Origin of the sequence: Gemmatimonas aurantiaca T-27 (assembly GCF_000010305.1) — a bacterium.
GTDB lineage: Bacteria > Gemmatimonadota > Gemmatimonadetes > Gemmatimonadales > Gemmatimonadaceae > Gemmatimonas > Gemmatimonas aurantiaca.
The window spans coordinates 3,458,642-3,689,327 of the sequence record NC_012489.1; the positions used below are offsets into that span (position 1 = coordinate 3,458,642).

186 protein-coding genes and 1 pseudogene (2 of these 187 cut by a window edge) are annotated in these 230,686 nt (G+C 64.6%); 88 read left to right on the forward strand and 99 right to left on the reverse strand.

From position 1 onward, the window contains the following. Positions 1 to 768, forward strand: partial view of a heavy metal-binding domain-containing protein gene (locus GAU_RS15055; RefSeq protein ID WP_015894754.1) — the 3' portion only. It extends 348 nt beyond the left edge of the window; 768 of the gene's 1,116 nt are visible here — the last part of the coding sequence; its start codon lies beyond the left edge, outside the window; the stop codon is at positions 766 to 768. A gap of 50 nt (positions 769 to 818) precedes the next feature. Here the strand turns inward: GAU_RS15055 and GAU_RS15060 are convergent, their stop codons facing one another. The 6 genes from GAU_RS15060 to GAU_RS15085 form a co-directional block, all read right to left on the reverse strand. After that, a complete protein-coding gene (locus GAU_RS15060; protein WP_015894755.1) occupies positions 819 to 1,040 on the reverse strand; it encodes a hypothetical protein in 222 nt (73 codons plus the stop codon). Positions 1,041 to 1,043: 3 nt separating this feature from the next. Then, positions 1,044 to 1,895: a DUF4249 domain-containing protein gene (locus tag GAU_RS15065; protein WP_015894756.1), complete on the reverse strand. Its 852-nt coding sequence runs from the start codon at positions 1,893 to 1,895 to the stop codon at positions 1,044 to 1,046. Between the two features lie 35 nt (positions 1,896 to 1,930). Beyond that, on the reverse strand, positions 1,931 to 4,681 hold the full coding sequence (locus tag GAU_RS15070; RefSeq protein ID WP_015894757.1) for a TonB-dependent receptor: 2,751 nt from the start codon (positions 4,679 to 4,681) through the stop codon (positions 1,931 to 1,933). Between the two features lie 3 nt (positions 4,682 to 4,684). Continuing rightward, positions 4,685 to 5,692 (reverse strand): FecR domain-containing protein, encoded by a 1,008-nt coding sequence (locus GAU_RS15075; RefSeq protein WP_015894758.1) that lies wholly within the window; start codon positions 5,690 to 5,692, stop codon positions 4,685 to 4,687. A 74-nt stretch (positions 5,693 to 5,766) separates the two neighbouring features. Continuing rightward, entirely contained in the window at positions 5,767 to 6,360 is a 594-nt protein-coding gene (locus GAU_RS15080) for an RNA polymerase sigma factor (RefSeq protein ID WP_015894759.1), read from the reverse strand. Between the two features lie 51 nt (positions 6,361 to 6,411). Next, the gene (locus tag GAU_RS15085) at positions 6,412 to 7,449 is read right to left on the reverse strand and encodes a hypothetical protein (RefSeq protein ID WP_015894760.1); all 1,038 of its coding nucleotides are present in this window, start codon (positions 7,447 to 7,449) and stop codon (positions 6,412 to 6,414) included. A gap of 172 nt (positions 7,450 to 7,621) precedes the next feature. Between GAU_RS15085 and GAU_RS15090 the strand changes: the two genes are divergently transcribed. The 3 genes from GAU_RS15090 (at position 7,622) to GAU_RS15100 (ending at position 14,629) form a co-directional block, all read left to right on the forward strand. Then, positions 7,622 to 9,934 (forward strand): tetratricopeptide repeat protein, encoded by a 2,313-nt coding sequence (locus tag GAU_RS15090; RefSeq protein ID WP_015894761.1) that lies wholly within the window; start codon positions 7,622 to 7,624, stop codon positions 9,932 to 9,934. 259 nt (positions 9,935 to 10,193) lie between these two features. Further along, a complete protein-coding gene (locus GAU_RS15095; RefSeq protein ID WP_169307702.1) occupies positions 10,194 to 13,250 on the forward strand; it encodes a SusC/RagA family TonB-linked outer membrane protein in 3,057 nt (1,018 codons plus the stop codon). Between the two features lie 5 nt (positions 13,251 to 13,255). After that, on the forward strand, positions 13,256 to 14,629 hold the full coding sequence (locus tag GAU_RS15100; protein ID WP_156799068.1) for a RagB/SusD family nutrient uptake outer membrane protein: 1,374 nt from the start codon (positions 13,256 to 13,258) through the stop codon (positions 14,627 to 14,629). Positions 14,630 to 14,720: 91 nt separating this feature from the next. On the opposite strand, the gene GAU_RS21165 is transcribed toward GAU_RS15100, so the two are convergent. The 6 genes from GAU_RS21165 to GAU_RS15135 form a co-directional block, all read right to left on the reverse strand. Further along, on the reverse strand, positions 14,721 to 16,625 hold the full coding sequence (locus GAU_RS21165) for a serine hydrolase (RefSeq protein ID WP_015894764.1): 1,905 nt from the start codon (positions 16,623 to 16,625) through the stop codon (positions 14,721 to 14,723). 124 nt (positions 16,626 to 16,749) lie between these two features. Further along, positions 16,750 to 17,580 carry a LytR/AlgR family response regulator transcription factor gene (locus GAU_RS15115; protein ID WP_015894765.1) on the reverse strand — a complete coding sequence of 277 codons (831 nt, stop codon included), beginning with the start codon at positions 17,578 to 17,580 and terminating at the stop codon, positions 16,750 to 16,752. Further along, positions 17,577 to 18,659, reverse strand: coding sequence for a sensor histidine kinase (locus GAU_RS21170; protein WP_015894766.1), 1,083 nt, complete (start codon positions 18,657 to 18,659; stop codon positions 17,577 to 17,579). Before GAU_RS21170 ends, GAU_RS15115 begins: the two co-directional genes overlap by 4 nt. 93 nt (positions 18,660 to 18,752) lie before the next feature. Continuing rightward, entirely contained in the window at positions 18,753 to 19,175 is a 423-nt protein-coding gene (locus tag GAU_RS15125) for a cupin domain-containing protein (protein ID WP_015894767.1), read from the reverse strand. A gap of 6 nt (positions 19,176 to 19,181) precedes the next feature. Then, on the reverse strand, positions 19,182 to 19,772 hold the full coding sequence (locus GAU_RS15130) for a mechanosensitive ion channel family protein (RefSeq protein ID WP_015894768.1): 591 nt from the start codon (positions 19,770 to 19,772) through the stop codon (positions 19,182 to 19,184). A gap of 103 nt (positions 19,773 to 19,875) precedes the next feature. Beyond that, entirely contained in the window at positions 19,876 to 20,790 is a 915-nt protein-coding gene (locus GAU_RS15135) for a DMT family transporter (RefSeq protein ID WP_015894769.1), read from the reverse strand. Between the two features lie 72 nt (positions 20,791 to 20,862). Here GAU_RS15135 and GAU_RS15140 point away from each other — a divergent pair, with 72 nt between their 5' ends. Together GAU_RS15140 and GAU_RS15145 are read left to right on the forward strand one after the other, a co-directional pair. After that, on the forward strand, positions 20,863 to 21,759 hold the full coding sequence (locus GAU_RS15140; RefSeq protein WP_015894770.1) for a LysR family transcriptional regulator: 897 nt from the start codon (positions 20,863 to 20,865) through the stop codon (positions 21,757 to 21,759). Positions 21,760 to 21,784: 25 nt separating this feature from the next. Continuing rightward, positions 21,785 to 22,360 (forward strand): GrpB family protein, encoded by a 576-nt coding sequence (locus tag GAU_RS15145; RefSeq protein ID WP_015894771.1) that lies wholly within the window; start codon positions 21,785 to 21,787, stop codon positions 22,358 to 22,360. A gap of 9 nt (positions 22,361 to 22,369) precedes the next feature. Here GAU_RS15145 and GAU_RS15150 read toward each other — a convergent pair whose 3' ends face one another. Further along, a complete protein-coding gene (locus GAU_RS15150) occupies positions 22,370 to 23,053 on the reverse strand; it encodes a hypothetical protein (protein ID WP_015894772.1) in 684 nt (227 codons plus the stop codon). A 156-nt stretch (positions 23,054 to 23,209) separates the two neighbouring features. Between GAU_RS15150 and GAU_RS15155 the strand changes: the two genes are divergently transcribed. The 3 genes from GAU_RS15155 to trpS all read left to right on the forward strand — a co-directional run bounded on the left by GAU_RS15155 (position 23,210) and on the right by trpS (position 26,143). Continuing rightward, a complete protein-coding gene (locus tag GAU_RS15155; protein ID WP_015894773.1) occupies positions 23,210 to 23,734 on the forward strand; it encodes a hypothetical protein in 525 nt (174 codons plus the stop codon). Between the two features lie 53 nt (positions 23,735 to 23,787). Further along, complete coding sequence (locus GAU_RS15160; protein WP_052574483.1) at positions 23,788 to 24,831, forward strand: proline iminopeptidase-family hydrolase; 1,044 nt, start codon at positions 23,788 to 23,790, stop codon at positions 24,829 to 24,831. Between the two features lie 226 nt (positions 24,832 to 25,057). Beyond that, complete coding sequence (gene trpS / locus GAU_RS15165; RefSeq protein WP_015894775.1) at positions 25,058 to 26,143, forward strand: tryptophan--tRNA ligase; 1,086 nt, start codon at positions 25,058 to 25,060, stop codon at positions 26,141 to 26,143. 39 nt (positions 26,144 to 26,182) lie between these two features. On the opposite strand, the gene GAU_RS15170 is transcribed toward trpS, so the two are convergent. The 3 genes from GAU_RS15170 to GAU_RS15180 form a co-directional block, all read right to left on the reverse strand. Further along, positions 26,183 to 27,652: a hypothetical protein gene (locus tag GAU_RS15170; RefSeq protein ID WP_156799069.1), complete on the reverse strand. Its 1,470-nt coding sequence runs from the start codon at positions 27,650 to 27,652 to the stop codon at positions 26,183 to 26,185. A gap of 68 nt (positions 27,653 to 27,720) precedes the next feature. Further along, positions 27,721 to 32,052, reverse strand: coding sequence for a hypothetical protein (locus tag GAU_RS15175; RefSeq protein WP_015894777.1), 4,332 nt, complete (start codon positions 32,050 to 32,052; stop codon positions 27,721 to 27,723). A gap of 6 nt (positions 32,053 to 32,058) precedes the next feature. Next, positions 32,059 to 35,694 carry a hypothetical protein gene (locus tag GAU_RS15180; protein ID WP_015894778.1) on the reverse strand — a complete coding sequence of 1,212 codons (3,636 nt, stop codon included), beginning with the start codon at positions 35,692 to 35,694 and terminating at the stop codon, positions 32,059 to 32,061. Positions 35,695 to 35,836: 142 nt separating this feature from the next. Between GAU_RS15180 and GAU_RS15185 the strand changes: the two genes are divergently transcribed. The 5 genes from GAU_RS15185 (at position 35,837) to GAU_RS15205 (ending at position 42,641) form a co-directional block, all read left to right on the forward strand. After that, complete coding sequence (locus GAU_RS15185) at positions 35,837 to 36,484, forward strand: ECF-type sigma factor (protein ID WP_052574484.1); 648 nt, start codon at positions 35,837 to 35,839, stop codon at positions 36,482 to 36,484. 45 nt (positions 36,485 to 36,529) lie between these two features. Then, positions 36,530 to 38,863 carry a serine/threonine-protein kinase gene (locus GAU_RS15190; protein ID WP_041265584.1) on the forward strand — a complete coding sequence of 778 codons (2,334 nt, stop codon included), beginning with the start codon at positions 36,530 to 36,532 and terminating at the stop codon, positions 38,861 to 38,863. A gap of 13 nt (positions 38,864 to 38,876) precedes the next feature. After that, a complete protein-coding gene (locus GAU_RS15195; protein ID WP_015894781.1) occupies positions 38,877 to 39,536 on the forward strand; it encodes a DNA-3-methyladenine glycosylase family protein in 660 nt (219 codons plus the stop codon). A 79-nt stretch (positions 39,537 to 39,615) separates the two neighbouring features. Further along, positions 39,616 to 39,948 (forward strand): PadR family transcriptional regulator, encoded by a 333-nt coding sequence (locus tag GAU_RS15200; protein ID WP_015894782.1) that lies wholly within the window; start codon positions 39,616 to 39,618, stop codon positions 39,946 to 39,948. Between the two features lie 2 nt (positions 39,949 to 39,950). Further along, the gene (locus GAU_RS15205) at positions 39,951 to 42,641 is read left to right on the forward strand and encodes an ADOP family duplicated permease (RefSeq protein ID WP_041265585.1); all 2,691 of its coding nucleotides are present in this window, start codon (positions 39,951 to 39,953) and stop codon (positions 42,639 to 42,641) included. 12 nt (positions 42,642 to 42,653) lie between these two features. On the opposite strand, the gene GAU_RS15210 is transcribed toward GAU_RS15205, so the two are convergent. The 4 genes from GAU_RS15210 to GAU_RS15225 form a co-directional block, all read right to left on the reverse strand. Beyond that, complete coding sequence (locus tag GAU_RS15210) at positions 42,654 to 43,529, reverse strand: sigma-70 family RNA polymerase sigma factor (protein WP_015894784.1); 876 nt, start codon at positions 43,527 to 43,529, stop codon at positions 42,654 to 42,656. Continuing rightward, a complete protein-coding gene (locus tag GAU_RS15215) occupies positions 43,519 to 43,983 on the reverse strand; it encodes a carboxymuconolactone decarboxylase family protein (RefSeq protein ID WP_015894785.1) in 465 nt (154 codons plus the stop codon). The genes GAU_RS15210 and GAU_RS15215 overlap by 11 nt, the downstream gene beginning before the upstream one ends. A 127-nt stretch (positions 43,984 to 44,110) precedes the next feature. Continuing rightward, complete coding sequence (locus tag GAU_RS15220) at positions 44,111 to 44,899, reverse strand: FRG domain-containing protein (RefSeq protein ID WP_015894786.1); 789 nt, start codon at positions 44,897 to 44,899, stop codon at positions 44,111 to 44,113. Between the two features lie 91 nt (positions 44,900 to 44,990). Then, entirely contained in the window at positions 44,991 to 45,989 is a 999-nt protein-coding gene (locus tag GAU_RS15225) for an SDR family NAD(P)-dependent oxidoreductase (RefSeq protein ID WP_015894787.1), read from the reverse strand. Between the two features lie 187 nt (positions 45,990 to 46,176). On the opposite strand from GAU_RS15225, the gene GAU_RS15230 reads away from it, so the two are divergent. The 6 genes from GAU_RS15230 (at position 46,177) to GAU_RS15255 (ending at position 52,286) form a co-directional block, all read left to right on the forward strand. After that, positions 46,177 to 46,839 carry a TetR/AcrR family transcriptional regulator gene (locus GAU_RS15230; protein ID WP_083765685.1) on the forward strand — a complete coding sequence of 221 codons (663 nt, stop codon included), beginning with the start codon at positions 46,177 to 46,179 and terminating at the stop codon, positions 46,837 to 46,839. Positions 46,840 to 46,944: 105 nt separating this feature from the next. Then, complete coding sequence (locus GAU_RS15235) at positions 46,945 to 48,705, forward strand: serine hydrolase domain-containing protein (RefSeq protein WP_156799070.1); 1,761 nt, start codon at positions 46,945 to 46,947, stop codon at positions 48,703 to 48,705. Between the two features lie 54 nt (positions 48,706 to 48,759). After that, positions 48,760 to 49,449 carry a DUF2306 domain-containing protein gene (locus GAU_RS15240; protein ID WP_015894790.1) on the forward strand — a complete coding sequence of 230 codons (690 nt, stop codon included), beginning with the start codon at positions 48,760 to 48,762 and terminating at the stop codon, positions 49,447 to 49,449. Positions 49,450 to 49,485: 36 nt separating this feature from the next. Then, positions 49,486 to 49,935 (forward strand): hypothetical protein, encoded by a 450-nt coding sequence (locus tag GAU_RS15245; RefSeq protein ID WP_015894791.1) that lies wholly within the window; start codon positions 49,486 to 49,488, stop codon positions 49,933 to 49,935. After that, the gene (locus GAU_RS15250) at positions 49,935 to 50,423 is read left to right on the forward strand and encodes a hypothetical protein (protein WP_015894792.1); all 489 of its coding nucleotides are present in this window, start codon (positions 49,935 to 49,937) and stop codon (positions 50,421 to 50,423) included. The genes GAU_RS15245 and GAU_RS15250 overlap by 1 nt, the downstream gene beginning before the upstream one ends. After that, positions 50,424 to 52,286: a M14 family metallopeptidase gene (locus GAU_RS15255; RefSeq protein ID WP_015894793.1), complete on the forward strand. Its 1,863-nt coding sequence runs from the start codon at positions 50,424 to 50,426 to the stop codon at positions 52,284 to 52,286. It abuts the gene before it with no gap. A 123-nt stretch (positions 52,287 to 52,409) separates the two neighbouring features. On the opposite strand, the gene GAU_RS15260 is transcribed toward GAU_RS15255, so the two are convergent. Together GAU_RS15260 and GAU_RS23010 are read right to left on the reverse strand one after the other, a co-directional pair. Beyond that, on the reverse strand, positions 52,410 to 53,093 hold the full coding sequence (locus GAU_RS15260) for a PEP-CTERM sorting domain-containing protein (RefSeq protein ID WP_041265586.1): 684 nt from the start codon (positions 53,091 to 53,093) through the stop codon (positions 52,410 to 52,412). A gap of 180 nt (positions 53,094 to 53,273) precedes the next feature. Then, positions 53,274 to 54,062, reverse strand: coding sequence for a helix-turn-helix domain-containing protein (locus GAU_RS23010; RefSeq protein ID WP_083765686.1), 789 nt, complete (start codon positions 54,060 to 54,062; stop codon positions 53,274 to 53,276). On the opposite strand from GAU_RS23010, the gene GAU_RS21975 reads away from it, so the two are divergent. Continuing rightward, entirely contained in the window at positions 54,017 to 56,635 is a 2,619-nt protein-coding gene (locus tag GAU_RS21975; protein ID WP_169307705.1) for a BTAD domain-containing putative transcriptional regulator, read from the forward strand. The genes GAU_RS23010 and GAU_RS21975 overlap by 46 nt on opposite strands. On the opposite strand, the gene GAU_RS15270 is transcribed toward GAU_RS21975, so the two are convergent. Both GAU_RS15270 and GAU_RS21980 read right to left on the reverse strand, forming a co-directional pair. Beyond that, positions 56,610 to 57,173 (reverse strand): hypothetical protein, encoded by a 564-nt coding sequence (locus GAU_RS15270; protein WP_041265588.1) that lies wholly within the window; start codon positions 57,171 to 57,173, stop codon positions 56,610 to 56,612. The two genes, GAU_RS21975 and GAU_RS15270, sit on opposite strands and share 26 nt — an antisense overlap. Before the next feature lie 117 nt (positions 57,174 to 57,290). After that, complete coding sequence (locus tag GAU_RS21980) at positions 57,291 to 57,974, reverse strand: ester cyclase (protein WP_015894798.1); 684 nt, start codon at positions 57,972 to 57,974, stop codon at positions 57,291 to 57,293. 475 nt (positions 57,975 to 58,449) lie between these two features. On the opposite strand from GAU_RS21980, the gene GAU_RS15280 reads away from it, so the two are divergent. Beyond that, a complete protein-coding gene (locus GAU_RS15280) occupies positions 58,450 to 59,880 on the forward strand; it encodes a hypothetical protein (RefSeq protein WP_156799071.1) in 1,431 nt (476 codons plus the stop codon). 67 nt (positions 59,881 to 59,947) lie between these two features. Here the strand turns inward: GAU_RS15280 and GAU_RS15285 are convergent, their stop codons facing one another. From GAU_RS15285 to GAU_RS15295, 3 genes are read right to left on the reverse strand one after another with little or no spacing between them, the layout of a single operon-like run. Further along, complete coding sequence (locus GAU_RS15285) at positions 59,948 to 61,456, reverse strand: efflux transporter outer membrane subunit (RefSeq protein ID WP_015894800.1); 1,509 nt, start codon at positions 61,454 to 61,456, stop codon at positions 59,948 to 59,950. Beyond that, positions 61,453 to 64,704, reverse strand: coding sequence for an efflux RND transporter permease subunit (locus GAU_RS15290; RefSeq protein ID WP_156799072.1), 3,252 nt, complete (start codon positions 64,702 to 64,704; stop codon positions 61,453 to 61,455). Before GAU_RS15290 ends, GAU_RS15285 begins: the two co-directional genes overlap by 4 nt. Next, the gene (locus GAU_RS15295; protein WP_015894802.1) at positions 64,701 to 65,843 is read right to left on the reverse strand and encodes an efflux RND transporter periplasmic adaptor subunit; all 1,143 of its coding nucleotides are present in this window, start codon (positions 65,841 to 65,843) and stop codon (positions 64,701 to 64,703) included. Before GAU_RS15295 ends, GAU_RS15290 begins: the two co-directional genes overlap by 4 nt. Before the next feature lie 135 nt (positions 65,844 to 65,978). On the opposite strand from GAU_RS15295, the gene GAU_RS15300 reads away from it, so the two are divergent. Together GAU_RS15300 and GAU_RS15305 are read left to right on the forward strand one after the other, a co-directional pair. Then, the gene (locus tag GAU_RS15300) at positions 65,979 to 66,584 is read left to right on the forward strand and encodes a TetR/AcrR family transcriptional regulator (RefSeq protein ID WP_015894803.1); all 606 of its coding nucleotides are present in this window, start codon (positions 65,979 to 65,981) and stop codon (positions 66,582 to 66,584) included. Positions 66,585 to 66,693: 109 nt separating this feature from the next. Further along, entirely contained in the window at positions 66,694 to 67,755 is a 1,062-nt protein-coding gene (locus GAU_RS15305) for a metallophosphoesterase (RefSeq protein WP_156799073.1), read from the forward strand. A 14-nt stretch (positions 67,756 to 67,769) separates the two neighbouring features. Here GAU_RS15305 and GAU_RS15310 read toward each other — a convergent pair whose 3' ends face one another. The 3 genes from GAU_RS15310 to GAU_RS15320 all read right to left on the reverse strand — a co-directional run bounded on the left by GAU_RS15310 (position 67,770) and on the right by GAU_RS15320 (position 70,996). Then, positions 67,770 to 68,438: a hypothetical protein gene (locus GAU_RS15310; protein ID WP_015894805.1), complete on the reverse strand. Its 669-nt coding sequence runs from the start codon at positions 68,436 to 68,438 to the stop codon at positions 67,770 to 67,772. A 230-nt stretch (positions 68,439 to 68,668) separates the two neighbouring features. Beyond that, positions 68,669 to 70,006 (reverse strand): NTP/NDP exchange transporter, encoded by a 1,338-nt coding sequence (locus tag GAU_RS15315; protein ID WP_015894806.1) that lies wholly within the window; start codon positions 70,004 to 70,006, stop codon positions 68,669 to 68,671. A gap of 30 nt (positions 70,007 to 70,036) precedes the next feature. Continuing rightward, the gene (locus tag GAU_RS15320) at positions 70,037 to 70,996 is read right to left on the reverse strand and encodes an aldo/keto reductase (protein ID WP_015894807.1); all 960 of its coding nucleotides are present in this window, start codon (positions 70,994 to 70,996) and stop codon (positions 70,037 to 70,039) included. Between the two features lie 504 nt (positions 70,997 to 71,500). On the opposite strand from GAU_RS15320, the gene GAU_RS15325 reads away from it, so the two are divergent. The 6 genes from GAU_RS15325 (at position 71,501) to GAU_RS15350 (ending at position 83,080) form a co-directional block, all read left to right on the forward strand. Beyond that, the gene (locus tag GAU_RS15325) at positions 71,501 to 74,620 is read left to right on the forward strand and encodes a SusC/RagA family TonB-linked outer membrane protein (protein WP_156799076.1); all 3,120 of its coding nucleotides are present in this window, start codon (positions 71,501 to 71,503) and stop codon (positions 74,618 to 74,620) included. A gap of 12 nt (positions 74,621 to 74,632) precedes the next feature. Continuing rightward, positions 74,633 to 76,429, forward strand: coding sequence for a RagB/SusD family nutrient uptake outer membrane protein (locus tag GAU_RS15330; RefSeq protein WP_015894809.1), 1,797 nt, complete (start codon positions 74,633 to 74,635; stop codon positions 76,427 to 76,429). 30 nt (positions 76,430 to 76,459) lie between these two features. After that, positions 76,460 to 78,037: an alkaline phosphatase D family protein gene (locus GAU_RS15335; protein WP_015894810.1), complete on the forward strand. Its 1,578-nt coding sequence runs from the start codon at positions 76,460 to 76,462 to the stop codon at positions 78,035 to 78,037. Between the two features lie 185 nt (positions 78,038 to 78,222). Beyond that, positions 78,223 to 78,795 (forward strand): ECF-type sigma factor, encoded by a 573-nt coding sequence (locus GAU_RS15340; protein WP_015894811.1) that lies wholly within the window; start codon positions 78,223 to 78,225, stop codon positions 78,793 to 78,795. Beyond that, entirely contained in the window at positions 78,792 to 82,358 is a 3,567-nt protein-coding gene (locus GAU_RS21175) for a serine/threonine-protein kinase (RefSeq protein ID WP_015894812.1), read from the forward strand. The genes GAU_RS15340 and GAU_RS21175 overlap by 4 nt, the downstream gene beginning before the upstream one ends. Before the next feature lie 32 nt (positions 82,359 to 82,390). Next, positions 82,391 to 83,080 (forward strand): hypothetical protein, encoded by a 690-nt coding sequence (locus tag GAU_RS15350; protein WP_015894813.1) that lies wholly within the window; start codon positions 82,391 to 82,393, stop codon positions 83,078 to 83,080. A gap of 45 nt (positions 83,081 to 83,125) precedes the next feature. Here GAU_RS15350 and GAU_RS15355 read toward each other — a convergent pair whose 3' ends face one another. Continuing rightward, the gene (locus tag GAU_RS15355; RefSeq protein WP_015894814.1) at positions 83,126 to 84,214 is read right to left on the reverse strand and encodes a hypothetical protein; all 1,089 of its coding nucleotides are present in this window, start codon (positions 84,212 to 84,214) and stop codon (positions 83,126 to 83,128) included. A 110-nt stretch (positions 84,215 to 84,324) separates the two neighbouring features. Between GAU_RS15355 and GAU_RS15360 the strand changes: the two genes are divergently transcribed. Then, positions 84,325 to 84,855 carry a class I SAM-dependent methyltransferase gene (locus GAU_RS15360; RefSeq protein WP_015894815.1) on the forward strand — a complete coding sequence of 177 codons (531 nt, stop codon included), beginning with the start codon at positions 84,325 to 84,327 and terminating at the stop codon, positions 84,853 to 84,855. A gap of 2 nt (positions 84,856 to 84,857) precedes the next feature. Here the strand turns inward: GAU_RS15360 and GAU_RS15365 are convergent, their stop codons facing one another. The 3 genes from GAU_RS15365 to adh form a co-directional block, all read right to left on the reverse strand. After that, positions 84,858 to 85,730, reverse strand: a complete 873-nt coding sequence (locus tag GAU_RS15365) for a PP2C family protein-serine/threonine phosphatase (RefSeq protein ID WP_015894816.1) — start codon at positions 85,728 to 85,730, stop codon at positions 84,858 to 84,860. Between the two features lie 132 nt (positions 85,731 to 85,862). Then, positions 85,863 to 86,270 carry a DUF779 domain-containing protein gene (locus tag GAU_RS15370; protein ID WP_197525992.1) on the reverse strand — a complete coding sequence of 136 codons (408 nt, stop codon included), beginning with the start codon at positions 86,268 to 86,270 and terminating at the stop codon, positions 85,863 to 85,865. A gap of 2 nt (positions 86,271 to 86,272) precedes the next feature. Beyond that, positions 86,273 to 87,826 carry an aldehyde dehydrogenase gene (gene adh / locus GAU_RS15375; RefSeq protein WP_015894818.1) on the reverse strand — a complete coding sequence of 518 codons (1,554 nt, stop codon included), beginning with the start codon at positions 87,824 to 87,826 and terminating at the stop codon, positions 86,273 to 86,275. Between the two features lie 565 nt (positions 87,827 to 88,391). On the opposite strand from adh, the gene GAU_RS15380 reads away from it, so the two are divergent. Then, positions 88,392 to 89,459 (forward strand): alpha/beta hydrolase, encoded by a 1,068-nt coding sequence (locus tag GAU_RS15380; RefSeq protein ID WP_041266737.1) that lies wholly within the window; start codon positions 88,392 to 88,394, stop codon positions 89,457 to 89,459. Between the two features lie 42 nt (positions 89,460 to 89,501). Here GAU_RS15380 and GAU_RS15385 read toward each other — a convergent pair whose 3' ends face one another. Next, positions 89,502 to 90,473: a hypothetical protein gene (locus GAU_RS15385; protein WP_015894820.1), complete on the reverse strand. Its 972-nt coding sequence runs from the start codon at positions 90,471 to 90,473 to the stop codon at positions 89,502 to 89,504. 123 nt (positions 90,474 to 90,596) lie between these two features. On the opposite strand from GAU_RS15385, the gene GAU_RS15390 reads away from it, so the two are divergent. Together GAU_RS15390 and GAU_RS15395 are read left to right on the forward strand one after the other, a co-directional pair. Then, complete coding sequence (locus tag GAU_RS15390; RefSeq protein ID WP_015894821.1) at positions 90,597 to 91,559, forward strand: alpha/beta fold hydrolase; 963 nt, start codon at positions 90,597 to 90,599, stop codon at positions 91,557 to 91,559. A gap of 9 nt (positions 91,560 to 91,568) precedes the next feature. Then, complete coding sequence (locus tag GAU_RS15395; RefSeq protein ID WP_015894822.1) at positions 91,569 to 92,372, forward strand: matrixin family metalloprotease; 804 nt, start codon at positions 91,569 to 91,571, stop codon at positions 92,370 to 92,372. Between the two features lie 21 nt (positions 92,373 to 92,393). Here the strand turns inward: GAU_RS15395 and GAU_RS15400 are convergent, their stop codons facing one another. The 3 genes from GAU_RS15400 to GAU_RS15410 are packed head-to-tail and all read right to left on the reverse strand — an operon-like array spanning position 92,394 to position 95,180. Further along, complete coding sequence (locus tag GAU_RS15400) at positions 92,394 to 93,797, reverse strand: PDZ domain-containing protein (RefSeq protein WP_015894823.1); 1,404 nt, start codon at positions 93,795 to 93,797, stop codon at positions 92,394 to 92,396. Positions 93,798 to 93,802: 5 nt separating this feature from the next. Further along, complete coding sequence (locus GAU_RS15405; protein WP_015894824.1) at positions 93,803 to 94,579, reverse strand: hypothetical protein; 777 nt, start codon at positions 94,577 to 94,579, stop codon at positions 93,803 to 93,805. Between the two features lie 10 nt (positions 94,580 to 94,589). Then, the gene (locus GAU_RS15410) at positions 94,590 to 95,180 is read right to left on the reverse strand and encodes an RNA polymerase sigma factor (protein WP_231847932.1); all 591 of its coding nucleotides are present in this window, start codon (positions 95,178 to 95,180) and stop codon (positions 94,590 to 94,592) included. Between the two features lie 153 nt (positions 95,181 to 95,333). On the opposite strand from GAU_RS15410, the gene GAU_RS21180 reads away from it, so the two are divergent. Both GAU_RS21180 and GAU_RS15420 read left to right on the forward strand, forming a co-directional pair. Next, positions 95,334 to 96,845 carry a serine hydrolase domain-containing protein gene (locus GAU_RS21180; protein WP_169307706.1) on the forward strand — a complete coding sequence of 504 codons (1,512 nt, stop codon included), beginning with the start codon at positions 95,334 to 95,336 and terminating at the stop codon, positions 96,843 to 96,845. A gap of 22 nt (positions 96,846 to 96,867) precedes the next feature. Next, positions 96,868 to 97,260: a metal-sulfur cluster assembly factor gene (locus GAU_RS15420; protein ID WP_156799079.1), complete on the forward strand. Its 393-nt coding sequence runs from the start codon at positions 96,868 to 96,870 to the stop codon at positions 97,258 to 97,260. A gap of 55 nt (positions 97,261 to 97,315) precedes the next feature. Here the strand turns inward: GAU_RS15420 and GAU_RS15425 are convergent, their stop codons facing one another. Together GAU_RS15425 and GAU_RS15430 are read right to left on the reverse strand one after the other, a co-directional pair. After that, positions 97,316 to 97,864, reverse strand: coding sequence for a signal peptidase II (locus tag GAU_RS15425; protein ID WP_015894828.1), 549 nt, complete (start codon positions 97,862 to 97,864; stop codon positions 97,316 to 97,318). 289 nt (positions 97,865 to 98,153) lie between these two features. Further along, a complete protein-coding gene (locus GAU_RS15430; protein ID WP_015894829.1) occupies positions 98,154 to 99,320 on the reverse strand; it encodes a ribonuclease D in 1,167 nt (388 codons plus the stop codon). 63 nt (positions 99,321 to 99,383) lie between these two features. Between GAU_RS15430 and GAU_RS21185 the strand changes: the two genes are divergently transcribed. The 3 genes from GAU_RS21185 to GAU_RS15445 are packed head-to-tail and all read left to right on the forward strand — an operon-like array spanning position 99,384 to position 102,181. After that, positions 99,384 to 100,712 carry an AI-2E family transporter gene (locus GAU_RS21185; RefSeq protein ID WP_015894830.1) on the forward strand — a complete coding sequence of 443 codons (1,329 nt, stop codon included), beginning with the start codon at positions 99,384 to 99,386 and terminating at the stop codon, positions 100,710 to 100,712. Next, a complete protein-coding gene (locus GAU_RS15440; RefSeq protein WP_015894831.1) occupies positions 100,709 to 101,509 on the forward strand; it encodes an alpha/beta fold hydrolase in 801 nt (266 codons plus the stop codon). Before GAU_RS21185 ends, GAU_RS15440 begins: the two co-directional genes overlap by 4 nt. Before the next feature lie 54 nt (positions 101,510 to 101,563). Next, positions 101,564 to 102,181, forward strand: a complete 618-nt coding sequence (locus tag GAU_RS15445) for a methyltransferase family protein (protein ID WP_015894832.1) — start codon at positions 101,564 to 101,566, stop codon at positions 102,179 to 102,181. Positions 102,182 to 102,286: 105 nt separating this feature from the next. Here GAU_RS15445 and GAU_RS15450 read toward each other — a convergent pair whose 3' ends face one another. The 4 genes from GAU_RS15450 to GAU_RS15465 are packed head-to-tail and all read right to left on the reverse strand — an operon-like array spanning position 102,287 to position 104,011. After that, on the reverse strand, positions 102,287 to 102,550 hold the full coding sequence (locus GAU_RS15450; protein ID WP_015894833.1) for an indolepyruvate ferredoxin oxidoreductase subunit alpha: 264 nt from the start codon (positions 102,548 to 102,550) through the stop codon (positions 102,287 to 102,289). A 60-nt stretch (positions 102,551 to 102,610) separates the two neighbouring features. Next, the gene (locus GAU_RS15455) at positions 102,611 to 102,916 is read right to left on the reverse strand and encodes a YhbY family RNA-binding protein (protein WP_041265593.1); all 306 of its coding nucleotides are present in this window, start codon (positions 102,914 to 102,916) and stop codon (positions 102,611 to 102,613) included. After that, positions 102,913 to 103,557, reverse strand: a complete 645-nt coding sequence (locus GAU_RS15460) for a M23 family metallopeptidase (protein WP_169307707.1) — start codon at positions 103,555 to 103,557, stop codon at positions 102,913 to 102,915. The genes GAU_RS15455 and GAU_RS15460 overlap by 4 nt, the downstream gene beginning before the upstream one ends. Positions 103,558 to 103,597: 40 nt before the next feature. Beyond that, positions 103,598 to 104,011, reverse strand: a complete 414-nt coding sequence (locus tag GAU_RS15465; protein ID WP_015894836.1) for a hypothetical protein — start codon at positions 104,009 to 104,011, stop codon at positions 103,598 to 103,600. Positions 104,012 to 104,196: 185 nt separating this feature from the next. Between GAU_RS15465 and GAU_RS15470 the strand changes: the two genes are divergently transcribed. From GAU_RS15470 to GAU_RS15525, 12 genes are all read left to right on the forward strand, one after another. Then, complete coding sequence (locus GAU_RS15470; protein WP_015894837.1) at positions 104,197 to 104,862, forward strand: helix-turn-helix transcriptional regulator; 666 nt, start codon at positions 104,197 to 104,199, stop codon at positions 104,860 to 104,862. Continuing rightward, positions 104,859 to 106,292 carry a Fe-S cluster assembly protein SufB gene (gene sufB / locus GAU_RS15475; protein ID WP_015894838.1) on the forward strand — a complete coding sequence of 478 codons (1,434 nt, stop codon included), beginning with the start codon at positions 104,859 to 104,861 and terminating at the stop codon, positions 106,290 to 106,292. The genes GAU_RS15470 and sufB overlap by 4 nt, the downstream gene beginning before the upstream one ends. 57 nt (positions 106,293 to 106,349) lie before the next feature. After that, positions 106,350 to 107,099, forward strand: a complete 750-nt coding sequence (gene sufC, locus GAU_RS15480; RefSeq protein WP_015894839.1) for a Fe-S cluster assembly ATPase SufC — start codon at positions 106,350 to 106,352, stop codon at positions 107,097 to 107,099. Next, positions 107,096 to 108,412 carry a Fe-S cluster assembly protein SufD gene (gene sufD / locus GAU_RS15485; RefSeq protein WP_015894840.1) on the forward strand — a complete coding sequence of 439 codons (1,317 nt, stop codon included), beginning with the start codon at positions 107,096 to 107,098 and terminating at the stop codon, positions 108,410 to 108,412. The genes sufC and sufD overlap by 4 nt, the downstream gene beginning before the upstream one ends. A gap of 7 nt (positions 108,413 to 108,419) precedes the next feature. Further along, positions 108,420 to 108,902, forward strand: a complete 483-nt coding sequence (sufU, locus tag GAU_RS15490) for a Fe-S cluster assembly sulfur transfer protein SufU (RefSeq protein WP_015894841.1) — start codon at positions 108,420 to 108,422, stop codon at positions 108,900 to 108,902. After that, on the forward strand, positions 108,899 to 109,240 hold the full coding sequence (locus GAU_RS15495; RefSeq protein WP_197525993.1) for a Rieske (2Fe-2S) protein: 342 nt from the start codon (positions 108,899 to 108,901) through the stop codon (positions 109,238 to 109,240). The genes sufU (GAU_RS15490) and GAU_RS15495 overlap by 4 nt, the downstream gene beginning before the upstream one ends. Positions 109,241 to 109,265: 25 nt before the next feature. Then, positions 109,266 to 110,513, forward strand: a complete 1,248-nt coding sequence (locus tag GAU_RS15500; RefSeq protein WP_197525994.1) for an aminotransferase class V-fold PLP-dependent enzyme — start codon at positions 109,266 to 109,268, stop codon at positions 110,511 to 110,513. A gap of 19 nt (positions 110,514 to 110,532) precedes the next feature. Further along, positions 110,533 to 110,979: a Fe-S cluster assembly sulfur transfer protein SufU gene (sufU, locus tag GAU_RS15505; RefSeq protein WP_015894844.1), complete on the forward strand. Its 447-nt coding sequence runs from the start codon at positions 110,533 to 110,535 to the stop codon at positions 110,977 to 110,979. 86 nt (positions 110,980 to 111,065) lie between these two features. Next, positions 111,066 to 111,887 (forward strand): carboxypeptidase regulatory-like domain-containing protein, encoded by an 822-nt coding sequence (locus tag GAU_RS15510; protein WP_015894845.1) that lies wholly within the window; start codon positions 111,066 to 111,068, stop codon positions 111,885 to 111,887. Further along, the gene (locus GAU_RS15515) at positions 111,872 to 112,708 is read left to right on the forward strand and encodes a carboxypeptidase-like regulatory domain-containing protein (RefSeq protein ID WP_015894846.1); all 837 of its coding nucleotides are present in this window, start codon (positions 111,872 to 111,874) and stop codon (positions 112,706 to 112,708) included. Before GAU_RS15510 ends, GAU_RS15515 begins: the two co-directional genes overlap by 16 nt. Before the next feature lie 205 nt (positions 112,709 to 112,913). After that, a complete protein-coding gene (locus GAU_RS15520) occupies positions 112,914 to 113,732 on the forward strand; it encodes a carboxypeptidase regulatory-like domain-containing protein (protein ID WP_015894847.1) in 819 nt (272 codons plus the stop codon). 63 nt (positions 113,733 to 113,795) lie between these two features. Next, on the forward strand, positions 113,796 to 114,089 hold the full coding sequence (locus GAU_RS15525) for a YciI family protein (RefSeq protein WP_015894848.1): 294 nt from the start codon (positions 113,796 to 113,798) through the stop codon (positions 114,087 to 114,089). A 73-nt stretch (positions 114,090 to 114,162) separates the two neighbouring features. On the opposite strand, the gene GAU_RS15530 is transcribed toward GAU_RS15525, so the two are convergent. From GAU_RS15530 to GAU_RS15540, 3 genes are all read right to left on the reverse strand, one after another. After that, positions 114,163 to 116,271 (reverse strand): M28 family peptidase, encoded by a 2,109-nt coding sequence (locus GAU_RS15530; protein ID WP_156799080.1) that lies wholly within the window; start codon positions 116,269 to 116,271, stop codon positions 114,163 to 114,165. A gap of 150 nt (positions 116,272 to 116,421) precedes the next feature. Then, positions 116,422 to 117,234, reverse strand: coding sequence for an ABC transporter permease (locus GAU_RS15535; protein WP_015894850.1), 813 nt, complete (start codon positions 117,232 to 117,234; stop codon positions 116,422 to 116,424). Further along, positions 117,234 to 118,145, reverse strand: a complete 912-nt coding sequence (locus GAU_RS15540; protein WP_015894851.1) for an ABC transporter ATP-binding protein — start codon at positions 118,143 to 118,145, stop codon at positions 117,234 to 117,236. Before GAU_RS15540 ends, GAU_RS15535 begins: the two co-directional genes overlap by 1 nt. A gap of 75 nt (positions 118,146 to 118,220) precedes the next feature. On the opposite strand from GAU_RS15540, the gene GAU_RS15545 reads away from it, so the two are divergent. The 3 genes from GAU_RS15545 to GAU_RS15555 are packed head-to-tail and all read left to right on the forward strand — an operon-like array spanning position 118,221 to position 120,660. Then, on the forward strand, positions 118,221 to 118,793 hold the full coding sequence (locus tag GAU_RS15545; RefSeq protein ID WP_015894852.1) for a YqaA family protein: 573 nt from the start codon (positions 118,221 to 118,223) through the stop codon (positions 118,791 to 118,793). Positions 118,794 to 118,837: 44 nt separating this feature from the next. Next, on the forward strand, positions 118,838 to 119,446 hold the full coding sequence (locus GAU_RS15550; RefSeq protein ID WP_015894853.1) for an HD domain-containing protein: 609 nt from the start codon (positions 118,838 to 118,840) through the stop codon (positions 119,444 to 119,446). Next, positions 119,443 to 120,660, forward strand: coding sequence for a tRNA guanosine(34) transglycosylase Tgt (locus GAU_RS15555; protein ID WP_015894854.1), 1,218 nt, complete (start codon positions 119,443 to 119,445; stop codon positions 120,658 to 120,660). Before GAU_RS15550 ends, GAU_RS15555 begins: the two co-directional genes overlap by 4 nt. A 201-nt stretch (positions 120,661 to 120,861) precedes the next feature. Here GAU_RS15555 and GAU_RS15560 read toward each other — a convergent pair whose 3' ends face one another. Next, entirely contained in the window at positions 120,862 to 121,599 is a 738-nt protein-coding gene (locus tag GAU_RS15560) for an MIP/aquaporin family protein (RefSeq protein ID WP_015894855.1), read from the reverse strand. Positions 121,600 to 121,667: 68 nt separating this feature from the next. On the opposite strand from GAU_RS15560, the gene GAU_RS15565 reads away from it, so the two are divergent. Further along, positions 121,668 to 122,663: a hypothetical protein gene (locus GAU_RS15565; protein ID WP_156799082.1), complete on the forward strand. Its 996-nt coding sequence runs from the start codon at positions 121,668 to 121,670 to the stop codon at positions 122,661 to 122,663. A gap of 220 nt (positions 122,664 to 122,883) precedes the next feature. Continuing rightward, positions 122,884 to 123,699 (forward strand): PEP-CTERM sorting domain-containing protein, encoded by an 816-nt coding sequence (locus GAU_RS15570; protein ID WP_015894857.1) that lies wholly within the window; start codon positions 122,884 to 122,886, stop codon positions 123,697 to 123,699. 90 nt (positions 123,700 to 123,789) lie between these two features. Here GAU_RS15570 and GAU_RS15575 read toward each other — a convergent pair whose 3' ends face one another. Both GAU_RS15575 and GAU_RS15580 read right to left on the reverse strand, forming a co-directional pair. Then, a complete protein-coding gene (locus tag GAU_RS15575; protein ID WP_015894858.1) occupies positions 123,790 to 124,140 on the reverse strand; it encodes a hypothetical protein in 351 nt (116 codons plus the stop codon). 9 nt (positions 124,141 to 124,149) lie between these two features. After that, entirely contained in the window at positions 124,150 to 126,678 is a 2,529-nt protein-coding gene (locus GAU_RS15580) for a penicillin acylase family protein (RefSeq protein ID WP_015894859.1), read from the reverse strand. Positions 126,679 to 126,886: 208 nt separating this feature from the next. Between GAU_RS15580 and GAU_RS15585 the strand changes: the two genes are divergently transcribed. Both GAU_RS15585 and GAU_RS22640 read left to right on the forward strand, forming a co-directional pair. After that, positions 126,887 to 127,432 (forward strand): sigma-70 family RNA polymerase sigma factor, encoded by a 546-nt coding sequence (locus GAU_RS15585; protein ID WP_052574487.1) that lies wholly within the window; start codon positions 126,887 to 126,889, stop codon positions 127,430 to 127,432. Beyond that, positions 127,422 to 130,232: a YfbK domain-containing protein gene (locus GAU_RS22640; RefSeq protein WP_197525995.1), complete on the forward strand. Its 2,811-nt coding sequence runs from the start codon at positions 127,422 to 127,424 to the stop codon at positions 130,230 to 130,232. Before GAU_RS15585 ends, GAU_RS22640 begins: the two co-directional genes overlap by 11 nt. On the opposite strand, the gene GAU_RS15600 is transcribed toward GAU_RS22640, so the two are convergent. Next, positions 130,210 to 130,605, reverse strand: a complete 396-nt coding sequence (locus tag GAU_RS15600; RefSeq protein WP_015894862.1) for a hypothetical protein — start codon at positions 130,603 to 130,605, stop codon at positions 130,210 to 130,212. The two genes, GAU_RS22640 and GAU_RS15600, sit on opposite strands and share 23 nt — an antisense overlap. Positions 130,606 to 130,747: 142 nt before the next feature. Continuing rightward, positions 130,748 to 132,862, reverse strand: a complete 2,115-nt coding sequence (locus GAU_RS21190) for a hybrid sensor histidine kinase/response regulator (protein WP_052574488.1) — start codon at positions 132,860 to 132,862, stop codon at positions 130,748 to 130,750. A 224-nt stretch (positions 132,863 to 133,086) separates the two neighbouring features. Between GAU_RS21190 and GAU_RS15610 the strand changes: the two genes are divergently transcribed. Both GAU_RS15610 and GAU_RS15615 read left to right on the forward strand, forming a co-directional pair. Then, on the forward strand, positions 133,087 to 134,052 hold the full coding sequence (locus tag GAU_RS15610) for an ABC transporter ATP-binding protein (protein ID WP_015894864.1): 966 nt from the start codon (positions 133,087 to 133,089) through the stop codon (positions 134,050 to 134,052). After that, positions 134,045 to 135,334, forward strand: a complete 1,290-nt coding sequence (locus GAU_RS15615; protein ID WP_015894865.1) for an ABC transporter permease — start codon at positions 134,045 to 134,047, stop codon at positions 135,332 to 135,334. The genes GAU_RS15610 and GAU_RS15615 overlap by 8 nt, the downstream gene beginning before the upstream one ends. A gap of 48 nt (positions 135,335 to 135,382) precedes the next feature. On the opposite strand, the gene GAU_RS21195 is transcribed toward GAU_RS15615, so the two are convergent. The 18 genes from GAU_RS21195 to GAU_RS15705 form a co-directional block, all read right to left on the reverse strand. Beyond that, a complete protein-coding gene (locus GAU_RS21195; protein WP_015894866.1) occupies positions 135,383 to 137,203 on the reverse strand; it encodes a serine/threonine-protein kinase in 1,821 nt (606 codons plus the stop codon). Beyond that, the gene (locus tag GAU_RS15625; RefSeq protein ID WP_015894867.1) at positions 137,200 to 138,897 is read right to left on the reverse strand and encodes an NAD(P)/FAD-dependent oxidoreductase; all 1,698 of its coding nucleotides are present in this window, start codon (positions 138,895 to 138,897) and stop codon (positions 137,200 to 137,202) included. The genes GAU_RS21195 and GAU_RS15625 overlap by 4 nt, the downstream gene beginning before the upstream one ends. Positions 138,898 to 138,901: 4 nt before the next feature. Then, positions 138,902 to 140,398, reverse strand: coding sequence for a polyamine aminopropyltransferase (locus GAU_RS15630; RefSeq protein WP_015894868.1), 1,497 nt, complete (start codon positions 140,396 to 140,398; stop codon positions 138,902 to 138,904). Positions 140,399 to 140,442: 44 nt separating this feature from the next. Next, a complete protein-coding gene (locus GAU_RS15635) occupies positions 140,443 to 140,652 on the reverse strand; it encodes a DUF350 domain-containing protein (RefSeq protein WP_015894869.1) in 210 nt (69 codons plus the stop codon). Between the two features lie 12 nt (positions 140,653 to 140,664). After that, complete coding sequence (locus GAU_RS15640) at positions 140,665 to 140,850, reverse strand: hypothetical protein (RefSeq protein ID WP_015894870.1); 186 nt, start codon at positions 140,848 to 140,850, stop codon at positions 140,665 to 140,667. Positions 140,851 to 140,871: 21 nt separating this feature from the next. After that, positions 140,872 to 142,200, reverse strand: coding sequence for a DUF4178 domain-containing protein (locus GAU_RS15645; protein WP_015894871.1), 1,329 nt, complete (start codon positions 142,198 to 142,200; stop codon positions 140,872 to 140,874). Continuing rightward, positions 142,194 to 142,838 carry a DUF4178 domain-containing protein gene (locus GAU_RS15650; protein ID WP_156799083.1) on the reverse strand — a complete coding sequence of 215 codons (645 nt, stop codon included), beginning with the start codon at positions 142,836 to 142,838 and terminating at the stop codon, positions 142,194 to 142,196. Before GAU_RS15650 ends, GAU_RS15645 begins: the two co-directional genes overlap by 7 nt. Then, positions 142,835 to 143,230, reverse strand: a complete 396-nt coding sequence (locus tag GAU_RS15655) for an S-adenosylmethionine decarboxylase family protein (protein WP_015894873.1) — start codon at positions 143,228 to 143,230, stop codon at positions 142,835 to 142,837. The genes GAU_RS15650 and GAU_RS15655 overlap by 4 nt, the downstream gene beginning before the upstream one ends. Positions 143,231 to 143,261: 31 nt before the next feature. After that, complete coding sequence (locus GAU_RS15660) at positions 143,262 to 144,275, reverse strand: SPFH domain-containing protein (RefSeq protein WP_015894874.1); 1,014 nt, start codon at positions 144,273 to 144,275, stop codon at positions 143,262 to 143,264. A 187-nt stretch (positions 144,276 to 144,462) separates the two neighbouring features. After that, positions 144,463 to 144,888, reverse strand: a complete 426-nt coding sequence (locus GAU_RS15665) for a BrxA/BrxB family bacilliredoxin (RefSeq protein ID WP_015894875.1) — start codon at positions 144,886 to 144,888, stop codon at positions 144,463 to 144,465. Beyond that, positions 144,888 to 145,274 carry a co-chaperone GroES gene (locus GAU_RS15670; protein WP_015894876.1) on the reverse strand — a complete coding sequence of 129 codons (387 nt, stop codon included), beginning with the start codon at positions 145,272 to 145,274 and terminating at the stop codon, positions 144,888 to 144,890. The genes GAU_RS15665 and GAU_RS15670 overlap by 1 nt, the downstream gene beginning before the upstream one ends. A gap of 12 nt (positions 145,275 to 145,286) precedes the next feature. Continuing rightward, a complete protein-coding gene (locus GAU_RS15675) occupies positions 145,287 to 146,774 on the reverse strand; it encodes a M24 family metallopeptidase (protein ID WP_083765698.1) in 1,488 nt (495 codons plus the stop codon). A gap of 26 nt (positions 146,775 to 146,800) precedes the next feature. Then, complete coding sequence (locus tag GAU_RS15680; RefSeq protein ID WP_015894878.1) at positions 146,801 to 147,295, reverse strand: hypothetical protein; 495 nt, start codon at positions 147,293 to 147,295, stop codon at positions 146,801 to 146,803. 69 nt (positions 147,296 to 147,364) lie between these two features. Next, the gene (locus GAU_RS15685) at positions 147,365 to 148,366 is read right to left on the reverse strand and encodes an alpha/beta hydrolase (RefSeq protein WP_015894879.1); all 1,002 of its coding nucleotides are present in this window, start codon (positions 148,364 to 148,366) and stop codon (positions 147,365 to 147,367) included. 5 nt (positions 148,367 to 148,371) lie between these two features. After that, entirely contained in the window at positions 148,372 to 149,172 is an 801-nt protein-coding gene (gene lepB / locus GAU_RS15690) for a signal peptidase I (protein ID WP_015894880.1), read from the reverse strand. A gap of 114 nt (positions 149,173 to 149,286) precedes the next feature. Beyond that, positions 149,287 to 149,709: an SWIB/MDM2 domain-containing protein gene (locus tag GAU_RS22765; RefSeq protein ID WP_015894881.1), complete on the reverse strand. Its 423-nt coding sequence runs from the start codon at positions 149,707 to 149,709 to the stop codon at positions 149,287 to 149,289. Between the two features lie 286 nt (positions 149,710 to 149,995). Continuing rightward, positions 149,996 to 150,895 (reverse strand): deoxyribonuclease IV, encoded by a 900-nt coding sequence (locus tag GAU_RS15700; RefSeq protein WP_015894882.1) that lies wholly within the window; start codon positions 150,893 to 150,895, stop codon positions 149,996 to 149,998. A gap of 69 nt (positions 150,896 to 150,964) precedes the next feature. Beyond that, positions 150,965 to 151,990 carry a hypothetical protein gene (locus GAU_RS15705; protein WP_015894883.1) on the reverse strand — a complete coding sequence of 342 codons (1,026 nt, stop codon included), beginning with the start codon at positions 151,988 to 151,990 and terminating at the stop codon, positions 150,965 to 150,967. Between the two features lie 86 nt (positions 151,991 to 152,076). On the opposite strand from GAU_RS15705, the gene pruA reads away from it, so the two are divergent. Further along, positions 152,077 to 153,711, forward strand: a complete 1,635-nt coding sequence (gene pruA, locus GAU_RS15710; protein WP_015894884.1) for an L-glutamate gamma-semialdehyde dehydrogenase — start codon at positions 152,077 to 152,079, stop codon at positions 153,709 to 153,711. 13 nt (positions 153,712 to 153,724) lie between these two features. Then, positions 153,725 to 154,672, forward strand: coding sequence for a PhzF family phenazine biosynthesis protein (locus tag GAU_RS15715; protein ID WP_041265599.1), 948 nt, complete (start codon positions 153,725 to 153,727; stop codon positions 154,670 to 154,672). A gap of 52 nt (positions 154,673 to 154,724) precedes the next feature. Here GAU_RS15715 and GAU_RS21205 read toward each other — a convergent pair whose 3' ends face one another. Continuing rightward, entirely contained in the window at positions 154,725 to 155,993 is a 1,269-nt protein-coding gene (locus GAU_RS21205; RefSeq protein ID WP_015894886.1) for a GGDEF domain-containing protein, read from the reverse strand. Positions 155,994 to 156,162: 169 nt separating this feature from the next. Here GAU_RS21205 and GAU_RS15725 point away from each other — a divergent pair, with 169 nt between their 5' ends. The 3 genes and pseudogenes from GAU_RS15725 (at position 156,163) to GAU_RS22925 (ending at position 158,172) form a co-directional block, all read left to right on the forward strand. Then, entirely contained in the window at positions 156,163 to 156,486 is a 324-nt protein-coding gene (locus tag GAU_RS15725; RefSeq protein WP_015894887.1) for a hypothetical protein, read from the forward strand. 12 nt (positions 156,487 to 156,498) lie between these two features. Then, positions 156,499 to 156,816 (forward strand): annotated as a pseudogene (locus GAU_RS22920) (PAS domain S-box protein); the annotation flags it as partial. Further along, positions 156,796 to 158,172, forward strand: coding sequence for a putative bifunctional diguanylate cyclase/phosphodiesterase (locus GAU_RS22925; RefSeq protein ID WP_343123139.1), 1,377 nt, complete (start codon positions 156,796 to 156,798; stop codon positions 158,170 to 158,172). The pseudogene GAU_RS22920 and the gene GAU_RS22925, both read left to right, overlap by 21 nt. A 36-nt stretch (positions 158,173 to 158,208) precedes the next feature. Here the strand turns inward: GAU_RS22925 and GAU_RS15735 are convergent, their stop codons facing one another. From GAU_RS15735 to GAU_RS15745, 3 genes are read right to left on the reverse strand one after another with little or no spacing between them, the layout of a single operon-like run. Further along, the gene (locus tag GAU_RS15735; RefSeq protein ID WP_015894889.1) at positions 158,209 to 158,931 is read right to left on the reverse strand and encodes an ABC transporter ATP-binding protein; all 723 of its coding nucleotides are present in this window, start codon (positions 158,929 to 158,931) and stop codon (positions 158,209 to 158,211) included. Between the two features lie 14 nt (positions 158,932 to 158,945). After that, complete coding sequence (locus tag GAU_RS15740; protein WP_015894890.1) at positions 158,946 to 160,190, reverse strand: efflux RND transporter periplasmic adaptor subunit; 1,245 nt, start codon at positions 160,188 to 160,190, stop codon at positions 158,946 to 158,948. A 21-nt stretch (positions 160,191 to 160,211) separates the two neighbouring features. Continuing rightward, entirely contained in the window at positions 160,212 to 162,710 is a 2,499-nt protein-coding gene (locus GAU_RS15745; protein ID WP_041265600.1) for an ABC transporter permease, read from the reverse strand. Between the two features lie 194 nt (positions 162,711 to 162,904). Between GAU_RS15745 and gltB the strand changes: the two genes are divergently transcribed. Beyond that, positions 162,905 to 167,518, forward strand: coding sequence for a glutamate synthase large subunit (gene gltB, locus GAU_RS15750; protein ID WP_083765702.1), 4,614 nt, complete (start codon positions 162,905 to 162,907; stop codon positions 167,516 to 167,518). On the opposite strand, the gene GAU_RS15755 is transcribed toward gltB, so the two are convergent. Together GAU_RS15755 and GAU_RS15760 are read right to left on the reverse strand one after the other, a co-directional pair. Further along, the gene (locus GAU_RS15755) at positions 167,453 to 168,772 is read right to left on the reverse strand and encodes a HEAT repeat domain-containing protein (RefSeq protein ID WP_041265601.1); all 1,320 of its coding nucleotides are present in this window, start codon (positions 168,770 to 168,772) and stop codon (positions 167,453 to 167,455) included. The genes gltB and GAU_RS15755 overlap by 66 nt on opposite strands. A 130-nt stretch (positions 168,773 to 168,902) precedes the next feature. Beyond that, a complete protein-coding gene (locus GAU_RS15760) occupies positions 168,903 to 171,506 on the reverse strand; it encodes a hypothetical protein (RefSeq protein WP_015894894.1) in 2,604 nt (867 codons plus the stop codon). Positions 171,507 to 171,625: 119 nt separating this feature from the next. Here GAU_RS15760 and GAU_RS15765 point away from each other — a divergent pair, with 119 nt between their 5' ends. Together GAU_RS15765 and GAU_RS15770 are read left to right on the forward strand one after the other, a co-directional pair. Then, entirely contained in the window at positions 171,626 to 173,386 is a 1,761-nt protein-coding gene (locus GAU_RS15765) for an amidohydrolase (RefSeq protein WP_015894895.1), read from the forward strand. 7 nt (positions 173,387 to 173,393) lie between these two features. Next, on the forward strand, positions 173,394 to 174,734 hold the full coding sequence (locus GAU_RS15770) for an amidohydrolase (protein ID WP_015894896.1): 1,341 nt from the start codon (positions 173,394 to 173,396) through the stop codon (positions 174,732 to 174,734). Between the two features lie 230 nt (positions 174,735 to 174,964). Here GAU_RS15770 and GAU_RS15775 read toward each other — a convergent pair whose 3' ends face one another. After that, entirely contained in the window at positions 174,965 to 176,290 is a 1,326-nt protein-coding gene (locus GAU_RS15775) for an aminotransferase class V-fold PLP-dependent enzyme (protein ID WP_015894897.1), read from the reverse strand. A 124-nt stretch (positions 176,291 to 176,414) separates the two neighbouring features. Between GAU_RS15775 and GAU_RS15780 the strand changes: the two genes are divergently transcribed. Continuing rightward, positions 176,415 to 177,899 carry a pyridoxal phosphate-dependent decarboxylase family protein gene (locus GAU_RS15780; protein WP_015894898.1) on the forward strand — a complete coding sequence of 495 codons (1,485 nt, stop codon included), beginning with the start codon at positions 176,415 to 176,417 and terminating at the stop codon, positions 177,897 to 177,899. A gap of 12 nt (positions 177,900 to 177,911) precedes the next feature. Here the strand turns inward: GAU_RS15780 and GAU_RS21210 are convergent, their stop codons facing one another. The 6 genes from GAU_RS21210 to GAU_RS21215 form a co-directional block, all read right to left on the reverse strand. Further along, a complete protein-coding gene (locus GAU_RS21210; protein ID WP_015894899.1) occupies positions 177,912 to 179,996 on the reverse strand; it encodes a hybrid sensor histidine kinase/response regulator in 2,085 nt (694 codons plus the stop codon). After that, entirely contained in the window at positions 179,965 to 180,660 is a 696-nt protein-coding gene (locus tag GAU_RS15790) for a DedA family protein (protein WP_015894900.1), read from the reverse strand. The genes GAU_RS21210 and GAU_RS15790 overlap by 32 nt, the downstream gene beginning before the upstream one ends. A 151-nt stretch (positions 180,661 to 180,811) precedes the next feature. Continuing rightward, positions 180,812 to 183,976, reverse strand: coding sequence for an efflux RND transporter permease subunit (locus GAU_RS15795; protein ID WP_015894901.1), 3,165 nt, complete (start codon positions 183,974 to 183,976; stop codon positions 180,812 to 180,814). A gap of 7 nt (positions 183,977 to 183,983) precedes the next feature. Further along, a complete protein-coding gene (locus tag GAU_RS15800; protein WP_083765704.1) occupies positions 183,984 to 185,156 on the reverse strand; it encodes an efflux RND transporter periplasmic adaptor subunit in 1,173 nt (390 codons plus the stop codon). After that, positions 185,153 to 186,694, reverse strand: coding sequence for a TolC family protein (locus GAU_RS15805; RefSeq protein WP_169307708.1), 1,542 nt, complete (start codon positions 186,692 to 186,694; stop codon positions 185,153 to 185,155). Before GAU_RS15805 ends, GAU_RS15800 begins: the two co-directional genes overlap by 4 nt. Positions 186,695 to 186,717: 23 nt before the next feature. Next, the gene (locus GAU_RS21215) at positions 186,718 to 187,374 is read right to left on the reverse strand and encodes a TetR/AcrR family transcriptional regulator (RefSeq protein ID WP_015894904.1); all 657 of its coding nucleotides are present in this window, start codon (positions 187,372 to 187,374) and stop codon (positions 186,718 to 186,720) included. A 172-nt stretch (positions 187,375 to 187,546) separates the two neighbouring features. Between GAU_RS21215 and GAU_RS21220 the strand changes: the two genes are divergently transcribed. Together GAU_RS21220 and GAU_RS15820 are read left to right on the forward strand one after the other, a co-directional pair. Next, the gene (locus GAU_RS21220) at positions 187,547 to 188,761 is read left to right on the forward strand and encodes an XdhC family protein (RefSeq protein ID WP_015894905.1); all 1,215 of its coding nucleotides are present in this window, start codon (positions 187,547 to 187,549) and stop codon (positions 188,759 to 188,761) included. Further along, entirely contained in the window at positions 188,758 to 189,516 is a 759-nt protein-coding gene (locus GAU_RS15820) for a nucleotidyltransferase family protein (RefSeq protein WP_052574492.1), read from the forward strand. The genes GAU_RS21220 and GAU_RS15820 overlap by 4 nt, the downstream gene beginning before the upstream one ends. 13 nt (positions 189,517 to 189,529) lie before the next feature. Here GAU_RS15820 and GAU_RS15825 read toward each other — a convergent pair whose 3' ends face one another. Next, on the reverse strand, positions 189,530 to 190,369 hold the full coding sequence (locus tag GAU_RS15825) for a Spy/CpxP family protein refolding chaperone (protein ID WP_156799085.1): 840 nt from the start codon (positions 190,367 to 190,369) through the stop codon (positions 189,530 to 189,532). 305 nt (positions 190,370 to 190,674) lie between these two features. Here GAU_RS15825 and GAU_RS15830 point away from each other — a divergent pair, with 305 nt between their 5' ends. Genes GAU_RS15830 through GAU_RS22650 form a run of 8 tightly spaced genes read left to right on the forward strand, consistent with a single transcriptional unit; the run spans position 190,675 to position 205,016 of the window. Continuing rightward, positions 190,675 to 193,005, forward strand: coding sequence for a glutamine amidotransferase (locus tag GAU_RS15830; RefSeq protein ID WP_015894908.1), 2,331 nt, complete (start codon positions 190,675 to 190,677; stop codon positions 193,003 to 193,005). Next, entirely contained in the window at positions 193,005 to 193,949 is a 945-nt protein-coding gene (locus GAU_RS15835; RefSeq protein ID WP_015894909.1) for a hypothetical protein, read from the forward strand. Before GAU_RS15830 ends, GAU_RS15835 begins: the two co-directional genes overlap by 1 nt. An 11-nt stretch (positions 193,950 to 193,960) precedes the next feature. Then, positions 193,961 to 196,291: a tetratricopeptide repeat protein gene (locus GAU_RS15840; RefSeq protein ID WP_041265604.1), complete on the forward strand. Its 2,331-nt coding sequence runs from the start codon at positions 193,961 to 193,963 to the stop codon at positions 196,289 to 196,291. Further along, positions 196,288 to 197,085 (forward strand): DUF4159 domain-containing protein, encoded by a 798-nt coding sequence (locus GAU_RS15845; RefSeq protein ID WP_041265605.1) that lies wholly within the window; start codon positions 196,288 to 196,290, stop codon positions 197,083 to 197,085. Before GAU_RS15840 ends, GAU_RS15845 begins: the two co-directional genes overlap by 4 nt. 28 nt (positions 197,086 to 197,113) lie before the next feature. Beyond that, positions 197,114 to 198,166, forward strand: coding sequence for an AAA family ATPase (locus GAU_RS15850; protein ID WP_015894912.1), 1,053 nt, complete (start codon positions 197,114 to 197,116; stop codon positions 198,164 to 198,166). Positions 198,167 to 198,176: 10 nt separating this feature from the next. After that, a complete protein-coding gene (locus GAU_RS15855) occupies positions 198,177 to 199,076 on the forward strand; it encodes a DUF58 domain-containing protein (RefSeq protein WP_015894913.1) in 900 nt (299 codons plus the stop codon). 14 nt (positions 199,077 to 199,090) lie between these two features. Continuing rightward, entirely contained in the window at positions 199,091 to 201,190 is a 2,100-nt protein-coding gene (locus GAU_RS15860; RefSeq protein ID WP_015894914.1) for a BatA domain-containing protein, read from the forward strand. A gap of 34 nt (positions 201,191 to 201,224) precedes the next feature. Beyond that, positions 201,225 to 205,016 carry a DUF4175 family protein gene (locus GAU_RS22650; protein ID WP_015894915.1) on the forward strand — a complete coding sequence of 1,264 codons (3,792 nt, stop codon included), beginning with the start codon at positions 201,225 to 201,227 and terminating at the stop codon, positions 205,014 to 205,016. 59 nt (positions 205,017 to 205,075) lie between these two features. Here GAU_RS22650 and GAU_RS21230 read toward each other — a convergent pair whose 3' ends face one another. Next, positions 205,076 to 205,450 (reverse strand): four helix bundle protein, encoded by a 375-nt coding sequence (locus GAU_RS21230; RefSeq protein WP_015894916.1) that lies wholly within the window; start codon positions 205,448 to 205,450, stop codon positions 205,076 to 205,078. Between the two features lie 142 nt (positions 205,451 to 205,592). On the opposite strand from GAU_RS21230, the gene GAU_RS21235 reads away from it, so the two are divergent. Continuing rightward, positions 205,593 to 206,240, forward strand: coding sequence for a PAS domain-containing protein (locus GAU_RS21235; RefSeq protein WP_156799086.1), 648 nt, complete (start codon positions 205,593 to 205,595; stop codon positions 206,238 to 206,240). Between the two features lie 221 nt (positions 206,241 to 206,461). Continuing rightward, positions 206,462 to 208,006: an alkaline phosphatase D family protein gene (locus GAU_RS15880; protein ID WP_015894918.1), complete on the forward strand. Its 1,545-nt coding sequence runs from the start codon at positions 206,462 to 206,464 to the stop codon at positions 208,004 to 208,006. A gap of 36 nt (positions 208,007 to 208,042) precedes the next feature. On the opposite strand, the gene GAU_RS15885 is transcribed toward GAU_RS15880, so the two are convergent. Genes GAU_RS15885 through GAU_RS15905 form a run of 5 tightly spaced genes read right to left on the reverse strand, consistent with a single transcriptional unit; the run spans position 208,043 to position 213,530 of the window. Next, positions 208,043 to 209,878 (reverse strand): cation:proton antiporter, encoded by a 1,836-nt coding sequence (locus tag GAU_RS15885; RefSeq protein WP_015894919.1) that lies wholly within the window; start codon positions 209,876 to 209,878, stop codon positions 208,043 to 208,045. A 53-nt stretch (positions 209,879 to 209,931) separates the two neighbouring features. Then, on the reverse strand, positions 209,932 to 211,023 hold the full coding sequence (locus GAU_RS15890) for a DUF2891 domain-containing protein (RefSeq protein WP_015894920.1): 1,092 nt from the start codon (positions 211,021 to 211,023) through the stop codon (positions 209,932 to 209,934). Positions 211,024 to 211,052: 29 nt separating this feature from the next. Further along, the gene (locus tag GAU_RS15895; RefSeq protein WP_015894921.1) at positions 211,053 to 212,006 is read right to left on the reverse strand and encodes a DUF979 domain-containing protein; all 954 of its coding nucleotides are present in this window, start codon (positions 212,004 to 212,006) and stop codon (positions 211,053 to 211,055) included. After that, complete coding sequence (locus GAU_RS15900) at positions 212,003 to 212,719, reverse strand: DUF969 domain-containing protein (protein ID WP_015894922.1); 717 nt, start codon at positions 212,717 to 212,719, stop codon at positions 212,003 to 212,005. The genes GAU_RS15895 and GAU_RS15900 overlap by 4 nt, the downstream gene beginning before the upstream one ends. 55 nt (positions 212,720 to 212,774) lie before the next feature. Then, the gene (locus GAU_RS15905; protein ID WP_015894923.1) at positions 212,775 to 213,530 is read right to left on the reverse strand and encodes a MerR family transcriptional regulator; all 756 of its coding nucleotides are present in this window, start codon (positions 213,528 to 213,530) and stop codon (positions 212,775 to 212,777) included. A gap of 219 nt (positions 213,531 to 213,749) precedes the next feature. Here GAU_RS15905 and GAU_RS15910 point away from each other — a divergent pair, with 219 nt between their 5' ends. Both GAU_RS15910 and GAU_RS15915 read left to right on the forward strand, forming a co-directional pair. Continuing rightward, a complete protein-coding gene (locus GAU_RS15910) occupies positions 213,750 to 215,045 on the forward strand; it encodes an amidohydrolase (RefSeq protein WP_015894924.1) in 1,296 nt (431 codons plus the stop codon). Continuing rightward, on the forward strand, positions 215,042 to 215,998 hold the full coding sequence (locus GAU_RS15915; RefSeq protein ID WP_052574495.1) for a ChaN family lipoprotein: 957 nt from the start codon (positions 215,042 to 215,044) through the stop codon (positions 215,996 to 215,998). The genes GAU_RS15910 and GAU_RS15915 overlap by 4 nt, the downstream gene beginning before the upstream one ends. 24 nt (positions 215,999 to 216,022) lie before the next feature. Here the strand turns inward: GAU_RS15915 and GAU_RS15920 are convergent, their stop codons facing one another. From GAU_RS15920 to GAU_RS21240, 3 genes are all read right to left on the reverse strand, one after another. Further along, complete coding sequence (locus tag GAU_RS15920) at positions 216,023 to 216,484, reverse strand: hypothetical protein (protein ID WP_015894926.1); 462 nt, start codon at positions 216,482 to 216,484, stop codon at positions 216,023 to 216,025. A gap of 156 nt (positions 216,485 to 216,640) precedes the next feature. Further along, positions 216,641 to 217,210, reverse strand: coding sequence for a hypothetical protein (locus GAU_RS15925; protein WP_015894927.1), 570 nt, complete (start codon positions 217,208 to 217,210; stop codon positions 216,641 to 216,643). A 217-nt stretch (positions 217,211 to 217,427) separates the two neighbouring features. Then, on the reverse strand, positions 217,428 to 220,685 hold the full coding sequence (locus tag GAU_RS21240) for a WD40/YVTN/BNR-like repeat-containing protein (RefSeq protein WP_169307709.1): 3,258 nt from the start codon (positions 220,683 to 220,685) through the stop codon (positions 217,428 to 217,430). A gap of 70 nt (positions 220,686 to 220,755) precedes the next feature. Between GAU_RS21240 and GAU_RS15935 the strand changes: the two genes are divergently transcribed. Further along, positions 220,756 to 221,817, forward strand: coding sequence for an NAD(P)-dependent alcohol dehydrogenase (locus GAU_RS15935; protein ID WP_015894929.1), 1,062 nt, complete (start codon positions 220,756 to 220,758; stop codon positions 221,815 to 221,817). A 28-nt stretch (positions 221,818 to 221,845) separates the two neighbouring features. On the opposite strand, the gene GAU_RS15940 is transcribed toward GAU_RS15935, so the two are convergent. Genes GAU_RS15940 through GAU_RS15950 form a run of 3 tightly spaced genes read right to left on the reverse strand, consistent with a single transcriptional unit; the run spans position 221,846 to position 224,150 of the window. Next, on the reverse strand, positions 221,846 to 222,523 hold the full coding sequence (locus GAU_RS15940; protein ID WP_169307710.1) for a class I SAM-dependent methyltransferase: 678 nt from the start codon (positions 222,521 to 222,523) through the stop codon (positions 221,846 to 221,848). Positions 222,524 to 222,568: 45 nt separating this feature from the next. Beyond that, the gene (locus GAU_RS21245) at positions 222,569 to 223,288 is read right to left on the reverse strand and encodes a polysaccharide deacetylase family protein (protein ID WP_015894931.1); all 720 of its coding nucleotides are present in this window, start codon (positions 223,286 to 223,288) and stop codon (positions 222,569 to 222,571) included. A gap of 7 nt (positions 223,289 to 223,295) precedes the next feature. After that, the gene (locus GAU_RS15950; RefSeq protein WP_015894932.1) at positions 223,296 to 224,150 is read right to left on the reverse strand and encodes a glycosyltransferase family 2 protein; all 855 of its coding nucleotides are present in this window, start codon (positions 224,148 to 224,150) and stop codon (positions 223,296 to 223,298) included. Between the two features lie 120 nt (positions 224,151 to 224,270). Here GAU_RS15950 and GAU_RS15955 point away from each other — a divergent pair, with 120 nt between their 5' ends. Further along, positions 224,271 to 224,993: a response regulator transcription factor gene (locus GAU_RS15955; protein ID WP_015894933.1), complete on the forward strand. Its 723-nt coding sequence runs from the start codon at positions 224,271 to 224,273 to the stop codon at positions 224,991 to 224,993. Beyond that, the gene (locus GAU_RS15960) at positions 224,990 to 226,141 is read left to right on the forward strand and encodes a sensor histidine kinase (RefSeq protein ID WP_041265608.1); all 1,152 of its coding nucleotides are present in this window, start codon (positions 224,990 to 224,992) and stop codon (positions 226,139 to 226,141) included. The genes GAU_RS15955 and GAU_RS15960 overlap by 4 nt, the downstream gene beginning before the upstream one ends. Here GAU_RS15960 and GAU_RS15965 read toward each other — a convergent pair. Continuing rightward, a complete protein-coding gene (locus tag GAU_RS15965) occupies positions 226,125 to 226,484 on the reverse strand; it encodes a YciI family protein (protein ID WP_169307711.1) in 360 nt (119 codons plus the stop codon). The genes GAU_RS15960 and GAU_RS15965 overlap by 17 nt on opposite strands. 12 nt (positions 226,485 to 226,496) lie before the next feature. On the opposite strand from GAU_RS15965, the gene GAU_RS15970 reads away from it, so the two are divergent. Then, positions 226,497 to 227,867 carry an RNA polymerase sigma factor gene (locus GAU_RS15970; RefSeq protein ID WP_083765712.1) on the forward strand — a complete coding sequence of 457 codons (1,371 nt, stop codon included), beginning with the start codon at positions 226,497 to 226,499 and terminating at the stop codon, positions 227,865 to 227,867. Positions 227,868 to 227,903: 36 nt separating this feature from the next. Here GAU_RS15970 and GAU_RS15975 read toward each other — a convergent pair whose 3' ends face one another. Beyond that, complete coding sequence (locus GAU_RS15975) at positions 227,904 to 229,073, reverse strand: pyridoxal phosphate-dependent aminotransferase (protein WP_015894937.1); 1,170 nt, start codon at positions 229,071 to 229,073, stop codon at positions 227,904 to 227,906. Positions 229,074 to 229,129: 56 nt separating this feature from the next. Continuing rightward, a complete protein-coding gene (locus GAU_RS15980) occupies positions 229,130 to 229,933 on the reverse strand; it encodes a DUF4184 family protein (RefSeq protein ID WP_015894938.1) in 804 nt (267 codons plus the stop codon). 286 nt (positions 229,934 to 230,219) lie between these two features. Between GAU_RS15980 and GAU_RS15985 the strand changes: the two genes are divergently transcribed. Then, on the forward strand, positions 230,220 to 230,686 hold the start of the coding sequence (locus GAU_RS15985) for a type IV pilus twitching motility protein PilT (protein ID WP_197525997.1). 1,030 nt of this gene lie beyond the right edge of the window; the window shows 467 of its 1,497 coding nt (coding positions 1-467); it begins with the start codon at positions 230,220 to 230,222; its stop codon lies beyond the right edge, outside the window.

Genomic DNA, 230,686 nt, shown 5'->3' on the forward strand with positions numbered 1-230,686 from the left:
CTGCCCGGATCTGCCCGCGATGCGGCCGACTATCGTGAGCCGTGGATCGCGCGCGCGGAGTCGGCCAATGTGTTGGTGGCCGCGCTGGGATACCCCGAAGCCAGCTATGATTTTTCGGCGTACCAGATGGGAGGGGTGATCGGCAATCTGATCATGCGTAACATGCCGCCGTCGGTGAATGGCGAATCGCCCACCGTGATCAACCTGCGCGACGAGGACATTTCATTCACTGTAAACCCGCACCGGGAGTCGTGGCTCTTCCCCGACTTCGACCGGATTTTCGGTTTGCTGGTGAAGGTCACCGGTTCCGCGGCCACACAGTACGACATGTTCGGGCATTCGGCTGGTGCACAAATCCTGCACCGATTGGCACTGTTTCACGCAACTTCCAAAGCCCGGCGCCTCCTCGCCGCCAATGCCGGGCTGTACACGCTTCCGTCACTCGACGAACCGCAGCTATCCGGCCTCGCCGGCACCGGCATCACCAGCCGTGAACTCACCACGGCGTTGAGCGCACAGCTACACGTGCTGCTCGGAGAACTCGACAACGACGGCGAGCGTGGCGGCATTCATCTGCACACGCCCAAACTCGACCAGCACGGCATCAGTCGTCTGGAACGTGGACGCCATTTTTTCGCCGCAGGCCAACAGCAGGCCCGCAGGCTGAACGTGCCACTCCACTGGCATCTCCACGAAATCCCCGGCGTCGGCCACGATCATGAACGCATGGGCGCCGCCGCCGCCCAAATCCTCTACGGCATGCCGTGACGGCACGACGTACGCCGACTCACCTGACTATCCTGCCCCTATCCGGCCGTTCATCCTGCAGGTATCGCGCCCCATAGGGGCGCCCCCATCACATCCGGCGTCAGAGGAGCCGGCGCCAGAGGAGCCGGTCCCCACACAAACGCCACGATGCGGGGCGCCGCCGGCTCCGCATCACCGCTGGATATCACGATACCAAGCGCTTCACGCGCCTCGAGTGTCACACGCCGCGCCGACTTCCGCGCGACACGTGACTGGCCAACGGTGATCGGCATGGTTCAGGGCACCCGCATCGAACGTTCTGACACGTGCGTGGCGATGAAGTAGCCCAGCGCTCGCGCATCGGGTCGTGTCTTGTTCGCCACATTGCCGCGCACGGGATTGGGTGGCATCGAAAACGGCGATCCGTCTCCGTCGAGCTGGTCGTTCAGGTTGCGAAAGTAGCGATACGACTGGGCCGTCAGTGATTGCTGACGCACACGCACCATCTGCCCTGAACTCAACGCCACGTTCGGGTGGGACTGAAAGGCCAGGAGCGGCAATCCATCGTAGAGCTGGTCGCTGTCGATGGGCCGCGCCCATTCAGCCGAGTCGACCTCCACGATACGCTTGCCGTCGACATACATGTCCCACAGGTAGTAGTTCGGCACTCCGGCCTGGTCCCGCGTGTCGATCGTAGCCCGCGGACCTGGCTTGCCCGATCCGGATCCCGGGTCGAATCCCGTGTTCTTGCGTGGCGCGAAGTACATCGAGTCGATGGGTGGTACGGCCAGCAGGGTGTCCACCGCTTCGTAGTCGTCACCCTGCCAGTGAATGCGAAGCGTATATGCGCTCCCCACGACGCCCACGAGATCATCAGTGCGGTAGAGCCCCGGCTGGGTGGTGGATTCCTGCAGCACCACGTTTCGGCCAGTACCATCGGCAATCATCACCCGCGCACCTCGGGCCGGTGGAGCCGCCTGATTGCTGAAGTACGGCGCGGAGGCGCTGAGCAGCACTTCCTGATGCCCACTGACGCTGCCATGGACGGCCTCCACACGACCCTCTACGACCAATTGCACCGGCCCATCGGGAAGCGTGATATCCACCACACGATCGCATCCTGCCACCATCACGGCCATGGCGATCATGGTTGTCACTCGTACACGTGCCTGCATATGAGCGCTCAAAACCGGAAGATGTAGTTGATGCTCGGCACCAGGCCGAAAATCGAAGACTGAACTGCTTCGGACTCCAGGGGATTCGTTGCGCGCTGCCGTACCCGAAGCGCTTGCGCATTGAACCGGTTGTAGGCGTTGAGCACGCCGAACTGCAACTCACCACGACCGAAGGTTCTGGTCGCGCTCAGGTCGAGACGATGGTACAGGGGCAACCGTGATCCGTTGCGCGCGCTGTATTCCGGTACGAGAATCCCGTCCACGAAGTAGCGCGACGACGGCAGCGTCACTGGGAGTCCACTGGCCAGTGAGAACGTCGACCCGATGGTCCAATTGGGCTTCCACTGCCATACGCCCACAAGCGTGAAGTTGTGCGTCTTGTCGAACGGCGTGGGATACCATTGTCCCCGGTTGATGCCACCGTTCTGTGTGCCCGCTGCGCGGAACCGCTGCTCGGCGCGCCCCAGAGTGTAACTGCCCCAGCCTGTCAGGCGACCCGTGCTGCGCCGCGCGAACAATTCCAGGCCGTAGGCGCGACCAAGGCCCTGCACAAGAATCGTCTCGAGGCGTGGATTCAGAATGACGTCGGCGCCGTCCACAAAATCGACGACATTTTCCGCGGTCTTGTAGTACGTCTCAGCCGACAGCTCGTACCCATTCCAGTTGCGTGCCCAACCCAACGCGTACTGGTCGGCCACCTGTGGCTTCACGAACGGCCCCGCCGGCTCCCACACATCCAGCGGGGTCACCGAATTGCGATTGGAGATGAGCTGCAGGAACTGCTGCGTGCGCGCGTAGCTGAGCTTGAGGCTCTGATTGTCGGTCAGTGAGAAGCGCATCGATGCCCGGGGTTCGACGCCACTATAGCTCGTCATCGCGGCCCCCTTCTTCACCGTGCTGCTGTCGACGAGCGTCCCGGGTTCGTATCGGCCAAGGCCAGGGTTGTAGACCACCGGCAATCCGTTCCGGTAGCTGTACCGGGTGGCCTGCCCCACACGTGCGAAGTCGGCGAATCGCAGTCCGTACTGGATGCCGATACGACTGCCGAGTTCCAGTTCATGGGCGATGTAGGCGGCGCGCGTGATGCTGTAGCGTGGTTCCACCTCCGTGGAGCGCGCGTTCAGCGCGTCGCCGTAGGTCTGCACCTTGCCGGGCTTGAAGATGTTGCGCGTCCATTCACCGCCAAATTCGATCTTCTGCGAGGCGGTGAGCTGAAAGGTCTCGTCCACCTTGATATCGGAGCTCTGGATGCCGGCCACCCAGCGGACCGAATCATGGGGATCCATCCGGAATCCCACTTTGTAGTCGTAGTCGCTCCAGGCACCCGTCACCTTCGAATACAGACGCCCGCCGATGGCCTGGTTCCAGCGCAGCGTGGTCGCACGATTGCCCCAGCCCACACCGAAGCCTTCTCTCCGCTGCGCGAGTTCGTCGCGTCCCATATAACCCGACGCGATCACGGTGCCGTTCCGGCCAAGCGCGAAGTTCGCTTTGGCGTTGAGGTCGTAGAAATAGGCGGTGGTGCTCTTCAGCGAAGAATCCGACGACAGACCGAGGAAGGCGTCGGCATACGAGCGGCGCGCCGCCACCATCCACGATCCGCGCAGCAGCGGCAGCGGCCCCTCGAGCAGCGCGCGGCTGGCCAGCAAACCGATGGACGCACTGCCGGTGAACTTCTCGCGATTGCCGTCGCGCTGACGGATATCCACGACCGACGACAGTCGTCCGCCGAATCGCGACGGGATCGCGCCCTTGTACAACATCACATCGTCGATCGCATCGGCGTTGAACGTGGAGAGAAATCCCAGGATGTGCGACGGATTGTAGATCGTCGATTCATCCAGCAGGATCAGATTCTGATCGGCGCCGCCGCCACGCACGGAAAACGCGGTCGATGCGTCGCTGGTGGTGGAGACACCGGGCAGCAGCGTGAGCGTACGAACGGGATCCACCTCGCCAAGCATCGGCGGTACTGAACGCGCGGTCTTCATGTCGATCTTGAGCACGCTCATTTGCGGCGACTGCGGATCGAGATCGGTTCGGTCCTCCCGTGAGGCTTGCACCTGCACGGTGGACAGCACGGCTTCCTGCGTACGCAGAGCGAAGTCCAACTGCAGACGCGACGTGATCTGGATGGTGGTATCGAGCGGCGCATAACCGAGCGCGCGTATCCGCAGGCGGTGCGCACCGGCCGACAGGACGAGCGCATAGAAGCCCTCTTCGTTGGTCTGTCGGATCTGCGCATCATCGTCCACACGAATCGTGGCACGACGCAGGACTTCACCTGAAGCCTGGCTGCGCACAAAACCCGAGAGGCGCTCGTTACGGTCCGATGCGGGCGCAGCTTCCTCGAGAGGGGCGCCGGGTGTCGCCGCGCGCGCCACCACCAGTTGACCACTCGGACTCACCATCACCCGCAGCGATGTTCCGGCAAACAGACGCAACACCGCGGTACGGGCCGGGACTCGTGACACCGTGAGCGTGACCGACGCGGCCATGCCAGGCAGCGCCCGATCGGCGACGTATGACAGATTGGCCTGCCGAGCGATCTCGGCGAGAATGGCAACCCGTGGCTGGTTTTTCATGTCCACGGTGACGTTGGTGGCCAACGCCCCCTGCGGAGACGTGACACTCTCCAGCGTGACAAATCCTGCTGGTGGTTGCACCTGAGACAGCGACTGCGGTGACGATTGTGATTCCTGGGCACGGCCCGGCCTCCCCGGCGCCAACAGCGCCAGGGCAAGCAGCAAGTGTCTCATGGATCAGTGTGGAGTAAGAGTGATGATCGAGCCGGCGCGCGTGACGCGAGCGTCGAGCGCAAAGGCCAGAGACTCGATCAGTGGATCGAGTTGCAGCAGGTTGAACCGACCGGTGACCCGACGGTCCTGCATGGTCTGCGGCGCAGACAGCGTGACACCGTACCAACGACCCAGCGCCGGTAGCGCTTCGGCCAGTGTGGTACTGTCGAAGACGAAGTCGCCGTGTGCCCAGGCCGCGCGCGCGGCACCATCATGGGTCACATGGACTCGTCCATCAGGCGCCGCGCGTCCACGGTCGCCAGCGGTGAGCAGCGTGGGAGCTGTGCGTTCACGCCCCAGTGCCACCGCACCTTCTTCCACCGCCACTTCCACGCCGCCGATTTCCGGCCAGGCGCGCACGACAAACTTCGTGCCCACGTCCTCGGCCACATCGTCGCCGACCTGAACGCGGAAGGGCTGTGTGGTATCGTGCACCACATCGAAGTACGCCTCACCTTCGAGTCGCACATCGCGCACACCGGACCCGAAGCGGCGGGGCCAGCGGGCGCGACTGCCGGCAGCCAACGTCATGCGACTGCCATCGGGCAAGGTGGTGCTCACGCGTTCACCGATAGGCGCGGAGAGCACCACATCGGCCGTACGCGCACGCCACACCGTGGCGCCGGTCACCGCCACCGCGAGCACGGCGGCCATCTGCAGCCACTGCGCCACCCGCGGACGACGGGTGGTGCGGCGAATCGATGGAGCGTCGCTGATCGGACGCACCGTCGTGCGCTCGATACGTGCCTGCAACGCCTGCCACGCCGCGTCGGTACGCTGCACCGACTGCGGATCGTTGGCATGGTGTTGCGCGTGGGCCTCCTGCAACGCGTTCACCAACGCCGCATGACGGGGGTCGGCTGCCATCCACCGCGATACCTGCGCCTGTTCCTCCGGCGTCGCAACGCCCGTGAGCAGGCGTTCCAGGATCTGATCCAGCCGTTGTGGGTCCAGCTCGTGCGGTGATGACATGGGTCGATGAGGAGGTTACATCGACGACACACGGGATTCGAAAAACCCCACAAACCGCCTCACACTAGCCGGAATCAGCCGCCCAGCAGCCTTGTACGCACGGCTTTGAGCCCACGGGCCAATTGATTCTCCACGCCTTTCACGCCGATCCCCATGGTTTCGGCGATCTCCGCGTAACTCAATCCTTCGCGCCAACGCAGGTGCATCACCAGTCGGCATCGCTCGGGCAGCGCATCGAGGGCCGCATGCGCGCGGGCCAACAGATCGGCACGGTCCTGCTCGGCATCAGAAACGCCGGCGGCCACCGATCCCATCAGGATCCCCTCGGCACCTTCGTGCTCGGTGTCGGTGACCCAGTCCTGCTCCAGAGCATCCCGACGCCGCAGGTTGAGCGCCCGATTGCGCACCGCACCATAGAAGTACGCGCGCACCGAACCATTGGGCGACCATTCGGTGCGATTCTGCCAGATGGCAAAGAAGACATCCTGCACCAGCTCTTCCGCGCGGGCCGTGTCACCCGTGTAGCGTGTGGCAAAGGTTACCAGTGACACATGCAGTGCGCGAAACAACTGCTCGTATGCCGTCGCGTCTCCCGCACGCACACGCGGCACGTACGCTTCGAGCGACGTGAGCTCGGTGTGGTCATCGGTGAAATCGGGGGACGGCACGGCCCCAATATATCCGGCCGCCGCCCGAAAGATCCGACCGGCTGTCCCAGCTTACTTTCCGCCTCCCTTCGCCATCTCGGCCTTCACGGCCTGCTCGACCGCCATGTTCACACTCACCGCCCCGCGCAGCAGCGCCGCGGTGTATTTGGCCGGATCGATCTTCATGCCCCACATCCCCGACTTGGTTTGCAGATCGGCGCCCAGCGGTGACAGCGCCGCGAGCCCGGCCGCGATGGCATTGGCGGCACGCGGTGAATCGTCGGTGGCATCACCGATCTGTCCCACGTCCTCCGCCGACACATCGTCGATCGCGCCCTTCGTCATGAACGATCCCCATTTCCCCTTGGCCGTGAAGAAAGGCACCGTCGCGTTGAGGGTCATGTCGGCGGCGATACTCACGCTGGCTCCACGCGATGCGACACCGTGGCGCTTGCTGCCACCAAGCAGGGGCGCATCTACGCGATACTCGGGCACCATCACGATCACATCGAGATCCTTGGCGACCTTCCGGAAGCCCCAGCCGTAGCCCTGAAACGGCGGATCGATGGCCTGCGCATCACTCGGGAACGCCACCAGGTAGGTATTGCTCAATCCGCGCGGTGAATCGGTGGGCATGCCATATCCTTCCTCCGGCTTGAAGCGCCCCATCTTCACGACCTCGGGGTGGTCCTTCACATCGTCGTACGTGAGCACCGTATGACCAGCACTCCGCAGACGCGCCACCAGGTCGTCCTGTAGCTGCTGCGCGAGTCCCTGGGCATAGGCCTTGTCGAGCCCGGCCACCATGTACTTCCCCTTGGCCTTGACCGTCTTGCCGTCGGTCTGATAGAAGCGTCCGCTGTTCACGACCGTCAGCGAGCCCTTGAGGGCGTACCGAACCACCACGGTGGGAATCAGGATCTTCTTCGGTCCGCGCAGCTCGTCTTCTCCCCGGATATCCAGCTTGCCCGCAAGGTTGATCGGATCGGGAATCGTGATCGGGGCCGTCTGCGCCGCGAGCGGGGCCGCGTGCGCCGTACCAACGGTCAGTGCCAACAGCGCCGCAAGGCGTCGCGCCGCAGATGTGGGAGTGAACAGAAGCGGGAACATGGGAGCCTCGACGGATAGGTGAACCGCGCCCGTGCGCCCGAGGGCGCGGGAATCGGGGCTCAAACTAGGCCCGCACTTCGCCACCATCTCAACATGTCAACACGCTGCACCACAACACGTTAGACGCGCACACGAACACCCCGGACCGGCTCGCCTTTCTCCCGTGACCTCGGTGGCGTACTCTACCGGTATGTCCCCCGCCCGCCGCCATCGCCTCATCACCCTCGGTCGACTGACCCTGCTCGATCCGTCGGGTGACGAGGACCGCGAGCTGGCCACACGGAAGCGGAAGCTGGCACTGCTCACCGTACTGGCGACCTCTCGTCGACCGTGGACCCGCGATTCCCTGGTCGATCTGTTCTGGGGTGAGCAGAACGAGGCACGCGCCCGCCACTCGCTGAGTGACACCCTCTCGCATCTGCGACGGGTGCTGGGGCCGGATGCGATCAGTCAGCGACGTACCGAAGTCGCATTGGCCGACGACATTGCCCTCGACGTGGATGTGCTCGACCTGCAGGAGGCGGTCCGCGCGCAGCAGCCGGCCCAGGTCGTCACGCTCTATGGCGGGCCGTTTCTCGATGGGTTGCATGTGGGTGGCTCGCCGCGGCTCGAGCAGTGGATCGACAGTGAACGACGGCGGATAGACGGTCTCTTTGCGGCCGCGGCCCGGACCGAGTGCGAGTCGCTGCTGCGCACGGCACGGCCGGTGGACTGTGCTGCGCTGGCCGCACGATGGCTTGCAGTGGCCCCCACATCACCACACGCGGCGCTGTTTCGTCTGCGTGCGCTCGCGGCCGACGAAACACCGGAAGCGGACCAACGAGCCCTCGACGAATACGCGGCGATCACCCGACAACTGGAGCGCGAATACGGCGCGCATCCGGATCGTCTGGTGGTCACGGTGGCCGAGGAACTCAGGATGCGTGTGAAGGACCGGCAGGCCGCAGGGCCACGCCAGGTGCCAGCGTCGCTCCCTCCAGTACATCCGGCAGCCCCGGTGCGCGACGATTCGGCGTCGCCGTCGAGCACCGTTCATGTTTTTGCGATGGCGTCGGCTGCACCCGTGACCGCGTCGTCCCGTCGCACCTGGCCCTGGCTCTTCGCGATCACCGCGGCGGCCGTCACGACGGTGGCGGTGCTCGCGCTCGTGCTGAGGCAACAGCCGGCCAACCGCTTGGCGACCAAGCCATCGCCGGTCGCCACATCGATAGCGATCACAGACTCACCCGCCGCGCGGGCGCTCTATGATCGTGCGGTGTTGGCCTATGATCGCGATGGCAACCGGGAAGACGCCGTACAATTGCTCGACAGCGCGATCGCCATCGACAGTACGTTTGCCATGGCCTATCGGCGTCTCGGGCAGATCTACGACAATGGTGTGGACGGGCGGAGTCGTTCGATCCAGATGCTCACGCTGGCCGCGCGGCACGCGACCCGCCTGCCCGAGTCGGAGCGTCTCATCACACTGGGGTCGTACCATCGCACGGTGACCGGCAACTTCGCCCGTGCTGCGTCGGCCTATCGCGCGCTACTCGATCTCGATCCCAACGACGCACGCGCCTGGGCCAATCTGGGCACGGTGTACGATCACCTCGGCGATCGGCAACGCGCCGTGGAAGCGTATGAGCGCAGCATCGCCATCGACCCCAAGCGCGCGCTCACGTGGATGAATCTGTCCGACGGACGTTACGCGCTCGGTGATGCAGCCGGTGCCTGGCGCACGCTCGATTCGATGTCACTCGCCTTTCCCGGCTATCCGGGGCTCTTCATGCGCAGCGCCGCGCTGGCCCATGCCGAAGGAAAGCGTGAGCTCACGGAGACCCAATTGCGCGCGCTCATCGCATCGGCCAATGACAATGTCTATCTGCGCGCGGCCGGTGAGATGTTGCTGGCCAAGGCCTACTGGAGCTGGGGGCGGCTCGATGAAGGTGACGCTGCCCGCGAACGGGCCGTGCAACTGGATCGCCAGCGCGGCGCCCGTGATGCCGCACTGGCGGGAGAATTCGACCTCGCCATGGCCGCCGTGTGGTTGCGCGCCGATACGGCAGCGGCGCGCACACGTATCGCCACGGCATTGCGCACCACACCGATGACTTCATTGTCGATCGAAGATCGTCCGTATCTCGATGCCAGCATCGCGCTCGCCTCCGCCGGGCAGTCTGCGGCGGCGGCCGCGATGTTCGCCGAGTACGTGCAGTTGGCCGATTCGCTCACGCGACGCCGTGATGCATCACGTGAACATCATGCCCGTGGGATGATGGCGATGGCGCTGCGGCAGTGGCCCGAGGCCATTGCCCAGTTCCGTCAGGTGCCCGATGCCCTGTGCAGCATTTGTGGCCTGCCCGAACTGGCAAAGGCATACATGAGCGCGGGGCATCGCGACTCTGCCACCGCGATCGTGCAGCGATACCGCGCCACCCCAAGCCAGCGTCGGCTCGATATGACCGACGCCTTCCATGGGGAGTGGCTGCGGATCTACCGCTGACGGCCGGGTACGTCACTGGCCGCACGTCAGACGGACAAACCCCTCGGGCGCGGGACAAGGGGCAGGGCGGACGTCGAGGCGAAGAATGGGTACTGTGGTCAGTGGCATTCGACCCGATTTCTTAACTCAACAGACCGCTATTGCACCCTTGACGCCGAGAATCCGGGGCGGGATCATCGCGATCAGATCCCTCTCCCGCGATCCCGTGTGCGACAGACGCCACGCGATCGCACTCCCCCGCAGTTTTCGGAGCGTGTTGATGAGTGCCCGCATTCCCCCTCGATGGCATGGCTTGGTCCTTGCCATCGCCGTCGCTGTCCTGGCGGTGGTGATACGCCCGCAGCCCCTCCACGCCCAGGCCCCAGGCACCATTCGAGGTGTGGTCACCGATTCGTCCACTGGCCGTCCCGTCGCCAGTGTGCAGGTGTCCATTCCCGGCAGCACGCGCGGAACGGTGACCAACGAAGCCGGTGTGTATTCCCTCGCCGGTGTGCCGTCCGGTTCGGTCACGCTGCGTCTGCAGCGCATCGGCTATACGGCGATCAGCCGCTCGGTCACGCTGTCCGCGGGTGGCACCGCTACGCTGGACGTGGTCCTGTCGCCCGCCGCCACCGTACTCACCACGGTCGTGGCCACCGGCTATGGCAGCAGCCAGCGCGCCACCGTGAGCGCGGCCATCGCCTCGGTCGACTCCACCACCTTTGCACGCCTGCCGGTCACCAGCATCGACAATGCCCTGCAGGGACGCATCGCCGGTGTGCAGGTCATGCAGAACAGTGGTGAGCCGGGCACCGGTGTGTCGGTGCGCGTGCGTGGGCCGGCCTCACTCAATGCCGGCAATCAGCCGCTGTACGTGGTCGACGGTGTACCGATGTTGCAGGGCACGTTCGAGCAGATCACCAGCACGAGCGGCCAGCGCATGACGCCCATCTCGGCGCTCAACCCCGATGACATCGCGTCGATCGACGTGCTGAAGGATGCCGCCGCCGCGGCTATCTACGGCTCACGCGGCTCGAACGGTGTCGTGCTCATCACCACCAAGCGTGGTGCCGGTGGCAACCGGTTCCGCTTCAACATCAGCAGCTCGGTGGGTTCGCAGAGCGTGGAGAAGAAGCTCGACCTGCTCAACGCCACCCAGTATGTCACGCTGATGAACGAAGGTCGTGCCAATCAGGCACAGACGCCACTCTTTGCCGCCGGCACCGACAGCATCAACACCGACTGGCAGGACGCGGTATTCCAGAGCGCGCCGATGTCGGATGTGCAGCTCAGCGTGAGTGGTGGCACCGACCGCCTCCGCATGTTCCTCTCCGGCGCGAACGTCTCGCAGAAGGGCGTGGTGATCGGGTCGCAGTATCAGCGCCAGACCATGCGTCTCAACGTGGATGCCCAGGCCGCACCCAAGCTCTCGCTCATCGGCTCGGTGGGTCTCACGCGTGAGTCGAACGACCGCGTGCCGGGTGACCTCAACGTCGACGGCATCATCACGAATGCCATCTCGCTGCAGCCGTTCTCACCCATCCGCGGCACCTCGTTCGGGTACGGCGGCATCTCGCAGAACCTGCTGTACTCCAACCCGGTGGCCTACGCCGCGTACAGTTCGCTCAATTCGCGCACGCTGCGGGCACTGGGCAATCTCGAGGCGCGCATCACCGCCACCGATCGTTTCACGATCACGGGACGTGCCGGCGCCGACGTCTACGCCGTGGACGAATTGCGCTGGCGCTCCCCCAAGGTCGATCGCGCCGCCAGCAGCAGCGTGGGTGGTGAAGGTGTCAGTGGCCGCACCAATGCCACGCGCTATGTGACCGAAGCCTTCGGCAACTACGATCTGATCCGCACCGATGCGCAGCAGTTGCAGCTCACGGCCGGCGGCAGCATGGAGCTCAACAACTCCGACTTCAACTACGTGTCGGGCACGGGCTTCCCCACCGGCTTCGAGCGCTATGTGCGCAACGCCGCGGCCGTGTCGTCATTCGACGGCGGCGCCACCGAGAACACACTGGTATCGTACTTCGCCCGTGCCAACTGGTCGGCGCGTGATCGATACCTGCTGTCGGCCAGCTTCCGCACCGACGGCTCGTCGCGTTTCGGCAGCGCCAATCGTTATGGTCAGTTCATGGCCGCATCGGGCGCCTGGACGATCTCCGACGAAGCCTTCATGTCCGGGCTCGCCCGCCACGCCAGCCTCAAGCTGCGCGCCAGCTACGGTACAACAGGCAATCAGGGCATCAGCGACTTTGCCAGTCGCACCCTGGCCACGGCGCAGTCGTATACCGGTGTCACGGGTCTCGCGAACTCCACGCTGGGCAATCCCAACCTCAAGTGGGAGCTCACCAAAGAAACCGACATCGGTGCCGACATCGGCCTGCTTGGCGGCCGCGTGAACCTGAACGTCGACTGGTATGACCGCGCCACCAGCAACCTGCTCGTGCAGCGCCCGGTGCCGGCCACCAGTGGTTACACCAGTGTGTGGGACAACGTCGGCGCCATCAAGAACAGCGGCTTCGACCTCGCCCTGCAGACGCAGAACGTCCGCTCCGGCAAGCCGGGTGGTTTCGAGTGGACCACCGATCTCAACGTGACGTTCAACAAGAACGAAGTCACCGAGCTGTACGACGGCCTGCCGATCACGGCCACGGTATCGGGTCGCGTGACCTCGGTGGCCGCTGTGGGCCAGCCGTTGGGCACGTTCTTCCTGTATCAGTTCCTGCGTGTCGACCCGGCCACGGGCAATGCGTTGTACCGCAAGGCGGATGGCACCGAAACCCTCGCCCCCGTGGCGGCGGACCTCACGTACGGCGGCAATCCGCAGCCCAAGTACTTCGGCGGTCTCACGAACACCTTCACGTGGCGTAACCTCGACCTGAAGGGCTTCCTGCAGTTCAGCCAGGGCGGCAAGGTGCTCAATCTCGCCCGCATCTTCATGGACGACGGCGGCAACTCCCGCGACAACAAGTACGCCTCGGTGCTCAAGCGCTGGCAGAAGGCCGGTGACATCACCGACCAACCCCGCATGGGCTCCACGGGCGGCGCGCGGTTCCTTTCCACGCGCTTCGTGGAAGACGGCTCGTTTGCCCGCTTGCAGGAAGTCACCGTGGGCTACCGCCTGCCCGCCGCACTCGCGCGCTCCATGCGTGCCGACAATGCGCGCCTCTACTTCTCCGGCCGCAACCTGATCACGTGGAGTGACTACATGGGATTCAATCCCGACGTGAACAGCAACGGCGCCAACGCCAATACCGTCATGGGTGTCGACTACTACGCCTACCCGCTCGCCCGCACGTTCACCTTCGGCATCACGGCGGGCTGGTGATCAACATGAACCGATTCCCTACCCTGCGCCGCATGGCGCTCGTCGGCGCCGCGATGTCCGTGGCAGCCTGCGGTGATGTGCTGAACGTCGAACCGGTCACGTCGCTGCCGCAGGACCAGCTCATCACCGACAACGCCACCGCCACTGCGGCACTCAACGGTGCGTATGACGGCCTGCAGTCGGGCAGCTACTACGGACTCTCCGCGCTGCTCGTGGGCGATCTCGCCTCCGACAACACCGTCTGGACGGGCACCTTTCAGTACCTCGGCGAAATGGCTACCAACCGCATGCAGGCCGACAATGCGGAAGTGACCTCGATGTGGACGGCGATCTATCAGCAGATCGATCGCGACAATGTCCTCATCAACAAGGTCCCGCAGGTGACCCTGGTGACCGACCCGGTGCGCAGCGATGTGATGGGCCAGGCGTACTTCATGCGCGCACTGGGCTTTCACAATCTCGTGAAGTTCTGGGGCGGTGTACCGATTCCCACCAAGCCCATCGCGGCACCGTCCGAAGCGCAGGCGTACACACGTGCCACGGTCACCGAGGTGTACACGCAGATCCTCAAGGATCTCGACAGCGCCCAGGTGCTCATCCGGAACACCACCAACACCCGCTATGCCACACCGATGGCCGCGCGCGCACTGCGGGCGCGGGTGCTGTTTTATCGTGCCGGGCTGACCGGCAATGCCGGCTCGGCGGCCGACTATCAGGGTGCGCTGGATGCGGCCAACCTGGTGCTGGCCGGCCGTGACACGCTCACCGTGCCATACGCGGACCTGTTCGGCGCGGCGGGCAGTAACACCACGGAAGACATCTTCCGTGTGTCGTTCAACGCCACCGAAACCAACGGCATTTCGAACTACTACCTGCAGGTGGGTCGCGCCGAGGTGGCGCCCAGCCCCAACATCGACGCGGCATATCCCGCTGGTGATGCCCGCAAGGCATGGTCGATCCGGCCCAGTGGCAACGCCGGCCGTCCGCTGAACGGCAACAAGTACGCGGCGCGTCCGGGCACCGAGCATGTACATGTCATCCGCCTCGCCGAAGTCATTCTGATCAAGGCCGAAGCGCTGGCGCGTCTGAACCGGTTGCCGGAAGCCGTGGCAGCCTACAACAAGGTGCGTGTGCGGGCTGGTATTCCCGTGCACACGCTCGGCAATCAGGTGACCACGCAGACCGATGTCATCAACGCCATCGAACTGGAGCGTCGTCTGGAGCTCGCGTTCGAAGGAGACCGGTGGCCCGACCTCAACCGCCTGGGCAAAGCGATCGCCGTGAAGGGCATCGCCGACCGGCCGGGACAGGCCCTGTTCCCCATCCCATTGCGGGACACACGCACCTCGCCGGGGCTGGTGCAGAACGCGGGATACTGATGGGGTATTGATTCTGCGGATGCACGATTGAGCGCAGCGCACACGAAGGGCGATCGGCGGGATGCCGGTCGCCCTTTGTATTACCGTTGTCCTATCGTTGTGGTTGCTGAATGTGCAGGTACTCGAAGGCGGCCAGTACGTCCGGTGCGCCGGTCAACGCGGTGGTATTGAAACGCTTCGGGTCGTTCTGTAGAGCGCCCGTGCTTTCCCAGTCGGTGTAGGCATTCACACCGAGCTGAATGGTGGCCGGCAGATCGGGGCGATCGAAGGTGGCCAGTGTGCGAAACTCACCGCCCTGACTGTAGGCCAGCTCGAACTTCGCGCCACGTCGGGTGAGCAGCAGCTCCACCGGCCCAGGGGCAATGTCATGCAGGCGCAGTGTGGACTGGCTGTTCACGGTGGTCTTGGTCTCGATCACCGGCTGCCCCGCACGCGCGGCAATGCCCGTGGTGATGAAGAGCCAGTTCTCGGTGTTTGGTGTCCAGGCCTTCATGCCCCCGACACGCGGCGCGCGTACCATCAGGCCAGCCAGTGACCACAGCGCCTGCGGAATCTCATGCCCGATGCCCGTCACACGCACCCGCGTGTGGGCCGTGAAGTCGCCCGTGACGTCCTTGAACAGAAATGGCGCCTGAAAGTCGGCATACCATCCACTCGTGGCTGGCTCCAGCAGCAGGAAACCATCTCGGATTTCGACGCGCTTCGTCTTTGTCGGCCAGCCTTCCACCACATCGAACCGCTGCCAGTTGGCCAGCGTGGCGGGATTGTCGAATTCGTCCGACAGTGCGGGTGCCTTAGGAGCAGACGGTGCAACCGGCGCATTCGCCGCGACCACCGGCGCGCGCGTGAAAGCCCGCGCCCGCGCCATCACACGAAAGAGTGCCGGGACATCCTGATTGGTCAGTGCCGCAATGATGGTGCCATTGCGGGGATCGATGACCAACTCCGAACCGCCACCGGGGGTGCCGCCATTGTGCCCCACATCGATCACGCGTCCGGCTGAATCCACCGTCATGCTGAATCCGAGACCATATCGGATGGACGCCGGCGCCCGCGGATCCTTGCTGCGAGGGGTCCACAGTGAGTCCCGCCACGCGCGACTCACGAGCCGGTCGTTGAGCAATGCCTCACCAAACTTCACGAGGTCCTGCGCCGTGGAATAACCACCACCTGCGGGACCACCACGTCCAGGCAGCGTAACCGTGTTGGGCAGCGACGCCGGTGCGGATTGGGTGAAGTCCGGCGCGCGCGGCGGTCCAGACACCCCGGACGTGTATCCCACTGCGACATCGCCACCCACTTCATCGATCGCCGGGAACGAGGTGTTGGTCATACCCGCCCGGTCGAGAATGTGGCGCTGCACATACGCATAGTACGACGTTCCCGAGACGGCCTCGATGATCGCGCCCAGCACAATGAAGCCGCTGTTGCTGTACTCGAAGCGTGTGCCCGGGGATGACAGCAGCGGTTCGCTGGCCAACACGGCGGCGTAGTCGTTCACGCTGCGAATACGTTCTCGCGCCGCGTTCCATCCCGCTGAGGACCAGTACTGACCCATGCCCGCCGTGTGCGTGAGCAACTGCCGGATGGTCACGCTATCGCGTACCGTGGCATTGGCCCAGCGGGGCAGGAATCGTCCCACCCGATCATCCAGCGAGAGTTTCCCCTGCTCCGCCAACTGGGCAATGGCCACGGCGGTGAATGTCTTGTTGAGCGATGCGAGATTGAACCGGGTATCGTCACGGACCGGCGTTCCGCTGCCACGATCCGCAAGGCCCTCGGTACGCGAGTACAGCGTGGCACGGGCGCGCGTGATCAATAGCTGGCCGCTGAACCATCCCTTTGCCGCCAGCGAGTCGATGCTGGCATCGAGCCGGCGTTCCCCTTCCTGCGCCTGTGTGAATGCGGGGATCAGTGCACTGGCCACACTGACGACGCTGCACACGAGCCATGCGCCGCGAAACGCGCCACGCATACGGTCAAACGAACTGTCCATCCGGATGTCTCCATTGAGATGCCGACGCGCGACGTGCGCGCCGTCGGGGGAGGAGACACCACAACTCCCGGCGGGGGATGCCCTCGAGGGGCCAATGTACCGCCTCTGGGGATGACTGCGCAGTTCAGCGCATCAGGCGATCGAGTCCGGCTCCGTGCGACTTGCTGGTCCGCAAGCGCGTACCGTCGCGCAGGGTCACGATCTGCTCTCCATGCAGATGGGGCTCCACACGCTGGATGAAGTCGATATTGACGATGACCGAACGATGAATGCGCACGAAGCGTGTGGCAGACAATTTCTGCTGAAACGCCTTCATCGTATCCCGCACGAGATGCTGCTGCCCTTTGGCGTGCAGTCGGACATAGTTGCTCTGCGCGTCCACCCAATCGATGTCGGCAGATTTCACCCAATACGTGCCTCCCTTCGCATCACGCACCGCAAACCGCTGAGGCAACGCCCGCTCGATCCGCAGCTCTTCGAGCACGGTGAGCAATGCCGGATCCAGACGGGCAGCGGTCGATGTAGAAGCAGACGTACCGTCAGACGTACCGTCAGACGTGCCGGTCGACCGCTGGGCGACAATCCGCGCGAACACCCGGGCCAGCGCACGATCGAGATGTTCCGCATCGATCGGCTTGAGCAGATAGTCCACCGCATGCAGATCGAACGCGCGTACGGCGTATTCATCGAATGCGGTCACGAACACAATGGCCGGTGGTTCGTCGAGATTGGCCAGCACCGATGCCGCCACTTCGATACCATCGCGCTCGGGCATGCGGATATCGAGAATCACGACGTCCGGTTTGCACGATTCGATCAACGCCTGGGCCTCGACCCCCTGCTCGGCTTCGCCCACCACGTCCACATCGGCTCGCGCGGCGAGCAGTCGACGGAGCGATGCCCGTGGGAGCGGCTCGTCTTCGGCGATCACAACACGCAAAGGCGTGGCACTCATCGGGCCTTCTCTCTGGTGGTACGGGGAATGGTGATGCGCACGGTCGTGCCCTCACCGGGCAGTGATTCAAAACGCAGGGTGTGCGCCTCGCCGTACAGCGCGTCGAGACGACGGCGGGTATTGGTGAGCCCGACGCCATCGCCCTCGACGGCATCACCTTCGATGGCATCCCCAGGGCCATCATCACGGACCAGCAGTTCGACCTGCGCCCCAACGGACTGCACCGATATCCGCACCCATCCCCGGCCTGCCCGACGGGAGACGCCATGTTCCAGGGCATTTTCCACCAGCGGCTGCAACAACATGGCGGGAACCAGGACATCGCCCAGTCCATCAGCCACGTCCGCCGTGACTTCCAGTCGTGGCCCGTGCCGCACGCGCATGATGCCGAGATACTCCTCCAGCAATGCCATTTCTTCGCGCAACGGGATCTGGTTCGATGCTTCGGCACGCAACGAAGCACGCAACAGCCCGGACAGCCGCGTCAACATGGTGCCGGCCGCCTGACTGTCCACATGCACCAACTCGGCGATCGCGGCCAGCGTATTGAACAGAAAGTGCGGTTGCAACTGAGCCTGAAGCGCCTGCAAACGGGCGCTGGTGAGGCTGGCTTCCAACTGCAGCGCCTGCCGCTCACGTGCTCGAAGCGTGGCCAGCATCTCACCGAGCGTTGCCACCGCGAAGGCCAATGCGAGTGCAAGTCCCGCCGCGATCTGCTTGCCGAGCCAACTGCCCCGCAGGATGAGTTGTGGTGTGCCGGGCAATGTCATGATGGCCGGCATCAACCAGGTGCTGAGGAGAATCGCCAGCACGATCACGCCGGCCGCGAGTGCGGAGAAACACCAGCCACCGACATGCTCCAGGGGAGCGCGACGGGAGATCAGCCGGAGAAAGGGAAGCGCTGGCGCAAAAGCGACCATATCGATCACGCCACCCATCACAATCGGCCCCGCGCTCACCGTCGCACCAAGACTGATCATCGACAGGATCACCTGCAGACCATGCACCGCAACCAGCAGCAACCAGGCGCTGGCAAAGACCATCCACCAGGTCCGGGGCGTCCATGTGTCGGTGCGCATGGCGGAATGTCACCACGGAGAAGGCCCGCCGCCAACTCACGAGGGACGAATGTGCCGTCTGCCGGGACTGTTGAGCCCTGAATCCGATCCGCGTTATGGACTGTTGGCGGGGTCAGACACAAACACCGTCTCCGCGCCCAGCTCCTCGAAACACAGATTCACCGTGCGACCGATCGCCCGCGTGCGGTGCACGGTACCTGCGGGAATCGTGACAGACTGCCACGGTCCGAGTTGGAACTGTGTGCCGTCCGCGATATCGACGACCAGCAGGCCGTCGACCACGAGAAACAGCTCGTCGGAAGTCGGGTGATGATGCCAGGCGTACGCTTCCTCGAACACCGCCATGCGCAGACAACTGTCGTTGACCTGACTGATCACCTGATTGCGATAGCGCTCCGTGACCGCCGCGGCTTCGGTACGCAGGTCGACCTGATGCAGCGGCGGAAAGCGTACCGGTTCGTTGGTGTAGGCCGCCGCCGAAGGAATCGGCAGCGGCGCCGCGTGATCATCAGGCATCGCACATCATTTGGGCGTTCCGGTGCGCCAGAGTGGTGGTGTTTCGGTGCCACGCCAGCGACGTACCGCGCGCTGGAAGAACATGTTGTTGGGGATCTGCAGGACCGTCGCCGTGGCCGTACTGTCCGCGGTGAGTTCTTCGAGGGTGGTGTAGATCAGATTGATATCGATCACACGCCCCTTGAAGCCGGGCTTCTCCCCGTTTTCCAGCACTTCGATGTGATCGTTGATCCGAAACTGGTTCGTGGAGAAAATCAGCATCGTGCAGAAGATGTTCGACAGCACGCTCCACGCGGCAAAAAACGCCACCGCACCAACCGCGGCGAATCCGCTGAATGCCGTCCAGAGCACTGTGCCCGATACACCGAGCCGCTCGAGAATGAGCAGCAGTGCCGCCCCGTTGATGAGGATACCGGCGACACGCCGTGCACCAGGCAACGCATGCGGCGGCAGGTCATACGCTTCATTGACACGACGAATCAGGCGCTGCACCGCGCGCCGCAACAGCCATGCGATGAAGACGATCAGCAGCACCTGACCGAACGTCACCATCACTCCCATCCAGTTCTGCAACACCACAGGCAGTTGTTCTCTCATCGATCGGTTCACGGAGGAGCGGATGTCTGACCCACTCGGTCCCGATACTACACGGTGTGAGAGGAGAAGCTCCAGCGGACGTCGCAATATCGCCTGATATCGATCAGCGTGCTGCGTCGGGGCGACGGATGATCATGGCACCCACGATGCAGGTGATCGCGCCCACGATCGACAGTGGGGCCACCTGTTCATGCAACACGACCACACCAAGCAGCAGGGCGACCGGTGCCGTGATGAAGATGGACGCCGAGGCGCGTGCAGCACCCAGTCGACCGGCGGCCACGGTGCCGATGACGTACGCGATCCCCGTTCCGAACACACCGAGTGTGAGCAGCGACAGGAGTGGTGTCAGTGTCCAATGGCCGTCGATCACTTCAGGAATGCCCAGCGGCGCCGTCAGCACGGTCGCGAGCCCCAGTGCGCGGGCCAACACCGGCAACGCACCGTACTGCATCTGCAACGGACGGGCGATGTTGATGGAAATGCCATACAGCGTGATGGCGGCCAGTACGAGCAGCACACCCTCCATGCTGGCACCGCCACTCTGCAGGTTGGGCAGCGCCACCAGCACCACCCCCGTCATGCCTACGGCCAGTCCCGTGAGGATGGTCCGGGATGGCATGCGCCGGGCAATGACGGCCGCCACCAGCGTCGCAAACAGGGGCACCGCGCCATTGAGCATGCCGGCCATCGCCGACGAGATCCGCTGCTCGGCGTAGGGAAACAAGGTGAGCGGAATGGCCATCCACATCACCCCCAGCAGCGCGATGCGCGGCCAGGCCTCGCGGGCGATGGTCACCCGGGCAGCCGGGAAAGCCAGCAGTGTCAGGAATCCCGCCAGAATGCGGAAAAAGGCCACACCATGTGGCCCGGTGGCGTGCAGCCCTTCCGCAATGAACAGGAATGACGCACCCCAGATCGCACCGGGTACAACAATGAGGCCGAAGTCACCGCCGGCAGCCGCCCGCCAGTTGGCGAGCGGTGTTGAGGCTTCGAGTGACGAAGATGCATGAGTCATGGCGTAAATCTCTCCGCTCTATGACTTAAGCACAAATGAAATGACCTTGACACTGCTGTTAAGTATCACTGCATGATCAGCCTGGAAAGATTGCGCAGTCTGCATGCGGTGGAGGCCTATGGCTCTCTGCACGCCGCCGCCGATGCCCTGAACGTGACGGCGTCCGCGATTTCGCAGCAGATCGCGAAGCTGGAGCGAGAGGTCGGCGAACCCCTGCTGGAGCGCCGGGGCCGTGGCGTGGCACTGACCGACGCGGGGCAGCTCCTGACAGGGCACGCCGAGCGGGCGTTTTCAGTGCTGCGGCAGGCCGAGGCCGCGTTGGATGCCCGTCGGGCGGTGGTGGCCGGAGAGGTACGGATTGGCGCCTTTGCCACGGTGATGCGGGGGCTTGCTCCCCAGGCGTTGCGGTCACTGGCGTCGGATCACCCGCAACTGCAGGTGCGGCTGCAGGAGATGGAGCCACTGGAAGCCATCGAGTTGCTGGAGCGTGGTGACATCGACCTCGCGCTCGCGCAGGATTGGGCCAATCGTCCGCTCCGTGTGCCGGAAGGGTTGGAGCGGGCACCGGTATACGATGATATCGCCGATATCGCGCTCCCCAGCGATCATCCGTTGGCGCACCACGACACCGTGGCGCTGAGCGATCTGGCCGGTGACACCTGGATCTCGTGGCGCGAGGGGTCGATCTGCCACGACTGGCTGATGCTGACGCTGCGGGCGCAGGGCCGAGAGCCACGCGTGCAGCATTTCGCGCTGGAGTATGCCACGCAGTTGTCGCTGGTCGGTGCAGGGCTTGGTGCGGCCGTGTTGCCGCGGCTCGGCCGTGGAGCCGTACCGGACAACGTGTGTGTCATGCCAGTGACCCCATCGCTCACCCGGCATGTGTATGCCCTGTGGCGATCCGATGCCGCGCGGCGCACGGCGATTCTGGCTGCGGTGGCCGCGTTCAAGAACGCCGGCGCGCTGTGACGCGGAGCGCCATACCGTGACCACTATGGGCAAGACAGTGCGCGTGGTCGCGTACGATGCTTCCTGGCCCGACGTCTTCGAGCAGTTGCGTGCGATGCTGTGGCCCGCGGTGCACCATGTCGCACGACGCATCGAGCACGTAGGCAGCACATCGGTGCCTGGGCTCGCGGCCAAACCCGTCATCGATATCGATATCGTGGTGGCCGATGATCTACCGATGCGCACCGTGATCGAACCACTGGCCGCGATCGGGTACGTGCACCGCGGCAATCTCGGTATCGTGGGGCGCGAAGCGTTTCGGTCGCCGGTCGGCTTACCGGCGCATCATCTGTATGTCTGCGCTGAAGGAAGTATGGCGCTCGCCAACCACCTGGCCGTGCGTGAACATCTGCGTGCACACGCCGACACCGCCGCTCGATACGGTGCGCTCAAACAACAGTTGGCGCGGGAGTTTCCGCACGACATCGACCGATACGTCGCGGGCAAGACCGATTTGCTGCTCGAGGTCTTGCGACTCGCGGGTTTTCCGAAAGACCAGCTCGAGGCGATCGAACGAGCCAATCGTGGCCACGGAGCAGTCAACGTCGCGACCCGCGACTGACCGCTGCGCCTATCGCCGTCCCGGCATCTCGATGGGCGCCAACCGCTCCACCACCTGCTCTTTGCGCCATGAGAAGTAGTGCGGATCGAATCCCTTCGGTCGAAAGAACCAGCTCATCAGCTTCCGGTTCCAGTAGATACGCCACTGGTGCGCGCGCATGAAAAACAACTGCCAGAACACCAGCCACAGCGCGATGGCCAACCATTGCGGTGGCCAGTGGAACATGGCCTGCAAGGGCGGTAATGACGGCTGATTGTTGGCCGTGATCATCGCGTTGGTGGCGGCGCCATTGATCACGAGTGCGAGGATGAGCATGCGCACCACATGGCGGATCAGGTAGTAGCTGCGACGGAGTCCCCACTGCTGCTCGAGACGCACCACCATCCAACACACAATGACGGTGGGAATGAGCATGATGATCCAACGCAGCCCCCCGGCGCCCAAGCCCATCACATTGGCCAGCGCCTCGGCCGCGAACGCTGTGGCGATGGTCGCGGCACCACCCACCGGATAGAAGATCAGCACAAATGGCCACAGCACGAATGGCGCGATGAGCCACTCCGCGCTGCCGGAGCTCTTGTTGTTGCGCGCCTGGTTGCCCGCCATCCATCCGGCGGTTCCTTCAACAGTAGCCGGTCCAAAGATGCTGCCGCGTGCTCCGGCGTCGTACCCGGAATCGTAGTCGCTGCTCATGAGGTGGGGTGGGCGAAGGTCGGGCAAACTTCGCACCGCCTGGCCATCGCCGCCAGCAGTGCGACCGATCGGTGCACTCCCGCAGAGGAACCTTTCTCTCTTGGCGATATTACACGGGATAGATGGATCTTTCCGTACACCCGTTCCAGAAAGGTCATGATTCCCAACTCGCTACGGCAGCGCGGCAGGATTCTGCTCCTCGCAGTGTTGTGCCTGGGCCCATGGAATTCGGCACAGGCGCAGGAGCCCGCGTCGCCTCCCTGGCTGGTTGGTGTGTCGCTGGGCATACCGCGCGCCTATGGCCAGTCCGTATCCGCAGCGGCGCTGGCGAGCATGCACTGGACGCACTATCGCCCCAACCGACTGACGTTCGATGGTTCGTTGGGCATCATGCCGCGCCATCTGGGCGAGGGCGGACTGGCGCTGGCGGTCCGTCCCGCGCTCGCCATTCCGATCAAATTCACCAACGACTTGCTCCTCATGCCCGTCCTGGGCGGGACGCTCGGGTCTTTGTCCTGGCCACGCTCGACAGGAAGCACCGTTGGCTACCACACCGGACTGGCCGTCATGCTGTTCGAACCCGAACGTTTCGGACTGCGGCTTGGGGTCACGCGCCACGAGTTCCGGAAGAACAGAGAACCCGTCTGGCTGTTCGAAGTGGGCTTAACGAGGCGTCCCTGAGCCAGTAGCATTGCCAAAGCGCTGCCATAGCCTTCCCTCACGCCTCCTCCAGCATGCGACTCACCACTCAACGACCGGGCTTCGGTCTTCTGCGTGCCTCTGCCCTGCTCGCCGTGTTGACGGCGTGCACCCCAGCAGACAAGCCGGCCAGCCAGGCCACTTTTGCCGACGCGGCCATGGAAGAGCTGCGTCTCGACAGCGTACGTGTCGGCGACGTGATGGTGCCCACGCGCGAAGGATTGGTGAAGGTGCCCGGTGGCCGAGTCTTTGTGCGACAGATCGGCAATGGCCGCGGGATTCCATTGCTTGCGCTGCACGGTGGCCCGGGCGGCACGTCGTGCCGCTTCGAGACGCTGGCCTCACTCGCATCAGACCGTCCGGTGATCTTCTACGATCAACTCGGTTCAGGACGTTCTGATCATCCGTCCGACACGTCGCTCTGGCGCGTGCCGCGGTTTGTGGAGGAAGTGACGGCGGTCCGTCAGGCGCTGGCACTCGACTCACTCCACCTGCTGGGACATTCGTGGGGTGGTGCGCTGGCTGCAGAGTACATGGCCGCAGCCAAGCCCACCGGTGTCAAGTCGGTGTTGTTCAGCAGCCCGCTCATCGACACCCCACGCTGGATCGCCGATGCCAATTTGCTGCGCACACAGCTCCCCGACTCCATCCGTCGTGTGCTCGATGAAAACGAAGCACGGGGGACGCTCGATGCGCCGGCCTACAAGGTGGCAACGGACACGTTCTACGGACGGCATGTGCGCCGTCTGCCGGTTGGCAGTGAGCCGCGCTGTGAAGGCGTCGCAGGCAACGACACCATCTATCGGCAGATGTGGGGACCCACCGAGTTTCTGAGCAACGGTTCGCTGCGTACGTGGACTCGCGCCGCGGATCTGCCGGCCATCACCGCGCCGACCCTGTTCATCGCGGGTGAGTTCGACGAAGCACGCCCGGAAACACTCGAACAGTTCCGGGCCAGCATGCCCGACGCACGACTGGTGTCCATTCCTGGCGCCGCTCATGCCGCCATGCGTGAGAAGCCTGCGGAGTATCTGGACGCCCTGCGCGCCTTCCTGCGCGAGGTGGAGTCGCGGAAGTAGGATCGTTTCACTAGGTTTCTGATATGTCTCTTGCCCGCCTCACGTCAGGTTTCACGTCATGCGCATGGTGGCGGCCGCTTTCCCAAGCGGTCCCGTTGCGCGTGCGTGCCAGATAGGTCGGCACACCAACCCCCGGGCCGCTCGATGTGAGCGGCCCGTTGCATTTGCAGGCAGGGCCCTGCCACGAGGGCACACATCGAGCGATCCGACACACGGAGTCTCTCGCATGTCTTCGCCCTCCACTGCGTCTGTCGATTCTCTCTCTGCCGTTGCACCGGCGGCCCCGGTTCTCGCGGCCCCTGTCGGCTCGGCCGTCACGGCGGCGGACATTGTACTCACCGGCGATCGACCCACCGGCCGGCTGCACCTGGGTCACTATGCAGGCTCGTTGCAGTCCCGCCTCGCACTGCAAGGTCGCTGTGCACAAACCATTGTTGTCGCCGACCTGCAGGCGCTGACCGACAACGCCGGCCGACCCGCACACGTCGCCGCGCATGTGCGGGAGGTGGTGAGTGACTATCTCGCGGTTGGACTCGATCCGGCCCAAACGACCATCGCGCTGCAATCGCGGCTGCCAGCACTCGCCGAACTCACGATGTTGTACCTGAATCTCGTCACGGTCGCCCGACTGGAACGCAATCCCACCGTGCGCGCAGAAATCGAGATGCGCGGATTCGCGCGGGATATTCCGGCGGGCTTTTTGTGTTACCCGGTATCGCAGGCGGCCGACATCACCGCCTTTCGCGCGACCGTGGTGCCGGTGGGCGAGGATCAGTTGCCGATGATCGAATTGTCCAACGAGATCGTGCGTCGGGTGAATCGCACGACAGGCACCGAGGTGCTGCCAGAATGCCGCGCCATGTTGTCGGACACACCACGCCTGCCCGGCATCGATGGGCGCAAGGCCAGCAAGTCGCTGGGCAATGCGATTTCACTGAGTGCCACCACGGCGGAAGTGCGCGAGCTGGTGATGGCGATGTACACCGACCCCGCACACGCGCGGGTGTCCGATCCCGGTCAGGTGGAGGGCAATGTGGTGTTTGCCTATCTCGACGCGTTCGATCCGGCCACCGAAGAAGTTGCGGACCTCAAGCAGCACTACGCACGTGGTGGCCTGGGTGACGTGACCCTCAAGCGTCGCCTCATCGAGGTGTTGCACAACATGCTCGAACCCATCCGCGAGCGGCGCCTGATGTTGACCGCGCAATCGGATCTTGTGGACGATGTGCTCGCGGACGGTACACGGACAGCACGCCTTCGCACGGAGGCGGTACTGCACGATGTGCGTCAGGCGTTTTCGCTCACATCATGATCGGCGGCGAAACCGGACGCACGGAGTGAACCTGCACACTCAACCTGCAGGTTCACTCGCTGGCGTTGGTGGCTTGGCACTGGCGCCGGTTTGTTTGCCGTCCACCCACACACCAAACGCCGCGCCGATAAAGGCAAAGGCAAACACGCCCAACGTGGACAGCAGCGCATTGCCGATGGGCACCTGCGTGAGATTCACTCCCAGTGAGACCCACGCGGTCACGGACAACACGGCGCCAAGTACGGCATAGAGGTACTTGCGCGCCTGCCCCGTGCGACGACGTTTGCCGCGCAGGTCCACGAAGAGCGCACCGGCCAGTCCGCCGAGCAAGATCGAAAGCACGAATCGGATAGGCCAGACGGAATTCAGGACCACCGACGTACCGATCACGCCGTTGCCGGCCGCACTGAGGCGAAACGTGCCGATGTCCTCTGCCGTCACTTTCACTCGCACAGAACCACCGGGTTCGATGGTCGCGGTATCGGGCTCCACACGCGCTGACCCACCACTGATGCGCACCCGCACCGGGCGACCCAGCGAGGCCCCATAGGTACCGATGGTCACCCATCGGGGCTCTGCACCAAAGGCCTGGAATTGTGGTGGTGGATTTTCAAAGCGCAGTACCGTGGGCAAGGCCAGACTGATCCGCACTTGTTCGCCGGCATCCAGTCCATTGGCGTGCAGATGCAGTGCCACCGAGTCCGCCGCATTGATGGTGGTCACCGCCACTCGGGCTGCGTCCACGCTGCCAGCGGGGAACGTGATCTGATCGGGACTCACCGTCGCTTCGGTCACCAGACTGATGCCCACCGGACCGGAGAGCGGCGCCACACTGCCATCACCATTGGCCGAACGCAGACCAACGAGGACCTGCCCGGTGAATCGGTCGCGTTCACTGTCGTACCCCAGCCGCGACGGATGAATCACGTACGGCCGCCACGCACGCACGGCGCCAGACGTGCCCTGCGGCCCCACAATATCGATGGGCACATCGATCACCACGACGTCTGCATCCGCTACCGCACTCGGCGGACGGACCGCCTCGACGGCCGGTTCCACACTCGGTTGCGCACCCGAGCCACTTCCCGATCCTGGACGAGGTCTGGTTCCGCTGCCCGCGCCGCTACTTCCACTGCTTCCAGCGGATGGCTCGAGCTGGATCCCATTCATGCGTGCCCGATCGAGTACCGCTTTCTGTATCGTCGCCGACGCCGGTCGCGCCACCGAATCACTGCGCGCCAACACCACAGCACCAACCGGTACCTGCACGGAGTTCGCTTCGACCGGACTGCGCACCTCCTGCACGGCACCGGACGGCATGGTGACCTTCATCTGTCCCTGCTCCAGCTTCTTCTGCACCGCCACCGGCAAACGGCTCTTCTGAATCGACGCCTTGGCCTGCGCGCCAATGGTGGCGGGCGACCATACCGCAAATATCACGGCGCTCAACAGCAGCGTGGCGTGCCGGCGGATGCGCACGCCTTTCCGGCGATGACGGCGAACACACATCGACAACTCCGATGTCGGAGTGACACTGGTCGTTCGCGTGAGCCACGCCGCAGAGGTGCGCCATGCCCTCACGTGAGTTCGGTGTGCTCAACATACACCATACGGCGTCCCTTGCTGGTGAGTCTGCTGTCGTACGGCTGAGCGTCGTCGGACAGGTACTCCTCGAATTCGGCTACCACCAGCCGGAAGCGCTTGAGCGCCGACGGTGCCTCGGGCAACGTGACACTCCCGTCCCACATGACCGGCCACACCATCGTGGCGTTCACCAGATCCTCCGCCACGATGGCTTCGTATTCGAGTCGCGTCATCAACTCCCTCGCACGAGTCGCGCCGGCCGCATTGTGCACCATCGGCGGGGTGACGTCCGCGTTGCGTGGCGTCACACCCGCGCGAACGACCGGCGTACGTGTCGCGGGCCGGTAGGTGGGTGGTGGCGTGATCACGCCGTCGGCCACACGCGACCAACCAAAGTCTTCGCCGCGTGCCGCATCGAGCTGCTCCACCCACACTTCCACGACGTTGGTTTTCGAGATATCTCCGGGCACGAACTGCAGGATCTGGCCATTGGGTCCGGGCTGTTCCAAACGCTGCCGCCACGCCTCGGCAAACCCCGACGACTCTTCTGGACGATGGCCATGCACCGTGACCGCACGCTTGGTGGCCGTGGTGCGCTTCACGGACAGCCAACGGTCGGGTGCCAATGCGGAGAATTCACACATCACCACCGTGGAGAGCCAGGCCCCGTCCACCGACGTGGGCTGGTAGCGTGCCAGCGCCAGACGCACAAAGGGGAAGTACGCCTCACCATGACGAATTTCGATATCACAGTACCAGAGCTTGCGATCGGGGTCCCACATCACGTCGTGCGGCGCCACATCGACCAGGTTGATTCCCCAGCCCACCGGCAACCCCGCATGCGGGATGCTGTTGATACGGAACGGATGTGGTGGCTGATCCGCTTCCACCGTCGGCGTGCCCGGTGGCAGCCATGCCCCGGTGGTATCGGCTCCCGTACGCGCACGCGGGAAGCGGGCGAGTGTCGGCGCCACCCCTTCGACGAAGGGCGACTTCCACACCGGATCGTTGCCCCACTGCGTGACGACATCCTTGTAGGGACCACCATTGGGTTCGATCGGCTGACCGGCAGGTGGCAATACCACCGCCAGCATCTCGCCATAACCCGTGGCATTCCACGGGCGATCCAACCACACGCGCAGACCGCTGCCTCGACGCCAGCTCGTCTGATCTCCGTCGTTGCGCTTGCTGCGTGACCATCCGAAGGTGGGCATCACATACAACACTTCCGGCGCTGGTGGCGGTGCGGAGCTGGGTGCCCAGATACGCTCCATGTTGCTTGTCACCGTCAGACGCGAGGCATCCCGCGCATCGTCCCGTTCGGTGGGCAATTGCCGAGGCGAATTGGGCGTGACCGGTGCGGGCACATATTCACGGAACCGCGTGGTGCCCACCAACTGATACTCTACGCGACGATAGCGCGTGTCGCCGAAGTCATGCACCTGCGGACGAGCCTCACGATCGGATCCGACCACGCCGCCCATGGCCGGGCCGAACTCGATGCGGTCGGGCTCTTCCGGATCGGGCACCACGTGCTGAACGATGCCGGCATATCCCTGTGGATCGGTGATCTTCACCGAGAATGCCAGATCGGTCTTGTTGCGATTGGAGGGATTGCCCAACAGCCCACCTTCCACCGGCTCGTTCCACGTGGCCATGAGGTCGATGCGATCGGTGGTCATGCGGTGCACGCGGGCCTTCACGCTGGGTTGCACCCAGGTGGCTCCGCGAGGACGCACGATGGCGTACTCATAGATCTTTGGCGCGCGGAGTGGACGCTGTACTGCGTGCACGATGTCCATCTCCCGCCACGGCGTGAGTGGCCAGAGTGTGCCCGCACGCGCGCGACGCGCGAGAGCCGGCGTACGCAGCCCCTCTGGCACCCAATTCCACACGCCCATCAGGGCGAGTTGTTCGTCGGTGAGCTTGACGGACAGGCGCAGCGTGGCCCGCAGTCCCTTCGGTGCCGGCACAAGCAACGTGCGCGTCGCTTCGTCGAATCGCGGTCGTTCGCGTTCCCCTTCATACACGCGCAACATGATCGGCGAGATATCGGGCCAGCTCGCGCCCTGCGCGTACAGTGGGATGGTGATCACGTCCGGCGGACCTTCCCACGGATAGTTGATCAGCCGCGCCGACAGATGGGTGGCCAGAGGATCGGGCAGATACGGCAACGTGATCGCATCGGCGGGCAAGGCCGTATAAGTCACCGTGTCCCCACCGCGCGTATCCAGGTCCACCGTGGACGGTTCATCGTCCCGCTCGGCCAGCAGGGCATACTGCGCCGCGCTGCCCCAGTTGGGACCGTCGCACACACCATGCAATTCCGCCTCACGCTGCGACACCCGCGGCGACATCGCCCAGCGACGCGCCGTTTCAGTGGACGGTGTGCGATCGTCGAACTTGTCGTTGAAGGTACGAATGGCCATGTGCGCCATGGACTCACCCGGTCCCGGCGGCACGACCGTGCGCTTGTCGCCGACCAACGCAAACAGCGGCGGCGCCACGGGTTCATAGCGCCAGTAGGGTGTGGCCGCATCTCGCGACTCCTGATCACCGGCATAGTTGCCCGTGGTGGGCGGCAGCGAGTTGCCGGCGAGGTCCACCATGCGGGCCCGCACACCGTACACCCGTCCATAGCGCAGACGCGGCAACGAACCCGGTGCGGCGGCAAAGGCGGTGCGCAGCGGGATACCGTCGGGCACCACCGGCGAAGGATCAGCGACTTCATCGTTGATGCCAACCGACAGACCGGGTGATGGCGCCACCAGACTCCACCCACGCCACACGGTCATGATTTCATGCAACGACACCATGTCGGGATAGCTGCCATCTGCGGCACTGGTGGTGACCAATCGGATGGTGCCTTCTTCGCGCACGGCCTGCACAGCCAGTGTGCTATCGGAGAAGCCATAGTTGCTCAGACGTTCGCATAGGGAACGCCACTGCGTGGTGGTGCCATCCCAGATGTCAACGCGCCAACCGCGCAGCAGGTCTTCGGCATGCAAGTCCACGTGCAGCCCCAACCCAGGCACGGGGCCGGTGCCCCCTCGCCGATTGAAGAGCTGCTCCATGCGGCGGTTCAGCGTGTCATTGCGGTCGAAGGTCTTGGTCAAGCTGTCGCCTCTGCCGCGGTGCACCAGCATCAACCCACCATTGCGAACGGCAGGCGCTCCGGCCCGTCGGGGCAGTTTGGTCACCGGATCCACGTGCCGAGCTTCCCGTTCGTGTGCGGCCAAGGAACGGGCAAAGTTCATCAACTTGAGGCCGGCACCATCCACATCGGCCTGCAGCAGCGCCACCCGGTTCGGATCCATGCGCAGCAGCCCATCGCGCACCTGCAGGTCTTTCCCATCCGCGGGCGGCCGCGGCACAGGCGCGAAGCTCTTGCTGGCGAACTTCGTACGGGTGCGCGGCGATGCGTCCCGTCGAACCACCACCGGCTCGCCGGCTCTGGCGCGAGGCAGCTCCACGGCAAAGGACACGGGTATGTCATCTCCCGCGCGCAGGCGCCCAACGGGCACAGTGAAGTCGACTACCAACCCCAGTCGCCGCAGCAACAACGGATACTGGTTCATCGCCGACACGATGCGATGAAAGTCGAGCGAACTCACAAAGTCGTCGGCCTTGATCGTGGCGCGTTCGTGGGTCCGCCAGGTCACCTTGTTGCGTTCGTCCTCCGGCGTATACGACTCGCTGCGTTGTTTGGCCAGCGGTGTATGAAAGAGCTGAAAGGTGCTCAGCATGGTGCCCGCACCGGCGAGACCCTTGAATCCGGTGCGCTGCCACTCGTCCACCTCACCCTCGATGTCCCGTGTGGGCTCCTTCTTGTTGTCACGCAGCCCGTCCACGGCCTGCACGCCTTCGATCAATGACTTGAAGGCATTGCTCGCGCGCAGCTCACCAATGGAAGGCAAATCTTCGCCGGCGGTGACGGTGAGCGACCCATACACCTTCCGAATGGCGTCGTGCAGGGCCACCGCATCGAACGACAGGACCCGCGTGTCGGTGTGGTCGGTCATCTTGTACGACTGCACACGTGTGGTGGTTGGCAACAGCGCGCGCCACACCGCACTGTCGGCCACGCCGATGCTGGCATCCACATGGTCGGCGGTGAGGGCGATTGCGGTGTCACCGATGGTCACCGTGATCTGCGAACGCCGCAGCGTATCCGGCCAATCCTCGAAGTCGGCAAACGAGGACAGGGAAGGTGGTGCCGACTCGGGCTCGAGACGCGGTGAGAGCAGCAGAGAAATGCGGAGGGCACGACCGTCGGCGGAGACGCCATTCGGCAGCGCGGTCCAGATGAGAGATTGCACGGGCATCGTCGCCTACTCCGCAGCAAAGGCCAGACAATACGATTCCCACGTGGGCAGCCCAGTGATGAGCTGCGCGAAGGTGGGATCCGCTTCAGGACTCGTGAATTCGCGGCGGCACCGCACCGTCACTTCGCCGCTGAATACCAGCACCTCGATCTCCACCGTCACGGAGGCCTCGCCGAACACCACGAGATCATCGCCTCTCTTGGTGATGCCGAGTTGCAGATTGAACGTGATCGACATCGACACGATGGCCATGACGCTGAACTCCCCGTGCAGACGCACGTATCCGGAGAGTTCAACCGCTCCCTCGCCACTGGCAGCCGTCAACCAGTGGAAGTAGATGCCCAGGCTGATTTCCACTGAACCGGACGCCACACCCAGGTCGATGCTGAGTCGGGCCTGCGCTTCGAGCGCCGCTTCGATTTCACGCACCCCATCGGTCCCGATGCCGATGACCAGGAAGCCGCCGCCACCAAGCAGCGACACGGTGAGCGAAAACGGATCTTCTCGGCGACCGAAACTGAAGGCCGCCGACATCGGTTCGTTGTCGAATGGCAACTGGAACTCTGCCCCGATGCTGAGCCCGGACAGCGCAAACGCCCCCACCTCCACGTGCGGCACGGTCAGCGCGTAGCCGGCCGAAATGCCACTGGGTGTAACCGTGATGGCAGACGGATCGGAGAACCCATCGGAGGGGAGAAGCTCGCGCAGCTTGTTCACGAAGTTCAGCGGACCACCAAACATCACCGCTTTGGAGGGGTGCATCGCGACGGTGATGTCGGGCTTGCGACCATCGGTGGTGGAATAGCGCAGGCTATCGAACCGCAGGATCACGAAGCCGAACATGTTCACCGAAAAGTTCGTCATCGTGGCATCGATCACCGACGAAGCTTTGCCGGGCTGCCCCACAAAGGCGGTCGTGACGGCGCTCATGATGAACTGCGATGGCGATCCATCGGCGCGTGGCATCAGAATGCCGAGTGCGTCCGATTTGCCCATGACCGTCTTCCAGTCGTAGCGCGCCTCGGTGCGAGCGGGCGTGCCGCCTGATGCCGGCAGATCGCGGGCGGTGAACTTGGGCGCATTCTGCCCGGTCACGCCGTCGGGCGGCTCGGTGATGATGTCCGCCAGCAGAATGCCACCGAGAATGCGCGCATCATTGAAGAAGCTGGCCGGCCGGAAGGTGTTGTTCTGTACCGATGCAAGATCGGAAGCGAGCCCGATCCGCCGCGACAGGCCGGTGATTTTCATGGACGGCGACGCGACGGCGCCCACCGCATCAGTGCGTGACGCCGAAGCCGACGGGCCGAAACTCACATTCCATGATGGGTTCTGGCTGGTCAGCACCAGGAACACTTCGCCCTTGTTGTTCGGACCAAAACCTTCCGTGGTGTAGATCGGATCGTACGCCACATGCACCTTGGCATCGTCACGACCAAGGATGCGTTGCACCGGTCGCAGGGCCACGTAGGCGTTCTTCACCTCCGGATACACGTTGAGCTGTGTACTGGAGTGCGGAGTCACCTCACCCGCGGCAAACCGCAGGGTGTCCGTGGGCAACCGGGGGTCACCCGCCATGTTCTCACCCGGTGGCGCAAAACAGATGCTCTCACCGCCGATATCGGCCTGCCGCCGCAGGTCCCCTTCGGCGTTGTATCCGGCGCGAATGGTATCAATGCACTTCGCGGTCTGTGATCCCTTCTTCGCCGTCATCGTGTTGGCGCGACCGGCCACGAACATCAACGGCAGTGCAAACGTGGTGCGATGCCCATCCCGATCGGTGGCGGCAATATTGAACTTGAAATTCTGTCCGCCCTGCCCGGACATGGGCCAGAACGCCTCACGATAGGCCAACCCTTCCGTGACCGCACCGATCTGATAGAGAAAACTGCCGGCCTCGTTCACCCGACATGACACATCATCCGGCGCCAACAATGTCGGCGTGACTTTGGTGAGCAGCTCGATGGACGTGAAAGGGAAGGCGTGTCCATGATTGACATGCCGTGCCCCATTGAAAGTCTTCACGGGCTCGCGCACCACGATGAAAAAACGCTGCCGGAGACGCGCGACACGCTGCTGCAATGGCGTGCTGCTGTTGGCCGGCTCGAACTTGCGCTCGGTGACCTTGATGAGCGACGCCGCGTGCCCAAAGGGCATCAGATATCCGGCATACACCACCCGTACATAGTGATCGCGTCCCAGAGACATGCGATGCTGCCACTGCTGCAGATCGATGTCTGCGGGGCGCAGCGCCCAGTTGCCCGCCGCGTCCAGCAAACCACCGAGCGACGAAAGAATCAGACGCCGCGAAACCACCGGTAACGGCGTGTAGGCTGCACCTCCGTCCCGTTCCTCCTGATATCCCGCCGTGAGGCGCACCAGCAGGTCGCGATCGAGTGGATCGAGCGACATGCGAAACGGATGCAGTGTATTGGCGAGTTCCGCGAGATCGGGCCGACCATAGTCTTCGGACCAGATCGCGCGCACATCGGTCTTGCCGTCGGCACCGCCCAGCGTGTTCGCACTATCGAGACGGGTGTGCCACAGCTCGTGGCGTCCTTCACGCGCCACAGCCTTGCTTCGATGTTGCCATGTGGTATCGCCCACCGGCGACAACACCAGCCGATAGGGCATTTCGATGGCGGTGACCTCTCGGGTTGGCCGAAACGGCGAGAACAGTGCCGGCGCAAACGGAATGCGCTTGTCGGGTTGGAACGTGAGTTGGTCAGCGACATCCACGAGACCGACACTGGCGTGGTATCCGATGCCCGCTTCCACCAGCGCCCGCGTTCCGGCATCACGACCCAGCGCCGGATACTTCTGGATGATCGCATCGACGGCAGCGCCCACCCGTTGTGCCACCAGACGTTCACCCGCGAGATCGTCCGTCCCCTCCATCGTGGTGACGATGGTCTTGGCCAGGGCGGCGCCAGCGGTTTCGATAGCACGCGCCGCACCGGCCACCTGCAAGTCTTCGAGGGCATCCGTGAAGGTGCGGTGCATCTCGATAAACGCCCCGGACTTCACCACGCCTTTGAGGAACTGCAGATCGGCATTGCGGGTCGCAGCCCGAGGTGTCGCCGTGCTGGGTGTGCCGACCACATACCCATCACCGGCCGGCTGTGCGGTGACCGCCCGCCTGGCGGGCCAGGTGCGGCAAGCGTCCAGAATCGCTTCGAGGGTGAACGGAATGGACGTGACACCGGCTGGCATCGTGAAAGCCAGGCGACTCGGTCCACTGATGCGCATGCGGGTGGCACCGACGGGTGGCGCCGTCTGATCACTCGCCTCGTACGAGTTTTTGCCATCCGAATCGGGGAAGTGCTCCGCGTCGTCGGATTTGACTTCGGGTGAGGTGCGTTCGAGCAGCGCCTCTTCACCAAAACTCTGCGGCGGCAACTGCAGCACGATGGTGGCGGGCCGTGACGCATCGCGGCGGGTGAGTGAAGGATTGGCCCCCGTGACGATCCGCAGGTTGTAAAGCCAGATGTCGGCGACCATCAGATCGTCGGGACGGCGCGCCTTCACCATCACGGGCGCGCGCTGCGACGTATCGGTGGCGGTACCAGCCGCACCCAGCGCGTCACCGATCGTGGAGGACGCGGTCGCACGCACAAATGAGGTCCGCGACTTTTTCGCTGGCATCTCCGTCTCCCTGTAACGTTCGTGGGAGATCGCGTGGATGTGCCACACCCGTCACATCACAAGCGGACGCGGCTCCGCCTATTGCCGCGGCCAGAAGCCGGACACATGTTGGCCAAGCACGCGTCGCGATTCGCGACCCTGCGTGACATCGCGCGAAGACTCACCGGAACCGGACATCGCTGTCGACATGTTTCCCGACGCACCAGCGCGTGCAGATGTGCCCGCCACGACACACCTCAATCAGCTCGACAGCGTCCACTACGCCGAGCTCTTGTGTATCGCGCGTCGTGAACTGCGTCGTGTGGGTGGTGTGGCCACGCTCGACACCCGTGCGGTGCTGCACGAGACCTTCCTTCGGCTGGTGACGCAGCAACGGACCACGTGGGCCGAACGTCCGCTCTTCCTGGCGGCAGCGGCGGGCATGATGCGCCGCGTGTTGATCGACCACTTGCGGCGGCGACGCACCGAAAAGCGCGGCCGGGCCCAGGCCCCCATCACACTCGATGAAGGCGTGGACGGACATGCCGAGCGCGACGGTACGCTGGTGGCGCTCGACGACGCACTCGATGAGCTGGCGCGACTCGCCCCACGTTTGGCACAGGTGGTGGAGTGCCGGTACTTCGGTGGTCTGACGGAACTCGAAACGGCGGAAGCCCTCGGCGTCACCGAACGCACCGTGCGTCGAGACTGGGTGAAGGCCCGTGGATGGTTGTACGGCGCGCTACGCCACCAGGAACCCGATGCCTTTCACCCGCTGCGGGACACACGCAGTGGTGTGCATCCATTCTGAGTCTCCCCTCTGCGATTTCGCTCTGAGCCTCCCGCTGAACACCCCATGATTGCGCCAGCTTCCGTGCGAGCCTTTTCGGTGATGGCTGACGCCACGCGCTGGCAGCGCCTGGAGGATCTCGTCGACGCCGCGCTCGACGCTCCACCGGCGAAGCGGGAAGCCGTGGTGCGTGAGGCCTGCGCCGACGATGCCGTGTTGGCCGACGTCGCGCTGGCCTGGCTGCGCGAGTGCGCTGATGATGCGTCGACGGGTGTATTGGATCGTCCGCTCGAGTCGTTCGACGTACAGGCGGCGTGGCGCGATGCGTTGATGGAGCATGATGGGGACTACCCAAATGCCGCGGAAGACTCATCGGAATCGTCGACGCTGGTCCTGGAACCCACCTATCGCCCTGGCGTGTGTGTCGGTCCGTGGCGGCTCATCCGGGAGATTGGTCGCGGCGGCATGGGGGTGGTGTATCTCGCGGAACGCTCGGACAACGGTGTGGTGTTGCGTGTAGCGCTCAAGGTGATGCGCCATGCCGATATCATGGATGCCGTGGGACTGCGCCGTTTCCGCGACGAGCAACGTATTCTCGCGACATTGGCCCACCCGGCCATTGCCCGTCTGGTCGATGTGGGCATCGACGGCACGACCCCGTGGCTGGCGATGGAGTTCATCAATGGCACCCCCATCGATGCCTGGTGCGCCGCCGAAGCGTTGTCCGTCGAACGTCGCCTCGAGCTGTTCTGTGAAGTGGCCGATGCCGTGCAGCACGCGCACGCGCGACTGGTCGTGCATCGGGACCTCAAGCCGGCCAACATCCTGGTGTCGACAACGGGACATCCCACGTTGCTCGACTTCGGCATCGCCAAACTGCTCGATGCCGGCGGCATGCAGAGCGGTATTCCGGGTGGCGCCGCTGCCGACCAGCTCACGCGGCCCGGTCTGCAGCCGATGACACCGGCCTATGCCGCGCCAGAGCAAAAGCGTGGTGCCGCATCATCCACGGTGAGTGATGTGTACGCCCTGGGCGTGTTGCTGCACGAATTGCTCACCGGGGCGCTGCCACAAAGTGGTGTGCTGGCGTCGGCATCCGTATCACCACAACCCGACCAGGCACGACGCGCGCGACGCCTGCGTGGTGATCTCGATACCATCATCGCACGCGCCATCGACGAAAACCCGGCCCGTCGGTATCCGACGGCAGAAGCACTGGCCGCAGACCTGCGACGGCACCTGCGCGGACTGCCCGTGCTGGCGCGCCGGGACTCCGTGGCGTATCGCCTGCGCAAGTTCGCCGCACGTCATCCCGTTCCCTTGACCGCCGTGGCCTTGTCGCTTGGCCTGGCCGGCGCGTTCACGGTGTTCACCGCCATGCAGTCGCGTCAACTGCGCGAGCAGGCCGTGGTCCTCCGCGAGCAAACGGAGACGTTGCGCCTGGAACGCGACAAAGCCATGCAGGTGACGCAGTTCCTCAAGGATGTGCTGTCGAATGCCGACCCGTACAAGGCCGGTTCCGGCGTGCCCACCCTGCACGATGTCCTGGATCGTGGCACCGCCGACATGGAACAGCGCCTGCACGATCGTCCGGAGATCCGCGCGCAACTATACAGTGCCATCGCGCCCGCCTACTTCGGACTCGGCGATTGGACACGAGCCGGTGACCTCGCGGCCGAAGCCGTGCGTCTCCGTCGGCCCGCAACGGCGCGCAGTGGCGCCGGTGCAGACGACCTTCCTTCGAAAGACGCCGATGCATCGGAGGCAGCGGCGCAGGAGCTCGCAGCGTCGCTGGTCTACCTGGCGAGCGTGCGTCTCAACCAGGGACTCACGGTGGAGGCAGAGCGACACGCTCGCGAGGCGCTCTCCATCATGCGGGCGGCTTCCGCAACGTCGACCAACGATTCGCTGTCGGCATTGAGTGCGCTTGGGGCTGCGCTGCAGAAACAAGGCCGTCTTCGTGAAGCAGGCGACGTGCTGGCGTCGGTGTTGCGGATGGAACACACCAAGACACCAGCCAATCCCATTCGTCTGGCACAGTTCGAGCGCAATCTGGCGCATGTCCTGCGCGATGACGGCCGCTATGCCGACGCCACGCGACTGTACGCGCAGGCGTACGCGCATCACCGCGAGGCGCTGGGGCCCGAACATCCCGAGAGCGCCAACAGTGCGTTCAACCTGGGATACATCCACTTCCTGGCCGGACATCTCGATCAGGCGTTGCCGCTGCTCGAACGTGGTCTGTTCACCAAACGACGATTGTTGGGCATTGGCAATCAGGATGTGGCCGGTGATCAGCTCACGTATTCCCGCGTCCTCGAGCGGGCCGGACGATCGACTGAAGCAAAGACGCTCCGTGCGGAAGCGGATTCGGTGTTGCATCGCATAGCACGCCGTTGAGCCTGCACTGAGCGTGCCTTCGTCCACGGAATCGCCTGCTCCTGCGCAGCGTCTTACACGGGCTTCACTGGCCGCTGCGGTTCAAGCGCTGAGCGCGCAGGACCCGAGTCTCGCCGCCATCGTGGCACGACATGGCACGCCACCACTGTGGGCACGTCCGGCGGGGTTTGCCACACTTGGACGCATCGTGCTGGAGCAGCAGGTATCACTCGAAGCCGCCGCAACCTTGTGGCGACGACTCGATGCCCAGATCCCCGGTGGATTCCATGCAGCGCCGGTCGCCGAGATCGGCGTGGACGCCCTGCGCGCACTGGGCCTGACGCGGCAGAAGTCTGCGTATCTGCACGGGCTCGCAACGGCTGTCGCCGATCGCACGCTCGATCTCGCATTGCTCGCCCGAGCATCCGACGCCGAGGTGATGTCCCGTCTCACAGCTCTGCACGGCATCGGCCCATGGACCGCGTCGGTGTATCTCCTCTTTGCCCTGCGCCGCCCTGATGTGTGGCCACCCGGCGACCTGGCCCTGCATCTCGCCATGCGCGATGCCCATGGATGGCCCAAGCCTCCGGCTTCGCCCGACGCCACCCGCCACGCTGAACGCTGGGCCCCATGGCGCGCTGCAGCGGCCCGCATTCTGTGGCATGGCTACCTGCGCGAGCGCGGCCGCGGCTGACTGGCCCACCCGCCGGCGAGTCATTCAAACCCTTTCAGGGGATGGACTGTCTAGGGCATAGACCATCTACCCCCTGCCCATGACTCCGTCCCGCCGCGAACTGTTGCCCGGTCTGCTCGACCTGCTCGTTCTCAAGACGCTGCGCGTGCAATCCATGCACGGCTACGGCATTGCCCAGCACCTGCAGCGGCTTTCGCAGGACGTGATCCAGGTGGAGGAAGGTTCGCTCTACCCCGCCCTGCAGCGCATGCGTCAGAAGGGATGGATCACCGCCGAGTGGAAGCGAACGCCCAACAATCAACGCGCCCGCTACTATGAGATCACCGCCCGGGGCTTGGAACAACTGGGCGAAGAAGAAAAGGGCTTCACCGAGCTGATGACGGCCGTGCGCCGCATCCTGCGGGCGGTGTGATCATGCGCGAATGGCTGATGCGCCTGCTGGATCGTGGACGTCGGGCACAGCTCGATGCGGAGCTGGCCGAAGAGCTGCAGTTCCATCGTGAACAACTCGAGCGCGACGCCGCAGCAACGGGATTGGACGCACAGGCCGCGCGCCACGCCGCCTCCCGGCAGCTCGGCAACGTGACCCGCGCCCGCGAAGACGCCCGTGCGCGCTGGTCCATTCCCATCGTGGACGCCGTGCTGCGCGACCTGCACTACGCGTGGCGCGGCCTGCGTCGATCACCCGGGTTCACGCTCACGGTCATCGTCACGCTGGGCCTCGGCATCGGGGCGAACGTGACCATGTTCAGTGTGGTCGACCGCCTGATGTATCGCCCTCTTGCCTACCTGCGTGATCCGGCGACGGTGCATCGGGTGTACTGGCAGTGGCAGGGCGCCAGTGGACCTCGCACCAGCAACAGCACCACCTACCGACGCTTCCTCGATTTTCAGGCCTCCACGAAGTCGTTCACGGCATTTGCCGGATTCAGTGAGCGAGACCTGGCGGTGGGTGAAGGAGACCGGGTGCGCGAACGACGTATCGCGGCGGTCAGCGCGACCTACTTCGGATTCTTCGATGCCCAGCCTGTGCGTGGACGTTTCTTCAACGCCGACGAAGACGTCGTGCCGCGCGGTGCCGACGTAACCGTACTGTCCTACGATTTCTGGCAATCCGAGTACGGTGGAGCCGATGTACTGGGCCAGTCCCTGCAGATCGGTGAGGTGCGCGCCCGCATCATCGGTGTGGCGCCACGCGGGTTTGCCGGTGTGAATGACGCGACACCACCCGTCGCATGGATTCCCATCACCACCTTTGCCGGCAGCGCCGGTACCGACGACGCGCGCACCTATCACACCGCGTACGCCTGGAGCTGGCTGCACATCCTCGTGCGCCGCAACGCCAGTGTATCGACAGAGATGGCATCGGCCGACGCCAGCCGGGCGCTGCAGGACAGTTGGCGCTCCGAGTTGGCGACGTCGTCCTCGGTGCTCACGCTCGACGCTGCGCGACCGCATGCCGTGGTGGGTGCAGTGCGACTCGGAGCCGGCCCCGAGCCCGCGCTCGAGTCACGTACGGCCGTTTGGGTCAGCATCGTGGCCGGCGTGGTGCTGCTCATTGCCTGCGCCAATGTGGCCAACCTGATGCTGGCCCGTGCCCTGCGTCGTCGTCGGGAAACGGCCGTACGCCTGGCACTTGGCGCAGGCCGCCATCACCTGCTGCTGCAAGCCGCCATCGAATGCACCCTGCTGGCCATGCTCGGAGGTGCACTAGCGTTGCTGATTGCCCAGTGGATCGGCACGATCATTCAGCACACCCTGCTGGGTGGTACCGCCTCCACCAATCTGTTCACCGATTGGCGCACCGTGCTGGTGACGTTGGGTATCGTGTTCATCACGGCCATGTTGATTGCGCTGCTCCCCACCATGTTTGCCGGCCGTGCGCGTGATCTGGCAAGTGCGCTACGCGGCGGTGTACGTGGAGGAGCGCGTGATGGCGCACGGATCCGCGCCGCCCTGCTGGTCGTGCAGGCCTCGCTGTCGGTGGTGTTGCTGGTGGGCGCCGCCCTGTTCGTGCGCAGCTTGCGAGCCGTGCAGGACATGCGTCTCGGCTATGACGCTGAGCAGGTTGTGCTGGTGAGTCGGGTGATTCGTGGTATCCCCATGGACGAGACCACCCAGGTTCCATTGCGCCGGCTGCTGTTGGAAACTGCGCAGACCTTACCCGACGTGGAAACCGCGGCGTGGGTGAACAGCGCGCCGTTCGTCAGCACATCGTCTTCGAGTCTGTATGTGAGCGGTATCGACTCGGTGGGGCAACTGGGCACGTTCACCTTCCAGGCCGCATCGCCCGACTACTTCCGCACCATGGGCACACGCATCGTGCAGGGCCGAGCCTTCAGCGCCGAAGATCGTTTGGGCACGCCGGAGGTGATGGTGGTCAGTGCGTCCATGGCCCGGGCGTTGTGGCCCGGCCGTGACGCCATCGGTCAATGCGTGCGCGTGCGCCTGCCCACGGAACCATGCCGTCAGGTGGTCGGCATCGCTGAAGACATGGTGCAGAACGATCTGGTGGGAGGGACACGCTATCACTTCTACATGCCCATCGAGCAGTACACCCGCACCTGGGGCAATGGCATGTTGTTGCGGCTACGCGGCGATCCGGTCGTTGCGGGCGAACGCGTGCGGGCCGCGCTGCAACGGGTGATGCCTGGCGCGTCTTATCTGAACGTGCGCCCCCTGCGCGAGATCGTGAGTGACGCGCAGCGCAGTTGGCGTCTGGGCGCCACCATGTTCACCGCGTTCGGACTGCTGGCACTGGTCGTGGCCGCCGTGGGGCTCTACGGTGTCATCGCCTACAGTGTGACCGAGCGGGCCCATGAACTGAGTGTGCGTGTGGCGCTGGGCGCCCAACGCCGCGATATCCTCCGACTCGTCGTGGGCCAGACCGTGCGATACACGCTGATCGGTACCAGCGTCGGACTGCTGGTGGCGGCGTGGAGTGGTCATTGGCTGCAACCGCTGCTGTTTCAGCAATCGGCGCGCGACCCGGGGGTGTTCGTCGCGATCGCGTTGCTGATGACCACCGTCGCACTCGTAGCCAGCCTCACACCGGCACTGCGCGCCAGCCGGAGTGATCCAGCCGTGGCGCTGCGTGCGGAATAGACCGGCGTGGCGTCAGTGGGCGATCATGTCCCGCACGTGTCCCAGCTTGTCCGGGTTGCGTGTGATGAAAATGCCCACAATGCGCCCATCTTCGATGGCAAACGCGGTGGTCTGCAAGATCAGTCCCCGCTCACGCGTGACATAACCAGGCAGACCATCCACCGTTACCGGACGCAAGATCTCCAGATCGTCGTCGGTGAATTTCCGACGCAGTCCGGCGTAGAGACGCAGCACCCGATCGATACCCACGATCGGGTTTCGGAACGCAATCACCTTGCCACCACCATCGGAGCGGATCACCACATCTTCGGCCAACAGCGCGGTGAGTGCCGTCATATCACCGGCGCGGGTGGCGGTAAAAAACGCCTCGGCGATTCGTCGCCCCTCATCCTGCGCCACCGGGAAGCGCGGTTTGGCCGCCTGCACATGCTTGCGGGCGCGTGACGCCAGTTGACGCACAGCCGCCGCATCGCGGTCGAGCGCTGTGGCGATCTCGTGCAGCGGTTGCCCGAACACATCGTGCAACAGAAACGCCGCGCGCTCGAGTGGCGACAACCGCTCCAGTGCCAACATCAGGGTGAGCGTGAGATCGTCGCTGTCGACTGGCTCCTCGAGGTCATCGACCAGGGGCTCGGGGAGCCATTGCCCCACATACGACTCCCGTCGCACCCGCGCCGATTTCATTTCATCGAGACACAGGCGCGTGACAATGCGCGAGAGATAACCGCCCGCGTCCTGCACGGCGTCCAGGTCGACCTGCCGCCAACGCAGCCACGCTTCCTGCACCATGTCTTCGGCGCTCGCGCGACTGCCCAGCATGCGGTACGCGAGACGCACCAGCCGCGGCCGATGCGTCTCGAACTCCGTGGTGGCATCGTCACGCCGCATGCGGCAGACTCACCGGTGGATGACCAGCGCGAAAACCCACCTGCAGGCGGTTCCACACATTGATGGCGCCGATGGCCATGGTGAGCTGCACCTGTTCCGTGTCCGTGAACTGTTCACGCAGTGCATCATAGTCGGCGTCGGGGGCCTGCGTATCGGCCAGCAGTGTCAGGGCTTCGGCCCACCCCAGGGCGGCCTTCTCACGCGGGGTGAACGCTGCCGACTCGCGCCAGGCCGGCAACAGGTGAATGCGCATGGCGTTTTCACCCGCCTTCTGCAGTTCCGTCGCGTGCAGATGCAGACAGAAAGCGCAACGATTGATCTGCGATACCCGCATCTTCACGAGCTCGAGCAATCCATGATCGAGACCACTGGTGCGGATGGCGCTTTCGAGGCCCAACATGGCCTTGAGTAGATCGGGAACGAGCGCAGCGGGATTGGCGATACGGGCAGTCATGGCTATGTCCTGGCAGATGTATGGATTCGTATGCACGTGGCATATCGGGTGGTACATCTGCTCGACGAGATGGCCGCCGCGAATGTGACATGGCCGGTTTGCCCAACAAAACGCGGGCGATTTTGCGCTATTCGGCGCGGTAGGCCCGCTTGAGGTCTTCAGCCAGACTTTGTGGCTCCGGGTATATGGACACCTTGTTGATGCCCAGCGCCCACAGCTCCTGCCAGATGGCATCACGCGCCGCCGGATCGATTTCGATGGCCATTCTTCGGGCGGAGGTGCCATCGGCGGCCACAATGGGCAACTGATCGATCGCGGTCTCGTCCATGCCGTGTACGGTGAACGTGCCACGCTGGGCGACCAATCGCGGATTGTGGCGGCTCGGAAAGATCGCCAACGGCCTGCTGTTGTCGGCGACGTCGCTGCCGTTCAGGGTCGTGATCTTGCAGCCACGCCCGCAGGTCTCCGGCAACCAGGCACTCACCCAATGATTCGCGCGCGGCACAATCACCGCGTCGGCGCCAGACAAGCGATTGAGCGCCAAAGGATCGAGCACCCACACACAAGGCACCTGATCCTTGGCCGGCTTGTATTCCAGTGCGAAGTAAAGGGCCGACAACGGACTCTCCGACCAATCCAGCAGCCGGGTGGGCAACCCATAGTGCTGCATGAGGAAGTACCAATCCCAGTCGCTCTGCGGCTGCTGAGAGAGCAATGCCGGTGCCATGCTGCGGAAGCTGAGCACCAGGCTGCGTTCCTCGCAGTTCTTGCGCCAATACGCTCCCGGAGAAAGCGCGTAGGCGCGACTGATCACACCGCGATACCAAATCTCCGGATGCGGATCGTCGGGGAACCACTCGCCCCGAATGCGCATGATTTCAGCGATGAATTCCGTCAGACTGCTGATGCGTGCCATGATTGCATGCTCCGCACGGTGGGAGGGGTGGGGTCACACAGATATAGCCCTTCCCGCCCCACCATGCGTAGGCGCATGCCGCAATCGTCTATCAGAACGTCTGGCCCACCAACTCTTCACTCTTCGCCCAGAGTGCCTTGGCATTCTCGGCATCGAGAGCATACGGGCGCACGCCTTCGCTGATGGCCGAGATGTAGCCATCGGTGATGTTGGTGGTCACGTGACAGTTCTCGAGATATCGCCCACCGATCTCGTCGGCGTTGGCCACGAAACCCGCCCACACCGACGTGGCTGCGCCCTGGGGAATGGTCTTCCACTCGAACGAGGCCTTGCCCTGCTCGGCCAGCTCGGTGTTGATCTGCGTGAAAATGCCATCGAGTGCCTCCTGGCCCACGTGCCGACCCAGCTCGGTCTTGATGCCGCCCGGATGCAGTGCAGCCGCACGCACACCACGCGCGCGATGACGGCGATCGAACTCCACGGCAAACAGGATGTTGGCGGTCTTGGAGCGTCCGTATGCCAGGAACGGCTCATACGCGGTGCGCTCGAAGTGGGGATCGTCGAGATCCACGTTGGAGTACCGATGGCCCGAAGACGCCACGCTGATGAACCGCCCACCGTCCTTGATCAGCGACGCGATGCGATTCACGAACAGAAAGTGGCCCAGGTGGTTGGTGCCGAACTGTGTTTCGAATCCATCGATGGTGTGACCGAATGGTGAGGCCATGACACCCGCGTTGGCGATGACCACATCGAATCGATCACCCTGCACGTGCAACGCATCGGTCGCCGCGCGGATGCTGGCCAGCGAAGCCAGGTCCAGTTCGATGAGTGTGAGACCGCCACCGTTGGCGGCCGCGGTGCGCACAACCTCGGTGGCTGCGCGTGCCTTCTCGAGATCCCGGGCAGCACCCACCACCTCGGCGCCGCGAGCAGCCAGCGCCCGGGCGGTTTCGACACCCAGACCGGCCGACACCCCGGTGACCAGGACCCGCAATCCCCGAAGATCCACGCCGTCGAGGACGTCGTCGGTGGTGGAGGTGGCGCCGAACACCGAGGCGCCTGAAGTAGCAGTCAATGCGACGGACATGAGGCTCCCTGCAGGGCAAGAGCACAGTCGGGGCACAGGCCGCCGGCTCTTGCCGATCGGACGGCTCATGCTAAGATGGAGTGAGCCTCCGCTTATTAACCGGAGGAACACTCCGTTTTATATACGGAGGCATGCTCCGTTTAACAAGGGGTCGTGGCGCGTCGTGCGTCCTGACGGGGAGAGCAGCATGGACAACGACGTAGGCGACGTAGGCCGCGACGTGGGGATTGGCGGCGCGGCGGATCCCGCGAAGGCCGAAACCCAGTCCGGAGCGGATCAGCCGGAACCGGCCAAGACGCTCCGGGCGGACGCGGCACGCAACCGGCAGAAGCTCGTCGACGTGGCCCGAGAGGCGTTTGCCGACAAGGGAGCCGCCACCAGCCTCGAGGAGATCGCCCGTTCGGCGGGGGTCGGCATCGGCACGCTGTATCGGCACTTCCCCACCCGCGACGCACTGATCGAGGAGGTGTACCGGAGCGCGTCGCAGCAGTTGACGACGGCGGCCGCGACACTCATGGCCGAACGGGCGCCGGCGGATGCGCTGCGGGAATGGCTGCTGTTGTTCGTGGACCACATGGCCACCAAGAAGCTGATGGCCGATGCGCTGGCGTCGCTGGTCGGTGGCCCGGGCGCGCTCTATGCGTCGTCGGGCGGGGCTGTGACCACGGCCATCACGACACTCATGCAACATGCCGAACAGTCGGGGGCCATCCGCGTGGCCATGGACCCACTCGACCTGCTGCGCGCCATTGCCGGTGTAGCGAACAACGTCCCGGGCAGCCACTGGGAAGAGAGTGCACGGCGGCTGGTGGATATTCTCATGGCCGGGATGCGCCCAGAGCGAAGCTGAGCCCGACGAGGTGTGACAACCCTCCCGGTGTGCGACAATGTCTGAAGTGGAGCACAGGGGTCGTCCTTGCAAGCCATCTACCGCGAGGTGGTGTTGTCTATCAGCATGTTTTCGCTGCTTTCCGCGACCCTTCTGGCGATGCAGCCCGCGCCCACGGAGCAGCGGGCAGCACAACAGCCCACCACACAACGTGCGCCCGACGCAATCGACAGTGTGGTGGCCACACAGATGGCGCGCCGCGAAATCGTGGGGCTGTCGCTGGCGATCATCGACGATGGACGTGTGGTGGAGACGCGCGCGTACGGCACCATCACGCGCGGCGGCACGGACCGTGTCACACCGAGCACGCTGTTTCAGGCGGGCTCCATCAGCAAACCGGTATCGGCGCTCGCCGCGCTGCAACTCGTCGACCAAGGTGCGCTGTCGCTCGACGACAATGTGAATGACAAACTCCGCGCCTGGCGTGTGCCCGACAATCCGTTCACACAGCAGGAGCCTGTCACGCTGCGCCGGTTGCTCAGTCACACCGCCGGCCTCACGGTGCACGGGTTTCCCGGATACGCCGTGGGAGCGGCCGTGCCCAGTGTGCCCGATGTTCTCGATGGCCGCGGCAATACGGGAGCGGTGCGGGTGAACGTGCTGCCGGGCAGTATCTGGCGATACTCCGGTGGTGGTTACACGGTGATGCAACAGTTGGTGGTGGACGTGTCTGGAGTGCCATTTCCCACGCACCTGCGTGATCGCGTGTTGCAGCCGCTGGGCATGGAGCACAGCAGTTTTGAACAACCCTTGCCGGCCGCGCGCGCCGCCCAAACGGCCAGTGGTCATTTGCTCAATCGGCAGCCGGTACCAGGACGCTGGCATGTGTATCCCGAAATGGCGGCGGCCGGACTGTGGACCACACCCACCGATCTCGCGCGGTATGCCATTGGCGTGCAACAGATGTTCGCCGGCAAGTCTTCGGTGCTGTCGGCCGACATGACGCGGCAGATGCTGACCGAGCAAAAATCCGGATACGGATTGGGACCTGCCGTGGCGAGTAGTGGCGCGACGCTGCGTTTCCATCACAACGGGCGCGACGAAGGATTCGATGCGTCGCTGGTGGCGTATGCCCAGAGTGGTGATGGTGCGGTGGTGATGATCAACGGCAACGACAACTCCCGTGCCGTGAATCGCATCATCGACGCCATCGCGAAAGCGCGTCAATGGCCGGACTGGGAGGCGCCAAAACCCGAAATGGTGGCACGTGCACCGCGCACGTCGCGACTGCCCGACGAAGTCAGTGGTCGGTACGAATTCCAGAACAACAACATGCTGACGCTGTTCGTGCAGGATGGTGTGTTGTTCACCGATGTGAACGGATTGCGCGACGAAGACTGGATCCCCACGGCGGACGGACGCCTGGTGTCCACCGATCGGGCGGTGTCGTTTCGCCCCGTGCGTGACACCCGCGGCGCGATCACCGGTGTGGCCTGGACATCACCGAATGGCACGACACGTCAGATCCCGCGCATCGGTCCGTTGTTCACAGTTTCGGCGGGACGCGACCCGGATCCGCACTTCACGGTCCGCTTCGATTCAGCGCGTGTGCATCTGGCAACTGGTGGTGCGGCGGTGACCGGTTCCCCGTTGCTCACGGAGGGTGCACGTGCGGTGTTCACGCGCCCCACGATGGACTTTGCGAATGTGAGCGCGAGGCAGTTCGTGATATCCGAAGACGTGCGCGGCCGAGGCATCGAGCGGCATGGTCATGCCATCGTGCGCGTGGCGCACTATCGATTGCAGACCGCCGGGGGTGAACGACTCGTGATCGTCCATGTGGACGCTGACGGGCGGGTGGCCGACTTCGACGTGGTGAGCCGCTAGGCACGCCGTTCGGCCAAGGCTGCCAACCCGGCCCGTTGATCGTAGGTTTGGCCGATGTCTTCGAGCATCGGACCCGCTCCCCTGCCCCGGCAACCATTCAAATGGTTGCTGCTGATTGTGCTGTTCGCGGGTGGTGTCTGGTATCTGAGCTACGATCTCGTGTATGTGGTCACCCGGGATCGCACGAACGAACCCCCGTGGCGCAATGTGTTGTTGCTGGTGCATGTCGTGGGCGCGGTGCCGCTGCTGTTGCTGCCCCCCGCGCAGTTCAGCAGACGTGTGCGCCGACGCTGGCCCATCTGGCATCGTCGCGCCGGCACATGGTATCTCGCCTCGGCGATCGTCGCGGCGCTGGCGGCCATGGTGCTGGGACCTACGTTCGAGGGGGCTGGGCGCCGGGTGCCGCTGATGCTCTTCGCCACGCTGTGGCTGTGTTTCTCGCTGGCGGCCTGGTGGTGTGCCCGGCGCGGTGCGTTCGCGGCGCATGAGCGTTTTGTGGCCCGCAGCTATGCGATTGCGCTGGCCTTTGTTTTCGTGCGGGTGCTGGGCGATGTGCAGGAACCGCTGTTCGCCTTTTTGCCGGACCAAGAAGTGCGCGGGGTGACGCGCGAATGGCTCAGCTTCGTATTGTCACTACTGACCGTGGAGGCCGGGTATAGCTGGTGGCCCGCCATCCGCGCGGCACGGCGCACATCGGGATCGGCGCCGGCGTCGCGCGTCATGTCCACTCATCCGAATGCCTGAACGGGAACCACAGGCCTTCGATCGCACGGAACGTCCATGATCAAAACCGTCCTGCTCTGCACCATCGCGCTGCTCGTGAGTGCCTGTCTGACCCCCACGGAAGCCTGTGGCTGCTCACCGGCGCCACCGCCGCCCGCGCTATTCGTCGAAGGCGTGGTGCAGAATGCCCAGGGAACCCCGATGAGTGGTCTGGTCGTGAACGCCGTGGCATACGCCGGTGTGTGCACGGCCGCAGACTCCGTCACCCGAATCGCCGGCGGCAACAACGCGGCCACCAATGCCGCCGGACAATTCCGGATGCTGTTGGAGTCTGGCAGTGAGTCCGCCAATGCGTGCCTGCGGGTGCGAGCTTTTCGGGTGGTCTCCGATGCCATTGGCGTTCCGGCAACGCTGCTCACACAACGGGAAATTCCCAACGTCCGGGTGCGGGGGTACGGATCGGCCGCCAAGCTCGACTCGGTATCGGTGGCCTTGTCGCTCCCCTGATGGATCCGGATACCCAACACGCGTCATCCCTGCGGGAAACCGCTTCGTACTATCGCGCCGGCCTCGCCTTGCGGCTGATTCCGGCGCCCGAGATCATCGCGTGGGCTGATCAGGTGGTGGCGGGGGAGCCTGACGCACCACCCCACGTGCTCGAGCTCTCCATCACGTCGCCCGATGAGGATGTGCGTATCCGGGAACTGCTCGGCGACCTGGCGTTCAGCACATTTGGGCAGTCGGAGTCCGATGTTGTGCGGCACATGTTGCTCGATCGGCTGCGGATGGAGCTGGACGGCGGCGTCCGTTCGCTCGAGGCGACCATGGCCATTCTCGATCACGCCCGGCAGGCATTGCCATGGCCATCCGACCTGAGGCTGGCGCTCTGGCGGCACGGAGAGGAATTTGCGGCCGACCCTGTTCCGGACGCCTCGACGTGGTCGCGTCGCACATTGGCGCTGCTGTCCACGATCGTCCGCCCCCCTTCACGGTAGATGCTCATGCCCCCCCGTCCCCTCATATCGTCGATGGCCCTGCTGGCGGCCGTCTGGGCTGTACCCGCCTTGGCACAGCCCGGAACCGCCCCTGCCCGTCGTGACACCGTGCGGAAGGTGCTCACGATCCCCGGTCAGCGGGATGGTCTGTCCACCTTCACCCTGGTGAACTACCCACAGATGAAGCCGAAGCAGTGGGGCGTGATGGATTTCGATCACTATCACACCACGGCAGAGCTGAATTACTGGATGGAGCGGTGGGCGAAGGAAAAGCCCGATCTGGTGGAGAAGGTGCAGGTGGGCACGTCATTTGGCGGCCAGCCGATCTGGCAACTGATCGTCACCAACAAGAAGACCGGCGTGCACACGTCCAAGGCTGCGGCGTTCTTCGAGGGCGGACGACATTCGGGCGAGATCACGGCCAGCGAGAGTGTTCTGTGGCTCACCTGGCATGTGCTCGAGAACTACGGCAAGGATCCGGCGATCACCAAGCTGGTCGACGAGAAGACGTTGTATCTGCGCCCCAACAACAATCCTGACGGCGCGGATATGTACAAGCTGACCGCGCAGGCCAATCGCTCATCGGTGCGGCCGGTGGACAATGATGGCGATGGACTGCTCGACGAAGATCCGGGCGAAGATCTCGATGGCGACGGATTCATCCGGCAGATGCGCAAGCATGTGGGCGCCGGCAAGGGCACGCATGTCATCGATACGCTCGACGCCAAGGGTCGCCTCATGCGTTCGGTGGGTGCCGGCAAGGGTGACTATCTCGTGTACTCCGAAGGCATCGACAACGACAAGGACGGCCAGTACAACGAAGACGGTGTCGGTGGTCTGGATCTGCACCGCAACTATCCGTACAACTGGCGGCCGATGGCCGAATCAACCGGCCGCGGACACGTCCAGTTTGGCGCCGGTGAGTATCCTCTGTCGGAACCCGAAACCCGCGCCGTGTTTCTCTGGCAGGTGGGTCACCCGAATATCAGCGTGACCAACTCGATGGACACGTCCGTGCCGATGCACCTGCGTGGCCCGAGCACCTGCATCGCGGCCGAGTGCATGTTCGCCTCCGATCTCAAGCTGCTGCAGCACTACGACTCGGTGGGCAATTCGTTCACCAACTACGGCCTCGCCGGCGACGTGTATTGGACGTACGGCACGCGCGGTCAGCCCAAGGGACAGGAACGTCCGGAGCCGCTGTTTGGGCACGGCCCCGATTTCGGCTATTTCCAGATGGGCCAGGTGTGGTATGGCGATGAACTCTGGAATGGTGGGCGCGAGAAGGATTACAACAACGACGGCCGCATCGATCAGTATGAAGTACTGCGCTACAACGACGAGCGCTTCGGCGGTCGTGGGTATCAGGCGTGGACGAAGGTGATGCACCCCGACCTCGGCGAAGTCGAAGTGGGCGGCGCCGATCCCAAGTTCTGGTCGCAGAATCCGCCGGCCGAAGATCTGGAGCGTTGGGCCAGCAATCAGGCGAAGTTCAACCTGACGATGGCGATGGACATGCCGAAGGTGGAGATCACGGCGATCCAGGCCACGCGCTTGCGCGGAACCGTGAAGGACTCGGCGACGCACGAAGTGAAGGTGACGGTGCGCAACACCGGCCGCATTCCCACAGCGTTCGAGCAGGCCAAGCGCGTGCATGCGGTGAAGCCGGACCAGTTGACACTCGCCGGCGCGGGTGTGACCACGGTGGGCCCGCGTGTGCAGGAGTTCTGGATCGGTGGCTACGAGAGCAAGGTGATCACCATGCGCGTGCGTGTGCCGGCCGGGGAAAGCCCCAAGGCTACGGCGAAGCTGAGCAGCACGCGTGGTGGTGTGGCGGAGCGTGAGGTGACTATCACGCCGTAGCGATCTGAGACGTAGCGAAAGCTTGCTCGACTTCGGCCCCTCGCCTTGGATGAAGGTGAGGGGCCGCTGACGTTGAGGCCCAACGAGTTGTGAACCGCAGCAGGCCGGAACATCCCCCACCCGTCAATGCCCAGCAGCGGTGGCCCGCAGCCTTCGCCCACCCAGCAGACATACAAAGCCGATCATCACCAGGACGGTCGTCCCTGGCTCCGGCACCGTGCGGGTCAGCACGAGGTTGTCGATTTGTACGTTGGCCAGATCGGGGTTTGGCCCCTGTGTGCCGGTACTCCCTGTAGTCCATTCGAGTGCCGAGAGATTCACGAATCCTCCATCGAACTGGAATGGCGAGAGAGTCGCCGTTGGTGTGTGCGGGACATTGAATGTTTGGGTGACTGTTCCTCCCTGCATCAATGTCCCGGTGAAGGTGATGGGGCCTGCGGCAGCCGGCGACGGGACAACGGTTCCAAGACTGATACTCTCAATGCCAAACCATCCCCCGTCAGGGCGAGACAAGCGGCTGGTTGAGCTGAAGACGTGGTTCACGAACCATGCCTGTGACCCGGCAAAGTTTGGTCCGCTGCACCACACCGCTTGTCCTACCGTAGCGGTGGAAGCCACGGCGGTTGTTGCGATCGAGTAGCCACCGAACGTGTAGTTGCCCGATATGGTGTAGCCACCGGATCCCGTTCCCGGCGGCGGGCAGGCCACCTCCTCGAAGTCGAGGACGACGGTCTGCGACGAGGCGACGGGGGCCGCGAGCAGCAGGGTGCAGCCGGCGGCAATAGCGTGGATGGCAGAGACGCGCATGGCAGGTGGAGTGAAGATTGGTTTAGGGGCCGCCCCACTATTGGGTACTGAGGGGAGCGAAGGCCACTGACGGAATGCACTACGACTCAGGGCTTAGCCATACGCCTCATCTCTCAACATCGGGCGACTGAAAAGTCCACAGGATAGGGTATGCCCCCTTCTGTCTCCCACGCCCTCCGATCACCACCACGCATTTGTCGTCGCCCCATTCAGTTCCCCAACTAAGCGCGCAACGTCGCTGCGAGCCCCACAGCCGAGCTTGCGAAAGATTGCCTCGGTATGCCGGCGCACGGTGTGCACAGTGATCTCCAACTGTACGGCAATGCGTGGGGAGGTAAATCCCGATCCGATGAAACGGGCTATCTCTGCCTCCCTAGCGGTAAGGCCGCAGGCCCGCAGGCCCTGATGAAGATCCGGTGGCAGCCCCGATGGTTCTGCTTCGTAGCTCCTCGACTGACGCGGAGACGGAGGCGCGGGCATCAATACGACCACCGCTTCCACCTTCCGGCGCGAATCCCTCAGGAGGGTTCCATGAGCGAGAAGACGCGGTTCGGTACCTGGCAGCAAAGAACGCCACCTCGGAAACACGTTCGAACAGGCTCCCCATTTTGCGGAGGCGCGTTGTACATCCTGTCCGATCCCATACAGGATTGGATCGTGGAGATCGGCGAGCAGGACCGCAGCCTGGGGAGTCAGCTCCAGCAGCGTCCCATCCGGCGCAAGGCGGACCACGGGGAGCTCGAGTTGTTGGAGCAGCCGCCTAGTTGATACGGTCAATGACGACACAGACACCTGCCGAGCGCGGAGTTGAGCATCGTACGGTACCAGATGGGACCGTAGGTCGTCCGCACGGTAGGGGTACCCGATCAACTGCCGGTCGTGCTTCGCTCGCGGTCCAATCGCAAGACGTTCAAATTCCACAAATGTCGAATGAAGCGAGCCCCGACCTCCCGAATTCTCCAGCGACATCTACTCAACACACGCCTTGCCACCTGATCCTGCTGGGTGACGCCCGCATATCTCGTGGTCCCGAGTTGTGGACCGGACGGGCGGCACAAAACCGAAGACTGGCCGTACTGGTTTTGCTGGCGGGTCACGTCAATCGGCGCTGTTCGCGGCAGGCCATCCAGACCCTGCTCTGGCCAGACGCGGACGGGCACACTGCGCGCCGCCTGCTCAATGAATCGGTCTACATTATTCGGAAAGAACTTGGAACGACAACACTTGAATCGCACGGAGAGTATCTCGCGCTCGGTCGAGATGTCACCAGTGATCTCGAGTGGTTTCGTGCAGCGGCATCAACAGGCGAGTTGGAACGGGCCGTCGCCATCTACTCTGGGCCGTTCCTGGGAACCTGGTCACCCGCCGACATGCCGGAGTTCGAACAGTGGGTGACGCTTGAACGGGAGGTCGCCGCGCGGCAGCATCGCGATTGCCTGCAACGGCTGGCCACCATCGCCGAGGCGGTCGAGGATTGGCCCAGGGCCATCGAGTGGCATCAGCGACTGCTGAGTGCCGACCCCTTTGGAGTTCAGGCGGCCATCGCCCTCGCGCGCGCTCAGGCCAGAGCGGGCGAACCATTGCGCGCTATGCAGACCATCGACGCGCTGGCAAATACATGGCGTCTGGAGTTCGGCGAACCGATCCCCGATGCGCTCACATCCCTGCGTCGGGAATTGCTATCCGCTGCCGGGCTTTCATCCTCCTCTCCCCAAAGCCCGCCGACAACACGCGAGGCCGTAACGACGGAAAGCGGCGGGAGGTCGCCAGAGGCCCCGGTTCCTCTCTCCCTCACCCCCTCCAATCTCCCGCACGCCACATCCAATTCCAACGCCGACGGTGAAAGACGGCGAATACTGCAGCGATTCCCGCTCGCCTTCGGACTGGCCGTGCTCTTGGCCATCATCCTCAGCGCTGGCGTCGCGGCCATTCGACGTCCACCAGTGCATTCGGCAACCACCTTCTCGCATCTGGCAATCCTACCCTTTGAAACTCCAAGTGGCGACTACGACGGGGCTTTCGTAGCCACCGGGCTTGCCGAGGCTCTTTCGGGTACGCTGGGCGGATTCACTGGGCTCCGGCTAATAGCACCCGAAGTATTCACACGACGCAGGACTGAAACATATCTCATCGATTCCATCGCCAGGCGATTTGGCGGTCCGCTGGTACTCCGGGCGGTGCTGGAAACATCTCGGAACGAAATCAGTGTCACTGCCAGACTGATAGACAGCCAGACAGGTGAGCAAATCACATCGGTATTGGTGACTGCCCCCCGTGAGGACCTGTCGACATTGCGACAGGAACTGGTCACGAGGGTGGCTGTAGCGGTGCGTCAGCGTTTGGGTCTGACCAATAACCGCGAGTTGTTTGCCACTTGGACGAAGCTTGGAACCGCAACACCGGAGGGCGTGGCACTCGTATGGCGTGCACAGCATCGCATCCGTGATCTCGTCAACTACCGTCTTTCCACGCAACGCGACTCACTCGCCCGAAAGCGCATGCAGACAAGCGCTGCGGAGACAGATTCGCTGCTTGCCGCGACAGAGCAGATCGACGCACGATGGTTCGAGCCCACTCTATTGCGTGCTCGATTGGCCTGGGAACGTGCTCGCCTCGAGGTTGGTCCTGCCCGGCTCGCGGAAATCGCCATCGGACTCGGACATGTAGAACGAGCCATCACATTGCTCGGCACAACAGCCGCCGAGGTGCCATCGTCTGCGACAGGAGCCGAACATCTCGAGATCAGGCTGCGCAATGCTCAGCAGGCCCGCGCGTACTTCCTGCGAGGGACTCTGCGGCTCATGACCGTCGCGGCGATGGCCACAGGGCGAAGCGAACATGCGATCGCCTCGGCGGGGGAAAGCGACCTACAGATTGCAGTGCGGCTGGACAGCCTCCTGGCTCCGGCGTGGGCCGCCCTTGCCAGACCACACTGGATGCGCGCCGATTTCCAAGGAGCACAGCGCGCTGCAGAGATGGCCATTCGTGCGGATCCCTTTGGGGAGGCGCTTGAGGAATCGATCAACTGGGCCGCACGTTCTGCGGCCGCTCGCGGGGAGCGCAACACAACACTGCGCTGGTGTCGACGCGGCAGGGCAGAAGTACCGAGCACCTGGCTGTTTCTCGACTGTGAGCTACTGGTGCATGCACTGGATGCGGCGGGCCTCGGAGACCGACCCAATCCCGCAGCAGCATGGGCACTGGTCGACACACTTGAACGATTGGATGCGGGAGCGATCCAGGGAGGTAGGAACTACAGCCCGGTCTATCGTCGGCTGACCGCCGCGGCGGTTTCCGCCGCGGCAGGCGACACGGAGCGCGCACGCCGTGAATTGCAACACGCGCAACAGCGGGTTGCAACTCACAGTGATATGCAGGTGGATATCAAATACGATGCGGCCTTCGTGTACACCATGCTCGGTGAGACCGCCACAGCGCGTGCAGAACTCGCCAGCTATGTCGCGGCGCGACCAGACTACGCCCAGGCCGTGATACGCCACGCCCGTTTCAGAGCACTCAAGATCCCGGGTTCATCGCCATGAAAAAGTCCTTCATCGAAAGAAGCTCGAGCGTCCCATCCTCTTGCCGCTTCACAACCTTGAGGAGATCTGCTTCCATGACTTCAGACGGCAACGAATCCGGCTCGTGCACGAGGGCGACATATTTTTCGTTCGCGTAGTAGCCGTCCCGAAGATTTTTGGCAAATTCGGCCCCTCGCGTGATGGTGTAGTAGGGCAACACGAACTTCTCGATTGCCGCCGGCGACAGGAACCACGCATCCACATCACCGATATCCTGTCCGTCCTTGTCGACCAGCTTCTTACCTGGCGGTGCGATCAACTTGAGTGGATCCGTACGCGGGGCATAGGCGGGATTGCCCGTGTACGCCGCGTTGACTTCCACCAGCACCTCCCAAATCCCTGCCTCGACACTAGTGCCTTTCTTCACGACCATGAAGTCCGGCTCCCCGTTCTGGTGCTGCTTTCTGCGCAAGACCAGAAGTGGCCCGCCCTGCAGGCCGTGAGCAGCTTCAGCAAGCAGCTTGAGGTCATTCAAGGAAAGTGTGTCGGGAACGCTCATCGCAGTCACGCCTCGTGGTTGGGGGCTTCCGGGATGGTTCTACAACGTGGGCATTGGTCCTACGATTTGCGCATACCCTGCCAATCCGGCAAAAGTTCATGGCCGCATTCTGAATTTTCAGCCGATCCCTGAGGGAATTCCACGCGGATGTTTGCCAACCGGTTCTGCACATGATGCAATCCACGGAGTCACGGAACTACCGCCCAACGCCCGCGCTACGTCCTGTTTCTCATGAACGCCTAGCTTGTTCATCACCGCTTCACAATGCCGACGCGCGGTATTCGGTTTGACACCGATACGTTGTGCGATCTCGAGGTAGGTAAGTCGTTCGGCCATCATGAACGCCACGTCCTGCTGACGAGGTGTGAGGTGTGCTTCTTGTGCCGCAGCAAGAGTTCGATCTCGAACGATTCGATGGAATACATCGCCTCGATTCCATCGATCGAATCCCCGCACGACCACACCCTTTTCGGCATGCAAGACGGTGACGCCTGTGAATTCGGCCTTCTGTACTGACGCGAAGACGCCGCATCCTACACCGTAGTGCGTGCCTCTTGCCTGCCAGTGAATCGCTCCAACGTTTCCCTCGGCGACGGAAGTCAGCACCTCATACTGAAGATCCGGAAACGTGCAGGTGAAAGAGCGCCAGTACGTCCGAAATGCCTCACGACCAAGACTTCCTTCGGCTCCCTCCACATCGATCAGACATTCGGGCGCCAAGAGTACGTCAATAGTTGACTCCAAACGCCTTGTCCACAGGTCGTGCGACCAGTGTTCCATCAGCAGTCTGATCGGCGCCATCGTCCTGCCTCCGCAAGTGACTATTATCGCCATCCTGTTGCTGGGAGGAATACTGGGTGACGAGCATCGCGCCAGACATTGGTCATTCTACCAAGACGCGCCGACTGGAATGGTGGAGAGCATTGCCTCTCTAGGGCACGATGCCACTCGACAAGCCCAACGACACGATTGAGGCTGTAGCCGTCTCCTTCTCCGATCTCCCTCCAATGGATCTCGGTGAGCGGAGTCTTCGGGAAAACCACGACGGTCTCATCGAATCTCGGAGGAAGCCATGGCTCGGCCTCACAGGACTCTCAGCGGCATACAAATCACTTTGGCGGCCGTTGGCACATGCTCGCTCATTTTCAGTAGTCCGTTGGCCGCACAACGCAACGGAAAGCCCAAGACAGACACACTCCTCTTCCACCTCACAGCATCGGGAGCAACGATTCGAGGACCATCACGTGCTTCTGGAGATCATCGCATCGATATCCTAGTGAAAGGATTCAATCCGCTTCATCCCGCCACCTATCAGATCACCGTTGCGGGCGCACCACTGAATTCACCGGACATCAAGCCGTATGATGTGCTTGCAGGACTCCTGGGCTGGTCTCCCTTGGAGGAAGCGAAGGCGACTTCCCAAGTAGCTTCTGCACTCGATCAGGGAGGTTCTCAGAAACCGAAACCGACCGGGAGCGAAACGAAGGGAACGCAATTTTTCAACAACTCGATCTGCAACGAGCAAGTTGCCAATCAAGTGTCGGCACTCGACTCTGAATTGTGGAGCACCCTTAGGGAGGTGCATGATCTCGCCGGGAGAGCGCGGGTTTCGCTTGCAGCGTTGGACATCATGCGCGCCAATGCAGAGGCATTGAGTTCGAATATCTTGGCCGACGAGAACAATCTCAATGCATCAGTTTTTGCTATGAAGATCACAATAGACACCCTACAGATACTCGGTGCGCCCTCTGATCGCAGTTTCCTTACCACGGTGCGACAGAGTCTCATTGAAGATCAAATGCAGATGAACCAGCTCAAGAGCAAAGCGGAACAGGGCAATTGCATTTTCGCTCAATCGACATTGATCGCCTCCGAAAAACGAATCTCCTTGATGGTTCGCGATATGGCGATGATTGACACGGCAATGAGTTTTGCTGGAAGAAATCTCGAGATTCTCCGTAAGGCGGTGGCGACATGGTCGCACCTTGTCGCGTCACCAAGTGCATTTGTCGCCAGCGCGACTGCCGGGCCCTACCAGACCTCAACGGAGGTTTCCATTTCCGTGAAGCGACAAACCCCTCAGATATCAGCGCCTTTTCCCACCGTCGCTCTCGGGCTCCTCGCCAGTGAAAGGCTCGTGATCGACGGCCCGGAGTCCGAAGAGAAGAAGACATGTGAATGCGCTGCGCAGACCAACAGGACAACCACTGTGTCCACGCAGCAGCAGCCTTCTGAAGAAAAGACCGTCGCGACAGCGGTATTGCATCTTGACGTCGAACCACGAGTACAAGTTTCGGCCGGCGTGTCCTATAGCATGGCCTACAACGCTCCCACTTTCACGATCACAAAGCACAACGAGGAGACAGCTACTGTCACCGAGTCGGTAAGAGGAAACGGCCGTACGGCTCCCATAGTCCTACTGCATCTCCGCATGTGGCCACAGTGGTTCCTGAGCGCCGGCGGCAGTCTTTCGAAATCGGATGCAACTGGCGCGCTCGACCACGACGCATTCTTTGGTATGTCACGGGCGGTCCCCCGCATTCCGGCACTCGGTATGCTCAGCCTCGGAGCTACCTACTACCGTCGGGCAGTTCTCACCCCTGGAGTGACCGTCGGATCCCCCTATCAGACGAGCGCAACACCGAGCCCCCTTATCACCAAAGACGGCCTTGCCGTGACCATCGGCGTCACGGCGAAGATACGGTGATCTCGTTCAGTGAACTCGGGCTGCGCAGGAGTGCCGAATCTCGGACACATGGGAGTTGTTTCGGGTGCTACTGCCACCCTCCACCCACCGCCCGAAACAACTGCACCGTCGCCGCCAGATACTGCCGCTCCACCTGCACCCTGGTCAACTGCGCCGCGAACAACCCGCGCTGTGCATCCAGCACCTCGAGATAACTCGAAATCCCGCTCGCGTACCGCCGCTCGGCAATCGTGAACGCCGCCAGCAGCGCACGTTCCTGCGTCTGCTGCGCGGCCAGTTGATCCCGACGCAACCGCACACCGGCGGCGGCATCACTGGCCTCCCGCAATGCCACCAGCACCACCTGCTCGAACGTATTCCGTGACTGTTCCGCACGCGCCTTGGCGGCCTTCTGCTCGCTGCTCAACCGCCCACCGGTGAACAACGGCACCGAAATGCCGGCCTGCAACGTGTAGATCTCACCACGGCCATCGAAGATCGTGCCGTACGTCGGACGCTGCGCGCCGTACTGTCCCGTGATCGACACCGTGGGCAGCCGGGCGGCCTGCGCCACACCGATGCGCGCGGTGGCTGCCTGAAAATCATGCTGCGCCCGCAGCACATCGGGACGGCGCGCCAGCAGATCGCCAGACAGCGAGTCGGGCACGTTCACCGTCTTCACGATATCGCTGAGCAACTGCCCACGCGTGATGGTCTGGGGCGATGTACCAAGCAACACGGACAGCGCATTCTCCAGCTCCGTGCGCTGCCGGGTGAAGTCGGCCACACGCGCGGCCGGATCAGCCACGGTGGCCTCGAACTGCCGCACGTCGAGCTCGGAGATCAGCCCCTGCTCGAATCGCCGGCGCGCCAACTGTAACGTGGCTTCACGCGACACCAATGTCTGCTCGGCGATGGTAATGACCGCATCGGCCTCACGTAGCTGCAGGTAGGTATTGGCCACATCGCTCACCAGCGACAACGTCGTGGCGCGCACATCATCTTCGCGCGCCGCCACGTCGAACCCTGCGGCCTGCGTAGCTCGCCGAGTGCGCCCCCAGAAGTCGAGCTCCCAGGCGAGATCGCTGGTCACACGCGCGGCATCGAACTCGATGGGCGGTGCGGCGGCCAGGGCGATCTTGTTGGTGCCCATCGTGGTGCCCACGTTGATCTGCGGGAAAAACCGCGACGCGGCCACGCCGCGCAACGCGCGGAATTCGTTGATACGCTGCTGGGCCACACGCAGATTGCGGTTGTTGCTCACCGCCACGCGAATCAGCGACTCCAACGTGCTGTCACGCAGGACCTCGGTCCACGCTGGTGCCGAAGAGCCACTCGCGACCAGATCGATCGACTCGGCGGCGAGCCTCGACGTGATACGCGCCAGACTGTCTTTGCCGTCCTGCGCGCGGGCCGTACGCAAGGAGTCGAGGAACTGACGAGTATCCGCCGATGGACCGGAGGATGCTCGCGCCGTCACCGAGGGCACGTCGGGGCGAACACGGGTGGACGGCCCAACGGCGCAGGCACCAAGCAACAGCGCCGATACCAGCGTGAGCGCCGACTGTACGCGTGCGACATACGGAGACCGGCTCATGACACCACCTCCGCCTTCGTACCAGATGCAACGGGTGTCGTGCCGGCGACGCCGCGTTCCGTGAAACGGCGGATCAAAGCAAAGAACAACGGAATGAAGAAGATGCCGACCAAGGTGGCGACGAGCATACCGGCAAACACACCGGTACCGAGTGACCGTCGGCTGCCGGCGCCGGCACCACCAGCAATCACCAGCGGCAGCACGCCAAGGATGAACGCGAAGGACGTCATGAGAATGGGTCGGAAACGCTCGCGCGCCGCTTCGATGGCGGCATCGCGGATGCTGTAGCCCTGTGCGCGCAGTGACGTCGCAAACTCCACAATGAGGATGGCGTTTTTGGCCGCCAACCCGACCACGGTGAAGAGACCGACCTGCAGATAGACGTCACTGGGCGATCCGCGCAGCCAGACGCCGAACAGCGCCCCGACGATACCGAAGGGAATGCCCAGCAGCACGGCAAACGGAATGGACCAACTTTCGTACTGCGCGGCAAGTACCAGGAACACCAACACCAGGCCGAGTACGAGCACGAGGTTGTTGCTGCCCGCCGACTCACGCTCCTGGAAGGACTGGCCGCTATAGGCGTAGCCGATACCCTGTGCGGCGTATTTGTCGGCAACCAGCTTTTCCACCGCGTCGAGGCCTTCGCCGGAGCTCGCCCCCAGTGTGGCGGCAGCGGTCACGAGTGCAGCCGGAAAACCATTGAAGCGCGTGAGCAAGCTGGGGGCGCCGCGCATATCGCTTTCGGTCACCGCCGACAGCGGCACCATCGCGCCTGTATTGCTGCGCACAAAATATCGACCGATGTCTTCCGGAGTCTGCCGGAACTGCGCCTGGGCTTCGGCCTGCACGCGGTACGGACGACCGTAGATGTTGAAGTCGTTGATGTACAGGTTGGAAAGCATCGTCTGCAGGGTGGCAAACACCTGCGACGTGTTCACCCCGCGCGCCTGCGCCGCGGCTTCGTCCACGGTCACGAAGAGCTGCGGCACTTCGGCGCGGAAGTTGGTGGCCACGTTCTGCAACGACGGAATCTTCTTGCCGTCGTTCACGAAACTCTGCACTTCACGCGCGAAGGCCTGTACATCGTCTCCGGAACGCTGCTGCAGGTTCAGTTCGAGACCACTGGTGATACCCAGACCGGGGATTTCGGGCAGATTGAAGCCGAACACCACCGCTTCCTTGAGCCCGCCCAGCTTCTTGTTGATGCGCGCCAGCACGGCCTCGAGGGATTCGTCCTTGCCGGTACGTTCGCCCCACGGCTTGAGCGTGACGAACATGGTGGCCACGTTCGTGAGGTTGGAGCCGGTGAGCAACGCAAAACCTTCCAGCGCCACCGTGCCACGCACCATCGGATCGTCGCGCACGATGCGGTTCACTTCGGTCACCACATCGCTGGTGCGCTGCAAGGAGGCAGCGTCCGGCAACTGGATGGACACGGCGAAATAACCCTTGTCTTCATTGGGCAGGAAACCGCCGGGCACGGCCTTGTACAGCACGCCGATCAGCACGAGGATGACGGCAAAGCCGGCTACCCACGTGCGCGGCCGATCAATGACGCCGGTCGCGCCACTCACATACTTGCGCGTCAACCGCGCAAAACCGCGATCGAAGGCCTGAAAGAACTTGCCCTCTTCTTCGTAGGTCTTGTGCCGCAGCAACGTTGCACACAGCGCAGGGGTCAGCGTGAGTGCCACCAGTCCGGAGATCACCACCGAAATCACGATGGTCGCGGCGAATTGCTTGTACATGGCGCCAGTGATGCCACCCACAAAGGCCACCGGGATGAACACGGCACACAACACCAGCACGATGGCCACCAGGGCACCACCCACCTGCTTCATGGCCCGGTTGGTGGCTACACGCGGTGATACGTGGTCCTGCTCCATGATGCGCTCGACGTTTTCGATGACGACGATGGCGTCATCGACCACGATACCGATGGCCAATACCAGGCCAAACAGCGTCAGCGTGTTGATGGTGAAACCCAGGGCCTGCAAGCCGAGGAAGGTGCCGATGATGGAGACCGGCACCGCCAGCACCGGGATGAGCGTGGCGCGCCAGCTCTTGAGGAACAGGAACACCACCAGCGTCACCAGCAGCATGGCTTCGAACAGCGTCTTCACCACTTCCTTGATGGATTCGGTGATGAAGGGCGTGGTGTCGAAGGGAATTTCGTAGCGCACGCCGGGCGGGAACGTGGGCGCCAGTTCCTGCATGCGCTTCACGATGGCGTTCTTCACTTCCAGGTTGTTGGCACCCGGCCGACCGAACACCAGCAGATTGGCAGTGGGCTTGCCATTCACACGGGCCTTGGCATCGTAGCCGCGCGAACCCATGGTGACTTCGGCAATGTCCTTCACTCGCACCAGCGATCCGTCGGGGCGCGCACGCACGATGATCTCACCGAACTCGCTGGGCTGCGTGAGGCGGCCGGTGGTGACCACGGGGATGGTGAGCTGGGTGCCCATCGGCGACGGCTCGCGACCGAGACGGCCGCCAGGCTTGGTGGCATTCTGCGCCGATACGGCTTGCTGCACATCTTCCACGGTGATCCCGAGCTGCGCCATGCGCTCAGGATTCATGCTGATCAGCATCGCGAAGTCGAGATTGCCGAACACCCGCGAATCACCGACACCGGGAATGCGCTTGATCTCGTTTTCGACGTAGATCTTGGCGTAGTTGCTGAGATACGACGCGTCGTAGCGCGGGTCGTCGGATGTGATGGCGACCAGCGCCAGGATGTCGGAGTTGGCCTTGGTGATGGTCACACCGGTCTGACGCACGGCGGCCGGCAACTGGGGCGTGGCCACACCCACGGCGTTCTGCACGTCCACGGCCGCGAGGTCCTGATTGCGCGAGATGTCGAAGTAGATCGACATCGACATCGTGCCATCGCTGGTATTCGACGACTTGTAGTACAACAGGCCGTTGAGGCTCGACAACTGCTGTTCGATGGGCGCGGCCACGGCGGTGGCTACGTCGGCTGCGCTCGCGCCCGGGTAGAACGCGGTCACCTGCACCGCAGGCGGTGTGATCTGCGGGTACCGACTCACGGGCAGTGACTGCATGGCGAAGAGGCCGAGCAACGTGATCACCATGGAGATCACGGCAGCGAGTACCGGCCGGCGCACAAAGAGGTACTCGCTCTCCGGCGTCACCGCATTGGCCAGCTTGTTGCTGATTTCGCTGTCGGGTTTGTGGTGCAGACCGTCGTGTGCATTGTCATGCGGCAACTTGCTGCTCACTGGCGCGCTCCACTGTCCGCCAACACCTTCGCGCGCACGACCGCGCCGGCGCCGACTTTCTGCACACCGTCCACCACGACCTTTTCACCGGCCGAGAGCCCCTTCTCGATCAGCCAGTTGTTGCCCGACCAGCCGGTGGCCTTCACTTCCCGCACCGCCACCTTGTTGCTGTCGTCGACGACATACACCACTTCCTTGCCCATCTGCTGCAACACGGCGCGCTGCGGCACCACAATCGCGCTGTCTCGGCTCAGACCACGAATGCGCGCCTGCACGAACTGACCCGGCACCAGCAGACGATCGCCATTTTCGAAGCGCGCACGATACTGCTGCGTGCCGGTACGGGCGTCGACCACCGGGTCCACGAAGTCGATACGACCAAGCCGCGGGAACTCGCTGCCATCGGGCATGAAGAGCACCACCCGCGCCTTGCCACCCACCGCCAACTCACGACGTGCCGCCGCGTCCCGTGCCCAGCGATACTGCTGCGCGGCCGACGGTCGGAAGCTCACATACACCGGGTCCACCACATCGATGGTCGTAAGCAGGTCGCTCACGCCAGCGACCCGTGCGCCCACCTCGAGCACCGCGCGGCCCACACGCCCGCCGATCTCGGCGCGCACCACGGTCTCCTTGAGTCGCTTCTCGGCCGCATCGGCCGCGCCGCGTGCCTGCTCTACCAGCGCCTTGGCCTGCAGCAACTGGGATTCGGCGTTGTCGACTTCCTGTTTGGCGATCGCATTGCCCACCAGGAGCGGACGCAGACGACTGGCCATGAGTTCGGCGTTGGCCATTCGGGCTTCCGCTTCACTGAGACGACCACGGGCGGCGCGGGCGTCGGCATCGGCGGTGACCGCATCGATGCGATAGAGCACCTGGCCCGCCTGTACCTGCGTGCCTTCCGTGAACGGACGTTCGAGGATGATGCCGGCAGCCTGGGCGCGCACCTGCACGGTGCGGTAGGCCTCGACCTGTCCGACGAACTGCAGGTTCTCTTCGACCGTGGCCGGCTGCGCGACGATGTAGGTGACCTCCGATGGCGGTGGCGGCGGTGCCGCCTCCTTCTTCGAGCAGGCCAATGTCAGAGCAACGGACAATCCCACCGCCCAATGCCGGGGGCGGAGCGCAAAAGCGTACATGAAGAGCGCGGAGATGGCGCCGTTTGGCGCGACTGTGGTTTCCTGCCAGCCGACAGGTGGTTACATACTACGTAGTAGGTAAGCACCGTGTTGTGCGATTTGCACTGGTACTTTCACCCCCCTTTACGCACTGAGATGAGCGAGGCGTCACCGCCAGATCGCCGGCGCATGCGGCCGGAGGACCGTCGTCGCGAGGTACTCGACGCGGCGCTGCGGGTTTTCGCCGAAGCGGGATTCCGTCGAGCCAGTCTGAACGCGGTGAGTGATGAGGCCGGCGTGACGAAGGGCTGCCTGTACCACTACTTCGACTCCAAGGAAGACCTGCTGCTGGCCCTCATGCGTGAGCGCGCGCAGGACGTGGGATCACTGGCGCAGGCCTTGGCGGACGTCACGACGCGGGACGAGCTGCTCGCCCGTATGGTCCGTGTGCTGTGGGAGAAGTACGAGCGGGAAGGTGAGCTCGACATGACCGGCGTGGTGCTCACGGAATTGCCGCACGCGCCGGCCGTGGCACGGGCGTTCTTCGATGAAGTGATTGCCCCACGACGCGCCGACCTGCGTGATGCGCTGGTGCGCACCGATTCCACGTCGGTCGACCCCGAACTCGCCGCGATGCTGTTGCCCTGGATGATGATGGGTGTCGCGTTGGGCTACCGGCTCTGCGGCGGGATCGATGCGGCACAGCGAACGCCAGAAGAGATCGAACAGGCGACACTGGCGATCCTCTCCAGGGGATTGTAAGTGCCATCCCTGTCGGGAATCGCACGAGGTTTCAGTCTCTGGATGGCCGTGTGGTGGACGATCATCGGCGTGCTGATCGCCGCCGGTGGTACCTGGTGGATGGATCACCGTGCTGATCGCGGCCGTGGCGAGTGCGATCCCATTGGTGCTCCTGCTGCGCGGTTTTGCGGGACGACGTTATCCGTCAGCCGTAGAACGTATCTGGCTGATGCGCCCGTTCTGGTACCTGCAAGTAGCACTGCCCGTACTGGGTCTTTCCGCACTTGCGGGCGTGATACTGGGCCTGCCATTCGGCGCGCCCGGCGCAGGAGGACGCTGGGCCTTGGCTCTGGCAGGATCCATACTCAGTGCCATCGCACTGGCTGGATACGTGGGTTCACGATGGCTGGTGACAAAAGAACTCGTTGCTGAACATCCCGATGTACCAGCGTCGTTGGATGGCCTGCGCATCGTGCAGATCTCCGACCTACATGTAGGGCCGCACACACCACGCCGATTTCTCGCCCGCGTGCACAAGGCGGTGCACGAGGCACGTCCGGATCTGATCGCCATCACAGGTGACCAGGTGGACGACTATGCCCCGGATGTGCAGCACTTCACGAACGCATTCGGCAGTCTCACCGCACCACTGGGTGTGTATGCCATCGCCGGGAACCACGACGTGTGTGCGGGATGGCCTGCGGTACGTGTGGGCATGGAAGCCGCCGGCATGCAGGTACTCGTGAATGCGGCCATCCCGCTGGTGCATGGCGGTGCGCGGTTCTGGTTGGCGGGCACCGGTGACCCGGCCGCATTGGGGTGGTCGCGCGATGTGGCCGCGGAGTGCGCCCCGGACATCGGGTGCACCCTGACCAACGTGCCTCCGGGTGCCTTCACGATCGTGTTGGCGCACAATCCAGCGCTCTGGCCCGCCCTCGTCAAACGCGGCGTGGCGCTCACACTCAGCGGGCATACGCACTACGGCCAGTTTTCCATCCCGCGTCTCGGGTGGAGCCTCGCGTCACCATTCCTCAAGCACGCCATGGGCAGTCACCGCGAACAACAATCGCTGCTCTACATCAACCCCGGCACCAACTACTGGGGTTTGCCGTTGCGTATCGGAGCACTGCCGGAAGTCACCGTGGTCACGCTCAGGCAATCGGCCAACAGTGCGATTCGTTCTTCGCCCTGACGCCCCTCGCGTCTTCAGGCGCGCTTTGCGACATACAGCGTGTGCATTGGTCCGCTGGTCACATGGGCTCGCACACGCAGTGTCTGCACCGTGAGCCCGATGTTCTCCAACGCGTTCAGAAAGCCCGGGTCATCGCCAACGGACCAATAGGCAACCGTGCCATGAGGCTTGAGCGCGGCCAGCGTGCTGACAATGCCCTTGTTGGCGTAAAGGCGCGAGTTCTCCGCCATGATCATCCCTTCGGGGCCATTGTCGGTGTCGAGCATGATGGCATCAAAACCACCGCGATTGGCCCGCAGCACGTTGATGACGTCATCGTGCACGATCTTCACGCGTGGATCGGCCATGGCCTCCGCCGACAAGGCGAACTCGGGATTGGCATTCCAGGCAATCACTTCGGCCACGAGTTCAGCGACAACCACCTCGGCGTCGGGACCGACATGTCGCAGCGCTTCCCGCAGCGTGAATCCCAACCCGAGCCCGCCAATCAGCACACGGGCCCCACGCGTCGTGGTCAGCGGTGCGCAGGCCACCTCGGCGAGCTTGTCTTCGGAGTAGTGCCGGCGCGTGGACATCAACTCCACACGATCGGCGCGAATCAGATAGGCCCCATCGTGCCGGAACAGCTCCAGCAGGGTGCCATCAGGGGTCCGGGCCTCACCGAGGCGTTCAAGCGGCTTCATCCCCGAACTTAGTCGATTCCCGATGGCTGATCGAGAGTGAGGCGGGGAAACAGCGGGGGGAACACTGATTGCACGGAAACAGAACAGAAAAGCACAGATGCCGCCCCACGGACCCTCCAAGCAGGTGATCGTGGTTGTGGTATCTGTGCTTTTTCTGTTCTGTTTCGGTGTGGTCTGTGTTCCCCCCGCTTGTTGCAGTTGCGGTCCGGCCAAGGCCAGCCGCAAACACATCAGGCGTTCGGCCGCGCTCCCGCTTCCCGTGCGCGATACTGCTTGCCGAGCCACACCGCCAGCACCAGCCACGCCGCCGAAAGCGGCACCATGGTGAAGGCGAGCCCAGACAGACCGAGTCCAAAGACGGCCATCCAGGTATACGACCACGCTCCGACCTGATCGCCGAGTCGGTAGACGAAGGTGTCGCTGAAATTCTTCGCCTTGTACTTGTCGGTGCGTGGCAACACGGTGAACAACGCTTCACGACCCGGCCGCTGAATCGCGAAGTTGCCGGCACGACGGGCCACCTGGAACACCACCAGCACGACCAGTGTTGGCGCAAAACCCATGACGCCAAAACCGATCAATGTCACGGCCGGGAGAAACGCGAGCGCCGCGCCAATGCCCAGCCACTTGATGAAACGGCCCGTGACGAAGAGCTGCGCCAGCAACGTCAGCGCGTTCACTGCAATATCCATGGATCCGAACACCCGGGTGCGTGCCGCGCGGTCTTCACCAAACACACGCGCCACCACATCCACCTGCTGGAAGTAGAGGAACGTGCTGGAGATGGTGTAGAACAGAATCAGCGACGCAATGCCCAGCAGGTAAGGCGATGACAGAATGTGTTTGATGCCATCGAGCACCCCGCCGCCAATCACTTCCTCCGAAGCACTCTTGGACGGCACCTCCGCCGCGACGACCTCAGTCTCCGGCTCGGCGGCGTGCATCTCCGCCTCCTTGCGATCGAGCACGTGCGACGCGCGAACCGCCAGCTCGAGAATGAGGGCCGAGACCAGCATGAGGTTGAGCGGCCCCATCACGCCCACGAGGCCCGTGGTGATCGTCGCACCAAGCATGGCCCCGATGGTGCCGCCCACGGCGACCACACCGAAGAGCCGTTTGCCCTGCCCTGGTTTGAACACATCGGTGAGCAGAGACCAGAACACCGAAACGACGAAGAGGTTGAAGATGCTCGTCCAGATGAAGAAGATGCGTCCCACCCAGATCTGCTGCTCCGCGCTCGAGGCACGGAAGATCAGATAGAACACAATCAGGTTCATGATGAAGAAGCGGTACGTCCACCCGATGAACTGGCGTCGCTTGAGCTTGGAGACGAGAGACGTGTAGAGCGGATGCACGAGCAGCATGCCGATCATCGTGCCCGTGAATAGCCACGCCAGATTCTCGGCGCCACTGGCCGCACCCATATCGTCACGAATGGGACGGATGACGTAATACGCGCACAACACCAGGAAGTAATACGCCGTGGCCCACACCAGCACGGCACCCTCGCCAGGGCGCGCACCTACACTGGCGCGCAACCGCGCCAGCACTCCCGTCTCAGTTGTCATGGAGCACCCGTGGAGGGGAACTGCGCCCGGTCAACGACCAGGCGCGGGGGGAAGCGCGTCGACGAACTTGATGATCTGTTCACGCTGCGCCGCCGTGGGAATGCGGCCGATACCACCACCGATATTGTCGATCATGTTCTTCGCCTGGCTGGTGGCCGGCGTGATCGCCGTGACGGCGGGGTGCGCGAGGATGAACTTGAGGAACAACTGCGCGTAGGTGGTGGCGTCGAACTCCTTCGCAAACTCCGGCAGCGGTGTGGTGCCAGCGCGGCGGAAGAGACTCGTGCGACCAAATGGCGCATACACCAACACGGCGATCTTCTTCTCGATGGCCAACGGCAGGATCTTCTCTTCCACGCCACGGTTGTCCGCTGCGTAGTCGATGCCGATGAAATCGAGCGGCTCATTGCGCATCACCTGTTCCAACTGGCCGTACTGACTGTCGCTGGTGGTGGTGATACCCACGTACCGGACCTTGCCGGCCTTCTTGAACTCACGGGCCACGGCGAGCTGGGTGGCCGGATCGCCCATGTTGTGCACCTGCATGAGATCGACCTTCGGCTGCTTGTAGCGGGCAAGCGAGGTTTCGATCTGCGCGCGCGCGGCAGCAGGATCGGCGGTGCCGGTGCCACGACCAGCCACATTCACCTTGGTGGCCCAGAACATCTTCTTCGTGATGCCCATGTCGTTCACGAGTTTGCCGGCCACTTCTTCGGAAGCACCATACGACGGCGCCGTATCGAACACGCTGGCGCCGCGATCGGTCATGGCCTTGAACACTTCACGAAGGGCCGTGACGTCTTCGGTGCGGGCCACCGAGGAGAAGGTGGCAGAGCTGCCCAGTCCAATGACCGGCAGTTTTTCACCGGTGGATGGGATGGCGCGCTGAAGGAGTTGTCCCTGGGCGAGCGCGGAGAGCAGACGTGGCGTCAGGCTCAGCGTCGCACCGACACCAGCGGCGGTGGCAAGGAAGTCTCGACGATTGACCATGGCGGGAACCTCGGCAGAGGCGGCGGGATGTGAAGCGCTCGAGCACGGAGCGTGGGCTCCGCGGAGCAGAAGGTACGACATAGATCGCGGTCGTGCTCGCCATCTGTCCCGCCGGAGGGCGGCCGGTGAGATGGCATTTATATGTAGACGGCGAAGAATCACTACCCGTTAATGGGATTCGGGCAATGACCGAATCGTGACCGAGATACGCCGGCGACTGTAGGGGATCGGTGATTGTACCATGGGGCCGAATACCACTCATCACGCCTCACACCGCGCTGTGAATCGAGTTGGTATCGCCCGCTGCAAGGGCGTGCCCGGGCGTTCGGGGACGACGTTACACGCCGTTTCCACACTGTTGCGGCGCTTCGGCTCCTGAACCGAATCGGGCCAACTATCGCTTCATCTCGCTCTTCGGCCGGTGAAGCGAATGCCATCGCGGAGTGCATCGCACCGCGCCGAGTTCGTGCCCCTCCGTCGATTCTGATTCCAGGAGCTACAAGGATGTTGCGCCTTGCCTCTGCGTGCTGCGCCGCCATCGCGACCATGGCGATGCCGTTCGCGTCTTCCCGACTGCCCGCGCAGTCTCCACCTCCCCAGGCACCCGTCACGACGCCGAACCAACAGGCAGCGACGCTGACCGGTCGTGTGATCGATTCCACCACGGCCCAGCCAGTCGCCGGCGTACAGCTCGTCATCGTCGGCACCTCGTTGGGCGCGCGCACCGATATGGACGGACGGTTCCGCATCTCCCGTGTCCCTGCCGGTGAGCAGCGGGTGCGGTTCACGATGATCGGCTACAGCGCCATCGAGCGCCGTGTGTTGGTGACGGCCGATCAGGGCGCCACACTCGATGTGCGCATGCAGTCGGTGGCCACGCGCCTGAACAACATGGTTGTGGTTGGCTATGGCACACAGAAAGCAGCGACCGTCACCGGCTCCGTGAGCGCGGTACAGGGCTCACGACTGGAAGCGATGCCGTCCCCGAACCTCTCCAACATGCTCGGCGGCACATTGCCCGGCGTGGTGTCCGTGGCATCGAGTGGTCAGCCCGGCGCTGATGGCGCCACCATCCGCATCCGCGGCAGTCGCACGCTGAACGACAATTCTCCGCTTGTCGTCATCGATGGTGTGCCCGATCGCGCGGGTGGCCTGGATCGCCTCAATCCGCGAGACATCGAAAGCATCAGTGTGCTGAAGGACGCCTCGGCGGCCATCTACGGTGCACGGGCCGCCAACGGCGTCATCCTCGTCACCACCAAGCGCGGCTCCACCGGTCAACCGGAGCTCACGTTCAGCGCCGACTACGGCTCCAACCGACCGGCCCGTTTGCCGGAGATGACCGATGCCGTGACGTACATGACGATGCTGAATGAAGTCGATCAGTATCGTGGCGTGGCACCGCGTTACTCAGCGCAGCAGATCGAAAACTTTCGTGCCGGCAGCGATCCGTGGTTGTATCCGAACACGGATTGGTTTGCAGAAGTCATCCGGTCTTCGTCGCCACAAAGCCGCGCCGATGTCTCGCTTCGTGGTGGCGCCGAACGCATGAAGTACTTCCTCTCGCTGGGGACGCAGTCGCAGGACGGCTACTACGAGAACACTGCCAGCCGGTACAACCAGTACGCCTTTCGCAGCAACATCGACGGCAAGGCCACGGATCATCTCGACATCCGGTTCGATCTCACCGGACGTCTCGAGGATCGCAACAACCCGAACCGCCCGGCGAGCGAAATCTTCCGCGCGATCATGCGCGGCAAGCCGAACCTGCCGGCGTATTGGCCAAACGGCCTGCCCGGCCCCGATATCGAATACGGCAACAATCCGGTCGTGATCGGCACACCGGCCACGGGCTATGACCGCGACCAGCGCTTCTACGTGCAGGGGACGCTGAACGGCACGCTGGCCATTCCGGGGGTGAAGGGGCTCACGGTACGGGCCGGTGCCAACTACGACCAGATGTTCGGCTATCGCAAGCAGTGGCGCACACCCTGGACACTGTACACCTGGGACGGGCTCGCGCGTGATGCGAGCGGGCAGCCGTTGCTCCAGGCCGCGCAGCGCGGGTACAACGCCCCAGAACTGCAGCAGGACAACGAGCGCAACAACGGTGTGCTGCTCAATGTGGTGACCGACTATCAACGTCAGATGGGACGCCACAGCCTCGGCCTGATGGCCGGCGCCGAACGGCAGACCATCGACTACTCCAGCATGGCTGCGTTCCGGAAGTTTTTCCTCTCCGATCAGCTCGACGAGATTTTCGCTGGCGGCGATGCGGAGAAGCAGAATGGCGGAAGCGCCGGGTTGGCCCGACGTCAGAACTACTTCTCGCGCATCAACTACAACTTCGCGGACCGTTATCTGATCGAGTTCGTCGGTCGGTACGACGGGTCATACATCTTCGCGCAGGATCGCCGCTTCGGATTTTTCCCCGGGGTGTCGGGTGGCTGGCGTCTGTCGGAAGAGTCGTTTGTGCGCAACACCCTGCCGATGTTCAACGACCTCAAGTTGCGCGCCTCGTGGGGACGCACGGGCAACGATCGGATCGACCAGTGGCAGTACCTCGCGTCGTACGGCTATGGCAATGGCTACGTGTTCGGCGTGAATCAGGAAGTGAAGAGCATCTACCCCACCCGTACGCCCAATCCGGACGTCACATGGGAAGTGGCCAACCAGGCCAATCTGGGACTCGATGCCTCGCTGTTCCACGATCGCCTGTCCTTCACGGTGGACTACTTCACCGAGAAGCGCGACGACATTCTCTGGTTCCGCAATGCATCCGTGCCGCAGTCTGCCGGACTGGTGTTGCCACGCGAAAACATCGGCAAGGTGGATAGCCGTGGTGTCGACGGTTCTGTCACCTGGCGCCAGAAGCTGAGCACCAACAGCTCCTTCGATGTGACCCTGAACGGCGGTGTCACCAAGAATACCATTCGGTTCTGGGATGAAGCGCCCGGTGCGCCCGAATGGCAGCGCTCCACCGGCTCGCCGATGAACACGGGGCTCTACTATCGCTCCATCGGTGTGTTCCGTGATCAGGCGGCGGTGAATGCCTATCCGCACTGGGCCGGCGCGCGTCCGGGAGACCTGATCTTCGAAGACGTCGATGGCGACGGTGCGATCACGACCGACGATCGTGTGCGTATCGGTAAGACTGGAGAGCCGACCTTCACCGGTGGTTTGATGTTCACGGGCCGCTTTGGCGGTTTCGATGCCACGGCGTTTTTCGCCGGTGCGACGGGGGCCACACAGTATCTGGCGACGGAATCCGGAGATCTCGGCAACTATCTCGCCGACTACGCCGACAATCGCTGGACGCCGGAGAATCCGGACGCCACGCAGCCGCGCACGTTCAACGGCGGCGAATACTGGCGCAGCAATGCCAACACGTTCTATCTGCGCAACGCCGACTACCTCCGCCTCAAGACGCTGGAGATCGGCTATCGCCTACCACAGCGCCTGCTGTCGACGATGCGCGTACGCCAGGCCCGCGTGTACGCCAGCGGCCTCAATCTGCTCACCTGGGATCGCATGAAGCTCATGGATCCCGAGGCCCGCAGTTCTTCGGCACAGTACTACCCGCAGGCCCGGGTTTTCAACTTCGGCACTTCCTTCACGTTCTGAGCCAGAGATCCCATGCCGCTCACACGATTCTTCACGGTCGCCATTGCGGGTCTCAGTACCTGCGCCGCCCTGGTGCTCTCGGGGTGCGACAACTCGATCCTCGAAGCCACACCACGAGACCAGCTCTCCAACCGCGCCGTCTTTGCGGACCCCAATCTGGCGGAAGCTTCGCTCAACGACATCTATCGCGGTGTCGGCCATGGTCTGAACGGCACCACGTTGTGGTCGCTGACCGACGATGGTCACAACACCCGTTTTGGTGGCACGACGCAGCACATGCAGTCGCTCATCACGCCATCGAGCCTTGGCACGATGGGCGGCGGTCGTTTTGATCACTACCTCTGGGGACCGCTGTACAAGAGCATCCGCAATACGAACATCTTCCTCACCCAGATCGACAGCGCCACATTCGACGAAACACGCCGATTGCGCATGAAAGGCGAGGCGTTTTTCCTGCGCGCCTACTTCTACCACAACCTGCTGCGCATCTATGGCGGCGTGCCCATCATCAAGCAGGTGTATGAGCTGGATGATGATTTCGTGATCGCCCGCAACAGCTTCGAACAGACCGTGGAAGCGGTGGTGGCCGATGCCGATTCAGCCGCGGCGCTATTGCCGGTGGCACAGAGTGCGACGGCACTTGGCCGAGCCACCAAAGGTGCAGCGCTCACGCTCAAGGCACGCACGCTGATGTACGCGGCCAGCGATCTGGCCAACCTGAATCCGGGCCGTTTGCCGGAGACGGGCTACACCACCCCCGGCGATCGGGCAGCCAAGTGGCGTCGGGCCCAGGCGGCCGCCAAGTCCGTCATCGATCTCGGCGTGTACAGTCTGTTCCGGGGCAACCCGGCGCAGGGTGAAAACACCGCCGACAACTACGCCGCGCTGTGGCTCAATCCGACCAACAGCGAAGTCATCTTCGGCCGGTATTTCCTGGCATCGCGAGGCACGGTCGATATTCCCAATGTCGGCCGCTACGACGGACCGAACGGCTACCACAACTGGGGATCCAACACGCCGACCCAGAACCTCGTCGATGCCTACCGCATGGCCGATGGTTCGAAGTTCTCGTGGAACAACCCGGTGCATGCCGCCAGTCCGTACGCGAATCGCGACCCGCGCTTCTATGCCACCATTCACTTCGATGGTTCGAAGTGGGTACCGCGCCCCAGCGACGCGGTGGCGCTCGACCCCGTCGGCATCATTCAGACCTTCACGAAGGTGACGTTGCCCAACGGCAACACCGTACCCGGCCTCGATTCCCGGGCGGGCCCGATCGAGAACTGGAACGGCACGTACTCCGGCTACTACAAGCGCAAGGCGATCAATCCCGCCGTCGATCACCAGTTCGTCTCACAGGAAGTGCCGTGGTACTTCTTCCGCTATGCCGAAGTGCTGTTCGACTACGCCGAAGCATCCATCGAACTGGGCGACGAAGCCGCGGCTCGCTCGGCCATCAACCAGGTCCGTCGTCGCGCGGGTATGCCGGCGATCGATGGGGCATTCACGGGTGCGGCACTGCGCGACGAGTATCGTAACGAACGTCGTATCGAACTGGTGTTCGAGGAGCAGCGCTATTTCGACGCACGCCGCTGGATGATCGCACCGCAAGCATTCGGTGAAGCCGCGCACGGCATCGATATCACCGCGCAAGCCACCAACGCGCTCGATCGCTCCACCTACCGCAACTACACCTACAAGCTGATCGACGTGGAACCGCGTGCCTGGAACGACCGGATGTACTTCAATCCCATCCCGCGCGACGAAATGAATCGCAACAGCCTGCTCAAGCAGAATCCCGGCTACTGAGCCGCGACCACTTTCTCACACGACATTCGCATGAGCAACGATTTCGATTTCCGCCAACTCCTCGGGGTTGGCGGAAGCCGACGCGATTTCCTGCGCGTCGGTGGCAGCGCGGCGGGCCTGATCATGCTGGGGACGCTCCCGGCCACCCGATCCGATGCACAGCGCCGCATTCCCGACTTTCCGTTCACTCTGGGCATCGCATCCGGCGACCCGACGTCGACCGGCGTGGTGTTGTGGACACGCCTGGCGCCTGACCCGCTCCGAGGTGGTGGCATGCCAGCGCAACGTGTGCCGGTGCGCTGGGAATTGGCCGACGACGAACAGTTTTCGCGCATTGTGCAGCGTGGCGACGTACTCGCATTGCCGGAGCTCGCCCATTCGGTGCACGTCGAAGTGGAAGGACTCGCCCCCGATCGTGGCTACTGGTACCGCTTCATTTCCGGCGGCATCGTGAGCCAACTGGGCCGCACACGAACCGCTCCCGCGCCGGGTGCCAAGGTTGACCGTCTCGATCTGGTGTTCGCCTCGTGCCAGCACTACGAGTCCGGCTACTACACCGCGCATCGCCACCTGGCCTCGGAGGATGTGCGACTCGTGGTGTTCCTTGGCGACTATATCTACGAAGGCGGTGCATCGCCGAGTGGGGTGCGCCGACACACCGGTCCCGAGATCATGACACTCGAGGACTATCGCAACCGGTACGCACTGTACAAGAGCGATCTCGACCTGCAGGCATCCCACGCGGCGTTCCCCTGGACGGTGACCTGGGACGACCATGAGGTGGACAACAACTACGCCGGCAGCATTTCCGAACGGTACGATGCGGCGGATGCATTTCTTATGCGGCGCGCGGCGGCGTATCAGGCGTATTACGAACACATGCCGCTGCGCCGTGCGTCGATGCCCAAGGGGGCCGACATGCGGTTGTATCGTCGCTTCCAGTATGGTGATCTGTTGTCGCTGAGCATGCTCGATACGCGGCAGTACCGTACGGACCAGCCCTGCGGCGACGGCGTGACGCCGCACTGCGCGGAGTCGTTGTCGCCCGAAGCCACCATCCTCGGCACGGAGCAGGAGCGTTGGCTGGTCGACGGCTTCGCCGCATCACAGGCTCGCTGGAACCTGCTTGGCAATCAGTTGCCGTTGGCGGACATCGACCGCATCGCCGGTCCGGCCGTGGGCTATCAGATGGACCAATGGACGGGATACAGTCGCTGCCGGGATCGTGTCGTCGCGGCGATGCACGCCCGCAAGCTCGCCAATCCCATCGTGGTCACGGGTGACGTGCACCAGAGCTGGGTCGCGGACTTCCATCTCGATCCGGCAAACAGCAAGTCGCCGATCGTCGGGACGGAGTTCGTGGGCACGTCGATCACGTCGGGAGGCGACGGCGCCGCGATGCCCGCTTCCGGGCAGGCCATTCTCGACGAGAACCCGCACGTGCACTACTACAATGCCCAGCGCGGCTACGTACGATGTGCCATCACGCCAGACCGGTGGCAGAGCGACTATCGTGTGCTGACGCAGGTGTCACGGCCCGATCAGCCCATTCGCACGGACCGCTCGTTCGTCGTGGAAAACGGACGCCCGGGCGCGCAGAAGGCGTAGCCGAGCCGAAGGACCTGCTCATCACCGCCAGCCGTCTGCTCGAGGCTGGCGGTGACATTGGTCACAAAACCCGCCACCCCATTGGTCGCCTCGAGGCGCAGGGCGGGCGTGGAATGGCACGTTGCCTTCTCTTCGCTGGTCCGGCAAGTTGGTGCGAGCCATCCCCACCCACTGACGGACGTGACATGACCACCGCGGGCACGCCCGACGATCTTCTCGCCGTCCTTCAGAGCGGCCGCCGCGACGCGCTCGATGCCCTCGTGCCACTCGTGTACGATGAGCTGCGTGTCATTGCGCATCGGCATCTCGCGGCGCGTGGCAGCAATGGCACACTCGCCACCACGGCGCTCGTCAACGAAGCCTATATCAAGCTGGTCGATCAATCGCGCGCGGGATGGCGCGATCGTGCGCACTTCCTCGCCCTCGCCGCCGTCGCGATGCGCCATGTGCTCACCGACCGTGCCCGCGCGCGTGTTGCACTCAAGCGGGGTGGCGTGCGACAGCGGGTATCGCTGGATGAGCAGGCGGTGGCGGATGACGCCGAGCCGGAGCAACTACTCGAGATCGATGATGCCTTGCATCACCTGGCCACCATCGACGCGCGACTGGCCCGGGTGGTGGAGCTGCGTTTCTTCGGCGGCCTCAGTGAAGAGGAGATCGCGGAGGCACTCGACGTGACCGTGCGGACCGTGCGACGTGACTGGGTCAAAGCGCGTATGCTGCTGCGGCAATCGCTTGGAGTCGCGGACGGATTGTGAGCCGACCACCGGTCTCCGCCGAGGAGTGGAAGCGTCTGGAGCCCGTGCTCGATGCCGCGCTGGCCCTGCCTGCCGATCGCCGACCGGCGTACCTGCACGCCGCCTGTGGTGACGATGCCGACATGCGGCTCATGCTGGAACAAATGTTGGCCCATGCCGACACACCGGACCCGTTGCTCGACCTGCCGGCCTCCGAACGGTTTGCCGCGCTCCTCGCATCGGGCATATACAACGCCCGCATCGCTGATACATCGGATGGGTTGACGGAGGGACTGACGGCCGCACTCGCTGGCCGCTACGAGATCGTTCGGGAAATCGGACGCGGTGGCATGGCGACGGTGTACCTCGCCCGCGATGTACGACATGATCGTGAGGTGGCGCTCAAGATGTTGCGCCAATCAGTGGGCACGCTACTCGGCGCCGACCGCTTTCATACGGAAATCCGCGTCACCGCCAGCCTGCGACACCCGCACGTGCTTCCGCTCTTCGACTCCGGGGAAGTCGAGGGACGTCTCTTCTACGTGATGCCCTATATCGAGGGCGGCTCACTCCGTGATCTGCTCGATGGGGTAGGACCGATCGGCGAATGGACTCCGCGGCGCGGACGACTGCCGGCCCCACAGGCGCTGCGTATCATGTCGCAGATCGCGAGTGCTCTGGCGGAAGCTCATGCACGTGGCGTGGTGCATCGGGATCTCAAGCCGGAAAACATCCTGCTCACCGGGAGTGGCGAACATGCGTATCTCGCCGACTTCGGTATCGCTCTGGCGGCGGCGCACGATCCCATCGGCCGGGTGACCCGCCCCGGCTTTGTGCTTGGCACGCCGACCTATATGAGTCCGGAGCAGTTGCGCGGCGAACCGGACCTCGACGGACGCAGCGACATCTACTCCATGGGGCGCGTGCTGCACGAGATGCTCGTGGGCACGCTCCCCCCCGATGGCGGCCTTCCTCTCGATTCGCCGCTGCGATCCACGCCAATGGGTGCGCTGGTCACACGCGCCATTGCACCGGCGCGGGACCAACGATTCCCATCGGCCAGTGAGCTGGTGCGTGCGATCGAGGACGCCTCCCGTGTGCTCGCCAGCGCGCCTTCCTCCTCCACACCGTCGTCTGCCCGTCTCATCGGCGCGGCAAACGAAACAACGGCCGAAGCAATCACCACGCCATCGTCGCACCAAGGCGATGCGGATGCGCGGGCCTTGTTACGATCCAGGCGCACGACACGCATCGCAGCCGGTGCGCTGCTCACCGCCGCCGCGGTGTTCTGGCTGACGACCCGTGGACACGACCGTTCGACGGAGCCCGTCATCGATCCCGATGCCGTGGCCGTGCTCCCCTTTCGTCTCGACGCCGGCGATGAATCGCCCATGCTCTCGGGCGACAACACGGCGCGTTTGCTGTACGACGCGCTGGCCCGATGGGAGCGGCTGACACTCAGCGACGAAATGCGCGTCGCCGACGCGATGCGCACGGACCGACGGGCTGCGGATACACTCTCGGTGGAAGGCGCGCGGGGTGTGGCACACCGATTGGGAGCCGGGCGTTTTGTCTGGGGTGAAGTATCGACGCTGCAAGGTGGGCTGCGGGTGCGGGCGCAGCTCTACATGCCTGGGCGCAGCGAGCCGTACACGCAGGTGGTGCACATGGCGGCGGGCGCCGACGTGGCCAGCGCATTTTCCATCCTGGCCGACTCCCTCGTCGCACGACTGGCCGGCGCACCGGGCGGTTCTCCCCCAGCGATCGGCACCCGCAATTTCGAAGCGCTGAAGCGCTACGCCGACGGGCATGTCGCACTGAGCACGTGGGACACACGTGCCGCGGAGGAACAGTTCCGCGCTGCGATTGCACTCGACTCGGGGTTTGCGCAGGCCTCGCTGGCCCTCGCACAGAGCATGGCCTGGAGCGGACGGGCACGCCCTGCCGCGTGGCGGGCATCGGCGGCACGTGCCGTCGCCGATTCGATGCGATTGCCGGCGCGCGAGCGCGGACTCGCACGTGCCTTGCTCGCGTTGGGGGAATCGCGCGCCAATGACGCCTGTGCCGAGTACCGGGCGATGCTGTCGCGCACCCCCAATGACTTCGCCGCACAATATGGCATGGGCGAATGTCTCTCCTACGATCGCCGTATCGTGCGGGACACGACCGACACCACCCAATGGCGCTTTCAGGCGAATCGTACCGAAGCCATCGCGGCCTACTCACGCGCGCTGGAGCTGGTGCCGTCGTACTTCGAGGCGGCCCGTGGCGCGGCGTTCTCCGCGTTGGCCCGTCGCGTGATTTTCACCGGCGAGACCGACTATCGACAGGGATTCGCGTTGGCTCCCGATACGGTGCGCATGGGCGCCTTTCCCGAGTTGCGTGGCGACTCCGTGGTGTATCGTCCACTGCCGATGGCCTCGTTGTTTCGCACGCCGGCACCAGCGACACACCGCGCCGCGATTGCGCGCAACCGGGAGACACTGCGAGCGCTCACCGCACGCTGGACACAGTCGCATCCCCGCAGCATGTCGGCCTGGTTGCGACATGCCGAAGCACTCGAAGCACTGGGTTCACTGGAATCCGAGGGCCCCGGTACCAGTGGCGCCTTGCAGGCCGTTCGTACCGCACGCGCACTCGCCGCCACCGACGCCACGCTGCCCGGCGATCTGCGGGCCAACGCGGCCGCGACGGAAGTCCGCGTGTTGCTCAAGCTCGGGCGATTCGACGACGCACGACTGGCGGTGCGCACCGCACTCGCCGATACGACGCAGTACACCGAAACCTTGGCCGCTGCAGCCGACGGCACCGATGACCAGAGCGGACTACCCGTGCTCGCCGCATTGGCCGCACTCACGGGGCGCGCGCAACTGGCGGCGCGACTGCTCGAGATGATCGCCGTCCGGGCGCAGTCCACACTCTGGCTCGTGCCGTCCGGCAGTGACCTGACACCACCCGCGCCCGTGTTGCGTGCGGCCGGAATGTTTTCTGCGTATGCGGCTCTGGGCGCCCCAATCGACAGTGTACGCGGAACGCGCAGTCGTGTGGAGCGGGAGATCGCGACCTGGGTGCCCCGCGACGCCACAGAGCGCGTGCGAGCGCTGCTCCTGGCGCGCAGTAGTATGCTGGCGCAACCCGGGCTTGGCACGGCCGCGCTCAACGGACTCAGTGAACCCGAACCGTACGACGATCTGCTCGTGCTCTGGCAGCAGGTGGCGCGTGGAGACACCGCACCGGTGCATGCACGCCTGACGGCTCCCTCACGAGCGCCCGTGCAAAACGTGGCGCGGGCCCCGGAGTGGCTCGTGCAACGCGCCCAGTTGGCCATCGCCCTGCGGGATACCAGCGTGGCGATGGGGCTGCTCGATGAACTCATCGCCTCGCTTCCCGCGCAGCTCGAACGCCTGACCCGCGAACACCAGGCCGCCGCAGCCGTGGGGCGCGCCCTGATACTGCGCGCACAACTGCCCCGGGGCGCGGGCGACGCCCCCCGCAAAGCTGCTCGTGCCGTGTCTTCCCTCTGGGCTGATGCGGATCCGCCACTCCGGGCCATGGCCGCCGCCGCTGCCGCGCCGCATCGTTGATATCCCCGAACCACCTTCCGAGGAGTCGTACCATGGATGGCACGTCAATACTCGCCGCACCATTTGGCGCACACCACAGCCCCTGTCGCAACGTGAGTCACAACGCCCGTCGCCGATCGTACACCGCACTGGTGGCGAGCCTGCTGCTGCAGTGTGTGGCATCGACCACGGTGGCGACGACACTGTCGGCGCAGCGGGCCAGCAATGTTTGGCGCGACGATTTGCTCAAGGTCGCGCGGGCTGCCGCATTTGGTCCTGAGCGTACCCCGGTCGCCGATCCCACGGTCCCACGCGGCTTCTCCACCGCTGGCATCCCGGAGGTGACGTTTGCGGCAGCGACGGGACCGCGTGGCAAAGCCGGTGTGGCCGCGCGCATCACCAGCAAGACCGCCTATCCGAAACTCGGCATCCCGGCGGGTGTGAGCTATCTGTGGGTGGACGTGCGGCCACCAGTACGCATGGCCATCATTCCGGCCGATGCTGCCCGCCCTGCGTACTGGCTGCCCGCCACGCCCCACCACACCATTGTCGGTGCGAGCTCCAACACCGATGCCTTGTGCAAGGCCAATCCGCTCGCCACGCAACTCGGTACCCGACGTCCCACGGGCGCCACGCAATTGATGATGGGTGCATGCACCTGCGTGGATGGCGTGTGGATGCACGCGGAAGGATTCGGGGCCGAGCTGTCGCAGATCAATTCGCGTGTCCTGCTCTCTCCGTGAATGCGCCAACGGAGAGCGCAGGAACACCCGTGAGACAGGACGCGATCAGGCGTTGAGCAACCAGCGATAGCCGATGCGATAGGAACCGCCGTGACCAACGATGTTGCCGGTGCGCAGACGACCGCTGTCGCCATCGTTGCCGAACTCGTTCTCACTCATCAGGCGGGCACGGATCCCGTACGGCGGGAACGCATCATCGGAGATGAAGACGCTGACCAAACCGCCCACCGCGTTCACGACGGCGCCAGCGATCGCGCCGGCCGTCGGGGTCGCGACGGTGCTCACCGCAATCGTGGTGATCGTCGACAGGGCGCTGGTCAGCGCACGTGCCGCGTCCGCATCGTCCTGATCGGACTCCACCAGTTGCAGGATACCGTACATCGTCTTCGGATAGCCCGAGGTGCTGCGCAGGCTGAACTGACCGAATGGCAGTTCACCGACGCTGATGTACGTACCGTCTTCGAAGTTACCGATGAAGCGCGACTTGATCACCTTGGTGTTGCCGCTCGCACCAACGATCACACCGCCGAGCACGATGTCATCGGCACCGCCGCCCTCGGGGTTGGTTTCGTCCACGCAGTGGATGGCACGCAACACGAGATCCATCCGGGAGTACCGCGAGCCACCCGAACGCGGCACCGCGTTGGCGCCGGCGAACGACGACGCATCGTCGTCACGCTCACCCACGGTCACGCGCTTGAGTGCGGCGCCACCAGCGATCGGACGGGCCAGCTTGAGATCGAGTGAGGCCCGCGTGAAGTCCACATTGCCCAGTGGTGCGGTCATCTTGGCCAGGCGGGGCTTGTCTTCGGCCAGAGCGCGCAGCCGCGGCGCCATGCGGGCGAAGGCCTTCGCTTCGATGTCACGCACCGCATCGATGGCCGCACCTTCCGGCGTATCCGAGCGCGTGGGGCCGGCATACTTGAGCGGGTCGAGGCGATTGAACAACCCCTTGAGCAGCAGACCGGTGGCGGCGTGCGCCGCGTCTTCCGCCTGCTTGCGTTCGGCGCCTTCGAGCATGCTGGTCGTGAAGCGTTCCACAACCGGTGCGGCGTCAAACTCACGGGCTTCGGTGGCCGTCAGCACCTTCTGGTTGGCGACGGGCCGGGTCTTGATGGTCTTCGTGTCGGGCATGGTAGGATTCCTCAGGCGGGTGTCGTATCCGATGGCGTCGTAGGACGCCGTGGCCGGAAGGGCTCACACCTTCCAACACGGAAGAATCCTGAAAAACAGGACATGCATTCATGAAAGTCGCTGAAGCACGCACATTGATTGCTGACGCACCGATCGGACGCGGTGCTCCCCAGCAGTGGCTGGACCTCGGCAGTGGGGCCGGCACCTTCACGCTCGCGCTGGCCGAACTGCTGCCGGCCGGCAGTCACATTCTGGCAGTGGATGTCGATGCCGGGGCTCTGCGGACCATCCCGGCCGTGCACGCCGGCGTCGTGATCGAAACCCACATCGGCGACGCACAGTCGCCGCCACGCCAGTCGGCAGATGGTGTGCTGCTGGCGAACCTCCTGCATTTCGTGGAGGATCAACCCACCATGCTCGAACGGCTCGCGACCGTGGCCCCACTGGTCCTGCTGGTGGAATACGACAGTGAACGGCCCAAGCCCCCATGGGTGCCGTACCCAGTGTCCCGCACACGTGCCATCAATCTGTTCCGCAGCGCGGGCTATTCGCAGTCCGTCGATCTTGGCAGTCGGACGTCTCGATATGGTCCTGAGCGGATGTATGCGATGGCGTTTCAGCAACAGCCGCCATCAGCGTAGGACTACCGATCCGGTTTCGCCCTGCCCACCACGATGGTCACGTTGTCGGAGCCGCCGCGTTCGAGCACCATGGCCAGCAGCGTATCGCACAACTGCTTCGCGGACTCCATGCGCCCGCACTCCACGGCGATTTCTTCGTCACTCACGTGTTTGGTGAGGCCATCGCTGCACAGCATCACCACACAGCCGCGTTGCTGCACATCCACCCGGGAAATCACGGGCATCGCATCTTCGGCCCCAATGGCGCTCGACAACACGTGATTGAGCGGCGAATTGTGGGCCCGCTCCGGCGTGAGTGCCCCGCGGTCGATCATTTCCTGGGCCAGCGTCTGATCACGCGTCACCTGCCGCAGCATGCCGTCCTGAAACTGATAACAGCGGCTGTCACCCACCTGCAACACGTACAACCACGGCCACACCACAATGCCCACCGACAGGGTGGTGGCCATCTTGCGACCGTCGAGTTGCAGGACGGCCTGTTCGCGGACCCGGCGATGGGCCTCGATGGCACCATCGAGCAGCGTGGCGGTGAACTCGTCTTCACCGGAAGAACCCGCGGCGTGCCAGCAGTGCATGGCGGACGCGAAGTGTTCGGTGATCGCGATGGTGGCCAGTCGGCTGGCTTCCCGGCCATCGGCGCTGCCTCCCACGCCGTCCGCCACGAGCATGATCGTGGCCACCCGCTCCCCCCGCAGAGCGAGCGCGGCAGGATCGCTCAGGCTGGTGCCATGCACCACCACCTGAGGGTGCACAGTGCAGAGCAGGAACTGGTCCTGGTTGCTGGTGCGCACCAACCCGAGATGGGTCACGCCATGCAGGTCGAGTTCGTCGTCCCGAGGGCGCGCGGCAGGCAGGGTGTCCAATGGCGCTGACATGAGTGGACTATCGCACGTCGGGCAAAGGGCCGGCAAGCGGCGAGCCCTGCCGTCTTTCCCGTTCGTCCTGCGGGTGATCCAGTCGTCCCACCGGGGTCGTACAATGACCTGGTCAGGCGCCGCGCCCCGGACTCAGACCTGTTCACCCCGGGGAGGATCGCCGGCGGCTTCGAGCGTCGCCCATTCCTGGTCCGAATAGAGACGCGACCGCGTCAGGAACCGCAGCCCTTCAGGGGTTTCCACGGAGAAGCCGGCTCCGCGCCCCGGCACCACATCAATGGTGAGATGGGTGTGTTTCCAGTACTCGAATTGTTCGCTGCCAATGTAAAACGGGGTGTCCGCAATGGATCCGAGGTAGACATCCCGGGACCCAATGCGGAATTCGCGACGGGGATAACACATGGGGGTACTCCCGTCGCAACACCCACCCGACTGATGAAACACCAGTGGACCGTGCTGCGCCTGCAGCGTGTGCAGCAAGGCTTCGGCAGCCGGTGTCACGCTGACACGGGCCACGGGTGTCGTCATCGCGTCGGACATGCTCAGAAGAATCCGAGCGCGTTCGGGCTGTAGCTCACCAGCAGGTTCTTGGTCTGCTGGTAGTGGCTCAGCATCATCTTGTGATTCTCACGCCCGATACCCGACTGCTTGTAGCCACCGAACGCGGCATGCGCCGGATACAGGTGATAGCAGTTGGTCCACACACGACCGGCCTTGATGGCCCGTCCGGCACGATAGCAGGTGTTCATGTCGCGGGCCCACACGCCGGCACCCAGTCCGTAGAGCGTGTCGTTGGCGATGCTGATGGCATCGTCGAGATCCTTGAAGCGCGTGACCGATACCACCGGACCGAAGATCTCTTCCTGGAAGATACGCATGCTGTTCTTCCCTTCGAAGATCGTGGGCTGCACGTAGTAACCACCAGCCAATTCACCGTCGTGCACCTGTCGCGCACCACCGGTGAGCACCTTGGCGCCTTCCTGCTTACCGATGTCGATGTAGCTCAGGATTTTCTCGAGCTGATCGTTCGACGCCTGCGCACCCACCATGGTGTTCGGATCGAGCGGGTGCCCCAGCTTGATCTTCTGCACCCGATCGATGGCGCGCTCCATGAACTTGTCGTAGATGCTCTCATGCACGAGCGCACGTGACGGACAGGTGCACACCTCGCCCTGATTCAGCGCGAACATCGCGAAGCCTTCCAGCGCCTTGTCGAAGAAGGCGTCGTCGGCATCCATGATGTCGGGGAAGAAGATGTTCGGCGACTTGCCGCCCAGCTCCAACGTCACCGGCAGCAGGTTTTCCGAAGCGTACTGCATGATGAGACGGCCTGTGGTCGTTTCGCCGGTGAACGCCACCTTGGCAATCCGATTGCTCGACGCCAACGGCTTGCCGGCTTCCACGCCGAAGCCCTGCACCACATTGAGCACACCAGGCGGCAACAGGTCGGCGATCAGCTCCACAAACGCCATGATGGCCACCGGTGTCTGCTCGGCGGGCTTGAGCACCACCGCGTTGCCGGCGGCGAGGGCCGGGGCAAGTTTCCACACCGCCATGAGCAGTGGGAAGTTCCACGGAATGATCTGGGCCACCACACCCAACGGCTCATGGAAGTGGTAGGCCACCGTGTCGGCATCGAGTTCACCCGCCGTGCCTTCCTGCGCACGCAACACGCCACCGAAGTAGCGGAAGTGATCGATGGCCAGCGGCAGGTCGGCGGCCTTGGTTTCGCGGATCGGCTTGCCGTTGTCGATGGTCTCGATGACGGCGAGGGCCTCGAGATTCTCTTCGAGACGGTCGGCGATCTTGTTCAGAATGATCGCGCGTGCGGTGGCCGAGGTGCGCCCCCATGCTGGCGCGGCCTTGTGCGCGGCGTCGAGAGCGAGCTCCACGTCTTCCGCCGTGGACCGCGCGACGTCGCACAGATGCTGCCCCGTGATCGGGGTCGGGTTACTGAAGTACTGCCCACGCACGGGGGCACGGAAAGCACCGTCGATCCAGTTGTCGTAGCGCGCCTTGATCGGGATGGTGATGGCGTACTGCGCGGCGCCCTGCGGCAGGGTGGCGGCGTGGTCCGGCTTGGCGGTCGATGCCATGATGCGTTCGCCTCGGTCGTTAAGACCCGGTTGGAGATTCCGTCGGCCGGCAGGAAGGAGCGCCGGCGATGAACGTCTACATGGCAATGCGAATGCCTGAGTGAAGCGGTAAAGAGTTCCGGGTGGACCGTTGCGCGTGGTATACCGCCAACTCGTTGACGGTGAGGAAGTTGTGGGCTTTTGACAGTGAGCGGTGGGCTGGCGCCGCAAGGCCACGAACCGTGTCGCGCGACACCTGCCGCCGAGACATTTGCTCCACATTGCGACATCTGTCGCGCGACAATTCCAGTGGAACAGCGGGGGGAACACAGAAGGCGCAGAAACAGGGCAGATCCAACTGATACAAACCACAAAAAATGAAAATGTGGTCTCTGTGCGATCTGCTCTGTTTCTGTTCAATCAGTGTTCCCCCCGCTGTTCGCAAGCCAGCGCTCCGGGCGCTTCACCAGTGCGCAGAAAGCACATCCGGGCGCGGTCAGGTCCATCGGACATTGGGACCACGTTGTCCCTGTGACAGATTCGTGAGATGCCGCCGTTCGCCTCCAGGTCACCTCGCTCCGCGTCGTTGCTCACTCTGCGCGCGGGCCCCCACGCGCTCCGTCTGCTCCGCGAACGTGGATTGCGTGCCCATGACGTGGACGTACTTCCGGGCGCTTCCGGCGGCGCCAAATGGCTCGCCATCGCCGGGCTCGATCGATACCTGTTCGGACATTTCCTGCAGGGGCCACGCGAACGCCCGCTCCATGGCATCGGCAGTTCCATCGGAAGCTGGCGTCTCGCGGCACTCGGCCAGCGTGACCCGCTCGCCGCACTGGCACGTGGGCACGAGGCCTACATCCATCACCAACGCTACTCGCCTCGACCCGGTCCGGATGAAGTGACCCGGGTGTTGTCTGCCTGCCTCGATCATCTCCTGGGTGACACCGGCGCCGCGGAACTGCTCACCCACCCGTGGCTACGCACGCATGTCATCACAACCGAGGGGCGAGGACTCGCCGCCAGCCCCCGTCGAGGGGCGATCGCGACCGCACTCGCGCTGGCCGCGGCGTCCAATCTGGTCACCCGCCGATCACTGGGCATGCAGATGACGCGGACCATCTTTCACGCGGCCAATGTGACCTCACCGTTCGCCACACTGCGTGACCTGCCCACGACGTTCCGCACACTCACCAGCGACAACGCCCGCGATGTGTTGTTGGCCTCGGGCTCCATTCCGTTGCTGTTGCATGGCGTGCGCATCGCGGGTGTGCCCGGTGTGCATTGGGATGGTGGCATCACCGACTATCATCTCGACCTGGCTTTTGGCGAGGGAGAGGGTTTAGTGCTGTATCCGCACTTCTACGCGCACGTAGTGCCGGGATGGTTCGACAAGGCACTGCCGTGGCGACGCGCCACGGGAACCAACTTTGCACGCGCCCTGCTGATCGCACCGTCGGCGGCGTTTGTCGCTTCACTTCCTGGAGGCAAGATCCCCGATCGACGGGATTTCTATGACCTGCCGGAACACGAACGCATGCGACGCTGGACACAGGTAGTGCAACAAAGCGAAGCACTGGGCGATGAGTTGCACGCCCTCATCGAGAGTGGACACATCGCCGATGTGGTGCAACCATGGACGGCGGCACAGCGCTGAAGGAAAACACAGAACGCGTCAGCGAAGAAGCGCGCGATGTGCCTACCGCACCTGATGCACAGCGGCCAGACATACACGTGCCGACTCGGCGGCATCGGCGACTCCTGGTGAGCGTTGCTGCGCCTGTTGCGCGGCGTCTGCTGCCCCGGCCTCGCGCGGTGACAGCGTCACCGCCAACGCCGCCAATGCCGCTGGCTGCGACGCGAGCGATTGACCGGATGCATCGCCGAGACTCTTTGCCCGTGCCTGCGCCGCCGCGAGCGCCGGTCCATCGCGTCGCACCTGTGCGTCCAGCGCATCCATCAGCACCAACAGCGCATCGCCAGCGCGCGACGACGGTGTGCGGCCCTCGAGACCACGCAGCGCCACCCGACTCGCCTCGAGGGTAACGGGATCGCAGGTGGTGAAAGCCCGCACCGCATCACGGTAGGCGGCCAACGCGCCGGCGTCTGGTACGCCGGCATCGGTCCCTGCGGGGGCATCGAGCAACGACAGCGCGCCCGGAACACTCCACAGGGCCACACGCGACACCATCATGCGCAGTTCGTCCGGTACATCCGGAGCCGCGCGCACCTCCGCGATGCTGGTGTGTGTGCGCTGATGTCGCAACGACAACTGCAGCGTGGCACCATCCGGTGTGCGTGTGGCCGCCAGCTCCAGGCACAACTGCACAGGAGTCGTCGCACCGCACCGCTCACCACGCGGCATTGGTACGAGTCTCAGATCGCGCTGCGCAGCGAGGCGTTCCCGCAACGCATCGACGGTGCGGGCAACCGGTCCATCAACGACGGAATCACCCGTCAGGACCGATGCCAGCGCGATGTGAATGGGGGCGCCGGCCGCCGCCGCGGGCCCTGCCGGCGCGACCGACGCCTCGAGCGGAATCTCTACCCGTTGCGGGCGCGAGAGATACCAGCCGATGGTCGCACCCACGACCGCCACGATCGTGATGGCCGCGGCCCAGCGGGCTGGCTTGTGCGTGAGGCGACGGTGCGCCCGGGGTTCCTGCGACATCCCTGATGGTGATCAGCGGACCGGACTTTGACCACCGCACCGTGCCGTCCGCCCGCAACGGACATGGCCGAGGACCTCCGCGTAGCCCTTTGGCAGCAGACCGACGCGGGTGATCTTTCCCCCGTGACTTCGCAAGAGAACTCGCCCGCGCTCGCCCGCTATCTGGCGTTCCGTCGCTCGCTGCCACCACGTCCGCCACTCGAGCGGCGAACCGTGCGCGCCCGTGGCATCGACTTCGCCGTGTATCTCACGCCGTCGGTGCCCGATGTGCCGCCATTGTTGTGCGTGAACGGCGGGCTGTTGTTCGACCACAAGCTGCTCTGGCCGGCCCTCGCGCCGCTCGCCGCCTCGCGCCAACTCATTTTTTACGACCAGCGCGGCCGTGGCGATTCGGGCGTGCCTCCGGGAATGCAGGCATCACGCATCGAATTCGATGGTGGTGACATGCCCGCGCTGCGCACCGCGCTGGGTATCGACCAGTGGGATGTGCTCGGGCATTCATGGGGCGGCGGTATTGCCATGCTGGGCGCCTCGGCCGAAGCCGCACTGCAGCGCAGCGCCTCTTCCGCTGGCTTACCGGCCATCCGCCGGTTGGTGCTCGTGAATGCCGTGGGTGTAAGCAGCGAATGGCTGCCCCCGTTGCACGAAGCCGGCCTCGCACGCTTATCGGCCGCTGCCCGCGACCGTCTGGCCGCGCTCGATCCGGCTCGGCTCACCGTGCCGGACCTCGCGTTCCACGCCGAGTATGCCCAGGCGTTTTTCCCCGCGTGGTTTGCCGACCAGCAGTTTGCCGCCAGCGTCAACCCGCCCCTGGGTACCAGCGCCACGGGCGCGGTCATTGCGGCGCGACTGCGTCGAGACGGCTATGACTGGCGCTCGGCCCTGCGTGACGTGGCCCCGCCAACACTCGTCGTTCACGGTGCGGCAGATGTGCTGCCGCTGTCGGAAGCGACGCGTACCGCCGCCCTGCTCGGCGAGGCGCAGGTGGTGCCGGTCGAGGAGGCGGGCCACAATCCCTTCTGGGAAGCTCCCGACGCGTTTTTTGCTGCGGTGCAGGCCTTTCTCGGAGGCGCACCACTTCCCTGACGCGCCACGATGAAGCCTGCCGAAACCCTGCTCGCCTGTTGTGTGGTTGGTCTCGCCTGCTTCATCGGCGGTCAGGCCATGGCATCGGCCGACGACGCGCCCCGCATGGCGCCCACGCAGCACGAGTCGGACGGCGCAATCGATCTGCGGTCGGGACGGGTGCCCATGAAGCGCCCGAGCCTCCATGGAGAAGAGCTGCTGGTCAGTGTCCCGCTACTGACCCCCAACGAGCGCCCGGCCATGCCCGTGGAGGACATTCGGCAGCGCCTCTCGCTCGGCATGGACGGCACCTATCTCGGCGACCTGCTGCTGGCCCGGGACTCGGCGATCGCCAGATGGCCCGATCGCACCACCCGTCCACTGCGGGTGTTCATCCGCGACGGTGAATCCCTGAGTGCGTGGAATCCCGATTTCCTGCCGGCGGTACGCGACGCCTTCGATACCTGGGCGCAGGCCGGCCTGCCGCTGCGATTCACCTTCGTGATCGATTCGGCCAGCGCCGATGTGCACGTCCGTTTCGTGGACGGCTTCGCCAATGGCATCAGCGGTCGCACCGTGTGGAGCCGAGACGCCAACTACTGGCTGGTGGCCAGCGACATTCAGCTTGCCGTGTTGCACGCCGGCGGCACCACGGTCACTCCGCCCCAGATGCGCGCCATCGCGCTGCATGAAGTGGGACACCTCATCGGCCTCGATCACACTGTGGGCACCGAGGACATCATGTCGGCCCGTGTGCGGGTACGGGAGTTGAGCGAGGCCGATCGTGCCACCGCGCGACTCGTCTATGCGGTGCCGGCTGGCGTGGTGAAATGAGTCGCTGGTAGCGACACGCCGTTATTTCAGCTTCAGCGTCACCACGCGTTCCCCACTGCTCCGCGACTGCACGAGCAACTTCGCCTCGTGCCCACTGTTCACCAGCAGTCGCAGCAACGCACCGGCATCCCGCACCGGCGTACCATTCACCGCGCGCACGATCTCACCGCCGCGAAGTCCGGCATCGGCAGCCGGTGTGCCAATGGGCGCCCGCAGTACCAGCACACCGGCATCGAGCCCGATGGTCTGCGCGAAGTCGTCGTCGATGGTGGTGAACTGTGCGCCGGCAAAACTCGTGAGCTGTGCGCCAGGCAACCCCGGACGTCCCACCACACCGCCAGTGGGAAGCGGCCCACCGGGTGCCGTCTGCGTGACAAACACGCGCCCCGCGGGGCCGGATGGGCCTTCGCCACCGAATGACCGCACAAACATCATGGCGCGCTCCTCGGCACGAGGCACCACGTTGACCGGCAGATCGCGCACCCGTCCACTGCGCCGCACGCGCACGCGCACCTGCTGCCCGGCCACGAACAATTCCGGATAGTTCACCGCCACCTGCAACACATCGCGGCCGTTGTAGGCCACCAGCGTGTCACCAGCCGCGATACCTGCCCGCTCAGCCGGTGAACCCGCGTCCACCGATTCCACCAGCGGATACTCGCAGTGACTGGTCATCACGCCGCCCGGAGTCACCGCCCGCAACTGCGCCCCCGAAAGGGACACACCCACATACCCGATATTCGACGCCCCGCCCATCGCCGGACGCAGTTCCGCCAGGCGCGCCTCGGCTGCTTCCGAAACCGCGGCCACCTGCGGCTGCAGCGCGCGGATGATCATCGCCACTTGAGGCATGGTCCCACGGGCGCTGTCGGCCATCTCGAAGAACATGCGGCCGTCAAACAGACTGCCATTCACGGTCACGCGCACACTGTCGCCCTGCCGCGTGGTGGTCGTGATGATGCCGGACATCGGCCCCGGAGGCACGGGAGACATCACCGACAGGGGCGCGCTCATCAGGCCATCGTCGCGCTGCACACGCACCATGACACGCATGAGCGAATCCACGCCGCGCTGTACCTGCGTGATGCGCTGCACCTCGGTGGTACGCAACGGTTGCCGCTCCAGGGTGAGGGCGGCGCTCTCCAGTTCGCGCTTGAGCCGCAACAACGCCAGCCCTTCGGGCATCAACACCAGCGACGAAGGCGACGACGCCAATTCCGCACACGCGTTGGTCACCACCGCTGTGCGCACACGCGCCCCTGGTCCACCGGCCTGCGCTGCGCCCTGTGCCAGTGACGGCATGGGCAACAGCAACAGGACCGCGCCGAGCATGCGGCCGATGCTGGCGGCCGACGTGACGCGACGCCGAACCGAAATCGGTGCGGTGTCGTGGACTTCGCGGGGATTCATCCGTTCCTGCTGCATGAGTCTCAATACCGCTCGATGACCTTGTCCACAGGCAGCGTCCCACCCAGCGCCTGCAGCGTGGCCTCACGCGCCGTGTAGGCGGCGAGATAGTAGTGATTGAGCACCGGGTCCTGCGGTGCATCGCGCAATGCGGCGCGGGACGCCGCCATCATCTGATCCAGCGCAGCGAGCCGCGCCCGGTAGACATCCGAGTTGCGGGCCGTGCTGTCGTTCGATGCCAGCCACATGGACGCGCGCTCATAGTCGCGCTGCGCACGTGCCAGGACCTGCGTGGCGTTGTCCACCGACGTGAATTCGCTGTCGCCAAGCGCATTGCCGACCGCCACCTCGGACACCGCGCGTCCGATCGGGCTCGTCGTGCTGACCCGTCCCAGCACCGCGCCACCGCCCACCAGCAACAGCGCTGCGGCCGCACGCCGCACCGCGGCCGTGCCCCACCGGCTGGCCCGGCCACCCACTCCCCCGGCTCCCGACGACAAATCGTGCACCGTAGCGGCAGCCGGTGTCTCGCGCGAAACAGCAGCCGATGCCACATCCGGGAACACCTGACGATCGGTCTCCTCGCGCAGCCCATTCGCGATGGCTTCCCAGGTCACCAGGCGTGGCTGATCGGCCGCTGCGGCGCGCGGCGCCTCGGCGGCAGCACGAGTCACCAGCGAGACCATGGCATCCCGCTCGGCGCGGCACAGCGCGCAGGTCGCCAGATGCGCCAGTTCGTCGGGCGTGAACGGCTCGTGATCGAACGCCGCACAGCGTTCGGCCGTGAGGTGCGTGGACATCGGCATGGGACTAGGGTGCTGCATAGCTGCGATCCAGATCCGGAGAGACGATATCGACCAGTGGCGCCAGAAGTCGCCGCAGTTTGGCGCGGGCCTTGAAGAGCTGAGACTTGGAGCCGCCCGCCGTGATGCCCAACTCGGTGGCGATCTCCTCGTGCGTATAACCTTCCACATCGTGCAACAGAAACACCGTGCGCGCGCCCGGGGACAGGCGTTGCGTCGCCTCGGCGATGGTCTGCGCCAGCATGCTGCGTTCGGCATCCTGCTCGACCACCGCCGAATCCTCCTCGATGGCCGTTTCCACCGTCGATAAACGCTTCACGCGGCGCATCGCGTTGAGCGTGCGGTTGATGGCCACCCGATGGATCCAGGTGCTGAACTTCGCGTCGCCGCGCCATGACGGGAGGGCGCGAAAAATCTGGATCCAGACCTCCTGCGCAATATCCTGCGCGAGGTCGGGATCTCCGGCGAGGCGACGGACGACGGCGTCGACGTGTGGGGCATGCTGATTCCACAGCAGCCGCATCGCGCGCTCATCGCCCTCGATCGCCCGACGAACGATAGCGGCGTCGGTCTCCATGGCGTTCACCAATTCTGTCACCAAATACGCCCGGACGGTTTCCCCGTTGCTTTCGGCCATTCCAGTCGTAGTGGGGTAGAGAGTGCACAAAGGCCCGTCACACCATTGACGGAGGGCGGTGTTCGCCTTAGATGCCTTTGGACGCGTGTTGGGCCCGCGGATCGGATGCCTCGAATGCATTCCGACCACTCGCGGCCCTTCAGACCCTACGAACGGGTGCTGCCGGTGTTCCTGCTTACTGCCATCGCGATTGCCGCCGCCGACGTGACTCGCGTTGCGTTGCCCGGTGGTGGACTTCCTGAACGGGAGCCCGCGGCCGTAGGCATGTCCGCCGAACGCCTGTCCACGATTGATCGGGTGGTGCGCCGCGGTGTGGATGCCGGTGGATACCCCGGCGCCGCCGTGGTGGTGGGCCGCAAAGGATTCACGGTGTGGTCCCGTGGCTTCGGCACGCTCGATTGGAGCGCCAAGGCACGGGTGACCGCCCAGGAGAGCCTGTACGATCTGGCCTCGCTGACCAAGGTGGTGGCCACGACCACGGCCATCATGGTGCTGTTCGACCGCGGGCAGATCGATCTCGATGCCCCGGTGTCCCGCTACCTGCCCGACTTTCAGGGCGGACTGCGCGACAAGGTCACGGTACGCCATCTGCTCACCCACCGTGCCGGTCTGCCGGCCGGGCGTGAGCTGTGGCGCATCGCCAAGACCCCGGCCGAAGCCCGGGCAGCCGTGCTGGCATCGGCGGTCAAGTGTACGCCGGGTGCCTGCTACGAATACTCCGACCTGGGCGCCGACCTGTTGGGATTTGTGGCCGAGTCGGTGAGTGGCCAGCGTCTCGACACGTTCCTCGAGAGCGCGGTGTATTCGAAACTGGGCATGCAGGACACGTATTTCCGCGTGCCGATGGCCGACGTCTCGCGCACCGCACCCACGGAGATCGCCCCCCCGCGCGGGTACCCGCTGCGGGGTGAGGTGCACGACGAAAACGCCTTTGCCCTGGGTGGCGTGGCTGGTCATGCGGGATTGTTCAGCAGCGCCGCCGACCTGTCCGTCTTCGCGCAGATGCTGATCAACGGCGGGAGCTACAATGGGGTTCGGATCATTTCCGATACCACGGTGGCGCTGTTCACCCGTCGCGCGGCGGGCCATCGCGCCCTGGGCTGGGATACTTGCGACGGTGGCGCGGGCTGCGGGCAGTTCATGACCGAGCGTGCGTTTGGCCACACCGGTTTCACGGGCACGTCGCTGTGGATCGATCCTGACCGGCAGATGTTCGTCATTCTGCTGACCAACCGCGTGCATGCCGCGCGGGCGCGCCGCCCGTCCAAGGTGATTGCCGATGTGCGCAATGACCTGGCCGATGCGGCCGTGCTGGCCGTGATGGACGATCCAGAAGGCGTACGGGCCATGCCGGCCAGCTTCCGCGCGGATGTCGCGCAGGACTGGAACCGTCCGCTGCGTTCCAGCCGAACGGCTAGTGCCGCAGCCCGCCGTCGAGCGGCGGCGGCCAAGCGAGCGGCGGCGGCGCGGAAGAAGACCTCCAGTGCCAAGAAGCCGGCGGCTTCAGGCAGCAAGACGGTCAAGGCGTCAGCCAAGCAAGCCCCGGCCAAGAGCTCGGCCAAGTCGTCGGCCAGCAAGCCCAGGAGCGCCGGCAAGAGCACGCCCAAGGCGACGGCAAAGAAGTAGGGCACCGGGGTATACTTCGGTCATGACCGAAGAGCAGAACCCTGAATTGCCGGCCGCCGATGCGGTGGCCGATGTCGCCCCCGTTGGCGATGCCACAGTGGATGGCTCGGCAAGCGCGGTGGTGAACGCCGATCAGGCGCGCCTGGTGCTACGCCGTGTGAAAGATCCCGAGCTCAATCTCAACATCGTCGATCTGGGTCTCATTTACGACGTGCAGACCGAGGGATCGACGGTGCGCGTGGACATGAGTCTCACATCACCGGGCTGTCCGTCGGGTCCGGAAATCATGGGCGAGGCGGAGCAGCAGCTTCGCGAACTGCCGGGGGTCACCGACGTGGTGATGAACCTGGTGTGGACGCCGCCCTGGACCCCCGATCGCATCGAGCCCCGGGTCCGCGCGTACATGGGCTTCTGATCGGCCCACGGTGTAGCGGCTGACCTCGGCGATATGCGCCGAGGTCAGCCCCCTGTCATCCGGCGCTCGACACCAGCGCGGCCTGAGCGCGCTCCTCACGCACGAGACGAACGAGCGTCATCGCGACCGGCGCCAGCAACAGGGCCCCAGTCCACAGCGCAAAGTCCGCCACATTGGCCACGATGGTGGTGTCTTTGGTGAGGCGGATGCCAATGAAATCGGCCACGCCCGGCGGCCCCCACAGCATGCTGAGCAGATTGCCGGCCGCTCCACCCGACACCAGCGCGAGTGGCAGCGTGGCGCGGGGATCGACCGCGGCCATCGGGCGCACCACGGACAACACCAGGCCCATCGCGAGCAGCGTGATGATCACGTTCAGCTCGGTCGTGAACGGCCCAATCGAGATGCCACCCGCACTGCCGGTATTCCACACCAGCATCAGGGCAAAACGATCGGTGAGCGAAACGAAGCCGTATTCACCCAGTGAGCGCACCGCGGCTTCCTTGGTGCACAGGTCAGCCAGGCACGCCAGAAACGCGATGCCCAAGTATCGGCGGATCACCGGATCGGTGACGCGGTGCGAGATCGAAGAATCTGATCGCATGGCGCTGAACCTGAAGGAGTGAGGGCGGTCTTCTACACCCGCTCCTGTAGCACCCCTCGTGCCGCAATCTGTAGCTGGCCGGACACGTGACTCGAAGCCAAACCGGCTGATCGTCCGGCGATACAAACCTTTGGAACTAAAGAACTTGACGAACAAACGCAGGTGACCTGATCGAGCGGAACTTTTTCCAACGTGTCAGGCGTTCTCTGCCATGACATGGGCATCCCCACAACATCGTGGTGGACCTGCCACAGTTGAGCCGCGCCGTTGCCGGCGTGGCGTCAACGCATCACCCCGGCTTGTACGGCGAATCGTCGCCCGCGTAGCTGGCCAGGGCCTTCACAAAGGCCGGGCCGAGCACTTCCACCTGCCAGCGACGCAACTCGGGGAGTTCCGCCAGGTCGTCGACATGACGTGGCTTCCGGCGCACCACGGCCTCCATGCGATCACGCGAGCAGAGCACGCCGGGATCGAGATTGAGGTCGGTGGCTGCGGCGTCCCGGACCGTCTTGAGGCGCGCCACCCGCTCGTCAAAATCGGGTTCGCGATCCCAGCGTGTCGCCTTGGGAAACCGGGGCAGTTCCGCATCGGGGACCGCGTTGCCACGCACGATGGACTGCAGGGCCTCCTGCGCGCGCGACTCCGACATGCCGCGCGGGAATCCCTTGACCGCGAACAATGCGTCGCGGGTGGCCGGCGCCTGACGTGCCAGATCGAGCAGCACCTCGTTGCCGGCCACGCGGAACGTGGCACGATCGAGCTCGGCCGCAATGCCATCCCGCCACCGTACCAGTTCACGCAGTCGTGCCAGTTCGCGACGGTTGAGATCGCGTGCACCCTTGAGCCGCAGAAAACTGGTATCAGGTGCCTCGGGCTCCCATCGCGTGCCTTCCGCGCGGGTGAATTCTTCCTGCGCCCAGCTCCACCGCCCCTTCTGCACCAGCTCGTCATGCAGACGGTCACGCAGCCCGAGCAAGTGGCGCGTGTCGTGGGCCGCATAGTCGAGCATGTCTGCCGTCAGCGGGCGCATGCTCCAGTCGGCACGCTGATGTTTCTTGTCCAGCTTGATGCCGAAGAACTGCTCGAGCAGTGCGGCCAACCCAAACGCACGAATGCCGAGCAACTGCGCCGCCACCCGCGTGTCGAAGAGGTGGGTTACACGCCACCCGTAGTCCTGGCGGAGAAGACGCAGATCGTAGTCGGCATCATGGAGCACGACCTCGACTTGCGGGTCTTCGAGCAACACACCGAGCCGTGTGGGGGTACCGATCGGCAGCGGGTCGATCACGGCCTCGTGATCCGCCGTGGAGAGCTGCAACAGATAGATGCGGTCGACAAACCGATGAAAGCTGGCTCCTTCGGTGTCGAGCGCGATCGCCCGAACGCCATTGAGGCCAGCAAGAAAGGTGTCGACGGTCTCGACCGTGTCGAGGTAGTGAGGAGCTTGAGCAGGCATAACTGTGCGTAAGGTACATCGTGCGGCCCGCTGGTGGGGCCTGTGTGCTACTTTCGAATCGATATGACCACCATCGACGAGTCCCTGCTCCCAGCATCCCTGCCGCCGCAGCGCCGCGGCTGGCGTTCGGCTGACATCGCGCGCGCGGCCGTCGTGGTCCTGGCGGTCTGGTTTGGCCTCCAGCTCTTCTGGTCGGTGAGCTCCCTGGTCTTCCTGGTCTTCCTGGCCACGCTCTTCGGGCTCGCCGTCGGGCGGGGGGTGGACTACCTCGAGCGTTACCGGATCCGGCGCGGCATCGGGTCCGCGCTGATCGTCCTGGGCGCTCTGGGTGCGATTGGTGGCACGCTGGCCTGGACGGCGCCGACCCTGATCGAACAGGGCAAGGAGTTGCAGCGGGAGTTCCCGGCTGCCCTCGACAAGCTCCAGACCTGGATCGACAGCAAACGTGGTGGTCTGCTCGGCGCCATCATCGCGTCGGCCACCCACACCAATGGGACCGGCGCGAACACGGGCGCCACCGCCAGCGCGGCCCAGACAAACACCCCTGCCGACGGCGCCGCAAACGCGGCCGCCCTGCCGCCGGCTGCGCGAGCCAATGCCAATCGGGCCGCCGCAGCCGGTAGCCAGAATCCAGTGGTGCAGCAGCGCGCGGATTCGGGCGCGGTGTCTCCCACCGAAGCCATCAAGCGGCGCCTCAGCGACAGCTTCGCGGGCGCCACGCAATACCTGTTCTCTTTTGTCTCCAGCACACTGGCGGCGCTGGCGGCGTTCGTGCTGATGGTGTTCCTCGCCATGTACATCGGCGCGGAACCGCATGTCTATCGCGGTTGGCTGCTGGCGACCGTGCCCGCCACCTCACGCGCCCAGGTGCGCATCGTGCTGGCCGAGGTGGCCACGGTGCTGCGCAAGTGGTTGGTCACACAGCTCATCGCGATGGTGGTGATCGGCCTGGTGAGCATGGTTGTGCTCCTGCTCCTGGGCGTGAAGGCGGCGTTTGCGCTCGCGTTCATTGCCGGTCTGATGGAGTTCATTCCCACGGTGGGCCCGATTCTCGCCGCGATTCCGGCGATCGCCATGGGTTTCGTGGATTCCCCGGAGAAGGCGGCCATCGTGGCGCTCGCCTACTGGGGCATTCAGTTCATCGAAAACAACCTGTTGATCCCGTACCTGATGCGCGACGGGATGGACCTGCCGCCCGCCATCACGCTGGTCGCCCAGACGTTGATGACACTGTTGTTCGGGTTCGTGGGTCTGATGGTGGCCGTGCCGCTCACGGCGGCCGTGCTCGTGCCGCTTCGCATGATGGCGGAGAAGGAAAACGCACGCGAGCGCGCGATGATCCAGGCCGCCAAGCTGGCGGCCGATGCCGATGAAGAACGCGAGGGTTCATGATTGCACAGCTTCCTGGCTTCCAGCTCGGATACGACGACAGCGGTGATGGCCTGCCCGTGGTGTTCCTGCACGGCTTCCCACACGACCGCACCCTGTGGACCGCGCAGAAAGCATCCCTGGCTTCGCAAGTGCGGTGCATCCTGCCCGACCTGCGTGGTTTCGGGCATTCCTCCACGCACGGCCCGTTCTCGGTGGACCAGTATGCCGACGATGTCGTCGGGTTGATGGATCATCTGGGCATCGAACGGGCCGCGATCTGTGGGCTCTCGATGGGCGGGTATGTGGCCATGGCCATGTGGCGCCGCCACGCCGATCGTATCGCGGCGATGGTCTTCTGCGACACGAAGGCCACGGCCGACAGTGAAGAAGCCAAAGGGCGGCGCGATGAACTCATCGCCGTGGTCAAGCGCGATGGGGCCCGGGCCATCGCCGAGGCGCAGCTCGATGGCATGGTGGGATCGACCACCCGTGCCCGGCGTATCGAAGTGGTGAACGGTCTGCGTGCCATGATGGGTCGCCAGCCGGTGGCCGGCATCATCGGCGCGCTGCAAGCGCTGCGCGACCGGCCGGACTCACGGGAAACGATCGGGACGATTACTGTTCCGTCGCTGGTGGTGGTGGGAGAAGAGGATTCCCTCACGCCGATCAAGGAAGCCCGCGCGATCGCCGAGCTGTTGCCGGCTGCGGCGCGAGTCCGCCTCGAGATCATCGCCAGCGCCGGTCATGTCCCCTGCCTCGAGCGACCGGCGGCGACCAATCACGCGCTGTCCGACTTCTTCGCCACGCTGAGCATGTAAGTACGCGCGTACCGCGGGTGCTGACGTGCGGCCCCGTCCCTTCCCGGGCGACCGATGACTGCACCAACCACCGCCCCCGTCAGCGACGCTGAACGGACCACCGCTGCCCGTATCGGGCAGGTGCTCTTCAAGAATCGCGGCTGGCTGCCGGTGCCGTTTCTGGCGGTGCCGCTGTTGGCGCCGGGCCTGCAGTCGCGGAACACGTGGGTGGTCGGGCTGCTGTTGGTGCTGATCGGGGAACTGGTACGCACGGCCGGTGTGGCCGCCGCGGGTACGGTCACGCGACGCCGGTCGCGCGATGTCCAGCGCCTGGTCACCTATGGCGCCTTTGCGTGGTGCCGGAATCCCCTGTACGTGGGCAACTTCCTCGCCTGGATCGGCTTCACGGTGGTGTCGGGCGTGTTCTGGTTCATCCCGGTGGCCATCGTCATCTTCGCCATCGAGTACACGCTGATCGTGCGCTACGAGGAAGGGGTGCTGGAGTCGATCTTCGGCCAGGAGTATCTCGACTACAAGGCCCGCACGCCGCGCTGGTTCGGACGTCCGCCAGCCGGGAGCACCGAAGGGCAGCACGACTGGAAAGAAGCCATCTGGAGTGAGCGGTCCACGGTGCTGCAGTACGTGGCCCTGATCGCACTCTTCTGGTTCAAGGGCAACGGCTGGAAGTTCTGATCGACTGCCGTTCTGCGATGGCACACAACGACAACGGGCCGGGAGCACTATCTGCTCCCGGCCCGTTTGTGCATGCGGTGCGCGTGCATCATGACGCGCGGTCAATCAGCGCGACGGACGTCCCGGAGGATTGGGGCCTTCGAAGACGTCCTTGTTCTTGGCGATGAAGCTACGCAACTGCGTCGGCACGTCTTCTTCGGGGAAGATGGCCGTGACAGGACACTCGGGCTCACACGCGCCGCAGTCGATACACTCGTCCGGGTTGATGTAGAGCTGGTCCTCGCCCTCGTAGATGCAATCCACCGGGCAGACATCCACGCATGACCGGTCCTTGACGGAGATGCAGGCTTCAGTAATGACGTAAGGCATGTGTACGAAGTCTCGGGTCGGACACGACCGGAATGAGTGAATCGGTGCGAAAAAGATACTCTAGCGGCGCCACGGCGGAAGTTCGCCGTGCAGCAGCTCGGGATTCTCACGGTACACAGCGAAGGTTCGGCCGATGACCTGAATGACTTCAGCCTTGAGTGCCTCGGCCGATTGATTGGCAGCGTCCTTGGCGGACAGTTCGCCCCCCTTGGCCACCTGCACCTTCACCAGCATGTGGGTGCGCAGGACATCGTCAAAACTCTGCATCAGCGACGGGGTGAGTCCCGCATGGCCAATGTGCACATGCACGTCCAGATGGTGCGCCTCGGCGCGCAATGCCGCGCGCGTCTTTCCCGTCATGCTCATAGGTCCTCGATCGGAATATCGCGCCCCGTGGGGCGAATCCCGTCGGTTGCGAAGTACGAAAACGGATTGATCGGTGGGCCATCCCACCAGGCGCGCCCTGTACCGCGTTTCATCACCTGGAAGTGAAGATGCGGTGCGTTCTTCGGCGCATTGCCCGTCGTTCCAACGTAGCCGATCACGGAACCCTTGGCGACTCGGTCGCCCACGGCCAACCCGCGCCGGTACCGTTCGAGGTGGGCGAAGTAGTAGGTGAACTGCTCCGCCGGGTCGTAGGCATAGATCACGATGCCCCCCACCGGTCCCGTGAGCAGGCGTCCGATGACCAGGTCGGCGGCGGCCAGCACGGGCGTCGACCGGGGCGCGGCGATATCGAGTGCGCCATGGATGCGCCCCGAGGCCCGACCGGCCGTGTAGTTGTCCTTGAGGGCTTTGCGGGTGAGCCCCTCCACCGGCAGCATGAGTTGCTGCTGCCAGAGCGAGTCGAGATCAGCCATCGTGACGGCCGCATCCCGCGGACCGTAGTGGATCGGCGTGGCCGGTAGCTCCCGGCGCGGCCGCACTGCCACCGGTGGTGGGGCCGGCTCCCGTACCGGAACCGGCGCCGGGGTGGGCGTGGGCCCACCGCCGCAGGCGACCAACAACAGCGTCAGGAAAACCCGGCCGATCGGGCCGAGTCGGGGTTCAGCCCTTGACCACTTCCGGCCGAAAGTACGGTTCGAGATAGCGCAGGAGATCGTCGACACTGCGCACACCGTTCTTGAGTTCATCGAGCTCGTTCGCGCGAGGCAAGCGGGCGCCCGCCCGGTCGGCAATCACGAGGACAGCATCCTCGAGATCGAGATCGGCCAGACCGTGCACCTGCTGCAGGTCATCGCCAGGATTGACGATATAGTGCGGCTCTACCGCACCATGTCGCTCCGCCAGATACGAGTAGACCTGCGACAGCAGAATCTCGGGGTATCGGCCACGGAACGCATCGCGGAACCGCGACAGGCCATCGCGCTCGATGGACTTGCGGAACAGGCGCTGTGCACGCGCCAACGCGAAGAGCCCCAGAGCCAGCACGACCACGGCCACGAAGACAGTGACACTCACTGCGGCGGAGACCTCTATCAGGAGGGTGGCGAGATTCGAACACTACCCCCGCCGCCGTCGGCGTGGAATGCCCAAGGGCAGATGGTGTCACACACTTCGACGCGAAGCAAGTGTGACGGCAAAGTCACGTAATTCGTGAACAGTTTCGTTGACGTATGGAGACGCCCCCCGGTATATTTACCCAGATGGAAGACGTGGTTGGCGCTCTGGGGGGCTTTCGCGGCGTGCGGGCCGAACTGCTGGTTGCACTGAAGAAGTCGCAACCGCTGACGGCGCACGAGCTGGGCGAACAGTTCGGTCTCACAGCCAACGCGCTGCGCCGGCATCTGAAGGCGCTCGAAGAAGATGGGTTGGTGCGATTTCTGCGGGAAGTGCGCGGCGTGGGCGCTCCCGTCTACGCCTACTCACTCTCGCCATCCGGCGAGGCGCTCTTCCCCCGCAGTTATCTCAAAGTGCTGGCGACGGCGCTCGACGCCCTGCGCGCCCAGGCCGGCGATGCGGGTGTGGAGGCGGTACTCGAAGCCGAGTGGATGCGGCTGGCCGATGAAGCCATCCCGGTGCTGGAAACGCTGCCGCTGAACGAGCGCGTGGCGCTGGTGGCCGAGCTGTTGACGGCCAAGGGCTACATGGCGGAACCGGTGACCACGCCGACGCTCACGTTGCGCATTCACAACTGCGCCATGCGTGAGATCGCGGAACGGTTCCCGGAAGCCTGTGCAGTGGAAGCGAAGTTTGTGGAACGGCTGCTCGGCGTGCCGCTCGTGCGCAATGCGCATCGGCGCGACGGCTGCGGTCGCTGTGAGTACGGCGTATCAGGTCACCTTTTGGCGGTGCAACAGGAGCAGGCATGAGTTCGACCATCGAGTCGCTCGTCAATCGCGAGTATCAATACGGTTTCACGACGGACATCGAGGCGGACACGTTGCCGCCGGGGCTCACCGAAGACACGGTGCGCTTCATTTCGGCCAAGAAGCAGGAGCCGGAGTGGCTGCTGGAGTGGCGCCTCAAGGCGTTCCGCCGCTGGCAGACCATGGCCGAGCCGCATTGGGCCAACCTGCACTATCCGCCGATCGACTATCAGGCGGCGAGCTACTACAGCGCGCCCAAGAACAGCAAGCCGCTGGCGTCGCTCGATGAAGTCGACCCGAAGCTGCTCGAGACGTACAGCAAGCTTGGCATTTCGCTCACGGAGCAGAAGCGCCTGTCGGGCGTGGCCGTCGACGCCGTCTTCGATTCGGTGTCGGTCGGCACCACGTACAAGGAAGAACTGGGCAAGCACGGCGTCATCTTCATGTCGTTCGGTGAAGCGGTCCGTGAACACCCCGAGCTGGTGAAGAAGTATCTGGGCTCGGTCGTGCCCTACAGCGACAACTTCTTCGCGGCACTCAACAGCGCGGTGTTCTCCGACGGATCGTTCTGCTACATCCCCAAGGGCGTGCGCTGCCCGATGGAGCTGTCCACGTATTTCCGTATCAATGCGGCAGAGACGGGCCAGTTCGAACGCACGCTGATCGTGGCCGATGAAGGCTCGTACGTGAGCTACCTGGAAGGCTGCACCGCGCCCAAGCGCGACACCAACCAGTTGCATGCGGCCGTCGTGGAGATTGTCGCCCTCGACAATGCCACGGTGAAGTACAGCACGGTGCAGAACTGGTATGCGGGTGACGAAAACGGCGTGGGTGGCATCTACAACTTCGTCACCAAGCGCGGCAAGGCGCTCACCAACGCCAAGATCTCCTGGACCCAGGTGGAGACGGGTTCGGCCATCACGTGGAAGTATCCGAGCGTGATCCTGCAGGGCGACAACAGCGTCGGCGAGTTCTACTCGGTGGCGGTGGCCAGCAAGATGCAGCAGGCCGACACGGGCACGAAGATGATCCACATCGGCCGCAACACGAAGTCGACCATCGTGTCCAAGGGCATCAGCGCGATGAAGGGCCAGAACAGCTACCGCGGCAAGGTGCAGATCCTGCCCAAGGCCGAGGGCGCACGCAACTACACGCAGTGCGACTCGATGCTGGTGGGGAACGCCTGCGGTGCGCACACGTTCCCGTATGTCGAGGTTGGCAACAACAGCGCCACACTGGAACACGAAGCGTCCACGAGCAAGATCGGCGAAGACCAGATCTTCTATCTCAAGGCGCGCGGTCTCGACGCCGAGCAGGCCGTGTCGATGATCGTGAGCGGTTTCTGCAAGGAAGTGTTCAAGGAGTTGCCGATGGAGTTCGCGCTCGAAGCGCAGCAGCTACTCGGCATCACGCTCGAAGGGTCGGTGGGCTGATCGCCCGTCCCGCCCCCGCTCTTCATTCGTTCAAGTCCAACACCCGCTTCGACATATATGCTGCAGATCACCGACCTCCATGCCGCCATCGACGGCAAGCCGATCCTCAAGGGCATCACGCTCACCGTGAATGCCGGTGAAGTGCATGCGGTCATGGGGCCCAACGGTTCAGGCAAGAGCACGCTGGCGCAGGTTCTGGCCGGCCATCCGGCGTACGAGATCACCGGTGGCGAAGTGCTCTACAAGGGCGAAAATCTCCTGGAGATGGACCCCGAAGTGCGCGCCCAGAGCGGCGTGTTCCTCGCGTTTCAGTATCCGGTCGAGATCCCGGGCGTGACCAATGCGTACTTCCTGCGTGCCGCCTACAACGAAGTGCGCAAGGCCAACGGGCACGAAGAAGTCGACCCGATGGAGTTCCTCGATCTGGTCGAAGAGAAGCTCAAGCTGGTCGACATGGACGTTTCCATGCTGCACCGCTCGGTGAACGCGGGCTTCTCGGGTGGTGAGAAGAAGCGCAATGAGATCCTGCAAATGGCTGTGCTGCAGCCGACGTTGTCGATCCTCGACGAAACCGACTCCGGTCTCGACATCGATGCACTGCGCATCGTGGCCGAGGGCGTGAATGCGCTCAAGCGTCCGGACAGCGCGACGATCGTGGTGACACACTACCAGCGGCTCCTCAATTACATCGTGCCCGACTTCGTGCACGTGTTGGCCGGTGGCCGCATCATCAAGTCGGGCGACAAGTCGCTGGCCCTGGAACTCGAGAGCCGCGGTTACGACTGGGTCCTGGAGACGGCGGCGTGAGCACCGGGCTTCGTTTCGCCGAACAGGCGATTGCCGCTTCGGTGGCTGACGCGCCGGGTTCGCTCAAAGCGTTGCGGACGGCGGGCGCCGAGGCGTTCAAGTCGCTGGGTTTCCCGACCACGCGTGAAGAAGACTGGCACTACACCAATGTGTCGGCCATCGCGTCGGCACAGTTCGACGTGGCGGCCGATCGTACGGCGGCCAGCGCGGTGGATGTTGCGGCGCTCGCACCGTACACCTTTGGTGGGACCTGGCCGCTCATCGTGTTCGTGAATGGTCGCTTCAGCGCAGCGCTCTCGTCGTTCGGCGCGTTGCCGGACGGGGTGCGCGTGATGCCGCTGACCCAGGCCGCCATCGACGAGCCGGAATTGCTGTCTCGCTTCCTCGGCACCGCCGTCACGCCGTCGCGCGATGGTTTCTCGGCGCTCAATGCCGCGTTTGCCGGTGAAGGCATGCTGGTGCACATCGCCAAGGAAATGGTGAGCGACACACCCGTGCACATCCTGCACGTGGTGGATGCAGCGGGCGCGAACGTCATGAGCCACCCCCGTCACGTACTCATTGCCGAACGCCACGCCAAGGCATCGGTGGTGGAGAGTTATGTGGGCTTGGCCGACGTGCCCTACTTCACGAATGCGGTCGTGGAAGTGTTCGTGGAAGACGGTGCGACGCTGCAACTCGTGCGCATTCAGCGCGAATCCCGGTCGGCGCAGCATGTCGGCACCGTGGAAGCGCGTCAGGGCCGTGACAGCCATTTCTTCGCGTTCACGTTCCAGACCGGCGCCGCGCTGTCGCGCAGCAACATCTACACGGTACTGGCGGGAGAGGGCTGCGGCTGCACGATCAACGGTCTGTACATGCTGGGCGGTCAGCAACACGGCGACCACCAGACGCGTGTGGAGCACGTGGCGCCCAATTGTTTCAGCCGCGAGCAGTACAAGGGGCTGTTGGACGAACGGTCGCACGGGGTGTTCAACGGCAAGGTGTATGTGCACCCCGAAGCGCAGAAAACCGACGGCAAGCAGACCAACAACACGCTGCTGTTGTCGCAGGACGCGCAGATCGATACCAAGCCGCAGCTCGAGATCTTCGCCGACGACGTGAAGTGCACGCACGGGGCCACCGTGGGTCGCATCGACGAGACGGCTTTGTTCTATCTCAAGAGCCGTGGTGTGAGTGCGGGATTGGCCCGTCAGCTTCTGATGTACGCTTTTGCCGCGGACGTGCTGGAAACGATCGATGTGCCGGTCATCGTGGATGCGCTGGAAACGCTGACGCTCGAGCGGTTCACGGGCGAGGCGCATACGGTCTGAGGTCGACATGAGCGACCTCCAGGAGCTGTACCAGTCGGTCATTCTCGATCACAACCGCAAGCCGCGCAACTTCGGTGAACTCACCGAGGCCAACCGCGAAGCGGACGGCAAGAATCCGTTGTGCGGCGACGAAGTGCATGTGGCGCTGGTGGTCGAGGACGATGTCATCCGCGACGTGAAGTTCACCGGTCATGGCTGCGCGATTTCCAAGGCCTCGGCGTCGCTGATGACCGCGGCGGTGAAGGGCAAGTCGCGCGCCGAGGCGGAAGCGTTGTTTCAGCGTTTCCACGCGCTCGTGCTTGGACAGGATGCCAATGGCGGCAAGGATCTGGGACAGCTCGTGGTGTTCTCGGGCGTTTCCCGGTTCCCGGTGCGGGTGAAGTGTGCGTCGCTGGCGTGGCACACCCTCAAGGCGGCGTTGGAACGGGCGCCGGACACATCGGCCGAGACGCCGGTGGCCGCCTCAAACGCGCCGATCAGCACGGAGTGAGTGACCAGAGCGATACGTGGGCCTTCGTGCAGGCGGCCTACGTCGAGGACCTGGAAGACACGTTGCCGTTGGGCGTGGTGCTGACGGACGGTCGTCGGGTGTGTCTGGTGCGGGATGGAGAGTCGATCCATGCCGTGGAGGACCGATGCCCACATCGCGATTTCGCGTTGTCGGGCGGCGATGTGGTGGCACCCTGTGTGCTGGAATGTCCGTGGCATGGTGCGCGGTTCGATGTGCGCACGGGTGCGGTGTTGCAGGGCCCGGCAACCGACGCCATCGCGACCTTCGAGGTGCGCGTGGAGAACGGCATCGTGATGATCGGGCCGCGTCGTTCATGAAGGACCTACAGGAGTCGGATCGCTGATGGATTCGCATACGCACTCGTCGATGCTGTCGTCACTGGCCCCGCGGGCGGACTTTCCGTTGCTGGCCGCCAATCCCGGGCTGCACTATCTCGATTCCGCGGCCACATCGCAGAAGCCCGCCGCCGTGCTCGATGCGCTGCGTGGCTTCTACGAAACCGCCAACGCCAATCCGCACCGTGGCGCCTATGCCCTCTCGGCCAAGGCAACCGATGTGTATCACGAAGCCCGCGCGACCATCGCGCGATTCGTGGGGGTGTCGGACACCGACTGCCTGATCTTCACGCGTGGCACCACCGAAGCCATGAACCTGGTGGTCTCGAGCTGGGGGCGCGCCAACGTGCAGGCCGGTGACGAAGTGGTGATCACCGCGCTCGAGCATCATGCCAACTTTGTGCCCTGGCAGCAGTTGGCGCGTTCCACCGGCGCCACCCTGCGCATCGTGGAGCTCACACCGCAGCAGACGATCGATCTCGATCAGTTGCGATCGGTGGTGAATCACCGCACCAAGGTCGTGGCAGTCACGCATGTGTCCAACGCGGTGGGTGCCATCACCCCGCTGGATGAGGTGGTGCGTATCGTGCGGTCCCGTTCGAGTGCGGTGATTGCGGTGGATGGCGCCCAGGCGGTGCCACATCTGCCGGTCCACTTCGACGCGCTCGACGTGGACTTCTACGTGTTCAGCGGGCACAAGCTGTTGGGCCCTATGGGCAGCGGATGTCTGTTGGGTCGCCGCGCACTGCTCGAAGCGATGCCGCCCTATCAGTACGGCGGGGACATGATCGAATGGGTGCGCGACACCGAAAGCACGTGGAACGTGTTGCCGCACAAGTTCGAAGCCGGCACGCCCAATGCGGCCGATGCCGTGGGGCTCGCGGCGGCCGTGACCTATCTCGACGGTCTCGGCATGGGCAACGTGCGCGCGCATGAACTGGCGCTGCTCGAACGCGCCGAAGCCAAGCTGTTGGCGCTGCCCGGTGTGACGGTATATGGCCCCCCTGTGGCGCAGCGCAGCGGCGTGCTGAGTTTCTCCATGACCGATGTGCATCCACATGATCTGGCCACCATTCTCGACCAGCATGGGGTGTGCATCCGCGCGGGGCATCACTGCGCACAGCCGCTGATGCGTCGGCTTGGTGTGAGCGCCACGGCGCGGGCCTCGTTCTACGTGTACAGCGATGAGTCCGACGTGGACGCCCTGGTCGGCGCCCTCACGGCAGCGCAGTCACTGTTCTCGACCGCGTCCTGAGCTTCCGGCGAGTGTTCGTGTGAGCGGCAAGGCCAGTTCGGCGTCCATTGCGGCGATGTACCAGGAAGCACTGCTGGCACACCATCGGGCGCCACACAATCGCCGGGACATGCCGGATGCCAACGCGTCGGCCGTGTTCAAGAATCCCGTGTGCGGCGACGAAATCCAGGTGTTCGTCCGCGTGGATGGCGGACATCTGGTGGATGTGTCGTTCACCGGGCGCGGGTGTTCGATCGCTACAGCGTCGGCGTCCATGATGACGGACGCCGTGATGGGGCTCAGCGTCTCTGAGGCGCAGGGGCTGTCTGCCGCGCTGGAGCGCACGCTGGTGTCGCCCGACGAGACAGTGGCTCTGCCGGACGTACTCGTGCCGCTCCGTAGTGTGGCGCCATTTCCCGGCCGACACGGCTGTGTGCGTATGGCATGGCAGGCATTGCACCAGGCCGTGCAGAACGCGACGGAATAGTCGCGCGTTCCCCCCCGGGCAGGTAAAATCTGGCAGTCCCGGTCCCGTCAATGCCGGAATCACCAGCCTCCCGGGAGTATCCCCCAATGCGTATGTGGCGGCGCCTCGCAGTGGTCCTCAGTGGGCTTTGCCTTGGTGCACTGACCAGTACCACGCTCAGCGCCCAAGGCGTGACAGGACCGGCGTTTGTGCTGGGTTCCCTGCGCGCGGATTCCACCAAGACACCGATCGTCGGCGCAGAGCTTGTCCTCACCAGTGTCGGACGCACAACGCGGACGGATTCGACGGGGGCGTTTGCCTTTCGGGAATTACCCTCCGGTCGGCATCGCATGATGGTGCGCGCAGTGGGCTTTCAGACGATCACGGTCAACATGGACGTGCCGGCCGATGGCGTGGATGACGTGCACATGACCTTGAAGCGTGCCGTCAATGAGCTGGAGACAGTAGACGTCAAGGCGAGTGGCGGCATTCGCGCGTTCCTGCTCAACGGATTCGAAGAGCGTCGCAAGCTCGGCATCGGTCGATTCCTCGACTCGACCGTACTGGGCGATGTCGACCCGAAACGCTGGGCGAGCGTGGTGATGGAAAAAATTCCGGGCGTTCGCCTCATCAACTATTCGGGCCGGCGTTCGTTTGCCAGCACCCGAGGAGCGATCTCATTTCGAGAGCGGCCCAAAGGGGACGCATTCGATCTCGCACAAGGCGCCCCCCCGAACTGCTACGTCCAGGTGATCGTGGATGGACTGCAGCGCTATGGAAGCCGCCCCGGAGAGCCGTTGCTGGATGTGAACAGCCTGGAAGGACCGTTTGTTGCCGCCGAGTACTACACGGTCGCGGAGACACCGCTGCAGTTCAATCGCGAGGGCAATGCACCATGCGGCACATTGGCACTATGGACGGGACGTTAGCGGCAGCAAGGCGCGGTCTGCGGGCACTCGGCGCAGCACTGTGTCTCTGTGTACTGGCGGTAGACCGACTCGATGCGCAGCGCATCATCGGAACGGCCAAACTGAGTGGCGTGGTGCTGGTCGACTCGCTCGAACGGCCGATTGCCGGTGCCGAAGTGATTTTGCACAGTGTCGGCCTCTCCGCGCGCTCCGACTCGGCCGGTGAGTTTGCGTTCAGCAATCTCCCGACGGGACGTCACCGCCTCACCGTACGGGCTGTGGGCTATCAATCGGTGGCGGTGGATCTGGATATTCCTGCTGAGGGCCTCGAGAATCTCGATCTCTTGTTGCGGCCGGCTGCAACAGAGCTGAAACGCGTGGATGTGCGAGCCAAGGCTGTGCCCCACTATCTGGCCGATTTCGAAAGTCGCCGGAATCTCGGCATCGGCCGGTTCATGGACTCGACGACATTGTGGACCCATGGAGATCCCTCGCAGTGGGCACAGCGTCTAGTAGAACAAACGCCGGGTCTTCGGGCCGTGGGCTATGGCGCCAGCAAGGCCCTGGTCACGACACGGGGCATTGGCACATTTCGAAGGCTGCCCAGTGGTGATGTTTCTGATGTGCAGAGAGGAGCGCGACAAGCGTGTTATGCGCGCATCATCGTGGATGGGGTGATTCGGTACAATAGCCAGAATGAAGAGGGCCTGTTCGATGTCACCAATTGGAGTGGCCCCCCGTTCGTTGCGGCCGAGTTCTATACGTCAGCCCAGCTACCCGCCGAATTCAATCGCCTCGGCACCGTGAGCTGCGGCGCGCTGGTTCTATGGACCAGACGGTAACCGAGCGGACCAATGTGGTATGCCACGCTTCCGATGGGGATCGGTCGATTTCTCGATGCCACGGTCCTCCAGGTCACTGGTCCAGCCGACTGGGCGCAGCGACTTCTGCAGCACATACCCAATCTCCATCTTGCCGACGTAAGAGGGAATCACACGTTGTTCAGCTCTAGTGGTGCACTGGTACTTTGGACTCGTCGATAGGCGGATGATTTTGCGGAGCGTACTGAAGGTTCTGGTTCTCACCGCCGGCATTTCCGCGTTCTCGGTGCTTGTGGCTTCACCCGCCTCGGCGCAGGAGACGCGTGTCAGTGGCGTGGTACAGGTATCCACGACGCAGCGACCGCTCGCCGGTGCGGAAATCCTCGTCGCGGGTACGGCCCTGCAAGCGCGCACGGATTCGTTGGGCCGATTCGAGCTCGTTCCGGTGAAGCCGGGCCGCGTGCAGTTGGTTGTGCGTTCCCTCGGCCACCGCGAACACCTTCGTGAGCTCGAGGTGCCCGTGCACGGCGTGGAAGGCCTCGTGGTCCTGCTCGAGCCCATCACCGAACTGCAACGGGTCGAGACTCGCGCCGATCCCCTCGCGGGTAAGCCCAATCTGCGGGCGTTCGAAGAGCGAAAGAAGTTCGGGACCGGACGCTTCCTCGATTCCACGCAGCTCGGTTATCCGGATCCGTTGCTGTGGAATACGCTGCTGACGCAACGCATCCCCGGACTGCGGCAGATCGCGGTTGGCAGCAAACGTGTGTACGCCTCTTCACGCGGCGCGGTGTCGATCAACCAGATGCCGCGCGGAGACATGATCGACCGGGGCAACCGAGCCCCGGTGGCGTGTTACATCGCAATCATCGTGGACGGCATTCGCCTCTATTCGAGCGGGCCCGACGAAACGTTGCTGGACATCAATCGAATGGGTCTCGGTCGGGTCCTCGCGGCGGAGTATTACTCGGTCTCTCAACTACCTCCGGAATTCAATCGCAGTGGCACCGCTCCCTGTGGCACGCTGGTACTCTGGACGCAATACTGACCGTAGGCGGGGCGGACATGGAAGCTGGTTGACGCGATGCGTCGAGCCCATTCGATTTCAGACATGTACGCACTCGCCCTCATCCGCTATCGCCGCCCGTTCGAAGAGGTGGCACCACATGTCGACGAGCATCGCGCCTATCTGCGCGAGCTCAAGGCCCAGGGACTGCTCATTGCGTCCGGCCCCTTTGATCCGCGCTCCGGCGGCGGCCTGCTGCTGCGGGTCCCCGACGATGATGTGCACGGTTCACTCGATCGCATTCGTGATGGCGACCCGTTCGTCAAACACTCGGTGGCCCAGTATGAACTGCTGCCGTGGGCACCGGTGATCGGCAAGGAAGACCTGGATCGATTGTAAGGCCCACCAACAGAACGCCCCCCGCGAGACGAACTCGCGGGGGGCGTTTGTACTTCCCCGGGCCTGAAGCCGACTACTTCTTGATCGGCACGAGGCGGATCTGCCCCTGCGCTTCACGCGCCTTCAGCACCGCCATCACCTGATCCATCGGCAGCGGCGTGAACTCACCGCTCAGGAAGTCGCGCAGTTCGAGCGCAGTGACACCCTTGCGGAGGAGCAGACCCAACTCGGCGTTGAATTCGTCGGGGAGCTGCGGGCCACCGGCACCGCCAACACCACGCGCACCACCACCAGGACCGCCCGGTCCGCCGGGACCACCAGCAGCCGGTGCATTGGCCGCGGTGGGCAGTTCCACGCGCAGCAGCGCTGCGGCCTTCTCATCGGCGCTGAGCACCGGCTCGGTGGCCGGGACGTTGCGCTGCAAGGCCTGGAGCTGGTACGCCGCCTTCACTTCGTTGAGCAACGACGCCGCACGCTGATCGAGCAGCGGCAGGAAGCCGGCAATGCGCTTGGCGCCAGCCGTCGTATCCGTCCACAGCACCACCGCCGAACGCACCACGGCCTTTTCGATCGTTGTCTGGTGACGAATCGCGTTACGGGCTTCCGCATAGGCGCGCGTGAGCGTCGGGCCGTCCTTCGCATCGGCCATGTACCCCAGCCCCTTCACATGGCTTTCGCCCATGCGACCGAGACCGCGGCCGAGGTTCTCCTGCACCACACGGGCCGCCATCTCTTCGGTGCCAGCCGACAACACCGATCCGGCCCCGAGGGCCACCGCGGCCGCACGCTTGTACTGCGTCGGATCCTGCTTGTCCGGCGTGTCTTCGCTGGAGTGATACCACATGTCGGGCCACGTGATGAACATGACGGCCGGCACGCCGTTGCTCATGTACGCCACGTGATCGCTGGACCCGTAGTGTTTGTCGATCTTGATGTAGAACGCGTCCTTGCTGCCACGCACCGACTCCACCGGCTGGGTGGGCGCGTAACCCGAGAGCGACCGACGGAAACGCACCCGTTCACGCGAGATGTCGGCGATGTACTCCATCATGCTCTGCGCGATGTCGTTCAGGTACGACGGGAACGTGTCCGGCGTGCGCTGCAGGATCCAGAAGCTGCGGCTCATCGCGACGCGAATGCCTTCCATGTCGAAATTGAGCGTACCGATGATGCTCTTGCGCTTATCCGGGTTGGCCTGGAAGAACGCGTTGGTACCCTGAATCTCGGGCACGAACAGGAAGTTGATCGTGCGCTTGGGCTTCGGCAGCTTGCCTTCGTTGATCAGCTTGATCCAGGCGCGGCCCACTTCGAGGATGAGCGCGCAACCCGAGTTGTCGTCGTTGGCCCCCTGCTTGATCACACCTTCGTACAGGTGGCAACTGATGCCCACTTCCTGCGTGGTGCTGCCGTCGCCGGGGATCTGCGCCCACACGTACTCGGCCTTCATCGGCACCTGCGCGGTTTCCACGACCGAGCGGATCGTGATCTTCTCGCCGCGCGCCAACAATGCCGACAGGTTGCGCTGCACTTCCGGCGTGACCGACCAGGCCACCGTTCCCGGCTGCGCCGGCACGGTGCTGTTCACGATCTGATTCGGGAAGTCCACCGAACGCTGATAGCCGATCGCGCTCACACCGAGCACACCGATCGCGCCGCGCAACATCGCCAGTGAGTACACCGCACCGGTCGCGCCCGACGAGACCACAAACTTGCCCTTCACATCCTTGCCTTCGAAATCCTGCGCCCGGCCGGCGCCGACATCGATCAGGTCCGCGGACAGATCACCGCTCGCGTTGAGCGACGGCAATGCCAGGGGGATGTCGTGAATATCGAACAGCTTGGTGAGCTTGGGCGTCGTCATCCACAGCTCACCACGGGTGGGCTGAAATGCCATGCCGCCCTGCTGATAGACGACCGTCTTGATGTTGGAAAAGCCGTAGGCCTTCGCGAAGCGCTCGATCACCTGGCTTTCGCGGAACGGCTGGTTGTACTCCTCCGGTGTGCGAATGCGCTGATAGGGCACGAGCTCGAGCAGGTGGTGCATGGCCCGCTCGCCGGAGACTTCGTTGATGATGGAGGTCATCTGCTCCTGCGTGAGGAGCGTACGATCTTCGCGTTCCTGCGCCGTCAGCGCGGGGGCGGCGATCAGGGCGGCCAAAAAGAAGGCGCCGAGGGATTTCATGGAGGGATGGGTGAAGGGAAAACTCATGCCTTGGCGACGCACGGACCCTCGTCCGCGTTGACGTGTCAGACGACTCATCAGTGAGGGAAGGGACAGCACGCAATGCCTGGTGATGGCACGACCGGATTGCGGGACCAGCATCCTCGCGGGCTATACCCGCTGCGTGTCGCGTCGAAACAGCAGCATCGCGCCAGAACCAAAGACCAACGCCCACACCACCACACTGACCACGGCGCCGACCGTGAATTCGCCATTGAGCGGCGCGCGAGCTAGCTGACCGATGCCATACATCGGGGTGAACATTGCGATCGTACGTACGCCGGCAGGCAGACTGTCCACCGGAATGAAAATGCCTCCGAACAACGCCATGATGGCCATGGCCGGTCCGGCGAACTGCATGACGTTTTCCGATGGCACCAGAAAACCCATGAACAATCCGAAGGCCGCGAACACACACGAACTGCCCCAGGCGGCGAGGCCACACAACAGCCACTGCTGTGGCGTGAGACTCACGCCAGCCAATGCACCGATCGTGAATGTCGACAGAATGGCGATCAGGCCAAGGGTCATGGCACTGAGCACCTTCATGCTGACGTAGGCCACGGGCGTCAGTGGCGTGAGTCGCAGTTGACGGCTCCAGCCCAGGCTGCGCTCGACGGCCACAGCGGCCCCGCCCGAGGTGGTGCCAACCATCGCACCGTACACCGCCATGCTCACCATGACATAGGCCAGCACCACAACGTCTCCCCGTCGGGCTCCGGGGTTGTTCATACCGAACAGGTAGAAGAAGACGCTTGGGAAGATCAGGATGAATATCACCGTGCGGCGATTGCGCAGCACACGACGCAACTCGAGAAACAGCGCAGTGAGGTTGAATCCGCCAAAGGCCGGTGCACGACGCGCCGTATCGAGTGCGACATCAGCGCGGTCGCCCGCATCGGCATGAACGTCCGTTCGGGCCATCAGGTGTCACTCCGTGCGTTGGCGCTGGTGTCGGACGCTCGTCCGGTCAATGCCACGAAGGCCGCCTCGAGGTTCTGCGCCACGATCTCGAGATCGCGGGCCATGGTCTGCGTGAGCAAATGACGCGCGACGACATCCGAATCACTGCATTGCAGCAACACCGTGTCACCGCGCTGCTCGACGTGCGACACACCCGGTAGTGCGGACAGTTGCGCCAGATCCGCACTGGGCAAGGTCGCACGCACAGAACGTCCGAGGGCACGCGCCTTGATCTCGGCGGTCGTGCCATCTGCCACGATATCGCCCTGACGCATCAACACGATGCGGTCGGCATACGCATCGGCTTCATCGAGATAGTGCGTGGCGAACAGGATCGTGCGTCCACGCGATGCGTCTTCCCGAATGGCCGTCCAGAATTCGCGACGTCCTTCCACGTCCATCCCCGTGGTGGGTTCATCGAGAATCAGCAATCGCGGATCGGAGAGCAGTGCGATGGCGAAACGCAGCCGCTGTTGCTCGCCGCCGGAACACTTGCCCACCAGACGATCCGCGATGTGCGTGATCCCGGCGCGCGCCATGACGTCATCCACCGGCCGCGATTCGGCATACAGCGATGCCGTGAAACGCACGGTCTCCCGGACAGTGAAGTCCTTGAGCAACCCACCGGTCTGCATGACGGCGGCCACGTCCCCGCGGGCGATCGCTGCAGCCGGCGTGGTGCCGTACACCTGCACCGAACCAGTGTCGGGCCGAGCCAACCCGAGGATCATGTCGATGGTGGTCGTCTTGCCGGCCCCATTCGGACCGAGGAATGCGACGACTTCGCCCGGGGCGACCTGCAACGTGAGATCACGGACGGCCGTGACCTGACGGTAGCGTTTGGTGAGGTTCTGAAGATCGATGGCCAGCACAACTGCGAAGATAACGGAGCGGGATGCTCAAATATGCCAGTCGGAGCTGACGCGCCGCCAAACTATCTTTCCGGCATGTCGCCGGCGCCGCGCTTCCTGACCCGTTTCCTCGCTCGGCTGCAGCAGTGGGCCGATGCGGGGTGGTCGAATGCCGTGGTATTGGGCTGGGGTTTGCTCCAGGGCTGCATCTTTCCGGGGCTCGCCGACCTGTTTTTCCTGCCACTCGCCTTGGCACGCCCCGAACGCGCCTACCGGTTGGCCCTGGTCGCCACGGCGGGAACGGTCATCGGCAGCGTACTCCTGTACTGGCTTGGCGCAGAAGCCCTGTCTGTGCTCGAGGGGCCGATCGCCCGCTGGCTGGGGTTCTCGCCGGATGCGTTCACCGAGTATCGCGCCCGTCTCGCGAAGTTTGGGGCGTGGGCCATTCTGGCGAGCACCATGAGCCCGTTGTCCACCAAGCTCACGAGCATCGCCTCAGGCGCGATTGGTGTGCCCTTTGTGGCCTTTGCGGGGGCCTTGCTGGCCGGCCGACTCACGCGCACGCTGGCGCTGGCGTGGTTGGTACGACATGGCGGTGCACAGGCGGTCGCGCGGTGGGTACGACCGGCCAACACCACTGTCGACTCGGCTCCGCCCCGGGCCTCCTAGGCCGCAGCACATCGCCAGACTTACTGAATTCGCACTCCATTTCCATGTCAGACGCCGCTCTTTCCGCCGACGCACTGCACGGCATTCTTGGTTTCCTGCGCGCTGCGGAATCGTTGAAACACTCGCCGCGTACATCGTGGACGTCGACCGGCTTGCCGGAGACGGTGGCAGCGCACACCTGGCGTCTCTGTTTGATGGCATTGGTGCTGGCCCCTCATTTTCCCGGCATCGACGTGGGCAAGCTGCTGCGCATCTGTCTCGTGCACGACCTTGGCGAAGCCATCGGCGGTGATATCTCGGCCGTGCAGCAAGCGGGCGCGCCGAGCAAGGCGGAGCAGGAACGACAGGACCTGCAAGAGCTGGTGACGCCGCTCCCAACGGGAGTACGTGAGGAGCTCGTTGCGCTCTGGGATGAGTACGAGCAGGCGGCCTCACCGGAAGCCCGGCTGGCGAAAGGGCTCGACAAGTTGGAGACCATCCTGCAGCACAATCAGGGGTTGATGCCAGACGATTTCGACTTCCGCTTCAACCTACAGTATGGTCAACGCTACACCACCGACGATCCGATCCTGCGTGCAATCCGCACGGTTCTCGATGCAGAAACCGAGCAACGCGCGCGGGAGCGTGAGATGTCATCCGGCGAACCCGCGTGACCGATTTTGGCTTCAGCACCAGCCACGCCAGCGGTGCGGCGCGGCTGGGCGCCTTCCGCACACCACACGGTGTCGTGCAGACGCCGGCGTTCATGCCGGTGGGCACCCATGCGTCGGTCCGGGGGCTGGCGATGCACGAGATCCGCGACGCAGGTGCGCAGATGGTGCTGGCCAACGCCTATCACCTCTATCTGCGTCCGGGTGACGAGATGGTGCGTGCCTTGGGTGGTGTGCATGCGTTTGCGCGTTGGGATGGTCCGATGCTCACGGACTCCGGCGGGTATCAGGTGTTCTCGTTGTCACGCTATCGCACCGTGACGGAAGACGGTGTGGAATTCCGCAGCAAGCTCGATGGCTCGCGGCATCGCTACACCCCAGAAAAGGTGATGCAGATCGAGCGCAATATCGGCGCCGATGTCATCATGCAACTCGACGAACTGATCGAAGGCGGTTCGTCATTCGACGCATCTCGCTCGGCGATGGAACGCAGCCTGCGCTGGCTGGAGCGGTGTCGCGTGGAGTTCGAGCGACTTTCCCGGGAAGGGCGCGCACCGGTGGCGTCGATGTCGGTACCCGATGGTGCGCCGCCGCTCGCGACACACGACGTTGAACGAGATCGGCTGGCGCCGCCGCAGGCACTCTTTCCGATCGTTCAGGGAGGCACCTACGCCGAGTTGCGTCGCGCCTCCATCGAGGGGATTCTGAGCGCCGGTGACTGGGTAGGCGTGGCGGTGGGTGGCCTTTCGGTGGGTGAAGCCAAAGAGGCGATGTACGACACCTTCGACGTGTGCTCGCCGCTGTTGCCGGCCGACAAACCCCGCTACCTGATGGGTGTGGGTTTTCCCGATGATCTGCTGGAAGCCGTGTCGCGTGGCATGGACCTGTTCGATTGTGTGGCACCGACACGTATGGGGCGTCACGGAACGGTGTTCACGCGCGACGGCAAGATGCAGATCCAGAAAAGCAGCAATCGCACCGACCGCCGTCCGCTGACCGATGCATGTCCCTGTCCGGCGTGCACGCAGTACGACCGAGCGTATCTGCGACATCTCATGGTCACGGAAGAACCACTGGGTCCGCGCCTGCTGGCGCTGCACAATCTGACCTTCCTGATGGAGCTGATGCGCGAGACGCGAGTGGCGTTGCGTGACGGTGTGTTCGCGGGCTGGAGTGGGGAGTGGCTCGCGCGCTATCGGCGAAAAGAAAAGGATTGATTGGGAACTGAAGGGTTACCGCGTTGCCGCTACGCGGCGGAAAACGGCAGGAATTGAAGGGAGAAAATGGGTGGTACTTTTCAAAAGACCCACACCTTTTTTTGTTTTGACCTGCGGTGTTCCCTTCTGGTCATGCAGCTTTCGCGCCGCGCAGCGGCGCCCGTGCGGTTGCCCTTCCAATCCAGCAACGCACCGACGGGCTCAGTTGAGCGCGCTCCACAGCAGTGCGGCCAGCGACGCGCCAAGCACGGGACCGAGCACCGGAATCCAGGCATAGCTCCAGTCGCTCGATCCCTTGCCTGCGATGGGCAATAGTGCATGCGCAATGCGCGGCCCGAGATCACGCGCGGGATTGATGGCGTAGCCGGTCGTGCCACCGAGTGACAGACCGATCCCCCACACGAGTGCGGCGACCAGGGCCGGCGTGAGATTGGTGGCTGGTGTCGCTCCCGCTGCGGCCGCGGCACCAATCGCGGTGGCAACCAACACCAGCACAAATGTGCCAATCACTTCACTGAGCAGATTGGCACCCGGTGCCCGAATGGCAGGTCCCGTCGAGAAGCACGCGAGAATGCGTCCTTGATCGTGCGTGATGCGCCAGTGCGGGAGATAGTGCAGCCAAACCAGTTTGGCGCCCCCGATGGCACCGAGCAGTTGCGCGGCGATGTGAGCGATGGCGTCGGACGCCGTGCGTGTGCCACCAATCACATTGGCAATCGTAACTGCCGGATTGAGTTCACCGGGCGCACCGAGCGCCGTGGCGACGAGCACGCCGCAAAGGACCGCAAAGGCCCAGCCGGCCGTGATCACGACCCATCCCGCATTTCGCGCCTTCGATTCCTCGAGTAACACGCCGGCCACCACACCGTTGCCGAGGAGGAGGAGCACGAGGGTGCCGAGGAATTCACCGATCACGGTCTGCGGCAGGCCAGCCGGCATAGCATCACTCACGGTTCGCGGGTGGAGGAGGGTGGCGAAGATTGTATCCCGTACGGCATCTTCGCGGAATGCCACGTTCTCTTCCCTCCCGTCTCGTGGCCGGCGCCCGCTCCTTCCTGCCCTCTGCGCTGGCTTTCACGTTTGCTGCGGTGGCCGTTTCGGCTCCTGGCAACCCACTCGGTGCACAGGCCGTGGTGCGCACGGCCGACCCGGCCAAGCGTGGCGTGCCACTGAGTGCATTCCCGCGCTTCGTGAAGCTCGCCGACAATGTCTACGGCTACGAAGAGATCCGTCAGCCCGGGTTCACCACAGTGAGCCTGGTGGTGATCGGCCGCGATGGTGTGCTCATTGCCGATGGTCAGGGCTCGCCGGAAGCCACGCAGACCATGGTCGACAAGATCAAGACGCTGACGCCCCTGCCGATCAAGTGGTACATCGTGGGCTCGGATCATGGCGATCACACCGCGGGCAACAACGTGCTGCCGAAGGGCATCACCTACGTGGTGCACCCCAATTCGCTCGCGCAGCTCAAGCGCGACTCCGCCGCAGCCGCCGAACGAGGGCGTGCGGCCGTCATCGTGCCGTCCAAAGCCATGACGGGCAACGAGGAGACGATCAACGTTGGCACGACCACGGTGAAGGTGCTCTTTCTTGGCCGCGCACACACCGGGGGCGACCTCATGGTCCAACTGCCAAAAGAGAAGATCCTCTTCATGAGCGAGGCCTATCTCAACCGGGTGTTCCCGGCCATGCGATCGGCCTACCCGAGCGAGTGGGCCAAGACTGTAGACGCGGCGCTTGCGCTCAAGGACGTGGATTGGTTCATCCCGGGACATGGCTTCATCGAAGACCGCAAAGTGTCGCGTGAGGAACTGGTGACGTTCCGCGATGCCATCAACAGCGTGATTGCGGAAGTGAAGCGACTCAAGGCCTCAGGACTGTCGGTGGACGACGCCGTGAAGCAGGCCAAGTGGGGGACGCTGAGTGAGTGGTTCCTGGCCGATCAACAAGGCCCGGTTGCGGTGCGCAAAGTGTGGGAGGAGTTGGATGGGAAGCTGAAGTAGGCCTCCCATCGTTGCAGCGAAGGGGCCCCTCGGATCCATGCCACACAGTGTGGTCGCCTCGCGACACCATTTATACGCGGCCCATGTATACATTTGCACGACTTGACCTATATCATTATTCTCCAATGACTTAGACCGAAGATGAAGATGACACAGATGAGGCACAGATGTCGCTCCTTGGCGATCTGTGTCTCCTTTGTCCCCCTCCATCTCCCGGCTTATGCATCTCCTGAAAAAGGCCTTACTCGCCACCGCGACTCTGGGAGCTATCGCGCTCCCCGCATCCGCCCAGACCGTCAACTACACCCCCGGTACCCGTTACGATGTGGCCGGGTTGGGCAACCATGTTGCGACCGGAGCGAGTATGGCCGGGATGCAGGTCACGTACACGACGTTCTCTGGCTTCACCGAGACGCTGACGTGGGGAGCGCTGAGTGGTGGCTACGCAGGCCAGTGCGGTGTGCTATCCATGGCCGGATCGGCGATGCGATTTCAGATGAGCTTTTCGTGCCAGGAAGACACCTATTCGCCTTCGGCCTTCTATCTCTGGTTGATGCAATACAGCGGCACAACAAACCCGAATTCCCCCGACGCCCTCTCCACTGTGGTTCTCAACGGTGCGCCAGGTCGAGTAGTCTTCGATTGCGCATGGACAGGAAGCGCGTGCCAAGAGAATGGCGGCAGCGCCGCGACCGGAGTTGGCACCCCCGGATCAGACAAGGGCTGGTCGGCTGAACGATACCTCGCGTTCGGAAGTTTCACCTATGCAAACGCCGTCGGGATCGGCGGAGCGGCTCCGGTCGGGGATCTTTATGAGCAACTCACGCTCGATCTCTCGGGACAGAATTTCGGTGCCAATGGATTCGGCGTGCAGTATTTCTACGTCGACACCGACCATACCGCCCCAAACTCACCCGTGCCTGCGCCGTGGAGGGCCACACAGCCAACCACAGTGCCCGAGCCGAGCACCTACGCGCTCATGGCTGCAGGGCTGGCGGTGATGTTCGGCATGGCCCGCCGCAAAAAGGCCGTCTGAAGATCGCACCACCGGTTCCAACCACGTACGTCCAACGCAGGGCCGGTCCAAGACCAGCCCTGCGTGTTTTTTTGCCGATCCTTCAGACGACTATCGCCTCGGCGACTCGCGCGCGAGCAGTCCACCAACGCCTCCTGCAATTCCGCCTGACTGCAGCGCCGGCAACAGCAATGTCATCGCCACAATCGCCCAAGCAGGCAGTGTGAAGTTCGTGGCGATCATACCGGCCCACTGCCACACAGGTGCCCCACGCATCGCCGTGGCGCCCAACAACAGTGCAGCGGCCACGATCGCGGCAAAAAAGCCCACGCGAAACGCGCCCTTTCCGCGTACGGCAAGACCGATCAGCACACCGCCAATCGCAGCGCCCCACACACCTCCAAAAGCCTGCGCGGCCACCTGCACCAGCAGCGCAACGATGAATACCGCTCCACTTGGCATCGGTCGTCCTCAGCGGGTGAGTGTGAGTACCGCGCGCACGTCGCTCGCGGGCAAGTCGGCAAGCGAACGAGGCGTGCGCACACTATCCAGCGTGCCACTGGCCCACAGCGGCAACCGATCGAGATACCGGGTGCTTCCGGGGTTGCCACTCTGTCCGCCCGGATAGGTTGCGCGAATCACCGGCTCCTTCCCGAACTCCACCACCATGCGCCAACTCGCACCGAAGTTGGCGCGACGGGAAGCGACCGACGGATTGAGCGTGCCACGACCACCGTCGATGGGTGTTGGCGGCGCCGCAAAGCCCTCCAGCTTGAGCAGGTGCTGCGGCCGGGCCGGCGAGACGGTGCCCCAAACCCACGGCTGCTTGGCGGGGTCACCGTATTGTGTCACGAGCGAGTCATACGCTTTCGCCAACGCGGTGGACAACACCCGATCCCGATCTTCCCGTGCGTTCGGCGTGCGCTTGTCATCCCACCATCCGTTGCTGGAGTCCGCGACCAGTTGCAGCAGGCGGCTCTCCGACGGCGTCGCCACACGCTGCGATGCACCCGCCGGCGTGAGTTCGTCATACAGCAGCGCGGTCGTGAAAGACAGCGACATCTCGAACAAGCGTGAGCCCGTGTTGTCGCGTGTATAACGCCGGTCCCATTTGGCCAGCAGCGTCTCGGCCGCCTCGAGCGACGGCGAACCTTCACCCTGTGCACGACGCATATCCGCCGCGTGCAGGAACGCCGGCACGAGAAGATCGGCGCGTACGCTGCCCGGATCCGTGTGAAACCGTCGCATCTTGTCGGCGGTCATGCTGCTATCGGCCCGCAACAGGCGATTGATCTGCAACGCACGCCAGATCTCGAAGTGACCATCGACACCGAAGTACAGCGGATCGTCCTGCGGGTCGATCGGCTGCTGATTCGCCGACGCCAGATAGCCCTGCGCGGGGTTCACACTCTGCGGATACCGGTCGATACTGCGAAATCCGATCCAGTCATTCTTCCGTGTGTTGCCTTCGCGGATCTCCGTGCCGCGCCCGCTGTCAGCGCGAATGGGAAACCGGCCGGTGGAGCGGATGGCAATCGTGCCGCTGGTATCGCCCACGATCATGTTCTGCGCGGGTGCCATGTAGTGAACGGCCATGGTATCGAGAAATGCCGTGGCCGTCTGTGCATGTAGCGCCGCCCGGAACCCCATCAGTTCCTCGCCGGCTTCGAGCACCGTCCAGCGCATCGACAGCCACTCGTTCCCCACCCGCTGCATGGGACCGCGGTGCGTGTAGTACACCGTGTCGATCGCAATCACGTCGCCCTTGGGGCCATGGTAGGTCTCCACACGCGTGTCGGCGAAGGCCACACTCTCACCATCGAGCTGATAGCGTGTTGGCCGCTTGGCGTCGTCCACGGTTTCGCGCCAGAAGTCCATCACATCGGCGCCGGTGTTGGTGAAGCTCCAGGCAAGCGCGCGCGTGTATCCGATGACCACACCCGGCAGCCCGGGAATGGTCACACCCCCTACATCGAATATCCCCGGAACCACCATGTGCACTTCATACCAGATGCTGGGCAGTGTGAGTTCGAGATGCGGATCGCCGGCCAACAGCGCCGTGCCATTGGCACTACGCGACGGCGACACCGCCCAGTTGTTGCTCGCGAAGGCACGTTCCTGCGCGAGGATGGCCCGTTCCTCGGGTGTGGCACCGGGATCGCGCGACCAGCCAAACAGAGCGCGCGTGCCGTTGCCCAGCGCCGTCACCATGTGCGCCGCTGCGGCATCGGGTACACCGGGCGCGGGCAAGGCGGTGAGGGCCTCGCGTGCCATGCTGCGCGGCGCAGGCTGAATGGGCTCCTGTACCGGCGAGTCCGTGTCGAAGATGGCGCGCGCCGCCGAATCCCCGACCAACGCCTTGGCGCGCAGCAGATCGAGTTCCACCGGCGCGTGCGCCAGTGTGTACCCCATGCGATTGAACAGGTGCAGCGAATGCACGGGCAGCCATTCACGCGGGGCCTTGTTCAGCAGCTTGTATTCGGCGGGATACCGTGCAGGTGAAAGGGATGCGCGGTACGCATTGATGCCGTCGGCATAGGCGCGCAGGAACTGCATCGTCTCGCCCGTGCTGTCGAGTGATGCCAGCTTCCGTTCGGCCGACCGTGGCATGCCCAGTCCACGTGTTTCCCGGTCCGCGGGAAGCGCCACATTGCCCACCAACTCCGTGAGCGTGCCCTCCCCCGCGCGCGCCTGGAGTTCGATCTGAAACAGCCGATCGCGGGCCACCACATATCCCAGCGCACGGATGGCATCGAGTTCATTGGTGGCAAAAATGTGTGGTACACTGCGCTGGTCATAGCGCACGTCCACCTGTGCCCCCAACACGAGAATCCGGCCACTCGCTTCGGCCGGAAGATCGTCCATCGCATTGGCCCACAGACCGATCGCTGGCGAGAGCGCCCCACCCAGGGGCGGCAGGGGACCCGCGCCGCGGGCGCCGATCCAGGTGGCGCCGAGTCCAACGGCGAGGGAGGCTACAGCGAGGGCAATCCGAGCCATGCGATCGAGGGGGCCAATGGCGGAGGTGGGGCGGACGTGACGGCAGCGTCACAAACGCCTCGACAGCAGACTCAAGGATCCCCCCGAAGCTCCCGGTGTGCAAGTTCTGAGCACGTTGGCGTCTCCCGTACAGCGATCCGAGGCGGCATCGGCCACCACCGATACCAGGTCCTCGCCCGGTCGCGGAACGCCTCATCCCATCTTGGCAATGGACGATCTCGAACGGTTGTTCCGGGAGTATCACCCTCCAGTGGTGCGGTATCTGACGCGCCGGCTGGGGGATCGTGATCTCGCCGAGGAGCTGGCCCAGGAGACTTTCCTGCGCGCCTCACGCCACGGGCCCGTGGCAAACGAGCGTGCATGGCTCTTCGCCGTGGCCACCAACCTCGTACGCGACGAAGCCCGTCGTACGGTGCGTGAGCGGCGACGGTTGTCGCTGCTTCGCGACGAAATGCAGCAGGACGCAGAGACCGAACCGGATGTGTTCCGTCTCGAACAGCAGGTCGATGCAGAAGCAGCCGCCCTGCGCGAGCAGGCGCTGGCCCGCGCCGCCGTGGACGCACTCGCGGAACGGGATCGGATGGCGCTGCTGATGCGGGAAGAAGGACTCGACTATCACGAAATCGCCGCCGCACTCGGGCTGAGCGTGGGCAGTGTGGGGACCACGCTGTCACGCGCCCGTCGTCGCCTGGTGGACGTCTACGAATCGCAGCAGCGTGAACTCGCTGCGCGGGAGGGATCCGATGTCGCGTGAAGAATTCATCATGCCCGACGAACGGTTGCTGCCGGAGTACACGGCGGACGGGCATCTCGAGGAAGGCACGGTGCACACCTGGCTGGACGGCGCGTTCGATGCCGACGCGGCCGCCGAGGTGTCGGCGCACGTGAACGGCTGCGCGGCGTGCAAGGCGCTGGTGGCCGAGGCGCGGGGGTTGTTGGCGGGGAGCTCGCGCATTCTTGCGGCACTCGACGTGACGCCAGCGGGTGTGGTACCGGCAGAAGACGCGGCCCGCACCGCGGCGCGTATTGCGGCATCGGTGCCGATGGAGAAGCCGAAGCAGGCAACCCCCAAGGCCCGTCGCATGCAGCCATGGTGGTATTCCGCGGCTGCAGCGGCGGTGCTGGTGGTGGGTGTGGGCAGCACGGTGTGGATGCGAGGTGGCAAAGAGCTCGCAGAGCGTCCGGTGGCCGACGCGGCGCGGGACGTGCGTGAGCCGGCACGCGATGAAGTGACGCGGGCAGCGGCCGCGGCTGGCGCCGCTGAGGCAACTGTGGCAACCAATGCACCAGTGTCCGATGCAGCGACGGCGGATGCACTGAAGGCCAACGCGAAGGTGAGCAGCATCGATCCGAACTCGCCGGTGTCGTCGACGCCCGCGAATCCGGGCGGCGCAGCACCAGTGCCCATGGCCGCGCCCATGGCGGCTCCGGCGGTGCCGCCTTCGATTGCGCCCGCGCCAGCACCCGCTCCAGCGTCCATTCAAGCAGCGGAGCTTCGTGCGCCGGCGTTGGCGCGTACGGCGGCCGCAGCGCCGGAACTCGCATCGGCGGTTCGTCCGACGCGGCGCGTGACGGTCACAGGCACGGTGACAGACGCCGTCGAGCGGCGCCCGGTCGGGGATGCGATGATCGAAATCTTCCGAGGCAACGGAGCGGCACTGCGTTCCGCTGCGTCGACGAAGACCGATGCGACCGGATACTTCTCGGTCACGGTGGACTCCATCGCCGTCAACAGCATCGTCACCATCCGCGCCAGGTACATCGGCTACGAAGTCGCGGCGATGTCCATGCTGTCGCGGTCGGATACGCTTCGAGTGGCGTTTCGACTCAAGCAGTCCGTCATTGCCCTCTCTGGGGTCGTAACCGGCATGAAGCCGACGGTCACGGGTGTGGCCGAACAGAAGGCCGACAACTTTAACCGGACGCGTGAAACCGCGAACGCCTCTCAGGGCGCGGAGGTGACACGCACCGCAGCCCCCGCCATCGCTCCATCGCCAGCACCGCAGACCCGCGGCGTCGCTGGTGGCATGGCGCGTTCAGTGGGCATGCCCGCTCCCGCATCGCCGCGCCGCGCTGCGTCGGACGAAGCGCGTCCCCCCCGCCCCTATCCCGGCCAGCCCGGCAACCGCGAGCAGTACGATCGCATCGAGGACAATCCGTTCCTCGGCGTGACGGGCAACCCACTGTCCACCTTCTCCATCGACGTGGACCGGGCATCCTACGGCAACGCGCGCCGCTTTCTGCAGGACGGGCAGCGTCCACCCGCCGACGCGGTGCGCATCGAGGAGTTGATCAACTACTTCCCGTACGAACTGCGTGAACCACGCGGCAACGATCCGGTGGCCATCACCACCGAAGTCACCACCGCCCCGTGGCAGCCACGTCACCAGCTTGTGCGCATCGCACTGCAGTCGAGGCGCATCGAAACGGCATCCCTGCCGCCCAACAATCTCGTGTTCCTCATCGATGTGTCGGGTTCGATGCAGTCGCCAGACAAACTGCCGCTGGTGAAACAGTCGCTGCGTCTGCTGGTGGACCAGATGCGCCCGCAGGACCGCGTGGCCATCGTCGCCTATGCCGGTGCGGCGGGTCTGGTGTTGCCGAGCACCAGTGGTGACGAAAAAGAAACCATCATCCAGGCCATCGAACGGCTCGAAGCCGGTGGTTCAACGGCCGGTGGTGCGGGCATCGAACTCGCCTATCGCACCGCGCGGGAACACTTCATGGACCACGGCAACAACCGCGTCATTCTCGCCTCCGATGGTGACTTCAACGTCGGTGTGAGCAGTGACGGTGAACTCGAACGCCTCATCGAACGCAAGCGCACCGAAGGCACGTACCTGACCATCCTGGGCTTCGGCACGGGCAACTATCAGGACGCGAAGATGGAAAAACTGGCCAAGCGTGGCAACGGCAACTACGGCTACGTCGATGACATCGCAGAAGCCCGCAAGATGCTGGTACGTGAGATGGGCGCGACGCTGCTCACCGTGGCGAACGATGTGAAGTTGCAGGTGGAGTTCAATCCACGCCGGGTGCAGGCCTATCGCCTCATCGGCTACGAAGATCGTCTGCTGCGCACCGAAGACTTCACCGACGATCGCAAGGATGCGGGCGACCTGGGTGCGGGACACCAGGTGACGGCGCTGTACGAGATCGTGCCGGTCGGCGTGCAAGGCACGGTCAGGCTGCAGGACACCGAAGCGCGTCGCTATGAACCCGTCACCGGCGAGGCACGCAGCAGCACGGCCACCAGCGACGAACTGCTGTTCGTGAAGCTGCGGTACAAGCGGCCAGGCGAATCGACCAGCCGACTGATCACGCATCCGGTGCCGGCGCGCACGGTGCGTGGCAGCGACGACATGCGCTTTGCGAGCAGTGTGGCGGCGTTCGGCATGCTGCTGCGTGAATCACCGTATGCCGGAAACACCAGCGCCGCGCAGGTCCTGGAGCAGGCCCGCGCGGCGCTGGGAGAGGATGACGGCGGCTATCGCGCCGAATTCATCCGGTTGGTGGAGCGGTACCGTTCGATCAACGCTGGCGGGCGGCGTTGAACGGGAAGGCGCCCATGCCTGACACGTCGAGCAGGCCTTCCATGTTGTGCTCACCCTTCATGACGGCCGCGCCATTGATGACGATCTGCTGACCGCCCATGTCGATGGCAAAGCCGAAGAAGACGGAGTCTCCCTTCACCACACCCTTGAGAGGGGAGACTCCAAGTTCGGACGACTCGGTCTGTCCACTGAGGGAGTCACCCTTGTGGGTGAGGGTCATCAAGGAAGTGCGGGCCTGGTCGGGGGTGGCGATGTTCACGTTCCACTTGCCGGACAGGTCAGCAAAGAGACGGGGCGCGGCAACGGCCGCACTGATGGCGATCGTGGTGGCGGCGCAGATGATCGCAGCGGAAGTCGTCAGTCGGCGAATCATGGGGGGAGGCGAAGAGTGTTGCCAGTGACCGGGGGTGCGTGTCCCGGTGCCGACGGCGGAATCCGAAATGGACGTCGGCGAAACCGATACCCTGTGATATGCACGTCTGGGCCCCGAAGTGCCAGCACCCAGGCGTCCCCCGTCACGATTCGTGGCGCCGCCGGGACAGTTGGCGCCTGATCACGGAGAGCAACTCCTCGCTGGTGGCCGGCTTGGGCACAAAGTTTTCACCCGGCACCATGGTCACGTCGGAGGGGTCGAATTCGGGGTCGTAGCCGCTCGTAAACACCACGGGCAGTTGCGGATCGAGACGGTGCAGCTCGCTGGCCAATTGCGTGCCACTGACGCCGCCCGGCATCACCAGGTCGGTAATCACCAGGTCCACGGTGGCCTGCACGCTGGGCCACAGCTCGAGCGCGTCACGACCGCTGGGCGCCACATGCACCTTGTAACCATCCCGCTCGAGCACCCGCTGCAGCAGACGGCGCACCGTGGGCTCGTCTTCCACGATGAGCAGGGTGCCCGGCATCTGATGCTCACCGGAGTCCACCGTGAGCTCTTCTGACGACGCGGACGTGGCCTCCGGCAGAGAGGCCGCACTCACGGGAATCCACACCTCCATCGTGGTGCCCGATCCGAGGGCCGTCTCCACACGTACCGTCCCCCCGTGTTGCTGGACAATGCCATACACCGTCGCCAGTCCGAGCCCTGTACCCTGCCCTGTGGGCTTGGTCGTGAAGAACGGCTCGAACAGACGTGGCAGGTTGTCTTCCGCGATGCCGCTGCCCGTGTCGCGCACACTGATCACCGCATAGTGACCGCTGGCCAGCCCACTCGGCGACTCCGGCGGCAGACTGCGCTGGATGGTGCTGATGACAATGGCCCCGCCGCCCTGCTGCGCATCACGGGCATTGAGCACGAGGTTCATCAAGACCTGCTCGATCATGCCGCCGTCCACATCCACCACCAGCGGCGTCGGCGACGACGAAACCACCAGTGAGTAGGAACTCGGCACCACCCGCCGCAGCAGGCGCACATGACTGCGCACCAGCGCATTCAGATCGAGCACCCGCGGCTGCATGGCTTGTTGGCGACTGAACACCAGCAACTGCCGAGTCAGGCGCGCCGCCCGCTGCACGGCCGTTTCCACGTCGATGAGCAGTTCCCGGCCGATACGCGGCAGTTCCCGCACCAGTCGCAGCTCCTCGAGCTGCATCATGATGGCGGCCAGCACGTTGTTGAAATCGTGCGCGATGCCACCCGCCAGTTGACCGATGGCTTCCATCTTCTGGCTTTGCCGCAATCGGTGCTCGCTGGCCGTCAGTGCTTCCACCATCTGCGCATGTTCAATGGCCGTCTCCTGCTGCTCCCGCAGGGCGGTGGACAGCACGAGTGACACCAGCGCCTGGATACCGAGGAAGGCCTGCAGGATCGTGAGCCCATCCCCACCGGTGGACACGGCCAGTGCCGTGGGTTGCTGATCGAGCAGCAACAACACACCGGTCACGGCCACCCCCAGCAATGTCCAGAGCGTGCCCACCTGCCCGAAGCGCAAGGTCACCAGCAACAGCGGCAGCGCCAACATGTAGGGCTGTGCGCTCAGTGGTCCGACAATCGGCGTACCGCGCAGCGCGAACACGGTCACGGCCACCGTCACGGCAGCCAGCGCCGAGGCCTCCAGGATCCGCGGCAGTGCCCAGCCGCGTGACGGCGAGCGTGGTGGATTGAAGTACAAGACTGTCAATGGTGTGACGACGGCATAGGCCAGCATGTCGCCGATCCACCAGACCACACTGCCCCTCAGCACGGTACTGCCGTCGGCCCATCGTGCCACCAGCCCGGCAGGCACACTGGCCACAAAGGCGGCCACGCCGGTGATAACGAGGAACACCGCCACTTCCCGCAATCGGGCAAACCGGATCGGCTGTTCCGTGAAGCGACGGAGCAACTGGTCGATCAGATACAGTTCGGTGAGGCTGGCCACGAGGAACATCAGCCCCACCTGCGTCGCGTAATCCTGAATCAGGTTCGACAGCGTGTCGAGCAGGACATACCCGACAAACACCAGAGGGCGGTGCGAAGGCGGCAGCACCAGCAACGCGCCCACGGCGACGCCTGCGGGAGGCCAGGCCGGCGCGAGGGGGCCACCGTAGCGGATCAATGCCAATGCCGCCGCATGTGAGACGAAGAAGGCCAGCGCGAGGCGCACCAGCTTCCCCGGTTCCAACGCCGCGGGGAACAGCCAATCTGGACGCATGCAGTGAGCTGGTCAGAGCGTTCACATGGGAGCGCAGCGGACAAAGATCCGCGCGACCAAGTATATGACCGACGCCCTCCGACGGAAGAGGCCGGACCTGCTCCGTGACACCATCCCGTATGCCGGTAAGGGGCAATTGGCCGTTTGTACCGTACATTGCAGCAGGGTTGCATCGGGGCACACCGGACGGTCGGCGTGCTCCCTGAATACTCCGTCCCCATCGCATGTCTTCATTGGCTATCTCGATATCCGGTGTGTCGAAGCGCTACGAGCACCACGTGGCCGTGCGCACGTTGTCGCTCAGTGTTCCGCGCGGCACGGTCTATGGTCTGCTCGGCCCCAATGGTGCCGGCAAGACCACCACCATCCGGATGATCCTCAACATCATCGCGCCGGACACCGGCAGCATCTCGGTACTCGGCGCGGCAAGTCACGACCCCTCGATCGTGGACCGCATCGGGTACCTGCCCGAGGAACGCGGTCTGTACCGCAAGATGCAGGTCCGACGCGTGCTGCGATTCCTGGGAGAGCTCAAGGGGCTCTCGGGGCGTGACCTCGATCGGCGTATCGACGCCTGGCTGGAACGTCTGTCACTCAAGGGCGGCGGTGCCGACTGGGGCACCAGCAAGGTGGATGAACTGTCGCGCGGCATGCAGCAGAAAGTGCAGTTCATCGGCGCCCTGCTGCACGACCCGGAACTCGTGATTCTCGACGAGCCGTTCAGCGGCCTCGATCCCATCAATGCGCAGGCACTCAAGGACACCGTGGTCGATCTGCGCAAGCAGGGACGCACCGTCATCTTCAGCACACACCTGATGGACAACGCCGAACGTCTCTGTGATGCCGTGTGCATCATTGCCGCCGGCGAGAAGGTGTTGGACGGCACCATCAGCGAGGTGCGTGATGCGCATGGTGGGCGCTTCGTGGCGCTGGCATTCGACGGCGCGCCGTCCCCGGCGACGGAAGCCATTCTCGGGGATCCGGCGTGGGTGCTCCGCCGCGATGACTCGAATCGGTACCTCGAACTCGAACTACCGGAGCATGTGGCCCCATCGGCGTTGCTGACCGCCTTGGTGCAATCGGGCGCGAGCATCGAACGGTTCGAGCATGTACGTCCTTCATTGCACCGGATCTTCCTGGAGAAGGTCGGGGCGACCCACGTCGAAGCGGGGATGAGTGGCCATGGTTGATCGGAAATTTCTCGCCGTGGTGCGTCGTGAGTATCTGGAACGCGTGCGCACACGCTGGTTCCTGATCGCCACCATCTTCGGCCCCGTGCTGTTCGGATCCCTGATGGTGTTGCCGGCACTCATCGCCTCACGCGACAAGGGTGCGGCCGACGCGTCGAACATCGTCATCATCGATGCGACCGGTACCAATCTCGGCACGCGCGTCTCCACGCAACTCGCCGGGGGAGTCACGGCCGGCGACAGATCGGCGCGTGTGGTACCGGTGACATCCAGTGGGATCGCGGCCGCCGAATCGCTGGCCACGGCCGACGTCATGCAGGAACGCGCCAAGGGCTATCTCATCGTGGACAGCGTGTCGTTGACCACGGGCCGTGCCCGCTATGCGGGCAGCAACACCACGGCGATCTTCGACATGCAGCGGCTGGAACGTGCGTTGCAGCGCGAACTGTTTTCGATCCGGCTCGAGAGTGCCGGCGTGGACCCGGATGTGGGCCGATCGCTCACCGGCGTCTCGGCCACCATCAGCACGGAACGTCTGACCAAACAGGGTCGGGGTGGATCGGGTCAGCTCAACTTCATCGTCGGCCTGGCCGTCGCGATGACGTTGTACATGACGATCTTCATCTACGGCCTCAACGTGCTGCGCGGTGTGCTGGAGGAGAAACAGACCCGCGTGGCCGAGGTGGTGCTGGCCAGCATTCCCGCGACCCGGTTGCTGGCCGGCAAGGTGGTGGGCGTTGGCGCGGTCGGGTTCACGCAGATTGTGTTGTGGATGGTGATCGGTGTCGTGATGTACCACGTGCGCGCGCCCATCCTGGCGTCATTCGGTGTCACGAGTGCGCCGCTCAACATTCCCGATGTCGGCTTCTCCACCGCGTTCACGCTGCTCGGCTTCTTCGTGCTGGGCTTCATGTTCTATGCGGGGCTGTTTGCTGCGGTGGGCGCCACCATCAACAGCGAGCAGGAGGCACAGCAAGCGCAGATGCCGGTGGTGCTGTTGTTGATCGCCAGCGTGATGTTCGTGCAGAACATCCTCATGCAACCCGACGGCACCTTGTCGCGCATCATGTCGACCCTGCCGTTCAGTGCTCCGATCGTGATGCCGCTGCGCATGACGGTCGCCCCTGTGCCCATGTCACAGGTGGTCATGGCGCTGGTGTCGGTGGCGCTGGGCGCAGCCTTCACCACCTGGATTGCGGGCCGGATCTATCGGGTGGGGCTGCTCATGTACGGCAAGCGGCCGACATTCCGCGAGATGATGACATGGGTCAACCGCACCTGAGCGTCACGTGCATTGACAGCGATCCCTGCGCCCCTGATGCCACGAGTATCAGGGGCGCAGTTTTTTCTGCTGTGCCAATTCGGCGCGCGCCTGGCGTGCGAGGCGCTGAACGAGGTCCCGGAGTGTTTGCTCGCGCTTGCGGGAGGTGTGCACAAAAATCGCACGCGCCAATCCATGCGCCGATAGAAACGCGGTGACCGCACCGACGGCGGCCATGACCGGGTCGTGCGCGAACTTGAGGGTGAGCCCGAAGACCAACGGACTGAGTCCGAGCCCTGCACCGAAACCGACGCCGCCGAACAACCCGCCCCAAGTCGGCGAGAGATCCTCGAACGCGCGAATGATCGTCCGTCCATTCCGAACGGCCACCTGAATCTGGAGCTCCCGCGCCACGTTGCCCTGTCGCTGGCGTGTGCCACCAGTGGTGATGGTGAGTGTGCGGCCCACGACCGACACGTTGACCATCTCCCCGACAGCACGCCGCGCCTCGTCGACCATCTCCTCGAAGTAGTCGAGCGGCACCTCGCCATCGAGTGTGGCCTCGAATTCGAGCTTGTTGTGCGCTCCCATCCAGATGCTCGGGGGGCGCTGTTGCGACTCTCCCACCTGCAACGTCACCGCTTCGCGATCGGCCAGCGCCAGCGAATGTGCGTCCGCCCGCTCCAACAGCGCCCGCTCGACGTACTTCGCATCGATGCCCGCTTCGAGAGCAGCCTCCTTCACCACCACTACGTCATAACCACGGGTGAGTGGTTCCCCATCGGCGGGTGTGCGTAGCAGAAATTCGGGCGGCGGCACGATCACACCGGTGTGTGCCTGCAGCGCAGCCGCGCGCTCCCACACCTGGTGGGCCTCCGCGGAGCTGAGCGCTGCGTCGGAAGGCGTGGGTGTTGTACGTGATGCCGGAACCACGGCTGGCGGAACCACGACTGCCGCAACCGCGGTCCTATCGGACGCCACCACTCCGGCCGCGGGTACACGTGGCGCGAGCACCGCCAGGTTCGCTGGCGTGCGGTCGTGCAGCACGTCGTCGATCTGCTCGAGCAGAGCGCCAGCCGAGGGCGTACGCTGGTCCGGAGACTTGGCCAGCAGGCGTTGCACCAGCGCATCGAGCGCCGACGAGGCATCCGGCAGCACATCGCGCAAGCTGGGCACCGGACTCGTCACGTGAGCCACCAGCACCGCGGAGGCTTGCGACCGTTCGTAGGGGAAGCGCCCCGTGAGCAGGTGGTAGAGCAACACCCCCAATGCATACAGGTCACTGCGTCCATCGAGCGCTTCGGCGGTGACCTGCTCGGGGCTCATGTAGAACACGGATCCCAACACCGTACCGGTCGCCGTCAGCGGCTGTGCATCACCCATGCGCGCAATGCCGAAATCGGTGATGACCGCGCGCCCCGACTGATCGATGAGCACGTTCTCGGCTTTGATATCGCGGTGCACCACACCCGCCGCATGCGCAAACGCCAATGCATCCGCGACCTGACGCGTCACGAGCAATGCTTCGCGGGCCGGCAGAGGGCCGCTGCGTGCGAGACGGTCGGCCAGCGACTCACCATGCACATAGCCCATGATGAAGTACACCACGCCATGCTGGTCGGCCGCCGAAAAGATCGGCACGATGCCCGGGTGCGACAGACCGGCCGCTGTGCGGGATTCGCGAACGAAGCGCTCGCGCACCTGGGCGTCGCTGGCCATGTGCGGCAGCAGGGTCTTGATCGCCACACGGCGCAGCAGGCGCGTATCCTCGGCCAGATACACCACCCCCATGCCGCCCCGCCCGATCTCGCTGAGCAGGCGGAATTCGGCAGCCACCGCCCGGGCCAGTGAAGGCGCCGGTTCCGGCCATTGCATCGCATCCGTGTTCATCCCGTCTCCTCCTGGTCTTCGCGTGCAGCCGATGCGCGGCCGCTGCCACTCTTTCCAACGAGTGCAATCGCACGCATGGCCGCAGTCACCCCGTGCCACTGCGCCTCTTCAAACAAACTCATGCCACTGAGATCGGCATGGGCCACGAACATTCCCGGGGCCGGCTGCCAGTCACGCAGACGCAGGAGCCGGTGCAGGAGCCCCGGCATGGGACGGGCCATGGCGTGACCCCATCGCATGACGTCGATGCGCGTGATGCAGTCGGCGATATCCGGATGGGCGCGTGTGAGATCCTGCACGATCTGGTCGCGCCACTCGGTCCACGGTCGTTGCAGCAACCATTGCCGGGCCTCAGCGGCAGGCCGATCAACCACCGCATGATACCATGTCCACACGGCCGGCAGGGTGGGGCGACCGAGCAGTTGATGGCCCGCGTTCACGTAGCCCAGTGAAGGACTGCCATAGATGACATTGTCCCACGCCAAGGGCGCACCGCGTTCGTCCGGCATGCGGTGCAGCACCACGTTGGCCACCACCCACGGCGCGTATTCGAGCACATTGGGCAACTCGACGGCCGGAAACACGCGTGGCAACACGAACATCGGCGCGGCCCAGATGACCGCATCGGCCACGATGCGCGCCTGTGGTGTGTCCACCACCCAGCGTTGGCCTTCGCGTGCGATCTGCCAGGCCACAGCACCCGTGTGAATGCGTGGCCCTCCATCGCGGGATGTACGCGCCATCAGACGCCTGGTGAGCGCCTGGGCAATGAAGTCGTTGCCTTCGGGCCAGGTCAGCGGGCCATGTTCTTCACTCTCGCGGGCTGCGAAATAGTGTACGGCAGCCCAGGCGCTCGCCTGCTGCAATGACGCCCCGAAGTCGTCGCGCGTGCCGTACTCCACCCACCATCGCAGCGCAGGCGCGGTGAATCCTTCACGACGCATCCACGCGTCGGCGGTGAGGGTGTCGAGCTCCTCGACGGCGCGCGCCGTTCGGGCCGCTGCACCTCCGGCCGCGATGGCCCGTCGTCTGGTCTCGTGTCCCGTGGCGCTGGGCACACGAAACATGCGCGTGGCGCGCAGTTCGTCGATGCGGGCATCGAACCGTGCAAACTGCGCACGATCCGCTGCATTGATGGCATCCATGGGCTCCAGCCCTTCATGCCACCGGCCGTGCTGCCACAGACGCTCCTGCGGCGTGTGGCAGAGCGTACGCTCATCCCATTCGCCGGTGGCACTGAGCACCCCCAGTTCACGAAACAGCCGTCGTACGTGCACCGCATCCGCATCGGGTACGGGCACATAGTGTGCGCCCCATGGCGCACGAATGCGCGCGGCATCGACGAGCGGCACCCCGTCGGGTCCGGCAGCGCGGGCATTGCCGCCGGTGTGGGCGTCCATTTCGAGAAGCAGCCAATCGGTCATGCCCTGCGCGTCGAGTTGCCACGCCGCCGACAGTCCACCCATGCCCCCACCAACGATGGCAACCGATGTGCGCAGTTCGCGCCGTGCCCCGCGGGCACCCTGACGCAGGCTGCCGTCACGCACGGCGTGCCCCGCCCTGCTGCCATCGGCGATGAACTCGCCGGCGATGACATGTCCTTTCCGCGAAAGCCCCACCAACGCCGGCGCCAGCGTGGGCGCAAAGGCCATCGCGCCCAATGACTTGAGCAGATCGCGTCGACTGGGTGTCACGCGATCAGCGATTGATGGCGTCGAACTCGTGCTCGTAGTAGCGCACGAGCACCTGATCGTTCAGGCGATTGGCCAGCGCCGGTACTCGCTGCATATCGGCCGGAAAATCGAACAGCGCCGGAATGGTGGCTGCCGTGAGATACCGCAGGTCCTCGGGCAACGCGGCCGGTGGCGCATAACTGTCCCGGCTCGCGATCACGAACCCCCACTCGCCAAAACTCGGCACGTACACATGATAGGGCCACGTCCGCAGGCCAGCACCTTCCAGCGTCGTCACGATGCTCCAGAACGACTGCCGCGCAAACATGGGCGAGGTGCTTTGCACCACCAGCGCCGCACCGGGAGCCATATGCTGCTGCACGAGGCGATAGAACGCGCTCGTGTACAACTTGCCCACGTGATAGTTGGACGGATCCGGGAAGTCGATCACCACGAAGTCGAACTGCGCGGCATGGCTATCCAGCCAGGTGAAGGCATCCGCATTCACCACCTGCACCCGGGCATCGTTCAACGCATTGGCATTGAGTGCCGTCAGCCGCGGATGCGTGCGAAACAGAGTGGTCATGCCTTCATCGAGATCGACCAGGGTCACCTGCTGCACGTCGGAATAGCGCAGGATCTCGCGCACCGCCAACCCGTCGCCGCCGCCCAACACCAGCACGCGCCCCTTCGCCCGCGCGGCCGCGAGTCCGGGGTGCACCAGCCCTTCGTGATAGCGGTATTCATCACGCGACGCAAACTGCAGATGGCCGTTGAGGTAGAGCCGCAGATCGTCCTTCCAACTGGTCAGAACAATGCGCTGGTAACGCGTGTCCTTGGCCATGATGATCGGATCGGCATACATGCCTTCTTCGGCCAGCGACGTGATGTCCTGCCCTTTCCAGAGCCCCGCGCTCAGCACCACCAGCGCGATGAGCCCCGTGGCCTGCAGCGAACGCCGACGTGGCAACGCATCGCGGAACAGCCAGGTGCTCCAGAGCCCGACCAGCACATTGATCACGCCAAAGAGCAGCGCGCTACGCACCAACCCGAGACGCGGCACCAGCAGCAGCGGAAACAGCAGTGAAGCAAAGAGCGCGCCGATGTAGTCGAACGTGAGCACGTTCGCGACCACGTCCTTGAAGCTGTAGCGGTCGCGCAGGATGCGCATCAGCAGCGGGATTTCGAGACCCACCAGAATGCCGATGAGCAGCACGATGCCGTACAGCGTGGGCCGGAAGGCATCGGTGTAGGCGAACGACAGGAACAGCAGCAGCGACGACAGGCCGCCCACCACGCCCACCAGCATCTCCACCTGTACAAACCGTGTCACCACACCCTTCACCACAAAACGGGAGAGCCAGCTCCCGATGCCCATGGCAAACAAGTACGTGCCGATAATGGTGGAGAACTGCGTGACACTGTCACCCAGCAGGTACGACGCCAGGGCTCCGGCCACGAGCTCATAAATGAGCCCGCAGGCGGCGATCAGGCAAACCGAAAGAAAAAGCGCGAGCGGCACGGTGAGCCTGTGATTACTTCAGCGACACGAGCGGCGGCGGCCGCTCAATGAATCGCCGCAGCGACGATGATACCAAGGGCAATGGCCACCGACCCCATGAGAATGGCGGCCGCGGTGTTCTGCTTGGTGCCGATCTCATCCCACAATTTGCCGGGCGTGAGAATATCGATGATGAAAAACGCCACGATGAACATGACGACGCCGATGAGACCGAACGCTCCGGTGTTGATCAGGTTCTGCATGAACGTGTCCATGATGCCCAGGCCTCACTTGCCGCGGGGCGTACGCCCCGGAACGTAGTAAACGGATCGGTAGGCGCCGGGATTGTCGCGCACCGACCGGGGATTGTTCTTGGCCACGGCGGCACGCGTCAGCGACCACCCGCGGTACTGGGCTGTACCGAGCAGACCAAGAATGAACACCGCCCACACCAGATAGCTGCGAGGGCCCATCAGGACTTCCCTCCGCGCGCGCTACTCATCGTCGTCGTCATCGTCATCACTGCTGCTCGATGGCGCATGATCACTCTCCGCCCACCGGCGCTGTTCGAAGGTGGCAGACGGCAACACCCCAAAAATGGTCGGGATCAACAGGGCAAAAAACGCCACCGCGTACAATCCGTAGAACGGCGTATCGCGACGCAACTGAATGGTGTAGTTGGCTACGCGTTTCGCCGGCTCACCGCCTTCCGGCTGCACACGCAGGAAATACCGGCCCGGCGGCACCGTGGCGAGACGCACGGTTTCCTTGCGCGAGCCTTCCGTCCACGAGCCATCGCTGTCGGAGCCGTAGTAGTAGCTCACTTGCCGAGACGCTTCGCGCGTCTCTCCCGTGGCCTCGTTGATCAGAGCCAGCGAGAGATACAGCCAGTCGTTGTTGAAATCCGTGTCGATATCGATCGACACCGACGAGGGTCGCCCATCGAGATCGAACGGTTCGGTGACAAACGCCGCCTGATCCTCGGTGCCCCGCGTGAACGAATAGTCGTGCCGAAACACCGTGCGATTGCTGGACAACAGCACATTCGCCAGGAACATCACGAGCAGAACCACCATCGACAGGCCAAACAACCGGAAGATCTTCTTGGGAAGATCTCCGTATGGATTGGGCTGATTGGCAAACACGCCGATCGGCTTGATCAGCGCGTCCTGGCTCAGATTGAACGCCTTGGCGATCACCTCAGGCGGCGTGTACGTGCCCTGCGACCACGTCACCTCGTCCGCGTAGCCTTCGGAACTCAGCAGGTACGGCGGGGACACAAAGTCCCGTGCAATCACCTCGTCGCCGAGGCGCAGCTCCCACGGAAACTCTCCCAGTGCGGCCGTCGTGCGGGCGCGGGCGGTCTGGAAGTGTTTGTAGGTGACACCACCGAGGTCCACGGTGGGCTGGGCACCATCTCGCTCGTGTTCCGGCGCGCGCCGCAGCTTTTCGATGACGTTCCAGTGACCCTGGTACTCCGACAAATACAGGAAGCCGCGCCACGGATTGAAGCAGACATACTCGACCCACGAGTAGTCCACCTCTTCCACCGTGATGGTCACCTGCTGACTGCCGATCACTTCCCACGGTGCGCCCTTCCAGGTGCCGCGCGTGCCCAGTGGAATGCGCGGCTTGAGTCGCACACCATCGCCGTGCTGCAGGATACGCAGGTTGGCATCGGTGGCGTCCATCGTGGCACCGCAGGCTGCGCAGACGATGCTCACCGCCCATCCCATGGCATGCAGCTCGATGGCCGCACCACAGGAGCTGCAGTTGAGGGCCGCCGCCTTGGGCACCCGGGGCATCGGGGTCGGCGTCACCATCCCTCGAACTCCCGCAGGTTGCGGAACGCCAGTTCATCGAAGCCGAGGTATTCGCCGAGGTACAGCAACGGCGGATGTTCGGAACCGTCGATGGTGGCGAACCGACCATTCGGGCTCGTGAGATCGATGAAGCGCGACGTGGTGTTGTCGTAGCTGGTGAAGGGGAGTTCCCCTTCGGTGCCCAGATAGAACGCCGTGGTGATCGTGGCTACCTGGTAGGTGGTATCCCCCCAGGTATATCGATCGCCCACCTGGACCCGCTGCACATCCGGCATGTCGCTGGCAGCGCCCACTTCCACGGTCATCGCGTATTCGAGCTGCGCATCGGAGAGCCAGGCACTGCGTCCGTCGTTCAGAATGCAGTGCCATTCGTTCCAGCGGCCGCGCGCCCAGCCATAGGTGAGACGCCCGACGACCACAAACGATCGTTCACGCCAACGTCCTTCCGTGCCGATCTGAATGGGTGAACCCGTGGCCGGAAAGTCGGCCTGTTCACCAACCTTGGCGAGGTCGAGATCGCGGCGCACCAGCACCGACTTGCAGTATGCGCACGTGGTCTGAACGGCCTGCGCCCACAGGAAACGCACTGGGGCACCGCAGTTGGGGCATGTGACCCCATGGGGTTGTGGCACGGTCATGGCGCCGTGCCTCCGACGCTCACACGCGCACCACCGACGTAGTCCCGCGCAAACTCCCGCACGACCACGTCCTCGGCACCGAGCAGGTCACGCAATCGTTCACCCCACGCCCACGACGCACGCGGTGTGCAGCAGAACAGGTTGATGCACGCGGATCCGTGCTCTGGAAACGTATGGATGGTGAGGTGGGACTCGGCCAGCATCACCATGCCGGTGATGCCACCGGGCTCCGGAAACCGATGCCACTGCGCCGGCGCCACCGGATGCAGCGCCAGTTCGCGGATCATGGCGTCGAACAGGGCGTGCAACACCGGCGGGCTGGCGAGGCGCGCGGGTTCACACCCGAACGCCTCCACCACCCACTCATGCCCCGCAGTGTTGGCAGGAATCACGAACGCGACCGTGCGTGTTCGACGAAGCCGATCAGACTTGCGACGTACCGCAGGCCGAACAGAACTTCGCGATCGACGGCAGCTTCGTGCCACAGTTGATGCAGAACTTGGCTTCCGCCGACGGAGACACCGGCGGTGCCATGCGCTCCTGCGGCTGGGCCACACCCGGCGCCTGCGGTGCGCCCGCTGCACCAGCCATGGCGTTCGTGATGGCACCACCGAGACCCACACCCACCCCGAGTCCTGCAGCTAGTCCGGCAACACCGCCTTCGTTCGCGGCCGCGATCGGAATGGACTGCGCCGCCTGGAACTGCGTGTACGTGCGCATGTCGCCGATGATGTTCATCGAGATGCGCTCATCGAGCCGCTTCTGCAGTTCGTCGGGCAGCGACAGGTTCTCGACCGTGAACGAATCGAGCTTGAGCCCGAGCTGTTCAAACGCCGGCTGCACCGCCGCCGCGATCTGCGTGGCGAGCTGCGCCTGATTGGCGGCCATGTCGAGGAACGGCACCTGCGCGTTGGCAAAGGCCGCCGTGAATCCCGAGATGATCGCGTTGCGCAGCGCCGGCTCGAGTTGCGCCACCGTGTATTCGGCGTCGGTGGCGCCCACATTCTGCTGGAACACCGCCGGATTGACCACGCGGAACGCATACATGCCAAACGCGCGCAGACGCACCGCGCCAAACTCGCGATCGCGAATGGTGATCGGCTGCTGCGTCCCCCAGCGCTGTCCGGTCTGCAGGCGCGTGGAGAAGAAGTACACGTCGCTCTTGAACGGAGACTCGAAAGCCTTGTCCCAGTTCAGGAGGTTCGTGAGGATCGGCATGTTGGACGTGACCAGCGTATGCAGGCCAGGTCCGAAGGCATCTGCGGCACGTCCTTCGTTCACGAACAGCGCGAGCTGCGAATCACGCACGGTGAGCTTGCCGCCGCTCTGGATCTCCATGTCCTGCATGGGAAAGCGGTACATCAGCACACCCGGACCGGACTCGGTCCACTGGATGACGTCGATGAATTGCTTGCGCAGGAAATCGCCGAGTGACATGGAGAAGCTCCGGGAAACGCAGACGGTGGATGAACGCAAAGACCACGTGAAGGACACCCGCCGGGACTGGCCTTCAGGGCCGACGCGCGAACGCGCCCCATTCGGAAGAATCGGGGCGCGCCACACGAAAACCACGTCGTACCACGTTAGGTGTCAGAAAGCCCTACGGCAACCAACACCAAAAGTGTCAGACCGACGCGGTACAGTACTGGTCGAACGCGTTGGTGAGGTCGGCAGCGATCTCAGCCGAACTCCGTCCTTCGATCTGGTGCCGCTCCAGCATGAACACCACCTCGGCACCCTTCATCAGGGCGATGCTGGGCGAAGACGGACGGTAGCCGGTGAAGTAGCCACGTGCCCGCTCGGTGGCCGCACTATCCTGACCGGCGAATACGGTTGTGCTTGCATCGGGCGTGACGGCGTGAGCCAGCGCCGTGGCGATGGCCGGCCGCGCATTGCGGGCCGCACAGCCGCACACGGAATTGACCACCACCAGCATGGTGCCGGTGTTGCCACCGATTCGCGCATCGACGTCTTCCGCCGTGCGCAGCTCTTCGACGCCCAAACGCGTCAGCTCCTGACGCATGGGGATCAACATGTTTTCTGGATACATCAGTAGTCCGGGATATCGTCGCGCGGTTCACGTACCAGGGCGAGAATCGCCGCCTGCGGGACCACGAGGTACTGCTCGTTTTCGAAGGTGATCTCTACGGCCGCCTTGCGGAAAAACAGCGCGAAATCCCCCACCTGCGCCTGCATCGGCACATAGCGGGCTTCACGATGTGAGGCACCGCCAATACGCCATGGCTCCTCGCCCTGTTCGGCGAGATCGGGCAGCGCCAGCCCGGGGCCGGTGGAGACGATTTCTCCTCCCTGCACCGCCTGATTGTCCACCGCCGTGGGCGGCAGATAGAGACCCACCTTCGACCGCTGATCGCCGTCTTCGGTTTTCACGAGTACACGGTCCCCGACAACGATCAATCGTTTGTTCTTGGCCATGGAGAAATCTACTCAGCGCACCAGGTGGAACGTGGACTGACGCCCGAAAGCCCACCGGACCTTGCCGCTGGCATCGATGATCACGTCCTCTTCCTGCGCCGAACGGACGAGCTGGTTGCCCCACTCCGGCACCGGCGTGGTGGCCTGCAGTTCGATGGAGTACCACATGCCCGGGATGATCTTGTGATCACCGCGCCCCGGCACGCCGTCCTGATAGTCCCACAGACCGATCAGGGAACCGGCGCCATGGCCATGCAGGCCGATCGGGTGTGAGTACAGGGTGCCGTCGATCTTTTCGTCGCGCATGCGCTTGAGTGCCGCCGCCAGCACCTGATTGCCGGTGCGTCCCGGCTTCAGTTCTTCGTTGGTGATGTCCTGCAACCGGTTGGACGCCTGCAGCGCCTTCTTGAGTCCGGCCGGCACATCGGTCTCGCCCGGCTTGAGCACATAGCCCATGTGCTGCGTGTCGGTGTTGAGGCCGAGCGCGGTGATGCCAAAGTCACAGTGCAGCACGTCACCGGGCAGGATGGTCGGGTTCACGCCGACCAGCTCCGGGCTGCCAAACTGCCGCTGCACTTCCACACTGGTCTGGAACCAGGTGCTCAGTCCGAGATCGTTCACACGCTGGCGCATCCACCAGAGCACATCGTCGGCCTTGGTGACACCGGGCTTGATGACTTTGCTCGAGAACGCTTCGCTGATGATCTCCCACGCCACGCGGTTGAGTTCACGGAACACCGCTTCTTCTTCCGGCTGACGCGCGGCGATGAGGTCCACGGCCATGGCTTCGGCGTTCACCACCTTCGACGCCCAGGCCGGGCCCAGCGCCTCCAGCATGCCTTCCTTTTCGCCACTCGAGAGACCATCGGAGAACGCAAAAACCCGCGACGTGTTGATGGCGATCTTCTTCGGCTTCCGCTCTTCGATCACCTGCTTGAGCACGTTCCACTGTTCATCGCCCCACAACTCGGCCTGACGGCTGGCATCGCGGCTGCCGGCGGCCGGCGCTCCCACCGGCTTCATGCTGCGCACGGCCTTGTACACGTTGCCCTGCGAGGTGCCACCGAGTGCGATGCGTTCCACACCCTGTGCACCGCCACGATCGAAGAAGACGTAGATGGTCCGTCGGCGGGCCGAAAACGTGGTGGGCGACACCAGTGCCTTGAAGAGCGGGTCTTCGTTGTATTCACGCATCGGCACCACCCACATGTCCACGCCATCGCGGCGCATCAGCGCGGGCAGCGTGCGCTCCATGCGCAGCTCCAGCCACTTCTGCTGGTGGAAGGCCTGCTCACGCAACGTCCCGAACGGGCGCAGGGTGTCGGCGGCGGTGGAGCCCGACGTGCGGGCGCCTGGCGTGGCCGGGCTCACGACGGGCTGCGCGCCCAGTTCAGAGGCCATCAACGAAGCCGCCAGAGCGGCCGCCGCGAACGACAGGGCATGCGGCAGGACCTGCGTCGTGCCAAACGGACGCGGAGTGGTGCGGCGAAGACGAACCATGTCCACCAACGGGATGAAGGGAAGGATCAGTGTGCCGGGCGAGCGTCCTGGCGCTGGTCGACGGCCCGTCGCACAAGTTGCACGACGAGGGCGAGAACCAGCACAAACGGAATGACGACCACGCCACGTTGCAGCAGGGTCTGTGCAGCCAACGGCCACCAGTCACCCCACGTTGCGAGTTGGGAGCCAAGCCGCTCCCGGCCAGCGGCAATGAGCAGGGAGCTCATGCCAAGTTCCACGGCCACTTCAATGATCAGGAAGGCCAGCACCCGCAGCGGCCAGCGCCGCACGGGAAAGTTGCCGAGGTGCCAGGTGAGCATGCCGCAGAGGAACAGCATGGCAATGGTCAGACCGGCGACAAACAGCAACCAGTTGTCGGTGCCCAGCAGGACGACGCGCCACAGGCGCAACACGATCCCGGTGATGCCGGCCGGTTCGACGGTGCGAATGGCAAAGGCCCGCAACGGATGCAGGTGCTCTTCGCCCCAATGGATGACTTCGCGCGGAAAGAACCGGGACATCCTCGCAAGCTACGCCCCCACCTGCCTGCCGCCAGCCCGGGTGTGACACGACGTGTCACCGACGGGGCGTTACCGCGCGACGCGATCGAGCAGGAACCGCAGGCTTTCCGGTGAATGGGAACGCCAGTAGTCCCAGTTGTGTGTCCCGGGCCATTCGCGGTAGGTGTGGGGCATGCCGAGTCGCGTGAGTGTCGCGTCGAAGTCGGCGTTCTGGGCGTGCCACGGGTCGTCCACGCCCACATCGATGAGCAAGGCGGGCCAGGTAGCCTTTCCGGCTTTGACGCGGCTGGCGAGGCGTTCAGCGAAGACCTGCGGGTCTCGGCCGCGCCACGCGATGCTGTCATGACCGAACGCGGTCCAGAGTTGTGGCCACAACGAACGGGCGGCGAGCGCCATCTCCTCACGATCGCGTGCGTACTTCACGCCACGGGACTTCTGCACGCTGTCGGGCAGCAGGCGGGGTGACAACACGCCACTGTGACTGGCGGCGGCCGCGAAGTAGGTGGGGTAGTTGAGCGCCAGCGTGATGGCGCCGTAGCCCCCCATGCTGAGACCGGCGATGCCGCGGTGTGCCCGGTCGGCGCGCGTGCGATAGTGGCTGTCGACCCAGCGCACGATGTCGAACGTGATGTAGTCGTCGTACCGGGTCCACGGCACGCAGTACGTGGCAGCCGGCTCGCGGCGGGTGGTATCGCGCTCACAGGGGCCCATGTCCGGCAGCACACCCCAGGTGGTGTACCAGCCATCGTCCCCGTCGGGCATGGCGATGATGGCCTCGGGAGCACCGGCAGCGATCAGCGAATCCATGGTGCGATGCAACGCGCCCGCATCCACCCAATTGCGCTCGTTGCCGGTTTTGCCGTGCAGGTAGTACAGCACCGGATACCGGCGTGACGTGCCGCGGTGGTACGAAGGCGGCAGATAAACGGTCAGGGCCTTTTGCACCCCGAGGGCCTGCGCCCACAGGGTATCCGTGCGCACCGTGCCGGTTCCCGTCTGCGCCTGCGCGGCGGCAGGCGCCGTGAGCGAGGTGCCAAGCACCAGCGCGGCGAGAGCCCTCAGGATGCGCATGGGTGTTAGCGGATCACGTCACCGATGCGTCCCCACCGGATGTCGGTGAGGAAGGGGAGCGGGCGATCGCTGTCCTGGGCGTTGTACGAGTAGTACACGAACACCGGGCGGCCGCGCACGTTTTCCCTCGGTACCATGCCCCAGTAGCGACCGTCCTTGGAGTCGTAGCGATTGTCGCCGAGCATGAAGAGATGGCCCTCGGGTACGACGAGCGGCCCCCAATCATCGAGCGTAGGGGACGCCGGCGGATCGCCTCCGGCAGTCCCGCGCACCTCGAACTGATGCTGCCAGGCGAACAGCGGATGCGAAAACCCGCCGTCTCCACGCGGGTTCTGCTGCGCGGCGAAGCCCTGCCGCTGCGGCATGCCGTTCACGTGCAGCAGCGCCCCACGCATCCAGATCGTATCGCCGGCCACCGCGACCAGACGCTTGACCAGGGTGGGGTTCGGATCTTCCGGCTGGTCGATCTGATTGGGCGAAACGAACACCACGACATCACCGCGTTCCGGCTCGTCGTAGCCCGGCAGGTTGATGTTGGTGAACGGCACGTGCGGCCCGTACGCCAGCTTGTTCACGAACAGCCAGTCCCCGACGAGCAGGGTGGGGATCATGCTCCCTGACGGAATCCGGTAGGCCTCGATGAGGAAGGTCCGGATGGCGAGGAAAATCGCCACGGTGACGAGCACCGCTTTGACGTTTTCCCAGACACTGACGCCGCTCCCCGAGGAACCGGCGGAGGACTTGCCGCTACGCAGGGCGGAGACGCTGGAGCGTTCACTGGAACGATCGGACTTCTTCGAGGCCACAGGCGGAGCGGGTGGAGAGACGTGGGAGAGGCGGTGGTACGAACGGGGAGAAATCTAAAGGGGCGCATCCGGCAGGACGCGCCCCTTCAAACATACGGCGAAAACCGGGGAAGGTTACTTCAGATGCGCCGACACGAGCTTCGTCATGTCGAACATGCTGACGGTCTTCTTGCCGCCGAAAACGACCTTGAGCTTGTCGTCGGCGTTGATGTTGCGCTTGTTGGTCTTGTCCTGGAGGTTGTTCTTCTTGATGTACGCCCAGAGCTTCTTGACCACTTCGGTGCGCGGCAGCGGCTTGTCGCCGACGATCGCGGCCAGATCCGAGCTCGGGGTCAGCGCCTTCATGAACGCCGCATTCGGCGTGCGCTTGGCGGCCTTCTTCGGAGCCGCCTTCTTGGCCGGAGCGGCCTTCTTGGCCGGGGCCTTCTTGGCGGCAGCCTTCTTCGGCGCGGCCTTCTTCGGAGCAGCCTTCTTTGCAGCTTTCTTCGGGGCAGCCTTCTTTGCAGCCTTTTTCGCGGACTTCTTCGCAGCGGCCATGTCGTCTCCTGATGTGGTGACCGTGTGGGTCGTGTCGAGCCCTCACTGATCTCGACGGGTCGCGCGAAGTCGGAAGCCTCGCGGACGGCCACAAACTACAATCACGAGTTAGGCGCGCAATAGGGCTTCGCGCGTTTTCCCTCTGGGAATTGGTGTTTTTTTGCGTTTTTCCCTCGGAAGCGCGACAAATTTCCCTCGGAAACGCCTCCGCACGTGACGGAATGCGCTCGCAGCGTGCGCGGCGTATCGCATGATCTGCGGTTTCCGCGCACGTTCGGCGCCGCGCTTACGCCGTTTCCTGCGCGAGCGCCCGCAGCAAGGCGATGGACTTCACGTCCCACGGGTCGGGGGTATCGTCGTCGTCGGCCACCGTTTCGATCTCCTGCGGCGTCTCGAGAATGAGCGGGATGCCCTGCGCCCGCCGATCCTGCAGCAGCCAGCCGAACGGTGTCGCACCGATCAGTCCCTCGCCGATGCAGCGATGGCGATCCTTGTTCGATCCGCAGGCCCCTTCGCTGTCATTGAGATGCAGGAAGGCCGGCGGTTCGCCCGTGGCCTGCTCGAAGGCGTCAAGCACCTCCGTAAGAGCGGCACGCGATTCGGCGATCGGAAACCCGGAGGCAAACAGGTGACAGGTGTCGAGACCATACCCAGTGCGATGGCGGTCGGCGGCCGGAATGCCCCGCAACATGGCGCCCACTTCCTCCGGCGTACGTCCCACCGTGGTGCCGGCACCGGCGGTGTTCTCGATGAGCAGGCGCGTCCGCCCCTCCGGCACAGCGGCCAGGGCCCGGCGCATCGCCTCACTCACGCGCGCGATCGCCGCATCGCGGTCGCCGTCGGTGGCTGCCCCGGGATGAAAACACACCCCCTTCACCCCGAGCGTGGTGGAACGCTCGAACTCCTTTGCGAGCCCCGCCGCCGCGCGGGCCCACTTCTCTTCGTCAGGCGTGGCGCAGTTGAGCACATACGCCGCGTGCACGATGACGTGTTCGGGACGAATGCCGGCGATCTCCAGCGCTTCCTGCCATCGCGCCAGCCGCTCCGGCTTCACGCCCACCTTGTCGTTGTAAAACTTCGGCACCGCGCTGAACACTTGCAGCGCCTGCATGCCCGCGCGTCCGGCGCGGCGGGCGGCCATCGGAATGCCACCTTCGTCGAGGCAGTGGGAACCAAGCAGCAACATGACGTCGTCGTGGTGAAAGAACGAAAGCACAACCTGCGGGAATGGCGCCGGTGACGTGTCCGCCGTGAATCAGTGAATGCGGGCGCGACGCACCAGGAAGGTGGGCTCGGCGGTGGGCGCCCCGAACTCGCTCCATCCGACCACGACCGCGCGCCCCTGCACCGCCACATACGGATCACGCGACTCCGTGCTGCCGACGCTCACGGTCTGCCGTTCCTCGAAGATATGCCCCGCCGTGCGCGAGACCGCGAGCCCGATACGCCCCCGGCCGCGGCCATTGGGATCTTCATAGGTGACGGCGACCAGGTCACCGTCAGAGGCGACACGCACCTCTCCCAGACGGGCACCATACAGGACGGCCACCGGCGGTTCGAACAACGCGTGCGGAGTCATCTGATGCGCATAGAAGATGCCGGGGCCTTCCGGCCCGGTGAGCGCATACGCGACATGCACGTATCCATTGATGCTGTCCACCGCCAAACTCGGCGCGGGACGGGCGCATCCATACGCGCCGCGCTCCGACGCCTGCGCATCACGCGGCCCCTGATCGAGCGTGTCCACCGGAATCGGCCCGCGCCACATGGCACGCATCGGCCCTCCCGGCACGGAATCGCGCCAGGCCGCCATGAGAAAAACCCGCCCACCGGTCGCCCGTGTCCACCAGGCCGCGACCTGTCCGTGTCCTTGCTTGGGGTCGCTGCCCCCCGCGGTCACGATGCGCAGAGAGCGGGCGCAACGCAGGGAGTCCATCGGCGCCGCGCCGTCTCCCAGCGGGGCGTCGGTGGCCTGCCCGGTGCCCGTGGACGGAATCGTGGCCGCCGATGTCAGCGTCTGTGTCGCTTCGGCCATCGCTCCGACACGCGCGAACAGCAGCGAGGCCGCCCCGGCTTCACGCAGACGATCCTGCGTCTCGAGGAAATCGGCATACGGCGTGTTGGCGCGCAGCGTGGAGTCGTACGGCACAAACGGCGGGTGGGCGAGTGGCGACGGATTCGCGGTGCGTTCCGGCGCGGCGTCGGCCCAGGTCAGGGCGGGCTGCTCGCATGCGGCCAGAGGCAGGCAGAGCGCTGCCCCGAGGAGGAGCTTGTAGACCATGTGCGAAGGGTACTCAGGGAACGCGCCGACGCTAGCTTTCCCGGTCTGAGGTTCGCTCTCAAATCCTGACTTGCCGGAGATTTCCGATGTCCTATGCGCCTTTTGACGGGGTGCGTCGTGTACCCGCTGCCGTGAACGAACCGGTGCGCAGTTATGCGCCAGGCTCCCCGGAGCGTGCGGCACTGCAAGCGCGACTCACCCAGATGTCGAACGAGACGATCGAGATTCCCCTCGTCATCGGCGGGCGTCGCATCCAGACGGGCGACATCGGCACGGTGAACAATCCCTGCGATCACCAGCAGGTACTGGCGCGCTACCATCGCGCCACGCCGGCGCTGGTGCGCGAGGCCATCGAAGCCGCCGCCACCGCATCGGCCGACTGGGCACGCTGGCGCTGGGAAGACCGCGCGGCCGTGTTCCTGCGTGCCGCCGAACTGCTGACCACCACGTGGCGCGACACGCTCAATGCCGCCACGATACTCGGCCAGTCCAAGACGGTGCATCAGGCCGAAATCGATGCGGCATGCGAACTGATCGATTTCTTCCGCTTCAACGTGCAGTTCGCGCAGGACCTGTACCACGAGCAGCCGCTGTCCGACCACGCCATGTGGAACCAGCTCGACTACCGTCCGCTGGAAGGTTTTGTGTACGCGGTCACGCCGTTCAACTTCACGGCCATCGGCGGCAACCTGCCCGGCGCGCCGGCGCTCATGGGGAATGTGGTGCTCTGGAAGCCATCGGCCACCGCGCTGCTGTCGTCGTGGTACACGATGCAGTTGCTGGAAGAAGCCGGACTGCCGCCGGGCGTGATCAACTTCATTCCGGGCGACGCGGCGATGATCTCCGACATCGCGCTCACTCACCGGGACCTGGCCGGCGTGCACTTCACGGGCTCCACGGCCGTCTTCAACAGCATGTGGAAGACGATCGGTGGCAACATGAACCAATACCGTTCGTATCCGCGCATCGTGGGTGAGACCGGCGGCAAGGACTTCATTGTGGCGCACCCCAGCGCCGACCCACAGGCACTGGCCGTGGGCATGGTGCGTGGCGCGTTCGAATACCAGGGACAGAAGTGTTCGGCGGCGAGTCGGGCGTACGTGCCCGCGTCGCTGTGGCCGGTCGTGAAGGAGAAGTGCATCGCCATGATGGCCGAGATCAAGCAGGGCGACGTGCGTGACTTCTCCAATTTTGTGGGCGCTGTGATCGACGAGCGCGCGTTCACGCGGCTCAAGGGCGCACTCGACGATGCCCGCGCCAATGCCTCCATCGTGGCCGGCGGCGGATCCGATAGCTCGAAGGGCTGGTTCATTCAGCCAACGATCGTGGAGACCAAGGACCCGTCGTATCGCCTGCTGTGCGAAGAGCTGTTCGGCCCGATCCTCACGGTGCACGTGTACGAAGACGCCAAGTGGAAAGAGATCCTCACCACGGTCGACGCCACCTCGCCGTACGCGCTCACCGGCGCGGTCTTCTCACGCGATCGTCATGCGGTGCAGGAAGCGATGGTCGCACTGCGCCAGTCGGCCGGCAACTTCTACGTGAACGACAAGCCCACCGGCGCGGTGGTGGGTCAGCAGCCGTTTGGTGGCGCGCGCGGGTCCGGCACCAATGACAAGGCCGGCTCCAAGAGCAACCTGATGCGCTGGGTGAGCACACGAACCATCAAGGAAACGTTCGTGCCGCCGCTCGACTGGAAGTACCCGTTCCTCGGCGCCTGACCTCCGCGACGACATGACCATGCGAACACTGCGGTACGTCACGGCCGACGTCTTCACGTCGGTGCCTTTCACGGGCAATCAGCTCGCGGTGGTATTCGGTGCCGAGGGATTGCCCACCGAGACCCTGCAGGCGATCACGCGGGAATTCAACTACGCGGAGAGCACGTTTGTCATGGCCGCCGAAGATGCGCGCACGACCCGTCGGGTGCGCATCTTCACACCGGAGATGGAAGTGCCGTTCGCCGGGCATCCGACGATCGGCACGGCACATGTGCTGGTCGCTACCGGTGAAGTGCCGGCCACGGGCGACCAGATGACGGTGGTGCTGGGCGAAAATGTGGGGCCAGTGCCCGTCTCACTGCGCCTCGAAAGTGGTGTGCCGGTGCATGCGCAGCTCACCACGGCGTTGCTGCCGGAGGAGCGTGTCGAGGTGACCGATCTCGATGCGCTCGCCGCCGCGGTGGGACTCACGCGGGACGATCTGGTGGGTGGTGATCATATGCCCACCGGGGCGAGCTGTGGACTGCCGTTTCAGATCATTCCCGTGCGCAGCGTGGCGGCAGTGACACGCGCGCGCCTGGATCAGGCCGCGTGGCGGCGTGTGCTCGACGGCACCTGGGCCCCCTGGCCGATGGTCTTTGCCATGGCACGTGACGAGCAAGACGCGTCGCTGCCCGCACATGTGCAGGGGTGCGACATCCGGGCCCGGGTGTTCGTGCCCGGCAGCACAGTGCCGGAGGATCCGGCCACCGGTTCGGCCAACGCGGCGCTCGCGGGTTATCTGGCCGCGCGCACACCCCGCGATGGCGTGTTGCGGTGGGAGGTCGCGCAGGGCGTAGAGATGGGACGCGCCAGCCGACTGTCCACTGAAGCGGAGAAGTCGCAGGGGGCCGTTCAGGCAGTGCGTGTTGGTGGAGCGTCCGTGATCATGTGTGAAGGCACCCTCACGCTACGCCACTGATCGGAGTACAACAGGTCGGTCGCGCGGTACGAAGGTTCCGCGCGACACCTCGCTATTCCACCACCGCCGAATCGCCCGACTGCTTGAGCCGGAGCGCATTGAGTCCACGCGACCAGAGCACCGCACGATTGCGCCCGCTGCGCTTGGCCGCATAGAGCGCCTCGTCGGAGCGCGCCCGCAACGCCTCCGCGATGCCGTCATCACGCACGCTGTCGCTGACCACGCCAATCGACACCGTGACGCTCACGCGCGCCTGCGGCTCGGCAAAGGTGCGGCGACGGAAGGCCTCCACGATACGGAGGGCCAGATGCTGTGCGCCGTCGAGCGAGGTATCGGGCGCCAGGATGGCGAACTCCTCACCACCCGTGCGGGCCACCACGTCCTGCGTACGGGCACTGGCACGCAACAACTCTCCCGCCTCGGCGATCACCTGATCACCCACCAGATGGCCGTGGGTATCGTTCACGAGCTTGAAGTGATCGAGATCGATCGCGAGTAACGCGATATCGGTGTGCGCGCGGGCCGCCCGGGCAATTTCCCGGCGGTATTGCTGCTCGAAGCCACGCCGGTTGAAACATCCGGACAGCGGATCGGTGAGTACGATGGTGGCCAGTTGGCCGCGCATGCGATTGTACGCACGCCCAACGGCCGTGATTGCGTCGGGGCGACGATCGGCCGCGACGTTGTAGCTGTCGTTGAAATCTCCCTCTTCGGCCCGCTCGAAAATGGCCACGAGGTTGCCCAGCCGCTCGTGCAAATGACTCTGCACGCGCGTGACCAGCCAGGCACCGATGCCGAACAGCGCCAAGGTGAACAACGCATCACTCCACTCGACGCCCGCCCGATGCTGCACGGCAATGTCGGTGAGCAGCAGATACCCCGCGGCGGTCGCTACCAGCATCAGCAGCGCTGGCGCCCTGCCGAAGTAGACGTGCGTGAGCTGGAGCGAAAAGAGCGCCACCAGCAGCCCACGGTGATAGTTGTGCGGTTCACTGAGCAGGAACGCGAGCCAGAAGACCAGCGCAATGTCGGCCGCGACCATGAGGGTGGACAGCGGCTCACCGGCCCGGCGCGTGGCCCGGACATAGACGCGGATACCGATGACCAGCAGCGCATACACACCCGTCGTGATGGCCACGAGCCAGTCGGCGAGATCGTCCCCCACCGTCTCCAGCACGACTGCAGGCGGTGGCAACACGCCCGACAGGCGCAGCGCCACGGCCACCACGCCGACGAGCAGCACGAGCACGATCCGATAGCCGGTCTGCCAGAGCAGAATATCCGCAATCGCGGCATCGGGGCGGGGACGATCGGCGGCCATGAGAGCCCTAGGATACGCCCGCGTCGGTCGGAAGGGAACGCATGTGTTGTCGTCGAGTTGTTACGTAACAGCACGCCGTATGCCACTCGGGAGCCCATGGCCGGGGTCGATACCCGTAGGCGCGAGGATCGTCGCTCCGGCCGGTCTTCATCCCCAAGCGTCCCCGGTCATGCCTGTTCACGGCCTCACCACATCCTCTCAGTTCCGTGCCATTTCCGTGCCGGCAGAACGCCGCTGGCGCGCCACGCTGCTCGCCACGTTGGCAGGGGCGTTGGTGTTTTTCATTTTCGAAGCCTCCAAGTCCGCGATCTTTCCCTCGCTCACGATCTGGCAATCGCACAACATCACGATCGCATTCGGGTCGATGATCGCCGGCGGGGCCGCGTGGTTTGCCATGGTGCGCCAGGCGTCGATGCTACAAACGCTGGCCGCCGAAGAGGCGCTGCGGGAACGCCTGGAGATTCGACAGCGTGCGCTGGAGGAGAGCGAATGACGATACCGGCAGCTCATGACCCATTCACCGGAAGCCATTGCCGTACACCGCAATGGCCGGCTCGTGTATGCCAACGAAGCGGCGGCCCATTTGATCGGAGCGCGTCAGGGGGCGGACATCCTCCGGCGTCGGGCGTCGGACTTCGTGCATCCCGACGATCTGGCCCTGGTTCAACAACGCCTCACGTCGGGCCCGGCTCGTGTGCAATACCGGCTGCGGCGTCTCGACGACGGCATCCGTGAGGTGGAGGCGGTGTCGGTGTCCATCGCCTTCGAGGGCACGCCGGCCATGCAGACGCTCTTTCGTGATGTGACCGAACGGAAGGAGCTCGAGGCGCGCCTGCTCCACGGCGCCTTTCATGACGCGCTGACGGGATTGGCCAATCGTGCCCTGTTTCGCGATCGATTGGAGCATGCCCTGCAGGTGGCGGGGCGCGATCCGGACCATCGCATCGCGGTGCTCTTTCTCGATCTCGACGATTTCAAGGGTGTGAACGACAGTCTGGGACACGATGCCGGGGATCAGCTCCTGCGCACCGTATCCGAGCGCATCATGGCCGAGGTCCGCGCATCGGATACGGTGGCACGCTTCGGGGGCGATGAGTTTGCCGTGCTGCTGGAGCGGTTGCCGACCGAATCGGAGGCCCTGACCATTGTGAACCGCATCAAGGTGGCCCTGCGCCGGCCCCTCATGCTCGAAGGACGTCTGATGAGTGTGGCCACCAGCGTGGGTGTGGCGTACGCCACGCCCGCCGACGACGTGGACACCCTGCTGCGCAATGCCGATGTGGCCATGTACGAAGCGAAGGAAGCCGGCAAGGCACGCCATGCGGTGTTCGAGCCGTCGATGTATGCGGCGATTGTGCAGCGATTGCAGTTGGAGGCCGACATCCGCATGGCCGCCGGTGCCCCCGAGCGCTCAGGACTCTTTCTCGCGTACCAACCCATCGTGGACCTGCGGACGGGCGCCGTACGCGGACTGGAAGCCCTCCTGCGGTGGGATCATCCCACACGCGGGACCGTGACACCGAGCGTGTTTGTCCCCGTGGCCGAACACACGGGGGTGATTGTCCCGTTGGGTCGGTGGGTACTGGAGCAGGCCTGCACACAACTGATGGCGTGGCGTACGCAGTGGTGGCGTGAGCGACGGCAGCCCGATTCGGTGCCGAGTGTGTCGGTGAACATCTCGGGACGCCAGCTCGCCGAAGAGGACTTCGTGGACGAAGTGGCTGCCATCCTCCAACGCACCGGCGCTCCGGCAGGCAGTATCACCCTCGAGATCACGGAGAGCGTGATCATGCGCAACACCGAGTCCTCGTTGCGCACATTGTCGGCGCTCAAGGCCCTTGGCCTGCGTCTCGCCATCGACGACTTCGGCACGGGCTACTCGAGCCTCAGTTACCTGCAGAAGTTCCCGGTGGACGTACTCAAGATCGACCGCGCGTTCGTGGAAGGTGTGGCACAGGGCGGATCGGACGCGGCCCTCGCCCGCACCATCGTCACTCTGGGTACCACCCTCGGCCTGCGCACAGTGGCCGAGGGCGTGGAGACGTCATCGCAGCAGGAAGCCCTGGAAGCGATGGGGTGTGTGGACGGTCAGGGTTACCTGTTCTCGCCTGCCCGGCCGGTGGATGAGATCACCGCATGGTTGCGGGTGCAGACCGGCAGCCTGGCAATCGCGGTGTGAGCGGGCGTTGCCAGGCGCTGCGGGAATGCCACGGGATCAAGCGGTCTGCACGGTGGCTTCGGAGCCCTCGACGACACGACCGTCGAAGAGCTGCACTGAACGCTCGGCATGCTGCGCGTACCGTGCATCGTGTGTCACCATGCACACGGTGGCACCACCCGCATGCAATTCACGCAGCAGCTCCATCACGGCTTCACCGTTGCGGGAATCGAGATTGCCGGTGGGTTCGTCAGCCAGCAGAATGGCCGGATCGCCTGCCACTGCACGGGCAACGGCCACACGCTGCTGCTGACCACCCGAGAGTTGCGCGGGAAAGTGTTTCGCGCGATGCGTCATGCCGACCCGCTCGAGCGCCCGCTGCACCCGTTCCTTGCGTTCGTTCGCTTCCATGTCGCGATAGGTGAGCGGCAACTCCACGTTCTCCCACACAGTCAGGTCCCCGATGAGGTTGAACGCCTGGAAGATGAAGCCGATCTCCTTGTTGCGGACACGGGCCCGATCTGCGGCCGCCAGATTCCCCACCGGCGTCCCGGCAATGTGGTATTCCCCACTGCTCGGCGCATCGAGCAAACCCAGAATGGAAAGCAGCGTGGTCTTGCCGCAACCCGATGGACCGGCGATGGCCACGTACTCACCCTTGCGAATGTCGAAATGCACGTCCGACAACGCATGCGTTTCCACTTCATCCGTATGAAACACCTTGCGGATGTTGCGCATGTGAATGAGCGGGGTGGACTGCGACGTGGAAGTGGTCGTCATGAGTGCAACTCCGGTTAGCGGATGCGGATCTTCTCGGCAGCGGCGACGCTGCTGAGATCGGAGAGGATGATGCGGTCCCCAACAGCGAGACCGTTGAGGATTTCGATGGCATTGACCGAACTCCGGCCCAGCACGACCGGTACGCGCACGGCGATCTCCCCGTCGGCGTCCACACGGAACACCGATGTATTGCCGGAACTCGCGCTCGACGCGGGGCGACCGGCATGCAGCACGTTGGTGAGCCGGTCGATGATAATGGTGCCGTCCACGCTCAGATCCGGCACCGCGCCCGCCGGCAACTCCCCGTCGAGCGCTACATCGATCGTCACCGAACCACCGAGCGCCGAAGGGTCCTTGCGAATGACATGGCCGGCCACGAGCCCATTGCGGGTGTCGATGCTGGCCTTCTGTCCGAGCTGCACATCCTTGGCCTGTGACTCGGGGATGCGCAGCACCGCCTTGAGCTTGCCAGGCTGCACCACCTTGGCCAGCGCTGTGCCTTCGGGTACCCACTGCCCTAGCTGCAGCGTGAGCTCCTGCAGCACACCCGGCTCGGGTGCGCGCACCTGCAGCGAACGCAGACGGGCCTGCTGATTTTCGGCGATCGCCCGAAGCTGCACGACGCGCGATCCCTGCACGGAGATCTGCGAATCGATGGCCGCTTTCATGAGCGCGAGCCGTTCCTGCTCCACGCGGAGCCGGGTGGTGAACTCTTCAGCGGCCGCTTTGCGATTGGCCGCTTCGAACGGCGGCACCAGGCCAAGACGCACCAACGAATCGGCCGCCTTCGCCTCCTGCGTGGTGCTGACATACTGCGTGCGCGTGGACGCCACCGTGCCCTCCTGCGTGAGGATGGCACTGCGCAGGTTGGTACGTAGGTTGATCAGGTCGATCTCTGCCTGCCGTGCCTGCTGCTCGGCCTGCATGGTCTGAATCTGCAGATCAGGGTTGGACAGTTCGAGCAGCAACTCGCTGTTGCCTACGTTACGCCCTGACTCGCTGTGCAGGCGCTCAACACGTGCCGAGGCCTGCGCGGTGATCCAGCGAATGCGCTCGGGAACCAGCGTGCCCGGACCACGCACCTCACGTACGATGTCGCCCTGCTTCACGGTGTCGAGCAATACCGCCGCGCGCTCGATGGTGGGCACGGCGGGATCGAGCCGCATGAGCGCGACACTGACCAGCACCACGGCGGCCACACCCACGCCGATCAGCACCTGCTTCTTGTAGGACTTCTTGGGAGTACGAACGATATCCATGCGTCAGGGAGTCTCGGACCGTCAGTCGTAGCGGAGGGCATGCATCGGATCGACCTTCGATGCACGGCGTGCAGGCATGAATCCCGCAGTGAGCGCCACGAGCACCAGGACCACCACGGCACTCGCGAACACCATCGGATCGTGGCCTTCGAGTTGATAGAGCTGCGATTGGGCGGCGCGGCCGATGGCAAACGCCGCCGCGATGCCAATCACGGCACCGATGGCCGTCATGACGCCGACCTGGCGCATCACGAGGCCACGCACACGCGCGCCATCAGCGCCCAGGGCCATGCGCACACCGATCTCGCGGGTGCGCTGTGCCACCGAGTAGGCGAGCACGCCGTACAGCCCCACGCCCGCCAGCAACGTGGCGAGCAAGGCAAACGCCGAGGCCATGGTGCTGATCATGCGATCGAGGAAGACGTTTTCGCGGACCTGCTGCGGCATCGTCTTGAGATCTTCCACGGGCAGCGTGGGATCGATGGTCTTCATCATGGTGGTGATGCTGCGCAGCACCTCAGCGGGCGGCTGCTTCGTGCGCACGTAGAAAAAGAGTGAGCTTCTCGTACCGTCCTGCCGCCAGGGCGTGAAGTACAGCGGCGGGATCTCGCCCTTCACTTCGGAATAGGCCGAGTTCTTCATCAGTCCCACGATCTGCACATCCAGCGAATCGGCGCCGGAAAGGGACATGAACTTCCCGACCGCGTCGGTGCCGAGGTTGAACTTCTTCGCAAAGGCCTCGTTCACGATGGCCACCTTGGCGCTGCCGTCCCGATCGACCGTCGTGAACTCGCGGCCACTGAGCAGCTTCATGCCCGTGGTCGCCAGATAGCTCGCACCAACGGCGTTGAAGCGGGAGTTCGCATCGACGTCGGGTCCGTGCTGGAAACCCTGCACGCGCACATCATTGCCCCAGTTGTTGCCACTCACGAGTGGCACCAACCCGGAGGTCACCTGCGTGACTCCCGGCAGCGCGGCAAGCTCCTGCTCGATGCGCTCGTAGAGCACGCCGGCCCGTGTGCTGTCGTAGCCACTGCGCATGGGCGACACATTGAAGGTGGCCAGATGGTCCACGTCGAAGCCAAGATCGGTGCGCGACACGTTCACCAGGCTCTTGAGGAACAGGCCAGCCGAAATCAACAGCGCCATGGAGAGCGCGATCTGCGCCGTCACCAGGGCCGTGCGGAAGCGTGATGCGGCACGTCCACCACCGGTGATCTGGCCGGCGCCGGCGCGGATGACCGAAATGAGATCGGCGCGTGTGCTGTGCAACGCGGGGAAGATGCCGAACAGCAGACCGGTGCTCAGTGCGAGCACCGCCGCAAACACGATCATCTTCGGCTGCAGCGAGATATCGATGGTGGCGATGGCCTCGGCGGGCAGAAACGCGGCGATGGAGCGCAGCGTCCAGACCGACACCAGCAGGCTGGCCAGGCCACCGATGGCCGCCAGCAGCAACGATTCGGTGAGCAGTTGGCGCAGCAGTTGGCTGCGCGACGCGCCGAGCGACAAGCGCACCCCCATTTCCGTGGCGCGCGTGGCGCCCCGGGCCAACAGGAGATTGGCGATGTTCGCGCAGGCAATGAGCAGTACCGTGCCGGTGATGGCGAACAGCAGCAGGATGGGCGTGCGCGCTTCACGATGGATGCTGCTTTGGCCACGCGCGCCGGGCTCGATCACGATGGAGCGAGCCTTGAAGCGCTTCATGGTGGCATCGCTCATCGAGGTCTGGAGCGGCGCCTCCACATCGTTCAGAATGGGGCGATAGAACGCATTGAGCTGCGCGGAGGCCTGCTCGATGCTGCCGCCGGGCTTGAGGCGTCCGAAGACGTACAACCAGTAACTCCGCCGATTCTCGAACGCGTTTCGCCACGTGGAGACAGCGGCTCGCATGCTCACCGGCACATAGACCATCGGCTCGGCCCCGAGCGTCGTCCCTCGGAACCCCGCTTCCGCCACGCCGAGAATGGTGAGAGACTTTCCATTCACGATCAGGGTCTGTCCAACGATTTTGGGGTCACTCCCGTATCGTTCCCGCCAGAACTCGTGACTCAGTACCGCCACGTAATTGGCACCAATGGTGCCGTCATCGGCCGGCTGCAGCAGCCGTCCGATCGTCGGCTTGATACCCAGCAGACCGAAGTAGCCTCCGGAGACGAACATGCCGCGCCCCGAGAACGCTTCATTGCGCACCGAGAGGTTGGCCCCGAAACTGACGTGGCCTGCCACGCCGGCCAATGCCGTCTGCTTTTGCTCTAAATCGCGGAACATCGGATAGCTGAAGACCGCCTCACAGTCGCCCGCCTGGCCACAGGATGTCGATCCTGGCTTGGGCCCTGGCGCTGAAAGGTTGACCAGCTCGCCCGGCGCACGGACCGGAAGACTCCGCAGCAGCATCTGATCGAACAGCGAGTAGATGGCCGCGTTGGCTCCGATGCCAAGAGCCAATGACGCCACAGCGATAGCCGTGACAAATGGCGTCTTGCGCAGCATGCGCAACGCCAGCGTGAGATTTCTCATAGGCACCAAATCGGAAGGCAGGTCAACGGCAGATGCTCTTCAGGTCGAGCATTCTGACAGCGGCATGCCCAGAAGGGTTTGACTCCGTCGTGGCGCTCCTAACGGCGGAGGGACAGGCAGGTTTCACGGCCGCAGCCCCCGCAGGTGATCACGGGGTGCTGCGCGCCCATCGGTCACCTCGTTCAGGCCTTCCCATGAGTGCGCATCGTGCCAGCGGTTCCGTGTTCGACGATTCGGTGGGTTCCCCCTACGCTCCGCGTGACGCGTGCGGTGTGGGGTTCATCGCGAGGCAAAGCGGGGAACGCACCCACGAGGTGGTGAGCCTGGCGGTGGAAGCGGCCGCCCGCCTCGCCCATCGCGGGGCTTCGGCGACCGACAGCTCTGCCGACGGGGCCGGATTGCTCACGCAGATTCCACGCCGCCTGTTCATCCTCGCGGCGTCGCGACTGGGCATTCACCTGCCCGCCGATGCCTCCATCGGGGTCGGCATGTGTTTCCTCCCCGTGGAAGCGCACGCGCGCGAGGAAGCCATGTCGCTGGTGACCGACGTGCTGCTCGGCGACGGCATTCCCGTACTCGGCTGGCGCGACGTACCCGTGCGCCCGGACGTGCTGGGTCCCTCAGCGCGCGCCTCCATGCCCGCCATCGCGCAGATCCTGGTGAGCCGGCCGGCAGCCAGCGACGACGACGCATGGGAGCGCCAACTGTATCTCGCCCGTCGCGAGATGGAGCATCGGGCGCTGGCCCGTGGTCTCGAGCCGTTCTACATCTGCTCGCTGTCGTGTCGCACGGTGGTGTACAAGGGCCTGCTCACCGGCGGACAACTGGGGGACTTCTTCCCCGACCTGCGTGATCCGGCATTCGAGACGGCGATTGCGGTGTTCCACGAACGCTACGCCACCAACACGATGCCACGATGGGAGCTCGCACAGCCGTTCCGCATGCTGGGACACAACGGCGAGATCAATACGCTGTGGGGCAACCGCAATGCCATGGCGATGCGTGGTCCGCTGCTGGATGCGCCCGACTTCGGTAGCCACGCCGAACGGTTGCGTGATCCCATTCGTCCACGGGGCAGCGATTCGGCCAGCCTCGACAACGCGCTGGAGCTGCTCGTGCGCGCCGGCCGTTCACCCGTGCACGCGGCCATGATGCTGGTGCCACAGGCGTGGGAGAAGTATCCCGATGTGGAGCCGGTGGTGAAGGCATTCTACGAATACCACCAGTGCGTGATCGAACCGTGGGATGGCCCGGCGGCGGTGGCCTACAGCGATGGACTGCAGGTGGCAGTGTCCCTCGACCGCAACGGCTTGCGTCCCTGTCGATACAAGATCCGCGCCGATGGCATGGTGGTCGCCGGCTCTGAAGTGGGCATCGTGGATTTCGATCCACGCGATGTCGTGGAAACGGGCAAGCTCGGACCGGGCGGCGTGTTTCTCGTGGACACCGCAGGCAAACGTATCGTACGCAACCTGGCCGCCAAGCGCGAAGTGGCCACGCGGCGTCCGTATGCCCGATGGATCGCGCAGCATATGTCCACCCTGCCCACCACCGATGGCACCGAACCACTCGTGCGCTCCAGCGATGTGCTGCGGGCCACGCAGGGCGCGTTTGGATACGGGCACGAAGATCTGCGCATGGTGCTCGAGCCGATGGCCACATCAGCCGCCGAAGTGGTGTGGAGCATGGGTGACGACGCACCACTGGCCGTACTCTCGGCCACCACGCCGCCGCTCTACTCGTTTTTCCGCCAACGCTTTGCGCAGGTGACCAATCCGCCCATGGACTCGCTGCGCGAATCGATGGTGATGTCGCTGCGCATGCACCTCGGTCGACGCGGGTCGCCGCTGGTGGAGAAGTCGTCGTACGCCCGCATGCTGCGTATCGAACATCCGGTCCTGCTCCCCGACGAGATGGCTTCGTTGCGCACGTTTCCGGATGTACCCAGTGCCACACTCGATGCCACGTATGGGGCACATTCGCGGCCTGAAGCACTGGAGGCGGCGTTGGACACCCTGTGCCGCCGCGCCGAAGTGGCCGCGCGCAAGGGCGCTCGCCTGCTCATCATCAGTGATCGCAAGGTCAGTGCGGAACGTGCACCCATTCCCGCGCTGCTGGCCCTGGGCGCCATTCGTCAGCATCTGGTGCGCACAGGCCTGCGGGCACGCGTCGGGCTGGTGGTGGAATCCGGTGACGCCATGGAACAGCATCACATGGCCACCCTGTTCGGCTACGGTGCCGAGGCGGTGCATCCGTGGCTCGCTATGGAAACCGTTGCTACGTTGTTTGCCGAAGCGCATGGCCGCTCCGACACCGATGCGGAACGACCGGAGCCCGCGCTGGCCCAGTCGCGCTATCGCACGGCCGTGGAAAAGGGTCTGCTCAAGGTGCTCGCCAAGATGGGCATCTCCACGCTGTCGAGCTATTGCGGCGCGCAGACGTTCGATGCCCTGGGACTTGGCGCCGATGTCATCGACCGCTGTTTCAGTGGCACCGCTTCGCCATTGGGCGGGCTGACATTGCGTGAGATCAGCGAAGACGTATTGCTGCGCCATCGCCGAGCCTACGCGACGGATGGTACCGCACTCACGGCCCTGCCCGACCACGGACGTGTGCGCTTCCGCAAGGACGGCGAGACACACGCGTGGGCACCGCGTCGGGCGCAGTCGTTGCAGCAAGCGGTTGGCAGTGCACGCCGGGCCGGCGTGGACCCCGACGAAGCCTGGCGCACGTTCGCGAAGAACAGCGAACAGGCCACGCCGTCGGCGGTGCGTGATCTGCTCACCGTGCGCCTGGGTACCCCCATCCCGATCGAAGATGTCGAGCCGATGGAAGCGATTCGGGCACGCTTCATTGCCTCGGCCATGTCACTGGGTGCACTGTCGCCGGAGGCACACGAGACGCTGACCATTGCGATGAACCGCATGCAAGCCCGCTCCAATTCCGGGGAGGGCGGTGAGGATATCGCGGCCTACGCGGACACCACGGGCGATCGACGGCACAGCAAGATCAAGCAGGTGGCGTCGGCTCGCTTCGGCGTGACGACCGAGTATCTCGTGAATGCCGAAGAACTCGAGATCAAGATCGTGCAGGGCGCCAAGCCTGGCGAAGGTGGTCAGCTCCCGGGACACAAGGTCACTGAACTGATCGCGCGGTTGCGTCACAGCACCCCGGGCGTGGGTCTCATCTCACCGCCGCCGCATCACGATATCTACAGCATTGAAGACCTGGCCCAGCTTGTTCACGATCTCAAGACCGTGAATCCGCGCGCGCGGGTCGGCGTGAAGCTGGTGGCCGAATCAGGGGTGGGCACCGTGGCCGCCGGCGTGGCGAAGGCGTTTGCCGACTACGTGCTCATTGCGGGGCACAATGGAGGCACGGGCGCCTCGCCGCTGTCGAGTATCAAACACGCGGGTTCGCCGTGGGAACTCGGACTGGCCGAAGCGCAGCAGGTGCTGGTGGCCAATGGCCTCCGTCATCGCGTGGAGGTGCGTGTGGACGGTGGTCTCACCAATGCGCGTGACGTGATCATCGCGGCCCTGTTGGGCGCCGAGTCGTACGGATTTGGCACCGCGCCACTGGTGGCGCTGGGCTGCGACATGGCGCGTCAGTGTCATCTCAACACCTGCCCTACGGGCATTGCCACACAGCGCGAAGACCTGCGCGCCAAGTTCCGTGGCACCCCCGAGCACGTGATCGACTATTTCTCGCGGCTGGCCGAAGACGTGCGCACCGAACTCGCGCTGCTTGGTGCACGCTCGCTCACGGAGATCATCGGCAAGGTGGAGTTGCTGCAACGGGCCGAGCGCCCCGAGCTGCCACGATCCACGATGCTTGATCTGTCGCAGGTGCTCACCGCGCCGCGGCGTTCCGACGAACCGCGTCATCGCACCGCGGAGCGCAACGAGCGTCACGGCCTGCAGGTCCTCGATGCACAAATCCTCGCCGACGCAGCCACCACGCTCGCCGATGGATCACCGGTGGCCGCGCAGTATGCCATCCGCAATCACAATCTCACCGTGGGCGCACGCGTGGCGGGCGCACTGGCAGAACGTTTCGGCAATGCCGGACTGGCCGATGGCACGCTGCAGTTGGGATTCGCGGGCAGTGCCGGACAAAGCTTCGGTGCGTTCAGTGTGCGCGGCATGCAACTCACTCTCGAAGGCGAAGCCAACGACTACGTGGGCAAGGGATTGAGCGGAGGTGAAATCACGGTGCGGCCGTTCCGACTCGCGCGGTATCGAGGAGCCAGTCATCTCAACATGATTCTCGGCAACACGGTGTTGTATGGCGCCACCGACGGTATCCTGTGTGCCGCGGGACAGGCCGGCGACCGCTTCGGCGTACGCAACTCCGGTGCGTGCGCGGTCGTGGAAGGCGTGGGCAATCACGCCTGTGAGTACATGACCGGTGGTGTGGTGGCGGTGCTCGGACGTGCGGGGCGCAACTTTGGCGCCGGCATGTCGAATGGCGTGGCGTATGTGTTCGACGAAGCCGACACATTCGCGAGCCGTCTCAACCACGAGATGGTGCTACTGGCCGAACCTGATGCCGAGGACAACACCCTGCTGTATCTGCTGCTCCGTCTCCATCTGGCGCGCACGGAAAGTGCCCGGGCACGCTGGCTGCTCGACGACTGGGATCACCAGCATGTGCATTGGCGCAAGGTGAAGCCACGTGGTGCCGGCGAGCATGTGGCCCGGATTCGCGAGCGGTGGATCACACGACTGCGCGCACGCCTCTCAGCCGAGCAAGGCAGCAGCGCGCTCGGCGATCGTCGGACTCGGGTCGTCGAGCAGTCGATATAGCGCCGCATCGGCCGCGGGACGATGTCCCGCGGCCAATGCCGCCATGGCGGCGAGGCGCAACTGAAAATCGTCCGCCGTGATGGCTTCCATGGTACTCAGTGACACCAGGCGGTTGCGTGCACGGGTCGTGGGTACATGCGCCAGTGCATGGATCATCTCGAGCTGGAACTCGAGTGTGCTCTCTTCTTCGAGTGCCATCAGCATACGATCAGCCAGCGGATCCGACTCGGGGGAGGCGAACACCAGTGCCAGTGCGCGATTGCGGACATCGCTGGACGGATCCGTGAGTACCGACTCCAGCCTCGCCATGGCCGCCGGCCCACCGATGCGTCCCAACGCTACAACGGCGGCCGCACGCACGCGCTGATCATCGTGCCGCAGCAACTTGCTGAGGTCGGGAATGGCCTGGGGAGAACCGCTCTCCCCAAGCAGGCCCGCTGCGTTGCGCACCACATACCAGGTGGGATGCCCGACGTGCGCGCGCGCCACATCCGCGATGGCAGGATGCGCCGCCGACGCATCGTACAACAACCGACGCTCGGCCGTCTCCGTCGACGCCATGAGCTGCCGGAACAGTGCCCGCGCGCCGACGGCTCCCGCGCGGCGCAATACGGCGTGCACCCGGTCATAGTCATCGGGCACATCGACGAGATGCTCGACCGCCAATACCAACGCCTCCATGGACGCGGCCTGCGCGAATCGCGGCGGTTCTTCGATGGATTCGAGCAGACGCACCACCTCTGCAGCGTCGGCCTGCACCACCGCATCAGCCACTTCACGGCGCATATCGCGCACCACTTCCGCCGGCTTGATCGGCGATGGTGTGCTCGGCACGGGATCACGCACCACTGCCTGATGCGACGCAATCACATCGGGTGCCACAGCATGCATGCCTGGCGGCGTGGGACGGGGGGAAACGCCGCGCACATGCAGGCGCACATTCCACACCGATAGTGCATCCGCCGTATCGATGATGCTGCCGTGCACCGAGGAGGGGGGCCCAACCAGAATCCCCGCCAACTTGATGAGCTCGGCGTCGGTGACCGTGGCACTGATGTCGATCGCTTCGAGATCATGCACACCCAGCGTCTGACGCAGGATGTCGAGTGCTTCCTGCACCGACGCCGGCGCACCGGCATCGGTCATGTCCGCGCGCAGTGTCACACTGCCCACACGGGCAAGCGCGCACAGACGCTGCACACTGGTGAGCACGTCCGCCATCGCAGCCTTGTCGCGAAGCTGAGAGACCAGCATCGCGAACGCCGCAGCATAGACGATTTCAAAAGACAGGAAGTACTCCGGGAGGTAGGCGCCCAATATTTAGAGCGCTGCCCGCCTCACGCCAGTGCCCGTCGGCATCTTCGGGAAAAACCGAAAGGTGCGACTACAGCGGTGCTTCGAGATAAAAATCCGACCGCCATCCCTTGAATGGATAGAGCCCGCGGGAGACATCAAATCGCAGGAGCCCGTCCAATAAGCCGAGTCCGATACCGGTGCCGCGCTGTGGCTGGATCTGCCCGAAGGTCTTCCGGCTACCGCTCCAGCCCACATCGAAGAACGCGACAGGCCGGACCGCGCCGCGACGCGTGCCCACTTCCGCGCGGGTGAACCAGTAGGCATCACCGCCTTGCGTACCCGGCAACTGCCCGCGCACGGTGCGTAGTCCGCCCACCATGTAGGTGCGCTGCGCTGGTACACGTCCGACCGAGCTGCCGATCGATCCGGTCACCGCTACGGCTACCGGTCCTGTCGGGCTCGAGATCGTGCTTTCGACGGAGCCTCGCCCGTACTCGAACGTGCCGGTGGCGGCTTCGGCCCGCATGATGCTGGTAAGCCGCAGCCCTCGTGGGCGTTCGACCAACAACCGGGTCAGCGTCATGTTCGCACCGGCATAGGCTCCGGGTTCGGCGACCATGTTCTGGCGAAAGCGTCGATTGCCCAGTGCCCGGGCCAACGAAAAGGTGTTCACCACATCACTGTCGCCCGCCGTCCACTGGCGCTCGAGGAACAGGCCATACTCGACCGCTCCACGCCGTTGTTCACGCTGCTCACGCAGGGACACACCCATCGTGCGGTAGTAGAAGCCTTCGTCGCGCCCATAGAGAAACGCCGGCAGCGAAGGCCCCAGTGTGAGCGCCCCCGCCCATTCCGGATTCATGGCCGCCAATCGATGGTACGCCGTCGCGGTGACCGTGCGGGCACCGTTGCTACGCGAAAGTGCGAACTCACCGTTGGCGTGCAGATCGGCATGCCCGATGCGGCCCACTGCGCGTGCCGTGAAGCCCGCTCCCAGCGTCTGGGAAACCTCGACACCGGCAGAGAGTCCTTCCACACGATTGTAGCGCAGCAGATCCGACCCCAGTCGGATGCGCGGCATCTGAGGGGCCCATGGTGCCTGCAGCGACAACCCGAGCGCCTTCACCAACTCCGCTTGACTGCGCAGGTCGAAGAGGGATTCATCGCTGGCCGATTCCGGCGGCAACACAGGCGACGAACTCAGTTGTTTCATATCGCATGGCAACTGATAGGCAACGCGTACTGCGCCCTCGTAGCGATTTTCGATCCGCGTCCATGTGGTGTCATTGGCACACTGCCGCACCTTGGCGGCCCCATACACCGAGGCCTGCACGGAGTCACGCCGCTGGCGCGTGCGCTCATTGCCTGATCCGCCGGCACTCATCGTCACGGTGGCATTGCTGCCACCCACATCGACGCCTGTGGTATCGGCCTTGGCGGAATCGCCCGAAGCGAACCGATTGCGCGCCGCCGGCAGCGCGGGCAGTGCGAAGTCGCCGTCCACCGATTCATACGTGAACTTCTCGTCGAGGCGGAACGGCACCCGCATGAACAGGAAGTCGGCGCTGGCGGTAGCGCTGTGCGCGCGTGGCAGCCAGAACTTCCCCTGATACAGCCCGTATTCCACGGTGATGGCATCCAGACGTGCCTTGGCCGGACGGAACGTGGCCGACACCCAGGCGGGAACATCGTCTTCGTCAGGATCGCGACGCTTTTCCGCTTCCGCACGACGCGTGCTGTCCTTCACGTAGATCTCGCGCGGCAAACGTGCCCGCAGCACGGAATCGCGCACGGGGGCGAGCTCCTTGTCTTCCATGAGCTCGCGGGCTGTCTCTTCGCTGGCCACACTCCAGATATCGATCTCGGCGGCCATGCGATATGCCGCACGCACCAACTGTCCGCCATCGCGATCGAACCAGAAGGAGCCGACAAACGTGCGCCATTCCGGCTTGCGCGCCGTGATCTTGAGTTCGCGCAGATGAATCACCCGATCATTGGGCAGACGAATGTCCACCGAATCCCCGGTTTCATAGCGATACCAGCGTTCGGCGCCACGAGCCAGCGGGTGAATGATGTCGCGATCGTCCACTTCGGTCTTGGCCACGCCAAAGTCCGACGACGGGAACCAGAGCTGTTCGCGGCCGGGGAAGTAGGGAATGGTCACGGCCGAGACCATGTCACCGCGCACATCGGAGGCCATGGGCACCGTGAGACGCGATCCCACCGGCTTCACCCAGACCCCCACATCACGGCGCCAGGAAATCTCGGCCACGTTGTCACCGCGGAAGAGCAGCTTCTCGAGGCCCAGCTTGCGGGCGCCCATGCTCACCGACATGCGCTGGGTGGTGGTGGCCCGGTACGACTTGAGCGCGCTGTCCTGTACTTCCCGCGCCTGGCGAGCCCGGACCAGAATGGCGCGCGCCTCCGGGGTCGCAAAAGCCGTCGTGGACGCCGCATCGGTCAGGGCCGCTCGGGTGCTGCTGTCGCCCCGCTGCACCCGCCGGCTGATGGAACGGGCGTCGCGGGCAGCCTCCCGCACCGCCTCGCGCTGTTCCCGGGTCAGGGAATCGGCAGAGGGCCGCCGCACGCTGTCCCGCTGCGCGCGCGTACCGCTGCGCTGCTGGGCTTCGATCGGGCGCGCCGGAAGCCCCAGGAGGGCCAGCGACAACAGGGAGACGACGTATGGGCGCATGCAGGGGACGGCAGGCGGAAATGCAAAAGGGCCACGAGCAATAGCAGAAGCCCGTACGCGAGGCCAACACGAGCGGTTTCTCTTCACGAAACGTAACTTCGGTCAGTTCGACCCCGGCTATGCCCCACGCCGTTGGCTCACGTTTCAGGAGATTTCGCGTGCCCTTCCTCCCGCATCTGTTCCGTTCGACCCGCCGGAACAGCGCCCCCATGGTGTTCAAAGCGGTAGCGCTCAACGCTATCGCACTGGCGTCAGTGCCCCTGCTCACCAACCACGTCGGCGCTCAGCAGCCGACCACGCCGCCCGCCGCCTCGGTCGCATCCACCGACCCCCGCGTCGAGAAGTTGAAGGCGGAGGCGCTGCAGATGGTCGAAGGCCGCTCGAAGCAGGTCCAGGAGATCGTGGACATGCTGTTCTCGTTCCAGGAGCTCGGTTTCCAGGAGTTCGAGACGCAGAAGTACATCACCACCCTGCTCCAGAAGGAAGGCTTCACGGTGGAGAAGGGGGTGGCAGGTATCCCCAGCTCCTGGACGGCCAAGTGGAGCTATGGCACGGGCAAGCCGGAAATCTCCCTCGGCTCCGACGTGGACGGCATCCCGCAGGCCAGCAGCAAGCCCGGCGTGGGCTACCGTGACCCGATGATCCAGGGCGGCCCGGGCCACGGTGAAGGGCACAACTCCGGCCAAGCCGTGAACATCGTCGCGGCCATTGTGGTGAAGCAGCTCATGCAGCGTGACAAGATCAACGGCACGATTCTGCTGTGGCCTGGCATCGCGGAAGAGCAGATGGCCGGCAAGGCGTTCCTCGTGCGCGCTGGCATCTTCAAGAACACCGACGTCACGCTGTTCACACACGTCGGCAACGACCTCGGCGTGTCATGGGGTGCCAGCGGCTCGAGCGCGCTCATCTCGGCCGAGTTCAAGTTCCGCGGCGAGAGCGCGCATGCGGCCGGCGCACCGTGGCGCGGAAAGAGCGCGCTGGACGCCGTGATGCTCATGGCGCAGGGGTGGGAGTTCCGCCGCGAGCACATCCGTCTGCAGCAGCGCTCGCACTATGTGATTCGCGATGGCGGTGACCAGCCGAACGTGGTGCCGAGCACGGCGAGCATCTGGTTCTACTTCCGTGAGCAGGACTATCCGCGCACGATGGAACTGTTCGAGATCGGCAAGCGTGTCGCGGCCGGTGCGGCCATGATGACGGATACGCAGCTCGATACGGTGAACATTCTGGGCAGCGGCTGGTCGGCGCACTTCAGCAAGCCGATCGCCGAAGCGATGCATCAGAACGTGGTGAAGGTGGGCATGCCCAAGTGGGACGACAAGGACCAGGCGCTGGCCAAGGGTCTGCAGAAGGAGCTGGGCTCGCCCGACTTCGGCCTCTCCGAGCAGGTGAACAAGGAGCTTCGTGGTGCGGCGACGCCGCAGAACTGGACCGGCGGTGGTTCCGATGACATCGGTGACGTGGCGTGGAACATGCCCACGATCACGCTACGGTATCCGTCGAACATTCCGGGGCTGCCGGGACACAACTGGGCCAACGCGATTGCCATGGCCACACCGATCGCGCACAAGGGTGCCGTGGCCGGAGCCAAAGTGCAGGCCCTCACCATGCTCGACATCTTCATGACGCCGAAGGTGGTGACGGACGCGTGGGACTATTTCAACAACGTCCAGACGAAGGACACGAAGTACAAGCCCTTCATCCGGCCGTTCGATCAGCCACCCACGTACCTCAACGCCGACATCATGGCGCGTTTCCGTGAGCAGCAGCGGAAGTTCTACTACGATCCGACCAAGTTCAAATCCTATCTCGAGCAGCTCGGCATCGAGTATCCCACAGTACGCGCGGCGGAGACCAAGCCGCGCGGCGACAACAACTGAGCGCCTCGTGTTCCGACGTCATTCTTTCCTGAGCTTCGCGACGGCCGCTGCGCTGGTTACAACGGCCGTCGCTCCGCGCCTTGCCGCCCAGGCTGCGCCGTTCGATCCTGCCCTCGCGGCGGAGATCGACAAGCGCACCGCCGCCATCGCCGACAAGATCACGGCGTGGCGTCATGACATTCACCAGCACCCTGAACTCGGCTACCAGGAAAAGCGCACGGCGGCGCTGGTTGCGGCGCATCTGCGTGCGCTGGGACTCGAGGTCCAGGAGAATGTGGGTGGCATTCCCGGTGTGATCGGCACCCTGAAAGGCGCCAAGCCGGGCCCCACGGTGGCCTTGCGCGCCGATATGGATGCGCTGCCGGTCACGGAGCTGGTGGACCTGCCGTTCAAGAGTACGGTGCGCACGGTCTACAACGGCGTGGAGACGGGTGTGATGCACGCCTGTGGCCACGACATGCACACGGCGATGCTCATGGGGACCGCCGAAGTCCTCGCGGGCATGAAGAGCCGCATCCCGGGCACGGTGAAGTTTTTCTTCCAGCCTGCCGAAGAAGTGCCACCCAACGGCGGCGCGCTCGCCATGATCAACGCCGGCGCGATGACGGGCGTGGATGGCGTGTTTGGCCTGCACGTCGGACCTGGCCCGAGCGGTACTCTGTCGTATCGCAGCGGCTCCATCACCGCTGCGGCAGATAGCTGGAAGATCATCGTGCGCGGCCGTCAGGGACACGGTGCGATGCCGGCCAACGCCGTGGATCCGATCGTGGCGAGCGCGGAAATCGTGTCGGCACTGCAGACGATTGTCTCTCGCTCAGTAGACCTGACGTCCGGACCGGCGGTGGTGACCGTGGGCGCGATTCATGGCGGTCTGCGTGAAAACATCATCCCGGATTCCGTGTGGATGATCGGCACCATTCGCACGTTCGATCCCAAGTCGCGTCAGGTGATCGCGGATCGCCTGAAGCTGATCGCGACCAAGATCGCCGAAGCGCATGGCGCCAAGGCAGAAGTGCACGTGGAGCTGGGCTACAGCAGCACGCTCAACAACGTGGCCATGGTGAGCCGCTTCTCTCCCGCGCTCAAGCGCGTGGCGGGCAGCAAAGGAGCCTTCGAATCGAAGAGCCCGAGCATGGCAGGTGAAGATTTCTCCCGTTTCGCCGACAAGGCGCCGGGCTTTTTCTTCAATCTCTCCGTGACTCCGCCGAACGTGGACCTGTTCAACGTGGCCGGCAATCACTCGCCGCTGTTCCAGGGTGATGATGCCGCGCTGCCCGTGGGGACACGCGCGATGGCCAATGTGGCGCTCGAGTTCCTGGTGAGCGGCGGGATTCCGAAGACGCCGTAACTGGGAAGGGAAGCGGGAAGGGAAACTGCAAGGGAAACGACCTGGGCGCCCTGCGGGCCCGAAAGCCGCGGGACTGCAAAGGAAAAAAGCAGGATGGTTTCGGTGATGTGCACGGACTTGTCCGTACAATCGAGACCACCCTGCCTTTTTCATTTTTGTGTCATGCTGTTTTCGCCGCCGCAGGCGGCCCGGCAGGCAACCCTTACATCCCTTCCAATTCCCTTGCGCGCCTACGCCCGCGCCACGATGGTCTTGATGGCCGCAGCAAGTTTGTCGGCGTCGGCCGGCGTGTTGTAGAGCGTTGGTGTCACGCGCACGCAGTCGCCCTTGGCGATGCCGGTGCGCTGGAACGTGAACACGCCGAATTCGTCGAGCAGCGTTTTGGCGATGGCATTGTTGGCCTCGCGCGTGCCCTTGCCATTCAGGCGGAACGCCGTGATCGCGCCGGTGAGCGGCGTGTCGTCGGGTGTGAGCACGTCCACCCCCTTCACATTGCGCACAGCTTTTGCCCAGCGATCGCGCAGGTAGCGCAGCCGCGCCGCCTTCTGCGGGATACCAATCGACTGCTGGAAGTCGATGGCATCAGGGATCGTCATCACGGTGGCGAAGTTCACAGTACCGGTGTGCAGGCGGCTGTCGATACGATCGGCCGGCGCGCTTTCGTCGGCATGGGCCCGATCGATGGCCCCGAGCTTTCCCTCACGGATATACATCGCGCCCGCGCCCACCGGCGCACCGATCCACTTGTGCAGATTGAGGCCGATGAAGTCGGCCCCGACCTCGTCCACCGTGAGTGGCACCTGTCCGAACGAGTGGGCCGCGTCGACCACCACATCCACACCACGGCTGCGCGCGAGCGCTGCCACATCCTTCACCGGCAGCAACAGCCCCGTCTTGTTGTTGCAGTGCGTGAGCAACAGCAACTTGGTGCGCGGATTCGCATCGAGAGCCTTGGTGTAGGCCTCGATGATATTCGCGTGCGTCGCCGGCTCAGGAATATCGAAGCGGGCCACCTTGGCCCCACGCCGCTCGGCGAGCCCATTCATGGCCCACTGCATGGCGTTGTAATCGAGATCGGCGTACATGACCGTGTCGCCCGGACCAACCTTGTTGTACTGGCTGATCAGCGCCTGCAACGCCTCGGTGGCGCCGCGTGACAGTGCGATCTCCGTGGGCTTGGCACCCACGAACTGCGCCACCCGATCACGCGCATTGCGCATGAGGGGCGGGAATTCGCGACGGGCGAAGTACGAGTTCTCGCGGTTCATCCGGTCGATGTGCTCGTGATACTTCGCCAGCACCGGCTGTGACATGAGGCCCCAGTATCCGGCTTCCATGTTCGTGACCGCATCGGTCACCCGATACTGATCCGCCACCTTCTTCCAGTAGGCCTCGTCCTGCGCCACCACATCCAACGCACCGGTGTGCGGCGAAAGCGGTTGGGCCGTGGCGTCCGGGAATGCAGGGGCCGCCGCCATCGTGGCGGGAGCCATCAGGGAGGCGGCACCAAGGACCGCCGAGTCGCGCAAAAATTCGCGCCGGGAAGAGCCAGTCATGCCTGACGCTACGGGAACCGTGCGTCCTCCGCAACGGCGCACACCGATTCGTGCAGGACCGTGACCGGAACGGCGCCGGTCCCCATACTGGCCGGATTCCGGTACGCTGATGAGCTTCACAGGCATGACTGATCGCTCGTCCGCCCCGCACCGCGGCGACTCGCCCATTGGCGACGTCCCGGCCGCCGAATTCCGCGCCGCCGCCCACGCGGCCGTCGACTGGATTGCCGACTATCTCGAAAATCCGGCCGCACACCCGGTGCGCAGCCGCGTGCGTCCTGGCGATGTGCGCAGCGCCCTGCCCGCCTCGCCGCCGACACATGGTGAGCCGCTGGACGCGATGCTGCGTGATTTCCACGCCACGATCCTGCCCGGTATCACCCATTGGAATCACCCGGGCTTCTTCGCGTACTTTGCCAACTCCGGATCGTACCCCGGCATTCTCGGTGAGCTGCTCACGGCAGGGCTCAACGTCAACGGCATGCTCTGGATCACCAGCCCTGCCGTCACCGAACTGGAAGAACTCACGCTCGACTGGCTGCGTCAGTTGCTCGGGTTGGCCGAAGGGTGGACCGGTCAGATCACCGACACGGCGAGTGTCAGCACCTTCTACGCACTGGCTGCAGCCCGCGAGCGCGCCGGTCTCGATGTGCGCACGCAAGGCCTCGCTGGCCGTACGGACATGCCGCGCCTGCGGGTGTACTGCAGCGAGCACGCCCACTCATCCATCGACAAGGCCGTCATGGCACTGGGACTGGGCCATGAGAACTGCGTGAAGGTCGCGGTGGATGAACAGTTTCGCATGCGCCCTGATGCGCTCGAGGCAGCGCTCGCAGCGGATGTGGCGGCGGGTTACCGACCCATCGCCGTGGTGCCCTGCGTGGGCACCACCAGCATCACCAGCATCGACCCGGTCCCCGCCGTGGTGCGCATTGCGCGGCAGTACAACTGCTGGGTGCATGTGGATGCGGCGTACGGCGGGGTGGCCGCCATTGTGCCGGAGCTCCGCTACCTGCTCGATGGTGTGGACGGCGCCGACTCGATGGTGGTGAATCCGCACAAGTGGCTGTTCACCCCCATGGACTGCTCAGTGCTGTTCACGCGCGACCCCGCCACGCTGCGTCAGGCGTTTGCGCTGTTGCCGGAATACCTCGTCACCCGCACGCCCGACGCCACCACCAACCTGATGGACTACGGCATCCAACTCGGCCGGCGCTTCCGCGCGCTCAAGCTGTGGATGATCATGCGGGCGTACGGTGCCGAAGGACTGGCCGAACGCATCCGGCATCACTGTGAACTGGCACGCGACTTTGCCGGCATGGTGCATTTCGAAGGGGGCTGGGAAATCACGGCCCCGGTCACGCTGTCCCTGGTCTGCTTCCGTCATGTCCCGGCCGGCGCCGATGAGGCAACCATTGCCACAGTGAACGCCGCGATCATGGAACGGGTGAATGCGCGGGGCCACGTGTACCTCTCCCACACCAAGCTCGATGGCCGCTACACGCTGCGCCTGGCCATCGGCAATATCCGCACCGATCGCGAACACGTGGAACTGGCATGGCGCGAATTGCGCGACGCCGCAGCCGTGGTCGGAAACGCTGCCTCTTGAACGAGCGAACTCTTAGTTCAGGCTGTCCAGGAGACTGCGTACCTGTTCGCGATCGAGCGGCTTGGTGAGGAACGCGTGGATCCCGTCGCGTTGCGCATCATCGAGCTGGTAGTGCTCGCTGTAGCCTGAGCAAAGCACGACCGGCAGATCCGGACGGATGGACAGCACGGCGCGCGCCAAGGCATCGCCGGTCATACCCGGCATCGTCTGATCGGTGAGGATCACGTCGAACGCCATCGGGTTGCGCACAACGCTCTGCAATGCGTCCTCGGGATCGGTCTCCGTCGTGACTTCGTGTCCGATCGAGCTGAGGAGCCGGGTCAGCGCGCGGGCCACCGCCGGCTCGTCATCGACCACGAGGATCCGGCGGGTCCGCGGTGCGCGCGCGGCATCCGCCACCGAGCTCGGAGCGGGCCGCGACTCCTTGCCCGCTTCGAGCATGGGCACCCACACCTCCACGGTCGTGCCTCGATGCAACTGGCTGCGGACCTGCACATGTCCACCGTGCGACTGCACGATGCCGAGTGTGACAGCCATACCGAGACCGGTGCCGTCACCCTGCGGTTTGGTCGTGAAAAACGGCTCGAACACCCGCGTCAGCGCATCCTCACTCATCCCCGATCCGTTGTCGCGGACGGTCAGATGCGCCCAATGCCCAGGTGCCACCTGCATCGCCGCGGCAGTGTCCTCGGTGACCACCTCGGTCGAGAGCCAGATCTCGAGCTGCGCATCACGCACACCACGCAGTGCGTACTCGGCGTTTGCGCACAGATTGAGCACCACCTGCTGGAATTGCGAAGGATCGCCTTCCAACTCACAGCATTCAGCGGCGAGCTGCACATCCAACTCCAGGGTGGACGGCTTGGACACCACGAAGAAACGCACCGCCTCACCCACCACATCCGCCAGGCGGAATCGTTCGCGCACGGCATCACGCATGCGACTGAACGTGAGAATGCGATGCACCAGGTCACGGGCGCGTGTTGCCGCGGCCATCACGTCGGCATTGGCCTCACGCGCCGCATCATCCGTGATCGTGCCATCGACACTCTCCGCGGAGTGCAGGATGACCGTGAGCAGGTTGTTGAAGTCATGCGCGATCCCACCAGCCAGGCGCCCCAGTGCTTCCATACGCTCCGCCTGACGCAGGCGCTGTTCACTGAGCCGGATGTCCGTGACGTCCTGCAGGACGCCGAGCGTCGTGGTGGGCTGCCCCTTTGCATCGCGCGACAGTACCAGCGACCGCTGCACCAGCCAGCGCCAACCACCCGTACGATGCAGAATGCGATACTCGATGGACCGCACCTCGGGGTCCATCGTGCCTTTCCAGTTCTCCGTATAGGCGGCCAGCGCGGTCAGATCTTCCGGGTGCACCAGTCGCATCCACAGTTCCGCACCGAGCTCCATGATCTCGGCCACCGAATAACCGACCACCCGTTCGCATGACGGCGTCACGAATGTCATGCGGCGCTCAGCGAGATCGAACGTGTAGACCACATCGGGAATGGCCTGCATGATGCGATCGATGAAACGCCGGCTTTCGATGGCATCCCGCAATGTGTTTTCCGACGCGACCGTGCGATGGTCCTGCGAGCGGCCAATGAGCAGCGCCGCCACACGCGCCACATCTTCCATCAGGCGCAGCTCATGCTCCGAGGGCGCGCCCACACGTTGGCGGTAGATCGCAAAGGTGCCAACCACCGTGCTATCGAGCGTGAGAATGGGCATCGACCAGCACGAGCGGAACCCGAACGGTTCCACTGCGGCGGCCCATCGCGCCCATGACGGCGCGATACGGATGTCTTCGCTGATGACCACCTGGCGCGTCGCCGCCGCGCGTCCGCAGGTGGCGATGTCTGCGCCGATGGGCAAGTGACGAGTGAGCGCCACGAATTCGGGCGACATCGACGGAGCGGAGCCGGGTTCCAGGAGGCCCGCCGCGGGGTCGACGAGCAGGATCGTGCATCGTGCACCGGGCAGCAGCGCTTCGACGCCAAGGCAGATGGCATCGAGCGACCCTTCAAATGACGATGCCGCGGCTACCGCGCCGAGCAGCGCGCGCAGATCACTGTCGGGTACTCCCGATGTCGATGTCATCGTGGGTCAGCGCGTGATCCGAAGGAAGGGGTACTGCATCGCGGCGAGTGTCGGAGCGCGCCGCCTTGCGCTCACGTCGTTTCCGCTGCCAACGCACGAACGCCAGAATCGCGATCGTGAGCAGCACGGCACCGACCAACTCCCCCGCCTGTCCAATATGACCAATGGCTTGGACTGCAGCTTCGCCGGCAGCATATCCCACTGCTGCGAAGAAACTCGTCCACACCACTGAACCAAGCAAGGACACTGGCAGGTATATGTACAGAGGTACACCTGCGGCGCCACAGGCCATAGGGAGTACAATGCGCAAACCAAATGCGAAGCGCACAAAAAACGACGCTTTCAGTGGGTTATTGCGGACCACCCGTAGGGCGACGGTCCCCGTGCTTCGGGCCCGGGGAAAACGCCGACGGATGGCGTCCCATTTGAGACGACCAACCCCGTACAGCAGCACGGTGGCCACCCATCCACCCAGAGTGATGGCGACAATGACCCGTCCGAGATGCAGTTGACCTTCATGCGCGGCAATGCCACCGAAGATTGGGCCAAGCTCCTCGGTGATAATCGCGCTGGCGCCGAGGACCCAATAGGTCCACGGGCCATCGGAAAGGGCGGTCAGCCAGCTACCGGCAACCAACAGGGCAGGAAAGAACCACAGGCGCATAACGATCAGAATGTAAACCCGTCACCGCGCATGAAGTTCGCTCCCCATCGGCATTCCCCGCTCCGTTCTGTCCCTATGGCACACGGTGGAAAAAAGCATGGGGCGGCCCCCGATGTCCGGGAACCGCCCCATGTGCCGCTCTCACACCACGTCAGTCACCCACACCAGTGACAGGCGCCTCGAACGTGCGGAACTGGCCCGTGTGCGGCGGCGTGAGCCCCGCGCGGCGCAGGGCCCCCGTCCGCATGTTGTCGAAGATCTCGTAGAAGGTCGGGATCACGAGCAGCGTCAGCACCGTGCTGGTGATCACGCCACCAATCACGGCCACGCCGAGCGGTGCGCGGAACTGTGCACCTTCACCACGCCCCAGGGCCACCGGGATCATGCCGGCAATCAGGGCGAACGTGGTCATGAGGATGGGACGCAGACGAATCGCTCCCGCCTCGATGAGCGCCTCACGCAGCGGCATGCCGTTGCGCTCACGTGCCCACTTGGCGAAGTCGATGAGCAGAATCGCGTTCTTGGCCACGATGCCGCACAACAGGATCACACCGATGAGGCTCATCAGGTTGATCGTATTGCCGGTGATGGCGAGCGCGCCCATGACACCGATCAGCGAGAGCGGCAACGAGATGAGAATGGCGATCGGATCGAGGAATGAGCCGAACTGCACCACCAGGATCATGTACATCAGCGCCACGGCCACACCGAGCGCGATGAAGATGCTGGAGAATACTTCGTTCTGCTGTTCCACCTGACCACCGCTCGAGAAGGTCACGCCCGGCGGCAGCGCGATGTCCTTCGTCTTGCGGGTGAGATCGTCCATCACTTCCGTGAGGGACCGACCGGCCACATTCGCCTGCACCTTGATCACGTTGTCGCGATTGAGGTGATTGACGATCGCGGGACCGAGATCGCTGCGGATGCGTGCCACCTGTTGCAGCGGGATGAGCGTCGTGCCGTTGCCCTGCCCCACGGCGATCGGCAACTGCGCGAGGTCGGCACCGCGGGCACGTGCTTCCGGCGAGAGGCGCACCATGACCTTGCGCGTCTCGTTGGTGGGATCGACCCAGTCACCCGCGTCGAGACCCGCAAACGCCGGACGGATGGCCTGCGCCACCTGCCCGACGCTGATGCCCATTGCGCCCGCGAGACCGCGGTCGATCTGCACGGTCAGTTCGGGCTTCTGCCCCTTCGTGCTGAGCCCCACGTCCACCGCGCCACGCACACTCTTGAGTGCCGCGAGATACTGATCGGCCACCTGTTGCAGCGCGTCCTTGTTCTGGCCACGCAACTCGAGCGAGATCTGCTTTTCCTGGCCCGCGAAGTCGTTGGTGAACACCGACACCGTGGCACCACCGATCTGTTCGACGTCCTTGCGCACTGCAGCGCCCAGCGTCTCGGCATCACGCTGTCCCTTCTTCAGGCGATCGGCCTTCTTGTAGAGCTTGAGGTAGATGCTGCCCAGATCGACCGCACCACTCGCACCACCCGCCGTCACAAACGAGTACGCCACTTCCGGATAACGCGACGTGTCGGCGGTGATGGCCAACGTCTCGTTCACCTTCTGGCGCAGATAGTCGAGATTGGCGCCCGGCGGTGATTCCACGTTGATCATCAACTCGGCGTTGTCTTCGAGCGGAAAGAAGCTGCCACCCACCAGACCCATCGCGGGCATGGCCAACGCGAAGACGAACGACGACACAGCCAGCATCACCATGCTCTTCGGATGGTCGAGCGCCCAACCCACGAGGCGGCGATAGCCCGATGCCAGTCCGTTGAACCAGTTGTTGAACTTGTCGAGCTGCTTGGTGAGCCAGTTCTTCTGGTGCTCTTCGAGATGCGGATCAGGCCAGTAGGCCGACAACATCGGATCGAGCGAGAACGACACGAACAACGACACGAGCACCGAACAGGCGATGGTCAGCGCGAACGGCTTGAACCACTGGCCCGCTTCACCCTCGAGGAACGCGATCGGCACGAACACGGCCACGATGGAGAACGTGGTCGCGGCCACGGCGAGCCCGATTTCATCGGTGCCTTCGCGTGCGGCCGTGTAGTGATCCTTACCCATCTCCACGTGTCGCACGATGTTCTCGCGCACCACGATGGCGTCATCGATCAGGATACCGATGGCCAGCGAGAGACCCAGCAGCGACATCGTGTTGAGTGTGAAGCCGAAGCCCCACACGGCCACGAAGGACGCCATCACGGACACCGGCAGGGCCAAGCCCGTGATCACCGTGGAACGCCACGAGTTCAGGAACAGGAACACCACGAGCACCGTGAGGGCCGCGCCTTCGATCAGCGCTTCCACCACGTTGTCCACGGAGTGCGTGACACGCTCGCCCTTGTCCTTCACGACCTCGAACTGCACGCCCTGCGGCAAGGTGGGACGCAGGGATTCCACTTTCTTGAGGATCGCCGCGGCCACCGTGGTCGTGCTGTAGCCTTTGGTCTTCTTGATCTCGAGCCCCACCGCATCGCGGCCATTGAAGAGCGCCATGGTGCGCTGCTCCTCGATGCCGTCCGCGGCCGTCGCCACATCGCCCAGACGCACGATGCGACCGTTGCGCTCGGAGACCACCAACTGCATGAAATCCTGCGGGTTGTTCAGGCGACCCTGCAGACGAATCGTGCGCTCGTCGAGTGCACCATTCAGACGCCCCACCGGCACCGCGAGGTTTCCGGCCTGCAACGCGCCCACGACCTGCGGCACGCTCACACCGGCCGCCAGCAGCCGCTGCGGATCGAGGTTCACGGTGAGCTCGCGCTTCACGGCACCCGTGATCGCCACGTCGGCCACGCCAGGAATGGCGCGCAGCTCGCGCGTGATACCCGGGTCGGCCAGCAACGTGAGCTGCGCCGGCGTGATGGTGTTCGACCACAACGACAGCGTCATGATCGGCGCGTCGGTCGGGTTGAACTTGCGCAGGATCGGCTCCTCGATTTCCTGGGGCAGATCCTGACGCTTGGTGCTGATCGCGTCGCGAATGTCCTGCGTCGCTTCCTGCAGATCCTTCGAGAACACGAACTGCGTGACGATCTGGGCGTAGCCGTCGCGGGCTTCACCGTTGATCGACTTCACGCCGGCGATGGACTGAATCGCCTCTTCGATCGGTTCGAGGACTTCGCGCTCCACCTGCTCTGGCGAGGCACCGGGATACACCACCGTGGTCAGCACCACCGGCGGCTGGACTTCGGGGAACTCGTCGGTCTGCAACTGCGACATCGCGACGAGTCCGAAGCCCACCAGTGCCAGCATCGCCACAACCGTCAATAGTGGGCGCTTGATGGCAAAATCTGAAATGACCATGAGGTCCTCAGGGCTTGTTGGTCTTTGCTGCCGTCGTATCGCGAGGGGCCGCTTCACGCGCCGCCGCGTCACGTGGCGTCGATACGACGACCGCCGCACCGACCGAGATGCCACGCGCCGCGCCCAGCAACACCGTGTCGCCGCCCGCGAGTCCGCTCGAGATCTCGAACAGTTCGGCAGCTTCATCGCGCACGCCGATCTGCACTTCCACCTTCTCCACCTTGCCGCCCCGCACACGCATCACACTCGGCGTGATGCCTGCCAGATCCACTGCCTGCTGCGGCACGAGGATGCCGATACGCTTCTCCGAGGCGACGCGGCCTTCCACGAACAGACCAGCCACCAGTGCGTTGGCACTGTTCGGCACCGTGGCGAGAATGCTCACCTGCTTGGTCTGCGGATTCACCATCGGACTGACGCGCGTGACCCGGCCTTCCAGCATGCGATCGGCGCCGTTCACCTTGAACATCACCGGCGCCCCCACACGCACCTCCGACAGCGCGCTGGCCGGCACGGACGCTTCCACCCGCAAGCTGCGCGGGTCGATCACCGTGAACAGTGCCGAGCCGGGTGACACGATGTCGCCCGGGCTCACACTCTTCTCGGCCACGACGCCCGCAAACGGCGCACGAATGGTGGCGTTGGCGAGGTTCTTTTCTGCGCTCGACAAACGCGCCTTGGCATCGGCGAGCTGCGCCTGGGCGCCCAGGTTCGCACGTTCGGCGCTTTCCACGTCACGTTCGGCGATGGCACCGGCCGCGACCAACGTCTTCGACCGTTGCAGTTCCCGAGCCGCCTGTTCGGCGGCGATGTTCGCCTGCGCCACACCGGACCGCGCGGAGATGGCGAGATCGCGGACGGTGCCTTCATCGATGCGGGCGAGCACGGTGCCTTCGCTGACGCGCTGACCGGCGTCCACCAGCGTTTGCAACACCGCGCCAGACACCTCAGCGCGGATACGGGCTTCCCGGTCGGCGATGAGCGTGCCGGAGATGGAGGGGCCGCTGCGCAGCGTATCCTGCCGGGCGACGGCAACATTCTCGGCGCCGATCGCCTGCGGAGCACCCACCGCATCAGCGGGCGCCGCTTCCGGCGCCTTACCGCACGCCGTCATGGTTGCGGACAGGGCCAGGACCGAAAAGCTCAGATAGGGCGCCACACGGCGCGTAGTGGTCATCATCGGCTGGTACCGGGATTCGTGGTCATCGCCTGCGGCGCTGCGGCCGAAGCCTGCGCCAGCGGCAGATAGGGAAGAAGTTCAAGACGCTTGCGTGCGACCTGCAGATCACGCGCCGCACGTGCGCGGTTGGCCAACGCCTGCTGCAACTGCACACGCGTTTCCGACAATTCGATCTGCGTGGAGATGCCTTCGCGGAAGCGCACTTCCGCGATCTCGTAGGCGCGCTGTGCCTGTTCGGCGGTGCCGACACTGGCCTGCCAGGTGCCTTCTGCTTCGGTGAGCTGCAGCGCCGCCTGACGGGCGTCGAGCGTGGCGCCTTCCTCCGCGAGTTTCAGGCGCTGACGCGCTTCGATCACGCCGGCTTCTGCCGCCGCGATTTCACCGCGCACCCGTCCGCCGCTGAACACCGGATAGGAGATACCGAGACCGATCGTCCAGTTGGGGAAGAAGTCCGCGAGGCTCTTCGGCAGGACGTTCTGCGGATACGCGAGTCGCTGGTAGTTGGTCGTCGCGGAGAGCTGCGGCAGACGCTGGGCCTTGGTGGCCTTGAGCTGCTGCTGGGCCACTTCGACGCCCTTCTGCGCCTGACGCACCGAGGCACGCGCGCGGGCGGTGGTATCACTCGCGCTCACCACACGCGCGACATTGCCCTGTGCGGCCGGATCCACCCGCAACACATCGGCCGGACTCACGTTCACCGTGGTGATGGGGGCTGCCGCCGTGGAGGGCGCCGCAGCCGCCACCGGTGCATCAGCGATGCTGTCGGTGAGCAACAAGGGTTGATCAGTGGGCAGATCAAGCAACTGCCGCAGACGAACATACGCGAGTTCGCGCGACGTGCGGGCCTGCAGCCACGCCGGCCGCTGATTGTCGCGTGTCACGCGGGCACGGATCATCTCGAATTCCGACGTCGAGCCGACGGAACGGGTGAGCTGCACCTGACGCAACGTGCGCTCCGACTGCACGAGCGACGAATCGGCGATGGCCACGAGACGATCACTGAGCGCCGCATCGTAGTAGGCCTGCGTGATATCGAGCTGCACCTGCGCCTGCGCACTGGTGATGCCGATTTCGGCCGACTCTCGTGAGAGTCTGGCCGCGCGCACGTTGGCCGACGCACGACCGCCTGTATAGATCGGCTGCGTGGCGGTGAGCCCGAACGTGACGTTGTACTCCGACGCGAAGATGCGCGTGATCGGATTGTCGGCACTGGATGAATCGCTGCCGCCGGAACCGCTGCCGCCGCTGCCACCGAGTCGTTCGGTGATGGCGGCAAACTGATTCTGGAGCTGCTTCTGCCAGTTGAGAGTGGTGGAGACCTGCGGAAGGAGCGCCGAACGCGCTTGCGTCTGCTGACCGCGGGCGCGCTGTTCACCGGCTTTGGCGAGCGCGACCTGCTCGCTGGTGCCACCGGCGCGTTGGAGGGCTTCCGCCAGGGAGAGCGGTGTTGGCGTTGCCGTGGACTGCGCCTGTGCACCCATCGGCACGAGCAGCAATACGGCGAGCAACGTCATCGTTGCCGGAAGTGCGCTGCGCATCGCAGTCGCACGAAGGGAAGACATCATTCGGAAACAGAGGTGAAGGTCGAACGGCGTTCGACCGTACGGGCGGTTGACGTCTCGGGTTCCGACCGGACGCCGATACCGCGGAGGAAGATCCGCACATACCCGCGCAGGCTCTCCTGGACCGGCAGCGAAAACATCGCCGGCATGAGATCCCGGTTCATCGCATCGGCGAACAGCGCCCCCATCAGCATCGTCACGGCGGCACGCACTTCGGCCGGTGTGACATCGCCCGACTCGGGAATCCACCCGTGGCGTCGGAGCTGCACGACGTACTCACGCAGCTGCGCCGCCGCTGCGCTGGGGCCATGCGAAGCGCAGCCGGCAACATCAGGCCGCTCCTCCGCATCACTCATCATCTGCCGCACGATGGATCGCATGGTGCTGATCTTCTCGTGCTGATTCACGACCCATTGCAGCAGATCGTTTTCCGGATCCTTCGGTGTCCTCGGCATGGACGGGCTGCTGTCGCGACGGGCGCACAACTGCATCATCTGGTCGAGCAATGCGTGCTTGGAACCGAACTGACGGAAGAGCGTCACCTCATTGACACCCGCTTCATCAGCGATGCGTCTGGTGGTGGCGCCCCGCCAGCCATGCTGGGCGTACACGCGTGCGGCGGCCTCAATGATCCGGTGACGGTGGTCATCAATCATCGCGGTACATAAGTGCAAGCAATTGCTTGCCGCAAGTAGGTACTTGCAGACAACGCCGAGCCCGGGACGAAATACGCCGCGTCGAGCTGTACCAACGCGTTGGAGCTTTTGTCACGCGCTCCCTATAGTAGGAGATGTCCCCCCATCGTCTTTCCCCGGCCCCCGGATTCCCGTGAACGGATTCGCCGAGTTGGCCCACGCCGCCGCGGTCGCGAAGGCCGTGCGGCCTGATGTCGCGCTCGCGCTTGCCACCCTCGTAGATGTGGAGGGTTCGTCGTATCGGCAGCCGGGCGCTCGACTGCTGGTGGATACCGAGGGCCGGATATTGGCAGGCGCGGTCAGCGGAGGCTGCCTCGAAGCGGATGTCGCCGCTCGCGCCGCGGACGTGTGGACCAGCGGTCGTGCGACAACACTGACGTACGACCTGCGCACCGACCTCGAAACCATCTGGGGATTTGGTGCGGCCTGCGATGGCGTGGCCCATATCCAGCTTGAGCCACTACCCGACTTCTCCTGGATGGAAGAAGCGGAACTGATACGAAAGAGTCGTCATGGAGGCGCTTTGGTGATGCTCATTCGAACCGGCGAAAGCAAAGATGTCCGCCTATTGGTGGAGGGGGGAACGGACACAACCCATCCGGCGGTCATCAAAAAGGTGAGTGGGGACACCCTGACCGAGCAGGAAACCGCCGCCATCGTCGAACTCGTACGGACCGCGGATCGCACGGGGCTGCCGTTCGCGCATCAACTGCCAGGCGACGTCGGCTCGGTGTTTGTCGAGCCCCTGTCAGCACCGATCGCGCTGCACATTGTGGGCGCCGGGCGTGGCGCGGAGCTATTCGCTCGCATCGCCCACACCATGGGATGGTCGGTGACGGTGCTCGACCATCGCCCCGCCCTCCTCGAAGGCATTCAACTCCCCACGGGGGTGGCCAGACAGGGTGTGTCGGCCACGGAAGGCCCGGCGGGCGCGCTGGCGGCATTGCCACACGACGGCCGTTCAGCCGTGGCTTTGCTGACACACGTTTTTGATGTGGACTGTGCGTGGCTGACGGCGGCCCTGCCGCTTCCCGTGGGGTATGTGGGGGTGCTGGGTTCGCGCGCGCGGGGAGCGCAATTGCTGGAAGCCGTCGAAGCCTCCCTGGCGTCGAGTGGCACACCGCTCACCGAACGCATGCGGCGGAAGCTCCATGCACCCATTGGCTTGGATCTTGGCGGAGAGGATCCGGCCTCCATCGCGCTGGCCGCTGTCTCCGAGATCGAGGCGGTGATGCATGCCCGGCCAGGCGGTTTTCTCCGAGAGCGCCAGAGTCCTATTCACACCCGCACCCCCAGCCCTCGGCTGCTCAACCAGCCGATCGACAGCGAGGAGCCGGGAGCGGCATGACGCACCGGCACCAGGACCATCCGCCGGACGTTGCCCTACCCGCCGAACCCATCGCACCTGGACGCCTGGCGGCCATACTGCTCGCAGCCGGCGGTTCGACGCGCCTGGGATCGCCGAAGCAGCTTCTGCGCGACGCGCATGGCGAGACGCTGGTGCACCGAAGCGCCAGAACCTTGCTGCAGGCTGGATGCTGGCCGGTGATCGTCGTGACCGGATCGTCTGCCGAAGAGGTGACGTCCTCCATAGAAAACTTGCAGGTAGAAGTCTTTCTCAATCCCAGTTGGCGAGAAGGAATGGGAAGCAGTGTGGCGGCGGGATCGACTTACGTGGCGGCTACCGCCCCCTCCGCCGATGGGCTGCTGGTCGCCGCGTGCGATATGCCCGGCATAGACGTGGCCCATCTGCAAGCGCTTATGGCTTGTTCAGAATACGGCATTAAAAGAGCAGCATCGTCATATCAAGACGACAGTTCCGATCAGGTAATCGGGATTCCCGCGGTATTCCCACGATCAGACTGGCCCAGTCTCATGAAACTGCAGGGAGACCAGGGCGCCCGCGCGCTCCTGCGTCGCGAACCTCCAGCGACGGTCCCGCTCACGGGAGGACGATTCGATATCGACACGCCCCAGGATGTCGAAAAATGGCGCGCGACCATGAACCCCATGGCTCATGATCGCGCGCCGTTCTCCGCTTCCTATCCCGTGGCCGACGTCCCTGCGCCGGGACTACCGGACCCGTCAGCCGACCAGCGCTGACGAGCCGGCAACATCAGTTGTTCGGCGGTGTGGGAGCGTCGAAGCCCAGACGCGGGTCCTGACGCGATTCGTTCTGGGACAGCGAGTCCAACTCCTCACCACCACGACGCATGCGCGGTCCCATACCCCCGGGGCCCATCTGGCCACGCGGAGGGCCGTACTGCTGGCGCATTCCCGGTGCGCCGGGGCCAGGCTGACGCATGCGGACACCAGGCGGCACGAAGTCACGACCACGGGCCCCGGGCCCGAAAGCCCCACGCCCGGGCCCCGGCCCAAAGCCACCCCGCCCCTGCGCCACCATGCGCTGACGACGATCTCCCATCGCTGCCCGCATGTTGTCGAGCTTCGACTTCTGGTCGGCCGTCAGCACCGCGCGGGCATCCTGACGCAGCTTGAGCTGCGCCACTGCACGATCCGTACGCACCTTGTGCATGCGGTCCATCGCCGCACGGGCCGCCGACAGATTGCCGTCGCCTTGTATGGCGTCCATCAAATCGGCTCGGGCGCGCAGTTCGTCGGCCTGATTCCGACGAGGGACGTTTGCGTTCTGGAGCGCTTCGAGTCGCTTTACCTGATCGTCCGTGAGCGTGAGCTGCGTCCTGAGCCGCAGCAAGGCAGACGCCGGACTGCCACCCATCGCGCGCGCAGGCCGTGCACCATTGCGATCAGGGCCTGCGACGTCCGGGGCGCCAGCCGGTGCGCCAGCAGGTGCGCCGGCTGCTGCACCTGCACCCGGCGGACCACCGGGAGGTGTGCGACGGCCACGAGCCTGCCCCTGTGCATTGGCCAAGCTGGCCAGGGAAACACTCACCACGGCGGCAGCGGCCACGAGCATCGAACGGGAGTGACGCATGATGTCCTCTCTATCAGAAAAGGTGCATGGTCGCCGTGAGCCGGCAACAAAGGCTGCCGAGGCGCCCACTTCACGAAATTGGACGGCACACACATCCCGGCGTTAAGCGACGCAGACCAGAACACCGGACCACCGCCAACATCGGCTTTGCCTGCCGCGTCAACAGTAGACGTCCTCTGCTCCGTGCTGCACTGTGAGGAAGTTGCTGATCGCAGGGCACGCATTCATGCCCTCTGGTGTCCAACTGCTCGCCCGTTGTGCCCGCCGCGTAGTCGTCTCCCCGCCCTGAGATCGCTGGTCGCCCTGTGGGATCCTGGATCGACGCTGTCAGCACGCTCCTCTTCAAGTATCCACCGCGCGCCTTTGCCCGCGGTGATCTCGTCGTGGCCCCGGTCGTACCGATCCTGGTGCTCCTGGTGGTCGCCTTGGTGCTGGTCGCGATCGTTGTGGCCACACACGCTTCACTGCGCACCTTGCGTGGCCGCGACCGCGCCCTGCTGGCCACGTTGCGTGTCCTGGTCATCCTGCTCGTCATCGGCTGCCTGCTGCGCCCAGGCCTCGTCATTGCTTCCGCCGTTCCGCAGCGCAATGTGTTTGCGGTGTTGTACGACGACTCACGCAGCATGCGCATTCATGATGTAGACGGGGCAGCCGCATCGAGCGGGACGAATGCGGCTGCCACACGTCTCGATGCGATGCAAGGCGTGTTCTCCGACACCAGTGCGCTGATGCGCACCCTCGGCGAAAAATTCGCACTGCGCCGCTTTCGCTTCTCGGCGGCTGCAGCGCCGATGCGCAGCAGCAGCGAGGTGCTCGCCGGCGGCACCCGTTCCGACCTGACGCAAGCTCTCGTCGATGTACGCGAAGACCTGAACGGCATGCCACTCGCCGGTGTGGTGGTGGTATCCGATGGCGCCGACAACGGCAACGGCGCGCTCGACGATGCACTACTCGCGCTCCGTGCCCGCCGTGTACCGGTGTACACCGTGGGTGTTGGTCGCGAACGGTTCGAGCGCGATATCGCCATTGAGCGGGTCGATGCACCGCGTCGTACACTCGCTGGCGCCAGCAGCGTGGTGGAAATCGACGTGCGCCTGCGTGGCACCGGCAAAGATCCGGTGACGGTGACCGTGGAAGCCGATGGCCGTGTGGTGGCCACCGAATCGGTGCGTCCACCGGCGCGTGGTGATCTCGCCACGTTGCAGGTCCGTGTGCCACCGCTGGACCCCGGCGTGCATCGCCTCGCGGTGCGGGCGCGCCCACTCGCATCGGAGATCGTCACCGAAAACAACGAGTGGCAGACCAGCATGGCGGTCCGGGCGGGCCCTGACCGTGTGCTCTATCTCGAAGGGGAACCGCGCCCCGAGTTTGCGTTCCTGCGTCGTGCCGTGGCGAACGACAGTGCACTGATGGTCGTGGGACTGATGCGCAGCGCCGAGCGCAAATTCCTGCGACTGGGCGTGCAGGACAGTCTCGAACTGCTTGGTGGTTTCCCCACCACGCGCGAAGAACTCTATCAGTATCGCGCGATCATCCTGGGCAGCATCGAAGCGTCGTTCTTCACGCCGGAACAGTTGCGCATGCTGGCCGACTTCGTGAGTGTGCGCGGCGGTGGACTCATGGTGCTTGGTGGCCGCGCCTCGCTGTCCGAAGGGGGATATGCCGGCACACCGATTGCCGACGTGTTGCCGCTCACGCTTACGCGGGGAGAGGTGAATGCCGAAGGACCGGCGATTCCCGTGATGATCCGCCCCACACGCGCCGGCGAGTCGCACTCGGCGCTGCAGCTCGGCACATCGCTGGCCGCTTCGCGGACACGGTGGGATTCGCTGCCGGCGCTCACGATGGTGAATCGCCTGGGCACTCTGCGCGCCGGTGCGACACAGTTGCTGGCGGGTCGCACCGACGATGGCCGCAGCGATGTGCCGATTCTCGCATTCCAGCGTTACGGTCGCGGCATGAGCGCGGTGCTGGGTGTACAGGATACGTGGTTGTGGCGCATGGACACCTCCATTCCCGTCGAAGACCTCACGCACCACACGTTGTGGCGGCAGATAGTGCGCTGGATTGTGGAAGACGCACCAGCGCCCTTCGAGATCATCGCATCGCCCACCCGAGTGGCGCCCGGCGAACCGGTGCTGTTGCGCGCGCAGGTGAACACGCCGCTGTATGCCGATGTGAACGACGCCGGCGTGACGGCCACCATCACCGGCCCCGACGGCGCGGCGCAGTCCGTGGCATTGGAGTGGTCGTTGCGTGACGATGGCAGCTACTCGGCGCGATTCACCCCCGCCGATACCGGGCGCTACACGATCGAAGCAACCGCGCAGCGTCCAGGTGCAGGTCGGGATTCGGTGCAGGTCACGCAGGCCACGGTGCTGGTGGATGACCGTGGGGCGGACGTTGCGCAGGCCGAATTGCGCTCGGCATTGCTGCGCCGCATCTCCGATGAAACGGGTGGCAAGTACTATCCCCTGCGTGATGCGGCGCGCCTTGCTGACGACGCCGTATACACCGACGCCGGCGTGACCGTACGGGAAGCCAAGGACCTGTGGGACATGCCCGCGGTGTTGCTGCTGCTCGCGTTGCTGCTCGGCGCGGAGTGGGGCTATCGCCGGTGGCGAGGGCTGGCCTGATGCGACACGCCAGTCGTCTATGGCTCGCATGTGCGGCGGCCATCACGCTCTCACTGCCGGCATCGGTTGTGCATGCACAGCGCACGCACGTGCTGATCGTGGCAGGGCTGTCTGGAGCGCCGAATTTCAAGACCGCATTCAATCAGGCCATTGCATCCACCCGCACCGCTGCCCGTGAACGGTGGGCCGTGGCCGATTCGAATTTTGTGGCACTCACGGAAGACTCACTGCCGACGGCCGCATCACAGGGGCAGTCGACGAAGGCCAACATTGCTGCCGCGTTCCTTCGCCTGTCGAAGCGCGTGAGCGCCGGCGATGTGGTGCTGGTGATGTTGTTCGGCCATGGCAGCGGCGAAGGACCTGGCTCCAAGGTGAACTTGCCGGGCCCGGATGCGACGGCCTCGGAGTATGCGTCGTGGATGGCACCGTTCACACAGCAACAGGTCGTGTTCGTGAACGCCGCCACGGGTAGCGGTGATTTTGTGCCGGTGCTGGCGAAATCGGGGCGGGTGGTGATCACGGCTACACGCACCGCGATGGAACGCAACGAATCGGAATTTCTCGGTGTCTTTACGAAGGCATTGAACAGCGAAGAAGCCGATGCCGACAAGGATGGCCGGCTCTCGGTGCTGGAGGCGTTCCGCTATGCCCGCGCGGAGGTCGCCAAGTCGTACGAACGTACCAACCGCATGCTCACCGAACACGCGGTGCTGAGCGACTCCATCATCGCGGGGCGCATCACCTTCGGTGGCAAAGCCGTGTCAGCCAACCCGCGGGTGGCGGCGCTCATTGCCGAACGACAGATCCTCGAATCGCAGGTGGCGGCATTGCGCACCCGCAAGGCCACGATGGCCGCCGACGCGTACGATGCAGAGCTGGAACGGTTGCTGCTGGCGATCGCCGAGAAGACGCAAGCCATCAAAGCGGCGGGGGGCGACAAGTGATCCGTTCCGGGATGCGCGCGGGAGCGCTGCTGACCAGTGTCCTGACGGGCCTGATGGCTGCGACATCGCTGGCGTGCGCGCAGGATCAGGGTACGGCTCGCACGATGCCCGACCGATGGGGCACCGAGGTATCGGCGGCAGAAGCGTCCCGCGACCGTGGCAACCGGGCCGATGCGGTCGCCCGTGCGCGTCGCATCACGGCGTCGTACCAGCAAGACGGCGCACGCAACAGCGCCGAACACACCTCAGCGGGACGCGCGTACGCGTTGCTTGGTGTCGGCGACGCGGAGGCGGTGCGTGCAGCGCTGCGGGCGTTTGATCGCGCCGTCGCGATGGACTCCAGCAATCTCGAGGCCGTGCGTCGCACCGGTGCATTGTTCCTCGAGAAGTACAATGCCCCCGAAGCGCGGGCGTCATACGAGATGGCGCTCAAGCGTGCGTCCAACGATGCCGAGGCATTGCTCGGGCTGGCGCGGGTGGAGGAGTTCGAAGGCAAAGGCACGCCGATGGCGACGGCGCGCCGCAGTCTGGCAGCCGATCCGCGACGTGCCGAAACACTGGCCTACATCGCGCGCCTGCAGCTCGACGTCGAAGCATTCGATTCCGCGCGGGGGTACGCGGAGCGCGCAGTGACGGCCGACAGTACGACGCAGGCGGGTTGGAGTGTGCTGGGCGCCATCGCCTGGATCACCGGCGATTCCACCGGCTATCGCCGAGCGCTGCGCGCGGCCACGTCGCTGCAGCCCGCACCGTCCACGTTCAATCTCGCGTTGGCGGAGGCAGCCATCCGGCAGCGACGCTACGCGGAAGCGGTGCAATTGGCGCAGCAGGCCGTGCGCGACGATTCCCTGTCCGTGGCGGCGTTTGGTGTGCTGGGTACCACGCAGCTACGCATCGGCCAGATGCAAGCCGGTCGGGCCGCGGTGGAGCGGGCGTTTGCGCTCGATCCATTCAACGTGTGGCACAAGAACACGCTGGACCTGCTCGACAAGATGCAAACGTTCCGTACGGTGAAACAGGGACGTTTCGAGGTGGTCGCGCCGGAAGACGAGGCGGACCTGCTGTCGCTGTACATCGTGCCGTTGCTGGAGCGGGCATTCGATTCGCTCTCGGTGCGATACGGCTACTCGCCGCCGACGCCGGTGCGTCTCGAGTTCTTCCGCCAACACGCCGACTTCTCGGTGCGTACCGTGGGCCTCAATGGTCTGGGCGCACTGGGTGTGAGCTTTGGCAGTCTGCTGGCCATGGATGCGCCCAATGCCCGTGAGCGCGGCACGTTCAACTGGGGCAGCACGGCCTGGCACGAGCTCACGCATGCGTTCACGCTGGGCGCCAGCGCGCACCGTGTGCCACGATGGTTGTCGGAAGGACTCTCCGTACTGGAAGAACGCCGTGCAGCGCCCGGATGGGGCGCGCGGGCGTCTCTGCCGTGGCTCGTGGCGATGAACACGGGCCAGGTGCGTCGCATCAGCGAGCTGAATGATGGCTTCCTGCGGCCTCGTTCTCCCATGGAGACGCAGAACAGTTACTTCCAGGCCTCCATGTTCAGCGAGTGGGTGGAGCTGACCAAGGGCAGCAAGGCGCTACCGGCATTGCTGGTGGCGTACCGCGATGGATTGGACACACCGGCGGCCTTCCGCAAAGTGCTGGCGATGTCGCCTGAACAGGTCGATACCCAGTTCGACGCCTGGGTGCGCCAGCGTTACGCCAAGGATCTGGCAGCGGCGCGAGGCATGACGCCCACTGACTCTACCGGCGGTCAATTTCCCCGGGCGATGCGCGCCGCGATGGGCCTGATCGATACACGTCCCGACTCGGCACGCAAGCTGTTCGAGGAAGCACGCGGACTGATGCCGTCATACACGTCCGAGGATGGTCCGGCATGGTATCTGGCTCGCATCGCGCTGTTGCAGCGGGACACAACCACCGCGCTGACCATGTTGCAGGTGGTGACCGGCGGCGATGAAACCGCGTGGGATGCCAATCAACTGGAAGCCACTGTGCGCGAAGCACGCGGTGATCGTGCGGGCGCGATGGCCGCACTGGAACGTTTGGTGTGGATCTGGCCGTACGAGCCACCCATTCATGTGCGTTACGCGCAACTCGCCACGGCGCAGGGGCAGCATGCGCTGGCCGTGCGTGAACGCCGGGCGGTGATCGCGAACAAGCCAGCCGATTTGCTGGACGCGCGCTACGAATTGGCGCGTGCATTGGCCGCCGCGGGACAGGTGGCCGAGGCCCGACGTGAGCTACTGCAGGTGCTGGAAGAAGCACCGAGCTTCGAGAAGGCTCAGGCTTTGTTGCTGGAGTTGCGGCAACGCAGCGGAGGCTCCTCGCGATGATCGGCTGGCATCGGGATGGCGACTCATGGACACGGCGCGCCCTCGTGCTGGGCATGGCATGGGCAGCGCTGACTGTGGCGCCTGCGACTCTCGATGCCCAGGGACGCCGCGGCGGTGGCCGTCAACCGGAGTTCGCCGACAACGTGCCGTATGATGGGCGACTCACCTTCGCGCGCATCCGCTACACCATGCCGGACTTTGGTGGTTTCCGCGGGCGCGACCTGCCGTGGAGCCACGACTATCCGCGTGGCGAACGGCATTTCACGAAGATCGTCAGTGAGATCACGTCGGCACGTGTGCGCACGATGCAGAGCAACATCCTCACGCTCGACGACCCGCAGCTCGGCAAGTATCCGATCGCCTACATGGCGGAAGCAGGGTTCTGGGTGCCCAACGAGGCCGAAACCCTGGGCATGCGGCACTACCTGACGAAGGGCGGTTTCATGGTGTTCGATGATTTTGCCGGTGATGCCTGGCGGAATTTCGAAGCGCAGATGCGGAAGGTGCTCCCCGATCTGCGCCCGATCGAACTCACCGTGGACCATCCGATCTTCGATTCGTTCTACCGTATCAAGAGCCTCGACTACTACCACCCGTACTATCGGATGAAGTCGGTGTTCTATGGCTACTTCGAAGGCAACGATCCGAAGAAGCGCATGCTGGCCATTGTGAACTACAACAACGACCTGTCGGAGTACTGGGAGTTTTCCGATCAGGGGATGTTTCCGCTGGACATGTCGAACGAATCGTACAAGCTGGGCGTGAATTACATCGTCTACGCCCTGACTCGCTGACCACTTCCCTCCCCCGTCGAGGACTCGCGTGACTGCACCTGCTGCCGCATCCGCTACTGCTTCCGTCGCTGAATTCGACCGTCTCGATGATGCGGCCCTTGCTGATCGTCTGCAGGGCGCTGGCCAACGTATCGCCGCCGAGTTGCGGAAGGTGATCGTGGGCCAGGATGTCGTGGTGGAACAGGCGCTCATCGCGTTGTTCGCCGGCGGCAATTGCCTGCTGGTCGGTGTGCCGGGCCTCGCCAAGACCCTGCTCATTTCCACGCTCGCCCGTGCGCTGGACCTGCAGTTCTCGCGTATCCAGTTCACGCCCGATCTCATGCCGAGTGACGTGACCGGCACGGACGTCATTCAGGACGACCCGACCACAGGGCAGCGACGACTCGCCTTCATGCCTGGACCGGTGTTTGCGAATGTGCTGCTGGCTGACGAAATCAACCGTACGCCGCCCAAAACGCAGGCCGCGCTGCTGGAAGCAATGCAGGAACGTCGTGTGACCGTGCAGGGACGTACCTACGAACTCGACAAGCCGTTCTTCGTGTTTGCCACGCAGAACCCCATCGAACTCGAAGGCACCTATCCGCTGCCCGAAGCCCAGCTCGATCGCTTCATGCTGGAAGTGATGCTGGATTACCTGCCGGAAGAGGATGAAGTGGCCGTGGTGAAGGCCACCACTGCGCTGCCCCCAGAGGCCGTGCGCTCGGTGGTGACGAAGGAAGAGATCCTCGCCTATCAGCGCGTGGTGCGTCGCCTGCCCATTGCCGACGCCGTCACGCGGTATGCCGTGTCGCTGGTGCGCGCCACACGCCCCACCAATGGCGTGGTGTCGGATTTTGTGAAGCAGTACGTGAGCTACGGCGCGTCGGTGCGTGCCGCGCAGGCGCTGGTGTTGGGAGCCAAGGCCCGCGCGCTGCTGCAGGGGCGCGCGAGTGCGAGCTTCGACGATGTGCGTGCGTTGGCCCGGCCGGTGCTGCGGCATCGTGTGCTGATCAACTTCCAGGCGCAGTCGGAGAAGGTGACCACCGATCAACTCGTGGCGCGGCTCATCGAGAGCGTGCCGCTGCCCAAGTCTTCCCTGTAACGGTCGCCCTGTGCCCGTCGCTCCCGCCTCCTTTCTCGACCCCTCGCTGCTCGCGAAGATCTCCGATCTCGCGTTGCTGGCGCGTACGGTCGTGGATGGATTCATGCACGGCCAACATCGGTCGTTGCGCAAAGGCTCGTCGCTCGACTTCGCGGAGCATCGCAGCTACCAGCCGGGCGACGACCTGCGACGCATCGATTGGCGCGTGTACGGTCGCACCGATCGGTTCTATATCAAGGAGTACGACGCCGACACGAACGCGGGCGTGCTGTTCGCGCTCGACAGTTCTGGGTCCATGGACTACGGCAGCGGAACCGTCACGAAGTTCGCGTACGGCCGCATGCTGGCCGCGTCGCTGGCGTGGCTCTCCCAGTCGCAGGGTGATCGTGTCGGTCTCGCCACGTTCACGCAGGATCTCGAAGAAGTCATTCCGCCGTCGGTGCGCCATCTGCAGCGCATGCTGCACACGTTGGCCAACACCACGCCCAAGGGCTCCAGCCGACTGGTGCACAGCGTGGAGCGTGTGGGGCTGCTGTCTTCTCGGGCAGGCATTCTCGTGCTCATCACCGACTGTTACGAACGCCCCGATGCACTCGGCCGCGCGGTGGACGCGCTGCGCATGAACGGCAACGATGTGATCGTGTTTCACCTGGTGGACGTCGCCGAGCGCGACTTGCCCGGTGATGCCGATACGACGTTCGAGGATATGGAGAGTGGTGCGCTGCTGCCACTCAAGCCCGACGATCTGCGCAACAAGTATCAGACGCTGATTCGTGACCATCACGCGGCCCTGCAGTCGCGGCTGGCGGCCGCCGGCGCCGACTATGTACGGCTGCTCACCAACGAACCGCTCGACCGCGCCTTGCATGCCTATCTCGACGCGCGGCTCACGCGCGGTCGGGTGCGCTGAGGATAGGGCTCATCATGGGACTCGGCTTTCTCGTTCCGGCATTCCTGGCCGCACTCGCTGCGCTGGCTGTGCCCATTCTGCTGCACCTGCGACATCGCGACCGCGACCGCCCCCTGCGGTTTCCGTCACTGATGTTCCTGGAGCAATTGCCTATCCGTACGGAAAGCCGGCAGCGCATCACCGACTGGCCGATGCTGCTGCTGCGGTTGCTCGCACTGGCACTGCTGGTGTTCGCTTTCGCGCGCCCGGTGCTCAAGGACCAGCGGGTGGTGGGCGCCGACAATCGCACCAAGGCGGTGGTGATTCTGCTCGACCGGTCGATGAGCATGGGGTACACCGGTGTGTGGCCGCGCGCCCTCGATTCAGCCCGGGCGGTCATCGATCGGTTGGAAGGCAAGGATCGTGTGGCCCTGGTGGCCTACGACGATGCGGCCGAGGTGATGCAGCGCCTGACGGATGACCGGGCGGCGGTGCGCGGCAGCCTGGGTGCGGTGCAGCCGATGCGCAGAGGCACCCGTCTCGCGCCCGCACTGCGTACTGCTCGGCAGTTGCTGCTCGATGCGCCGTTTGCCGCGGCGGAAGTGATCGTGATCTCCGACCTGCAGCGAGCCAGTGCCTCAGGCATTGCGGGGGTGGAGTTTCCCTCCGGCGTGCAGGTGCGTGGCATCGGCGTGGGTGGCGAGACGTGGGTGAACAGCACCGTGCGCTCGCTCGATGCACGCCGCGTGCGCGAAGGCGATCGCACCTTGCTGGCCGTGAAGGCTCGGGTGCAGAACCACGCGCTGCCCGCCGCGCGGCAGGTGACGGCCTCACTGACCGTCAATGGACGTGAGGCCACCACGGCATCGACGTCCCTGACCCGTGACGGCGAAACGGTGATCACGTTCACGCCGGTGCCTGCGCCCGACGGAGCCGTGGCCATACGAGTGGCGCTGCCGCCCGATTCGCTGGTAGCAGACGACACCCTGGTGGCGGTGGTACCACGCGATGATCTGTTGCGTGTGGCGCTGGTGGCGCCGTCGGACATGAGTGCATCGGAAACACTGTACCTGCAGCAGGCACTCGGCATCGGTCGCGCGCCGCAGATGCAGGTGGAGCGGCTGACCAGCGCGCCGTCCAATGCGGCGGCGTTGGCCCGTACCGGTGTCGTGCTGTTCTGGGATGTGGCACCCGATGCACCGGCCGCACTCACGACGTGGGTGAACGACGGTGGTGGCATCGTGCTGGCAGCGGGTCGTCGGCTCGCCGCGCGGCGTTCGGCGCTTCCGGCGTATGCTGGTATCAGCTTCAGTGGTCTGGCGGATCGGGTAAGCGATCGTGGTGGCACCCTGCGTGATGTGCGCGCCGAACACGCCCTGTTTGCGCCTTTCCGTGAAGCCAAGGATGCGCTCACAGCGGTGCGCGCCTGGCGTTATCCGCGCGGTGATGCGGTGCCCACGGCCGACATTCTGGCCCGGTTCGATGATGGTGTACCCGCGGTGCTCGAACAGCGCATCGGCAATGGCCGCGCTTTGACACTCACGGTGCCGCTGGACAATCAGTACGGTGACTTCCCGCTGCAGCCCGCCTACCTGCCTTTTGTGCGGCAGTTGGTGCTGCACACCTCGGGACGTGATGCCACGCCGCTGTGGCTGAGCACCGGCGAGAGTTGGTCACTACCCACCACACTGACCAATCCGGTAGTGACCGGTCCCACCGGTGCACTCACCCGTCCCCAGGCCGATTCGGCCGGCGCCGCCGTGGCCCTGCCTGACGCGGGACTGTACACGGCGTATGCGGAACGAGCGTCGGGCGAGCCCGGCGCGGTGCAGGCCGTCAATGTGCCGCCCAGTGAGTCGGAACTGACCCCGATGGACACCACCGAGCTGCTGCTCGGCGTGCGTACCACGTCCACAGCACAGTCTGCTGCGTCGGCTAACGCCGATGCACCAATGACCGTCGAAGAGATGGAACGCCGCCAGAATCCCTGGCGGGTACTGCTCATTGTCGCCGCACTGTTGTTGCTCGCCGAAACGATTCTTGGGACACGTGGCCGCCGAGGCATGGCGCGCCGTGTGGTTCCTGGCACAACGTCAAACAGATCGGCCGGCGGATCCACACCGGCTGGTCCGTGATGTCCACGGGTTCGCCCCAGTTGAAGGAGCCACGATGAGTCCCGACCGTCAGTTGCTCACCGCACTCGGCACGCTGCGTCGCCAATGGCGTCAGCGCGTGCTGCTGGAATCCGTGGTCTGGATCGCGACGGCCATCGTGCTGGCGGTGTTGGCCACGTGGGCCATCACCACATGGCTTGGCGGTGATGGACGTGCACTCTGGACCGCGCGACTGGTGGGGTATGGGCTCATCGTCGTGGCGATCGTGCGCGGGCTGATCATCCCGTTGATGCGCCGGGCCAGCGACGAACGGTTTGCGTTGTACGTGGAGGAACGTGCGCCGGCCTTGCGTCAGACGCTGCTGGCGGCCGTGCAGGAAGCCCATGTGCCCGAAAGTCAGCGCATGTCGCAGTCCCTGTCGGCCCGCGTGATGTCGCGTGCCGCGTCGGCGATTGCACCGCTGCACCGTGGGGCGTCGCTCGAGCGTGAGCGCATGACGCGTGCCGGCCAGGCGATCGGCGTGGTGACGGCCGTAGCCGCGGTGGCGCTCTACTTCGGCCCGCAGTCCGTACGCGACGGGGCGCGTCTGCTGTTTGTGCCGTTTGGTACCGCGCAGGCGGCAACGCCCGAGCGGCGCGTGGCCGTGGAACCGGGATCGGTGGCAGTGCCGCGTGGCGGTGCCATCGAAGTGCGCGCGGAGCTGGTCGGCTTTGCGGCCAGCGGCGCGGAGATCGTGTTCCGTACCGACAGCGGCGGCGCGACGGGTGGAGAGTGGCAACGGTTGCCTATGGCGCCTGACGCCGATACGTCGCAGTTCCGGTCGCGTCTATTCGATATTGTCACGCCCACCGAGTACTACGTAGAGAGCGCTGATGTGCGCTCGCCGGTGTATCGGCTCACGGTGAACAACCTGCCGGCGGTCTCGCAGGTCTCGCTCGACCTCAAGTTCCCGGCCTACAGTGGCCTGCCCACCGAACATGTCGATGACGGCGGTGATGTGGCGGCCGTGGTCGGTACCACCGTCACGGTGCACGCCAAAGTCACGCGTGCCGTGAAGGGTGGTGCGCTGCGCTTCGACGACGGCACCACCGTCGCGCTCACGCCCGACAGTGACACCACCGTGAGCGGCAGCTTCCGCGTGACACGCAGCGGGTTCTATCACGTGGACCTGGTCGCGCCCGACGGACAAACGGTGGCCGGTTCGGTGGAATATGTCGTGGACGCCATTCCGGACCGTGCGCCGATGGTGCGCATCGAAGATCCGGGGCGTGACACGAAGGTATCGAACACCGATGAAGTGACCGTGGCCGTGCGCGCGTCCGACGATCTGGGTGTGGTATCGATGGAACTGCGCTACCGCGTGAACGGTGGCCCCGAGCAAGCGAAGAAGATCACCGACAGCACCGCGCGTCGTCCGCGCGATGCCCAGGGGGCACACACGTTGTTCCTCGAGGAGATGTCGCTGCAGCCGGGCGATCTGGTGGCGTATCACGCGGTCGCCAAGGATGGCGGCGGCCACGAGGGCACCAGTGACGTGTACTTCCTCGAAGTGCGTCCGTTTGGCAAGGACTATCGGCAGTCCGACGATCGTCAGCAGGGTGGTGGCGGAGGCGGTGGCGGCGGACAGCAGGATTCGCCGGACGGATTCATGGCCCGCCAGAAGGAGATCGTGTCGGCCACGTTCAACTGGATGCGCGACAGTGCGACGAGCACGGACAAGAAGCGTCGCGAAGATATGGCAACGCTTGCCATTGCCGAGGGGCGCCTGCGCACGGATGTGTCGGAGCTGGTGAAGCGTCTGACCGAACGTGGCGTGGCGAAGGGCGACACGAACTTCTTCAAGATCCGTGCGGAGCTGCAGCAGGCCACGGTGGAGTTGCAGGCGGCCGAAGAACAGTTGGGGCGCGCCCGGGGTGGTGATGCGATGCCCCCGGAGCAGCGTGCCCTGCAGCGTCTGCAGCGTGCGGAAGCGATCTACCGCGACGTGCAGGTGCAGATGGGTGGTGGCGGAGGGGGTGGCGGCGGTGGTGGTGGTGGCGGACAGCAGCGCGCCGAGGACCTCGCAGACCTGTTCGAACTGCAGACCGACAAGCAGCGCAATCAGTACGAGACGGTGCAGCAGGGACGGCCCGAGAGCGCACCGCAGCAGGAAGTGGATGAAACGCTGGAGCGGCTCAAGCAGATGGCGCAGCGTCAGCAACAGGAAAACGAGCGTATGCAGCGCATGGCCGATCAGATGCGTCAGCGGATGGCGCAGGAGAGCGGCGGTGCGAGTGGATCCAGCGGCGGCTCGGCGGGTGCGTCCGGTTCTGCCGGAGCACAGGGCGCGGCGGGGCAGAACAACAACCGTCCCAACGGTGGCAACACGAACAGCGGAGCGCAGCGTGAGCTGGCGCGCCAGGCGGAAGAAGAAGCACGGCGCCTGGAGCGGCTGTCGCGTGAACAGAACAATCCCGAACTCGCGAACGCCGCACAGCAACTGCAGCAGGCGGCCGACGCGATGCGTCGCGCGGCCAGCGGATCGAACGCCCAGGGCAGCGCGGCGCTCGAAGAGCTGACGCGTGCCGCGCGTGGTCTCGAAGGGGCACGGTCGGCGGAGTCCTCGCGTGGTGTGCAGCAGTTGGCTGAACGCGCGCAGGATCTCGAAGCGCGTCAGCGCGAGATCTCGCAGGGTGTGAAGGCCATCCAGGGCCAGCAGGCCTCACCGCAGCAGCGCGCCGAACAGTTGCGGCAGATCTCGCAGCAGAAGGACGAGCTCAATCGTGACGTGCGCCGGCTGGAATCCGATGCGGATCGTTTGGCGCGGGATTCACGTCGTGATCAGCCCAAGGCAGCGGGCAAGGTGGCCGAGGCGGCGGAGACGATCCGTGATACCCGTCTGGCGGACAAGATCGAGTTCTCGAAGCAGGTCGCACGCGGTGGCTCGGAAGAGTACGCGTCGGCGTTCGAGGCGCAGATCGCCGACAACCTGCGTGATGTGAGCGAGCAACTGCGGGCCGCGTCGGGTTCGCTGCAGGGCGAATCGGCTGCGCGTCAGCAGGAACGCACACTGGAGGCCACGCGGGATCTGGTGCGCGGGCTGGAGTCGCTGCGCGAGCGGATCGCCGACCGGCAGGGGCAGCAAGGCCAGCAAGGCCAGCAAGGCCAGCAAGGCCAGCAAGGCCAGCAAGGCCAGCAAGGCCAGCAAGGCCAGCAAGGCCAGCAGGGCCAGCAGGGCCAGCAAGGCCAGCAGGGCCAGCAGGGCCAGCAGGGCCAGCAGGGCCAGCAGGGCCAGCAGGGCCAGCAGGGCCAGCAGGGCCAGCAGGGCCAGCAGGGACAGCAGGGACAGCAGGGACAGCAGGGACAGCAGGGACAGCAGGGACAGCAGGGACAGCAGGGACAGCAGGGCGGTGGTGCGCCGAATGGCTCGAACAGTGGTGCACCGCGCATGGGTGGCTCGCCGCGCTCGCAGGTGGGTGAGATGGCGCCTGGCGGATCACCGATGAGTGGTCAGATGGCAGGAGACGCCACGCAGTTCGCGCGGGAGTTCCGTCTGCGTCGTGAAAACGCGGAGGGACTGCGGCGCGAAGCAGCGCAGCAGGGGATCGACACACGAGATCTGGATCGAGCGATCCAGGGGCTGCGCCAGCTCGAGAACAGTCGCGCGTTTGGTGACCCGAAGGGGCTCGAGGCGCTGCAGACGGCGATGCTGGAGCGACTCAAGGATTTCGAATTCGCGGCATTGCGGGCGGCGGGCCTGGGAAGCGACGGCCGACCGGCGGCAGGGGCACGGGCAGCGGTACCGGGGGAGTACCGGGCGTTGGTGGAGGAGTACTACCGGTCGTTGGCCAGGAGAGGCGGGAAGTAGCTGCGGGGGCTGGACGGAGCTACGGGAGCTGGACCGACGGGAAAGAACGGTGACCGGATCTACTGTGTGGTGATGGCGAGTCGTGATTGAACGGCGCGCAGCAACCGCTCCAGCATCTGACACACCACCGCGCGTTTTGCCTGGCAGCGGCGCGCGGTGTGCTCGTCGAGCGCTCCCACCGTGCGCGCGACCCGCAGATGCGCGCCGACTTCGTTGGCCGAGCCAAGAGCGATAGTGAGTCCGCGCGCGAACTGTTGATCGGTGCCAAGCCCCGCGGCTTCCGCAATGTTGGCCGGGATGGCATCGGCCGCGGCAAGCAATTGCGCACGCAGCCCGGGAGCCTTGCCAACCTTGATGCGTGGCGCTGCGTCATGAATCGCGGCGCAGAGATCATGCGCGGCAGCGAAGACGCGGAGGTTTCGAAGATCGGCCATACACGAGGATGCGTGTACCAGCCGACTGCGCGGTAACCCAATCTACGCGCCCATACCCCCCGTATTTCCCCGTCCGTCCAGCTCCCGTAGCTCCAGCTCCCGTGGCCCCAGCTCCCGTAGTTCCGGCCCACGGTCACTCCCCTTGCCCTTCTCAGTCATCGTGACGGTGTGTGCCTTCTCCCGCACGAAAACCCGCGAAATCGGCATCAAGTCCAGCGCCTCCGCTCCGATCTTCAACTATGAACGAGCGTGGTTGCCGCCGATGTCGGTGGGGGCCGCTCGCGCCCGTTATCGCAGTCCGATGCCTCTCGACACCACAACTCGCATGTTGGCCCCGTTCCTCAATCGGTTGAGCGATGAGGAACTGGATTCCATTCCCTACGGGGTGATTCAATTGGATCCCGAGGGTTTTGTCGTTTCCTACAATCGTGCGGAAGCCGAGAATGCCGGCTACTGCCCACGCCCCATTGGTCGACATTTTTTTCGTGAGGTCGCCCCCAGCGCCAACGCCCCGGAGTTTCACGGGCGGTTCCTGCGTGGTGTCGCCGAAGGTCGACTCGATGAGACCTTCAACTTCACGTACCACTGCGACCTGATGCCGCGGCGTGTGCAGCTACGGTTGTACCTGTCCCCTCAGACCCAGTCCGTTTGGCTCTTTGTCGCCAAACCGGACGGCACTCCGCTCGACTGGCCCAGTGTGGACCTCACGCCGGTGCTCACCTCCAAGTATGTGCCGCGCTTCACCGGCTTCGCCGCTCTGAATGCCACCGTGGACGCCCTGCTGGCCTGATAGACAGGCCACAGGTCCCGACCAATGTGCACCACCCGATGCGCCAACTGGACGCCCTGTCCGGTTGGCGCATCGAGTCATGTCTGAACATCACCGGACGCATCGTCAGCGGCTCAGACCAATAGCTCTGACCTGGGCGGCACACCGTCACGCGCGTACCACCTGCGCAACGGGCCCGTCGCGTCGCTCGCGATTTGCCGCGCCAGGCGTAGCATAGGAGCATGGAACGCCGACTCTTCCTTGCCGATCTGACGCGCTACGCCGCCCTCTGCGCCGTCGTCCCCAACATCTGGCGCGTCACCTCGCGCCCACACTTCGCCGACAATCCGTTCGGCCTGGGCGTCTCGTCCGGTGATCCAACCCCCACCGGCGGTGTGCTCTGGACCCGTCTTGCCCCGCGCCCCAACGATCCCGATGGTGGCATGGAAGGCACACGCGCGACCGTCGATTGGGAAGTCGCCCACGATGATCAGTTCAAGAACATCGTGACCAAAGGACGCGCGACGGCCGGACCGGAACTCGCCTACAGCATTCACGTCGACGTGGACGGACTCGAGCCCGATCGGTGGTACTTCTACCGCTTCATGAGCGGCGAAGCCGTGAGCCCGACCGGTCGATTCCGCACCACGCCGCCAGACGGCGCGCGCACGCCGCTGCACATGGCGTTCATGTCATGCCAGCGCTGGGACCAGGGGTTGTTCACCGCGCTCGGACACGTCGCACGCGAGGAGCAACTCGACCTCGCCATCCACCTCGGCGACTACATCTACGAAGGCGCGAGTCCCGCCACGGCCCTGCGCAAACATCAGGGCCTCGAGATCCGCACGCTCGACGACTATCGCCGTCGGTATGCGCAGTACAAGAGCGATCCCAATCTGCGCGCCGCACACGAGCGATGCCCGTGGCTCGTCACGTGGGATGATCACGAGGTCGACAACAACTACGCCGGTCTCGTGGGCGAAAACGTCATGGAGTCGACGGAGCAGATGCAGCAGCGTCGTGCGGCGGCCTATCAAGGCTGGTGGGAACACCAGGCCGTGCGCGTACCACGGGTGAAATCCTGGGCCGATCTCAACATCACGCGCACCGTGAACTGGGGATCGCTGTCGCGCTTCTACATGCTCGATACCCGGCAATACCGCGACGACCAAGCCTGCGGTGACATGATCAAGCCCGTCTGCGCCGATTCGCTCGATCCCAAGCGCACCATGCTCGGTGCCGCGCAGGAACAATGGCTGTACAACGGACTGGGCTCGTCCAAGGCGCACTGGCAGGTCATCGCCAACCAGGTGATGATGGCACAGTACGATGCTGCTGCAGGGCCCGACTTCCGTGTCTCGATGGACCAGTGGGGTGGCTATCCGGTCGCACGTGATCGCCTGCTCGGCGAGATCGGCAAGCGCGCCCCCAATCGGACCGTGGTCATCACCGGCGACATCCACACCAATTGGGTGCACGACCTGCACAACGGCTTCTCGCGCCCAGACCGACCGGTGATCGCCACGGAATTTGTGGGCACCAGCATCGCCTCCGACGGCGATGGCCGAGACATCGATGCCGCGCGCCTGTCGACCATGCAGAGTGAAAACCCGCATCTCAAGTGGTACTCCGCGCGTCGCGGTTACGTACGTTGCCGCATCGACGAGCAGGCCTGGAACGTGGACTATCGCACCGTGCCGTTTGTCTCGCGTCCCGATGCGCCGATCAGCACCGCGACGTCGTGGCGGTTGCAGCATGGGAAGGCCGGGGCCGAACGCACCGCGTGAGCGGCGGGGATGTAGGGGACGAGTAGAGGCTGTCCCCTACATCCGTGACTGTGCCGGAAAGATCGTGCTGAACTCCCGCGTCGGCATGCGAGCGCCGCCACGCAGTGTCTGAACGATGTCGTCGGCTCGATCATCATCGCAGCCGATGGAGCGCAGGCTGTGGTAGGCCATGCCAAACGCCAACTCGCGCTCCCCCATGAGCGCCTTGCTCACCCCCAGGCGCTCGAAGTGCTCCTGCTCCTGGTCGTTGTGGGTGCGCACGATGATGTCGATGTCGGGATTTTTTGCGCGCACCAGCTCGATCACATGTCGCGCGTGGTACGGATCGGGCGTCGCGACCACCAGCAGTCGCGCAAACTCCGGCTTGGCGTGTTCCAGAATGCCCGGACGCGTCGCGTCACCATATACTGCCGTCACGCCCAGCGTGCGCATCGCGTCCACCACACGGCGATCCTGGTCGATGGCGATGAAAGGCACCCCCACTCGCTGCAGTGCGTCGCCGATGGTGCGGCCCACACGACCATAACCAATCAGGATGGCGTGATTGGCCGGCGTGGCCATCCAGAGATCGGTGCTGTAAAGGCGCGGAGCCTTCTGTCGCTCGAGGCGATCGAGCAGGCGTGGATAGCGCGCCAGAAACTCGGCCAGACGATCCATGGCCAGGAACAGCAGCGGATTGAGGACGATCGTGACCAGAGCGGCAGCCAGAATGAGACTGCGCGCTTCTTCCGTGAGCACACCCAGTGTCACGCCGATGCCGGCCAGAATGAATGAGAACTCGCCGATCTGCCCAAAACTCGCCCCCAGTCGGAGCGAGGCACCCAAGGGGTGTCGCAAGAGCACCATCACCACTGCCGCGACCAGCGTATTGCCCACGATGATGACGGCCGACGTGAGCGCCACCCGCCCCGGTTCATGCAGCAGTACCGCCGGGTCGATGAGCATGCCGGCCGCCACGAAGAAGATCACGGCGAAGGCATCCTGCATGGGCAATGCGTCGGCACCGGCGCGATAGCTCAGGTCGGACTCGCTGATCACCACGCCGGCGACAAAGGCGCCCAGTGCGAAGGACACGCCAAACAATGCCGCGGCGCCGACCGCCACCCCCAGCGACACCGCCAGCACGGCCAACGTGAACAGCTCGCGCGATCCCATGCGCGCCACATGCGTGAGCAACCATGGCACCGCACGGCGACCCACCAATGCCATCAGGCCGATGAACGCACCGACCTTGAGCACGGTGATGATCACCACTTTGGCCAACCCGAAACCCACACCGGCCGACGCACCCGCCGCCGCGCTGCCCGGGGCCGCGCCATGCGCCGCATCGGCCACACCAGCGGCACCCAACGTCTCCAGCACCGCCGGCAGCATCACCAGCGCGATCACCACGACCAGATCTTCGACCACCAGCCAACCCACGGCGATGCGCCCGTCGAGCGAATCGAGCAGGCCGCGGTCTTCCAGCACACGCAAGACCACCACGGTGGACGCCACCGACAACGACAGGCCAAACACCACGGCAGCCGGTGCGTCCCACCCCCAACTGAACGCCAGCACGGAACCAAGCCCCAGCGCGATCAGCATCTGGATGCACGCACCGGGCAGCGCGATGCGACGCACACGCAGCAGATCGCCGGGTGAGAAGTGCAGTCCCACGCCAAACATCAGCAGGATGACGCCGATCTCGGCGAGCTGACTCGCCAGCGAGATATCGGAGACGTAGCCGGGGGAATGTGGGCCGAGCGCGATACCGGCGAGCAGATAGCCCACCAGTGGCGGCATCTTCAGCTTGGCCGCGATGAGCCCGAAGAGGAACGCCACGCCAAACGCCGCGGCAAGCGTGACGAGAAGACCAGTCTGCACATGCATGCGGATAACCTAGTGGGGCGAGGGAAGCCCCCTCCCCCAGGGCGCGGATGCCGTCAGTGCTGAACGCCGTCGGACCGAGCGCCATCCCGCGCCGGGTCGAGTGCGAGCAAGGCGAAGGTGGCCAACCAGTGCTCGCCCATGTAGTCCCCGGCCACCCACGGCAAACTGGCGGCGAGGTGACGGTCCACCGCCTGCATGGCCTGCGCGCGCCGCATATCACCCACCGCCATCGTGCCGGCAAGCGCACGCCAGCACCAACCGCGGCTCAGGTTCAACCCATCCAGGTGGGCGATCTTGTCGTCGGATCGATCGCTCACCTCGGCCGGCTGCAACAGCGTGGACGGTTCGCCCTGCGAAAGACGCGGCAGGAATTCCGCGAACCAATCGTGAAAGGCCTCCGGTGACAGCACCCACCGCATGCACTCGGCCTCGATCAAAGCCGACGAAAGGAAATCGTCACCACTCGGCTCCCAGGCCTGACAATCGTGATCACCCGCATACCAGCGCCGCGCGGTCGCACGCACCAGCAGGCCCAGCTCTCGTGCTGCGGGCAGTGACGAGGCGTCAGCGTATTCCAGCGCCAGCCGCAGCGCGAACGCGGTGTTGTAGTGCGTGCCCACGCGCACCGGGTACGTGGCCTTGGGCAGGAACGCCAGAAACCGATCGACAAAACACGCAGTGAGTGGCGCCAGCGTGGCCGCCCATCGTTGTCCGGCCTCGGTGTCATGCCGCTCCAGCTCTGCCGCCAGCATCAGCAACCACGCCCACCCGTACGGTCGTTCAAACGCGCCACGCGCCGCATGACGGGCATAGTCGACTTCCACGGCCATGCGCGCCTCGGTGAAGTACGTATCGAAACACGCCGCAATGCGCGCCGATTCGTCGAGCCTCGGAAATTTCCGTGCCACCGTCGCCATCAGCCAATAGCCGTGCACACACGAATGCCAGTCGAAGCTGCCGAAAAACACCGGATGCAACGACGCGGGGGACTGCACGTCCTCGTCATCCAGCAGAATATGATCGAGCTTGTTCGGGTACTCGCGCGCAACGTGCGCGAGCGCCAGACGCGCAAAATGCGCGGCCGTATCGGCATCGAGTGTGTTGACGGAACGACCTGCGGAAGATGGAGAGACGCTCTGGGTCACCGGCAAGGTCCTGGAAACACGCGGCCGCGTCAGCGCGGAAACGCGAAGTACGCAAGCAGCACAATGTTGGCAGCCAGCAGCATGAGGGCCGTCGGCACCTGTGCCTTGATGACGCCGTACCGATCACGTAACTCCAGCAACGCGGCGGGCACGATGTTGAAGTTCGCGGCCATCGGTGTCATGAGCGTGCCACAAAACCCCGACAGCATACCGATCGCCGTCACGATCACCACATCTCCCTGATACTGCTGCACCACCAGCGGCAGACCGATACCTGCGGTCATCACGGGAAACGCGGCGAACGCATTGCCCATGATGATCGTGAAAAGCGCCATGCCCACCGCATAGGCCACCACGGCGGCGGTCGGCGTGCCCAATGGCAGGTACGTAGTGGCGAGTTCGGCGATGATCTTGCCCACGCCGGCGGCGGCAAACAGGGCGCCGAGCGCGGCGAGCGCCTGCGGCAACACGGCCGCCCATCCCACCGAGTCCATGAGCCGTCGCGCCTCGGTGATCGGGGCGAAAATGGGCGGTCGCAACATCACCAGGGCTGTGATCAACGCCAGCACCGTGGCCAGCCCGAGTGCCACCTGCGTGACCTGCTTCGGGTCGACCAGCGGTGTACCTCCAATCACGAGGCGACCGAGCAACAGACTGCCCAGGAAGGTGGCCACCGGCACCACCAGCACGGGCACAAACAGGCGATTCCCCCAACGCGCTGCGGACTCCGCGCGCGCATCCGGTGTGGAGGCGTCTCGGGAGCTGGTGGCCAGCCCACGTGAGGCCGTCAGCACCATCAGCAGCACCAGGATGCCGTTGGTGAAGTCACCCAGATGTGAGCCGAGCAGAAAAATCACCGCATACAGCGCCCAGAACACCGTATTGCGCACCGGCATGTGGCTCCGCCTGTCGCGGAAATTCACAATGGCGATGCCGGCCAGCATGAGCCCCATCAGCACATAGATCGCTTCCAGACGGATCATGAGTGCGAGCCCTCGGGCGACGCACCCAGCGATTCCTGTTCGGCAAATTCGCGCGACTCCCGGCGCAGTTGTCGATCGAGCAACAGCAGACGGGTGCCGTGAATGAGGAACGCGATGATCGCGGTGGGAATTGCCCATCGGGCGAGGTGCAACGGCTCCACGAGGATCCCATTCTGCTCGAGGAACCCACGAATGAGCAGAATCGATCCGATGGCGACAAACACATCCTCGCCGAAGAACATGCCCACATTGTCCGCGGCCGCCGACATCGCCTTGATGCGTTCGCGCGTGGATTCGGGCAACGGGCCGTGTGCGTGTTCCGCCGCGGCTTCGGCCATCGGCGCCACGAGCGGACGCACCATCTGCGCATGACCGCCGAGTGATACGAGTCCGAGCGCCGACGTCACCTGGCGAAGCGTGAGATAGACCAGCAACACCCGACCGGCCGTGGCGGCGTGGATTTGCCCGATCACTTCACGCGCACGCTCCTTCAGGCCCGAGCGCTCCACTACACCGATCACCGGCAACACCAGCCACACGATGGCCACATAGCGGCTTTCCACGAACGCGTGGCCAAACGCCGCGATCACGTCGTGCAACGATTGGCCGCTGGCCAGACCGGTGGCGAGACCGGCAACCGTCACCACCAGCAGCGCATTCAGTCGGAACGCAAAACCGAGGATGACGATGAGAATGCCAATGAGGGGAAGCATGGCGGCGAAGATGCACCCCGAAAGGGCCGGCCACCATGCTCCCCCACGATCAGACTCACCCTGGTCCGCCGCCGATCTTCTTGAAGACCTCGCCCATGTAGGCGAACATCGCCGGATCGGGGGTATTGGCCTGCACTGCGTTGATCTGCGTATGCTCCTGCTGGTACATGGCCCGCACGTTGGCGGCGATCTCGCGATTGCCGCCGGTGAACGCGTTCACGAGTTCCCGCCAGCGCACAGCCAGTGCCTGCAGGTCCGGGTCATCGGCGCTGGTGCCCTTGGCCATGTGTGCACGCACGGCGGGGATCACCTCGCCCCAGGCCTGCTCGACCTCGCGCACCTTCTCGGTGCCCAGTGCCGCGCCCCGCGCCTGGATGTCCTGCAACTGCTCGGGGGTGAAGTACTTCTCCATCATGATGGTCGCCTCGATGATGCGACACAGCTCCGTGAGGGGAACGTGTGTCGCGGTGTCCAAATGGCGCGCCAGTTGCTGCAACCGCTCGGTGAGTCGCTGCGTCTGCGCGAGTTGCGCCTGCAGCCGATCGAGATGCAGTTGAATGACACGCTGGGCAGAGAAGGCGCCGTGCAGCAGGCGCCTGATCTCGTCCAGAGGAAAACCCGTGGCGCGCAACGACTGGATCTGCTGGAGTCGCTGGACGTCTTCGTAGGTGTACAACCGGTGGCCGGCCGGCGTGCGCTGCGAAGGGACCAACAATCCGATCTCGTCGTAATGATGCAGGGTGCGCACCGAGAGCCCTGTCTGCGACGCCAGCGCGCCAACCTTGAGTGGTGGAGTACTGGCCTGCAGCATGGGACACCTCGGGAAACGGGAACTGGACATGGCCACCAGCCCGGATGGGGCAGCCACAGCACACAGGCTAGGCCCTCACGTTACGTGAGGAGCAAGGGGTCCGCGAAAAATCCCTCCGCCCGGACCGGATGATATTCTTGAGGGATGCCAGTTCCCCTGCCCCGCTCCCCGCGCCGTTCCCTCGGCACGCCCCTGACCGTCGGCCTGCTCGTTCTCTGTATGGCTGCGACACCCGCTGCGACCCGTGCGCAGGGGCAGACGTCGGCGGGTAAGCCGTCCCCGCTGATCCTCGACGTGGAGCGTCGCCTCCCGGCCGTCATGCCCAAAGTGGTCACCTGGCGCCGTGACCTGCATGAACATCCCGAGCTCTCCGGCAACGAGGTGCGCACCGCCAAGCTCGTGGCCGATCACCTGCGCGCCCTGGGCATCGACGTGCGTACCGGGGTGGGCGGTCACGGTGTGGTGGGCTTGCTCAAGGGCGGCAAACCCGGCCCCGTGGTGGCGCTGCGCGCCGACATGGACGCGCTGCCGGTGGCCGAACAGGTGGAGCTGCCATTCAAATCGAAGGTGACCGCCGAGTACCGCGGGCAGACCGTGGGGGTGATGCACGCCTGCGGACACGACACCCACGTGGCGATGCTGATGGGCGCCGCCGAAATTCTCGTTGGCATGAAGGCGCAACTGCCCGGTACGGTGAAGTTCATCTTCCAGCCCGCCGAGGAAGGACTGGGCAACGGCCGCACGGGCTCGAAGCTCATGATCGCCGATGGCGTGCTCGAGAATCCGAAAGTGGATGCGATTTTTGGCCTGCACGTGGGCAATGCACCCGTCGGGCAGATCAGCTATCGCCCAGGCCCGATGATGGCCGCGTCGAACAACGTGTCCATCATCGTGAACGGCAAGCAGTCGCACGGCGCCATGCCGTGGGCCGGTACCGATCCCATCGTGATCGGTTCGCAGATCGTGGGGGCGCTCCAGACCATCGTCTCGCGGCAGACCGACATCAGCACGGTGCCGGCCATCATCACCATCGGCGCGTTCCAGAGTGGCGTGCGAGGCAACATCATCCCCGACAGCGTGGTGATGTTGGGCACCATCCGCACATTCGACCTGGGCATCCGCAAAGAGATCTTTGCGCGGGTGACCCGTACGGCCGAACAGATCGCGTCGGCATCGGGTGCGACGGCCCGTGTGGTGATCGACAGTGGCAACATCGTCACACGCAACGACAGCACGCTGACGCTGCGCATGATCCCCACCCTGCAGCGCGCGGCTGGTGAAGCGGGTGCGTTTCCGGCGCCACTGTGGACCGCGTCGGAAGATTTTTCGTGGTATCAGGAACGGGTGCCGGGATTTTTCTTCAACCTCGGTGTCACCCCCAAGGGTACGGACTGGCGCACGGCGCCGGCCAATCACTCACCGCTGTTTTTCTCCGATGAAGCGGCACTCCCCACCGGCGTGCGGGCGCTGGCCAGCCTGGCGGTGGACTACCTCATGAACCCGGTTCGCCCATGAACGTGCGTCTTCGTGCTTCCCGGCGTGTGCATCACCTGTTGACCGGCGCCCTGTTGCTGCTCACGGCGGCCTGCGCTGGACGTCCTTCCACCACGTCAGCCAGCGGTTCGCCCGCGGCGCTACGGGTGTATGACAGCAAGGCGGGCAAGTTCGTGGGCTTCTCGCAGCTCATCGACGCGGCAGCGCAGCGTGACTTTGTGTTCTTCGGCGAGCAGCACGACGACCCAGCCACACACGCGGCGGAACATGCCGTGCTGGCCGCCCTCGGCGAACGACGCCCCCGCGTGATCGTGTCGCTGGAAATGTTCGAACGCGACGTGCAGCCGCTGCTCGATCAGTACCTGGCCGGGACAATCTCCGAAGCCAATTTCCTGGCCGGCTCACGTCCGTGGGATCGTTACACCACCGACTACCGACCCATGGTGGAACTCGCGCGGGTGCACGGCTGGCCGGTCGTTGCGTCGAATATTCCGCGCCCATTGGCCAGTGGCGTGAGCCGCCGCGGTCTGGCGACGTTCGATACGCTGAACGCCCGCGACAAGCGCTACGTGGCCCGTGAGCACAACTGTCCACGCGATCGGTACTACGACCTGTTCGCCGAGGCCATGGGTGGTCATGGCGCCGGCGGCGGCCCGCCCACGGCCTCGGACGTCGCGGCGATGCAGGCCATGACGATGCGTTTTTACGAGGCGCAGTGCACGAAGGATGAGGCCATGGGTGAAGCCATCGCTGACGCCTGGAAGACTGCACCCAAGGGCACGCTGATCTACCACGTGGATGGGGCATTCCACAGCGACTACGGGCTTGGCACCGTGGAACGCGCGAAACGACGCGCACCGTCAGCGTCGTCGATCATCCTCACAGCCATTCCGGTGCCGGATCTGGCGAAGATCGACCCCGCCACGCATCGCGAGAAAGCAGACTACGTGCTCTTCACGCGGGCACCTAAATAGCGGCGGGTCGTCGCGGGGGACGGACTACTGCTGTCCCCCGTATCCACGTTCGACGAGAAACGCCCGCACTTTTTCGGGGTTCTGCTCCACTTCGAGCGAGCCAGGACGCAGCCCCACCCGAATGAGCAGGCCCGTGCCATCGGGTGATGCCACGACCACCCCGTCCGTCGTGATGCACACCACCTCCGCCGTCTCCGAGAGCTGCATCGGATGACCGGAGAAGTGCATCGTCGAGGCCTCGGACAATCCCTCGCCTGTCATTCCACCGTGCGGTTCACTCCACGACACCCCGGTGAACAGCACGATGTCGTTTCCGCCATCGCCAAAGGCGTCCTGCGGCACACCGAACACGCCGGGCGTCGGCTCGATCTCCGCGCGCAGCCGGTAGGCGTCGAACAGTGATTCCACGTCGGCCGTGTCGATGCCAATGCGCACCGCCTCACCGTCCTGCAGGACGACGGTCACTTCGTGTTCGGCGATCGCCATGCCTCGCCACGCGCCCCGCAAACGGCGCAATGCTTCAACCGTTTCGGTCGTCGCCTGAAATCGATACTCGCGCAGAACACACCCCAGCGTAGAACCCGCACCTGCGGCCGTTGTGGCGGCCGTCCCGGACCCGCTCAGGCCCGTGCGGAAATCTCGCTACTCGGCCCGCCGCAGCACATAGGCGTGCCGGAAGGTGAACGTGTCCTCGTCGACCTGCTGTTCGGTGACCATACGCACCTCACCAGCACTCACCACGAAGGTCTCACGTTGACGCGCCACCGGCGTGTCCATGCTGAGACTGTCCGACTCCTCCGTCGTTTCGAGCACCAGGCGCAGCGGGGCCGCTCCCTCACCACCGCCGCGGGAAATCACGTCGAACGCCTGGTGCCATCGGGCAGAACTGTTGCCCCAGCGCGCCGTTTCCATGGCCCCATCGAAATGCAGCCGGTCGGTGCGCGTGGCCACATGGCCGTGCGCGTCTTCGTACTGGAACTGCAACTCGAGGCCGTCCCGATCCGGCGATGGCACCACCTTCAGCTTGGTGTGCCGCGTCACCCGCACACCGAGCAAGCTGTCCGGCGTTTCGAGGGTACCCTGCCACTCGCCCACCAGCCGGCTGTAGAGCTGGTCACGTTCGAGCGGACGCGTCAGCTTCGCCGGGCGCATGCAGGCAGCAGCGACCGACAGGACCAACAGGGCAATTGTGAGGACGGATGTGCGGCGCATGGCGGGGACCTCTGGAGACAACTGGCGCACCGGTATGCCCATTTGACGCAGTGACGGGCCAAAGGGTTGTATGGCTGCCAACAGTCGATCGGATGTGCACCCTACCCCTGGGACGAAGCGCGCCTGTTTCCCGAAAAAGACAAGAGGCGCCGATCGCTCGACGCCTCTTGGTACTGCGCAATGATTCCCCTGGCCCGATCAGCGACCAAGCAGGGCCTTACCGACGATCGCGATCCTCGTCCCGATCTTCGTCATCGGAGAATCCGAACGGATTGGCGCCGCCGGCCGCTCCCATGTTCTCCACGCGCAGCCGCTGCTTCATGACGGTCCCGCCGACCTGCAGCACCACCGCGAAGTCACCGGTGTTGGCCATGCCACCGCCCGCCAGCGCGCCGCCGAAACCACCGCGGCCGCCCGTGGCCGGCACCGGCAAGCCAATCAGGTCGAACACCCGGCGCACGGCCGGATTGCTGCTGGCGTTCTGCAACTGCGTGGCCCGTTCCTGCAGCGCCGCCGCACCTTCACCACCGCCGGCCGGAGCCCCGACACGCAGCGTGGTCGCTTCGGCCGGACGCGCGCAGAACGCTTCCCACTGCGTGAGCGGACGCTCACAGGCGCCGGCTCCCGCGCGGCCACCACCACCACGGCCGGCGTTGAAGCCACCGGCGGGCGGGTTGAGCAGTTGACGCGCCAGCGAGAGCGCCACACTGTCGTACTTCGCCGCGACCAGTGAGTCGAGCACCTGCGGCATGCGCACGGCGCGCAGAATGCTGTCCCGCTTCTCACTCGGCGTCAGCGCCGCACGCGCAGCAGGCCGCGCGTTGAGCGCAAAATTCCACGTCACCGTGTGAAGACCTGTCGTGGCCGGACCCGTCATGCTGCTCACCGTGTCACCGGTGGCGTTCACGATGGAAATGCGCGCCTGGCCGGTCGACCCCTGTGCGATGCGATAGCTGATCGATGCACCGTACGCCGGGTTCTGCGTAGCAAAGAAGTTCTGCCCGTTGCCGTTGCCGCTCGCGCCACGCAACGGCTCTTCACCCCACTGCTGCGCCGGACGCGGTTCGAACAGGTGTACCGGCTTCGCGGCAATCTCCTTCGACATCTGCTGCAGCGGCGCCACGTCGAGAATCCAGATGCCACGGCCATGCGTCGCCGCAATCAGTTCACGATCGCGCGGATGAATCTGCAGATCGTACACCGGCGTGCTGGGCCAGTTGCCCGTGAGCTTGGTCCAGGTGGCACCACGATCGATGGACGCGTACACACCGATCGACGAACCCACGTACAGCACATCCGGATTGGTGGGGTCTTCGCGCACCACGTGCAGGTAGTCACCCACACCGCCCGTGGGCAGGTTGCTGACCAGCGACGAGAACGACTTGCCACCATCGCGCGACACGAACAGGTACGGCTTGAAATCACCCCAGCGGTGGTTGTCGAATGCCACGTACACCACGTTGGTGTCGAACTTCGACGCCTCCACGCGCGTCACGTACACTTCCCCGCCATTCGGCAGTCCGGGAATACGCGACGACAGGTTCTCCCACGAGCCGCCGTCGTTGGCCGACTTCCACACGTGGCCGTCATCGGTGCCGGCGTACAGCAGGCCCGCACGCGCCGGGCTTTCTTCCAGCGCCACCACCGTGCCGTACGTCTCGGCACCTGTGGCATCGAGCGTGATGCCGCCTGTGAGGCGCAGCGAGGTGTCGAGCTTGGCCGTCAGCTTGCGCGACAGGTCCGGAGAAATGAGCTGCAGGTCCTCACCACGCTTCACCGACTTGAGCACACGATTGCCCGCGAAGTAGATGACGGCGGGATTGTGCGGTGAGATGAAGAACGGGGAGTTCCAGTTGAAGCGCAGCGACTGGTCTGCCGAATCGGCCTTCTGCTGAGTGCGCAGGGCATTGATGGCCGTGGTCTGCGCGCGCGTGGCGGGCGTGAGCGGGTTGCCACGGATGACCGCGATGGAGTCTTCCCACGCCTTGTACTTCGCCTGCCAGCTCGGCTTCACGAACGCCATGCGTTCGCCCGACTTGAGGTTCACGCGCGAGGCGTTGCCGCCCTGCGACTCGCCGTACACGATGTTCGGGTCGGTGGGGTCCATAGCGGCATAGAAGCCGTCACCGCCGGCAATCGTGAACCAGTAGCCGAGGCTGGTCGTGCCCGTGCGACGACGCGACGGTCCGCACCAGGTGCCATTGTCCTGCGCGCCGGTGCAGATGTTGTAGGGCACACTCATGTCGTAGGCCACTTCGTAAAACTGCGCGACGGGGATGTTCTGCCCCTGCGAGAAGTTGCCGCCCTTGTCGTACGTGAATGCCACGCCGCCGTCGTTGGCGAGCACCCAGCGCTCGGGGTCGTTCGGGTCGATCCAGATACCGTGATCGTCCACGTGCACACCCTGCGCCGTGTTGCGCGAGGTCTTGCCACCATCGTCGGACACCTGCAGGTCGGTGCTCGAGAAGTACACCCGATCGGCATTCTTCGGATCGCTGCGCACCTGCGAGTAATAGAACGGACGCACGTTGTAGTTGTTCATCTGCGTCCACGTGGTGCCGCCATCCGTGCTGCGCCAGAGGCCATTCAGCTTCGGATTGCGCTCACCCACGATGGGCAGCGTGGTCTTCTCCGACGCCTCGATCATCATGTAGATGATGTTCGGGTTGCCGAGGTTGATGTCGAGGCTCATGCGGCCCTTGATACCGGCCGGGAAACCACCGCCCTTCACTTCATTCCACGTCACACCCGCATCGGTGCTCTTCCAGAGCGCCGAACCCGGGCCACCGCTCCACAACGAGTAGGGCGTGCGGAAACGCTCCCAGCTCGTGGCGAAGACGATGTTCGGATCCTTGGGATGCATGGCCACATCCACGAACCCCGCCTTGTCGCTGACATGCTTCACGAGCGTCCACGTGTTGCCGCCATCCGTGGTGCGATAGAGGCCACGTTCCGGATTGGAACGCCACGCCGCGCCCAGTGCGGCCACGATCACGATATTCGGGTTGGTCGGATGCACCGCGATGCGTCCGATGTGCTCCGTCTTCTCGAGCCCCTTGGCCTGCCACGTGAGGCCACCGTCGGTGCTCTTGAAGATGCCACCGCCGGGTTCGATGGAATTGCGCGAGTTCACTTCACCCGTGCCGGCCCACACCTGCTGCGTGTCACTCGGCGCGATCGCCAGCGCACCCATCGACACGACGCGCTTGTCGTCGAACGTGGGACGCCAGGTGATGCCGTTGTTGGTCGTCTTCCAGATGCCACCGGCCGCGGATGCCGCGATGATGGTCTTGGAAGGGCCGGGAATGCCGACCACATCGGAGAAGCGGCCCATGAAGTTGGCCGGACCGATGGTGCGCCAGCGCATGCCGGCGATGGTTGCGGAGTCGATGGCTTGTGCCGCTGCCGTGCTCACGCACAGCAACGACCCGACCATCGTCACCGCAGCACGCGGGACGAAACGGGAGATTCTCATGATTGGGGCGGGATGGTTGGGACCAGTGGAACGGTGGAAAAGGTACGTCACCGGCGCCAGCTTTACAGCCATGATCCCCACAATCGGCATTGCCGCGTTCGACGCGGTCGGTCCCCTGGCCCCCTGGCGCTTCGAGCGCCGCACCCCGGGCGCCCATGATGTCCAGATCCAGATCGAGTACTGCGGGATCTGTCACTCCGACCTGCACACGGTGCGTGGTGAATGGGGCGGCATTGCCTATCCCCAGGTGCCCGGCCACGAGATTGTCGGGCGCGTGGTGGCGGTTGGCCCGAACGTGTCCAAGTGGGCCGTGGGTGACCGGGTGGGCGTGGGGTGCATGGTGGACAGTTGCCAGAGCTGCGACCCCTGCCGCGACGGCCTCGAGCAGTACTGCGAAGCGGGCAACACCGGGACCTACGGCGGCACCGAGAAGGAGACCGGCCGGCCTACGCAGGGCGGCTACTCCACCGCCATCGTGGTGAACGAGGACTTCGTACTGCGCATCCCCGCCAATCTCGATCCGGCCGCCACGGCGCCGCTGCTCTGCGCCGGAGTCACCACCTGGTCGCCACTGCGCCACTGGAAGATCGGCCCGGGCAAGCGCGTGGGCGTGGTGGGCATCGGCGGACTCGGGCACATGGCCGTCAAACTCGCCGCGGCCATGGGCGCGGAAGTGGTGGTGCTGACCACCTCACCGTCCAAGGTGGAAGACGCCAAGCGCCTGGGTGCGCATCACGTGATCGTCTCGGGTGATGCGACCGCCATGCGCGCGCATCGCAACACCCTCGACCTCATCATCGATTCGGTGAGTGCGCCACACGATATCGAAGCCGAAATGCGGCTCCTGCGCCTCGATGGCACGTTGTGCATCGTGGGCGTGTCCCCCGAGACCCATCCCATGCCGGCGGCGTTCACGTTCATCGGCAAGCGCCGCTCGTTGGCCGGCTCGCTCATCGGCGGCATCGCCGAAACGCAGGAGATGCTCGACTTCTGCGGAGAACACGGCATCACCGCCGACATCGAACGTATCGCGGCCGCCGAGGTGAACACGGCCTATGAGCGCATGCTCAAGTCCGACGTGAAGTACCGCTTCGTGATCGACCTGGCCACGCTGAGCGCGCCGACCGCGTAAGCCGTGCGCTCAGTCAGCGAACGGCGCCTCAGGGTGCCTGTGGTGCCATCCGGAATGTGCTGCCGGGTGGCACCATCGCTTTCACGGTCCAGCGCACATCACGGACGTTGGTGATGGTCACGCGGTCGAGCGTCGTGTAGCGGGCATCGAGTGCCGTCCAGAGGGCGTCATTGCGTTCCTTGCCGTGCATCGAGATGAGCAATACGCCGTCCGGCGCCAGCATCGACTCGTAGCGCTGCACACCAGCCAGGGTGTCGTGCAGGTAGTAGATGCTTTCGTTGAACACGATGACATCGAAGCGTTCATCGACGACAAATTCGTTCATGTCGCCCACGACGAAACGGGTGGTGGCATTCGCCTTGTGCTGCGCGCGTTGAATGGGTTGCTCGAAGTCCACACCCACATAGCGGCCGGCTGCCCCGCGCAGCTCCTCCTGAAACACTCCTTCGCCGCATCCCACATCGAGCAGCGAGCCGCCGGGCTTGAGATAGGCCGCGTAGCCGGCCAGCACACTGTGGTGCGCACGTTCGTCGATGTTGCGCAGCCAATCCCACCCGCCCGCCGCATATTCGCTGTTCCAGCGCCGTTCGCGGTCCAGGCGCAGTGCGCGACGCACCGAGCGCACGAGGCGCGCACTCCACGGAAGGGCAGAAGAATCTGCGCCGATGCGGGCATCAGCGACCGGTGTAGCTGGACGAGACGACATGGCAGGAACGGACAGAGTGGGCATTGATCTGACGGGGCAGCCGCGTCAGATCACGGACGGGGTGAACTGGAGTTTTGCGAGCTTGAGTGCGAACAAGGCATGGGACAGCGGCCCGCCCACGCTCATGCGGCCAAGACGGAACGGGTCCCCTCCTTTCCGGATGGTACGACGCTTGAGCGTCACCGCACCGGCATAGCCCGCGTCGCGCACACGCTGCACGGTGAGTCGGTCGTGTGAGCCATAGGGAAACGCGAAACTCGTGCACGCCGCGCCCAGTGACTGCTCCAGGTCTTCTCGGCAGCCCGCCAACTCTTCGCGCGCCGTGTCACCATTCAAGCCGCGTACACGTCGATGGTGACGTGTGTGTGCGCCCACATCGTGCCCGGCCTGCAACATCGCGCGCAGGGCAGCGGCATCGAGGAGCCTCGCCGGTGGCGCCGAAGGATCCCAGCGATTGCGGTCGCCAAGGTACGCGCTCACAGCGTACACCGTGCACGGCCAGCCGAGCGCAGACAGACGGGGCAACGCCTGCGATACCACACTGTCGTATGCATCATCGAAGGTGATGGCTATCGGACGCGTCGGCAGCGAGGCCACACCGCGCTGCCAGGCGAGCACCTGACCGATGGTCACACCGGTGTAACCCAGGCGCTTCATCCAGTCGAGCTGACCAGCGAACATGTCCGGAGTGACGAAGTTGGTGTCATCTCGTGCGACATGTGGTGGTACTTCAATGCGGTGATAGCACAGGGCCGGAATCCACATGACCGGCTCAATGCGCCGACGACATCGGAGCTTCGAGCGATGTCTCCATCATCAGGTGTGCCTGCTCGGCCACCATGCTCGCATGCTGCTTGCGCTGCTCATCCCAGAGCAGGGCGTACTTCGTGAAACCGCACCAGGCATGTACCGCCGCAAACACGAACCCGCGCACACCTTCACGCCACATGCCTTCCAGCAAGTAGGTCTTCATGAAACGCCATGCCGGGCGAAATACCATGTCCGACACCCGCACGGTACGACCTTTGGCGAACAAGTCCTGCGCGCCCCACACCGAGTAACGATGTCCTTTCTCGAGTTGGTGGGCGAGATCGCGGTACGATTCGTGTTCGAGCCGGGCGCGAAGATCGGCAACCGGTCCCTCCACCTCGAGCCGCTCGTGCACCCGCTGCGACGTCCATCGCGCAGAGGAGGGATAGAGCCGGATATGCCAATCGCGTGACCAGCCCCCGAGTTCATACGGCCCACCCAGGTAGCGGTTGCGCATCTGAATGCGATAGGCCTGTGCGGTGGGTGCGGCCACGATGACGGCGACTTCCGATCCGAGCTCCTCTGCGGCACGCTCATCGGCATCCACGGAAAGCACCCAGCGGTGCTTTGCGCGAGCAATCGCCGCATTCTTCTGGTCCGCGATGGTAGGGCCGCAACCTTCGAGGACCTGCGCCCCGAAACGTCGTGCGATATCGCGGGTACCGTCCGTGGAGTTGGCATCAGCCACGATGATTTCCGATGCCCACCAGAGTGAGGCCAAACAGCCCGGCAGACGGTCTTCTTCGTTCAACGTCGGGATAACAACCGTCACGGGAACCGGGGTCGGCCCCGGCAAGGTCGCGATGGTGCGTGTCATGGTGGGGGTGAGAGCGTTACGTTGCGATTGTTCGCCTCCATGCTCAGCAGTTTCATCCCCATCTGACAGCGTTTTCGCAGCGCTTTAACACCTCCTTAACACCGCCCTTCCCCAGACTGCATGGCCCGTTCGCCCATTGCCGAGTGGCCAGATCCGGACACTCTGCTCGTTGTAGAAGACGACGACGCCCTCCGGGAAACCCTCGCGCAAACGCTGGGGACCATGTGCCGTCAGGTACGCACGGCGAGTTCGCTGGCCGAAGCCGTGCGTGAGTGCGCGCAGGTCTCTCCGCAACTGGTGTTGCTCGACCTCGGTCTGCCGGATGGCGACGGATCGGAGTTGCTTCGGCAGCTCCGAGGGGTGACCGACGTGCCGATCATCGTGCTCTCGGGCCGCGATGACGAAGACGAGAAGGTGGCCATTCTCGATGCGGGCGCCGACGACTTCATCAGCAAGCCCTGCGGGGCGGCGGAACTGCAGGCCCGAGTGCGTGGGCAGATACGACGCGCCGCCATATCACACGCCTCGCGCGCCTGGTCGGTGCTCACGGTGGACGGCGTGGAGATCGACCTACAGCAACAGCGCGTGGTACGTCGTGGGGAACTGCAGCGGCTCACCCCCACGGAGTGGTCGCTGTTGCGCGCGCTGGTGCTGCATGCCGGCCGGCCCATGTCGCCACGCCAGCTCTGGGATATCGTGTGGGACCGAGAGTTCGGTGACTTCGCCACACATGTGCGTGTGCACATCACGCATCTGCGCCGCAAGATCGAACCGGATGCCTCGATGCCACGCCTGATCATCACCGAACCTGGCGTGGGTTACCGGTTCAACGCGCCCTCATGAATACCGGCGCACCCCACGCGCAGGTGCGCTGGGTGGATCCGTCCAGACGCTGGCAAGTGTGGGCGCGATGGCTCACGCTGTATGTGTTGCTCACGGCGCTCGTCGGCCAGGTGGCGGGGCAACCCGAAGTCAGAGTGGCACACGGTGTGCTCGCATATCTGCTGCTGATCATCGGTGCCAGTCGCGAAGGTGGGCGCGCGTTGTCGATCGTCCTGGTGATTCTCTGTCACCTGACCATCGACTGGTTCTTCGTGCCGCCGCTATACCAGTTCGGCAGCACCCGTGAACTGGACTGGCTCATTCTCGTGGGATTTGCGACAGCGGGATTGCTGGTGTCGCAACTCTTCGTGAACCTGCAACAGGCCGCACGACTGGCGCACGAGCGCACGGCGGAAGTGGAGCGTCTCAGCCAAGAACGATTGCAGCTCGAGCGTGAAGCGTCGGCCGCCCGCGTGCTCGTGGAAGCAGACCGTCTCAAGAATGCGCTGCTCAATTCCGTGGCCCATGATCTCCGCTCGCCAGTGGCCACATTGGCGCTGTTGTCCGATCCCGCGTCCGGGTTCCAGAGCCAGGATGCACTACTGCGTGTGAATGGAGAGGCACGACGGCTCAACGACTTCCTCGTCACGCTGCAGCGATTCGCCAAGGCAGGTGAAGCACCGGCCCTGCAAATGCAGCCTCACGACGCCGAACTGGTGCTGCAGACGGCGCTGCGGTCGTCCACCGGATTGTTGGCTTCGCGTACCGTGCACCTGCCTTCGCCGGTCGAGGATGCCGTCGTCACCTGCGACTCGACGCTCGTGAGCCAGGTCCTCGGCAACCTGCTGCAGAATGCCGCCCGTCATGCCCCGGCCGACCAACCCATCGACCTGATGATTCGCGCGGGAGACTCGACCGTGGACCTGATCGTCGCCGACCGCGGCCCCGGACTGCCGGCCGATCAGGTAGATCGCATCTTCGCCCCCCTGCGGCGCCCCCTGCGCGCCACCGGCGCCCCGTCGACCGATGGACGCATGGGGATGGGACTGTCGATCGCCCGCACGTTCGCGAGGGCACAGGGGGGCGACGTGCTTTACCGGCCGCGCGACGGCGGTGGATCGGAGTTCATCCTGCGCCTGCCTCGTGCGCAGGTCACGACGCGCCCGTGAACTCGATCTCACGAATCGTGATCGATCCGCGTGACTGGGCGTGCGGACAACTGCGCGCGATCGCCTCGGCCTCTGCATAACCGTCGGCCTCGATCAGAAAATACCCGGACACGACCTCACGGAGCTCCGCGTACGGCCCATCACGGACAATCACGGCCGCCCCTTCCCGACGGAGAATGCGACCACCTTCGTCGGTGAGCTTGTGGCCACCTCGCAGGCGACCCTTGGCCCCCATCTCCTGCGACCAGGCGCTGTAGCGGGCCACGATCTCCTGAAGTTCTGCCGGGGACATGTCCGCATATTCGGTGGGATCGTCGGCCAGCAGCAGCATGAACAGCGACATGGAATTCTCCGCATGAGAAAGAAAGACGGCACACGCCCCTCCGTGGGGGTCGAAGTCCCCCCGATGGCGCCGTCGCATGTCGAGGACGCAGGATCGTCATCGGAATCGACATCGGCCTCGCCGGGCAGTGCCGAGCATATGCTGACGGACCCTCGCGGCTTCCGCGAGGCGGCGGCGCGCGTGACCGCGATCCTGGTCCGACATCACGGGTCACAACAACTCGATCGCATTGAAGATGCGGTACAGGACGCCTTTGCGGCGGCGGCGCGGAGCTGGCCCGTAGCCGGCGCGCCGCGTGATGCGATGGCCTGGCTCGTCCAGGTGGCCCGCCGCCGATATCTCGACCGCGTGCGCGGTGCGCGGCGGTGGGTGGACGACACGGAGGCGATCGATGCTGCCGTCAGTGCGCACCACGTGGACGATGACGCCATGTCCGAACCGGCACCGCTGGCCGACGATCAACTGCGGCTGCTGTTCCTCTGCTGCCATTCCGCTTTGAGCGCCGAATCACGCGTCGCACTCACGCTCAAGTGTGTCGCGCAATTCAGCGTGCCGGAGATCGCGCGGTTGCTGCGCGCCGATGTCCCCACCGTCGCACAGCGTCTGGTGCGAGCCAAGCGCACGCTGCGTGAAACCCGTGTGCCCTTCATCGTGCCGGCGCCCTCGGCCCTGCCGGAGCGGCTCGACGATGTGCTCGCCGTCTGCTACGCGATCTTCACCGAAGGACACCTGGCCACCCACGGCGAGATGCTGGTACGGCCCGAGTTGTGCCGCGAAGCCATCCATCTGGTGCAGCAACTGCTGCGTTGGCCGGACACCGATACACCGGCAGCACGGGCGTTGCTCGCGCTGATGCTGCTCACCGCAGCACGACTGCCAGCGCGGGATGCCGATGGCGCGCCCGTCCCGCTGGCCGAGCAGGACCGCACCCTTTGGGACCGGTCGCTGATCGCACGCGGCATGCGGATCTTTGCCACGTCCATCGCGGGTCCCACGATCACGCGCTATCACGTCGAGGCGGACATCGCGGCGGCGCATGTCACGGCAAGCGACTACGCCGGCACGCCCTGGTTGCGCATCGTGAACGCCTACGACCTGCTGCGTCGTATCGCCCCTTCACCGATGGTGGAACTGGCGAGCGCGATGGCGATCGCCGAGTCCGGCGATGACACACGAGCACTGGCCGAGGTGCAAGCGATGTCCGCCGCGATGCAGCGTTGGCCCGAATGGCACGCCACACTGGCCACACTGTTGGCGCGACTGGGGCGCCACGATGAAGCCGCCCCACATTGGAAGGCCGCGATTCGTGAGACAGAATCGCGGCCAGTCCGAGAACACTATGAACGACAGTTGCGAGTCGCACCGGATGGGTTCGGGGGGTGAACATGCCCCCCCGAAACCCGAAACCGTTGGCTCCGACTATCGCCCGGCGTTGGCTCTGACCGCCAGCGCCCCCAGTCGTTCGCCCGCTGCGCGCAGGGTCTCTTCCCGCTTTGCGAAGTGGAATCGAATCAAATTCTTCACCGGCTCGCGGAAGAAACTCGAACCGGGCACACCGGCCACGCCGATCTCCTTGATCAGCCACTCGGATGCGGCCGTATCGTCGGGGAAGCCCAGTTCGGTGATGTCGACCATCACGTAGTACGCGCCCTGTGGCTCGGTGAACGGCAGGCCGGTGCCACGCAAGATCTCGAGGAAGAGATCGCGCTTCTTCGTGTAGATCGTGGTGAGCTCTTCGTAGTACGACATCGGCAGTTCGAGCGCGCCCACGGCGGCGTCCTGCAGCGGGGCCGCAGCGCCCACCGTGAGGAAGTCGTGCACTTTGCGCGCCTGCGCGATCACCGACGCCGGCGCATGCACATATCCCAACCGCCACCCCGTGATCGAATAGGTCTTCGACAGTGAATTGCAGGTGATCGTGCGCTCGAACGCCCCCGGCAGCGTGTTGAAGTACACATGCTCGTGCGGCGCGTACACGATGTGCTCGTACGGTTCGTCGGTGATGACCCACGTATCGTACTGCTCGGCGTACTTGAGAATGGTGAGCAGTTCCTCGCGCGTGAACACCTTGCCACTCGGGTTCGACGGGTTGCACACCACAATTGCCTTGGGCTTCTGTGCGAACGCCTTCGCCAGATCGTCTTCATCGAACCCGAAGCCGGGCGGATGCAGCGGCACGTAGATGGGTTCTGCGCCGGAGAGAATGGCATCGGCCGCATAGTTCTCGTAGAACGGCGAGAACACGATCACCTTGTCGCCCGGATTGCAGGCCGTCATCATGGCGACCATCATCGCCTCCGTGCTGCCGCAGGTGACCACGAGATGCTGGTCTGCATCCACGTCGAGCCCGGTGAAGCGCGAGATCTTGCCGGCCAGTGCCTTCCGGAAAGCTGGCGCGCCCCAGGTCACCGCGTACTGATGGTTCGGTCCGCGTGCCGCCCGTTCGAGGCCGGACAACAGCGTTTCCGGCGGATCAAAATCCGGAAATCCCTGCGAGAGATTGATGGCGCCGTACTGATTGGCGAGGCGCGTGGTCCCACGGATGACGGATTCCGTGAAGACGGAGAGGCGTGCGGCTGTGGTAGGCATACGGCGACATATATCGCCGGGCAGGGGAGCCCGCCACTGCGCGCGGCGACACGCCATCACCCCATGGCCGGCACGGCCTCTGAGGTGATGCGCGCCTCTGCAGGACGGGCAGCGCCGGATGCGGGGTGATCCGTGGCAGAGGGGCCATCAGTGCGCCGCCGCGTGAGCACTGACGCGCTGATCATGAGCGCGACAAAAGTCACGTCGAGCGCGCCAAACGCGATCGCCGCGGTGGCCGCCTTGCCATGCCCCTCGGCCACCAACACCCCGCCAATGGTCGCCCACACCGGTGCTCCACGCCATGTCCACAGCAGGCGTTCGCGGGCGATATGCCGCCACCAGCGCACCGAGAGCAACGCGAAGGCGATGGTGAGCCAGCATTGCAGCGCATCGTGCAGAGGTGCCTCGCCGCCAAGATGGGGCACCGGGGTGCGTAACACCGGCAGCCATGGCACCAGCCAGCCACTGTGATTGCCATGCGTGATGCCATCGAGCACCACATGACTCACGCCACCAATCCAGGCCGACCATGCCACGGAGACCCAGTCCCACCATGTCGCCGGCGCGCGCAGGGCCAGCAAATCGTGCAGACGCCACTCCGGATGATCGCGGAGGTATGGCACCAGCGCCGGCAGCAGCCGGGTGGTGAGCAGCCACACCAACGCCATCGTCAGCGGCACCGTGAACCAGATCTGCGCCGACAGCGTGTGACTGAACAGCCAGTCGTGTGACATGCGACCGATGAACTCGAGATCGGGCGCCATGCTGCCGATGCACAGCGCCAGCCCGGAGAAGCGATGCGGCCAGCGCATCTTGAGCGGCAATACGAGGGCCTGATGGGACAGGATCGTCGCAGGCATGTCTTTTTCGGAAAGGCGACCAGGCCAATGCACCGTGAACGCCCCCTAGTCTCCGCTGGCCATGCCACAGCGACGGTATCGACGTGTCGCCTCCCGGGCTCGGTTCAGCAACAAATCGCACACCAGAGGGGTGCCCCCATCTGACCACGACGCGTCGGCCCACGGACAGCAATACGTGCCCGAAGCAGGGGTTCGCTCGTCCTTCCCTCGACCCGTCGCGGGGTGCCGGTTGCAAAACAGCCGTCCCCCGTGGACTTTCGGGGACTCTTGCCACCGGTGTGATAGCGTGCCACAACTCGACCGTGTACTGACCCGCCTCGAAGCCGGCGCCGCCTCGGCGATCCTGCTCGAAGCGGATACCCCCATTCGCTGCGTCACGCCCAACGGCCCGCAGCCGGTCAGCACACAGGTGCTCACACGCGCGCAGGCGCTGGCGCTGGTGAACGAGATGGCGGGCGCAGACGACAAGCCAGCGGTCGCGGCTGGCGCCGGCATTCGTTTTCTGTACGCCTGGAACGACAAACAGTGGTTGGTGCAGCAGGAGAGCGACGCGCCGCTGCGCATTCGCATCCGGCAGTGGGTCGACAAGCCCGGTCCGGCCGACCCTACTGTGCCCACCGGCACGGGCCACATGCGCCGTCGTGCGTCGGACAAACCGCTGGGTTCGTTCGAGAACGAGGCCGCAGCCCGCGAAGCCATTGATCGCCTCCTGCGAGAGCAGGTCCGCCGGGGTGCGGCCGATCTGCACCTGCG

Coding starts and splice junctions, on each gene's coding strand:
- GAU_RS15060 (WP_015894755.1), bottom strand. CDS start 1,040: ATGCCGATCACCGTTGGCCAGTCACGTGTCGCGCGGAAGTCGGCGCGG.
- GAU_RS15065 (WP_015894756.1), bottom strand. CDS start 1,895: ATGATCGCCATGGCCGTGATGGTGGCAGGATGCGATCGTGTGGTGGAT.
- GAU_RS15070 (WP_015894757.1), bottom strand. CDS start 4,681: ATGAGACACTTGCTGCTTGCCCTGGCGCTGTTGGCGCCGGGGAGGCCG.
- GAU_RS15075 (WP_015894758.1), bottom strand. CDS start 5,692: ATGTCATCACCGCACGAGCTGGACCCACAACGGCTGGATCAGATCCTG.
- GAU_RS15085 (WP_015894760.1), bottom strand. CDS start 7,449: ATGTTCCCGCTTCTGTTCACTCCCACATCTGCGGCGCGACGCCTTGCG.
- GAU_RS15095 (WP_169307702.1), top strand. CDS start 10,194: ATGAGTGCCCGCATTCCCCCTCGATGGCATGGCTTGGTCCTTGCCATC.
- GAU_RS15100 (WP_156799068.1), top strand. CDS start 13,256: ATGAACCGATTCCCTACCCTGCGCCGCATGGCGCTCGTCGGCGCCGCG.
- GAU_RS21165 (WP_015894764.1), bottom strand. CDS start 16,625: ATGGACAGTTCGTTTGACCGTATGCGTGGCGCGTTTCGCGGCGCATGG.
- GAU_RS15115 (WP_015894765.1), bottom strand. CDS start 17,580: ATGAGTGCCACGCCTTTGCGTGTTGTGATCGCCGAAGACGAGCCGCTC.
- GAU_RS21170 (WP_015894766.1), bottom strand. CDS start 18,659: ATGCGCACCGACACATGGACGCCCCGGACCTGGTGGATGGTCTTTGCC.
- GAU_RS15125 (WP_015894767.1), bottom strand. CDS start 19,175: ATGCCTGATGATCACGCGGCGCCGCTGCCGATTCCTTCGGCGGCGGCC.
- GAU_RS15130 (WP_015894768.1), bottom strand. CDS start 19,772: ATGAGAGAACAACTGCCTGTGGTGTTGCAGAACTGGATGGGAGTGATG.
- GAU_RS15135 (WP_015894769.1), bottom strand. CDS start 20,790: ATGACTCATGCATCTTCGTCACTCGAAGCCTCAACACCGCTCGCCAAC.
- GAU_RS15140 (WP_015894770.1), top strand. CDS start 20,863: ATGATCAGCCTGGAAAGATTGCGCAGTCTGCATGCGGTGGAGGCCTAT.
- GAU_RS15145 (WP_015894771.1), top strand. CDS start 21,785: ATGGGCAAGACAGTGCGCGTGGTCGCGTACGATGCTTCCTGGCCCGAC.
- GAU_RS15150 (WP_015894772.1), bottom strand. CDS start 23,053: ATGAGCAGCGACTACGATTCCGGGTACGACGCCGGAGCACGCGGCAGC.
- GAU_RS15155 (WP_015894773.1), top strand. CDS start 23,210: ATGATTCCCAACTCGCTACGGCAGCGCGGCAGGATTCTGCTCCTCGCA.
- GAU_RS15160 (WP_052574483.1), top strand. CDS start 23,788: ATGCGACTCACCACTCAACGACCGGGCTTCGGTCTTCTGCGTGCCTCT.
- trpS (WP_015894775.1), top strand. CDS start 25,058: ATGTCTTCGCCCTCCACTGCGTCTGTCGATTCTCTCTCTGCCGTTGCA.
- GAU_RS15170 (WP_156799069.1), bottom strand. CDS start 27,652: ATGTGTGTTCGCCGTCATCGCCGGAAAGGCGTGCGCATCCGCCGGCAC.
- GAU_RS15175 (WP_015894777.1), bottom strand. CDS start 32,052: ATGCCCGTGCAATCTCTCATCTGGACCGCGCTGCCGAATGGCGTCTCC.
- GAU_RS15180 (WP_015894778.1), bottom strand. CDS start 35,694: ATGCCAGCGAAAAAGTCGCGGACCTCATTTGTGCGTGCGACCGCGTCC.
- GAU_RS15190 (WP_041265584.1), top strand. CDS start 36,530: ATGATTGCGCCAGCTTCCGTGCGAGCCTTTTCGGTGATGGCTGACGCC.
- GAU_RS15200 (WP_015894782.1), top strand. CDS start 39,616: ATGACTCCGTCCCGCCGCGAACTGTTGCCCGGTCTGCTCGACCTGCTC.
- GAU_RS15205 (WP_041265585.1), top strand. CDS start 39,951: ATGCGCGAATGGCTGATGCGCCTGCTGGATCGTGGACGTCGGGCACAG.
- GAU_RS15210 (WP_015894784.1), bottom strand. CDS start 43,529: ATGCGGCGTGACGATGCCACCACGGAGTTCGAGACGCATCGGCCGCGG.
- GAU_RS15215 (WP_015894785.1), bottom strand. CDS start 43,983: ATGACTGCCCGTATCGCCAATCCCGCTGCGCTCGTTCCCGATCTACTC.
- GAU_RS15220 (WP_015894786.1), bottom strand. CDS start 44,899: ATGGCACGCATCAGCAGTCTGACGGAATTCATCGCTGAAATCATGCGC.
- GAU_RS15225 (WP_015894787.1), bottom strand. CDS start 45,989: ATGTCCGTCGCATTGACTGCTACTTCAGGCGCCTCGGTGTTCGGCGCC.
- GAU_RS15230 (WP_083765685.1), top strand. CDS start 46,177: ATGGACAACGACGTAGGCGACGTAGGCCGCGACGTGGGGATTGGCGGC.
- GAU_RS15235 (WP_156799070.1), top strand. CDS start 46,945: ATGTTTTCGCTGCTTTCCGCGACCCTTCTGGCGATGCAGCCCGCGCCC.
- GAU_RS15240 (WP_015894790.1), top strand. CDS start 48,760: ATGTCTTCGAGCATCGGACCCGCTCCCCTGCCCCGGCAACCATTCAAA.
- GAU_RS15245 (WP_015894791.1), top strand. CDS start 49,486: ATGATCAAAACCGTCCTGCTCTGCACCATCGCGCTGCTCGTGAGTGCC.
- GAU_RS15250 (WP_015894792.1), top strand. CDS start 49,935: ATGGATCCGGATACCCAACACGCGTCATCCCTGCGGGAAACCGCTTCG.
- GAU_RS15255 (WP_015894793.1), top strand. CDS start 50,424: ATGCTCATGCCCCCCCGTCCCCTCATATCGTCGATGGCCCTGCTGGCG.
- GAU_RS15260 (WP_041265586.1), bottom strand. CDS start 53,093: ATGCGCGTCTCTGCCATCCACGCTATTGCCGCCGGCTGCACCCTGCTG.
- GAU_RS21975 (WP_169307705.1), top strand. CDS start 54,017: ATGTCGAATGAAGCGAGCCCCGACCTCCCGAATTCTCCAGCGACATCT.
- GAU_RS23010 (WP_083765686.1), bottom strand. CDS start 54,062: ATGTCGCTGGAGAATTCGGGAGGTCGGGGCTCGCTTCATTCGACATTT.
- GAU_RS15270 (WP_041265588.1), bottom strand. CDS start 57,173: ATGAGCGTTCCCGACACACTTTCCTTGAATGACCTCAAGCTGCTTGCT.
- GAU_RS21980 (WP_015894798.1), bottom strand. CDS start 57,974: ATGGCGCCGATCAGACTGCTGATGGAACACTGGTCGCACGACCTGTGG.
- GAU_RS15285 (WP_015894800.1), bottom strand. CDS start 61,456: ATGAGCCGGTCTCCGTATGTCGCACGCGTACAGTCGGCGCTCACGCTG.
- GAU_RS15295 (WP_015894802.1), bottom strand. CDS start 65,843: ATGTACGCTTTTGCGCTCCGCCCCCGGCATTGGGCGGTGGGATTGTCC.
- GAU_RS15300 (WP_015894803.1), top strand. CDS start 65,979: ATGAGCGAGGCGTCACCGCCAGATCGCCGGCGCATGCGGCCGGAGGAC.
- GAU_RS15310 (WP_015894805.1), bottom strand. CDS start 68,438: ATGAAGCCGCTTGAACGCCTCGGTGAGGCCCGGACCCCTGATGGCACC.
- GAU_RS15315 (WP_015894806.1), bottom strand. CDS start 70,006: ATGACAACTGAGACGGGAGTGCTGGCGCGGTTGCGCGCCAGTGTAGGT.
- GAU_RS15320 (WP_015894807.1), bottom strand. CDS start 70,996: ATGGTCAATCGTCGAGACTTCCTTGCCACCGCCGCTGGTGTCGGTGCG.
- GAU_RS15325 (WP_156799076.1), top strand. CDS start 71,501: ATGTTGCGCCTTGCCTCTGCGTGCTGCGCCGCCATCGCGACCATGGCG.
- GAU_RS15330 (WP_015894809.1), top strand. CDS start 74,633: ATGCCGCTCACACGATTCTTCACGGTCGCCATTGCGGGTCTCAGTACC.
- GAU_RS15335 (WP_015894810.1), top strand. CDS start 76,460: ATGAGCAACGATTTCGATTTCCGCCAACTCCTCGGGGTTGGCGGAAGC.
- GAU_RS15340 (WP_015894811.1), top strand. CDS start 78,223: ATGACCACCGCGGGCACGCCCGACGATCTTCTCGCCGTCCTTCAGAGC.
- GAU_RS15350 (WP_015894813.1), top strand. CDS start 82,391: ATGGATGGCACGTCAATACTCGCCGCACCATTTGGCGCACACCACAGC.
- GAU_RS15355 (WP_015894814.1), bottom strand. CDS start 84,214: ATGCCCGACACGAAGACCATCAAGACCCGGCCCGTCGCCAACCAGAAG.
- GAU_RS15360 (WP_015894815.1), top strand. CDS start 84,325: ATGAAAGTCGCTGAAGCACGCACATTGATTGCTGACGCACCGATCGGA.
- GAU_RS15365 (WP_015894816.1), bottom strand. CDS start 85,730: ATGTCAGCGCCATTGGACACCCTGCCTGCCGCGCGCCCTCGGGACGAC.
- GAU_RS15370 (WP_197525992.1), bottom strand. CDS start 86,270: ATGTCCGACGCGATGACGACACCCGTGGCCCGTGTCAGCGTGACACCG.
- adh (WP_015894818.1), bottom strand. CDS start 87,826: ATGGCATCGACCGCCAAGCCGGACCACGCCGCCACCCTGCCGCAGGGC.
- GAU_RS15385 (WP_015894820.1), bottom strand. CDS start 90,473: ATGTCGCAGGAACCCCGGGCGCACCGTCGCCTCACGCACAAGCCAGCC.
- GAU_RS15395 (WP_015894822.1), top strand. CDS start 91,569: ATGAAGCCTGCCGAAACCCTGCTCGCCTGTTGTGTGGTTGGTCTCGCC.
- GAU_RS15400 (WP_015894823.1), bottom strand. CDS start 93,797: ATGCAGCAGGAACGGATGAATCCCCGCGAAGTCCACGACACCGCACCG.
- GAU_RS15405 (WP_015894824.1), bottom strand. CDS start 94,579: ATGTCCACGCACCTCACGGCCGAACGCTGTGCGGCGTTCGATCACGAG.
- GAU_RS21180 (WP_169307706.1), top strand. CDS start 95,334: ATGCATTCCGACCACTCGCGGCCCTTCAGACCCTACGAACGGGTGCTG.
- GAU_RS15420 (WP_156799079.1), top strand. CDS start 96,868: ATGACCGAAGAGCAGAACCCTGAATTGCCGGCCGCCGATGCGGTGGCC.
- GAU_RS15425 (WP_015894828.1), bottom strand. CDS start 97,864: ATGCGATCAGATTCTTCGATCTCGCACCGCGTCACCGATCCGGTGATC.
- GAU_RS15430 (WP_015894829.1), bottom strand. CDS start 99,320: ATGCCTGCTCAAGCTCCTCACTACCTCGACACGGTCGAGACCGTCGAC.
- GAU_RS21185 (WP_015894830.1), top strand. CDS start 99,384: ATGACCACCATCGACGAGTCCCTGCTCCCAGCATCCCTGCCGCCGCAG.
- GAU_RS15440 (WP_015894831.1), top strand. CDS start 100,709: ATGATTGCACAGCTTCCTGGCTTCCAGCTCGGATACGACGACAGCGGT.
- GAU_RS15445 (WP_015894832.1), top strand. CDS start 101,564: ATGACTGCACCAACCACCGCCCCCGTCAGCGACGCTGAACGGACCACC.
- GAU_RS15450 (WP_015894833.1), bottom strand. CDS start 102,550: ATGCCTTACGTCATTACTGAAGCCTGCATCTCCGTCAAGGACCGGTCA.
- GAU_RS15455 (WP_041265593.1), bottom strand. CDS start 102,916: ATGAGCATGACGGGAAAGACGCGCGCGGCATTGCGCGCCGAGGCGCAC.
- GAU_RS15470 (WP_015894837.1), top strand. CDS start 104,197: ATGGAAGACGTGGTTGGCGCTCTGGGGGGCTTTCGCGGCGTGCGGGCC.
- sufB (WP_015894838.1), top strand. CDS start 104,859: ATGAGTTCGACCATCGAGTCGCTCGTCAATCGCGAGTATCAATACGGT.
- sufC (WP_015894839.1), top strand. CDS start 106,350: ATGCTGCAGATCACCGACCTCCATGCCGCCATCGACGGCAAGCCGATC.
- sufU (WP_015894841.1), top strand. CDS start 108,420: ATGAGCGACCTCCAGGAGCTGTACCAGTCGGTCATTCTCGATCACAAC.
- GAU_RS15500 (WP_197525994.1), top strand. CDS start 109,266: ATGGATTCGCATACGCACTCGTCGATGCTGTCGTCACTGGCCCCGCGG.
- GAU_RS15510 (WP_015894845.1), top strand. CDS start 111,066: ATGCGTATGTGGCGGCGCCTCGCAGTGGTCCTCAGTGGGCTTTGCCTT.
- GAU_RS15515 (WP_015894846.1), top strand. CDS start 111,872: ATGGACGGGACGTTAGCGGCAGCAAGGCGCGGTCTGCGGGCACTCGGC.
- GAU_RS15520 (WP_015894847.1), top strand. CDS start 112,914: ATGATTTTGCGGAGCGTACTGAAGGTTCTGGTTCTCACCGCCGGCATT.
- GAU_RS15525 (WP_015894848.1), top strand. CDS start 113,796: ATGTACGCACTCGCCCTCATCCGCTATCGCCGCCCGTTCGAAGAGGTG.
- GAU_RS15530 (WP_156799080.1), bottom strand. CDS start 116,271: ATGAAATCCCTCGGCGCCTTCTTTTTGGCCGCCCTGATCGCCGCCCCC.
- GAU_RS15535 (WP_015894850.1), bottom strand. CDS start 117,234: ATGGCCCGAACGGACGTTCATGCCGATGCGGGCGACCGCGCTGATGTC.
- GAU_RS15545 (WP_015894852.1), top strand. CDS start 118,221: ATGTCGCCGGCGCCGCGCTTCCTGACCCGTTTCCTCGCTCGGCTGCAG.
- GAU_RS15550 (WP_015894853.1), top strand. CDS start 118,838: ATGTCAGACGCCGCTCTTTCCGCCGACGCACTGCACGGCATTCTTGGT.
- GAU_RS15560 (WP_015894855.1), bottom strand. CDS start 121,599: ATGCCGGCTGGCCTGCCGCAGACCGTGATCGGTGAATTCCTCGGCACC.
- GAU_RS15565 (WP_156799082.1), top strand. CDS start 121,668: ATGCCACGTTCTCTTCCCTCCCGTCTCGTGGCCGGCGCCCGCTCCTTC.
- GAU_RS15570 (WP_015894857.1), top strand. CDS start 122,884: ATGCATCTCCTGAAAAAGGCCTTACTCGCCACCGCGACTCTGGGAGCT.
- GAU_RS15575 (WP_015894858.1), bottom strand. CDS start 124,140: ATGCCAAGTGGAGCGGTATTCATCGTTGCGCTGCTGGTGCAGGTGGCC.
- GAU_RS15580 (WP_015894859.1), bottom strand. CDS start 126,678: ATGGCTCGGATTGCCCTCGCTGTAGCCTCCCTCGCCGTTGGACTCGGC.
- GAU_RS15585 (WP_052574487.1), top strand. CDS start 126,887: ATGGACGATCTCGAACGGTTGTTCCGGGAGTATCACCCTCCAGTGGTG.
- GAU_RS22640 (WP_197525995.1), top strand. CDS start 127,422: ATGTCGCGTGAAGAATTCATCATGCCCGACGAACGGTTGCTGCCGGAG.
- GAU_RS15600 (WP_015894862.1), bottom strand. CDS start 130,605: ATGATTCGCCGACTGACGACTTCCGCTGCGATCATCTGCGCCGCCACC.
- GAU_RS21190 (WP_052574488.1), bottom strand. CDS start 132,862: ATGCGTCCAGATTGGCTGTTCCCCGCGGCGTTGGAACCGGGGAAGCTG.
- GAU_RS15610 (WP_015894864.1), top strand. CDS start 133,087: ATGTCTTCATTGGCTATCTCGATATCCGGTGTGTCGAAGCGCTACGAG.
- GAU_RS15615 (WP_015894865.1), top strand. CDS start 134,045: ATGGTTGATCGGAAATTTCTCGCCGTGGTGCGTCGTGAGTATCTGGAA.
- GAU_RS21195 (WP_015894866.1), bottom strand. CDS start 137,203: ATGAACACGGATGCGATGCAATGGCCGGAACCGGCGCCTTCACTGGCC.
- GAU_RS15635 (WP_015894869.1), bottom strand. CDS start 140,652: ATGGACACGTTCATGCAGAACCTGATCAACACCGGAGCGTTCGGTCTC.
- GAU_RS15640 (WP_015894870.1), bottom strand. CDS start 140,850: ATGGGCCCTCGCAGCTATCTGGTGTGGGCGGTGTTCATTCTTGGTCTG.
- GAU_RS15645 (WP_015894871.1), bottom strand. CDS start 142,200: ATGGTGACGCCGACCCCGATGCCCCGGGTGCCCAAGGCGGCGGCCCTC.
- GAU_RS15650 (WP_156799083.1), bottom strand. CDS start 142,838: ATGACCGTGCCACAACCCCATGGGGTCACATGCCCCAACTGCGGTGCC.
- GAU_RS15660 (WP_015894874.1), bottom strand. CDS start 144,275: ATGTCACTCGGCGATTTCCTGCGCAAGCAATTCATCGACGTCATCCAG.
- GAU_RS15665 (WP_015894875.1), bottom strand. CDS start 144,888: ATGTATCCAGAAAACATGTTGATCCCCATGCGTCAGGAGCTGACGCGT.
- GAU_RS15670 (WP_015894876.1), bottom strand. CDS start 145,274: ATGGCCAAGAACAAACGATTGATCGTTGTCGGGGACCGTGTACTCGTG.
- GAU_RS15675 (WP_083765698.1), bottom strand. CDS start 146,774: ATGGTTCGTCTTCGCCGCACCACTCCGCGTCCGTTTGGCACGACGCAG.
- GAU_RS15680 (WP_015894878.1), bottom strand. CDS start 147,295: ATGTCCCGGTTCTTTCCGCGCGAAGTCATCCATTGGGGCGAAGAGCAC.
- GAU_RS15685 (WP_015894879.1), bottom strand. CDS start 148,366: ATGCGCATCCTGAGGGCTCTCGCCGCGCTGGTGCTTGGCACCTCGCTC.
- GAU_RS22765 (WP_015894881.1), bottom strand. CDS start 149,709: ATGGCCGCTGCGAAGAAGTCCGCGAAAAAGGCTGCAAAGAAGGCTGCC.
- GAU_RS15700 (WP_015894882.1), bottom strand. CDS start 150,895: ATGTTGCTGCTTGGTTCCCACTGCCTCGACGAAGGTGGCATTCCGATG.
- GAU_RS15705 (WP_015894883.1), bottom strand. CDS start 151,990: ATGGTCTACAAGCTCCTCCTCGGGGCAGCGCTCTGCCTGCCTCTGGCC.
- pruA (WP_015894884.1), top strand. CDS start 152,077: ATGTCCTATGCGCCTTTTGACGGGGTGCGTCGTGTACCCGCTGCCGTG.
- GAU_RS15715 (WP_041265599.1), top strand. CDS start 153,725: ATGACCATGCGAACACTGCGGTACGTCACGGCCGACGTCTTCACGTCG.
- GAU_RS21205 (WP_015894886.1), bottom strand. CDS start 155,993: ATGGCCGCCGATCGTCCCCGCCCCGATGCCGCGATTGCGGATATTCTG.
- GAU_RS15725 (WP_015894887.1), top strand. CDS start 156,163: ATGCCTGTTCACGGCCTCACCACATCCTCTCAGTTCCGTGCCATTTCC.
- GAU_RS15735 (WP_015894889.1), bottom strand. CDS start 158,931: ATGACGACCACTTCCACGTCGCAGTCCACCCCGCTCATTCACATGCGC.
- GAU_RS15740 (WP_015894890.1), bottom strand. CDS start 160,190: ATGGATATCGTTCGTACTCCCAAGAAGTCCTACAAGAAGCAGGTGCTG.
- GAU_RS15745 (WP_041265600.1), bottom strand. CDS start 162,710: ATGAGAAATCTCACGCTGGCGTTGCGCATGCTGCGCAAGACGCCATTT.
- gltB (WP_083765702.1), top strand. CDS start 162,905: ATGAGTGCGCATCGTGCCAGCGGTTCCGTGTTCGACGATTCGGTGGGT.
- GAU_RS15755 (WP_041265601.1), bottom strand. CDS start 168,772: ATGCTGGTCTCTCAGCTTCGCGACAAGGCTGCGATGGCGGACGTGCTC.
- GAU_RS15760 (WP_015894894.1), bottom strand. CDS start 171,506: ATGCGCCCATACGTCGTCTCCCTGTTGTCGCTGGCCCTCCTGGGGCTT.
- GAU_RS15765 (WP_015894895.1), top strand. CDS start 171,626: ATGCCCCACGCCGTTGGCTCACGTTTCAGGAGATTTCGCGTGCCCTTC.
- GAU_RS15775 (WP_015894897.1), bottom strand. CDS start 176,290: ATGACTGGCTCTTCCCGGCGCGAATTTTTGCGCGACTCGGCGGTCCTT.
- GAU_RS15780 (WP_015894898.1), top strand. CDS start 176,415: ATGACTGATCGCTCGTCCGCCCCGCACCGCGGCGACTCGCCCATTGGC.
- GAU_RS21210 (WP_015894899.1), bottom strand. CDS start 179,996: ATGACATCGACATCGGGAGTACCCGACAGTGATCTGCGCGCGCTGCTC.
- GAU_RS15790 (WP_015894900.1), bottom strand. CDS start 180,660: ATGCGCCTGTGGTTCTTTCCTGCCCTGTTGGTTGCCGGTAGCTGGCTG.
- GAU_RS15795 (WP_015894901.1), bottom strand. CDS start 183,976: ATGGTCATTTCAGATTTTGCCATCAAGCGCCCACTATTGACGGTTGTG.
- GAU_RS15800 (WP_083765704.1), bottom strand. CDS start 185,156: ATGATGACCACTACGCGCCGTGTGGCGCCCTATCTGAGCTTTTCGGTC.
- GAU_RS15805 (WP_169307708.1), bottom strand. CDS start 186,694: ATGCGCAGCGCACTTCCGGCAACGATGACGTTGCTCGCCGTATTGCTG.
- GAU_RS21215 (WP_015894904.1), bottom strand. CDS start 187,374: ATGATTGATGACCACCGTCACCGGATCATTGAGGCCGCCGCACGCGTG.
- GAU_RS15820 (WP_052574492.1), top strand. CDS start 188,758: ATGACGCACCGGCACCAGGACCATCCGCCGGACGTTGCCCTACCCGCC.
- GAU_RS15825 (WP_156799085.1), bottom strand. CDS start 190,369: ATGCGTCACTCCCGTTCGATGCTCGTGGCCGCTGCCGCCGTGGTGAGT.
- GAU_RS15835 (WP_015894909.1), top strand. CDS start 193,005: ATGCGACACGCCAGTCGTCTATGGCTCGCATGTGCGGCGGCCATCACG.
- GAU_RS15840 (WP_041265604.1), top strand. CDS start 193,961: ATGCGCGCGGGAGCGCTGCTGACCAGTGTCCTGACGGGCCTGATGGCT.
- GAU_RS15845 (WP_041265605.1), top strand. CDS start 196,288: ATGATCGGCTGGCATCGGGATGGCGACTCATGGACACGGCGCGCCCTC.
- GAU_RS15860 (WP_015894914.1), top strand. CDS start 199,091: ATGGGACTCGGCTTTCTCGTTCCGGCATTCCTGGCCGCACTCGCTGCG.
- GAU_RS22650 (WP_015894915.1), top strand. CDS start 201,225: ATGAGTCCCGACCGTCAGTTGCTCACCGCACTCGGCACGCTGCGTCGC.
- GAU_RS21230 (WP_015894916.1), bottom strand. CDS start 205,450: ATGGCCGATCTTCGAAACCTCCGCGTCTTCGCTGCCGCGCATGATCTC.
- GAU_RS15880 (WP_015894918.1), top strand. CDS start 206,462: ATGGAACGCCGACTCTTCCTTGCCGATCTGACGCGCTACGCCGCCCTC.
- GAU_RS15885 (WP_015894919.1), bottom strand. CDS start 209,878: ATGCATGTGCAGACTGGTCTTCTCGTCACGCTTGCCGCGGCGTTTGGC.
- GAU_RS15895 (WP_015894921.1), bottom strand. CDS start 212,006: ATGATCCGTCTGGAAGCGATCTATGTGCTGATGGGGCTCATGCTGGCC.
- GAU_RS15900 (WP_015894922.1), bottom strand. CDS start 212,719: ATGCTTCCCCTCATTGGCATTCTCATCGTCATCCTCGGTTTTGCGTTC.
- GAU_RS15905 (WP_015894923.1), bottom strand. CDS start 213,530: ATGCTGCAGGCCAGTACTCCACCACTCAAGGTTGGCGCGCTGGCGTCG.
- GAU_RS15910 (WP_015894924.1), top strand. CDS start 213,750: ATGGCTGCGACACCCGCTGCGACCCGTGCGCAGGGGCAGACGTCGGCG.
- GAU_RS15915 (WP_052574495.1), top strand. CDS start 215,042: ATGAACGTGCGTCTTCGTGCTTCCCGGCGTGTGCATCACCTGTTGACC.
- GAU_RS15920 (WP_015894926.1), bottom strand. CDS start 216,484: ATGGCGATCGCCGAACACGAAGTGACCGTCGTCCTGCAGGACGGTGAG.
- GAU_RS15925 (WP_015894927.1), bottom strand. CDS start 217,210: ATGCGCCGCACATCCGTCCTCACAATTGCCCTGTTGGTCCTGTCGGTC.
- GAU_RS21240 (WP_169307709.1), bottom strand. CDS start 220,685: ATGAGAATCTCCCGTTTCGTCCCGCGTGCTGCGGTGACGATGGTCGGG.
- GAU_RS15935 (WP_015894929.1), top strand. CDS start 220,756: ATGATCCCCACAATCGGCATTGCCGCGTTCGACGCGGTCGGTCCCCTG.
- GAU_RS15940 (WP_169307710.1), bottom strand. CDS start 222,523: ATGTCGTCTCGTCCAGCTACACCGGTCGCTGATGCCCGCATCGGCGCA.
- GAU_RS21245 (WP_015894931.1), bottom strand. CDS start 223,288: ATGTGGATTCCGGCCCTGTGCTATCACCGCATTGAAGTACCACCACAT.
- GAU_RS15950 (WP_015894932.1), bottom strand. CDS start 224,150: ATGACACGCACCATCGCGACCTTGCCGGGGCCGACCCCGGTTCCCGTG.
- GAU_RS15955 (WP_015894933.1), top strand. CDS start 224,271: ATGGCCCGTTCGCCCATTGCCGAGTGGCCAGATCCGGACACTCTGCTC.
- GAU_RS15960 (WP_041265608.1), top strand. CDS start 224,990: ATGAATACCGGCGCACCCCACGCGCAGGTGCGCTGGGTGGATCCGTCC.
- GAU_RS15965 (WP_169307711.1), bottom strand. CDS start 226,484: ATGTCGCTGTTCATGCTGCTGCTGGCCGACGATCCCACCGAATATGCG.
- GAU_RS15970 (WP_083765712.1), top strand. CDS start 226,497: ATGAGAAAGAAAGACGGCACACGCCCCTCCGTGGGGGTCGAAGTCCCC.
- GAU_RS15975 (WP_015894937.1), bottom strand. CDS start 229,073: ATGCCTACCACAGCCGCACGCCTCTCCGTCTTCACGGAATCCGTCATC.
- GAU_RS15980 (WP_015894938.1), bottom strand. CDS start 229,933: ATGCCTGCGACGATCCTGTCCCATCAGGCCCTCGTATTGCCGCTCAAG.